This is a genomic window from Variovorax gossypii (assembly GCF_003965815.1).
GTDB classification, from domain to species: domain Bacteria; phylum Pseudomonadota; class Gammaproteobacteria; order Burkholderiales; family Burkholderiaceae_C; genus Variovorax; species Variovorax gossypii.
The window spans coordinates 957343-1183003 of record NZ_RXOE01000002.1; the positions used below are offsets into that span (position 1 = coordinate 957343).

Consider the following 225661-nt stretch of genomic DNA (forward strand, 5'->3'; position numbering starts at 1 on the left):
CGCCACAGCAGCAGCAGCGCTTTCTGCCGCGCATCCTCAGCGGCGAGCATGTCTGGTGCCAGGGCTATTCGGAGCCCAACGCCGGCTCCGATCTCGCGGGCCTGCGCACCGAGGCCATGCCGGCGCGCGACGCACAGGGCGAGCATTTCGTCGTCAACGGCCAGAAGATCTGGACCACGCTCGCGCAGGACGCCAACCACATCTTCATGCTGGTGCGCACCGACAAGGACGCGCGCAAGCAGGAGGGCATCAGCTTCCTGCTGTGCGACCTGCGCACGCCGGGCATCACCATCCGGCCCATTCACACGCTGGCGGGCGAGCCGGAGTTCTGCGAGGTGTTCTTCGACAACGTGCGCGTGCCGGCGGAGAACCTCGTGGGCAAGCTGCACGGCGGCTGGAGCATCGCGAAGGCGCTGCTGGGCTTCGAGCGAATCTTCCTCGGCAGCCCCAAGCAGTCGCAGTACGCGCTGGGCCAGCTCGCGCGGCTGGCGCAGGCGCGGCGGCTCTTTGCCGACCCGGTGTTCGCGCAGCGCTTCGCGGCACTGCGGCTCGACGTGCTCGACCTCTCAGCCGCCTACACCGGCTTCGCGAACATCGTGCGCGCAGGCAAGCCGCTGCCGGCTTCGGTGTCGCTGCTGAAGGTCTGGGCGAGCGAGACCTATCACCGCATCGGCGCGCTGCTGGTCGAGGCCGGCGAGGAGCAGGGCGCGGTGGCCGGCGACCAGGTGCTCGACGGCCAGAGCTTCAACGTGCTCTCGCCGCTCATCGGCTCCACGGCCGCAATGATCTACGGCGGTACCAACGAGATACAGCGCAACATCCTCGCGCGGCAGGTTCTGGACTTGCCCGTATGAGGCTCGCCCCCAGTCTTCGCGCACTTCGTGTCGCTTCGCCAACCCCCTACCGGGGGCAACACCTGCGGCCCGGCAAAGCCGGTTCCGCGGTGTTTCACGAAAGAACAGTCCTGCTTGGCTTTTGAGCCTGACTTGTAGATCAACAACAGGAGACAACGCTCATGACATCGATTCACTTCTCGCGCCGCCAACTCATGGCCGCGCTGACCGGCGGTGCGGCACTCGGCGTGCTGTCGCAGCGTGCATTCGCGCAGCAGCCCTTGCCTTCGCTCATCAAGCTGGTGGTCGGCTATTCGGCCGGCGGTCCGGTGGATGGCGCGGCTCGCCTGCTCGCGCCCGCGCTGAGCCAGGAACTGGGCACGCAGGTGATCGTGGACAACCGCCCCGGCGCCAGCGGTTCGCTGGGCGGCGACGCGGTGGCCAAGGCCGCGCCCGACGGCGCGACGCTGTTCTTCGGCGCGAGCCCGACCATCACCATCAACCCCAACGTGCAGCGCAGGATGGCCTTCGACCCGATGAAGGACCTGGTGCCCATAGCGCCGCTGGTGGACTACACCAACGTGCTGGTCGTCAACAACGACGTGCCGGTGCGCAACGTGACCGAGCTGCTGGCCTATGCGAAGGCGCGGCCTGGCAAGGTGTTCTACGGATCGGCCGGCGTGGGCGCCTCCAACCACCTGAGCGGCGCGCTGCTGGAGAAGATGACGGGGGTGCAGCTCACGCACGTGCCGTACAAGGGCAGCGCGCCGGCGCTGGCCGACGTGATGGCCGGCACCGTGACCATGATGTTCGACATCATCGCCACCTCCAAGCCCTTCATCCAGACGGGCAAGGTGCGCGCGCTGGCCGTCACCTCGCGCCAGCGCAACCGCATGCTGCCGGAGGTGCCGACCATGGTCGAGTCGGGCGTGCCCGGCTACGACGTGGGCGGCTGGTTCGGCCTCTACGGCCCGGCGCGCATGGACCCCGCGATGGTCGCCCGCATGAACGCCGCCGCGCAGAAGATGCTGGCGCGCGAGGACATTGCCAGCCGGCTGCGCGAGCAGGGCTACGACGTGTGGTCGGGCGCGGCCGATGTGCTGGCGACCAAGGGAAAGGCCGACCGCCAGCTGTGGGCGACGGCCTCCAAGGGCATCGAGGCGGAATAGAAGATGCAGCGGATTCATCAATTGCTGGAAGAGCGCGCGGAGCGAACGCCGGATGCGGTCTTTCTCCTCGAGCCCGGAAACACCACGACCTACGCGCAACTGCAGTCCATGACCGATGCCGCCGCGCAGGACCTGCTCGCGGCCGGCGTGCGGCCCACCGACCGCGTGCTGCTGGTGGCCGAGAACTGCGCCGCGCACATCGCGCTGCTCATGGCCTGCAGCCGCGTGGGCGCGTGGTCGTGCGGCGTGAACGCGCGCATGTCGCCGGGCGAGATCGCGGCCATCGCCGAACGGGCGGATGCGCGGCTTTGCTGCTTCACGACCGGAGCCTCCGAGGCCGCTGCAAAGCATGCGCAGAGGGTCGGTGCGAAACCGACCTCGCTTGCAGGCGTGATGTGCTCGGCCGCCCGCGACGACGCGCGCACCGAGCCCGACCCGGCGCTGGCCGACACGGCCGCCATCATCTTCACCTCCGGCACATCGGGCACGCCCAAGGGCGTGATGGTGTCGCACCGTGGCCTGCTGCATTTCGGGCGCGTGTCTGCGCGGGTGCGTGCGCTGGACGAGAACGACCGCGTCTATGCCTTCCTGCCGATGACGCACATCTTCGGCATCGGCACGGTGCTGATGGCCGCGCTCACGGGCGGCGCCGCCCTGGTGCTGCGCGGCAGCTTCTCGCCGGCCGACGTGCTGCAGGCGCTGGCGCACGAGCAGGTGTCGAACCTGCTCGGCCCGCCGACGATGTACGCGCGCCTGCTTGCCCACATCGAGGCCGAAGGCGCCGCGCCGCGCTTTCCGCAGCTGCGCTACGTCTACACCGGCTCGGCGCCGCTCGATCCGGCGCTCAAGCAGCGCGTGGAGGGGCTCTTCGGCCAGCCGCTGCACTACGGCTACGGGCTGTCGGAGTACGCGGGCTCGGTGTTTCTCACGCGCACCGAGTCACCGCGCGCCGACACCTCGGCCGGTCATGCGGTGGAGGGCGGCGAGGCCCGCATCGTGGGCCCCGACGGCAACGACGTGCCGCCAGGCGACACCGGCGAGATCTGGCTGCGCGGCCCCGGCCTCATGCTCGGCTATTTCCGCGACGCCGCTGCCACTGCACAGGTGATGCGGCCCGGCGGGTGGTACGCATCCGGCGACCTCGGGCGCTTCGGCGACGACGGCGCGCTCTTCGTGGTGGGCCGGCTGAAGGAAATGATCATCCGCTCGGGCTTCAACGTGTACCCGGCGGAGATCGAGGCGGTCATCGGCCGCTTCGAGGGCGTGCACCTGTGCGCGGTGATCGGCGTGCCCGAGGCCGACGGCAACGAGCAGGTGGTCGCCTTCATCGAGCTGAAGCCCGGCGCGGTGCTCGACGAGACGGCGCTGCGCGCACATCTTGCCGAGAACCTGTCGCCCTACAAGCGCCCGGCGCGCATCGAGCTGATCGACGCGATGCCCACCACGGCCAACGGCAAGTTGCTCAAGCGGGAGTTGAAGGCGCGCTGCGTCGCGGCCGTGAGTTGAGCGAACGGGTTCAGCCGAAGATCGCCGCGTGGCCCTTGCGCGTGTCCATGTACTCGCGCACGCGGGCGATGCGGCCTTCGCGCAGCTCGAAGACGAAGCAGTAGTCGTTGTCGTAGCGCCTGCCTCCGGCCAGCGTGGCCTGCATGCGCTCCTCGAGGATCACGGTGTCGCCGTCGCAATGCAGGTGCGAGAAGCTCACGGCGACGTCGGCCACGAAGAGCCTCGGAAAGTCGTCCACGAGAAAGCGCGCGATGGCGACCGGGCCGATCATGTGGTCGGGCACGCCGAGCGCCACGGCCGTGGCGTTGCCTTTCGGCGCGAGCCATTCGGCGTCGTCGGTGAAGACGGCTTCGATGCGTTGCCGGTCGCGGCTCGCGAAGGCTTTCCAGGCGTCGGTGACGGCGCGCTTGTTCTGTTCCGGGGTCATCACGTGAGGGTCGGGAGTTGGTGCAGCCCGAAGTTAGGAGCGGAGGAGGGCGCCGGCACGCCGTTTCCGGACATTCCCAACCCGGGCGCCGCTTCGGTCTCGCTTCGGCCTTCTCCTGCAAGCGGGCGCGCCGAAGTCCTCCAGCACGCACCGCGCGGGCGCCGCATGGTGGGGTTCCATGCAAACAGGACCTCCACCGATAGGGAAACCCAATCATGGCCGATGACCTGAACAAGCGCGGGCCGCAGGATGCCTCCCGCATCAACGTGAACGAGGCGCACGAGGTGCGCTACTGGACCCGGACGCTGGGCGTGACCGAGGCGCAGCTGCGCTCGGCCATCGCCGCGGCGGGCGTCGAGGTGAAGGACGTGCGCGCCTACCTCGGCAAGCCCTGAGCGGGCCGGCGGCGGCCGGAAGGCCCGGCGGGCCGTGGTGGCGTCATGGTAGGCACCCTCCTACACCTGCGGGCGCGCGCCATACTTCATACTTGTTACCAGAACGTTTCTGGAGCCAAGCAGTTCTTGATCCTGCCGATGATGAACCCGAAGCCCGTGGCCACCGCCCAATGAAATCCTCCCCCAGCGCGCGCAGTTGGATCGCCGCCGGCGTGCGCCACGAACTTCTTACCCGCGCATTGCCCGCCCTGCGGCACGACATGGCCGCTCCGGTCTCGGTGATCCGCATGGCGCTGCTGATGCTCAAGCGGCAGATCGGCGCCGCCACCGTCGATGCGGCGGCCTGCGAGGAGCGGGTGGGGCTGATCGACAGCCAGGTTTCGGAGCTGGTGGAAGCCATCCGCTCGCTGCGCGACTGGGAGCTCGCCACCGTCGACGACGGCATCACCCGCAGCGCGCTGGTGGCGCAATGCGTGACGCTGATGCGCTCGGCCTTCGATCTGCACGGCGTGGCGCTGGAAACGGACCCTTCGCTGGCGCCGTCCGACGACGAACACCTCTGGCCCGCCGCGGCCGCGCTGCGCTACCTGTTCCTCGGCGCGATGGGCTACCTGCATGACGGCGCGGACGAGGCCGGTGCCATCCGCATCGAGGCCGACGGCGCGAATGCGCTGCGCCTCACGGCGCTGCCGCGCGAGCCGGGCGCCTCCGAGGCCGTGCTCGACGCCCACCGCGCGCCGCGCGCGCTGGCCATCGACGCCGTGGCGCTGCAGAACCTCGCGGAAGACCTGGGCTACGCGGTGGCGCTCGATGCCGCCAGCGTGCGCCTGGTGCTCGTGACGCGGACCTGAGCCTTTTCCTTTTCTTTCCCCTTTCTCTGTCTCCTGGTGGCTGAGGTGCTCGCGCTGGCGCGCCCCTGTTCGCGCCGGTGCGCCTTCAGGAACGCCATCAGCCGGCGCTCGGCTGCATGCAGCCCGCGCGAAGGCCTCGCGCTGCGGCTGCCGCCGATCTTTTCGAACAGCGCGGCGGTGGCCTCGTCGCCATCCGACAGCGCGCTGCCCAGCGCCAGCACGGCCGGGTGCACGTAGGCCTTCCTGCAGACCGCCGGCGTGTTGCCCAGCTGCTTCGCCACCGCGCCGAGGATGTCCCTGGCGCTGAAGCGGCTGCCGTCGGCGGCGGTGCGGCCGGGCTCGCAGGCCAGCCGGGTGAGCTCCAGCGCCTGCACCGTGCCGTGCCAGGTGCGGAAATCCTTGGCGGTGAAGCGCTCGCCGCCGGCGGCTTCGGCGAGGTAGTCGTTCACGTCGGTGGACGAGACGCCGTGCAGTTCGCCTTCTCCGTCATCGCCTTCGTCGCCGGCATCCACGTACTGGAAGAGCGCCTGCCCCGGTAGCTGCTGGCACTGCCGCACCACCTTCGCCACGCGCGGGTCGTCGAGCTGCGCCTCGTGCATCACGCCGCTCTTGCCGCGGAAGCGCAGCCTGAGTGCCCGGCCCTTCACCGCCGCGTGCCGGTTGCGCAGCGTGGTGAGGCCGAATGAGCCGTTGCTGCTCGCGTATTCCTCGTTGCCCACGCGCAGCAGCGTGGTGTCGAGAAGGCGCACCAGCGCCGCGAGCACCTGGGCGCGGCCGGGCGCCTTGCGGCCCGCAGGCAGTTGCAGGTCGCGCGCCACGCGGGCACGGATGCCCGGCAGCGCGAGCGCGAAGGCCTCGAGGCGGTCGAACTTGGTCTCGTCCTGCATCGAGCGCCAGTCGGCGTGGTAGCGGTACTGCTTGCGCCCGCGCGCGTCGATGCCGGTGGCCTGCAGGTGGCCGTTGGGCAGCGGGCAGATCCACACCTGCGTGTAGGCCGGCGGAATGGCCAGCATGCGGATGCGCGAGAGATCGTCCGCATCGCGCACCCATCGGCCCCGGGCATCGCGGTAGCGGAAGCGCTCGCCGTGCTTCAGGCGGCGGATGCCGGGCATGTCGGGGTTCACGTAGACCAGGCCGTTGGAGATGGGCGCCGGCCTGGACGGAGGCTTGGCGGGCGAGGCAGAAGACGAAGAAGGGGAGGAGTCCGGCATGGGGCTTGCGTGGTGGCGTTACACCGCGCTTTTGCCAGCACCGACAATCGCCGGTTGTAGGACGCCGCAGGCGCCGGCGGTGCGCCGGGTGCGCTTGCGGTGCCAGTCCTGTCGTTTTCTCTTTCTCACCGGGTTCCAGAATGAGTTCTTTCAAGTCTTCCCTTCTCGCCGTCCGCTGGCTGGCCGTGCCCGCCGCGGCGCTGCTCTTCACGGCCTGCGCCTCCACGTCCACCATGACCGCCTCGACGCAGGCCCCGGCCGCGCCGGTGAAGGTCAAGGTCTTCGTCGCCGCCATGTTCGAGATCGGCAAGAACACCGGCGACCGCGCCGGCGAGTTCCAGCACTGGTACGAGCGCTACTGGAAGGACGCCAAGCCCATCGCCGTGCCCGGCGCGCTGCAGCCCGTGTACTGCAACGCCGACGGCGTGTGCGGCTCGGTGCTCGGCATGGGCAAGGTGAACTCGTCGTCGTCGATGCAGGCCATCCTGCTGAACCCGCAGTTCGACTTCTCGCAGAGCTACTACGTCATCTCCGGCGTGGCCGGCACGCCGCCCTCGCGCGGCACCATCGGCGAAGTGAGCTGGGCCACCTGGCTGGTCGACTACGACCTCGGCCACCGCTGGGCGCCCGAGGAGAACAAGCCCGGCGAGCCCACCTTCATGCCGCGCAAGGGCTACGAGGAATACCGTCGCTTCAAGCTCAACCCCGACCTCGTGGGCTGGGCCATGAAGCTCTCGGCCGACACGCCGCTGAAGGACTCCGACTCGGCCCGCAAGTACCGCCTGCGCTACCCCGACGCCGCGGCCCGCCGCGCACCCTTCGTCGGCACCGGCACGCACATGACCGGCGACACCTTCTTCCACGGCCCCGGCATGTCGAAGCAGGCGCAGTACATCGCCAAGCTCTACGGCGCCGACGACTACGTCATCACCGAGATGGAGGCCGCCGCCATCACCCTCGTCATCAAGCGCACCCACGGCACCGACCGCGTGATGAGCCTGCGCGGCGCCGTCAACTTCGACCAGGGCAACCCGAAGGAAACCACGCTGCAGCACCTCGACCCCGCGCCGGGCGAGACGGCCGGCGGCTTCGCCGAGACGGTGGAGAACATCGAGCTGGTGGGCTCGCGCGTGGTCGATCACATCGTCGCGAACTGGCCCAAGTGGTCGGGCGGCGTGCCGAAGCTCTGAGTCTGAATCCGAAGCTGGTCAGGGCCGCCCCGGCTTCAGATGCCACGTCACCGTGAAGTCGAAGGGCGTCCAGCGGCTGACGGTGACGCCTGCGCGCCGCAGGCCGCGGCCGGTCCAGGTGTTGCAGGTCTCGAAGAGGTTGTAGCCGCCCTCGGCCTCGTAGAAGGCGTCCTGGTTGTCGTAGTGCGCGCCGGCGATGGGCGTTGCCCGGCCGGAAGGCAGCGCGGCGCGCACGTAGTCTGCGAGCTGCGCGTACTGCGCCTGCGTGAGCGGCAGCGCATATGCGCCTTGTCCGAGCTGGCTGCGCCGCAGGTAGCTCACGTGCATCAGCGCGCGGTTGCCGCCGATGAGCGCGCCGAACGCGCGTGCCGCCGTCAGGTCGGCCCAGGTGGGCGTGTTCAGGTAGAACTCGCGGTCGCCCCAGCCGATGGCGATGAATTCGGCGTCGGGCGGCGGCGCCTTGAAGTCCTTCAGCGGAAAGAGCTGCAGCCAGTCGATGGTGGCCGAGCGGATCGGAAACACGTAGTCGGTGTGCACGCCGTTGCTCAGGATCCAGGCCTGCACTTCTGCCATGGCGCTCTCCGGAGGAGGCTCGGGATTGGCGGGCCAGAACACGAGCGCGCAGGCCGTCGCCACGTACAGGCCCACCAGTGCGACGAAGCCCAGCAGCGTGAAGGCGATGCGGCGCAGCCAGCGTCGGACCATCGCGTACTCAGAAGAGCGAAGCGGTGGTGGCCACCGGTTCGGCCGCCGCGCGGTGCGTGCCGGAGCCAGCGGGCGCCAGCGCCTCGGGGCTGCCGGCCTTGGCCAGCGCGCCCACGCGCACGCCCAAAAGGCGCAGCGGGCGCTCCAGCGGCACGCGCTTCAGGCACAGGCCGCCGGTGTGGCGGATGGTCTTCGCGTCGTCCGTGAAGCGGTCGATGGTCTGGTCGCGCGTGGCGATCTTGAAGTCGTCGTAGCGCAGCTTGATGCCGATGGTCTTGCCCACGTAGCCCTTGCGCTGCAGGTCGGCGGCCAGCTGCTCGCACAGCTTGGTGAAGATCGCGCCGAGCTCGGCGCGGTCGCGCACCGCGTGCAGGTCGCGGTCGAAGGTGGTCTCGCGGCTCATCGACACGGGCTCGCTCTCTGTGACCACCGGCCGGCTGTCGCGGCCCCACGAGACCTCGTGCATCCATGCGCCGGTGGCCTTGCCGAAGTTGGCGACGAGCCAGTCGCGGTCGCGCGCCGCGAGCTGGCCCACGGTCTCGATGCCGAAGCGCTTGAGCTTCTCGTCGGCCTTGGGGCCGATGCCGTTCACCTTGCGGCAGGGCAGGGGCCAGATGAGATTTTCCAGGTCGTCCTCGTAGACGACCGAGATGCCGTTGGGCTTGTTGAACTCGCTCGCCATCTTGGCGATGAGCTTGTTGGGCGCCACGCCGATGGAACAGGTGAGGCCGGTGGCGTCGAGGATGGCCTTCTGCAGCAGTCGCGCCAGCGAGCGCCCGCCGTCGCGCTGGCCGCCGGGCACGTCGGTGAAGTCGATGTACACCTCGTCCACGCCCCGATCTTCCATGAGCGGCGCGACCTCCAGGATGATCTTCTTGAAGGTGCGCGAGTAGCGCCGGTATTCGTCGAAGTCCACCGGCAGGATGATGGCCTGCGGGCACAGCTTGGCCGCCTTCATGAGCCCCATCGCCGAACCCACGCCGAACTGTCGCGCGGGGTAGGTCGCGGTGGTGATCACGCCGCGGCCGGTGTAGTCCTTCAGCAGCGGGAACGAATCGACCGGAATGTCGGCCAGCGTGCCGCCCTCGGGCAGGTTGCGGATGGCCTCGTCCACGCGCCGCCGTCCGCCGCCGATCACCACCGGCAGGCCCTTGAGCTGCGGATAGCGAAGCAGCTCGACGGACGCATAGAAGGCGTCCATGTCGAGGTGCGCGATGCGGCGGATCGGCGGTGCCGTCGGGGTCTGGGAGCTCACGGAAACAATTGTCTCGCGGCTGGGCGCCACGTGTGCGCCGGGGGCGATTCGATCAGCGCGTTTCCACCGTCACCAGCAGGGGCGATTCGAACATCGCCACGGGGGAGATCACGGGCTCGTCCATCGGCACCTTGTCGCCGTAGCGCTCGCGCATCTTGGCGCGCACCGCCGGGTCGGTGAGGTTGAACTCGCGGATCTTCTGCAGCTCGCCGATGCGCACGCCCAGCGCGCGCTGGTAGAGCTTCCACACGAGTTCGGAGCAGTAGATGCGCTTGTCCGACCACTCGAAGGTCAGGTCGTAGGGCCGGCCCTCGAAGTCGGATGTGCCGGCGCGCAGCTTCGCGATCGCGCCCGGCGTGAGCAGCGTGTCGGCGTTGCGCAGCCGCTTCACCACGTAGTGCCCGCCGTTGCCGCGCGCCGTCCATTGCGCGAGCGGCGTGTAGCGCACCGTGGACACGGCCTCGAACACATGGGGCTTGCCGTTGCGCATCAGCACGATGCCCATGTGGCTGTAGCGCGAGCCGGTCGCGCGCTGCACCGCGATGCTTTGCGCCGAGCGCGAGGTGTGGAAGATGATGTCGCCGTCCTTCAGTTCCGTCGAGGCATGGGCGGCGCCTGCCAGGAGAGCGGACAGCACGAGCGCGACGGCTGCAGGGAGCTTGAAGGTCATGGGCGCGCATTGTGCTGCACGCCGCGCGGCAATCTATTTCTCTTCTGGCGGAGGGGCACTGTCGCCAGTGTCGGGCGGCGCCATCTCGCGCATCAGGCGCTCCACCGCCTCGTCGTTCATCGGTTCGGCGGGTGCGAGCGCGGTGGGCGAGGTGCGCAGCCAGCGCGTGGTCTGGGGCAGCGCCATCACCAGCATCGTCACCGCCGCGAGCACCGCGAGGTACGGCATCAGCACGCGGGCGACGGCGGCAGCCGGCGGGCGCGGCTTCACCTGCCCGCGCGCCAGCACCAGCGCGTAGCCGAAGGGCGGCAGCAGGAAGCCGGCCTGCAGCACCAGCAGCGTGAGCGTGGCGATCCATGCCGCGTCGTCGAGCTGCGCGAGCACCGGCGGCATGACGATGGGCACGATCAGGAAGATCAGCTCGAAGGCGTCGAGCACGAAGGCGAAGGCCAGCAGCACGGCCAGCACCACCGCGAGCCCGATCACCGGATGGTCCTGCAGCGACAGCATGAGCCGCGCGATCAGCCCGTCGGTGCCGAAGCCGCGCAGCAGCAGCGAGAAGGTGGTGGCGGCCACCAGCAGCGCATAGAGCGCGCCGGTGAGCGCCATCGCGTCGTCGAGCACCTGCCGCAACACCGCTCGCGTGAGCTGGCGCGACACCGCGCCCCAGGCCAGCAGCAGCACGCAGGCGGCGGCCGCACCTTCGACCGCGCGCACCTTGCCGAGCGTGACCAGCACCAGCAGGGCACCGATCAGCGAAGGCACGACAAGCAGCGTCCAGCCCTCGCGCCGCTCCAGCGGCTCGCGCGGCGCGGCGCTCTTCGGCTTGCTTCGCGCACCGAACCACGCCACGGCCAGCCAGCCCAGAAGCAGTGCCGCCGCCGGCACCAGCGCGGCCTGGAGGATGTCCTGCGTGTTGACCACACGGCTGGCTGCGCTCGCCGAAGGCAGCGCCAGTTCGCGCGCCATGTTCATGCCCTCGGTGTGGGCGCGCAGCATCGCGTCGCCGAGCAGCAGAAGCACCAGGGATGGCGGCACGATCACGCCCAGCGTACTGGTCACGGCCACGAGCGCGGTGCGCCGCGCCGCGGGCAGGCCCTCGCTCGCCCAGCCCTGGCCGGCGGTGCGCGCCAGCGTCAGCAGGCTGGCGCCCACCGAGCCGTTCATCGGCGCGAGCAGCAGTCCCAGAACCATGCCGGCGAGCTCGGGTGCGGCGCGCGGCGCGACGAAGGCCAGCACCTTGCGCAGGCCGTTGTACAGGTAGCCGGCGAGCGAGAGCCGGTTGAGCAGTGCGCCCACCAGCGCATAGAGCGCCAGTGCCTGCAGCAGGTCGTGCTCCAGCAGGCCGACGATGCGCCAGGGCAGGTTCTGCAGCAGCGCCAGGTTGAAGGCGCCCAGTGCCAGGCCGGCCAGCGCGCCGATCGTGCATGTGCCCAGCAGCACTGCGTAGGTCGGCCAGCCGGTGGTCATCATCAGCGCCAGGGCCAGCGCGAGGAGTGCGAGTCCGAGCCAGGGCATCTACGGGCCGGGCTGTCCGGGTTGGCCGGTGTCCTCGGGCGGGTTCGCCGGGTGCAGCTCCTGCCAGAGGTCGAGCATGCTCTGCACCGCCAGCAGCGCGGCGAGCAGCAGCAGGGCCACCTTGATCATGAAATAGCCGGGGTTGAAGGTGTCGGGAAAAAGTTCGAGCGCCTCCACCGAGCGCATCACCGGTGCCGCCGCCGTGAAGACCAGGAACAGCGCCCAGGGCAGCACGCACAGCGCCGCGCCGATGCGGCGCAGCCGCGCACGGCGCCCGGCGTTGTCGGCCGCCAGGTCGGGACGGGCCACCAGATGCGCGCCGCGCCGGCCTGCGTGCCGCAGCGCCACCGCCACGTAAAGCGCGAACAGCCACTGCGCCAGGTCGTTGGCCTGCGTCGGCCCGTTGCCGGAGCCGGCCAGGTCGCGCAACGGCCATTGGGCGAACAGCAGCAGCGCGATGGCGACGGCGAAAGTCATCGCCACGCGGTCGATCCAGTCGAGCCAGCGCGGCGCGGGCGGGCCGGAGGGCTCCGCGGAGTCCACGGGGGGAGGGGTGTCTGCCGGAGGCGTCATGCGGGGAAATCGTCTTCCCCGAACCTGACTGGCACCTGCGGGGCGGCGGGTCATTGCTTGCGCGCCGCAGCATGCAGGTGCCATCATGCGCGCCATGCAAACGGTCGCCTCCATCCTCTGGCGCAGGCTCGATGTACCGGGCCACGACGCCTGTCGCCTCGAACGCAACGCCTCGGCCTGGCAACTCGACGGAGCCGCCGTGTTCCGTCTTGAAGACGGCCGTATCGGCCAGCTGCACTACCGCGTGCGCTGCGACCTGCTATGGCACACCCAGTGGGGCACGGTGCGCGGCTGGCTCGGCGACTCGGCAGTCGACCTGTCGATCGCCCGCGACGCGCGCGGCCACTGGAAGCTCAACGACGAGCCCGTGCCCGACCTGTCGCATTGCATCGACCTCGACCTGGGCTTCACGCCCGCCACCAACCTGCTGCAGCTGCGTCGCCTCGGGCTCTCGAAAGGCGAGGGCGCGGATGCACCCGCCGCATGGGTCGACATCGACGGCGGCGGCGTGCTCAGCGAGCTGATGCAGCGCTACGAGCGGCGCAGCGACAACGAGTACGCCTACGAGGCGAAGCGCTTCGACTATGCGGCCACGCTGAGCGTGACGCCCGACTGCTTCGTCAGCGACTACCCCCGGCTCTGGGTGGCCGAGAAGTAGCCACCCACAACGCTCAGTCGAACTGCGACCGATCACCCGCGACCAGATCGCGGTTGCGCCGCCGGTCGATGGCGATCTCGTGCGCGAAGGCCTCGGTGCTGCCTCCGGCCGGCAGGTTGTAGGCCGCACGCAGCCGCGAGCGCACTGCATCGCTTTCCAGCACCCGGTTGATCTCCGCATTGAGCATCTGCACCACGGCGCCCGGCGTGCGTGCCGGCGCGAAGATGCCGAAGAGCGAATCGCGGTTCGCCTTCTCGAAGCCCAGCTCCGCGAGCGTGGGCACCGTGGGCAGTGCCTCGATGCGCGCGGGCGCGCCCACCGCCAGCGCCTGGAAGCGGCCGCCCTCGATGTACTGCAGCTGCTGCGCGGCGACGTTGGTCGACAGCACCTCGAACTGGCCGCTCAGCGCATCGTTGAGCTGTGGGCCGCCGCCCTGGTAGGGGATGTGCGTGATGTCGGTGCCGCTTTGCACGCGCACCTGCGCCAGCACAAGGTGGCCGATGGTGGCCACGCCCGATGTCGCCCAGCGCACCGCGCCCGGCTGCCTGCGCGCCTGCGCGATCAGCTCGCCGAAGCCGCGGCCGGTGAAGGCCGGCGTGCCTACCACCAGCACTGGCGTGCGCATCACGCTGGCCACGGGCACGAAGGCGCGCATCGGGTCGTAGGGAACGCGCGCCAGCAGCGGGTGCAGCGTGAGCGGGCTGATGGCCGAGAAGGCCAGCGTGCTGCCGTCGGGCGTGGAGCGCGCGAGCGCATCCATGCCGAGGCTGCCGCCCGCGCCGGGGCGGTTCTCGATGAGCACCGGCACGCCGAGCGAACGTGCGAGCGGCTCGGCCAGCACGCGCGCCATGCCGTCGCTGACACCGCCGGGCGGATAGACCACGATCAGGCGCACCGGCTTGTTCGGCCATTGCAGCGGCGCGGCATGCAGTGCGCGCGGCAGCGCGCAGGCGGCCGCGAGCAGCGTGCCCGTGCCCTGCAGCAGTCGGCGGCGAAGCCGGTTCATGAGCCCGGGTTCTCCAGCGCCAGCCGGCGCAGCATTGCGGCGAAGTTCAGCGCGGGCAGGTTGTCTTCCTCGGCGCGCGACACCAGCGTGAGCGGCGCGTCGAGCTGGCCGCCGTCGGCCAGCCGCGCATAGGCGATGGCATGTGCGTGCACGCCGTGCATCGAGGCCGGCACCACGGAAAGGCCGACACCCGCGGCCACGAGATTCAGGTTGGTCATCATTCGATCGACTTCGGCCACCACGCGCGGGCGCAGTCCCTTGGCGTGGCACAGCGCGAGCAGATCGGCATAGAGGCCGGGCGCGCCCGGGCGCCGCACGAGGATGATGCCTTCCTCGCAGAGCTTGGCGAGCGGCAGCGGGCGCGAGTCCTTGTCGCGGCCGAGGGCAAGGCGGTGGTCGCTGGGCATGGCGACCAGCACCGGCTCGCGCAGCAGCGTCTCGAACAGCAGCCCCTCGGGCCGTGCCACCGGCACGCGCAGCAGGCCGCAGTGCAGGCGGCCCGCGGCCAGCGCCTCGGTGAGCTCGGCCGCGTTGTCCTCGCGCAGCTGCAGCTCCACTTCAGGGTATTCGCGGCGGAACTCGCGCAGCGCCTCGGGCATGAAGCGGTGCGCCGCCGCCGAGCTGGTGAAGCCCACCGCAAGCGTGCCGGACTGCCCCTTGGCCACGCGCGTCATGCGCTGCTTCATGGCCTCCATGTCCTGCAGCATGCGCAGCGCCTCGGCCTGGAACAGCCGGCCCGCGTCGGTCAGCGCCACGCCGCGCGGATGGCGGCGGAACAGCAGCACCCCCAGCTCGCGTTCGAGCGCCTTGATCTGCAGGCTCAAAGGCGGCTGCTGGATGCCCAGTTGCTCGGCCGCGCGCGTCATGTGGCCGGTCTCCGCAACGGCGGCGAAGTAGCGCAGTGCCCGTATGTCCATATGTTTTTTGTATGAAAAGTGCCTTGTTATTTTATTTGACCCTAAGTCACACCGAATCTATCTTCCGGCCGCCCATTCAAGAACAAGCGGCCCAACGAGGCCGCATGCCGGAGACAAACCCATGCGCACAACGCGCCCTGCCTCGATCCCCGCCTCGATGTTTCGAGCCGTCCGCCACGCGGTCGGCCTTTCGCTGGTCTCGCTGATCCTTGCCGCCTGCGGTGGTGGCGGCGGAGGTGGAGGAGGCGGCATCGGCTTCCTGCCGACCACCCCGCCAGCCAGCGGCGGCAGCAATCCGCCCGCCACCAATCCTCCCGCGGACGATCCGCCGGACAACCCGCCGCCCCCGCCCGTGCAGCCGGCCGTTTCATGCGCGGACCTCAACGGCAAGAGCCTGCCCGCCTCGCTGATCAGCCTGCCCACGCAGGGCGCCACCGTCACCAGCGCCACGCCCGTGGCCGCCGGCGACGCCGGCAACACGCTCGGCGACTACTGCCGCGTGCGCGGCACCATCCAGCCGGTCGACCCCAGCTCGCAGTCCATCAACTTCGCGGTCAACCTGCCGGAGAAGTGGAACCAGAAGACCATCCACTTCGGCGGCGGCGGCTTCGACGGCGTGCTGATCGACGGCACCGAGGTCATCCGCTTCGGCCCCGCCGGCAAGCCCGCGCCGCTCGCGTTGGGCTACGCCACCTACGGCGACGACTCGGGCCACCAGTCGGGCAGCATCACCGACGGCAAGTTCGCGGCCAACGACGAGCAGCTCGCCAACTACGGCGGCAACTCGCTCAAGAAGACGCGCGACGTGGCGCAGGCGCTGGTGCTCGCGCGCTATGGCGTGGCGCCGAAGCACGCTTACTTCCTCGGCACCTCCACGGGCGGTCGCGATGCGCTGAGCTACATCCAGCGCTGGCCGCTCGACTACGACGGCGTGATCGCCAACGAGCCCGCGCTCAACTACACCGGCACGCGGCTGTCGAACGTGGCCGTGGGCCGCGCGCTCTACTACAACAACGGCACCGACGGCTGGATGGACCTGAGCGAGACGCTGATGGTGCAGAAGGCCGCGATGCAGGCCTGCGACAAGCTCGACGGCGCGGCCGACAGCATCGTGAGCAACGTCGAGAGCTGCCGCCAGCTCAACACACAGCTGCTGGCCTCGCTGCGCTGCCCCGGCGGCACGAAGACTGCCAAGACCTGCCTGTCGGACGCGCAGATCGCCACCGTGAAGGCCATCGAGTCGCCGCTCGATTTCACGACCTATTCGCTGGCCAACGGCGTGAAGCGCGCGGGCGGCTACAACCTGCTCGAAGGCGCGCTGGTGGCGGGCCCGTTCACCACGCGCGATCTCGGTACGCGCAACGTGCCGGCCAACCCCGCCACGTCGGCCGACGCCAACATGTACGTCACCGGCGACCAGTGGGTGAAGTTCTTCGTCACGCGCGACGCCAACTTCAACACGCTGACCTTCGACCCGCTGAACCCGGGCAGCTATGCCGCGCGGGTGACAGAGGTGTCGAACATCACCGACGCGACCAACCCGAACCTCGCGCCCTTCTTCGCGCGCGGCGGCCGGCTCATCATGCTGCACGGCCTGGCCGACGAGGTGATCAGCCCGAACTCGACCATCGACTACTACAAGCAGCTCATCGCCACGCTGGGCCAGGCCTCGGTCGACCGGAACGTGCGCTTCTACACCGTGCCCGGCATGGGCCATGGCACCGGCAGCTTCATTCCCAACTGGGATTCGCTGGCCGCGCTCAAAGGCTGGGTCGAAGGCGGGCTCGCGCCGGCCACTGGCGTGGCGGTGGACGCCGTGGCCGGCACATATGGCCGTACGCGCCCGCTGTGCCTGTTCCCGGCGTGGCCCAAGTACCGTGGCAGCGGCAGCCTGGACGCAGCCGTCAACTACAGCTGCGTGACCGAGGTCGGCAACCCGCTGGTCTGCCCGAACCTGCCCGCGTCCGTCACCAGCTACAAGGGCGGCAACAGCTTCGGCGAAGAGCTGCGCGTGCAGATCGACCCGGCCACCATGGCCTACACCGTGACCATCGACGCGAGCCTGCAGCGCGCGGCCGGCACGGTGCGCACCGGCACGCTGGTGTCGGAGGGCAACTGCAGCTACGGCAGCGGCGAGAGCGGAGCGGTGTTCAGCTTCGGCGCCGGCGGCGTGCTCTCGGGCGGCGTGAATGCGCCCAGCGGCGGCGGCTTCGCGCCCCTGCTGGCGTTCCAGAACACCTTCCAGAACGCGGCGACGCCGACGGTGTTCAACCCGGTGGCGAACATCTTCAATGCGGTGGGCGTGCAGCAGGGCACGGGCGGCACGGCGGCGCAGGCGCTGGCGGTGCGGCTGCGCAATGCCGGCACCTTCCAGTACTGCCGCGATCCGGCCAACGGCTTCATGATCTACGACGCCACCTGCACGCAGACCGAGAAGGGCTACATCACCTACAACGGCACGCGCGGCGCCTTCGACCTGTTCACGACCTCGCCCACCGGCAGCGCAGTGACCACCGGCGGCACGCTCACCGGCTCGATGGTGATCGGCCTCGTCAGCGGCACGGCGGTGCCGATGCACCTGGTGCGCGAGTCGGCCGCCAACGCGGGCATGCGCCTCTTCGGCCTGCAGCAGAGCCTGGTCTCCGGCACGGCCGACGGCAGCTATGCGCTGCTCAGCGTCAAGGGCGAGAACCACGATGCCACGGTGGCCGGCAGCGGCCTTAACCTCGGCGGCGCGGCCGCGGGGCTGAGCTACGACACGCCGGTGCTCGGCGTGGCGCAGGCCGATGCCGGCCGGGCGGGCAATTTCATCTTCAACAGCGGCGTCCTCGCATTCGTCTCCACCGATGCGGCGAAGGCGGCGCTAGAACTCGGAGTACGTCATTGAAAAAACGACTGTCCAGCCTTGCGGCTTCCATGGCCTTCGCGCTGATCGGCGCGGCATCGACGCTGCCCGCGCATGCGGCGCCCTCAGGGCCCAAGGCGGCCGCCTGCCCGGCGCCGGTGCCAGAGTCGGCGCGCTGCTACACCGGTGAGGACGGCGCGGGTTCCTTCTACTGGATCGCCATTCCGAAGGATTGGGCGAAGAACGCCGGCCGCGTTCTCGTGATGCACGCCCACGGCGGCCCCGAGACCGGACCGCCCAAGCTGGAGCGCAGCGAGGAAGACCTGAAGCGCTGGGCAGTCACCGTGAAGGCCGGCTACGCATGGGCCGCCTCCACCTACCGGCGCGGCGGCTACGGCGTGGCCATGGCCGCGGAAGACACCGAACGCCTGCGCCAGATCTTCGTGCGCCATTTCGGCCAGCCGCACCGCACGCTGCTGCACGGGCAGAGCTATGGTGCGGGCGTGGCGGCAAAGGCGGCGGAGCTCTACGCACCGGCCGGCGGGGCGAAGTCTCCCTACGACGGCCTGCTGCTCACGAGCGGCGTGCTCGGCGGTGGCAACAGTGCCTACGACTTCCGGCTCGACCTGCGCGTGGTTTACCAGTACGTCTGCCGCAACCATCCGCGCCCCGACGAGCCGCAGTACCCGCTGTGGATGGGCCTTCCTCTTGACTCCAAGCTCACGCGCGCCGATCTCGCCGCCCGCGTGAAGGAGTGCACTGGTGTCGGCCTGCCGGCCGCGCAGCGCACGCCCGAGCAGGCGGCTCGGCTGAAGACCATCCTCTCGGTCGTGAAGATCCAGGAGCGCTCGCTGCTGGGCCATCTCACCTGGGCGACGTGGCTCTTCCAGGATCTGGTGCAGAAACGGCTCGAGGGCCGCAATCCCTTCGGCAACATCGGCGTGGTCTACAGCGGCTCGGCCGACGACGCCGCGCTCGATGCCGGCGTGCTGCGCTACGCGGCCGATCCGCAGGCCAAGGGCGCGCTGGCGGCCGACAGTCAGCCCACCGGCCGCACCGCGCTGCCCACCGTGGGCCTGCATGCGATCGATGACCCGACGGCCTTCGTCGAACTCGAGAACTCCTACCGCCGCATCCGCGATGCCGCGGGCACCGGCAACCTTCTGGTGCAGAGCTTCAGCAGCGAGCGCGAGCACAGCTACCTGAGCGATTCGGAATACCCCGCGCTCTTCGCCGCGCTGCTCGACTGGATCGACAAGGGCGAGAAGCCCACGCCAGAAGGCCTCGCGCAGCGCTGCAAGGCGCTGATGCCGCACTACGACACCGACGGCAAGAACGGCTGCCACATCCAGCCGGCATGGCAGCCGCCCGCCCTCGAGAGCCGCGTGCCGTCGCGCGCGCCCTGAATCATTTTTCAATCCAACGTCACGGAGACTCCATGAAGAAACTGTTCGCCCTCGCGGCGATCGCCGCCGCCGCCGTTGCTGCCCACGCGCAGGACTTCCCGGGCGGCAAGCCCGTCACCATCGTCGTGCCCTTCGCGGCCGGCGGCCCGACCGACCGCGTCGCGCGCGACCTGGCCGAGGCGCTGCGCAAGCCGCTCGGCGGCGCCAGCGTGATCATCGACAACGTGCCCGGCGCCGGCAGCTCCATCGGCGCGGCCAAGGTGGCGCGCGCCACGCCCGACGGCTACACGCTGCTGCTCAACCACATCGCGATGGCGACCGTGCCGAGCCTGGTGCGCAACGTGCCGTTCAAGGTCGAGACCGACTTCGAGTACCTGGGCATCGTCAACGACGTGCCGATGACGCTCATCTCCAAGCCCGGCATTCCCGCCAGCAACTACAAGGAGCTGAGCGGCTGGATCGCCGCCAACAAGGGCAAGATCAACATCGGCAACGCGGGCGTGGGCTCGGCGTCGCACCTGTGCGGCCTGCTGTACCAGAGCGCGACGAAGACCGAGATGACGCCCGTGCCCTACAAGGGCACAGCGCCGGCCATCACCGACCTGATCGGCGGCCAGATCGACCTGCTGTGCGACCAGACCACCAACACCACGCCGCACATCCAGGCGGGCAAGGTGAAGGCCTTCGCCGTCACCACTTCCAAGCGGCTGGCGCTGCCGACGCTGAAGGACCTGCCCACGCTCGACGAGGCCGGTCTGAAGAACTTCCAGGTCACGATCTGGCACGGCCTCTATGCGCCCAAGGGCACGCCCGCGCCGGTGCTGAAGAAGCTCAACGACGCGGTGAAGGTCGCGCTGAAGGACCCGGACTTCATCCATCGCGAGGAGCTGCTGGGCGCCGTGGTGGCGACCGACGGGCGCATCGAGCCCGCGGGCCACAAGAAGTTCGTGATCGACGAGATCGCGAAGTGGACGCCGGTGATCAAGGCGGCCGGGGTCTACGCGGACTGAGGCCGCGCCCCGGGGCCTGTGTTCAGCGCATCGAGCGCGACCAGGCCTCGTACAGGTCCTCGCCCTCGTCGCGCACCGGCAGCGATCGCACGGGCATCTCGCGCTGCTCCAGCGGCCGCGCGATCTCCAGGTAGCCGCGCTCGGCCGAGAGGTCGTGCGGCTCGCCGTCTTCGTTGGAGTAGGCGTAGTACACCTCCTTCACGCCGGCCAGGTACATGGCCGTGAGGCACATGGGGCACGGGTAGCCGCTGGCGTACACGACGCTGCCCGACAGGTCGGTGCCGCCCTGGGCCTTGGCGGCGATGCGCACCGCCTGCATCTCGGCGTGGGCCGTGGGGTCGCACAGCGCGTCGACCTCGTTGACCGCCCTGGCCAGCACCTTGCCGTCGCGCACCAGCACGGCGCCGAAAGGCCAGGTCCTGCGCTCGCGCACGTTCCGCATGGCCAGCCGGATGGCGTCGACCATGTACTTCTCCGAGTCTTGATCGGGATGGGGCATCTGTAGAAACTCCTGCGGCGAATCAGCTGCCGCGATAGGTTGAAAAGAACCAGGGCGCGCACAGCATCGGCACGTGGTAGTGCTGCGCCGCGTCGAAGATGGAGAAGCGCACTGGCACCACGTCCGAGAGCCCGTCGGCTGCCTTGAAGTGGTCGCCGACGTGGAAGCGCAGCTCGAAGTGGCCGGTGCGCGCGTCCTTGGCCGCGAGCATGGGCGCATCGGTGCGGCCGTCGGCGTTGGTGCGGGTGCCGTTGATGCGCGTGGGCGGGTTGGTCGCCACGTCGTAGAGCTCCACCTGCAGGCCCGCCAGGGGCCGCCCGTTGGTGATGTCGAGCACGTGCGTCGAGATGCCGGTCATGTCGTTTCCTCTTTCGTCAGTGCAATGGGCTCAGCTGCCGCGCGAGTAGGTGTAGCTCCACGGGCCGAACTGGATCGGCAGGTGGATGCGCTCCGCGACGTTGGCGACGCGGATGCGCACCGGCAGCTTCGTCAGGAAGGGTGGCATGGGCAGCACGGCCTTCCTGCCGGCGAAGTAGTCGTCGACGTGCAGCAGCAGTTCGTAGTCGCCGGGCTGGTAGCTGTCTCCGATCAGCAGCGGGTCGTCGGAGCGGCCGTTGCCGTTCATGACGACGCTGCGCAACTGCCTGTAGCTGCCGCCTTCCAGCCGGGAGAAGTCGATGCGCAGGCCGGTGGCGGCAGCGCCGTGGAAGGTGTCCAGCGCGTGCACCGTCAGCCGTGGGCTCACGCCGTGCAGCACGATGGGGCCGCTGGCCCGGGCGGGGCCGGCCGGCGCAGCGCCCGGCTGCTGTGCCAGCGCCCCGCGCGCGGTGAGCGCCGCCGCGCCGAGCGCCAGCCCCGAGAGCGCGAACTGCCTGCGCGCGGGATGGTGGGATACGACTTGATTCGCCATCTTTGCTTGTCTCCTGTCGTTGTCTGCCCTTTTTCCGGGCGATGGAACGCCTGGCCGGTGCGAGGGCACACCGGCTGGCGGGAACGGGAACGTGTCGCGGTGAAGGGAGCGCGCCGGAGGCTTCAGCCGTCCAGCAGGGCGTCGATGCGCCCGCGGGTGATGAAGCCGATCTGGTCGAGCGCGGCGCGCTGCTCGGTCTCCGTGCTCGCCGCCGCGCGCGTGCGCATCGCCTCGAAGATCTGCTGCTTGGTGTTGCGGCGCACGGCGATGATGAAGGGGAAGCCGTGGCGCTCGCGGTAGGCGCGGTTCAGGTACTGCATCTCGCCCAGCTCGTCGCGGCTGAGCGCGTCGAGCCCGGCGCTGCGCTGCTCGCCGACGGACTCGGCAGTCATCGTGCCGGCCTGGGCTTCGCGGCCCGCCAGCTCCGGGTGGCCGCAGAGGAAGGCGATGCGGCGCTCCTGCGGCGCCTGCCGCACCACGTCGAGCATCGCGGCATGCAGCGCGTCGACGTCGGCGAAGGGGCGGCGCGCCCACGCGGCCTGCGCGACCCAGGGGGAGTTCTCGAAGGTCGGCCCGACGGCGGCGACGAAGGCGTCGCGGTCCATCTCGTTGAGCGCGGCCAGGTTCAGGCGGGTGGTGGTGAGGGTCATCGGTCGTACTTTTCTTCGGTGACGATGCCTGCCGCTCAGCGCGCGGCGACGGCAGCTACGGATTGCTTGCGGTGCGAGGGCACGCAGGCCAGGATCAGCAAGGTGGCGCAGATCTCGACCGCCGCCACCACGTACAGGCCGGGCGAGAGGCTGCCGGTGGAGGTCTTGATCAGGCCCAGCATCCAGGGCGCGCCGAAGCCGGCCAGGTTGGCGATGGAGTTGATCAGCGCCACGCCGCCGGCGGCCGCGGTGCCGGCCAGGAAGCGGTTGGGCATCTGCCAGAACACCGGGATGGCGCTCATGGTGCCGACGATGGCCAGGGTCAGGCCCACCAGCACCGCCAGCGCGCTGTGCCCCAGGAAGAGCGCGACGGCCAGCAGCGACACCGCCCCCAGCGCCGCGGCCAGGCCGCAGTGCCAGCGCGATTCCTGGTGCTTGTCGGAGTGGAAGCCGTTCCAGATCATGCCGACGGCGCCGCACAGGTAGGCCACGGCCATGATCCAGCCCACCGCCACCGGGCTGGCGAAGCCCACTTCCTTGACCAGCGTCGGGCCGTAGAAGGTCAGCGAGGAATTGGCCGCGATGATGCAGAAGAAGATCAGGATCAGCAGCCAGATGCGCCCGCTCCTGAGCGAGGCCAGCATGCTGTGCTCGCGCTGGCCCAGCGAGCGGCCGTCGCGCTCGAGGTCCTCGTGCACCAGCTGGCGCTCGCGTGCCGTGAGCCAGTCGGCCTGCTCGGGCCTGTCGGTCAGGTAGAAGTACGTGACGAAGCCGGCGATGACCGAGGGAATGCCCTCCAGCAGCAGCACCCACTGCCAGCCCGACCAGCCGTTCACGCCGTGCATGCCGGTCATGATGGTGCCGGCCAGCGGCCCGCCGATCACGCCCGCGAAGGCCGAGGCCGACATGAACATGCCGAAGGCCTTGGCGCGCCGGTCGTTGGGGAACCAGTAGGTCAGGTACAGGATGATGCCGGGGTAGAAGCCGGCCTCGAACACGCCCAGCAGGAAGCGCAGGAAATAGAACATCTCCGGCGTCTTCACGAACATCGTGGCGATGGAGGTCAGCCCCCAGCCGATGGTGATGCGCATGATGGTCTTCTTGGCCCCGATGCGCTGCAGCAGCAGGTTGCTCGGCACCTCGAAGAAGAAGTAGCCCAGGAAGAAGATGCCCGCGCCCAGGCCGTACATCGCCTCGCTCCACTTGAGCTCGTCGAGCATGGTGAGCTTGATGAAGCCGATGTTGACCCGGTCGATCCAGGCCAGCACCCACAGCAGCATCAGGAAGGGAATGAGCCGCCAGATGATCTTGCGGTAGACCCCGTCCAGCTCGGACGGGGTGGAGGAAGGCCGGACCGATGCGGCCGCTGTGGTTGATGTCATGCTTGTCTCCAGGTCCTTGATGTGGGGCGCTGCGATCCGGAACGGCAAAAGGAGCGCCGCCTGCGTGGGCACTGTAGGCACAATGGTCCGGCCGCGCGCACGGCGCGCGGAATGTGCGGCATAAACCAGAGCGATAGGTCGCGCCCCGCAAAGGCGCGCCATCCGGTCGAACCCCTAGACACATGACCAGAAGCCAGGACCTTGTCGACATCCACCTGCTGCGCGTGCTGGCGGTGCTGGTGGCCGAGCGCAGCGTCTCGCGCGCGGCGGTGCGCATGAACCAGACGCAGCCGGCCGTCAGCGCGGCGCTGCGGCGCCTGCGCGACGCCTTCGGCGATCCGATCCTGGTGCGCGAGCGCGGCGGCATGGTGCCCACCGCACGGGCGCTGCAGCTGCGCGACAGCGCGCGCGAAGTGCTCGGCGAGATCGACCGCATGCTGGCCGGCCCCGAGCGCTTCGAGCCCGCCTCCAGCACCATGACGTTCACCATCGCCACGCCGGACTACCTGGCGGCCAGCTTCATGGCCGAGGTGGTGGCGCGCTTCCGCGCCGAGGCGCCGCAGGCGCGCCTGCTGGTCCACCCGCTGACGCCCGGCTACGACTACGAGCGCGCGCTGGCGCAGGGCGAGCTCGACATCGTGATCGGCAACTGGCCGCTGCCGCCCGAGCGCATGCACCTGTCGCTGCTGATCGAGGACGAGCTGGTGTGCATGATGAGCCCGCGCAACCCGCTGGCCGCGCCCGATGCCATGACGCTGCCGCGCTACCTCGCGGCCGTGCACGTGGTGCCCACGCCGTTCGCCAAGTCGCACCGCGCGGTGGTCGACAGCCACCTGGCCGGGCTGCGGCAGACCCGCGACGCGCGCGTCTTCGTGCCTTACTACGCGATGGCGCCCTACCTCGTGGCCCAGAGCGACCTCGTGTTCACCACCGCGCGCCACTTCGCCGAGCAGTTCACGCGCAGCCTGCCGGTGGTGTGCGTGGCGGCCCCGGAGGGCTTTCCGCGCATGCGCTTCTACCAGCTGTGGCACGAGCGCTCGCAGCACCAAGGCGCCCATCGCTGGCTGCGAGGCCTGCTCTCGACGGTGGGCGGCCACCTGGCGCAGGCGGCGCCGGGATCGGCGAGCGGGCCGCCCGCCGACGAGGACGTGTAGAAGGCCCGTCCGTGCAACGGATCCACGATGCGCGGACGCCGGCAGGAACCCAGGTGAAGCGAGCCAGATGAACCAGATGAACCATCCTGAAGATGCACCCGAAGCGTTCCAGGCCGCATGGAACAGCCACGACATGAAGGCGCTCGCGGCGCTGTTCCACGGCAACGCGAGCTTCGTGAACCGGTTCGGACACTACGTGCGCGGCGTCGAGGAAATAGTCGGCCTGCATGCTCCCATCCATGCGACCATCTACAGCGAGTCCACGCTCGACAACGAGCTGATCGACGCCACCCCGATCGGCGACGACGCCGCGGTCGTGCACTTCTGGAGCCGCCTCTCGAGCGGCCCGGCGCACCCGGCGGGACCGCATGCCGTCGACACGCTGATCCTTGCCGTGCTGACGCGGGAGGCCGGCGAGTGGCGGATCAAGGCGCTGGAGAACGTCACGCTGACGAATCCCCGCACCGGGGAAATCGTGCTCAGGGACGACAAGAAGACGGCCTGAACGAGCGGCCGCCCGCCGCGTCAGGTCGCGAAGCGCCGGCGGTACTCCACGAGGCTGACCCCCAGGCGACGTGAGAACGCGCGCCGGAAGCCGTCCACGTTCGCATAGCCCACCGCGTCGGCCAGGCGCTTGGCAGGCGCGTCCGACTCCTCGGCCAGGCGGCGGGCGGCGTCGATTCGCGCGTTCTCCACGAACTCGGCGGGCGTCGTTCCCGTCTCGCTGCGGAATATGCGCGCGAAGCTTCTTTCGCTCATGCCCGCGCGCGCGGCGAGGGCGGGCACGGACAGGTCGTCCTTCAGGTTCGCGAGCACGTGGTCCTGCACAGCGCGCACGCCGGAGCGCTCGGAGGTCTGCGCCGCTAGATGCGCGCTGAACTGGCTCTGGCCCCCGGGGCGCTTGAGGAACATCACCAGCTGGCGCGCCACGCGCAGCGCCAGTTCGCGGCCGTGGTCCTCTTCCACCATCGCGAGCGCGAGGTCCATGCCGGCGGTGACCCCGGCCGAGGTGAAGAGGTTGCCGTCCTTCACGTAGATGGCGTCCGCCTCGACACGCGCACGCGGGTATGCGGCCGCGAGGCCGGAGGCGACGTTCCAGTGGGTCGCGACGCGCTTGCCGTCGAGCAGCCCCGAGGCCGCCAGCACGAAGGCGCCGGAGCACACCGAGCCGTAGCGCCGCACGCTGCCCGCCTGGCGCCGGAGCCAGTCCTGCAGCTGCGTGTCGCTTTCCATGTCCTCGATGCGCGGGCTGCCCGCGACCAGCAGGGTGTCGATGGCGCCGCGATGCGTTTCCACGGTGGCGTCGACGGCCAGCTTGAGGCCGCCGCTGCTCTTGAGCACGCCTGCCTTGGTGCCGATCACCTGCACCTGGTAGGCGCGCGGATTGCCGAGCTGGTGCGAGGCCTCGGCGAAGACGTCGGCGGGCCCGGCGATGTCGAGCAGTTGGAAACGGGGAAAGGCGAGGATGGCGATACGCATGGCTGACAAGGTCCGGGGATTGGCTGAAAACGCCGTGAACCGGGGACGGCGACGACTGGAGTCTGGCGGAAAATATCAACTAATGCAAATTCAGCCAAAGGTGCCAGCCATGCAAAGCCAGTCACTGAACTCTTCCTCATCCGTCGTTGCGCCGCGCGCCGAAGTCTCCGTGCGCAACCTTCCCGTCAACCTCTTCGCCTCCGTGATGGGCCTGTCGGGCCTGGCCCTCGCGTGGCGGCTCGTGCACGAAAGCCTGGGTGTGCCTGCATTCGTCGGCGAGGCCGTGGGGGCGTTCGCGCTGGTCGTCTTCGTGCTCATCTCGGCGGGCTACCTGACGAAGCTCGCCAGGCACCCGCAGGCGGTGCAGGCGGAGTTCAGGCACCCGGTGGCGGGCAACTTCTTCGGCACCATCGCGATCTCGGTGCTGCTGCTGTCGGTGGTGATCGCACCCTACAGCGCGCCCGTCGCGCACTTCGCCTGGACCGTGGGCCTGATCGCGACCATCGCGCTGAGCTTCGTCGTGCTGTCCCGGCTGCTGAAGGGGCAGGTGGATGCGTCGCTCGCCGTGCCGGCCTGGATCATCCCCGGCGTGGCCACGCTCGACATTCCCGTCACCGGCGCCCACATGCCGATGGCGTGGGCCGCCGAAGTCAACCTGGCCGCGAGCGCGATCGGTGCCGTGCTGGCGCTCGTGCTCTTCACGATGATCATCGGCCGGCTCGTGCATCGCGACCCGCTCGCTCCCGCCATGGAGCCTTCGCTGATGATCCTGGTGGCGCCCTTCGCGGTGGGCTTCCTCGCGTACACCAACGTCGTCGGCGAGATCGACCGCTTCGCCGCGATGCTCTTCTACTTCGGCCTCTTCATCTTCGCGGTGGTCGCGCCGAAGGTGTTCCGCAAGGGCGCGACGTTCTCGCCGAACTGGTGGGCGATCGGTTTCCCGATGGCCGCTCTCGCCAACGCGGCGCTGAAGTACGCGGAGCTGCGCGCGAGCGTCGCGCTCTGGGTCGTCGCTCTGGTGCTGCTGGCCGCGCTGAACGTCGCGCTGGCTGTTCTCACAGTGAAGACCGTTCGGATCGCGCTCAACGGGAAGCTGTTCGCGTAAGCCTGCGGGTCAGGCTGCGAGGGCAAGCGCGGCCACCCGGCCGGACGCATGGAGCCCCAGCCCGAAGACCGCGTGCGTGATCAGGCTGTGCAGCCGTGCCGCCATGGGCCGTGGCGTGCGGCTTGACGCGATGCCGGCGCCCATGGCCGGCTGCATCACCAGGAAGGGCGCCGCCACGCTGCCGATGCCGACGATCATGGCCGGGCCGAGCGTGGGGTTGCCGGCCCACGCCGGCCCCCAGCCGGCGAACAGCAAGGCCGCGAAGGCGATGCCGATGCCGTAGTGCGCCGCCCACCCGAGCGCCCGCTCGCCGCGCACGGGTGGAGTTGCGGCGATGGGGTGGTGGCGAAAGCGGCCCTGCGGCAGGTAGGCGAGCCAGCGGCCCACCAGTGCGTAGTCGAGCGACGGAACGCCGAGCAGCCGCCTGCGGGCGATGGCCCAGAGGTCCATCGCCGCCGTCGCGCCCACGCCGGTCAGCAGCATGCTCGCGAGCAGCTTCGTGCCTTCAGTCATTCCGGTTTCTCCCCGGCGCGTGCGCGGCGACCATCCAGCAGGCCGCGACCAGGCGGACTTCGTCTCCGTGCACGAAAGGCTCGAAGGCGGCGCGAACCGTGCCGATGACCCGTTCGCGCGTGCGCTCGTCCACCTGCCGCAGCGCCAGGCCGACCGGGCCGAGCCGGCTCAGGTAGCCGACGAGATCTTTCTCCGGCAGGGTGCAGGGCAGGTCGACGGGCCGGATGTCGATGCCGCGCCAGCCGCTTTTCTCGAGGATGGCTTCCACACGATGCCTGTCCGCAAAGCCGAACTGGCCCGGCGCGTTCGGCTGTCGAGGCGGAAGATCCGGCAGCAGCGGAGCGGCAGCGCGCTCGGCGGTGGTCATGAAGGGGTTCTCGGCCGCGCCGCGCCAGGCGATGAAGTGCAGTGCGGCACCGTCCTTCGCGGCACGCCGCAGGTTGGAGAAGGCGCGAACCGGGTCGTCGAAGAACATCACTCCGAGGCGCGAGACGATGCTGTCGAAGCTCGCGGGCTCGAATGCATGCGTCTGGGCATCGGCGCAGACGAAGCGTGCCGCCGCGCCTTCGCGCACGGCGCGACCTTGGGCGGCGGCGATCATCGGCTCCGAGATGTCGATGCCGGTGCAATCCGCGCCGGGGCTGAGCGCCCGTGCGATGGCCAGCGTGGTGCCGCCGGTGCCGCAGCCCACGTCGAGCACACGGCCCGTCGGCGGGCTGCTGGCGCATGCGGCTTCCACGAGCAGCTTTTCCAGGGGACGGAACAGATGGTCGAGCGTCGTCTGCGCGTCGACCCAGGCGTTCCCGGCCGGGCCGTTCCAGAGCCTGGCCTGTTCGTCGCCGGGCTGCTGTGCGGTTCTTTCCATGATGGTTTCCTCTTGCTTGCCTTCGGGAGGCGGAAACCGCACTATGCAAACTCAAGCCGGCTTGAGGTCAAGAGGATGAAGCAACTGGATATTGCCGAGGTGGCGCAGCGCTCCGGCGTGCCTGCCTCGACGCTGCGCTATTACGACGAGAAGGGGCTGATCGCCCCCATCGGGCGGCAGGGCCTGCGCCGCGTGTTCGACGCCAACGTGCTGGAGCGCCTGGCGCTCATCGCGCTGGGCCGCGCGGCCGGTTTTTCGCTGGACGAGATCGCGCGCATGTTCGGGCCCAACGGGCAGCCGCGCATCGACCGCCTGATGCTCGCCGCCAAGGCGGACGAGCTCGACCGCACGATCCGCAACCTGAGCGCGATGCGCGACGGCCTGCGGCATGCGGCTGTCTGCCGCGCGCCCAGCCACATGGAGTGCCCGACCTTCCGGCGCATCCTCGGCGCCGCGGCATCTGGCGCCATCGGCGGGCGGAAGGAGAAAAAGAAGAAGGTCCCGACGCCGCCCTAGGCGTTCGCCAGCAGCGAGAGGTCGCGCGCCGCCTGCAGCATGAGCTCGCGCGCGCGGTCCAGCGACGGGATCGCATGGCGGTCGATGCGCCGGATGTACGGCGTGGTGAGCACCGCCAGCGCATGCCCGTGCGGGCCGAGGATGGGGCAGGAGATGTCGATCACGCCGAAGTACTGCAGGCTCTCGCGCTGCCGGTAGCCGGTGGCGCGCACGGCTTCGAGCATGTGCTCCAGCTCGTCGGGCGGAATCTGCACCTCGCCGTCGAGCGCGACGTGCTCGGCCACCATTTGCCGGCGCCGCTCGTCCGATTCGCAGGCCAGCAGCACCTGGCCCGAACCGGTGTCGAGCAGGTTCACGCGCGTGCCGGGCCGCACCGTCATGCCGCAGGTGGCGGGGCTGCTGACCTGCGCCACGATCTGCACGTTGCCCCGGTCGTACACGCCCAGGTGGCACGACTGCTCGGCTTCCTTCACGTAGCGGTCCATCACCGGCAGGGCCTGCGTCACCAGCCGGTGGTTCGGCGGATAGCGGTGCGCCAGGTCGAACATCTTCAGGCTCAGGCTGTAGCGGTCGCCTGCGAGCGAGCGCAGCACGTACTGGCGCGCCACCAGCCGTTCGAGCATGCGGTAGATCTCGCTCGGGCCGCGGTCGAGCGCCTTCACGATCTCGCCGCGCGTCAGGCCCTCGGGCTGGTCGGCGAGCAGTTCGAGGATGTCCAGGCCCTTGTCCAGCGCGGGCGCGCGGTAGCGATCCTGAGGCTCCTGGTCTTCGGCCGGCTTGCCGAGGATGTCGGGTTGAATCGATTTGTTCACCAATGAATTTCAACAGCAAGAACTGCTGTTTGCAAGTTTCGTTTTACGGGAAAGCACCCATGAAGCGAGCTTGACGCTGAAAGTTCGTATGTAAATACTCTGTTCACGAATGGACTAGAGAGGCAAGGCGTTCGGCAGCTTCACCGCTGCCCGCGACCCGAAATGATCCAGCGCATCGACTCGCATCAGCACTTCTGGCGGCCCTCGCGCGGCGACTACACGTGGTTGCGCGCCGACGAGCCCGCGCTGGCGCCGCTGCTGCGCAACTTCATGCCCGAAGACCTGGCGCCGCTGCTGCGTGCCCACGGCGTGAGCCGGACCGTGCTGGTGCAGGCCGCCGAGTCGGGGGCCGAGACCGAATTCCTGCTCGACATCGCCGACGCCCATGAAGAGATCGGCGGCGTGGTCGGCTGGGTCGACCTGAGCCGGCCAAGCGCGACCGCCTCGCTGGAGCGCCTGGCGCGCAATCGCAAGTTCAAGGGCGTGCGGCCGATGCTGCAGGACCTGCCCGACGACGACTGGATCGCGCGTCGCCCGCGCTCCGATGCGCTGCGCGCGATGCTGCGCCTGGGCCTGCGCTTCGACGCGCTGGTGAAGCCGAGGCATCTTTCGCCGCTGCTGCAGTTCCTGAAGCAGTGGCCGCAGCTGCCGGTGGTGATCGACCACGCGGCCAAGCCGCCGGTGGGTGCGCACGGCAGCGACGACTTTGCCCGGTGGCGCGAGGACATCGCCGCCGTGGCGGCACTGCCGCAGGTGTGCTGCAAGTTCTCGGGGCTGTGGACCGAGGCGCCGTCCGCGATGCAGCGCGATGCGGATGTCGTCACCCACGCGGTGCGTCCCGTGTGGGAGCACCTGCTCGAGGTGTTCGGCCCCGCGCGCCTGATGTGGGGCAGCGACTGGCCCGTGCTCACGCTGGCCGGCGACTACGCGGGCTGGATCGCCGTGAGCGAAGGCTGCATCGGCGGCCTTTCGCCGCAGGAGCAGGCCAGTGTCTGGAGCGGCACCGCCCGGCGCTTCTACGGCCTGCCATCCCACCAGGAAAGTCACCAGGAAAGCCCATGACGCAACCCGTCGTAGCCATCCGCGACCTGAGCAAGGCCTTCGCCGGCGTGCGCGCGCTCGACAGGGCGCAGTTCGAGCTGCTGCCCGGCGAGGTGCATGCGCTCATGGGCGAGAACGGCGCGGGCAAGTCCACGCTGATGAAGGTGCTGGCGGGCGTCTACCGCAAGGACTCGGGCGAGGTGCTGCTCGACGGCCGGCCCGTGGACATCGAGAGCCCGCGCGCCGCGCAGGCTCTGGGCATCGGAATCATCCATCAGGAGCTCAACCTGATGAACCACCTGAGCGCCGCGCAGAACATCTTCATCGGCCGCGAGCCGCGCGGGCGCTTCGGCGTCTTCATCGACGAGGAGGCCATGTGCCAGGAGGCGCAGCGCATCTTCGAGCGCATGAACCTGAAGCTCGACCCGCGCACGCCGGTGGGCGAGCTCACGGTGGCCAGGCAGCAGATGGTGGAGATCGCCAAGGCGCTCTCGTTCGACTCGCGCGTGCTCATCATGGACGAGCCCACCGCCGCGCTGAACAACGAGGAGGTGGCCGACCTGTTCCGCATCATCGCGCGGCTGAAGTCGCGCGGCGTGGCCATCGTCTACATCTCGCACAAGATGGACGAGCTCAAGCGCATCGCCGACCGCGTGACCGTGATGCGCGACGGCCAGTACATTGCCACCGTGCCGATGGCGACCACGCCGATGGACACGCTCATCGCCATGATGGTGGGCCGCCAGCTCGCCGAGGCCGAGCACCAGATGCCCGACACCTCGGGCAACGAGGTCGTGCTCGAGGCCAGGGGCATCCGCCGCGGCTCGATGGTGCGCGACGCGAGCTTCGTGCTGCGTCGCGGCGAGATCCTCGGCTTCGCGGGACTGATGGGCGCGGGTCGCACCGAGCTGGCGCGCGCGGTGTTCGGCGCCGACCGCATCGACGCGGGCGAAGTCTTCGTGCATGGCAAGAAGGTGTCGATCCGCTCCCCTGAGGACGCGGTGGCCCACGGCATCGGCTACCTGTCGGAAGACCGCAAGCACTTCGGCCTGGCCACCGGCATGGACGTGGAAACCAACATCGCGCTCGCGAGCATGAAGCGCTTCCTGTCGGGGGGCTTCTTCATCGACCAGGCCGCCGTCGAGTCGGCCGGCGAGCGCTACGTGCGGCAGCTCGGCATCAAGACGCCTTCGGTGCGCCAGCAGGTGCGGCTGCTGTCGGGCGGCAACCAGCAGAAGATCGTCATCGCCAAGTGGCTGCTGCGCGACTGCGACGTGCTCTTCTTCGACGAGCCCACGCGCGGCATCGACGTGGGCGCCAAGGCCGAGATCTACCGCCTGCTCAACGAACTGGCCGCGCAGGGCAAGGCCATCGTCATCATTTCCTCGGAGCTGCCCGAGGTGTTGCGCATGAGCCACCGCGTGCTCGTGATGTGCGAGGGCCGCATCACCGGCGAGCTCACGGCGCGCGAAGCCTCGCAGGAAAAGATCATGCAGCTCGCCACCCGGCGTGAGGCTGCGACCGCCGCCCCCTGACCACGACTGGAGACTCCCCTTGACGACCCCGACCGTGACCACCGCCACCGCACAGAGCTTCTCGCCGAAGACGCTGAAGGACAGGCTCTTCCGGCCCGCCACGCGGCAGAAGTTGCTGGCCTTCGCCAGCCTCGTCGCGCTGATGGTGTTCTTCAGTTTCGCGTCGCCGCAGTTTTTGCAGGCCGACAACCTCGTGGGCATCCTGCAGTCGACGGCGGTGAACGGCGTGCTCGCCATCGCCTGCACCTTCGTCATCATCACCTCGGGCATCGACCTCTCGGTGGGCACGCTGATGACCTTCTGCGCTGTCATGACCGGCGTGGTGCTCACCTACATGGGCATGCCGCTGTGGCTGGGCATCTGCGCGGCGATCTTCTTCGGGGCGTTGAGCGGCTTCGTCTCGGGCCTGCTGATCGCCAAGCTCAAGATCCCGCCTTTCATCGCGACGCTGGGCATGATGATGCTGCTCAAGGGGCTGTCGCTGGTGATCTCGGGCACCAAGCCGATCTACTTCAACGACACGCCGGGCTTCACCGCCATCTCGCAGGATTCGCTGATCGGCGACATCGTGCCCTCGCTGCCCATTCCCAACGCGGTGCTGATCCTGTTCCTGGTGGCGGTGGCCGCGAGCATCGTGCTCAACCGGACGATCCTCGGGCGCTACACCTTCGCGCTCGGCAGCAACGAGGAGGCGGTACGCCTGTCGGGCGTGAACACAGACTTCTGGAAGATCGTGGTCTACACGGTGAGCGGCGGCATCTGCGGCATCGCGGGGCTGCTGATCGCCTCGCGCCTGAACTCGGCACAGCCCGCACTGGGGCAGGGCTACGAGCTCGACGCGATCGCGGCGGTGGTCATCGGCGGCACATCGCTCAGCGGCGGCACCGGCACCATCGTGGGCACCATCATCGGCGCCTTCATCATGAGCGTGCTCACCAACGGCCTGCGCATTCTCTCGGTCGCGCAGGAATGGCAGACAGTGGTCACGGGCGTGATCATCATCCTGGCCGTGTACGCCGACATCCTGCGCCGCCGCAGCGGCAGCAAGACGCACTGAATTCCCCGCGTTCCCGATCCGTTCCATACAACCACAGGAGACTTCGCATGATCCAGAGAAGAGCAGTCGTCGCGTGCACGCTGGGCGCGGCCCTCGTCAGTCTGTCGGGCCTCGCGCAGGCGCAGCAGTCGCAGGAGATCTACATCCCGCTCGTGTCCAAGGGCTTCCAGCACCAGTTCTGGCAGGCCGTGAAGTCGGGCGCCGAGCAGGCCGGCAAGGACCTGAAGGTGAAGGTGAGCTTCGAGGGCCCCGAGACCGAGGCCATGGTCGACAAGCAGATCGACATGCTCTCGGCCGCGCTCGCCAAGAAGCCGCAGGCCATCGGCTTCGCAGCGCTCGACAGCCAGGCCGCGATTCCGCTGCTGAAGAAGGCGCAGGCCGCAAAGATTCCCGTGGTGGCCTTCGACTCGGGCGTGGACAGCGACATTCCGGTGACCACGACCACCACCGACAACAAGGCCGCAGCCGCGCTGGCCGCCGACAAGATGGCCGAGCTCATCGGCAAGAGCGGCGAGGTCGCGCTGGTGGTGCACGACCAGACCAGCCGCACCGGCGTCGACAGGCGCGACGGCTTCGTCAACCGCATGAAGTCGGCCTACCCGAACATCAAGATCGTGAGCGTGCAGTACGGCGGCGGCGACCAGCTGAAGTCGACCGAGATCACCAAGTCGATACTGCAGGCCTCGCCCAACCTCAAGGGCATCTTCGGCGCCAACGAGGGTTCGGCCATCGGCGTGGTCAACGGCGTGAAGGAGATGAAGCGCACCGGCAAGGTCGTGATCATCGGCTACGACTCGGGCAAGCAGCAGAAGAACGCGATCATGGACGGCAGCATGGCCGGCGCCATCACGCAGAACCCGGTGGGCATGGGCTACAAGACCGTCGAGATGGCGGTGAAGGCCGTCAAGGGCGAGAAGCTGCCGAAGATCGTCGACACCGGCTTCTTCTGGTACGACAAGACCAACATCGCCGACCCGAAGATCGCCGCGGTGCTGTACGACTGATCCGCAGGCGAACGAAGAGAGACCCCATGACCATCGTCCGCTCCATGCGCGTGCTCGACGTGCGCTTTCCCACCTCGCAGCATCTGGACGGCTCCGATGCGATGAACCCCGATCCGGACTACTCGGCGGCGTACGTCGTTCTCGAGACCGACCGGCCGGGGCTGGAAGGCCATGGCCTCACGTTCACCATCGGCCGCGGTAACGAGATCTGCTGCGCGGCCATCGAGGCGATGCGGCACCTGGTCGTGGGGCTCGACCTGGCATGGGTGGCCGAGGACATGGGGCGCTTCTGGCGGCACGTGACTTCCGACAGCCAGCTGCGCTGGATCGGCCCCGACAAGGGGGCGATCCATCTCGCGACCGGCGCGGTGGTCAACGCGATGTGGGACCTGTGGGCCAAGTCCGAAGGCAAGCCCGTGTGGCAGCTCGTGGCCGACATGTCGCCCGAGGAACTGGTGCGCTGCATCGACTTCCGCTACATCACCGACTGCATCGCGCCCGACGAGGCGCTGGCTCTGCTGCGCGAAGCATCGCGCGGCAAGGAAGAGCGCATCGCCACGCTGAAGGCCGGGGGCTACCCCTGCTACACCACCTCGGCGGGCTGGCTCGGCTACTCCGACGACAAGCTGCGGCGCCTCGCGCAGGAGGCGATCGACGCGGGCTTCAGCCACATCAAGCTCAAGGTGGGGCGCGACCTGCAGGACGACATCCGCCGCCTGACCGTGGCGCGCGAGGTGCTCGGGCCCGAGCGGCACCTGATGATCGACGCCAACCAGGTCTGGGAGGTGGGACAGGCCATCGACTGGGTGCGGCAGCTCGCCTTTGCCAGGCCGTGGTTCATCGAGGAGCCCACCAGCCCCGACGACGTGGAAGGCCACCGCAAGATCCGCGAGGGCATTTCGCCGGTGAAGGTGGCCACGGGCGAGATGTGCCAGAACCGCATCATGTTCAAGCAGTTCATCATGCGCGGCGGCATCGACGTGGTGCAGATCGACGCCTGCCGGCTCGGCGGCGTGAACGAGATCCTGGCGGTGATGCTGATGGCCGCGAAGTACAGGCTGCCCGTGTGCCCTCATGCCGGCGGCGTGGGGCTGTGCGAGTACGTGCAGCACCTGTCGATGATCGACTACCTCTGCATCTCGGGCACGCGCGAGGGCCGCGTGGCCGAATATGTCGACCACCTGCACGAGCACTTCGTCGAACCCTGCGAGATTCGCAACGCGGCCTACATGCCGCCGAAGGGGCCGGGCTTCTCTATCACGATGAAGCCGCAGTCGCTGGAGCAGTACCGCTTTCGCGGATAAGTGGACAAGGAAAGGCATCGCACACCATGGACCTGCATCTGAAAGACAAGGTGGTGATCGTCACCGGAGGCGGCAGCGGCATCGGCGCGGCCATCTCGATGGCGCTGGCGCGCGAGGGCGCGGTGCCGGTGATCTTCGGCAAGAACCCGCTCGAGGCGCCTTTCGAGGAAGCGTTGCGCACGCTGCAGCCGCGCACGCGCTTCTTCCAGCTCGAGCTGATGGAGGAGGCCGCTTGCGTCAAGGCCATCGCAGAGACTGCCGCCGAGTTCGGGCGCATCGACGGGCTGGTCAACAACGCGGGCGTGAACGACAGCGTGGGGCTGGAGGCGGGGCGCGATGCCTTCGTCTCCTCGCTCGAACGCAACCTGATCCACTGCTACGTGATGGCACATCACTGCCTGCCGCACCTGAAGGCGAGCCGCGGCGCCATCGTGAACATCTCGTCGAAGACGGCGGTAACGGGGCAGGGCAACACCAGCGGCTACACGGCGGCCAAGGGCGCGCAGTTGTCGCTCACGCGCGAGTGGGCCGCTTCGCTGCTTGAAGACGGCGTTCGCGTGAACGCGGTGATCCCGGCCGAAGTGATGACGCCGCTCTACCAGCGCTGGATTTCCGCATTCGACGAGCCCGACCGCAAGCTGGCCGACATCACCGACAAGATCCCGCTCGGGCGCCGCATGACGACGCCCGAGGAGATCGCCGACAGCGTCGTGTTCCTCCTGTCGGAGCGCGCCTCGCACACGACCGGGCAATGGGTGTTCGTCGACGGCGGCTATACGCATCTCGACCGGGCGCTGACCTGACCCTTTCCACTTTCCGATCGGAATTGCCCATGCGCCATTTCCTGGCTCTGGATTTGAAGGACGACCCGGCCCTCATCGCCGAATACGAGGCTTATCACCGCGATATCTGGCCCGAGGTGCGCGCGCATCTGAAAGCGCACGGCGTGACCGGCATGGAAATCCATCGCCTCGGGACGCGGATGGTGATGCTGATGGAAACGGACGATGCGCGCTACGACGCCGGTGCGATGGCCCTTGCCACGCGCGACGATCCGAAGATCAGGCAATGGGAAGAGCAGATGTGGAAATTCCAGGCGCCCACGCCATGGACGCCCGAAGGGGAAAAGTGGGTCGAAATGACGCGGATCTTCCAGTTGTAATCAAAAGATTCATCTTTGATCCAAATTTGAGATTCTTGCCTTGTATTTACATTTGCTGGGCAAAATGCCGGGATGCCAAATATTGCATCCATTCTTAAATCCGAGATTTCGCGCGTTGCCCGCAAGGAAGTGCGCGCGGAAATGGAAACCCTCAAGAAGGCATCCGTTCACCATCGCGCGGCCATCGCGGCGCTGCGCCGCCAGGTGAGTTCGCTGGAGAAGGAGCTGCGCAACGTCGCCAAGGGCACGGCCCGCAGTTCGCGCGCGAGCGCGTCGGAAGAGGACGGAGACGACAGCCCCAAGCGCCGTTTCAGCGCGGGCCGGTTGGCTGCCCATCGCGAGAAGCTGGGTATTTCCGCCGCTTCCTACGGAAAGCTGGTGGGCGTATCGGGCCAGACGATCTATCACTGGGAACAGGGCAAGGCACGCCCCAGGGCTGCGCAGCTCGAAAGCCTCGCTGCCGTGCGCGGACTGGGCAAGCAGCAGGTGGCCGAGCGGCTGGGGGCCGAGTAGCCATCCTTCGCTCGGTCGTTCCTTCCTCTTCCGGGTCAGTGGTCGTGATGCAGGTAGCTCGCCTGCCTCGGCAGCCGCAGGCTCACCAGGAAGGCGACGACCATCATCGCGCTCACATACCAGAAGAAGGCCGACTCATGTCCCAGTGACTTGAGTCCCAGCGCCACGTATTCCGCCGAGCCGCCGAAGATCGCGTTCGCCACCGCATAGGCCAGGCCCACGCCGAGCGCACGCACTTCGGGCGGGAACATCTCCGCCTTCACGATGCCGCTGATCGATGTGTAGAAGCTCACCACGGCCAGCGCCGCGATGATGAGCACGAAGGCCAGCACGGGGCTCGTCGTGTGCTGCAGGGCCGTGAGGACGGGCACCGTCGTCAGCGCGCCGAGCCCGCCGAACAGCAGCATGTTGTTGCGCCGCCCGATGCGGTCCGACAGAGCACCGAACACCGGCTGCATGCACATGTAGACGAACAGCGCCCCCGTCATCACGTAGCTCGCCGTCTTGATCGGCAGGTGCACCGTGTTCACCAGGTACTTCTGCATGTAGGTGGTGAATGTGTAGAAGATCAGCGAGCCGCCTGCCGTGTATCCCAGCACCGTGAGGAAGGCCGGCGTGTGGTGCCTGAAGAGGCCGGCGATGCTGCCGGCTTCCTTGTTCTTCTTCGCCTCGTCGGTCTGCGTCTCGTGCAGCGTGCGGCGCAGCAGCAGCGCGACCACCGCCGCGATGGCACCGATCACGAAGGGAATGCGCCAGCCCCACGACTTGAGTTCGGCCTCGTCCAGCAGCTGTTCGAGCACCACGATGACGAGCACGGCGAGCAGCTGGCCGCCGATCAGCGTGACGTACTGGAACGACGAGAAGAAGCCGCGCTGGCCGCGCAGCGCCACCTCGCTCATGTAGGTGGCCGTGGTGCCGTATTCGCCGCCCACCGAGAGCCCCTGGAACAGCCGGCAGACCAGCAGCAGGAAGGGCGCCCATGCGCCGATCTGCGCGTAGGTCGGCAGGCAGGCGATGACCAGCGAGCCGCCGCACATCATCGTCACCGAGATCAGCATCGAGGTCTTGCGCCCGAGCCGGTCGGCCAGCCGGCCGAAGAGCCAGCCGCCGATGGGCCGCATGAGGAAGCCCGCCGCGAACACGCCCGCGGTGTTCAGCAGCTGCGCGGTGGGATCGGACTTGGGGAAGAAGGCCGGCGCGAAGTACAGCGCCGAGAAGGCATACACGTAGAAGTCGAACCACTCGACCAGGTTGCCCGAAGAGGCCGCCATGATAGCGAAGACGCGGTGGCGCTTTTCTTCGGCTGTGTAGTGCGGGGGTGATGAGGTAGAGGCCGCTGCTGGGCCTCGCGAGGTAGGCGTGACTGCGCTCATGGTGCCTTCTTGTGCCGCGCGGGCAATGTTGTTGTTTCCAAAACATTCTGCGCCGCCAAGAGGCTGTGGCGTGTCGGCCGATGCCGCATCGGCCTACCCCCGGAATGGCCTTCCGGGGGCGCTCGGGCACGATCAGAAAGTACCGGGCAGCAGGATGCTCGAATCGACGTCGTCGATGCGCGTGCGGCCGCAGAAGGCCATCGTGATGTCGAGTTCCTTCTGGATGATCTGCAGCGCGCGCGTCACGCCCTCCTGCCCGAAGGCGCCCAGGCCGTAGAGGAAGCTGCGGCCGATGAGCGTGCCGCGGGCGCCCAGCGCTCGGGCCTTGAGCACGTCCTGCCCGCTGCGAATGCCGCCGTCCATCCACACCTCGATCTCGTTGCCCACCGCGTCGACGATAGCCGGCAGTGCCGCGATGGACGAAGGCGCGCCGTCGAGCTGGCGGCCGCCGTGGTTCGACACGATGAGCGCGTCGGCGCCGCTCGAAGCCGCGAGGCGCGCATCTTCCACGTCCATCACGCCCTTGAGGATGAGCTTGCCACCCCAGAGCTTCTTGATCCATTCCACGTCGGCCCAGCTCAGGGCGGGGTCGAACTGCTCGGAGGTCCACGACGACAGCGACGACAGGTCTTTCACGCCCTTGGCGTGGCCCGCGATGTTGCCGAAGGTGCGGCGCTTCGTGCCCAGCATGCCCATGCACCAGCGCGGCTTGGTGGCGAGGTTGATGAGGTTCTTCAGCGTGGGCTTGGGCGGCGCCGTCAGGCCGTTCTTGATGTCCTTGTGGCGCTGGCCGAGGATCTGCAGGTCGAGCGTGAGCTGCAGCGCGGTCACGTTGGCGGCCTTGGCGCGCTCGATCAGGCGCTCGATGAAGTCGCGGTCCTTCATCACGTAGAGCTGGAACCAGAACGGATGGCGGTCGGTGTTCTCGGCGATGTCTTCCAGCGAGCAGATGCTCATGGTCGACAGCGTGAACGGAATGCCGAAGGCCTTGGCCGCGCGCGCGCCGAGGATCTCGCCGTCGGCGTGCTGCATGCCGGTGAGTCCGGTGGGCGCGATGGCCACGGGCATCGCGGTTTCCTGGCCGACCATGGTGGTGCGCAGCGATCGGCCTTCCATGTTCACGGCCACGCGCTGGCGCAGCTTGATCTTCTGGAAGTCGCTCTCGTTGGCGCGGTAGGTGCCCTCGGTCCACGCGCCGGAGTCGGCGTAGTCGTAAAACATCTTCGGCACGCGCCGCTTGGCGATCACCCGCAGGTCTTCGATGTTGGTGATCTTGGAAAGGTCGGACACGGGCTGTCTCCTGGCAGGTTCTTGTGGATCGGCGGAAGCTAACCGGCCATTATCTGCAGGCGCCGCGGCGCGCCATCTGAAAAATGACGGGCCCGCGATTGAAAAGAATTCAGATGGGCCTTTTCAAGCGTCAGGCACCGGGCGTCGGGCTTCAGTCCCGCAGCGTGTCGCGCAGCCACTCGGCGAAGGTCGCGCATTCCCAGCGCTCCATGGTGCCGGGCCGCCAGCACAGGAAGTAGGCGTTGGGCGAGGGCACGCTGCGGGCCGACAGCCGCACCAGCCGCCCGTTGTCCAGCCAGGCGCTGCCCAGGCGCAGGTGCATCAGCACCACGCCGAAGTCCTCGGCCGCGGCATCGAGCGCCAGCCCGAGGTCGTTGAACTGGTGCCCCGTGGCCGGCTCGGGCAGGCCCACGCCGCAGGCCTTGAACCAGGTGCGCCACGATTCCAGCGGCGTGCGCAGCAGCTGCGCGCGCGACACCTCGGCGTCGGTGGCGAAGCCGTCGAAGGGGCCGTGGCGCTCGAGGTAGGCGGGGCTGCACACCGGCGAGACCTCGTCGGCCAGCAGCTGGAAGAACTCGCGGTCGTGGAAGGGGCCGGTGCCGAAGCGCAGTTCGAGGTCGGTTTCTTCCACCGTGGTGTTGCGCATCGGCGTGGTCACCTGCAGCACCAGCTCGATGTTCGGGTATGCGTCGCGAAAGCGGGCCAGCCTCGGCAGCAGCATCTGCCGCGAGAAGGTCGGCGTGACGGCCACGCGCAGCCGCCGCAGCTGCGATTCGGGCTCGCGGCCGGGCACCCGCTGCAGCGCGGCGATGGCCTCGCGCACGCGCGCAAGGTAGGCCGTGCCGTCGGCGCTGAGGCTGAAGTCGTTGCCCACGAAGAACTTGAGCCCCAGCAGCAGCTCGAGCTGGCGGATGCGGTGGCTCACCGCGCTGGGCGTCACGCTGAGCTCTTCGGCGGCGAGGTTCACGCTGCGCAGCCGCGCGACGGCCTCGAAGGCCTGCAGGCCCTGTGTCGAGGGGAGACGCGGAGAAACCATCTTTTGTCGGGGGAGGTAGCGGGGTAGGATGGTAGCGAACGCTTTCGGTCGCTCGCGGCGGAACCTTTCCCCCTCTTGCTGCCGACTCAAAAAGATTCCAACAAAGAGGAGCAAGCGCATGGTCTGGCAACAGGTTTACAACCCGTTCGGCAACATGATCGTATCGACGGCGCTGGCCGCGATACCGGTGGTGGTGATGCTGGTGTGTCTGGGGCTGCTGCACGTCAAGGCGCACTACGCGGCGGGGCTGGGCCTGCTGAGCGCGGTGGTCATCGCGGTGTTCGCGTTCGGCATGCCGGCCGACATGGCGGGCAAGGCAGCGTTCCTGGGCGGCATCACCGGCCTGCTGCCCATCGGCTGGATCGTGCTGAACATCATCTTCCTGCAGCAGCTCACGCAGCAGAACGGCAGCTTCCAGATACTGCAGGACTCCATCGCCGGCATCACGGAAGACAGGCGCCTGCAGCTGCTGCTCATCGCGTTCGCCTTCGGCGCCTTCTTCGAGGGCGCGGCGGGCTTCGGCACGCCGGTGGCCGTTACGGCGGCCATCCTCATCGGGCTGGGCTTCTCGCCGCTCGCGGCCTCGGGGCTATCGCTCATCGCCAACACCGCGCCGGTGGCCTTCGGCGCGCTGGGCACGCCGGTCATCACGCTGGCCAAGGTGCACGGCTACGACTTGATGGCGGTCACCGCGATGATCGGGCGGCAGCTGCCGTTCTTCTCTCTGCTGGTGCCGTTCTGGCTCATCTGGGCCTTCGCGGGGCGCAAGGGAATGATGGAGGTGTGGCCGGCCATCCTGGTGACGGGCGTGTCCTTCGCGATCCCGCAGTTCCTGGTGTCGAACTACATCGGGCCAGAGCTGGTGGACATCATCGCGGCCATCGTGTCGATGGCCTGCCTGATCGCGTTCCTGCGCGTGTGGAAGCCGAAGAAGGTCTGGACATCGGTGTCACTCAAGGGGCACGAGGCCGACGGCGGAGAAGCCGCGGCGGCCGTCGCGCCCACGAAGCACTCGACCGCCGCCGTGATCCGCGCATGGACCCCGTGGCTCATCCTCACCGTGTTCGTGTTCATCTGGGGCCTGCCCGCGGTGAAGACCTGGCTCAACGGCATCTTCGCGCCGAGCTTCCCTATCGACGGGCTGCACAACATGGTCGAGAAGGTGGCGCCCGTGGTGCCCAAGCCCACGAAGGAGGGCGCGGTCTACCAGCTGCTGCTGCTCTCCGCCACGGGCACCGGCATCCTGGCGTCGGCCATCGTGGGCGGGCTGGTGATGAAGTACAACCCGATCCAGCTCGTGGCCGCCTACGGCCGCACGTTGTGGCTGGTGAAGTTCTCGCTGCTCACCATCGTGCTGATGCTCGCACTGGGCACGCTCACGCGCTATTCGGGGCTGGACACCACGCTGGGCCTGGCCTTCGCCAACACCGGCGTGCTCTATCCCTTCTTCGGTACGCTGATGGGCTGGCTGGGCGTGGCGCTCACCGGCTCAGACACGGCATCGAACGTGCTCTTCGGCGGCATGCAGAAAGTGGCGGCCGACCAGCTCGGCCTGAGCCCGAACCTGATGGGCGCGGCCAACAGCTCGGGCGGCGTGATGGGCAAGATGATCGACGCGCAGTCGATCGTGGTCGCCTCCACCGCCACGCGCTGGTTCAACCACGAGGGCGAGATCCTGCGCTACGTGTTCTTCCACTCCATCGCGCTGGCCTGCCTCGTGGGCCTGTACGTGACGCTGCAGGCCTATGTGTGGCCGTTCACGCTGATGGTCGTGAAGTGATGTCGGGCAGCGTGGCCGCCAGCGCCTGAAGCAGCCGGCGCAGGTCGTCGACCGCTTCGCGCGCAAGCTCGGTGCCGCCCATCTGCGCCTTGACGATGGCGCCGTCGACGCCCAGCGCGGCGGCCTGCGCAACGGCCATGCGGCGCGAGCCCTCCATCGATTCGGGCAGCAGCCCGGCAATCACTTCGACCATCTCGCGCTTGTGTTCGCGCGAGATGTCGCTCGCACCGCCCACGCTGCCGCCTACCTCGACCACCGAGTTGATGAAGGCGCAGCCGCGAAAGGCCGGGTCGGCGAACCACTCGGCCATGGCATCGGCCAGCACCTCGAGCGCCTGACCGCCGCCGATGCGCTGCTGCGCGCCGAGCCGGCCGAGGGCATCGACGAACCACGCCATCCACAGGCCGTGGCGGTGGTCGAGGAAAGCGCGCACCAGGTCGTCCTTCGACGGGAAGTGCCGATAGAAGGTGACCTTGGTGACGCCCGACGTTGCGATGACGCGGTCGATGCCGGTCGCGCGGATGCCGTCGGCGTAGAAGAGGTCGTGCGCGGTGCGGAGGATGCGTTCGCGCGCAGGCAGTTCGGAGATGGAGGAGATGCCCATGGCGCGATTGTAGGCATGTAGACAGGTCTGTCTACATGTGGCACATTGCGGCGCATTCCCCTTCAACATCAATCGAAAGAACCGCCATGGAATCACGCCCGCCGCTGCCGCCCTTCACCCTTGAATCCGCCACCAAGAAAGTCCAGGCCGCCGAAGACGCCTGGAACTCGCGCGACCCCGTGCGCGTGAGCCTGGCCTACACGCCCGACACCGAATGGCGCAATCGCGCCGAGTTCGTCAACGGCCGCGAGCAAGTGGTCGAGTTCCTGTCGCGCAAGTGGGTGCGCGAGCTCGACTACCGGTTGAAGAAGCAGCTCTGGGCCTTCATGGACAACCGCATCGCGGTGCGCTTCGAGTACGAATGGCACGACGATGCCGGCCAGTGGTATCGCAGCCATGGCAACGAGAACTGGGAGTTCGCGGAGAACGGCCTGATGCAACGGCGCTTCGCGAGCATCAACGACCAGCCCATCAAGGAATCGGACCGAAAGTTCCACTGGGCTCGTTGACCCCGCGTTGTTCCCTCTCCCCCTGGGGAGAGGGCTAGGGTGAGGGAGCAGCCTCGATATCGTCGCGCTCTATCCGCCGCCGACGCACCCTCACCCCAACCCTCTCCCCGGGGGGAGAGGGAGCAAGCCCCCGGGCACGGCTGTTGCTTGCTTTTGGTGCATGGAGACGCCCGTACTGAACCCCGCCGCCAGCCACCCGCTCTGGCAGCACCAGCTCGGCCTGCTGCTGGAGTCGACGGGCGAGGGCATCTTCGGCATCGACCTCGACGGTCATTGCATGTTCATCAACCGGGCCGGCGCGCAGATGCTGGGCCATGAGGTGCGCGACGTGCTCGGCTCCAACATGCACGAGCTCACGCACCATTCGCACCCCGACGGCTCGCACTACGCCGACACCGACTGTCCCATCTTCAACGCCTTCCGGCGCGGGCTGCCTTGCCGCATCGACACCGAGGTGTTCTGGCGCCGCGACGGCAGCGCCTTCGCGGTCGAGTATTCGAGCCACCCCATCATGGACGGCACGCAGGTGCGCGGCGCCGTCATCACCTTCGTCGACATCACCGAACGCCGCCGCCAGGCCGAGGCGCTGCAGCAGGCCAAGGACGAGCTCGGCCAGCGTGTGCAGGAGCGCACCCGCGAGCTCAGCGACGCGCTGGCGCAGTTGCGCGAGCTTTCCGCATGGCTCGACAAGGTGCGCGAGGACGAGCGCACCCGCATCGCGCGCGAAGTGCACGACGAGCTCGGCAGCCTGCTGGTGGCGCTGAAGATGGACGTCAACTGGATCGGCAAGCGCCTGGGCGAGCAGCAGGAACGCACGCCCGACGCGGCGCAGGCCATGCGCGAGCAGATGCGCTGCAAGTGCACGAACATGAGCCAGCTCATCGAACGCGCGGTGGACAACGTGGGTCGCATCATCACCGACCTGCGCCCCAGCATCCTCGACCATCAGGGCCTGTGGGCCGCGCTCGAATGGCAGGCACACGAGTTCGTGCAGGCGGCCGAGCTGGAACTGGACTGGCGCTTCGACGTGCCGCCCGGCGTGGAGCTGCCCGAGCCCGCGGCCATCGCGGTGTTCCGCATCTTCCAGGAGATGCTGAGCAATGTCGGGCGCCATGCGAAGGCGAGCAGTCTCGACATCCGCATCGGTGCCGAGCAGGGGCGGCTGAGCATCAGTGTGCGAGACGACGGTGTCGGTGCGCCGGCGCAGGCCTTCGAGGCCGCCACCTCCTACGGCGTGCTCGGCATGCGCGAACGAGCGCGGCACTTCGGCGGGCGCATCGACATCGAGAGCCGCGTGGGCGAGGGGAGCACCTTCCGCCTGCACTTGCCGCTGGCCGTGGAGGCCTGAGATGAGCGACATCCGCGTACTCATCGGCGACGATCACCGCATCGTGCGCGAGGGCCTGAAGCAGATGCTGGGCGACCTCTCCAACGGCCTGCCCGCGATGGCCGTGCGTGCCGAGGCGCAGACCGGCCCCGAGGTGCTGGAGGCCGTGCAGGCGCTGGGCGGCCCCGAGGGCCTCGACGTGGTGCTGCTCGACATAGCCTTGCCCGGCCGCGACGGCCTCGACGTGCTGCAGGCGCTGCGCAAGCAGTGGCCCACGCTCCCGGTGCTGATGCTCAGCACTTATCCGGAGAAGCAGTACGCGGTGCGCTGCATCAAGCTGGGCGCCTCGGGCTATCTCAACAAGAGCGCCGATGCCGACGACATGGTCGGCGCGGTGCGCAAGGTCGCGGCCGGCGGGCTCTACGTGTCGGCGGCCACGGCCGAGGCGCTGGCTACCGCCGTGGGCCGGGGCGCCGGGCAGGGCGCCGAGATGCTCTCGCATCGCGAGCATCAGGTGTACCGGCTGCTCAGCGCGGGGCACAGCGTGAGCGAAATCGGTGCGCAGCTGGGCCTGGCGCCCAATACCGTGAGCACATACCGCGCGCGCATCCTCGAGAAGACCGGCACCAAGAACGACGTGGAGCTGGCCCTGTATGCCGAACGCCACGGCAAGCAGGGCGCGAACGGCTGAAAAAGGCCGAAGACACCGCTGGCGTGCACCAGCTTGTAGTGCCAGCCCTACAAGGCCTCGACATCGGCGGCACGATCTGAAGCCGCAAGCTCCGCAAGGGCTCCTGCAGAGCCTTTCCGGCCCGGCGCTTGCAACGGCGGCTGCATCTTTCCAACGAGGTGCACACCATGTCCAGCCCGCACGAACCGACCGCCTGCGATCCCTACGATGCCGACCGGCCATTGAACATGCGCTGCGCCTGCGGGCGCGTGCACGGCGCCGGTGTGTTGCCAGAAGACAAGCTCGAAGCCAGCCTCATGAAGGCGCTGTTCCCCGTCGACAGCGTGCGGCGCGGCTTCCTGCGCGCCGTGGGTGCCAATACCGCACGCGCCGCCATCGCCTCGGTGTTTCCGCTCGGCGCGCTGCAGGCCATGGCACAGGAGAAGGCGCCGCTGGAGAAGACGAAGCTGAAGATCGGCTTCATTCCCATCACCTGCGCCACGCCGCTCATCATGGCGCATCCGCTGGGCTTCTATCAGAAGCAGGGCCTCGATGTGGAGGTGGTGAAGACGGCGGGCTGGGCGCTCATTCGCGACAAGATGCTCAACAAGGAGTACGACGCCACGCACTTCCTGTCGCCGATGCCGCTGGCCATCTCGATGGGCGCGGGTTCCAACGCGGTGCCCATGAACGTCGCGACCATCCAGAACACCAACGGGCAGGCCATCACGCTGGCCAACAAGCACAAGGACAGGCGCGACCCCAAGACCTGGAAGGGCCTGAAGTTCGCCGTGCCCTTCGAATACAGCATGCACAACTTCCTGCTGCGCTACTACGTGGCGGAAGCGGGCCTGAACCCCGACACCGACATCCAGATCCGCGTGGTGCCGCCGCCGGAGATGGTGGCCAACCTGCGTGCCGGCAACATCGACGGCTACCTCGGCCCCGACCCGTTCAACCAGCGCGCGGTGTTCGAGGAGATCGGCTTCATCCACCTGCTCACCCGGGAGCTGTGGAACGGCCATCCCTGCTGCGCCTTCGGCACTTCGACCGAGTTCATCGAGAAGAACCCCAACACCTTCGCCGCGCTCGTGCGCTCGGTGCTCACCGCGTCGGCCATGGCGCGCGATCCGAAGAACCGCGAGCTCATCGCCAAGGTGATCGCGCCCGCGCAGTACCTGAACCAGCCCGAGACCGTGCTCACGCAGGTGCTCACCGGCAAGTTCGCCGACGGGCTGGGCAACATCCGCACCGTGCCCGACCGCGCCGACTTCGACCCGATTCCGTGGCAGTCGATGGCCGTGTGGATGCTCACGCAGATGAAGCGCTGGGGCTACGTGAAAGGCGACATCAACTACAGGCAGATCGCCGAGAAGGTCTTCCTGCTCACTGATGCGAAGAAGCGCATGAAGGACCTGGGCCAGGCCGTGCCCGATGGCGCGTACCCCAAGTTCACCATCATGGGCAAGGTGTTCGACCCCGCGAAGCCCGACGACTACGTCAAGAGCTTCGCCATCGCGAAGACGGCCTGAGCCATGCCGAAGAAGGCTCTTTCGTTCAAGGCGGCGCTGGTGTCGCTGCTGATGTTCCTGCTGCTGGTGGGCGTATGGCAGATCGCGACCGCGCCGGCTGGTGGTACAGCTGCTGCAACGGGCATGACCGCAGAGCAGATCGAATACCAGAAGATGCTCGGCAAGGACCCGACGCAGGGCCAGGTGAAGAGCTCCGGCTTTCCCACGCCCGCCGAGATGGCCGCCACCGCGTGGAAGCACCTGTCGAATCCGTTCTACGACAACGGGCCCAACGACAAGGGCATCGCCATCCAGCTGGCATATTCGCTGGCGCGCGTGGGCCTGGGCTTCGCGCTGGCGTGCGCCGTGGCGGTGCCGCTGGGCTTCGTCATCGGCATGTCGCCGCTGCTGCACAAGGCCTTTGATCCTTTTATCCAGGTGCTCAAGCCGATCTCTCCGCTGGCGTGGATGCCGCTGGCGCTCTACACCATCAAGGACTCGTCGGTCAGCGGCATCTTCGTGATCTTCATCTGCTCGGTGTGGCCGATGCTGCTGAACACCGCCTTCGGCGTGGCCTCGGTCAAGCGCGAGTGGCTCAACGTGGCCAGCACGCTCGAGGTGAAGCCGCTGCGCCGCGCGTTCCGCGTCATCCTGCCGGCGGCGGCGCCCACCATCCTCACCGGCATGCGCATCAGCATGAGCATCGCGTGGCTGGTCATCGTGGCGGCCGAGATGCTGGTGGGCGGCACGGGCATCGGCTACTTCGTGTGGAACGAGTGGAACAACCTGTCGCTCACCAACGTGATCTTCGCGATCCTGCTGATCGGCGTCGTGGGCATGCTGCTCGACCAGGCCTTCGCGGGGCTGCAGCGGAAGGTGACCTATGTGGAGTGAGCGCGCCGGTCTTCCGGCCCGAGGTGAAGCCATGACCCAGCCTGTCGTTTCCGCGGCCGTGGAGGCGCCAGGCGCCCGCGGCTTCCTGCGCGTCGAGGGGCTGGCCAAGGCCTTCGTGCCCGCGCGGCCCGTGTTCGCCGACGTGTCGTTCACGCTCGACCGCGGCGAGTTCGTCTGCATCATCGGCCACTCGGGCTGCGGCAAGACCACCATCCTCAACGTCCTGGCGGGCCTCGACCAGGCCAGCGCGGGCCACGTCTTCATGGACGGGCGCGAGGTGGCCGGCCCCAGTCTGGAGCGCGGCGTGGTGTTCCAGAGCCACGCGCTCATGCCGTGGCTCACCGTGCGCAGGAACATCGCCTTCGCCGTGGTCTCGCGCTGGCCCGAGTGGTCGGCCGCGCAGGTCGATGCACAGGTGGAGCGCTTCGTCGCCATGGTCGGCTTGCAGGCAGCCATCGACAAGAAGCCCTCGCAGCTCTCGGGCGGCATGAAGCAGCGTGTGGGCATTGCGCGCGCCTTCGCCATCAGCCCCAAGATGCTGCTGCTCGACGAGCCCTTCGGGGCGCTCGACGCGCTCACGCGCGGCACCATCCAGGACGAGCTGATGGCCATCGTGCGGCAGACGCAGCAGACCGTCTTCATGATCACGCACGACGTGGACGAGGCCATCCTGCTGGCCGACCGCATCCTGCTGATGAGCAACGGTGCCGACCTGCCGCAGGGCGGTTACCGAGCGGGGAACATCGTAGAGACGGTGGTCAACCCGCTGCCGCGCGAGCGCACGCGCGCGTCGCTGCACCACCTCGACGGCTACTACGCGCTGCGCAACCACATCGTCGACTTCCTCGTCACGCGCGCGAAGGCTGCGTGACCTCGCCTTCACCCCTCTTCATCCTTCATTTCAATCAGGAGAAAACCCGCATGAACCGCAACGACGTCACCGAGAAGATCATCACCGTCAAGGTGAGCAAGGGCATCCAGTGGGCCGACGTAGCGAAGAAGGTCGGCCTTTCGAAGGAATGGACCACCGCCGCCTGCCTCGGCCAGATGACGCTCGACGACAGGCAGGCGAAGATCGTCGGCAAGATCTTCGGCCTCACTGTCGAGGAGCAGAAGTGGCTGAAGGTGGTGCCCTACAAGGGCTCGCTGCCCACGCCGGTGCCCACCGATCCGCTCATCTACCGCTGGTACGAGGTGGTGAGCGTGTACGGCACCACCATCAAGGAGCTGATCCATGAAGAATTCGGCGACGGCATCATGAGCGCCATCGACTTCAGCATGGACATCCAGCGCGAGGCCGACCCGAAGGGCGACCGCGTCAACGTGGTGCTGTCGGGCAAGTTCCTGCCGTACAAGACCTACTGAGCGTATTCGGCCGGTCGCGGCCTCTGCTGCCTGGCAGGCGGGCGCATCGCACCGGCCGTGATGCCGTAGCCCTCGATGGCCCCCGCGATCGAGCGCGCCACCGCATCCACCGACACCGCGATGCGACGGTTGGTGCGCATGCGTTCACGTGCGTAGCTGGCCGCGATGCGCTCGGCCAGCGGATCGATGGGGCCGTGCACGTCGGGGCTCACCACCGTCACGTGCAGCCGGCCGGCATGTTCCTGCCGCAGGCCTTCGGAGATCGCGTTCACCGCGTACTGCGTGCCGTGGTACACCGCCGAGCCCGGCGACAAGCCATGCATGGCTACCGGCGCCACGTTCACGATGTGGCCCCAGCCCTGCTCCTGCATCGTCGGCAGCACCGCCGCGATGCCGAGCAGCACGCCGCGCAGGTTCACGTCGATCGTGAGTTCCCACTCCTCGATCTTGCGGTTCCACAGCGGCGACATCGGCATCACGCCGGCGGCGTTGACGAGCACGTCGATCTGCTCGTGCGTCTCGAGCGCGAATTCGGCAAAGGCTTCCACGTCGGGCCGGTGCGTCACGTCGAGCCGCTGGAAGCTCGCCGTGCCGCCCGTGGCCTCGATCTCGGCCGCAAGTGCAGCGAGCCTGTCCGTACGGCGCGCCCCGAGCACCACCTTGGCGCCGCGCCGCGCAAGCAGCCTGGCGGTCGCTTCGCCGATGCCGCTGCTCGCGCCGGTGATGAGTACGACTTTTTCCTGGATTGTGGTCATGGAGAACTCCTCGTGCTGGTCTGGCTGCCGTGGGGCGCACACTGAAATGAGCGTGAGCCGGGCATGTAGAGAAGTGTGCTTTTTCGCAAGCCCGAAGCGGTAGACGAATCGAACGCGGTTTTTGCCTGATCCTGCAAAACACGCGGCCGGCCGCATCCGGCGCTCAGCGTTGCGTAGTGCTTTCGCGGTAGAGCACCATGCCCGCGTGATACAGCACGCCGTCGCGGAATTCGCCGTCGGCCGTGAAGCCGGTGTCGTCGACGTAGTCGATGTGGTTGCCGCTGAGCATGTAGCGCCCCTGATAGGCGCTGAGGCGCGTGCCGCGCGCTTCGTCGTAGCGGCCATTAGGCAGCAGTTCGTGGCGGATGTGACCGTCTTGTGTCACCCATACGCCCACGAAGCGATTCGGGTCTTCGAGCAACCTGGGACGCTGCGGCTGGGCCTGCGAAGGGCCCGATGCCATGGCGAGGGACAGCGAGAGCACGGTGAGTGCGCCGGTGCGACGCGCGGTGTTCATGGTGCGCCTTGGTTCGTGAATGGAGCGTCCATTCTTGAAAAAAAAGGCGCGACCGGAGCGTTAGTCGCTTCGTGCGAGTTTCTTGCCTGATTCCCCGAAGACCGGTTCGTTGGAGCCAGGGGCCGATGCATCCATCGGTAAGTCGCTTTGCACCATGTCGCAAGGATTGAGCAGGAGCCGGAAATCGCCGATGCTCCGTCGATGGACAACAAGCCTCCCGGGAACACGACCCGCCCGCGCATCTACCTCGCGGGCCCGGACGTCTTTCGCCCCGACGCAAGGGAGCACTTCGTCAGGCTGACGGCCGCCTGCGATGCCGCCGGCCTCGCGGCCCTGCTGCCGGCCGACGGCAACGAAGAGCAGACCTCCGACGCGCCGGAGAAGCAGATCTACGAAGCCAACATGCGGCGCCTTCGCGGCGCGGACGGCGTCGTCGCCAATCTCGCCAGCTTCAGGGGCATGGAGCCCGACTCCGGCACGGTGTTCGAGGTCGGTGCTGCGATTGCGCTTGGTATTCCGGTTGTGGCGTATGGCGTGCCCGAAGGCAGCTACGCCGGGCGCGTGCGTGCCGCGCTGCCGTGCGAGGTCGATGCGAACGGCGTGCTGCGCGAGCGCGGCACCGGCATCGCCGTCGAGGACTTCGGCCAGCAGCTGAACCTGATGCTGGCCTGTTCGATCTGCATCGAGCCTACGCCGGAAGCGGCGTTGAAGAAGATGGCGGAGGTGCTTGCTGCTACCCGGTGACGGCGTCGCGCTGTTCCCGCCGTTCCCTCATCGCCTTGTCCGTGACGATGCAGACAAGAATGTGCGCAAGCGGGATGAGCAGTGGAGTTCCGGAGAAGGCAATTGCGAAGAAGGCATCGGCCTGCGGCGAGCGGCCATAGAGCACGGACGAGAGCGACATCAGTACGCCGACGGCTGCGGCAATGCGAACGCCCCAGGACGTGCGACGGACGCGTTCGACGCCGCCATGCGCGAAGGCGATGGACATTCCCCAGAAGCCATACAGGCCGACGAAAGCCGTCAGCATTGCGAGTTGCTTGATCGACAAGTAGTCGGTGTTGGCGCCGGGAACGCCAGGGACAGTCAGGACCGCACCGAACATGGCGAGCAGGGTAATAGGTGCGCCGATGAACACGAGTTCTGCGATGAAGAGGATCGTGTTGAGCTTTTTCAGCATGAAGTCCTGCAGCGAAAGAAGAGAGGCTGGAAAGCCCTGATGCCGGGCGCAATCGGCGCGTCCTAGGATGGCAGCCCATTTTCACCGGAGCACCGCATGCCAACCACCGAGACCCACTTCGAACTGACCGCCAACGACGGCGTCACGGTGGAGGTCCATCGCTGGCTGGGCACGGTGACGAAGCCGCGCGCGGTCATCCAGCTTGCGCACGGCATGGGCGAGCATTCGCTGCGCTACCGGCACCTGGCCGAATCGCTGGTGCGTGCCGGGTACGCGGTCTATGCGAACGAGCATCGCGGCCATGGCAAGGGCGCGGCCGCGCGCGGCGAACTGGGCGAGTTCGGCCCGCGCGCGTTCTCCGGGCTGGTGGACGACATGGCGCTGCTGAGCCATCACGTGCGCGGCGTGCACCCGGGCCTGCCGCTGATCCTCCTGGGTCACAGCATGGGCTCCTTCGCAACGCAGTACTACCTCGTCGAGCACAGCGCGCTGCTTGCGGGGGCGGTGCTCTCGGGCACCTCGGCGCTCGATCTGCTGGGGGCCGCATTGCAGTCCGGCTTCAAGCTGGAAGACATGAACGCCGCGCTGCCCGATGTTCGTACGCCCTTCGACTGGCTCAGCCGCGATCCGGCGCAGGTCGATGCGTACATCGCCGATCCGCTGTGCGGGTTCACGGTCTCGGCCGAGGGGCTGGGTTCGATGTTCGCGAAGCTGGCCGATCTCACGCCCGATGCGATGCGCAAGAGCATCCGGCCCGAACTGCCTCTTTATCTGTTCATCGGCGACGAGGACCCGGTGAGCAACAAGGCCGAATGGTTCTATCCGCTGGTGCAGCGCTACCGCGAGGCGGGGCTGCGCGACGTGTCGTGCCACGTGTTCGGCGGTGCGCGCCATGAGACGCTGAACGAAACCAACCGCGACGAGGTCGAGGCGGTGCTGCTCGCGTGGATCGCACGGGTGGTGGGGAAGGGCTGAAAGGGCCGAAAAGCCCGGAGCGGCGCGGCGGGCGCCCGACTGCTGCTTACTGCTTCCTGCAGTCGCCGCCCATGGACACGGTGCCGTCCTTGCACTCGGTGAGCATGGGCTCGCCCGGGGCAGGAGGAGCGGCGGCGGGGGCCGTTGCGGCCCCCGCGTCCTTCAGATAAACGACTTTCTTCGTGCCGAGCTCGCAGCTGCCCACCACCTGGCCGTTCGCCGATGCGTTGGCATCGACGACGGTGACGGTGAAGCGCGCCACGCCGCTCGCGGCGATCTTCGATTCGATGCGGGTGCGCAGGGCCTCGCAGTCCTCGGCGGCCGCATGCGCGGTACCCGCCGCGCCGGCCAGGGCCAGCACGGCGGGAAGCATCGCGAGCCAGGAGCGCTTCATGACTGCCACCCGCACGATGTCGACCGGCCTTCTTATGCCGAAGCCAGCGCCGCGTTGAGCGTTGCGCTCGGACGCATCACGGCTTCGAACTTGGCGGGGTCGGCCAGGTAGTAGCCGCCGATGTCCACGGCCTTGCCCTGCACGGCGGTGAGTTCGTCGACGATCTTCTGCTCGTTGGCGGTGAGCGTCTCGGCCAGCTTCACGAAGGCTGCCTGCAGTTCCTTGTCGTCGGTCTGCGCGGCCAGTTCCTGCGCCCAGTACATCGCCAGGTAGAACTGGCTGCCGCGGTTGTCGAGCTGGCCGGTCTTGGGCGAGGGGTTCTTGTTGTTGTCGAGCAGCTTGCCGGTGGCGGTGTCCAGCGTCTTCGCCAGGATGGCGGCCTTCTTGTTGTTCGTCTTCAGGCCCAGGTCTTCCAGGCTCACGGCCAGCGCGAGGAATTCACCCAGCGAGTCCCAGCGCAGGTGGTTTTCTTCCACCAGCTGCTGCACGTGCTTGGGAGCCGAGCCGCCCGCGCCGGTCTCGTACATGCCGCCGCCGGCCATCAGCGGCACGATCGACAGCATCTTGGCCGAGGTGCCCAGTTCCATGATGGGGAACAGGTCGGTCAGGTAGTCGCGCAGGATGTTGCCGGTGGCGCTGATGGTGTCCAGGCCGCGGACCACGCGCTCCAGCGTGTAGCGCATGGCGCGCACCTGGCTCATGATCTGGATGTCCAGGCCCGTGGTGTTGTGCTCGTGCAGGTACATCTTGACCTTGGTGATCAGCTGTGCCTCGTGCGGACGGTACGCGTCGAGCCAGAAGACCACCGGCATGCCGGAGTTGCGCGCGCGGTTGACGGCCAGCTTCACCCAGTCGCGGATCGCGGCGTCCTTGACCTGGCACATGCGCCAGATGTCGCCCTTCTCCACGTCTTCGCTCATCAGCACTTCGCCGGTGTCCAGGTCGGTGATGTTGGCAACGCCGTCTTCGGGGATCTCGAAGGTCTTGTCGTGCGAACCGTATTCCTCGGCCTTCTGCGCCATCAGGCCGACGTTGGGCACGGTGCCCATGGTCTTGGGGTCGAAGGCGCCGTGCCACTTGCAGAAGTTGATCATCTCCTGGTAGATGCGGGCGAAGGTCGATTCGGGCATCACGGCCTTCACGTCCTTCAGGCGACCGTCGGCGCCCCACATCTTGCCGCCGTTGCGGATCATCGCGGGCATGGAGGCGTCCACGATCACGTCGTTGGGCGAGTGGAAGTTGGTGATGCCCTTGGCCGAGTCGACCATCGCGAGCTCGGGGCGGTTCTCGTGGCAGGCGTGCAGGTCGCGCTTGATCTCGTCCTGCGTGCTCTGCGGCAGCGTGGCGATCTTGTTGTAGAGGTCGACCATGCCGTTGTTGACGTTGATGCCCAGTTCGTCGAACAGCTTGCCGTGTTTCTCGAAGGCTTCCTTGTAGAAGATCTTCACGCAGTGGCCGAACACGATGGGGTGCGAGACCTTCATCATGGTGGCCTTGACGTGCAGCGAGAACATCACGCCGGTCTTGCGCGCGTCTTCGATTTCCTTTTCATAGAAGGCCAGCAGCGCCTTCTTGCTCATGAACATGGAGTCGATGACCTCGCGGTCGAGCAGGGCGACCTTGGGCTTGAGCACGATGGTCTTGCCGCTCTTGGTCAGCAGCTCCATCTTGACGTTGCGCGCGCGGTCCAGCGTCATGGACTTCTCACCGTGATAGAAGTCGCCGCCGTGCATGTGCGAGACGTGCGAGCGCGATGCCTGGCTCCAGTCGGCCATGCTGTGCGGGTTCTTGCGGGCGTATTCCTTGACGGCCTTGGGTGCGCGGCGGTCGGAGTTGCCTTCGCGCAGCACGGGGTTCACGGCGCTGCCGGTGCACTTGTTGTAGCGCGCGCGGATGTCCTTGTCCTCGTCCGTGGTCGGGTTCTCGGGGTAGTCGGGGATCTTGTAGCCCTTGCCTTGCAGTTCCTTGATGGCGGCCTTGAGCTGGGCGACCGAGGCGCTGATGTTGGGCAGCTTGATGATGTTGGCTTCGGGCTTGAGCGTGAGCTTGCCCAGTTCGGCCAGGTTGTCCGGCACTTTCTGGTCGTCGCTCAGCAGCTCGGGGAACTCGCCCAGGATGCGCGCCGCCACCGAGATGTCGCTGGTTGCCACGTTGATGCCGGCCGGGTTCGTGAAGGCGCGGATGATGGGCAGAAACGCGTAGGTCGCCAGCAGGGGCGCCTCGTCGGTAAGGGTGTAGACGATGGTTGGTTGCTTCGAGCTCATGCGCTTCTTCCGTAGATCCTGGTTGTCGGGGTGGCTGGAACTTCCGGCTGTCGGGCGGTAGCCCGCTTTTTCCCGGAATCCCCGATTGTCGCCCGCCGGGACCGGGTTTCGCCATGCGGGTTGCGAAGCCCCCGGCGCGAAGCGCGTCTTAACGGGGTTCCGGCTGGCCGGATGCCTCTTTTTCGAGCATTTCACGGGCCAGGTCGACGAAGGCGCGCAGCTTGGGCGCCTGGGCGGCGCGGCGCGGAAAGTACAGGAACAGCCCCGGCTCCTCGAAGGCCGAGCGCGGCAGCAGCCGGCGAAGGCGGCCCTCGCGCAGCTCGGCGCGCACCAGCGGCTCGAAGATGTAGGCGATGCCCACGTCGGCCAGCGCCAGCTCCCGGGCGTAGAGCGCATCGGTGACGCGCACCGTGCCAGGCACCTCGACCGAGACGTGGGCGCCGCCCTCGTCGCGCAGGTCCCAGGCGTAGACGCCGCCAGAGGTGACGAAGCGGAATCCGATGCAGTTGTGCTGCTGCAGCGCCTCGATGTCGCGCGGCTCGCCGGCCAGTTCCAGGTAGCGCGGCGTGGCCACCATGATGGCCTGGAAGGGCGGGGTGAGCCGCACGGCCACCATGTCCTGGGCCACGGTGTGGCCCAGCCGCACGCCGGCGTCATGGCCGCTGGCCACGATGTCGGCCAGGCCGTCGTCGCAGGTGATCTCTATTACCAATTCGGGGTGGCGGCGCGACATCTCGGCCACCAGCGGCGTCATGACCAGCGGCAGCGCCACGTGCGGCGCGTTGATGCGCAGCACGCCGCCCACGCGCCCCGACGATTCGCCGAAACGGTCGACCGCGTCGGCGATCTCGCCCATGGCGGGCGCCAGCATGGCAATGAAGCCGACGCCGGCCTCGGTGAGCCGCACGCTGCGGGTGGTGCGCGCGAAAAGCGGCTGGCCCAGGTGGTCCTCGACGGCGCGCACTGCATGGCTCACGGCCGAGGCGCTCATGCCCAGTTCGGCCGCGGCGGCGGCGAAACCGCCGCGCCGGTGCACCGCAAGCACGATGGCCAGGTGCGGGAGCAGGGTGCGGTCCATTCATGCATCGTATCGCAAGGTGCATTCGATTTGAACCGTCTAGTCGATGAATGCGGTTGATGGAACAGTCACGCCATGCCTTCACGGCAACCCATCAACCCTCAAGGAGCAAGCCTCATGACCACCACCGCCAACAACGCTTCGCAAGCCCGGGCCCGCAAGACCTGGTTCATCACCGGCGCCGCCTCCGGCTTCGGCCACGCCTTCGCCGAACATGCGCTGGCGCAGGGCCACAACGTCGTCGCCACCGCCCGCGACGCCGCCCGGCTCGCCGACCTCGTGGCGCTGGCGCCCGACCGTGTGCTGGCCACGCCGCTCGACGTGGACGCGGCCGGCGCGGCCGAAGCCGCCGTGCAGGCCGCGGTCGAGCGCTTCGGCCGCATCGAGGTGCTGGTCAACAACGCAGGCTACGGCGTGGTCGGCGCGCTCGAGGAGACGCCCGACGCCGAACTGCGCGCGCTGATGAACACCAATTTCTTCGGCGCCATGGCCGTTACCCGCGCCGCGCTGCCGGTGCTGCGCGCGCAGAAGTCGGGCGCCATCGTCAACATCTCCAGCCTGGGCGGGCAGCTGTCGTTCTCGGGCTTCAGCGCCTACTCTGCCTCCAAGTTCGCGCTGGAAGGCGCCTCGGAAGCGCTGGCGCAGGAAGTGGCGCCCTTCGGCATCAAGGTGCTGATCGTCGAGCCGGGCCAGTTCCGCACCCAGCTCGCGGGCAGCGGCATGCGCCACATGCCCGTGATCGAGGCCTACCAGCCGGTGGTGGGCGCCACCCGCGAGTTCGCGCACAGCATGCACAACACGCAGGCCGGCGATCCGCGCAAGGCCGCGGTGGCCATCGAGAAGGCACTGGACGCCGAGCACACGCCGCTTCGCCTGCAGCTCGGCGACGATTCGGTCGACGCCGTGCGCGCCCATGCGCAGGCGATGCTCAAGGACATGGAAGCCTGGGAGTCCGTGAGCCGCAGCACGAACTTCGACGCGACCTGAAGACGGGCTTCAGGCGAGGGGCAGTTCGATGGTGGCCGCGAGCGGCACGGTGTCGATGCGCGCCGCACTGGCCACGATGACTGCCCGGCCCTGCTGCCCATCGAAGCCGGAAAGCGTGCTCCAAAGGCAGCGCGTCGACGGCATGTCGAGCCCGGCCGTGGGCTCGTCGAGCAGCACGAGCGGCCGGCCCGACGCGAGCCCGGCCGCCATCCACACCTTGCGCTTCGAGCCGGTCGAGAGCATGAACATCTTCTTGTCGAGGTGCGGCGCCAGCGAGAAGCCCTCGGCAATGGCCTGCCACTTCGCTTCGTTGAAACCCGCGTCGCCCTCGGCGAGCGAAGCGGTGCATTCGCGGGCCGTGAGCTGGTCGAAGCGGTCGGTCACGGGGTCGACGAAGAACACCTGGCGGCGGTATGCCTCGGGCGCGGTGTCGAGGGTCGCTCCCGCCACCGCCAACCGGCCGGAAGAAGCGGGCAGCATGCCGGCGATCACCTGGAGCAGCGCCGACTTGCCGGTACCGGTATCGCCATAGAGCAGCGTGACGCCCGGGCCGATGGATGCATTCCAGCCAGACACCAGCGGCGGTTGGTCGGGGTAGGCGAAGCTCAGCGCGTCGATCCGGAGAAGGGCGGGAGAAGAAGGATTCATGGTCGCGTGCGACTTTATCAACCAGGCGCCCCGCCGGTGGCTACCATCCGGCTCCATGAGAAAACTGCCGTGCCTGCTCGCCCTGCTGTCATTCGCCGCCCCGGTGCTTGCCGCTCCCGATCTTTCCGCGCCGTCGGCGCAGGTGTTCGATGCGGTGAAGAAGCCCGATTCGCTCGATGCGCAATGGCGCACGCGCCTGTGCGCATTGTTGCCGCAGCCCTGCAACGCGCAGCAGCTGGGCCTTTACCGTCCGCGCAACGCCGCGCCCGGCAACTACGTGGTGCTCTCCGCCGAGCCGCTGGCCATGGCGCGAGTCAGGCGAGATGCCGGCGACGCGAAGGGCTGGCAGCTCGATCGTCTCCATGATTTCTCCGACTATGCGCAGGCCCTGAAGAAAGACAACGACGCCAGCCGGTCCGAGGCGCGCCTCTCGCTCGCGCCGGCGCTCTATCCGCTGGCCGAAGGCAAGTGGGCGGCTGCGGTGCTGCAGACCGTGTCGGAGGGCTACTCCGGCGGCGGCGCCTCGTTCGACACCGCCGATTTCGTGCCGCTCGAAGGCGGCAAGGCGGTACAGGAGGACATCCCGTTCTCGTGCTCCAAGATGATCCGCGCCTGCTTCAGCGAGAAGGAATACAAGACCTCGAAGCACTGCCACGACGAGAGCTTCGGCAGCCTGCGCATCGCCTACGGCGAGACATTCAAGCCCGGCGCGCCCTACGACTGGCAATACACCTGGGTGCAGACCGAGTGGCCGCAGAACGAGCCGCGCAGCGCCGCGACCACCACGCGCGTGCTGTTCACCGCGAAGACCACCGAGCGCGCGGGTTTCTGCGGCGGGCCGCAGTAGGCAGACGTCCTGCGCTTCAGTGCCGCGGCACCGTCGTCGTGCCAACGTGCATCGTGCGGCCCGCGCCCATCCCCGCGATCACGAGCGCCACGCCCAGCCCGATGAAGAGCCACGACGAGGCGCGGAAGCTCCCCGTCCAGCCGTGCAGCAGGCCGGCCACCAGCGGGCCGAAGGCCGCCACCATGTAGCCCACGCCCTGCGCCATGCCCGAGAGATGCGCGGCCACATGCGAATCGGGCGATCGCAGCACGATCATCGTGAGCGCCAGCGCGAAGGTGCCGCCCTGCGCGATGCCCAGCAGCACGGCCCAGGCCCACACGCCGAACACGCCATCCAGCGGCGCGAACAGCATCGCCAGCATCGCGCCCACCGTGAGCATCGCCAGCGCGACGGCGAGGCCGCGCTGGTTGCGCAGCTTCACCGCCAGCGCCGGCACCACGAGGCAGGTGACCACCTGCGTCATGACCGACAGAGACACCACGTAGCCCGCGGTTTCGCTGCCCAGCCCGCGCTCGCGCAGGATCGGCGCGAGCCATCCCATCACGATGTAGGCGAGGGCGGACTGCAGGCCCATGAAGAAGGTGACCTGCCAGGCCAGGCGGTCGCGCCACAGGCCGCGCACGGTGAAGCCCGACTCGCTCGGCACCGGCTTCAGCGGCAGCGCCTGCGGTGCCCAGATCAGCGTGACCAGCGCGGCCGGCAGTGCCCACATCGCGAGCGCCATGGTCCAGCCGCCGCCCAGCGCGTGCTCGATGGGCACCGTGAGGCCGGCTGCACTGGCCGCGCCGCCGCACACGGCCATGGTGTACAGGCCCATCATCAGCGCCGCCTGCGAGGCGAAGTCGCGCTTCACCAGGCCCGAGAGCAGCACGTTCGACACCGCGATGCCGCTGCCCGCGATGGCCGAGGCCAGAAACAGCAGCGGGATGTTGCCGGTGCCGCGCAGCACCGTGCCGACCAGGATCAGCACCATGCAGCCGAGCAGCGTGCGCTCGGTGCCGAAGCGGCGGCCCAGGCCGGGCGCGAGCGGCGCGAAAACGCCGAGGCAGACGATCGGCAGCGTGGTCAGCAGGCTCGCCGCGGTGGCGGAAAGGCCCGTGGCCTTGATGATTTCCGGCAGCACCACCGAGAGGCTGGCGAACACCGGGCGCAGGTTGAAGGCGATCAGCACCACGCTGGCGCCGAGCAGGATGCGGCGCGCGAGGGTGGGCGCCGGCGTCGGGCGCGGAACGGGCAGGGTGTCGGCTTCGGCGTCGATCAGCAGTTCGTCGCCGGAATGACGCGCCGTGGCGGCGGTGGCCGTGCTCATCACGTGCCCAGCGCCAGCGCGCTGATCATCGGTGCCATGAAGGCGCGCACGGCGGCGGCGGCCGTCTCGGGGTTGCGGCTGGCGATGCCTTCGACGATGGCGCGGTGCGCGGCCTCGTCGGGCTCGGGCAGGGTGTTGCCCGTCATCGAGCTGGCGATGGTTTCCTTGATGTAGCCGGTGACGAAGCGGCAGGTCTCGGCCAGCGCGAGATTGCCCGATACGTCGACGATGGCCAGATGGAACGCGAGGTCGCGCTCGATGAAGGCCGCGCCGTTGTCGGCCTCGTCGGGCACGCCGCGCCTGTCGAGCAGGGTGTGCAGGCGGCGCAGGTCGCGCGCCGTGTGGCGCACCGCCGCGAGCCGGGCGGCTTCCACTTCGAGCGCCTGGCGCACCTCGAACTGGTCGCGCAGGCTGGCCAGGCGCATCTTCTGCAGGCTGGACGAGGGATCGAAGCCGGAGCGAACATAGGTGCCCGAGCCCTGGCGCACTTCGAGCAGGCCGCGCGACACCAGCGTCTTGACCGCCTCGCGCACCGTGCCCCGGCTCACGCCCAGCAGCTGCGCGAGTTGCGGCTCGATCGGAATGCGGGAGCCGACGGCCCAGCGGCCGGCGGAGATTTCGGCGCGGATGCTGTCGGCGGCGGTGTCTGCAAGGGAAGTGCGGGGAGCTTGGGCGAGCATCGGGTGAGCCTGGTCATTCAATGATTGGACGAATTTTGTCGCCAAACAGAGCCCGGACTGTACATCCGGCGGCCGATTCGGGCAGTGCTCTTACAAAAAACCGCAACCCCTCTACGAGGTGGTTTGCAAGGCGATATCGCGGATTTCTGCCGATAAGGTGAATTTTTCCCTGCATTCGGCAGGTGTTACCCAAAGTGTTGCCTGCCCGAGGCGTCCTGTCAGAGAATGAAACTAAAGGTAGCTTGTGAATCCGCAAGTTGTCCTGCTCCGTGGTTCGGCACTCCCTTCCCCGACCGCTGGACGGAGCGTTCAGGGAGAGCAAGAAAAAACGGACCCCCGTCGAAGCGAAATGAAGGACTTTTCTTTGTCGGACGTGCGGCTCTTCACCAAGGCCGCGCAGCTCGGAGGCTTGACTCCGGCGGCCGAGGTGCTGAACGTCCCCAAGGCTTCCGCGTCGCGCCAGCTCCAGAGACTCGAAGCCACCGTCGGGCATCTGCTGCTGCATCGCGGCGCCACCCGCTTCGCGCTGACCGAGGAGGGCCGCGAGTTCCTCGCGGCGGCCCAGCACGCACTGACCATCCTCGACGACGTCATGCTCGACCTGTCGTCGGAAGGCGATGCGGTCACCGGGCGGCTGCGCATCGCCGTGCCGCACTACTACGGCAGGGAGCTGCTGATGAACCACCTCCCGGCCTTCATGACCGCCTACCCGCGGCTCGAAGTGACGGTCGAGACCGGCAGGGACCGCGCGGACCTGTTCCACGACGGAGCCGATGTGGCCATCCGCTGCGGGCGCGAGGGCAGCGACGAGCTGGTGGTGCGCCACCTGAAGCAGGAGCCGCTCATGCTGTGCGCCGCGCCGGCGTACCTCGCGCGGCACGCCCCTGTGCAGGGCCTGCCCGACCTGGCCGCGCATCGCTTCCTGACCACCGATGCCGGTGGGCGCAAGCGCGAGATCAGCCTCGCGACCGTCGAGAAGACGCACCAGATGCGCGTGGAAAGCGTGTTCCGCTCCGACGACCCCGAGATGGTCCTGCGGCTGGCGCTGTCGGCTCGTGGCATCGCGCTGCTGCCGGTGTCGCTGGCGCGGCCGCAGATCGACGGCGCGACGCTGGTGCCGGTGCTGCCGTCGCTGGCGCTGAAGCCGCACGACATCGACCTGAGCTACCTGCCCGCGCGTCGCAACACGCCGAAGATCAAGACCTTCGTCGACTACTTCCTGGCCGTCTTCAGGTCGGCCTGAAGCCCGCCGACGGCCTCAGCGCCGGGTGTTCTTCGCCACCACGCCCGCACCGCGCACCTCCAGCCTGCGCTGGTCGACCACCTTGCCGCTCGCGTCCACCAGTTCGATCACATGCCGCCCCGGCCAGGGAAACCATTGCACGGTGTTGCCGCGCGCCAGCGGCTTGCCGTCGACGCGCCACTGCACGCCGCGGCCTTCCGAGTCGAAGCGCACGCGCTGGCGCTGCGGCGGGATGTCGGGGTCGAGCGCGATGATGGTGCCGTCGGCCGGCGCGGTGATGCGCGCCGGGGCGGCGTCGGTCGCCATGCCGGTGTCGAGCGCGAAGAGCGGCTGCTCGGTGCCCTGCAGGAACCATTCGCTGCGCGCCGCTTCGAGCGGGTTGCCGTCGGCGCCCGGTCCGAAGCTCACGCGCGTCTCGACAAGGCCCGGCGGCGGCGCGGGCGCGCGGCTCGGTTCGCGCGAGTGCAGGAAGCGCATCACCTCGGCCCACACCGGCGCGGCGCCGCTGGTGCCGCTCACGTCCCACATCGATTCGCCGCTGGCGTTGCCCACCCACACGCCCACCGTGTAGCGCTGCGACCAGCCCACGGCCCAGTTGTCGCGCATGTCCTTGCTGGTGCCGGTCTTCACGGCCGTCCAGAAGCGGGTGGAAAGAATGCTGTCGAGCCCGAATGTGCGCGTGCGCGCGTTGGGGTCGGAGAGGATGTCGCCGACGATGAAGGCGGCGCGCGGATCGAGCAGCGGCGGAGCAGGCGTCTTGTTCCTGTCCGCCGGCTTGGCGGGTGGCAGCGCCGTCAGCGTCGTCGCGCCGTAGCGCCCGCCATTGGCCAGCATGCGGTAGGCGTTGGTGAGCGACAGCAGCGACACCTCCGCGCTGCCGAGCGCGAGGCTGTAGCCGTAGTAGTCGCCGCTCTCGCGCAGCGGCAGGCCCGCGGCGCGCAGTTCGCGCGCGAAGGCCTCGGGCGACACCATCACCAGCGTGCGCACCGCGGGCACGTTGAGCGATGCGGCCAGCGCCGTGCGCGCCGACACCGGGCCCTTGAAGCGCCGGTCGTAGTTCTGCGGAATGTAGAGGCCGCTGGCGGTGCTGATCTGCGCCGACGAGTCCTCGATGAGCGAAGCCGCCGTGATGCGCCGCTCGGCGATCGCCTGCGCGTAGAGCAGCGGCTTGAGCGTGGAGCCGGGCTGGCGCAGCGCGGTGACGCCGTCGACCTCGGCCGCCTGGCTCAGCGGGCCGGAGGAGCCGACCCAGGCGAGCACCTCGCCCGTCGCGTTGTCGAGCACGACGAGTGCGCCGTCTTCCACGTGGCGGTCGCGCAGCTCGCGCAGGTGGCGCTGCAGGGTGTCGAGCGAAAAGCGCTGCAGGGATGCGCGCAGCGTGGTGCGCACGCCGGATTCCTTCTCCCTGCCTTTCGACGGGGGGGCGGCGACGGTTGCAACGGGAGCAGCCGCGTTCGCGTCCCGGATCTCGCGCAGCACCCGGCGCGCAGCATGCGGCGCGATGCCCTCGTTCGGCTCGAAGGCCCGGCGCTGCACGGCCGCGCTGGTGAACATGTCGAGCGCCTCGCAGTCTGTCTTCTGCTGCGGCTCCATCGTGCGCAGCACCTCGCAGGCGCGCTGGGCCACCACCGCGGGCTTGGCGTTCGGCGCGCGCACCAGCGCCGCCGCCACGCTGGCCTCGCGCGCATCGAGGCCGCTGGGGGCCTTGCCGAAGAGCGTGCGCGAGAGCGCGTCGATGCCGACGATCTCGCCGCGGAACGGCACGGTGTTGAGGTACGCCTCCAGGATCTGGTCCTTGCGCCAGTTGCGCTCCAGCTGCGCGGCCGCCACCGTCTGCCCGATCTTCTGCGTGAAGCTGCGCCCGCCCGAATTGCGGCGCAGGTCTTCGTCGAGCAGGCCCGACAGCTGCATCGTGATGGTCGATGCGCCGCGCGTACGCGTGTTCCAGAGGTTGCCCCATGCGGCGGCCGAGACCGCGCGCCAGTCGATGCCGCTGTGCTCGTAGAAGCGCTTGTCCTCGCTCAGCACCATGGCCGTGCGCAGCGCGGGCGACACGTCGGCCAGCGCGGTCCACTGGCCGCGCCGCACGGTGGGGTCGGTGCGCACGCGTTGCAGCAGCTCGCCGTTGCGGTCGAGCACGGCGGTGTCGGAGGAGCGGAAGTCGCGCTTCACTTCCTCGAAGCTCACCACGGCCCGGGCCGGGTGCGACCATGCCGCGACGATCAGCAGGGCTGCGAGGGTCTTGCGGGAGAAAAAGAAGGGCGCGGACTGCATCGGAAGAAAAGAAAACCGGTATCCAAAAGCAAAAGCTCGGGTGCCGGCATTCTCCCTCGGCGACGCACCACGGGAACCTCGCCTACCGCGCAATGCGCCACCGGCCGCCTTGCCGCGGCGCGGCCACGGGTCAGAGTTCAAGTCGGGACCACATCCGGTAACGAACTTCACGCGAGGGCTTCAATGTGGAAACCCGACGCGTACCGGCGTGGACTTCAATGCACTACCGGCTCGCAGGAGGCGAACCCCGGTTTCACAAACACTCCAAGGAGAACTCGCATGACGAAGACACTGGCGATCCTGCTGGCCGCATCGGCCATCCTGGCCGGCTGCGTGGTCGCACCCTACGACCGCCCGCCGCCGCCGCGCCCGCACTATGGCTACGGCGATCGCGACCGCGACGGCGTGCCGAACCGCTACGACAGGGACCGCGACAACGACGGCGTTCCCAACCGCTACGACCGCAGCCCCAACAACCCGTACCGCTACTGATCGCGCTTGATCAGTGGCACAACAGAAAAGGGCCGCGAAGCATTGCGCTTCGCGGCCCTTTTTCTTTCCTGACGAGGCGGCGCGGGTGTTCGGGTGTTCTTCAGCCCGGCCGGCGCGCCATCAGCGCCCAGACGCCGGCCGCGCTCAGCAGCGAGCCGCCCGCGAAGTTGAAGCGCCGCTGCGCGCGCGGCGACGAGAGCAGCCTGCGCGCCGATCCCGCGAACACCGCGTACAACGTGGCGTTGGTCGCGGCCAGCACCACGAAGGTCACGGCCAGCACCCAGAGCTGGCGCGTCACGTCGGCGGCCGGGCTGATGAACTGCGGCAGGAAAGCCACGAAGAACACGATGCCCTTGGGGTTCAGCGCAGTCACCAGGTAGGTGTTGGCGAACAGGCGCAGCCGCGAGGCGGGCGCGGCCGGCGTGGCGATCTCGGCCGACGAGATGCCCGCGCGCAGCAGCTTGATGCCGAGGTACAGCAGGTACAGCCCGCCCACCCACTTCACCACAGTGAACCAGAAGGCCGAGGTGGCGAGCAGCGCGCCCAGCCCCAGCAGCGACACCACCAGCGCCGTCGAGTCGCCCAGCGCGACCGCGGCCACCAGCGGCAGGTTGGCGCGGCGCCCGTGCGACATCGAGTAGCTGATCACCGTGAGGATGGTCGGCCCCGGAATGATCAGCATGACGGCGGAGGCCGCGACGAAGGCGAGCCAGAGTTCGATGGGCATGTGCTTTGTCTCCAGATGGTCGGATGGTGGTTGTTGCGGAAAGCGATTCTCGTCGTCAGATGCCGATGGCCGTGCGCGCGATGTGCCAGGTGCCGCGGTGTCCGTCCACGTAGCTGATCGGCGAGCGGGCAAGGTCGTCGAGGTCCACGTCGTCCAGGCAGGTCACGTTCACGCCATAGGCGCTCGCGCCGGTCTCGGGCGAGTGACCCACGCCGAAGGAGCGCACGCTGCAATGCCTGCAGACGATGTAGTGGCTGTTGCGGGTGTCGAGCATCTGCTCGCTGAGTTCGGATTCTCCTTCGATCAGCCGGAAGGCATCGGTCGCGACGATGGCGGGCCAGAAGCGGGTCCGGGTGCAGATCGAGCAGTTGCAGCGCAGGGTGCCCAGGCTCAGGTCGATGTCGGCCTCGAATCTCACGGCGCCGCAGTGGCAGCCTCCTGTATAGGTCTTTTTCATACGCTCGGAATTCGCATGGTGGTGCTGGAAAGCACCATATCAAAGGCCGCGCGGCAGCGCTGCGCTGTGGTCATGCGTCATGCGCGGGCGACCCAGCCCCTGAAGGTGAATCCGGTGAAGAAGAGGCGGATGTCGCTGAACCCCGCGTCGCGCAGCATGGCCTCGTCCTGCGCCGGCGACAGGATCGTCAGCTCCTTCTCGACCTTCTCACGGGTTGCCGCCGCCTGGCGCGGATCGGAGCCCGATGCGACGAGAAAGGCCGCGTACCGCGACATCCAGGTTTCGCGCTCGCCCGGGCCGTCTTCCACGCTGAGCTGCGCCATGACGAAGGGCGCGCCCGGCTTCAGGCGGCGGTGGATTTCCTTCGCCGTCGGCAGCCGCTGGTCGCGCGGCACGAAGTGGAGGGTCAGCAGGCAGGTGGCGCCATCGAAAGGGCCCGCGGGAGCGTCCTGCACATAGCCTTCGTGCAATGCCACGCGGGACATCAGCGGGCCCAGCCTCTGCGCCGCGAGTTCCAGCATCGGCCCGCTCGGATCGACACCGTCGATCGTCCATGCTGGGTTGGCCTGCGCGAGGTCCTCGACTTCCAGGCCGCCGCCGGCGCCGACCACCAGCACCCGGCCTTCGCGGGGCACGTGTTCGGCTAGCAGGATGCGCGTCATCGGCAACAGGCCGCTGTATCCGGGCACGTTGCGCTTGGGGCCTTCGGCGTATTTGGCGACTGCGTCCGAGGTGCTGAATGCGCTATGTGGAGTGTTGTTGCTCATCCGAAGATGATGGCACGCGAGTCGGGTGCCATCGGCACCAGGGGTCAAGCCCGTGTCATGCGGCCCTGTCGCTGCCGAAGCGGATGGCGGCACGGGCTTTTGCGCGCTCCGCCTCCACGGCGCGGTCGCGTGGCTCGGCCGTGGTGACCAGCGAGTCGATCAGCCGCGCGGCGGTGGCGGCCACTTCGTCGACCGCTAGGCCGAAGGCCTCTTCATTGGCCTTAGACGGCACGCTGAAACCGCTGAGCTTGCGCACGAACTGCAGCGCGGCGGCGCGGATTTCCTGTTCGGTGGCGGGCGGCTCGAAGTTGTAGAGGGTCTTGATGCTGCGGCACATGGGCGCTCTCCAGTCGACGACGCTGCCCAGTCTAGCGAAGCAGGGCCATCGCGTAGGAGTCGTGGTAGTTGCCGTCGACGAGCGTGGTGCGGCGCAGCAGGCCCTCGTGCTCGAAGCCGAGCCGCTCGTAGAGCGCCCTGGCATTGGCGTTGTCGGTGCGCACCGAAAGCTCGATGCGCGTCAGCCCGCGTTCCCACGACTTGTCGATGGCCGCCTGCAGCAGCCGCCTGCCCAGGCCCCGGCCGCGCGCCTCGGGCAGCAGCGCGATGCCCAGGACGCCGACATGGGCGCGCGAGTGGCCGAACACCGGCGACACGTCGCACCATCCGACCACCCGGTCGCCGTCGAGCGCCACGAAGTGCGGAAAGCCGCCGGCGATCAGGCCGCGGTAGAAGTCGATCGACTGCGCCAGGGGCGGCGCCTGCGTCAGCGCGAGGTACTTCTGCTCGCGAGCGACGACGTCGAGAGCCCGGTGCAGGCTTTCGAAGTGGGGCTCGGCCGTGGGCTCTACGGTGCAATTCATCCCGTGGGCCCCTGTGCTGTCGTGGCCAGTCGCGCTTCGAGGTTCCGCCTCACCTCGGGCCACTCGTCGTCGATGATGCTGAAGCGCACCGAATTGCGCTTGCGGCCGTCCGGCATGATGCGCTCGTTGCGCACGATGCCTTCCTGCTTTGCGCCCAGCCGCAATATGGCGGCACGCGACTTTGCATTGATCTCGTCGGTGGTGAGCTGCACGCGCACGCACTGCAGCTCCTCGAAGGCGTAGCGCAGCATCAGCAGCTTGGCCTCGGTGTTCACGAAGGTCTTCTGCCACGAGGCCGAGATCCAGGTGCTGCCGATTTCCAGCTTGCGGTTGACGCGGTCGATCTTCCAGAAGCGCGTGGAGCCGATGACCTTGCCCGTCTCGCGCAGCACCGTGGCGAAGGGCATCACCGTGCCGGCTTCACGCCCCGCGAAGGCGTTGCCGATGTAGGCATCGACCGTTTCGGCGGAAGGCACGACGGTGAACGGCAGCTTCCAGAGTTCGCCGTCGGAGGCAGCCTCCACGAGTGCCGCGGCGTCGGAAGCCAGCAGCGGGCGAAGCAGTAGACGGGGACCGGTGAGCGATGGTTGCGATTGCACTAGCGACATGAGCCGCACGATAGCCGATGACGCCAGCGCGGCGTCATGGGCCGTAGCTCAACCCGCGCGCTGCAGAACCGGCTCGGCGGCCAGCGCCACTGCCGCCAGCCGCGCGTCGTCGCCGCGTACCGAGGCCAGCATCAAGCCCACCGGCAGTTCGCCCGGCGCTTGGCACGGCAGGCTGAAGGCGCAGCCGTCGAGCAGGTTGATCGCGAAGGTGTTGCGCAGCAGCAGGCCGTTGGCCCTGAAGAAGGCCGCGTCTTCCGCCAGCGCCGCGACGGGCGGCGCGATGATCGGCACGGTCGGGCACACGAGCGCGTCGAAGCCTTCGATGGCGCGTTCGACGCGGCCGATCCAGTCGCGCCGGCGGTCCTGCATGGCGATGTAGTCGGCGGCGCGTACCTCGGTACCGAGCGCGATGCGGGCGGCCACGCGCGAGTCGAAACCGTCGCGCTTCGCGGCGAAGCGTTCGCGGTGCACGGCCGCAGCTTCCACCGGCGAGAAGCCGCCGGGCGCGTTGACGGTCGAGATCTCGGCGAGCTCGGCCAGGGTGATGTCGACGATCTGCGCGCCCGCTGCCGACAGAGCTTGCAGCGCGCGGTCGAAGGCTTTCGCGACAGCGGGTTCGATGTCGTCGAACATCAGCGTGCGCGGCACGGCCAGGCGCATGCCCTGCAGCGGGCGGCGGCGCACCGTGAGCGGCGAGTCGGCAATGGCCGCATCGGCGATCAGGCAGTCTTCCACGCTGCGCGCCATGGCGCACACCGTGTCGAGCGAGCGCGCGAGTTCGAAGGCGCCCGTGCGCGGCACCCGCGACTGCGTGCTCTTGAAGCCGACCAGCCCGCACAGCGCGGCGGGAATGCGGATGGAGCCGCCCGTGTCCGAGCCCAGCCCCGCCACGGCGAGGCCCAGCGCCACCGACACCGCCGCGCCGGACGAAGAGCCGCCCGGAATGCGCGCCGTCTCCACATCGGCCGGATTGCGCGGCGTGCCGTAGTGCGGGTTGATGCCCACGCCCGAGAACGCGAACTCCGTCATGTTGGTCTTGCCGACGATGGCCGCGCCCTGCGCGCGCAGCCGCGCCACGGCAACTGCATCGTGCGCGGCCGGCGGTTCGCCCGCGCAGACGGCAGAGCCTGCCATGGTGGTTTCGCCGGCCACGTCGTACAGGTCCTTCACCGAAACGGGCAGGCCGGCGAGCGGGCCGAGTTCGATGCCTGCCTTGCGCGCGGCATCGGCATGGCGCGCGGCGGCGCGGGCCGCGTCGGCGTAGAGGCGCGTGAAGACATGCTGTGCAGCAGGCTGTTCGGCCGCTTCGAGCACTTCGTCGATCAGCGCCTCGTGCGAGAGCTCGCCGCGCGCAATGCGATCGCGCAGTGCCTTGATGGTGTTGCCGTTCTTCATCGTCATGCCACCACCGGCAGTGCTTCCACCGCATAGCGATGCACGATGCGGCGCCGAAGCTTCGGGTCGTGCAGTTCGATTTCCATCTGCGCGGCGGGCCGGATGCCTTCGCCCTTCGCGTTGGGCAGCGCACCCAGCGTGCCGCAGGTCATGAAGAGGCCTTCGGGCGCGGAGCCGGCGCCGGGCATGCCGTCGCGCAGTCCGGCCAGCGGGCGGATCGATGCGAGCGTGCCGCGCTGGTAGTCGATCCAGCGGCCGTCCTCCAGGATGCGCGAGCGCAGCTCGAGCGTGTCCTGGTGCGCCTGCACGTCGCTCCAGCGCCATGCGGTCTCGGCCACGGGCTTGGCACACATCTGCTTCGACACGGCTACCGAGTAGCTCTCTACGTGGCGGTCGGTGTGGTCAGAGGCCACGCTCAGCCACCACTCGCCCTGCGAGAAGAACAGCACCGGCTCGGCCTCGCCCGAGCTCTGGTCGCCCAGCGCCTCGATGGCGGGAGATTGGGTCAGCAGCTGGGCCGCCACGCGGTAGTACAGCGGCACGCTCGAAGGGCGCGGCACGCCGAGCGCGGCCAGCTCCTCGATGTGGTGCTCGATGGCCGCGATGTCGCGGCCGGTCCAGCCCGCCACCACCAGCGCGCGGGGTGCGAGGAGGTGCAGGGCCGTGGAACGGGTGCCGTCGTCGGCGATGCTCTCGCAGGCGAAGCGCAGGCGGGAATTGGTGTTCGTGTTGCTCGTGCTTGCCATCGATCAGCTCTCCAGCGGGCGCTTGGCGGTTTCGCGGGCCACCGCGAGGGCGATCAGCGTCACGCCCAGCGCGGCCACCACGTAGAACGACACGGCCACCGTGCTGCCCCAGGACTTGAACAGGCTCGCGATGATCAGCGGCGCGAAGCCGCCGCCCACGATGCCCGCCAGCGTGTAGGCCAGCGAGGCGCCGGCGTAGCGCACGCGGCCGGGGAACTGCTCGGTGACGAAGGCGGCCTGCGGGCCGTACATCATCGCGTGGATAAGAAGGCCGACCACCACCGCAGCGCAGATCGCGACCGGGTGCGCGCTGTCCATCAGCACGAAGAACACGAAGGCCCACACCATGCCCAGCAGCGCGCCGGCGATGTACACCGGGCGGCGGCCGATGCGGTCCGACAGGCTGCCGAACCACGGCACCGCGATCGCGTTGCAGGCCGCGCCGATCATCGTGGCGGTGAGCGCCAGCGGGCGCGACAGGTGCAGCACGGTGGTCACGTAGGTCAGCGTGAACACCACCACCAGCGCGTACAGCACGTCGGAGCCGATGCGCGAGCCGCCGGCCACCAGCAAGCGGCGCCAGTGTTGAGTGATCACTTCCTTGATGGGCGTCTTGGCGGTGGACTTCTTCTCCTCCATCTCGCGGAAGACGGGCGTTTCGTCCACGCCGCGGCGCAGCCACAGGCCGAAGAGCACCAGCGCCACGCTGGAGATGAAGGGAATGCGCCAGCCCCAGCTCTGGAAGTCTTCCGGGCTCAGCCAGGCCGACACGGCGGCGATGAAGCCGGTGCCGATCAGCGTGCCGCACGAGGGGCCCACCTGCGTGAACGAGGCGTTGCGGCCGCGCTCGTCGGGCTTGCCGTGCTCCATCGACAGCAGCACCGCGCCGGCCCATTCGCCGCCGAGCGCCACGCCCTGCACGAAGCGCAGCGCCACCAGCGCGACGGGCGCCCAGATTCCCCAGCTCGCGTAGGTGGGCAGCAGGCCCATCAGGCCGGTGGAGACACCCATGATGACCAGCGTGGCCACCAGCACGAAGCGCCGGCCCAGCCGGTCGCCGAGGTGGCCGAACACCACGCCGCCCAGCGGGCGCGAGATGTAGCCGACCGCGTAGGTGGAGAACGCGAGGATGGTGCCGGTGAGCGGGTCGAACGAGGGGAAGAACACCGCGTTGAAGACCAGCGCCGCCATGATGTTGTAGACGGTGAAGTCGTACCACTCCAGCGTGGTGCCGATGGAGCTGGCCATGGCCAGCCGGCCCATCTTCGCGGAGGCCGGCGCGGCCTGCCCGGGTGCCGCGGAGCCCGCGGCGGGAAGAACATGTTCGGTCATTGGAAGCCTTTGTTCGGTGAGGGATGGAGGTGAGTTGGGGCGGATGCCTGCCGCGTCAGGCCAGCTCGGCAGCGGTCAGCTTCCAGCCGAGCGCGAGCAGCCAGCCACCGGCGGGATCGGCGTCGAATGCGGTGGCGGCCGTGGCGCGCGCCGAGCGGGCCGCGGCTTCGCTGCTGGTCTCGATCACCAGCAGCGGCTGCAGCACGCGGCCTTCGGTGGATTCGCGCGGCAGCGGCGTGCTGAGCGCGGTGTCGGGTACGAGCAGGTACGACTGCACGAAGCCTGCCTGTTCCTTCTTCAGCTGCTGGCCGATGCGCGCGGCGCCTTGCACCAGCGCCTCGGCATCGGCAGCCGCCGGCAGCGGCAGCACGACCACGTGGCTGCCGCTGCCGAAGCCCGTCACGGCGCGCACGGCGCACACGCGGCGCACGGGCCGGCGCATGCGGTCGAGGTTGGCGACCGACCACGGCGTCTGCTTCTCGAACGCGGCGCGATAGCCAGCCGAGCCGAACACCGCCAGCGATTCGGTGCGGTACAGCCCCAGGTACTTGCGGCCGCCTTCGAGCGAGAAATAGCGCGCACCGGAGAGAAAGCCGGGAATGCGTGCGCGCTCTTCCACATGCTCCTGGTCGTACCAGCGGTTGAAGTCGGCCTCGTCGGCCGGCTCCACGTCGGATGCGACGAACAGCATGCCGTTTGCCGTCGTTGCTGCGGAAGAAGAGGAGTCAGGTGTGTTCATGGCGGCGGAAGAGAGTCGGGCCTTCGAAAAAATGAAGGCGCGATCTTCCGTCGCAGGGCCGGACTGTCACAAACGAGTTTTTCTGGGCGACAGCCACAAGAATTACTGGCCCCTTTTCGGGGCCCGGATGCGCCATTCCGAGGGTTAACCCTCTGTCGAGGCGCTCCATGTTGGTGCGATGGCCGATGTCGTGAACTGGTCGGAGGCCCGGCACGCCAGTTCGGCCACGAGCCGGATGGCGTCGGAGTCGGCGGCTTCCAGGTGGCTCACCACGATGCGCTGGGGCGAGATGAGCGCGTCGCACTCGATGATCTTCACGTCGCCGGTGGCCACGTATTCGTAGCAGGGCGGCAGCGGCACCAGGGCGTTGCCGAAGCCGGCCTTCACCAGCCGCGCGAGCGCCGAGATCGAGCTCACGCAGTGCACCTTGCCCAGCGGAATGCCAGCCGCGCGGAACAGGTTCTTGAGCGCCTCGTGCGGCTGCGAGCCGGGGCTCATCGTGAGCACGGGCTGGCGCAGCAGCTGCTCGACGGTCTGCGTGCCCTCGGCGCCCTGCGGCCCGACCCATCCCATGGGCATCGGCAGGCAGGGCGTGCTCACGATGCCCGCGCCGGCGATGTGGTCGGTCTGCAGCGCGATGTCGAGCGCGCCCTCGCGCAGGCCGCGATGCAGCGCCAGCGTGGTCTCGGAGGTCAGCTGCACCTCGATGCCCGGATAGGTGGAGCGCAGGTTGGTGAGAAAGCCCAGCAGCCAGGTGTGGACCACGGTCTCGATGGCGCCGATGCGCACCAGCCCGAGGATGTCGCCGCGCGGGCGGCCGAGCGAGACGATCTCGCGGCGCAGCTCGAGCAGCCGTTCGCCGTAGTCCATCAGCCGCACGCCGACGGGCGTGAGCCGCAGCTCGCGCGCGTCGCGTTCGAACAGGCGCGCGCCGATGTCTTCTTCGAGGGAGGCGACGCGGTTGGACACCGCCGCCTGCGTGATGTGGAGCCGGTCGCTCGCGGCGCGGAAGCTGCCCAGTCGCGCGGCCCAGAGAAAGGCTTCTACAAATCTTGTGTTCATGAGGGCACCTGCGGGCCATTCTGCCCGCATCGCGCCTGCATGAGAACTTGCTTCCTACCGGTGCCGCCGCGCGGGTGCCGGCGAGGCGGGGAGGGTGATGTCGTCCATCATGCGCGCGGCAGCCGCCGACGAATTGCTCGCGAGCATCACCGCGGCCTGCTGCTTCGCCGGGTCGAAGACCAGCAGCGCGCGGTAGCCGCCGGTCTGGCCCGTGTGGAAATAGCTCCGGTGGCCGGCGGCGCCGCGCATGCGGATGGCGTAGCCCACTTCATAGGTGCCGTCATGGCCGAGCGGGGTGAGCGCGCGTTCGGCCGCGGCACCCAGCGGACCGTTGCGGCCGGCCATGAGCGCGCGTGCGAACACCAGCAGGTCGGCCGCCGTCGAGCGCAAGGCGCCCGCGCCCGCGAGCGCGTCGAAGTCCCAGGGCGTGCGCGGCGCGTCGTGCTCGTAGCCGGGTGCGAGCCTGCCTGCTTCGCCGTCGAGGTGCTGCAGCGTGTCCTTCATGCCCAGCGGCACGGCGATGTTCTCCTGCACCAGCAGGTCCCACGGCTTGCCGTAGCGGTCGGCAAGCAGCTGGCCGAGCAGGCCCAGGCCCAGGCTGCTGTAGGGCCCCCTGCAGGGCGGCGCGTGTTCGAGCCTGAGCGTCGAGAGACCCGCGAGCAGCTGCGGCCGGTCGGGCCGCGCGAAGGGCTGGCTGCTGGCCAGGCCCGGTGCGTCCGGCAGCATTCCCGGCAGGCAGGCGGTGTGGGTGACGAGCTGCCGCAGCGTGATGGCCGCGACCTGCGGCGGCATCGTGGTCTGGCCGGCCAGCAGCTTGCCCAGCGTGTCGTCGAGCGAGAGATCGCCGCGCTCCACCGCCTGCGCGAGCAGCACGCCGGTGAACACCTTGCTGATCGAGCCGATCTCGAAGAGCGGCTGCGCATCGGCCTGCGTTGTCTCGACGATCCGGCCCGGTTGCCCGACGCCGTTGCGTTGCATCGCGAACTGCGTGCGGTTTTCGCGCGAGATGCCGACCACGATGCTGCCCGGCGCGCCGTTCATCACCCGCGACACGATGGCGGCCGGCGCGGTGGCGAAGCCGATGGGTTCGGCGTGGGCGTGGGTGAAGGCGGAGATCGCCGCGATGCAGCAGCCTGCGAGCAGGCGGCGCAACCGATGCGGTCGATGAGAGGCGTGCGAGAGGAAAGTGAAGTGAAGAATCATCCGGTCGGCTCCTTGCGTTGTGGAGTGCAAAGGCCGCGAATGATCCGGGGGCGCTCGCCATGGCGGCAAGCGCGGCGGCGGCGCGCCACGTCACGGCCGTAACGACCGTCACGCGACGCCGGCCGCCGGTGCTTATTCGCCGGTGTCGTAGAAGAACTCTTCCTTCACGATCTTTCCGTCCTTCGTGGTGTAGAGCGCCATTTCTTCCATGGTGAAGCGGTGGCCGGTGGCCTTCATCGTCACGTCGAAGCGGAAGCCGACGATGAAGCGATCACCGTGCGGCCAGGGGCCCGCGACCTGCATCGAATGCACTTCGTGGTTGGCGACCCACCACTCGCCCTTGGCCCTGATCGCCGCCAGGCCCACAGCCTCGCGTGCCTGCCCGGGAGGGGCGCTGGCCTCGACGCTCACCGCGTCGGCCGTGTAGAGCGACTCGCATTCATCGAACTTTCCTTCTTTGCACAGCGCGACGAGCTTGTTTGCGATTGCCAGCGTGGTCATGGGTTGTCTCCTGACGAGAAAAGGGTGGAAGGGAGGGGGACGAAGGGGAACGGAGGGGAGGGCAGTTTAGGCCGGAAGGCGTTGTTTCAGGCGACGCTCAGCACTTCCCGCATCGCGGTCAGCCGCGACTGGTTCTGGTCGGCGTAGGGCCAGTCGGGGTAGCGCGTGCGGGCGCGCTCGTTCAGCGCGAACTGGCAGGCGATCGCGGCCAATGCTTCGTCGCGCACGTCCGCGTCGATCTCGCCCGCGATCTTGAGCTGACCGAAGGCCGTCGCAACGCGCGCGCGGCATTCTGACTGCAGGTAGGTCTCGTGCATGTCGTCTTCGGCGAGCCACTTCTCGCGCACGTCGGCATCGGCGCGATGCATGGAGGCGGGCACGCCGAAGTCCCAGTCGGCGAGCATCTCCTGCAGGAACCCGGCGACCTTGCCGTTGCCGCCTTCGTCGCGATACCAGTCTTCCAGCGCCGCGAGCGTGTCGCTGCCGTCGTCGTTGCCGAAGGGGCTGAAGTCGTCGCCGACGTCGTAGTAGAAGTCGTCGCCGGCAAGCTGCACGAAGCGCGGGTGGCTGGTCTCGCGCGCGAGGCCTTCCTCGGGGTCGTCGAAATGAAGGGGCATCTCAGGTGGCTCCTGGTTCGTCGGTGGGGTTCAGGGAACGCATGCTGGCGATGGTCTCGTCCGAAACCCACAGCAGCGTGTTGAGGTAAGTCTCGATGCGGTCGACCAGCGCGCCGCGCGGGCCTTCGCGCCACTCGGCCGATCCGTAGAAGGCGGACTGCTCCGCATCCAGCGCCTGCCGGTCCGCATACGCGCGCACGAGGTGGTAACTCTCTTCCTCGTGGTCCGACCGGCCGTAGGTGACCACGTCCATGCCCTTGCTGCGCAGCATCGGCACGGCGCGCGTGTGCATCGCCTCGTGGAATGCGGCGAGCGTGCCGGGCTTGAGCCTGTAGGTGCGGATCTCGATCAGCCGGGTCATGGCAAGGCCTCCTTCGGGTCGATGGTTCCGGGCGTGCGCGTGGTCAGCCGGACTTGCCGGCAAGCACCCACCCCAGCGAGAAGACATAGCGGCTGCCGCCCACCACCCGCGTCACGCTGTGCTCGCAGGCATCGGGGCGGAACAGCTTGATGCGCCGCGTCGCGAAGATCGGATCGGCGCACACGAACTCGCCGCCCGAACGCGGCGACTTCAGCACGATGTTGAGCCGGTAGTGCCGCCCGATCTGCACCGGGTCGGTATGCGGCGGAATCTCCGAACCCTCGGGGTAGCGGATGAGATAGCTGTCGAACGGCAGCGGCCACCGCGCCGTGAGCAGCAGCATCTTGTCGTAGCCCGTGCCCTGGCGGCCGCGCTGCCAGCGGAAGGCCTGCGAGAGGTAGGCGCGAAGAGCGGCGGCGAAGCTCACCGGACTACCCCTGCGCCTCTCGCCGCCGCGCGAGCCTGCCTGGAACTGCCCGGTGCCGTGCTCATGCGGGGTTCTTCTTCAGCGCACGCGTCGCCAGGAAGGTCGGCATGAAGCGATCGACGAGGAAGCGCGGGTTCGGCTGGTCGTCTTCGAGGAAGCCGTCGATGACGAAACCCGCGTCCAGCTGTCCGCCGATCAGGTCGGTCAACGAGTGGCCGAACACCAGGGCCTCGCCGCCCTGGCGCTTGCGTTCGAGCGCTTCCGCCGGGAGATCCTTCATGTCCGAATACGGCAGCTTGTAGGTTGGTCGCAGCAGCCCTTGCCCGGCAAGGGCCGGATCGCGGTCGCCGATGAAAACCACCGGGTTGTAGAAGCTCGCGAGCAGCGCGCCGCCGGCCTTCAGCACGCGATGGCATTCGCGCCAGACCGGGCGCACGTCGGGCACGTAGAGGTTGGAGATGGGGTGGAAGACGATGTCGAAGTGCCCATCGGCGAAGGCGCCGAGGTCGCGCATGTCGCCCTGTACCGTTTCGAGCTCGAGGCGGTCGCGCTCGGCGACGCGGCGGTCCTGCCGCAGCTGCTCGTCGGACAGGTCGAACACCGTGACCTGTGCGCCGGCAGCCGCGAGCACCGGTGCCTGCTGGCCGCCGGCCGAGGCGAGGCAGAGGATGCGCAGGCCCCGCACGTCGCCCAGCCAGTGCGCGGGCAGGGGGCGCGGCGTGAGGTGTACGCGCCAGTCTCCCTGGCGGGCGGCGGCGATCAGCTCGCTGCTCACGGGGCGCGACCATTCGCGCTCTTCGGCGGCCTGGCGGTCCCAGGCGGCGCGGTTGTGGGAAAGAAAGTCGACGGGATTGCTGCTGGATTCGCTCATGTGTCTGGTGGCTCGATCAGGGCCCACATGTTGCCGCAGACGCCGCGAGGACGCTGGCCCTCGCGGGATCGGTGCCGCTCAGCAGAAGACGATCGCCGTCCTGTGCTCGATGCTCAGCCGCGCCGATTCGTACAGCAGCAGCCAGGACACGTATTCGCGGTACAGGCCGTTGTCGTCGTCGATGAGCGCGTCGATGCGTTCGGCTTCCTCGTCGGAGAGCTTGCCGTTCTCGAGGCGGATGCCCAGGGCGGGGGCCACGAACACGAGTTCGTCGAGCAGGCGGTAGGACGAGCCGAGCATGCCGCCAGGCAGGCCACCGGCTGGCTCTTCCAGCTCGTCCTCGTCCCGGTCGTCGTCCTCGTCATTGCCGTCTTCCTCCTCGTCTTCCCCGTCCTCCCCGTCCTCCTCGCCGCCGCATTCCTCGTCGAACAGCACCTCGTCGAAATCGACTGGAACGTAGAAGCCTTCCGCATCCGAATGGCACAGCAGGTGGCTTTCGGAGCCGTCGAGCAGCGACTGGATCTTCGGATCGGCAGTTGGATCGACGTCGTCGGCCAGCGGCGTGGCCACCCAGTCGGGCGACAGCACGCGGTGCGCGTACGCGCGGCGCAGGTAGTGGATGAAGGAGTACGGAAAACCGTCGATCGACGCGCGCGAATCGAGTTCGAGCGGTCCGCGCGGCTCGGTGTGCGGGGGAAGCCCCGCGGCGGCCAGCACGCGGTTGACTTCGGCCAGTTCCTCCTCGAAGCCCTCGGCGCTCTCGGGATCGTCCTCGAGCAGTTCGGCGAGCATGCCGACGCAGACAGCCAGGCCCATGGTGTTTTCCTCCAGGTTGTGGGTTCGCCGCGATGGTGAAGGCGGCCGGTGAAGGAGCGATGACCGATAGCCGCTCCTTCACCGTTTCCGGCAGGCCTGTCTGCCTGCCTCTGTCTGCCGGCCTACTTGGCCGCTTCCACCTTCACCCGTGCGTTCGGCGCCTCGCCGAACATCTCGGGCGCGTACATCGCCTCGACGCGGCTGGGCGGCAGCGCGAAGTCGCCGACGTTGTTCAGGCGCACGGTGTATTCCATCTTCACCACGCCCTTGGGCAGGTACTCGTAGTAGCTGCGGAAGGCCTCGAAGCTGCGTTCCTCGAAGGCCGGCCAGCCGGAGCCGCTCTTCTTCTCGCCCTGGGTGGCGATCTGCGAGTCGCGGCCCAGACCGCCGCCGAGGATGGTGGCGCCGCCCGGGATCGGGTCGCTGATGACGACCCAGGTCATGTCGGCGCTGGCGTTCACCTCCAGCGTCACGCGCAGCACGTCGCCGCGGGTGTACTTGCCGGCGGTGGCCTGCTCGACCGGGGTGATGGTCTTCTTGATGGCGTAGCCGGCCGCGAACGGCGCCTTCAGCTGCACGGCGGCGATCGACTGCAGCGTGAGCCACGGCTTGCCGGTGCCCTGCTGCGTCACCAGCAGCGTGTCGCGCACCGGTGCGCCCGACGGCGATGCAGCCCAAGGCAGGAACATCGTGTTGTTCTTCAGGTTGCCCGGCGAGGCGGGCGCGCCGAAGAAGGTGGTCTGGTTGGGCGCACCGGCAGCGTCGCTGGTCTTCACGCGCTCGACCTTGCTCCAGTCGACCTGTGCCTTCACCGCGCCGAGCGTGGCGGCGGTGACGCCGGCCACCGGCGTGCTCTCGAACACCTTGCTGAACTTCTCCAGCGCCAGTCCGCCCCACAGGTTGGCGGTGGTGGTGTGCCATGCGCCGTTCTGCTGGCGGCCGATGAAGCCGTTGGCCAGCTTGCCGATGTCGTCCTTCCAGGCCGGGTCGTCCATCACGCTGAGCAGCAGGCGGGCGGTGTTGACGTCGCCGTTGGTCATCAGCCACCACCAGTAGTCGTCCTGCTCGGTGCTGAAGATCAGCTTCGTGCCCTGGTACGACAGGCGCGCCTTCAGCACGTTGTTGGCCTCGTCCAGGCGCTGCTGGCGCTGCGGCACGTCGTTCACGCGCTTCAGGATGTTGAGCCAGTCGATCACCGCGCTGGTGGGCCACTGGTTCGGCGCGATGGTGATGCTGCCGACCATGCTGCCCTTGGCCTTGCCGTAGCGCGAGAGCGCTTCGAGCGCGGCGAGCTTGCGCACGTCGAGGTCCTTGCGCGGGCTCCAGAACTCGCGCGTGATGCGGCCTTCGACGAAGGCGATCAGGCCCGACTCCATCGGCGCGCGCACGTCGTCGGCGAGCGCGAAGGCGGGGTTGAGTTGGGCCGCTTCGTTCGTGGCCGCGAGCAGGTACGAGGTGAGGATGTCGCTGCCGCGATTGGCCTCGCCGTCGCGCGGCGGGAAGTAGTTGGCCAGGCCGTCGCTGTCCAGGTAGGTGGGCAGCTGGGCCAGCACGCCCTGCCACATCTTCGCGTCGCGCAGGCCGACCGACTTGCTGGTCTTTTGCTCGAGGCAGATGAAGGGGTAGTTGGCGAACCAGTCGCGCACGCCCGGCAGGCCTTCTGCCAGCTTGGGTTGCAGCGAGAGCTTCAGGCCGCCGCGGCCGGGCAGGGCGTCGGCGGGCGGTGCCACGTCGAGCGTGAAGGGGCCGTCGACCTGCACCAGCGTGCCCTGCTGCACCGTGAGCGGCACCGAGGGCACGATGCGCTGGCGCACTTTCAGCGCGTCGCGTGCGCCGCCGATGGTGTCCTTTGCCTCGATCTCCCAGATGATGGCTTCGGCGCGCGTCTGCGCCAGCTGCGCGGGAGCGGTCACGGTCCATGCCACTTCGCGCGCCTCGCCGGCCGGGATGTCGACCGTCTGCGGCTCCAGCGTTAGCAGGGTGGCGCGCGGCGTGGCCTCGACCTTCATCGGCTTCTGCGTGGTGTTGCGCAGCGTGACCTGGGCACGGAACTGGTCGTCCTCGCGCACCAGCGGCGGCAGGCCGCTGATGATCTGCAAGTCTTGCGTGGCCTGGATGCTGGCCTGCCCGGTACCGAACAGGTTGGCACCCGAGTCGGCCACGGCCACGATCTTGAAGGTGGTGAGCGCGTCGTTCAGCGGCACCGTCACCACGGCCTGGCCGTTGGCGTCGAGCACCACCTTCGGGTTCCACACGAGCAGGGTGTCGAGCAGTTCGCGCGTCTGGCCCTTGCCGCCGCCGCCGCCCGCGGGCACGGCCTTGCGGCCGTAGTGGCGCCGGCCGACGATTTCCATCTGCGCGGTGGAGGTGCTCACGCCCCAGCTGCGTCGCTGGAGCATCGCGTTCAGCAGGTTCCAGCTGTCGTTGGGCATCAGCTCGAGCAGGGCCTGGTCGACCGCTGCCAGCGCCACTTCGGCGCCGGCGGCCGGCTTGCCGTCGGGCAGCTTGGCGCTGATGGTGACCTGCGCCTTGCTGCGAATGGGGTAGCTGGGCTTGTCGCTGGTGACGGTCACGTCGAGCTGGTGGGCGCGCGTGCCGACGCGGATCTCGGCCATGCCGAGGCGGTAGGCGGGCTTGCTCAGGTCGACCATGGCGGTCGGCGCCACGTATTCCTTGCCTTCGTACCAGAAGGCCGTCCACCACTCGCGCGGCGACTTGAAGCCCCAGGTGAAGAAGCTGTACCAGGGCACCTCGCGCAGGCGGCCGCGCAGCGCGAGCACGCTCACGTAGGCGTTCGGGCCCCACTCGGGCTTCACTTCGAGCGTGACGGTCGGGTCCTTGCCGTCGAGCTTGACCACGTGCGTCTCGATGATGCCCTCGCGCTCCACCGCGACCAGCGCGGTCGCGAAGCGGAAGGGGCTGCGCACCTGGAACTTGGCGATCTCGCCGGGCTGGTAGCTCTTCTTCTCGGGCAGAACGTCGATGCGGTCGTTGTCCTCGCCGCCGAACCAGAGCTCGCCCTGCTTCGTCACGTAGACCGAGCTCACGGCGCGGGCGTCGCGGCCTTCGCCGTCGGTGGCGCTGGCGATGAGTTCGACCTCGCCGGCTTCCTTCAGCTCCGACTCGCACAGCAGCAGGCCGCGCGCGTCGCTCTTGCCGCTGCAGACGGTGCCGATGTCCTTGGTCTCGGTCTTGTTGTCGTAGGTGTAGAAGCCGCCCACCATGCGCTTGCGGCTGGTGGTGGTGATGCGCGCCACGGCGCGCACGTTGAGCGTCACGTTGGCCTGGGGCTTGCCCGACAGGTCTAGCGCGAGCGCCTGGAACTTCAGCTTCTGGGCCGTGGAGACCCAGCCTTCGGTCTTGATGCCGGCGATGACGGAGGCCGGCCACAGCGTCTGCGTGCTGCGGATGGTCTGCACCTCGCCGTTCGGGTCGGCATACGTGGCTTCGAGCAGCAGCTCGCGCGCGGCCTTCACCTTCGGCACCTTGTCGATGGTGACCTTGCCGGCGCCGTCCTTGTTCAGCGTGAGCGGCAGCTTGTCCGCGATCACGCGGGTGTCGTTCACGCTGTTGAGGTCTTCCTCGCCCGAGCCGGCCTCGGCCGCGGCGGTTACTGCGGTGGTCGCCTCGCTGCCGTCGCCCTGCGTGGAGCGCGGCGGGTTGAAGCTGAAGGCGTCGTAGTCGGAGAAGCTCAGGCTCTTGCCGCGCACCATGGCCGACACGCGCACCGGCAGGTTGGCCGCGCCGCCGCCGGAGACGTAGTTGATCTGCACGTCGGTGGGCACGCTGGTGGCCGCCACCAGCGGCTTCTTGTCGGTGGGCGCGATGCGGCCCTCGAGCACGGGCAGGCGGAACTCCTCGACGCGGAAGCTGCCGGTGGAGAAGCTGCGGCCGTAGCCGTCGTCGCCATCGCCTTCACCCTCTCCGTTGGCGTCCTTGCCGCCTGTGCGCAGCATCACCTCGTACACGCCGAGCTTGGCGGCCGGCGGAATGGCGAAGCTGTTCTCTGCGCTCAGGCCGCCGGTGGCGGTCTTGCGCCAGTTCAGCGGCTGCGTGAAGCGCTGGCCGCTGCCCACGTGGGTGATGACCAGCGTGTCGGGGCGGTTCTCGGGCAAGCCGAAGCCCTTGCTGGTCTGCGTGCGGATCAGGCTCTTCATCGACACCGTCTCGCCCGCGCGCAGCAGCGTGCGGTCGAAGATGGTGTGGGCGACGCGGTCGGCCTCGGCCTGCAGGCTGGTCGGCACGTTGAAGCGCCAGGGCTCGATGCCGCGCTGCCAGTCGCTCCAGGTGAAGGCGAGGTCTTCCACGCCCTTCTCGTCCTTGGCGCGGGCGCTGACGAACCATGCGCCGCTGTCGTATTCGTTCGGGCCGTTGCACGAGGGCGCCTGCGGCGAGATACCGCTGAGCATGACGACGCCGTTGGCGTCGGTGGTGCCGCTGGCCACGGCCTTGCCGTCGCAGCTCGATACGCGCACCTCGGCGCCGGCCACGACCTTGCCCTTGTCCAGCGTGGTGACCCAGGCCATCGAGTTCTCGCGGCCCAGCTTGAAGTGCACCGCCAGGTTGGTGGCCAGCGCGGTGGTGCGCACGTACATCGTGCGGCCTGCGTTGTAGCGCTCGTCGAGCAGGGCCTCGCCCAGCTTCTGCGAGGCGATCTCGAGCACGTGGAAGCCCGGCGTCAGCGGGATGCCGATGACTTCGAAGGGGCGCGGATCGCCCGAGTCGGCCTTGGGCATGTCGAGCGCCTTCACGCCGGGCTGGCCGGCCAGCAGCGACAGCATGCGGGTCTGCAGCGTGGTGCGGTCGTCCTTGTCGATGACCGGGGGCAGCGGGCCCTTCACGTCCTTGCGCGCCTGTTCGCGCGAGACGGTGAAGTTGTCGTAGCGGCGCACCTTGCGGAACCACGCGATGATTTCCGCGTCGGTCTTCGGGTTCATGTCGCTCACCTTGCCGGGCGTGAGGGCGTTCACCATCAGCTTCGGCTCCACGCGGCGCACGGTGACCGGCATCATGGCCGGGGTGTCGGGCTCGGCCAGGCGCTCGACCACGCCGAAGGGCGAGGCGGCGAACTTGGCCAGCGGCGGCATCGCGCCGGTGGCCACCTTCATCGGGAAGTTGCCGGGCGTGGCCAGCGGGCGGCCCGAGGCGTCCTCGAACTTCGAGGGCAGCTCGATGCTGTATTGCGCGCTCTCGGCCAGCGGCGGCTCGAAGCTCACGCTGTTGACCACGTCGTCGTCGCTCTGCGAACCGCCCTCGTTGTCGAGCTTGGCCTTGATGGTCTTGTCGCCCTTGAGCTGGATCTGCGAGGCCAGCTTGCGCGTGACGGGCGCGTTGAACTGCAGCTGCATCGGGCGCAGCGGCAGGCAGGCGGCCTGCGCGTTCTCGCGCTCGCAGGTGAAGGAGGCGGCGAAGGGCTCGCGCACCTGGAACTCGAGCCGGCGTTCCACGTTGTTGGGCACGCCCGAGGGCGTGGCCACGCCCTTGCCGTAGACGATCTGCACCTTGGCGCCGGGCGTCAGCGTGCGGTTGCACTGCATCGTGATGAAGCGCAGCGGGTCTTTCTCGGCCGACTTCTCGCGGCCGAAGGCCTTGAGCAGGCCGGCGCGCTGCTCGCCGTCGAGCAGCTTGACGGGAATGCGCTCGCCCACGCCGTCGGCCGTGCACCAGACGTTCTGGCGCACGCTCTCCAGCGTGGCCGCTCCGTTGAGCTCCAGCATGAACATCTGCTGCTCGTCGATGCGGCTGTAGTTGCCCGGCATGTAGTTGCGCACGAACGGACCGCCGGTGTTGAACTGGTAGCGCTCGGGGCCGGTCAGCTCGCCGCTGGCGGGCTTGAAGGTCGGAATGCGGGTGACCGTGCAGCGCACGCCGGGCGGCAGGTCGTTCTCGAAGTCGTAGACCCAGGCCTTGGCGTCGGTCCAGCGGCCGGTGCCCTTGGCTGCCTGGGCGTCGTTGCAGCTCACCGTGAGCGGAGCGGGGGCCTTGGGGTCGCCGAAGTTGACGGCGGGCTGGTCGAACTTGGCGACCACCTGGCGAACGCGCGCCACTTCACCCTGTGGCGAGAGGCTGACGATCTGGAGGGCATGGCCCGCGCCGGACGCAAGAACGCCGCCGGCAAGGAGCAATGTTGGAAGGAAACGATTCACTTTTTTGTATCTCCACCTGAGAGGCAGCGCGCAGCGTAGCCGATTTGCACGACGGTTCGGGAGTGCCAACAGTCATAGGCCGTTGGCCCGGCCGCCGGGCGCGGCGGGCTTTACACAGCTCTTCTTACAATCGACGCCGTCGTGCGTGCGCCGCGCGGACCGCAATCAAGACCTCGCCGCCGACCGATGAAACGCTACTGGGAAATAGACGCCTTGCGCGGGCTGATGCTCGTGCTGATGACCGTCACCCACCTGCCGACCCGGTTGACCGACCCGCTGGGCCAGCCCTTCGGCTTCGTCTCGGCCGCCGAGGGCTTCGTTCTGCTCTCCGCCTTCGTCGCCGGGCTGGTGTACAGCCGCATCGGCCACGTGCGCGGCGTCGACTCGATGCGCCAGGCGTTCTGGCGTCGCGTGCTGAAGGTCTACCTGGCCCAGGCGGCGACCCTGCTTTTCCTGTTCACCGTGATCACCGCGGTGGGCCTGCACATCGACCAGCCGGCGGTGAAGAACCTGGTGTCGTATTACCTGGCGGAGCCGCGCGAGGGCTTCATCTACGGGCTGCTGCTCATCTACGAGCCGGCGCTGCTCGACATCCTGCCGATGTACATCTTTTTCATGCTCATGAGCCCCTGGGTGCTGGCTTTCGCCATGCGCCACGGCTGGACCTGGGTGATGGCGGCGAGCGCCACCGTGTGGGCGGCGGCTCAGTTCGGCATCAGCGAATGGGTCTACGGGCTGGCGGTGCGCTATCTCGGCGTGCCGGTGCCGTTCCACGAGATGGGCGCGTTCAACACCTACGCCTGGCAGTTCCTGTGGTTCGCGGGGCTGTGCATCGGGGCGACCCGCAACGACCCCGACGCGCGGTCGCTGCGCTTTCCGGCATGGCTTGTGGCGCTGGCCGCGGGCATCGCGCTGTACGGCTTCTACTGGCGCCACACCGGCATCAACGGGCAGGCGCCGTTCGGCGGCGACGTGGAGCTGAACCTGCTGTTCGACAAATGGCAGCTCGGCCCGCTGCGCCTGGTCAATCTGGTGGCGCTGGGCATCCTGGCGGTGCGCTTCGGGCCCTGGCTGATGCGCCGCATTCCGCGGCTGCGCTGGCTGGAGGCGATGGGATCGGCCTCGCTGCCGGTGTTCTGCGCGCACCTCGTCGCGGTGCTGCTGGTGCTGGCCTTCTACGGCGACAGCCAGACGGCGCGGCCCTGGTGGGGTGACGGCCTGCTGCTGGCGGTGGTGTTCTCGGGGATGTACTTCGTGGCGCGCTTCACGCGCGGCGCCGACGTTCCGCCGCCGGCGGACGACGTGCCGTCCGAGCCCGCGCCGGCCTGATCGGACTCGTCAGGATCAGGGCAGGCCGGCCGTCGGCGTTGCCGGAGGGGCCGGCAGGTGCGGCGCGATCACCGACTGCCACAGCCGGTAGCCTTCGTCGGTCATGTGCAGCCTGTCGCCCCGGAAGAGCTCCGGCCGCGGACGCCCGTCGGCGCCCAGCATCGGCGTGTAGATGTCGATGAACTCGCTGTTGGGCAGCAGGTTCAGGTAGGCCGCGACGACGTGATTGGTCTCCCGGATCTGCGGCATCAGCTGCTCGCGCGAAGGGCTGGGCTTGACCGAGATGAAGCTGATGCGCGTGTCGGGCAGCTCGGCGCGCACCGCGTTGGCGAAGCGCGCGAAGCTGTCGAGCACCTGCAGCGGCGTGCGGCCCTCGGCCAGGTCGTTGTCGCCCGCGTAGACCATCACCTGGCGCGGCTTGTAGCGCACCACCAGGTCGCGCGCGAACAGGGCGCAGTCGGCCAGCGTGGAGCCGCCGAAGCCGCGGTTGACCACGCCGCCGGGCACGCGCGCGAAGTCCTGCTGCAGCCGACTCCACATGCGCACCGTGGAGCTGCCCACGAACACCACGCCGCCGGGCGCCGGAAAGCGCTCCTGGTCGGCCCGGGCGAAGGCCGCGAGCTCGTTGTGCCAGCGATCCTTGGCGGCCAGGTAGTCGCGCGCGGCCGCTGCCTCGGCGGCGGCCGTCTCGGATTCCTGGGGAAAGAAGGAAGACTGGGCATTCGCGGTCAGCGCCGCGGTCAGCAGTGCGACCGCGGCGAGCGCGGTTTTCATCGGATGCATCGGAAGGACGGAAAAGAAGGGCTGAAGGCGGCGGGAAGGCGGCGGTTGGGCGGATTTTCCCTCACGACGCTCCAGCGGCCGCGACCGTTGACAGCCGGGCCTCGCCTAGAGTGTTTTCTCGATGAGCGCGCCCTTGAACAGGATCGGCCCCTTCGGCCCGCTGCCCGGCGGCACGCCGCCCTTGGCCTCGAGCGAGATCGCCAGGGCAGGCACGGCCACGTCGGAGGCCGACGCCGCCAGCCGCAGGCCCGGCGCGTTGCCGAGCACGCCCAGCGAACGCGGCGCGCCGCCCGGGGGCAGGGCCCAGAGCTGCAGCGACTTGTCGTCGCCTTCTCGGTAGCCGCCCACGCGCTGCAGCACCAGCTGCTTCTTCTTCGGATCGAAGGTCACGAGCATCGAGGCCGCGTCCTTGTCGTCGCTGAGCACGGCCACGTATTGCACCGCCGGGGCGTTCTGCAGCTGGTCGCGCAGATTCAGGCCGACCGTCACGGCCAGCACGGTGGCCAGCGCGCCGGCGGCGGTGGCGGTGCGCCACAGCGCGAGGCTGCGCAGCCAGCCGCCCGGACGGGACTCGCCGGCGGCCCGTGCCGCCTCGCGCTGGCGTTCCAGCGCGAGCGCCGACTGCTCGGCGTCGATCATGTTGCGGATGCGGGTCCACACGGCCGGATCGGGCGTGACCGAGGGCTGCAGCTCGGTCATGCTCGCGAGCCGGCCCTGCCAGACCAGCGCGGCGGCACGCACCGGCGCCTGTTCGCGCGCCAGGGCCTCGAAGCGGCGGCGGGCGCCGCCGCGCAGGGTGCCGAGCGCATGGCTCGCGGCCAGCAGTTCGAGCAGTTCGGGATGTGCGATGAGATTCATGATGGGGAAACCGCCTTCTTCGTCGTCACCGCTCTCACGCAAAGCGCCCCATGCAGACGCGCAGCTTCTCCAGCCCGCGCCGTATCCACGTCTTGACCGTGCCCAGCGGCAGCTTGAGCTGCTCGGCCAGCTCGCCGTGGCTCATGTCGCGCAGGTAGGCCAGGCTGACCACCTCGCGCTGGCGGCCCTCGAGCTGGCTCAGGCACTGGTGCAGCGCCCAGGCCTGCTCGCTGGCATCGGCACTGGCGGCCGGGTCGGGCGCGTCCGATTCGAGCTGGTCGGCCATCTGCTCGTCGAATTCCTGCGTGAGCTGGGCGCGGTCGGCGGTGCGGCGGCGCAGCAGGTCGAGTGCCCGGCTGCGCACGATGAGCCCGAGCCAGGCCAGCGGCGGGCTCAGCGAGGCGCGGTAGTCGCCGGCCACCCGCCAGACGGTCAGGAAGCTTTCCTGCAGCACGTCTTCGGCCCATTCGCGCTGCCGGACGACGCGCATCGCCAGGCCCATCAGGCGGGGCGAGGTGCGGTCGTACAGCAGGCGCAAGGCGGCTTCGTCGCGATGGCCGATCCGGTCGATCAGCGCCATCAATTCGGCGTCGGGGCTGGGTGCTGGCATCCGCGGATTGTGGGGCATCGATGCGCATGCCCGGTATACGGGGCGGCCCGCCCGCCGGATTCAATGCATCGCTCGAATGAAGTCTTTTGGAAACATTTGTGAACGTATACTGCCGCGCATAAAACGAGGGGCCGCGCACCGCGCGGACGGGAAGAATGAAGCAAATTGCGATCGCGATCGTGCTCTGCGTGGGGGCGTGGTACTTCTTTGTCGGCGGGCGCAAGCTCGACGAGCCGATGGTCCACGACTACTACCGCAAGGAGGCGCGCGCCATTTCCGACCGCGACGCCGACAAGCTGTGCAAGCAGCTCGCCCGCAACGCCGTCATCGAGAGCAAGACGACCATGATGGGGCGCACCGAGGAGGCTTCGCACAACCGCGAAGAAGCCTGCGAGGCGCAGCGCAAGACCTTCGAGACCCTGCGCATGGTGGGCGACCGCATGGGCGCGGTCCTTTCCTTCGACTACGACTACCACATCGACTCCGTCGAAGTGGCGCCCGACCGCAAGAGCGCCGTCGTCAAGGGCACCAGCGTGCTTCAGATGGGCGACTCGGCCTTCCAGGTGAAGACCAGCTTCACCCAGCGCCTGGAGCGCGAACTCGGCCAGATGCGGCTGGTGCACGCGCAGGAGGCCTCCGTCGTCCGCCTGGGCGGGCGCGGCGCCATGAGCCAGAGCGAGTTCTTCCGCAAGTAGGAAGAAGAGCAGGAAAGCACAAGAAAAGAGACTGGGGAGCCGACATGATCGCCACCAAGGATGCGCTGCCGCCGCCACCGCCGTTCTGGCACCGCCTGAACAGCTTCTTCGCATTTCCGTTCCAGATGCGGCCGTTCGCCTACGGCCTGCTGCTGTCCTTCTGCAGCCTGCTCTTCGACGCGATCTTCTTCCTGCCCCAGGGGCTGGCCCTGTTCGTCATCGAGGTCGGCATCATGCTGGCGGCCAGCCGCTACGGCTTCAAGATCATCGCGCTGGGCGCGCGCGGCATCCGCGACTCGGCCGACTTCGGCCGCGAGTCCAGCGACGACTGGACCTACATGCCCTGGAAGCTGTTCGCCATCTCGCTGGTGCAGGCCTTCCTGATCGGTTGGCTCGCCTGGTACGCGCCCATCCTGGGCACGGTGGGGCTCTTCGTCATGTCCTTCACCTTCCCGGCGGCGGTGATCGTGCTGGTGCAGTCGGCCAGCTTCTTCCAGGCGATGAACCCCGGCCACGTGATGGACGCGATGCGCACCATCGGCTGGCCGTATGCGCTGCTGTGCTTCTTCCTGTTCCTGCTGAGCACCGGCGCGCAGGTGGCGCTGGCGATGGTGCTGCCGATGTTCGACGGGCGCATCGTGCTGCCGATCATCAACTTCGCCTTCATCTACTTCGGCTGGGTGATGGCCAGCCTGCTGGGCTACGTGATGTTCCAGCACCACGACGCCTTCGGCTTCGACGCGGTGCCGGGCAGCGAGCTGCCCGACGGCGCGCCGGTCGACCGCCGCACGCCCGCGCAGATCGAGGCGCAGCGCATCGACGCGGAAGTGGCGCAGCTGGTCACCGAAGGCGACCTCGCCGCCGCGCTGGGCACAGCCTACGAGGCGCAGCGCACGGCCGACGCCAACGACCTCGCCGCGCAGCGCCGCTACCACCGCGTGCTGGCGCTGATGCCCGAGAAGAAGGACACCATGCTCGACCAGGCGAAGCGCTTCATACCGCTGCTGATGCGCCGCGACCTGGCTTCGGAGGCGCTGAAGGTCTTCAAGGCCTGCAAGGAGCGCGACAAGGCCTTCGCGCTCGACGACCCGGCCATGGTCATCGCGATGGCGCGCGCCGAATGGCGCAACGGCGACGCGCACGCCACGCTGGCGCTGCTGTCGGGTTTCGACAAGCGCTTCCGCGGGCACGAGGCCATTCCGCAGGCCTACGAGCTGGCCGCGCGCGCGCTGGTGCAGGGGCTTGGCCGCGCCGACATGGCCCAGCCCATCCTGACGACGATGGAAGCGCGCTACCCCGACAGCGAGCAGACGCAGGAAGTGCGCTGGCTGCTGCGGCCGGCGGCGCCGCCGGCCCAGACCGCCTGAGGAGCCGGCGGGTCAGCCCGTCAGGCCGAATTCTTCCCTGCGATCGAAGAGGAACACGCCTTCCTCGCTCCACCCAGCCGACCAGCCGCCTCGCCAGAGTCGGTACTCGGCTTCGGTAGCGTCAGGCGCACCGGGCTGCGCGCACAGCGGCCAGCAGATCCAGTGGGCCACCGCGTAGGAGGCCGCCAGGCGGTAGAGCGGCTCCGACAGGAAGAAGTACGCGTCCTTGCCGGCTTCGCCGGTTTCCCGCAGGGCCATGTCGTGCAGGGCGTCGTGGAGCTCGATGAAGGGGCTGTCGGCCTTGGAGAAGGCGTCGTGCAGCGAAACCTTGCCTGTGTCGAGCACGGCCACGGCGGCATCGGGCTCGGGTGACTCGATGCCGAGCCGCCGCAGCAGCTTCAGCCCGTCGCGCAGGATGCGGGTGGCTTCATCGGCATCGATGGCCGAGGGCGGGGCGGAGCGGTGCGCGTCGATTCTCGCGAGCATTCCCGCGGCATTCGGAAAGACCGAGAAAGCCCGCGCACGGGCCTCGGCGGGCAGGTCCCAGAGTTCGAACTGCAGCCTGAAATCGGTGTCGATGTCGTCGGGCAGGGGCTCTCCGGGCGGGCCGTCGGGGCCCAGCGCCGCGTCGAAAACTTCGTGCCAGTGGCGCTGCCACTTCCGTTGTTCGGGCGAAAGCATTTCCTCAGGCCTTCTGCAGCGCGCGCGTCACCATGTCGTTCGGCGCGAGGCGCAGCAGCTCGGGCAGCAGATGGAGCGCCTTGTCGCGCAGGCCCGCGTGCAGCAGGCCGTTGGCGCAGGTCGAGAGCGTGTCGGCCAGCTCGGGGTGGTCGGGCGCGGTCTTCAGCAGGATGCGGCACAGCCGGTCGGCGTCGTCGAACTGGCGGATGCGGGCGAAGCGGCGCGCGAGGCGGGCCATGTCCTCGGGCTTGAGCCGCACGCCGGGCCGGGCCTGGTCGAGGTAGGTCTGGAAGCTGGCGTGCTGCAGCGCCAGCGTGTCGGGGTCGGTGGCGGGCAGGCGGAAGATGCGGCGCGCGGCCTGGTGGAAGTCGTCGCTCGCGGGCTGCAGGCGCGCGGTGTTGAACCAGGCGCGCAGGGTGTCGGCGTCGTTGGGGCGCAGCGCGGCGGCGGCGCGCCACTCGGCGCAGGCACGGTCGAACTTCATCGCGGCGCCGTATTTGCGGGCGGCGGCCACGTGCTCGTCGAAGCCGCCGTCGTCGTTCGCCATCTCCGACTTGACGGTCTCGGGCGTCTTCACCCGGCCCAGCAGCATGGCGCCGGCCATCAGCGCCGCGCCCGTCAGCAGGCCGCCGAGGTGGGCCATGTAGGCGATGCCCTTGCCGCCCAGCCAGTGCTGCATCAGCTCGTTGGCGATCCAGGCCGGCAGCAGCAGCAGGGCCGGCGCGGAGACGTAGTTGAAATAGAAGAGCAGCTGGTAGAAGAAGCGGATGCGTCGCAGGCGGTACATCACCGCGTACATGCCCATCAGCGCCGAGACCGCGCCCGAGGCGCCCAGCCCGTAGGTGCCCCCGGCATAGGCCCAGCCGGCCAGCACCGAGGCGCCGACGGCGCCCAGCAGGTAGAAGGCCAGGTAGGTGCCGCGGCCCAGTGCCAGCTCGACCGAGAAGCCGAACAGGAAGAGGAACAGCATGTTGCCCAGCAGGTGGCCGGTGCTGCCGTGAAGGAAGGCATTGGTGATCCAGGTCCAGGGCCTGAACTCGGCGTCCGTCGCGTAGCTCTGCGCCCAGCGCTCGGTGAAGGGCGTGGGCAGCATCGCCTCGTACTGCTGGCGGGCGCGCTTCCAGTCGCCGTACTGCGGATTGGCGGGCGTGATGACCTCGTCGGCACGCAGCTTCTGCAGGAACTTGCGTTCGCTCTGCAGGCCCTCGAGAAGCTGCGGATAGGCCTCTTCGTGCCGCAGCATGCGGCGGGCCAGCTTGCCGCGCTTGGGGTCGGTCTTCTCGAGCCACTCGACGAAGGGCGGCAGTTCCAGGGCGGGCAGCGCGCTCTTCACGTAGAAGGCCGCGGCGCGTTCCTGCCCCTTCTCCTCGCTGCTCTGCGGTCCCCAGAACACGATCATGTTCACGAGGATCAGCAGCACCGTCATCCACGGCGGATTGCGCCAGCTCGGTTTGTTCTCGAGCGGGATGGCGTAGAACACGGTGCGGCTGCCGCTGTTGCCGCCGCGCTCAGCCGAGGCGTGCGCGGTGACGCGCCACTTGCGCCTTCACCTGGGCCGGAGCGGTGCCGCCCAGGACGTTGCGCGCATTCAGCGAGCCGCGCAGGCTCAGAACGTCGTACACGTCCTTCTCGATGTTCGGGTTGAACTGCTGCAGCACGGCCAGCGGCAGCTCGGACAGGTCCACCTGGTGCGAGGTGGCGGCCTTCACGGCGTGCGCCACGGTCTCGTGCGCGTCGCGGAAGGGCAGGCCCTTCTTCACCAGGTAGTCGGCGAGGTCGGTGGCGGTGGCATAGCCGCGCAGCGCGGCGGCTTCCATGGCCTCGGGCTTCACGGTGATGCCGCCGATCATCTCGGCGAAGATGCGCAGGGTGTCCTTGAGCGTGTCGACGGTGTCGAACAGTGGCTCCTTGTCTTCCTGGTTGTCCTTGTTGTAGGCCAGCGGCTGGCCCTTCATGAGCGTGACGAGCGCCATCAGGTGGCCGACCACGCGGCCGGTCTTGCCGCGCGCCAGCTCGGGCACGTCGGGGTTCTTCTTCTGCGGCATGATCGACGAGCCGGTGGTGAAGCGGTCGGCGATCTGGATGAAGCCGAAGTTCTGGCTCATCCAGAGGATGAGCTCCTCGCTCATGCGGCTCACGTGCACCATGCACAGGCTGGCGGCGGCGGTGAACTCGATGGCGAAGTCGCGGTCACTCACGGCGTCCAGGCTGTTCTGGCAGACGCCGTCCATGTTCAACGTCTTCGCGACCAGCTCGCGGTCGAGCGGGTAGCTGGTGCCGGCCAGCGCGGCGGCGCCCAGCGGCAGGCGGTTCACGCGCCTGCGGATCTCGCTCATGCGCTCGGCGTCGCGGCTGAACATCTCGACGTAGGCCAGCATGTGGTGGCCGAAGCTCACCGGCTGCGCCACCTGCAGGTGGGTGAAGCCCGGCAGGATCACGTCGACGTTCTTCTCGGCGATGTTCACCAGCTCCTTCTGCAGCTCGACCAGCAGGTCGCCGATCAGATCGATCTCGCCGCGCAGCCACAGGCGCACGTCGGTGGCGACCTGGTCGTTGCGGCTGCGGCCGGTGTGCAGGCGCTTGCCGGCGTCGCCGACCAGCTGGGTCAGGCGGGCCTCGATGTTCAGGTGCACGTCCTCGAGGTCGAGCTTCCACTCGAAGGCGCCGGATTCGATCTCGGAGCGGATCTGCGCCATCCCGCGTTCGATGGCGGCGTGGTCCTGCACGCTGATGATGCCCTGTGCGGCCAGCATGCCGGCATGCGCCAGCGAGCCCTGGATGTCGGCCTGCCACAGGCGCTTGTCGAAGAAGACGCTGGAGGTGTAGCGCTTCACGAGGTCGCTCATCGGTTCGGAGAAAAGGGCCGACCAGGCTTCGGATTTCTTGTCGAGTTGGTTTTGGGTCATGGGAGCCGTCCTGGAGGCAATAATGGGTTGGTTACCCGATGGATCAGATGTCTGCGATGCGCAACCCGGCGATTTTATCGGCCAGCTCTTCCCCCACGCCCCCGCCGTCGTCGGAAAGGGCGCGCGCGGCCGTGTCCTCCGCGCGCGGCGACCCGTCCATCTTCGACGCCTGCCAGATCGGCGTGGTGCTGCGCACGGTGGTGTTCGTCGAGGCGGTAGTGGCCATCGCCGCTCTTTTCGTGGTCTCCACGCCCGGCGAATGGCTGGTGCAGACGGCCACCATCACCGGCGGGGCGCTGCCCGCCACGCTCCTGTGGCTGGTGAGCGCCTGCGGCCTGAAGAAGCCGCTGCGGCGGCTGCCGAAGCACTGGCAGTACACGGCCGGCGCGCTGCTCGGCTCCCTGTCGGCAATCTACGGCTGCGGCCTGCTGCGCCTGACGGGCGTGCTGGCCAGCGCGCCGTGGCTGGCCAGCGCCCTGGCCGGCGCCCTGTTCGCGGGGCTCGTGATGGCCGCGATGGTGCTGCGCGCCCGGGGCCAGACGCCGGCCGCCACCACGGCGCGGTTGGAGGAACTGCAGTCGCGCATCCGCCCGCACTTTCTTTTCAACACCCTCAACAGCGCCATCGCCCTGGTGCGCGAGGAGCCGGCCAAGGCCGAGACCATGCTCGAAGACCTGGCCGAGCTGTTCCGCCAGGCGCTGGCCGACCCCGGCGAATCGGGCACGCTGGCCGACGAGATCGCGCTGGCCGAGCGCTACCTGGCCATCGAGCAGGTGCGCTTCGGCGACCGGCTGCGCATCCGCTGGGACCTCGATGCCGCCGCCAGCAATGCACGGCTGCCGCCGCTGCTGCTGCAGCCGCTGGTCGAGAACGCCATCAAGCACGGCGTGGAGCCCAGCCCCGAAGGCGCCAAGCTGCGCATCCGCACCGAGCGGCGCGGCAGCATGGTGGTGATCGAGGTGGTCAACAGCCTTCCGCCGCTGCGCTGGGCCGACGAGCCGCTGCCGCGCGGCCACGGCATCGCGCTGGCCAACGTGCGCGACCGCCTGCGGCTGCTGCACGACATGCAGATGCAGTTCAGCGCGGGCATGGATCAGAAAAGCTACCGGGTGCGCATTGCGATACCCGCCGAATCACCATGACGGACCAGGCTCGCCCCCAGGCTTCGCGCACTTCGTGTCGCTGCGCCTTCCCCCTACCGGGGGCAACACCTGCGGCCCGGCAAAGCCGGTTCCGCGGTGTTCCCCGAAAAGGCGCATGCCGAGTTAGTTGAATTCCGGTTGAGAAAAAAGAACCCGTATGACCCTGAGGACACTCATCGTTGACGACGAAGCCCTGGCGCGCTCCCGCATGCGCACGCTGCTGCGCGATTGCACCTCGCCCCCAGCCGAAGTGGTGGCCGAGGCCTCGCAGGGCGCCGAGGCGCTGCAGCAGCTGGGCAAGCTGGCGCTCGACCTGGTGCTGCTCGACGTGCACATGCCCGGCATCGACGGCATCGAGGTGGCGCGCGAGCTGCGCGCCCGCTCCGACGCCCCGGCCGTGGTGTTCGTGACCGCGCACGCGGCGCATGCGGTAACGGCCTTCGACCTCGAAGCGGTCGACTACCTCACCAAGCCCGTGCGCGCCGAGCGCCTGCAGCAGGCGCTGCAGAAGGCCGAACGCTTCCTGAAGGAGCGCCGAGCGCTGCAGGCCGAGGCCGTGCCCGAGACGGTGCTGATCCAGGACCGGGGCCGTGCCGAGCGGGTGCCGCTGTCGGAGGTGCTCTACCTCAAGTCCGAATACAAATACCTCACGGTGCGCACTGCCACGCGCAGCCACATCCTCGACGGCTCGCTCAACGAGTTCGAGGAGCGCTATCCGCACCGCTTCCTGCGCGTGCACCGCAACGCGCTGGTGGCGCGCTCGGCGATCCGCGCGCTGGAGAAATACGACGACGGCGAGGACGCCGAGGGCTGGGCCCTGCGGCTCGACGCCATTCCCGAGCCGGTGGCCGTGTCGCGCCGCCAGCTGGCGGCCGTGCGCGAGGTGCTGAAGGAATCGCGATGAGCGACGACAAGCCCGCGCCCACTCAAGCCCCGCCGCCGGAGCAGGCGGCCGAGGAGCCGCAGCCGCATCCGGTCGCGGCCGAATCCGAGCCCGCGCCGGCGTCCGTTCCCGAGGAGCCGCCCGAGCCCGAACCGGAGCCGCCCGCGCCGACGCGCGAGCGCCTGCTGCTGCACATGCCCGTCGACGTGCGCAGCGCCTCGCTGGTGGTGCTCGCGGTGCTGGCCAGCGTGTTCGCGCTGCAATGGGGGCAGGCCGTCTTCATCCCGCTGATGCTGAGCCTGCTGCTGACCTATGCGCTGTCGCCGCTGGTGGACCTGCTCCATCGCTGGAAGCTGCCGCGCTGGATCGGCGCGGCGCTGATTCTTTCTGGGCTGTTCGGCGGCCTGGGGTGGACCGGCTATTCGCTCTCCGGCAGCGCCACGCAGCTGCTCGATTCGCTGCCGGTGGCCGCGCAGAAACTGGGCCAGGCCATGCGCCGAGACAAGGGCGCCAGCGCCACGCCGCTGGACAACGTGCAGCAGGCGGCGGCGCAGCTCGAGAAGGCGGCCGAGGAGAACTCGGCCCGCGTCGCATCGCGCAAGGGAGTAGCGCGCGTCATCATCGAGCGTCCGAGCTTCAACGTGCGCGACTACCTGCTCAGCGGCACCGTCGGGCTGCTGAGCGCGATGGGGCAGCTCACGCTGGTGGCTTTCCTCACGTATTTCGCGCTGTGCTCGGGCGACACCTTCAGGCGCAAGCTCATCAAGATCACCGGCTCCAGCCTGCAGCGCAAGAAGGTGACGGTGCACGTGCTCGACGACATCACGCGCAACATCGAGCGCTACCTGCTGGTGCAGATCCTGGTGAGCGCCGTCGTCGGCGTGACGACCGGCCTTGCGTTCTGGGCCATCGGCATGGAGAACGCGGCCGTCTGGGGAATCATCGCGGCCGTGACCAACCTCATTCCCTACATCGGCTCGGTGATCGTGCTGGCGGCAGCGGGGCTGGTGGCCTTCCTGCAGTTCAACAGCCTGCAGATGGGCATCGTGGTGGCCGGCATCTCGCTGGGCATTCACACGATAGTGGGCAACCTGCTGATGCCCTGGCTCACCAGCCGCACCAGCCGCATGAACCCGGTGGCGGTGTTCGTGGGCGTGATCTTCTGGGGCTGGCTCTGGGGTATCTGGGGGCTGCTGCTGGGCATTCCGATCACGATGGTGATCAAGTCGATCTGCGACCGGGTGGAAGACCTGCAGCCGATCGGGGAACTGCTGGGCGAGTAGGGCGCCTGCCTCGCCGGTCCTGGCCATGGGCTCGGATCGGCAAGGACATTAACAAAGGGTGTCTTTTCGGTCGATACGATATTGGGATTCGATTCTCAATAACCGTATGACCGAATCCCCGAACATTCCCTTGCCGCCTCGCGCAGACTCACGCGGCCGGCTGCTTTCCATCGACGCGCTGCGCGGCCTCGTGATCCTGTTCATGCTGCTGGACCACGTACGCGAGACCTTCTACCTGCACCGTCAGGTGCCCGACCCGATGGTGGTGGCCGAGACACCGCCGGAGCTCTTCTTCAGCCGCCTGCTGGCTCACCTGTGCGCGCCGGTGTTCGTCTTTCTCACGGGGCTGTCGGCCTTCCTCTACGGCTCGAAGCATGCGGACGGCCGGGCGGCCGCGTCGTCGTTCCTGTGGAAGCGGGGGCTCTTCCTGGTCGTGCTCGAAGTCACGGTCATCAATTTCGCGTGGACCTTCCAGTTCCCGCCCGCCAAGGTGTTCCTGCAGGTGATCTGGGTGATCGGCCTGTCGATGCTGGCGCTGGCCGCGCTGGTTTGGCTGCCGCGCAGGGCGCTGTTCGCGCTGGGCGTCGTGCTCGTGGCGGGGCACAACCTGCTCGACGGCGTGCACTTTCCCGCAGGCCATGTGCTGCACGTGCCCTGGGCCGTGCTGCACGACAGGGGCTGGATCGAGGTGTCCGACGCGCTGCGCCTGCGCACCTCCTATCCGTTGCTGCCGTGGATCGGCGTGATCGCGCTGGGCTATGCCGCCGGCCCGTGGTTCCGCCAGGGCGCCGACGAGGCGCGGCGGCAGCGGCTGCTGCTCGCCTGGGGCCCGGCGCTGCTGGCCGGCTTCGTGCTGCTGCGGGCCGCGAACTTTTACGGCGACAGGCCGTGGGCGGCCGGCGACAGCGGCCTGGCCACCCTGATGTCCTTCCTCAACATCACCAAGTACCCGCCGTCGCTGCTCTTCATTGCACTGACCCTGGGAGTCGGCCTGTTGCTGTTGCGCGCCTTCGAGCGCAGGCAGGGAGCCGCCTGGCTCGCGCCGCTGGCCGTGTACGGCGCGGCGCCGATGTTCTTCTACGTGCTGCACCTCTACGTGCTCAAGTTCCTCTACCTTGGCGCGGAGGCCGTGTGGGGTGCCAACCAGGGCAAGTTCTTCGGCTTCGATGCCGTCTGGGCCGTGTGGCTCGCGGCCATCGTGCTGGCCTTCGCGCTGTATCCCGCGGTGCGCGCGTTCGCGGCGCTGAAGGCGCGGCGCCGCGACATCGCCTGGCTCAAGTACCTGTGAGCGCCGTCGAGACTCGGGTGCCGGCCGCGGGCCGGTTCTTCGGTGCGGCCTTGGCCATGCTGGGCGGCGCATCGATGGCGGGCGAGGCCGGCGGCTTCGTCGAGGACACGCGCTGGAGCCTGCTCCAGCGCAGCGTCTACGAGAACCGCACCTATCTGCATGGCGACCGTAGCAACGGCGGACGCAATGCCACGCTGCCGAGAGCACAACGCAGCGACTACGCGCGCGAATGGGGCTACGGCCTCATGGGCACGGTCGAATCCGGGTTCACGCCGGGCCCGGTCGGTTTCGGCGCCGACGCGCATGTCTCGCTAGCGCGCAACCTCGACGGCGACGATTTCCGTGTCGGCAAGATCCGCATGCTGCCGGTGGATGCCGCCGGCTACGCGCAGGAAGGCATCGCGCGCGGCGGCATCGCGCTGAAGGCGCGCGTTTCCTCCACCGTGCTGAAAGTGGGCGAGCAGCGCGTGAAGACGCCGATCTTCAGTTCGTCCGACACGCGCCTGCTGCCCGAGACCATGCGCGGCTGGCTCGTCACCAGCAACGAGTTCGACGGACTCACGCTGCAGGCCGGCCGCTTCACCGGCTCGACGGACCGCAACGCGCGCGGCACGAACAACCCGCTGGTCGTGAACTACCTCGATCCGAAGTCGCCTCGCGGCGACGCGTTCGACTTCGTCGGCGGAACCTGGAAGAGCACTCCCTCGCTCTCGCTCACGGCCTATCTCGGCCGCCTGAAGGACACCTGGCGCACCGGCTACATGGGCGCCCACTACACGGTGCCGCTCCACGAAGCGCAGAAGCGCGCGCTCTCCTTCGACCTGCAGCTCTATCGCAGCAGGGACACGGGCCGCGCGCTGGCGGGACCGGTCGACAACACCACGGCCAGCCTGATGAGCACCTACAGCCACGGTCCGCACCGCGTCGGCCTCGGCTGGCAGAAGGTGGCCGGCGACACCCCGTTCGACTACGTCACGCGCGGCGCCGTCTGGCTTGGCAATGCGGCGCAGCTTTCCGACTTCAACGCGCCGCACGAGCAGTCGTGGCAACTGCGCTACGAGGTCGACGCCGCGCATTGGGGCGTGCCGGGGCTCTCGCTGGGGGCTGCCTACATCCGCGGCAGCGGCATCGACGGCAGCCGCGTGCCGGCGCGCGGAGGCTATGCCTGGCTGGGCTACGGCGAGCACGGCAGGCACTGGGAGCGCGACCTTTGGCTGCGCTACACGGTCCGGCATGGCAGCGCGAAGGGGCTGGCCTTCCTGCTGCGCTACGGCGAGCACCGCAACAACAAGGCGCAGGCCGAACTCAATGCGCGGCAGATCCGCGTGGCCATGGAGTACCCGCTGGGCAACTGAGGGGGCGGGCGGCGCGGCTTCGTCAGCGCGCGGCCTTGGCTGGCAGCTTCTTCACGAAGGTCGCGTCCGGGTCGAGCTGCTTGCCGTCGCGCGTGCGCAGCTCGATCTTCGGCACCGGCTTGCCGCTGTCGCGCTCGAGCAGCACCGAATGCGGCTCGCCCCTGGCGTACAGGTGCGCCTCGCCCCAGTGCCGCAGGCCCACCACCACCGGGAACAGCCCCTTGCCCTTGGCCGTCAGCACGTACTCCTGATAGGCCGATCCGTCGGAGGCGGGCACGAGCTCCAGCACGCCTTCCTGCACCAGGTTCTTCAGCCGGTCCGACAGGATGTTTTTGGCGACGCCCAGGCTCTGCTGGAACTCGCCAAAACGCTTCATGCCGTCGAAGGCATCGCGGATCACGAGCAGCGACCACTGGTCGCCGACGATGTCGAGCGCGCGTGCCATGGGGCATGTGTCGGCCTTGAGGCTTTTTCGTTGAGCCATGAGGGGCTGTGTTCTTTCCGGATCGGGGTGGGTTCGGCAGCGGTTGCCGATGTCAGTTTTATTTTAAAACCCTGGACCGGGCGTGCGCTCAGCGGGCCGCCATGTGCGCACGGTGCAGCCGCGAGAAGCGCGCGATCATCAACGGCCCGAGCAGCGCGCCCAGCCCGGCGGAGCTCCATGCCGCCACCCACGCGTGCGTGCTGCCGAGGCCGAAGCGTATCTGCCCCCAGTCCAGCGCGAGGCCGAACACCCACGGGCTGAGCGCGCCCGCGCCGAAACCCATCACCGAGCGCACCGAGAAGGCCACGCCAAGCCGGTGCGGCGCCACCACGTCGGCCAGCGCGGTCGAATAGACCGACGAATCCGCGATGGCCAGCAGGTTGTAGACGGCGGCGGCCGCCGCCAGCAGCCACAGCGGCCAGCTCCACATCCAGCCGAAGGCGAAGGACATGCACAGGCTCGCGACGGTCGCGATCATCATCACCCGCGCGCGGCCGAGCCTGTCGGAAGCCGCGCCGCCCGCGATGCTGCCGAACACGCTGACCAGATGCGCCAGCGCCGCCAGCGCGATGCCCGCACCCTGCCACGATGCCGCCGTGCCCGAAGAGGCGACCAGATACGCCGGCAGCCATGCCCACAGGGCCATCAGCTCCCAGCAGTGGAAGGCGTAGGCCCAGTTGCCTGCCATGGCGGGCTTGTCGCGCACCGTGGCGGCCAGTGCGTGCAAGGTGCCTTCGCGCGCAGAGCCCGGCACGGGAGGCGAGGGCGGCCGCATGCGCCGCAGTGCCTGGATCGTCAGCAGCGCGCCTGCCACCGTGCAGCCGGCCGCCACCAGCAGGCCCAGCCGCCAGTGCTGCAGATGGCTGAAAGTCGCCACCACCGCGAGCGAGAGCGCATAGCCCATCGACGACGACCCGATGAAGAGCCCCATCGCGCGTCCGCGTACGGCGGGCTCGGTGTTGTGCGCCAGCAGCTGCAGCCCCGGCGTGTACGAGGCGCCCGCGCACAGCCCGGCCAGGCCGTAGAGCAGCATCGCCGAGAGATGGTCGCGTGCGAAGAGCGCGAAGGCGAGCGCCGCCGCAGCGCTCACTGCGCTGCCCGCGAAGAAGATGCGCTGCGGCCCGTAGCGGTCGGCCAGCAGGCCCACCGCGAAGAGCGAACTCATGTAGCCCACGTGCCAGGCGCTCTGGATCGAGCCGGCCTGCGCGGCCGTCATGTGCCAGTCGGCCATCGCGAACGGCAGCACGCCGGAGTAGGCGGTGACGATCATCGACTGCAGCAGCCGGCTCGCGCACAGCAGCGCCAGCCAGCCGCGCGCGGGGCCGGCGGTGTTGCCCGACATGACGACGGGCCTCAGCGCAGGGCGCGCTGCATCAGCACGGTGTCCACCCAGCGCCCGAACTTGAAGCCGATGTCGCTCAGCACGCCGACCTGCCGGAAGCCCAGGCTCTCGTGCAGCCGCAGCGAACCCGTGTTCGCGCTGTTGCCGACGCAGGCGACCATCTGGGTGAATCCGGCTTCGGTGCAGCGCCGGATCACCTCGCCCAGCAGCGCCTTGCCGATGCCGTGGCCGTGCATGCCCTGCGCGACGTAGACCGAGTCTTCCACCGAGTGCCGGTAGGCCGAGCGGGCGCGGTAGGCGGTGGCATAGGCATAGCCGGCGACCTCGCCGTCAAGCATCGCCACGAGGTAGGGCATGCCGCGCGCGATGGCGTCGGCGCGGCGCTGCTGCATCTGGTCGACGGAAGGCACTTCTTCCTCGAAGGAGCACAGGTCGTGCAGCACGTAGTGGCTGTAGATGGACTGCACGGCGGCCATGTGATGCGGCATGGCGTCGAGGATCTCGACCGTGGCGGAAGCGAGCGGAGCAGGGGAATGCGATGACATGGCCCCGATCTTGACGATGCACCATCGATAAGTGAAGCTTGGCCTGTCTATGCAAGGCATAAGGAAGACTTTGGATAAATCGCTGAATCTCGACCAACTCAGGTCCTTCGCGCTGGTGATCGAAACGGGCAGCTTCTCTGCCACCGCCGACAGGCTCGGCGTCTCGCAGCCGGCCGTGAGCCTGCAGATTCGCCAGCTCGAACGCCGCCTGTCGGTGCGCCTCGTCGAGCGCGTCGGCAAGCGCGCGCAGGCCACGCCAGCCGGCATGGAGTTGCTGCGCCACGCGCAGGGCATCGAGACCGCGGTGGAGAACGCCATCGACGCGCTCGCCGATCACGCCAGCGGCGTCGCGGGCCGCGTGCGGCTGGGCACGGGCGCGACGGCCTGCCTGCATTTCCTGCCGGCCGTGCTGCGCGGACTGCGCGAGCGCTTTCCCGAACTCGGCGTGGTGGTCAGCACCGGCAATACCGAGGACCAGGCGCGCAAGGTGGAAGAGAACAGCCTCGACCTCGCGCTGGTCACGCTCCCGGCGGCCGGGCGTTCGCTGACGGTGATGCCGGTGCTCGACGACGAGTTCGTGGCCATCGGGCGGACGGACCTCGAACCGCTGAAGGCCAGGGTGACGCCGGCCGACCTGGGCGCGCTGCCGCTGGTGTTGTTCGAGCCCGCGGCCAACACGCGCAAGCTGGTCGACCGCTGGTTCGCCGCAGAGGGACTGCATCCGCAGCCCGTGATGGAGCTGGGCAGCGTCGAGGCGATGAAGGAGATGGTGGCCGCGGGGCTGGGCTATGCCATCGTGCCGGGCATGTCGATGGTGGGGCGGGGCGCCCATCCCGAGCTGAAGACAAGCCGGCTGAATCCCCGCATGCACCGCACGCTGGCCGTCGTGATCCGGCGGGACAAGCCCGTCAACAAGGCCTTGCGCGTGGTGCTCGATGCGATCGTGGCTGCCGGGAAGAAGCCCGGCAGCCGATGAGATGACTGAACCGGTAGCTCCGCGTTATTCCGGAACCGCAGCGAGCGCTGCACCACCGCGTGCGCGGCCCAGCGTGCCGACGATCAGCGCCGCGATTAGCACCAGCACGCCGCTGAGCACCATCGCGCTGGAGATGCCGAAGTTGTCGACCGTCACGCCGCCGATCAGCGCGCCGGAGGCGATCGCCACCTGGAAGCCGCTCACCAGCAGGGCCTGTCCGGCCTCGGGCGCGTCGGGCACGGCTTCCATCATCCAGCCGGTGAGCGCCACCGGGATCAGGCCGAAGGCCACGCCCCAGATCACGACGACCACCGCGCCGGGCACGAAGCCGGAGCCGATCACCGTCGTCAGCAGCAGGGCGGTGGCGAGCATCAGCGCTGCCAGCAGGGTGGTGGCGCGCACGCTGCGAGCCACCAGGCTGCCGCCGAGGAAGGTGCCGATGAAGCCCACGGCGCCGTAGACCAGCAGCAGCGTCGAGACCGAGTTGGGCGCGAGGCCGAACACCTGCTGCAGCAGCGGCTTCAGGTAGGTGTAGGCCGCGAAGTGGCCGGCGATGAAGAACAGCACCGCGAGCAGGCCGACCTGCGCCATGCGGCGCGTGAGCGGCGTGAGCAGGTCGCGGGCGCCGATGGCGCGCACCGGCGGGATCGCGGGCAGCAACCACAGCTGCACCACCAGCACCGCGGCGGCGAGTGCGCCCGTCACGGCGAACGATGCGCGCCAGCCGAACAGCGTGCCCAGGAAGGAGCCGGCCGGCACGCCGAGCACCGTGGCGGCCGACACGCCGGCCAGCACGATCGACATGGCGCGCGCCTGCGAGGCATGCGGCACCAGCTGCGTGGCGGCAGCGGGCGCGAAGGTCCAGAAACCGCCCACGCACAGGCCGAGCAGCAGTCGGGCCACCAGCATGGTGGCGAAGTTGGGCGCGAAGGCCGCCAGCAGGTTCGAAGCGATCAGCAGCGTGGTGAGCGCGATCAGCACGGTGCGGCGGTCGAGCTTGCCCGAGGCCACGATGAGTGCCGGGCCCGCGAACGCGGCCAGCACGCCGGGCATGGTGACCATCAGGCCGGCCGTGCCGTCGGACACGTTGAGGCCGCGCGCGATGTCGGTGAGAAGGCCGATGGGCATGAACTCGGTCGAGACCATCGCGAAGGTGCCGACGGCGATGGAGCCGACGGCGAGCCATGCGGAGCGGGACGCAGGCGCCGGCGCGGAGGCCTGCACCGGTGCGCCGAGGTCGTCGATGCACGGGTTGCTGCTTGGGGAATTCATCATGATGGGAAACGGTCCTTGGAAGCACCGGAGGCGACGCGCACCGATGCCGTTGAAGAGGCATCGAAGTGTGCGAGCCGTCGCCTCCGTGACAAAGAGACCGGGGAGCAGTAGTCAGTTTCCCTGGGGCGAACAATCGGCCGTTTTGATGGCCATCGCCATCAGCGCGCCTCCCATCGCGCCCCTTATCGCCCCCTTATTGCGGTGCCGGTCGCGGCTGCAATATCCGCCCGTCGGCGACGAACGAATCGCCGATCAGCACACGAAAGGATTCACCGACCGGAAAGCGCGGCAGCGCGACGGCAGGCGACAGGAACTCGATCTCCAGCGTGGCGGGCTTGCCGCGCTCCAGCGCATCGCCCGGCGGCACGACCCAGCGCGCCGAGAAACCTTCCTTGTCGAGCACCAGCGCGCAGCGGTACTCGCCCGGCGTAACCGGAATGTCCTGCGAGGGCAGGGCCGGCTTGCGGAAGGTGATCTCGGCGAGCACGCTGGGCGTGAAGGCGCCCAGGTCGTCGAAGCCCGGCGGTGCCGGCGGAGGAGCCTGGCGCGGCCGCTTGCCGATGAGCCATGCGATGACGTTGCCGATGATCGGCACCCACAGCACCATCAGCAGCGTGGCGATGTCGCGCGTGGTCGAGCCGGGTGCCGCGTAGTGCCGCACGACCGCGCCGCCGACGGCCACGCACAGCAGCACAGCCACGATGAGCCTGCGCCTGGACTGGATCTTCGTGGTGCTCATGCCTTCGGCGGCGGCGCTTCGGGGAACGAGGGGATGGCCGTGGCGTGGTCGAGCCATGGCACTTCGTGCGAGGTCCAGATGTGCGTCGTGGGGCGCTGGCCCGGGTCGTCGTCGAGCGAGCCCAGGCGCAGGATCACCTGCGGCTGCGCCACCCATTCGGCCACGAGGTGCGTGCCGCAGCGGGTGCAGAAGTGGCGCAGCTTGCCGGGCGTCGACTCGAAGGAGCCGATGGCTTCCTCGCCGGCGGTCCAGCGGAAGTCGGCACGGTCGGCGCGCGCGGTCGTCGTGAAGGCCGCGCTGTGCGCCTTGCGGCAGGTCTTGCAATGGCAGTGGATGACGGGGCCGGCGAGGCGCGCGGCTTCGTACCGGACGGTGCCGCAGAGGCAGGAGCCTTTCATGGCTTTTCCTTTTTCGTTCGCGATGGGTGAGCGGGGCTGCGAGTCTATGCCCGCCGCAAGAAAGGACGGGCCCGTTCAGGGCCCGTCTTCACATCGCCGTGCGGTGCGTCGTCAGCCGGTGTTGCGCAGCCCCGCCGCCACCCCGTTGATCGAGATGTGGATGCCGCGCTGCAGCCGCTCGCCACCGTCGCCCGCACGGTAGCGCCGCATCAGCTCGACCTGCAGGTGGTGCAGCGGGTCGATGTACGGGAAGCGGTGGCGCACCGAGCGCTGCATCTCGGCATTGCCCTCGAGCCGCTGCTTCGCGCCGGTGATGAGCGAGAGCGCGTCCGAGGTGCGGTGCCATTCGGCATCGATCATCGAGAACACCTTCTGGCGCAGCTTGCGGTCGGTGACCAGCTCGGCGTAGCGCGAAGCCAGCGCGAGGTCGCTCTTGGCCAGCACCATGTCCATGTTCGACAGCAGCGTGCGGAAGAAGGGCCACTGCGCGTACATGCGCTGCAGCAGCGCCTGCCGTTCCTTCTTGCCCGCGGCATTGCCGGCGGCGGCCAGGAACTGCTCCACGCCCGAGCCGAAGCCGAACCAGCCCGGAATGGTGAGGCGGCACTGGCCCCAGCTGAAGCTCCACGGCACCGCGCGCAGGTCGTCGATCTTGTGGCTGGGGTTGCGCGAGGCGGGGCGCGAGCCGATGTTGAGCTCGGCGATCTCGCGGATCGGCGTGGAGCCGAAGAAGTAGTCGCCGAAGCCCGGTGTCTCGTAGACCAGCTTGCGGTACGCCGCCATGCTCGCGGCCGACAGCTCGCTCGCGGCCGAGAGGAAATTGGCGGGCGCCGACTTGCCCTGCGGCAGCAGCGTGGCCTCCAGCGTGGCGGCCACCAGCGTCTCGAGGTTGCGCCGGCCGATCTCGCGGTTGGCGTACTTCGAGCCGATGACTTCGCCCTGTTCGGTCAGTCGGATCTGCCCGCGCACCGTGCCCGGCGGCTGCGCCAGGATGGCCTGGTAGCTCGGACCGCCGCCGCGGCCCACCGTGCCGCCGCGGCCGTGGAACATGCGCAGGCGGATCGGCTTGGCCTTCTTCTTGTTCAGCTCGTCGAAAAGCGACACCAGCGCGATGCCCGCGCGGTACAGCTCCCAGTTGCTGGTGAAGATGCCGCCGTCCTTGTTGCTGTCGGAGTAGCCGAGCATCACGTCCTGCTCGGCACCCGAACGCTCGATGAGCGCCTGGATGTTCGGCAGCGCATAGAAGGCGCGCACGATGGGTGCGGCGTTGCGCAGGTCTTCGATGGTTTCGAACAGCGGCACCACGATCAGGTCGCAGGTGGCGTTGCTGTCCATCGCGCCGCGCAGCAGGCCCACCTCCTTCTGCAGCAGCAGGGCTTCGAGCAGGTCGCTCACCGTCTCGGTGTGGCTGATGATGTAGTGGCGGATGGCCGCCGCGCCATAGCGCGCACGCGCGGTGCGTGCGGCGGCGAAGATGGCCAGCTCGCTCTTCGCGAGCGGCGAGTAGTCGGCGTCGGGCACGCGCAGCGGGCGGGCGTCGTCGAGCAGCCTCAGCAGCAGCGTCTGCTTGGCCTCTTCGGCCAGCGATGCATACGAGGGCTCGATGCGCGCGGTAGCCAGCAGCTCGGCGATGACGGCCTCGTGCTTGTCGGAACTCTGGCGCAGGTCGACCGTGGCCAGATGGAAGCCGAACACCTCCACCGCACGAATCAGCGGCAAGAGGCGCGGCGCGGCGAGCACGCTGCCGTGCTTTTCCTCGAGCGACTCGGCCACCGTGCGCAGGTCCGCCAGGAACTCCTCGGCGTTGGCGTACGGGTTCTGCGGCGCGACGGCGTGGCGCGCGGCCTCGCCTCCGGTGAGCTCGCGCAGCGTTGCGGCAAGACGCGCGTACACGCCGGTGAGGGCGCGGCGATAGGGCTCGTCCTTGCGGTGCTCGTTGGTGTCGGGCGAGCGCTCGGCCAGCGCCTGCATCTCGACCGACACGTCGACCAGCGTGGCCGAGAGCGACAGTTCGCCGCCCAGGTAGTGCACCTCGGTGAGGTAGTGGCGCAGCGCCAGTTCGCACTGGCGGCTCAGGGCGTATTCGAGCGTCTGGGCCGTCACGTTGGGGTTGCCGTCGCGGTCGCCGCCGATCCACTGGCCCATGCGCAGGAAGGGCGCGACCGACGGCGCCTGGCCGCCTTGCGCCAGCGCCTTCTCGAGGTCGGCGTACACGCGCGGGATCTCGCGCAGGAAGGTGGCTTCGTAGTAGCTCAGCGCGTTCTCGATTTCGTCGGCCACGGTGAGCTTGGAGAAGCGCAGGATGCGCGTCTGCCAGATCTGCGTGACGCGGATGCGCATCTGCGTTTCGTTCTCGGCGAACTCGAGCGGGGTGAGCGTGTCCTTGCCGCCCGCGTAGGCGCTCTGGCGCAGCCGGATCTCGTCGCGCACGGTGAGCAGCTGCGCGATGGCGCGCTCGGCATCGAGGATGCTCTTGCGCTGCACCTCGGTCGGGTGCGCGGTGAGCACCGGCGAAACATAGCTGTGGGCCAGCGAAGAGACGATGTCGTCGGGCTTCACGCCGGCCTTGCGGATGCGCGCGAGCGCGGTCTGCAGGTCGCCTTCCACGCTTTCGCCGGCGCGCTCGGTTTCGGTGCGGCGGCGGATCTGGTGGCGGTCTTCGGCAAGATTGGCCAGGTGGCTGAAGTAGGTGAAGGCACGGATGACGCGCACCGTCTCCACTGCGCTCAGGCCCTTGAGCAGGTTCTTCAGCGCCCGGTCGGCCGCGTGGTCCGCATCGCGGCGGAAAGCCACGGACAGGGTGCGGATCTTCTCGACCAGTGCGTAAGTCTCGTCTCCCTCCTGCTCGCGGATCACGTCGCCGAGGATCCGGCCCAACAGCCGGATGTCTTCGATCAGAGGCTGGTCTTCGGCCTGACGGCGCTTGGGCGGAGCAGGTGTCTTGCTGGCTTTCATTCGATGTTTGTCCTGGACTTCTTGAATGGAGTGCCGTCTTCGTTGTTGCGGCGCAACATGCTAGCATTCCCGCGGTTTGGAACACGTACTTTTGGGACCGGTCTTGAGCAATATCGTCATCGCCACGCGCGAAAGCCGCCTGGCACTGTGGCAAGCCGAACACGTGCAGTCGCTTTTGCAAGAAAGAGGCCACGCCGTCAGCCTGCTGGGCCTGACGACCACGGGCGACCAGATCCTCGATCGCACGCTCAGCAAGGTGGGCGGCAAGGGGCTCTTCGTGAAGGAGCTCGAACTGGCGCTCGAGGAAGGGCGCGCCGACATCGCCGTCCATTCGCTGAAGGACGTGCCGATGGACCTGCCCGAAGGCTTCGTGCTGGCCTGCGTGCTGGAGCGCGAGGACCCGCGCGACGCGCTCGTCTCTCCCCGTTACGAATCGCTCGACGAGCTGCCGCAGGGCGCCGTCGTCGGCACTTCCAGCCTGCGCCGCATGGCGCTTCTGCGCGCGCTGCGGCCCGACCTGCGCATCGAACCGCTGCGCGGCAACCTCGACACCCGGCTGCGCAAGCTCGACGAAGGGCAGTACGACGCCATCGTGCTGGCTGCGGCCGGGCTCAAGCGGCTGGGGCTGGAAAGCCGCATCCGCGTGGCCTTCGACGCCGACACCATGCTGCCCGCCGCGGGGCAGGGCGCGCTCGGCATCGAGGTGCGCGCCGACCGCAAGGACCTCATCGAACTGCTGGGCTCGCTGGCCCACAGGGGCGACTGGCTCTCCACCGCCGCCGAGCGCGCCGTGAGCCGAGCCATGGGCGGCAGCTGCTCCATGCCGCTGGCGGCCCATGCCCGCTGGCAGGCCGACGGCGCGCTGCGCATCGATGCCGCCTGGGGCGACCCGGAAGGCAACGTGCCGCTGGTGAAGGTGCATGCGCTGGCGCAGGCCGGCGACTTCGCCGAAGCCGACGCGCTCGGCGAGCATGCCGCGGCGCTGCTGCGTGCCGCCGGGGCCCACTGATACCGGTGGTCATCGTATGACTGGCCGTCCCGTCATCGTCACGCGGCCGGCGCGCGAAGCCGCGCAATGGGTGAGCGACCTGCGCGGTGCGGGGCTCGATGCGGTGGCGCTGCCGCTCATCGTGATCGAACCTGCCACGGACATCGAGCAGCTGCGCACGGCATGGCGGCAGCTCGCGGACTACGCCGCGCTGATGTTCGTGAGCGCCACGGCCGTCGAGCATTTCTTCCAGCACAGGGGCACCGCCGATTCGCTGGCCGGTTGCCGCTTCTGGGCCACGGGCCCCGGTACCAAGCGCGCCTTGCTGCGTGCCGGCGTGCCGCCCGAGGCCATCGACGCGCCGCTGCCCGAGGCCACGCGCTTCGATTCCGAGGCGCTGTGGGAAAGCGTCCACGCGCAGGTGTCGACGGGCGTTCGCGTGCTGATCGTGCGCGGCGGCGACGAAGCCGGGCGACCCGCGGGACGCGACTGGCTGGCCAACGAGGTCGATGCCGCGGGCGGTCGTCGCGACACGGTGGTGGCCTATCGCCGGCTGCAGCCGTCGCTGGATGTCGTACAACGCAAGCTCGCCATCGACGGCGCCGAAGGCCGCGCGATCTGGCTCTTCAGCAGCTCCGAAGCCATCGGCAATCTGCAGCGCGCGATGCCCGGCGTGCAGTGGCATGCCGCGAGCGCGGTCGCCACGCATGCGCGCATCGGCGAAGCCGCGCGGGCAGCGGGTTTCGGGACGTTGCGTGTATGCACACCGCTGCTGGAGGCGTTGGTCGCGTCTATAGAATCCTTGGCATGAGCGCCGCGTCCCCCACAGACGATCTTCCATCTTCCCCATCCGCTGCCACGGCGCCGGTGCCAGCCCCGCTGGCACCCCACCAGACACCTGCCGCGCAGGCCGCCGGAGCACTGCTTCTCTCCCGCATCGGATTCGCCCTCGTCGCTCTCGTGGCGCTGGCCGCATTGCTGATGTCGATCGCGCTGTGGCAGAAGGTCGGCGGCATGAAGGAGCAGCTCGCGCGCCAGAGCGCCGATGCCATCGCGCAGTCGATGGAGGCGCGCACGCTGGCGCGCCAGGCCAGCGACACGGTGCGCGATGCATCGGCCCGCGTGGCGCTGGTCGAGACCCGCGTGACCGAGATCGCGCTGCAGCGCTCGCAGCTCGAGGAACTCATTCAAAGCCTCTCGCGTTCGCGCGACGAGAACCTCGTGGTCGACATCGACTCGGCCGTGCGCCTGGCCCTGCAGCAGGCGCAGGTCACCGGCAGCGTCGAGCCCTTGCTGGCCGCGCTGAAGGCCGGCGACACCCGCATCGCACGCGCCGCGCAGCCGCGGCTCGCACCCCTGCAGCGGGCCATGCAGCGCGACGCGGATCGTCTGCGGGTCAGCACCAGCAACGACGGCGGCGAGGCGCTGCAGAAGCTCGACGAGCTGATGCGCAACGTGGACGACCTGCCCACGCTCAACGCGGTGGCCGTTCGCGGCACCGGCACCAACGCCTGGCAGGCCGAGCCCATTCCGGCCGACGCGCCGTGGTGGCGCCGCGTGCTGCTCACGGTGCGCGGCGAGGCGCGCTCGCTGGTGCGCGTGGGCCGCATCCAGAGCCCCGAGGCGATCCTGCTGGCGCCCGAGCAGTCGTATTTCCTGCGCGAGAACCTCAAGCTCAAGCTGCTCAATGCGCGCCTGTCGCTGCTGTCGCGGCAGATGGAAGCCACGCGCAGCGAGCTGTCGCAGGTAACGGCTTCGCTCAACCGTTATTTCGACCCCGCGTCGCGCCGCACCCAGGCCGCGGCCACGCTGCTGCAGCAGCTGCAGTCCCTGGTGAAGACGACCGAGCCGGTCCGCATCGACGACACGCTGTCGGCACTTGCCACCGCAGCGGCAGGACGCTGATCGGACATCCATGCGCGCAGCAATCTGGCTCCTCGCCCTTTTCGCCGTCGCAGCGGCAGTCGCACTGTTCGCAGGCAACAACCAGGGCACGATCACCGTGTTCTGGCCGCCGTGGCGCGTCGATCTTTCGCTGAACCTCGTGCTCGTGATCCTGCTGGTGGCTTTCGTGCTGCTGCATGCGGCGCTGCGGGCGCTCGCGGCGCTGTTCTCGCTGCCGACGCAGGCGCGCCAGTGGCGCCTGCAGCAGAAGGAACGCACGCTGCATGCGGCCCTGCTCGACGCGATGGTGCAGCTGATTTCCGGCCGCTTCTCGCGCGCGCGCAAGGCCGCGCAGGCCGCGCTCACGCAGGAAAAGACATTGGCCGCGCTCGGCGCCAGCCTGCCGCAGGCGCAGCAGGTGCGCGTGCTTTCGCACCTGCTCGCTGCCGAGAGCGCGCAGGCGCTGCAGGACAAGGCGGCGCGCGACGCGCATCTTCAGCAGGCCCTCAACGAGAGCGTGGACCGCACCGTGCTCGCCAGCCCCGAGACGCGCGAAGGCGTGCAGCTGCGCGCGGCGCGCTGGGCGCTCGAAGACCGCGACGCGGCCGCCGCGCTCGCGCGGCTCGAAGAGCTGCCGCAGGGCGCGCAGCGCCGCACGCTCGCATTGCGCCTGCGTCTGAAGGCTGCTCGCCAGGATCGCCGCACGCTCGAAGCGCTCGAAACCGCGCGCCTGCTGGCCAAGCACCGTGCCTTCTCGGAAGCGGCTGCGCAGAGCATCGTGCGCGGCCTCGCCACCGAGCTGCTGTCGGGCGCGCACGACCCTGCGCAACTGCTGCGTGCGTGGAGCGAACTCGACGCCAACGAGCGCGAGATGCCCGAGGTGGCGATCCATGCTGCCCAGCGCATGGTCGCCTTGCGTGGAGACCTTGCCCTTGCGCGCGGCTGGCTTCTGCCGGCGTGGGAGCGCATGGTGGCCAATCCGCGCGGCCTGGGCGACGCATTGCGCGTCAAGCTGGCGCGAGCGCTCGAAGCGGGGCTCGACTCCGTGGACGCCGAATGGCTGGCGCGCATCGAAGCCGCGCAGCGCAACAATCCGCGCGACCCGAACCTGCAGTACCTCGCCGGCATGGCCTGCATGAAGCGCCAGCTCTGGGGCAAGGCGCAGCAGCTGCTGATGCAGGCCGGGCTCGGGCTGCAGGACACGGAGCTGTATCGCCGTGCCTGGCTGGCGCTCGCCAAGCTGGCCGAAGACCGCGACGACGCCGAGCAGGCGGCCGAGGCCTGGAAGCGCGCGGCTCAGGTCGAGAACAGCTGAGTCTCCGCCGGGCTCTTCAGGGGCACGCGGGCTTTTTCAGGCCCTGCGCCGGTTGCGTCGACTGCTTTCCGCTGCCGAAGACGAGCCAGCTGATGCCGGCCAGCACCCACACGCCGACGCCGCCGTAGAGCATCACCAGCCCGAAGCCATGCACCAGCGCCGCATGCACCGTGGCGCCCGACGGGTCGGCCTGCGACAGCACCGGGAAGCCATCCGCAAGTGACGAGAAGCTGCCGGCCGCGATCTTCTCCGCCAGCGCGCGCAGCTGGAGCGCGTCGAGCGATGTGGAAAGCGCGCCGCGCAGATGCGCATGAACGCCTGCGAGCAGCACGAAGCCCATCAGCGCGATGTTGATGGCCAGCGTGATGAGCCGCGCGCTCATGTCCATGCCCGACGCCATGCCCGCGCGTGCGCTCGGCACCGAGCCGGTGGTGGTGTTGGTGACGGGCGTGTTGGTCAGGCCCAACCCGATGCCGGCCAGCAGGCAGCCCGGCAGCATCGTCATCCAGCTCGCGTGGGCCATGCCGCTGCCGTAGCGCATCGCGATGAAGCCGAGCCCGATCACGAACAGGCCCGCGGGAATGACGATGCCCGGGCGGTAGCGCAGCGAGAGCCGTTCGGCCAGCGGCGGCAGTACCAGCGTGGGCAGCGTGTAGGCCAGCAGCGCCGAGCCGGCGATGACCGCGTCGTAGCCCAGCGCGCCCTGGAAGTAGATCGGCAGGTAGATCATGAACGGCCAGAAGCTGAAGTTCATGCCGATGGAGCCGATGATCGAGCCCGAGAAGTTGCGGATCCTGAAGACCGAGAAGTCGAACATCGGGTGCGGGTTGATCTTCTCCACCCACAGGAAGAGAACGAAGCTCGCGGCCGACGCGACCGCGATGCCGATGGCCAGCGGGCTCGAGAAGCCCAGGCCCGGCCCCTGCGTGATGAAACAGGTCAGGCCCAGCACCGTGAGCGACAGCGTGACGATGCCGGGCAGGTCGAGCCGCTGCGCGTCGGGGTCGCGCGACTCCTGCACGCTGCCGAGCACGAGGACCACCGCCAGCACGGCCAGCGGCGCATGGACCAAAAACACCCACTGCCAGCTCGACAGCGCCGCGATCGCGCCGCCGATGATCGGCCCGAAACCCAGGCCCATGCCGAAGACCACGCCCCAGGTGGCGAAGGCCCGGCTGCGCTCCTTGCCCTGCTGGAACTGGTGCGAGAGCGCCGCGAGCTGGCAGATCAGCATGGTGCCGCCGCTCAGGCCCTGGAGGAAGCGCGCGACGATCAGCACCGCTGCGTTCTGCGCGAGCCCGCAGGCCAGCGAAGTGAGGCCGAACAGCACCACGCTGACGACGAGGATGCGCTTGCGGCCATAGCGGTCGGCCAGCGTGCCGGCGCCCATCAGTACCGTGGTGCAGGCGATGGTGTAGGCGTTCATGATCCACTGCATGTCGCTGAAGTCGCCGTGCAGCGTTTTCTCGAGCGTGGGAAGAATGACCGGCACGCTGGAGATCTCCAGGCCGAACATCATGGCAATGAGGCAGATCGCGGCCAGCGCGACGCGGTTCTTGCCGGTGTGGGAGAGAGGCATCTGAGTCTTTCGAAGAGTCCCTGGTCGGGAAGTCCGGGCGATTCTGGGGAAAGCCTCTTCATGATGGAAATGATTTAATTTCCTAGAATCCATGAGCAGTCATCATTTATCTGTTGCCATGGATTTCGACCCCGCACTGTTGCGCGCCTTCGTGACCGTCAAGGAAACCGGCGGCTTCACGCGCGCCGCCCAGCGGCTGCACCTGACGCAGTCGGCCGTGAGCCACCAGATCCGGCGGCTCGAGGAGCAGGTGGGCCGGCCGCTGCTGCATCGCACGACGCGCCGCCTCACGGTGACGGAGGACGGCGAGGACTTCCTGCGCTACGCACAGCAGATCCTCGAGACGCTCGACGCGATGACGCGGCGCTTCCAGCCGTCGCCGATCGCGGGCGTGGTGCGCTTCGGCGCGCCCGACACCTTCATGGGCGAGCGGCTGCCGCCGCTGCTCTCGCAGTTCGCGCGCTCGTTTCCCGCCACGCGCATGGAGGTCAGCGTGAGCATGCACCTCGACTTCCGCGCCATGATCCGCGCGGGCGAGCTCGACCTGGCGGTGGTGATGTCGCCGCCCGGCTGCGAGGAGGGCACGCGCCTGCGCCGCACGCAGCTGGTGTGGGCGGCGGCTGAATGCTTCGAGCCGAAGCCGGGCGCATCGCTGCCGCTGGCCTTCTTTCCGAAGCCTTGCGTCAACCGCGAGGTGGCGGCCGGGGCGCTGGACGCCACGCCGCGCGACTGGCACGTGGTCTTCACTTCGGCGAGCCAGCACGGCATTCGCGCTGCAGTGCTGGCGGGGCTGGCCGTCACGGTGCTCACGCGCGAGGACGTGGAACCGGGCATGAAGATCGTCGACGGCCGCTACGGCTTGCCGTCATTGCCCAGCGTGGATTTTTCGCTGATCTGGAGCGAGAACGGCAGGACCGAGTGCGCCTGCAGGTTCGGCGAGCTGATCCTGGAGATGCCGGAACTACCGGCACGCGACAAGGTTTAGCGGGGCATAAAAAAACGGCGCCGGAGGCGCCGTTTTCATTTGTGAGGGGCGTCGCTCAGAGCGGACGCTGCCCTTGTTGCTGCTGCTCGAACGGCAGCGACATCGAACCGAGGTCGCGGCGGGTTTCGACCAGCACCAGCGGACCTTCGTCGAGCACGACCACCGGCGGGCGCTCGCGCGGCACGTGCACCGGCTTCGGCTCCGCCTCGATGGCGGCGCGCGCCTGGGCGATGCGCTCGGCGTCCGAGTTGACCCACTGCAGGCCCGAGCTCTCGGCGATCTGCGCGAGCTCGGCCAGCGGCAGCTCGAAAGGCTGGACCTTGGGCAGCGCGCGGCCGTTGGCAGCTGCGGGTGCCTTGGCAGTGGCGGCGCTTTCGGCGACCACGATCTGCTCGGCAGCTGCTGCAACTGCGACGACCGGCGCGGGGCGCTCGGCGCGAACCTGCTGCTGCGGTGCCTCGCGGACTTCCGTGGCGACGGCAACGGCTTCGACAGCCTCGACGCGCTCGGACGCCAGCGGCAGTTGCTGCTGGGGCTCTTGCGAAGAGAAGCCTTCGCCAGCCGTTGCTGCGCCTGCATCGCCTTCTTCGCGCGGACCACGCTCGCGGCGGTCGCGGCCGTAGCGGTCGCGCGAACGGCCGCGGCGCTCTTCGCCGTCGCGGCGCGGTGCCTGTTCGCCGCTGCCGTTGATGGCGGCTTCGCTGCCTTGTTCGACATCGGCTGCGGCGGCCTCGGCGCCGCGTGCATCCGCTTCGGCTTGCACGGCGTCGTTGCGGCGTTCGCGGCGACCGTCGTTGCGGTCGTTGCGTTCGCCGCGCGGTCCGCGCTGCTCGTCGCGGCCGTTGCGGGGCTGGCGTTGCTCGCCTTGCGCGGAGCCTTCGCCGGCTTCGGCGGCATTGCGTTCACCACGCTCGCCACGTTCGCCGCGCTCATTGCGCTCGCCGCGTTCGCGACGCTCGCCACGGGCGCGCGGTGCGCGTTCAGCCGTGTTGCCTTCGTCGCCTGCAGCGGCGCCGGCCAGTTGCTGGGCTTCGAGGTTGGTGCCGTCGAGCGCGTCGACCGGCAGCACGCTGTTGCGGCCTTCGCGACCTTCGCCTTCGCGGCGCTCGCCGCGTCCGTTGCGGCGCTGCTCGCCGTCGCGCGGGGCGCGCGCTTCACGCGGCTCGCGTTGTTCGCGCTGCTGGTTGTTGGCGCCTTCGTTGCGTTGCTCGTTGCGCTGTTCGTTGCCACGGCCCTCGCCGCGACCTTCACGGCGTTCGCCGCCACGGCCGCCGCGGCGTTGTTCGCCGTCACGACCGCCCTGGCGTCCGCCGTTCTCGCCACGGCCTTCACCGCGGCCTTCGCCGTTGCGGCCGCCACGGCGCTGCTCGCCGTCGCGCGCGCCGCCGCGTGCTTCGCCGTCACGGCCGGGGCGGCCGTCGCGGCGGGGCTTCGGTGCCTCGACCGGGATCGCTGCAGGCGCGGGTGCCGCAACGGGGGCCGGCGTGCCGCCGAACAGGTTCTTGATCCAGGCAAAGAAGCCGGTCTGCGCCGGAACCGGCGCGCTCACCACGGGCGGTGCGACCGGTGCCGGTGCGGCAGGAGCGCGCACGGCTTCGGGCTTGGGCGGCACCACGGGAGCCGGCGCGTCGGGCAGCACGCCCTTGATGACCGGCGTCTGCTTGTTGGTGGGCTCCTGCGAGCGGCGCGTGACCGAGGTCGGATCCTCGATCTCGTCGGCCATCTTGTAGCTGGCCTCGATGTGGTCGAGGCGCGGGTCGTCGTGCTTCAGGCGCTCGAGCTTGTAGTTCGGCGTTTCGAGCGTCTTGTTGGGCACCATCAGCACGCTCACGCGCTGCTTGAGCTCGATCTTGGCGATCTCGGTGCGCTTCTCGTTCAGCAGGAACGAGGCCACTTCCACCGGCACCTGCACGTGCACGGCGGCGGTGTTGTCCTTCATGGACTCTTCCTGAATGATGCGCAGGATCTGCAGCGCGCTCGATTCGGTGTCGCGGATGTGGCCCGAGCCGCCGCAACGGGGGCAGGGGATCGACGAGCCTTCGGACAGCGCGGGCTTCAGGCGCTGGCGGCTCATTTCCATCAGGCCGAACTTGCTGATCGAGCCGAACTGCACGCGGGCGCGGTCTTGCCGCAGCGCGTCGCGCAGGCGGCTTTCGACTTCGCGGCGGTTCTTCGACTCGTCCATGTCGATGAAGTCGATGACGATCAGACCGCCCAGGTCGCGCAGGCGCATCTGGCGGGCCACTTCGTCGGCGGCTTCGAGGTTGGTGCGGGTGGCGGTCTCTTCGATGTCGCCGCCCTTGATGGCGCGGGCCGAGTTCACGTCGACAGAGACCAGTGCTTCGGTGTGGTCGATCACGATGGCGCCGCCCGAGGGCAGCTGCACGGTGCGGGCGTAGGCCGACTCGATCTGGTGCTCGATCTGGAAGCGGCTGAACAGCGCCGCGTCGTCGCGGTAGCGCTTCACGCGCGAGGCATGCTCGGGCATGACGTGCGCCATGAACTGCTGCGCCTGGTCGTAGATGTCGTCGGTGTCGATCAGGATGTCGCCGATGTCGTGATTGAAGTAGTCACGGATGGCGCGGATGACGAGCGAGGATTCCTGGTAGATCAGGAAGGCGCCCTTGCCGCCCTTGGCGGCGCCGTCGATGGCGCTCCAGAGCTTGAGCAGGTAGTTCAGGTCCCACTGGAGTTCGGGCGCCGAGCGGCCGATGCCGGCGGTGCGCGCGATGATGCTCATGCCCTTCGGGTACTCGAGCTGGTCCATCGCCTCCTTGAGTTCGGCGCGGTCGTCGCCCTCGATGCGGCGCGAGACGCCGCCGCCGCGCGGGTTGTTCGGCATCAGCACGACATAGCGGCCGGCCAGCGAGATGAAGGTGGTGAGGGCCGCGCCCTTGTTGCCGCGCTCTTCCTTCTCGACCTGGACGGTGAGTTCCTGGCCTTCGCGGATCGCGTCCTGGATGCGGGCCTGGCTGGCCGACACGCCTTCGGCGAAGTACTGCTTGGAGATTTCCTTGAACGGCAGGAAGCCGTGGCGGTCTTCGCCGTAGTCGACGAAACAGGCTTCGAGCGAAGGCTCGACGCGGGTCACGACCGCCTTGTAGATGTTGCCCTTGCGCTGTTCGCGCCCTTCGATTTCGATTTCGTAGTCGAGCAGTTTCTGCCCGTCGACGATTGCCAGGCGGCGTTCTTCGGCCTGCGTGGCATTGATCAGCATCCGCTTCATGATGCGTTGTCCTTATATGTATCGTTCTACAGGCCCTTGACGAGCCAACGATGCACGGACGACGCCCGCGAAACCAGGGAATTGCCGCTTGGGCCCCGGATGCTGTCACTGCCGCGCAGGGCGCGGGCAGGCTCCTCGAGCGTTAGCTCAAGAAGACAGCCGGGGTGGGGGCGCGTGGATGGGCGCGAGCCAGATTCGGTGTTGGGTGGCTATCTTTTCGATAGCAGGTTGCGCGAGGATGACTCGCGCTGCGGATGATCCAATGCCCGAAGCCACTGGCAGGAGCCAGTGCAGGCACATTCGAATCAGCAGCATCAACACAACAAGGGACTCGCTTCGATCCGCCGGCAGCTTGGAAGCTGCAGGCTGGGGTATTCCGTATCGGTGTTTCGTGGGTGTCGGCTTGACTTGGACGCCTGGTCTGCCACTTTGCGCGGTTGCGCGGGGTTTGCAGCTCGGCGCCAAAGCGGCATCGACCTCCCAACGCCGCCCTGGGTATTTGATGGCAGTGGACTAAACTTCTGTCTAATCAAGCACTTACACGACCGCGCTGGTGAAAAACATTATAGGTGCGAAGCAAAGCCCCGCGGCTGCTCGAAATCCCGCAGGCCCCGAGGCCTCCGGAGAGCCGGTGGCGCCGCATTCGGCCATCAGATTCCTCACGGTCGACGCCGAATCCGCCGGGCAGCGGCTGGACAACTTCCTTTTCCGCCATCTGAAAGGCGTTCCGAAGACGCACGTCTACCGGATCATCCGGTCGGGCGAGGTGCGCATCAACAAGGGACGGGTGCAGGCCGAGACCCGCATCGAGGCCGGCGACGTGCTGCGGCTGCCGCCGATCCGCATTTCCCAGCGCGCGGAGGAGGGCGCGGCCCCGTCCGCGCCGGCGCGCGAATTCCCGGTGCTGCTCGAAGACGAGGCCGTGCTGGCCGTCGACAAGCCGGCCGGCGTGGCCGTCCATGGCGGCAGCGGCGTGAGCTTCGGCGTGATCGAGCAACTGCGCACCGCGCGACCCGGGGCGAAATTCCTGGAGCTGGTGCACCGGCTCGACCGCGAGACCTCCGGCATCCTGCTGGTGGCCAAGAAGCGCAGCGCGCTGGTCTCGCTGCAGGACCAGTTCCGCGAACGCGAGACCGGCAAGACCTACCTGGCGCTGGTCGAAGGCGACTGGCCGGCCAACAAGAAGGTGCTCGACGCCCCGCTCGCCAGGTACCTGCTGCCCGACGGCTCGGCCGGCGCGGGCGAGCGCCGCGTGCGCGTGGTCGCCAAGGACCACCCCGACGCCATGCGCGCAGTCACGCTGGTGCGGGTGCTGGCGCGGCTTTCGCTGCCGGGCGACGCATCGCCGATGTCGCTGCTGGCGGTGACGATCAAGACCGGCCGCACGCACCAGATCAGAGTCCACCTCGCCTCGGCCGGTCATCCGATCGCGGGCGACGACAAATACGGCGAATCCGGACGCCAGCGCGCGTTTCACAAGCTCGGGCTCCGGCGCATGTTCCTGCATGCCTGGCGGCTGCAGTTCAATCACCCGGCCAGCGGCGAACGCGTGGCGCTGCAGGCCGGCCTGCCGCCCGAACTGCTCGCGCTGATGCCTCCCGCCGCCCTCGAGGCGATGGCCCAACACCCCACACCCACGGCCCATGACTGATTCAAACAGACCCCTACGCTTCGACCTGATCGCATTCGACTGGGACGGCACGCTCTATGACTCCACCCGCCTGATCGTGCGCTGCATCCAGGCGGCGGTGATCGACGTCGGCGGCGCCAAGCCGAGCGAGAACGACGCAGCCTGGGTGATCGGCCTCGGCCTGGCCGAGGCGCTCGCTCGCGCCGCGCCCGACGTGCCGAAGGAAAAATACCCCGAGCTCGGCGCGCGCTACCGCTATCACTACCTGCAGCACCAGGACGACCTCGTGCTGTTCGACGGCGTGCTGCAGATGCTCGATGCGTTGCGCGCGCGCGACCACAAGCTGGCCGTGGCCACCGGCAAGTCGCGTCGCGGCCTCAACGAGGCGCTGAAGTCCGTCGCGCTGCGCGACCGCTTCGATGCCTCGCGCACCGCCGACGAAACCTTCGGCAAGCCGCATCCACGCATGCTGCTGGAGCTGATGGAAGAGCTCGACGTGCCGCCCGAGCGCACCCTGATGATCGGCGACACCACGCACGACCTGCAGCTCGCGCAGAACGCCGGCTGCGCCTGCGTCGGCGTGAGCTACGGCGCGCACGAGCCGGCGAGCTTCGACGAATTCAAGCCGCTGCACGTCGCGCACTCGGTCGCCGACCTGGAAAGCTGGCTCCTCGACAACGCCTGAAACTGAAGATGCCGCCATGAGCGATCAGCAACGCATTCCGCTGTGCAACGCCTCCGACCTGGCCGAAGGCGGCCTGGCGGTGCCCTTCGACGTGGTCTACGGCGGAGAGACCTGCCGGGCCTTCGCCATACGCTTCGAGGGCCAGCCGCATGCGTTCCTGAACCGTTGCAGCCATGTCGCGATGGAACTCGACTTCCAGCCCGACCGCTTCTTCGACGACACCGGTCAGTGGCTGCTGTGCGCGACGCACGGCGCGGTCTACAGGCCCGACACCGGTGAGTGCGCGGGCGGCCCGTGCCGCGGCGGCCTCGTGAAGATCGCGCTGAGCGAGCATGACGGCGTGGTGCACTGGCATACTGACTGGAACCTTCACCCCCTGACTTTCTGACATGACCGACCCGAACCGAACCGAACCCTCGGGATTCGAACCATTTGAGCGGGCCCCTTCCACGAACATGGCCAAAGATCCCACGCAGCGTCCCGGTTGGGAGCGCGCCACCCTCGAGAAGCTCGCCTTCGCATCGCTGAACGAACAGAAGGCCGCGCGCCGCTGGAAGACCTTCACGCGCCTGGCATGGCTGGCCTTCTTCGTCTTCCTGGCCTGGGCCGCGTTCTCACGCAGCACGCCGAGCGCGGCAAAGAGCACGGCCCACACGGCCGTCGTCGAGATCAAGGGCGAAATCGCCAACGGCGGCGACGCGAGTGCCGAGTTCGTGGTCGCCGCGATGAAGACGGCCTTCGAGGACGAGGGCGCCAAGGGCGTCGTCCTGCTGATCAACTCGCCCGGCGGCAGCCCGGTGCAGGCCGGCATCATCAATGACGAGATCAAGCGTCTGAAGGCCAAGTACAAGAAGCCGGTGTATGCGGTGGTCGAGGAGACCTGCGCTTCGGCGGCCTACTACATCGCCGCGGCGGCCGACAAGATCTACGTCGACAAGGCCAGCATCGTCGGCAGCATCGGCGTGCTGATGGACGGCTTCGGCTTCACCGGCGTGATGGAGAAGGTGGGCGTCGAGCGCCGCCTGCTGACGGCCGGCGAGAACAAGGGCTTCCTCGATCCGTTCAGCCCGATGAGCGACGCGCAGCGAGCGCACGCGCAGACCATGCTCAACCAGATCCACGCGCAGTTCATCAACGTGGTGAAGACCGGCCGCGGCGATCGCCTGAAGCTCGACACGCCCGGCCTGTTCAGCGGCCTCTTCTGGAGCGGCGAGCAGGCCGTCGAGTACGGTCTGGCCGACCAGCTCGGCAATGTCGACTACGTGGCGCGCGAAGTCATCAAGGCCGAAGAGGTGATCGACTACACCCGGCGCGACAACGTGGCCGAGAAGCTGGCCAAGAAGTTCGGCGCGGCGATGGCCGAAACCACCGTGCGCCTGATGCACACCACGCCGGCACTGAGGTAAGCCTCCAGGCTTCGCACGCCTTTCCCTTTGCAGGGGGCAACACCGGAGGCCCGGCGAAGCCGGTTCCTCGGTGTTTCGAGAAAGATCTGGCGTCTCTCCTATCTACTGTGGTTGCTGCCGGCGGTGTAGCGCGCCGATGCCGCCAGCGCTGCGGCGAAGACCACCACCACATAGAGCGCGGCCGTCAGCGAGGTCGCCCGCGCCAGCAGCCCGATCACGGCCGGGCCTGCCATGAACCCCAGATAGGCCACGGCCGAGACTGACGCGATGCCGCGTGCGGGCTCGATGCCCGGCACCTTCGCCGAGGCGGAGAACAGGATCGGCACCACGTTCGCGAAGCCGACACCAACGCCGGCGAAACCGACCAGCGCGAGCCAGGGCAGGTCGGTGATGAGCACCAGCGCCATGGACACCGCCGCCAGCAAGCCGCTGCCGAGCAGCAGCGCAGCCGGCGAGAAGCGGGCGCGCAGCGCGTCGCCGCCGAAGCGCGCGGCCGCCATCGCGGCCGAGAAGCTCGCGTAGGCCAGCGCGGCCTGTTGCTGCGGACTGCCGATCTCCTGCTGCATGTAGAGCACGCTCCAGTCGTAGATCGCGCCTTCGGCGATCAGGCCGAGCGCAGCGAGCACGCCCAGCACCGCGAGCGTGCCTCGGGGCAGCAGGAAGCCATGGTCGACTTCGGTGGCGCCGCTGGTGGCGGGCCTGGGCAGCATGCGCAGCGAGGCCAGGGCGACGAGCAGCATCATCGCGGCCGCGACCAGCAGCAGGTGCGCCTGCGCACCCAGGCCGGCCGCGAGCGCGGCGCTGCCGCTGGCGGCGCCAGCCATGCCGCCGAGGCTGAACATGCCATGCATGCCGCTCATCAGCGGCGTGTCGCCGTGCAGTTCGAGCTGTGCCGCCTCGGTGTTGATGGACACGTCGAACACGCTGGTCACGAGGCCGAAGGCGGCCAGCAGGAGCAGCAGGGCGGCATAGCCCGGCATGACGATCAGGCCGGCCAGCAGCAGCGCATAGACGGTGCCGCAGATGCCGGCCACGCGGCGCGGGCCGTGGCGGCCGATCCAGCGGCCCGCGCTGGTCAGGCCGAACATGGCGCCGGCGCCGGCTGCGAGCATGGCCAGGCCGAGCTGTGCCTCGTCTATGCCGTAGTGCGCCTTGACCGTGGGCACGTGCACGCCCCAGGTCGCGAAGATGAAGCCGGCTGCGAAGAACTGCGCGCGCGATGCCCAGCGCGTGGCTGCGGTAATGGCCACCATCATCAGCGGCCGATCGCGAACACGGCGGGCAGGCGTTCGTCTGTCGTGGCCTGGGGCTTCGCGGCACGCCAGGACTTGACCGTCTCGCTGCGCACGTGGGCGCTGGCGAGCGTCAGTCCGCGCGCCACGGCGAGGCGGGTGTTGTGCTGCAGCGTCTGCACCAGTGCCTGCAGCAGGGCTGCATTGCGATAGGGCGTCTCAATGAAAAGCTGCGTCTGGCCCGATTTGAGTGCCAGCGCCTCCAACTCGCGGATGCGGGCCTGGCGCTCGCCGGCGTCCTGCGGCAGATAGCCGACGAAGGCGAAGTTCTGGCCGTTGAGTCCGCTCGCAGCCAGCGCGAGCAGCAGCGAGACGGGGCCGGTCAGCGGCACCACGACAAGGCCGAGTTCGTGTGCAGCACGCACCACCGACGAACCCGGATCGGCCACGGCCGGCATGCCGGCCTCGCTCAGAAGGCCGACGTCGTGGCCCTCGAGTGCGGCGGTCAGAAGGGGGCGGGCGTCGAAATGGCCGGTGTGGTCGCCCTTCTTGTGCACTTCGCGCGGCAATTCCTGGATGTTCTGCGCCTGCAGGGGCGCGGCGAGCGGCGCGACGGCGTCGATGCGCTTCAGGTAGGCGCGCGCGGATTTCGCGTTCTCGCAGATCCAGTGCGTGATGCCGGCGGCCGTCTGCAGCGTGCCGAGCGGCAGTGCGTTCTGCAGCGGGGCTTGCGCTTCGCACCCGAAGTCGAGCGGCGCGGGGACGAGATAGAGCTTTCCTTTTTCCTGCTGCGTCATAGGAGGTCGACTCCCGCGGCGCGCAGCATCCGGCTGGTTCGTATCAGTGGCAGGCCGACCAGGGCGGACGGGTCGTCGCTGTCGATGGAGTCCAGCAGGGCGATGCCCAGGCCTTCGCTCTTGGCGCTGCCGGCACAGTCGTAGGGCTGCTCGGCCTGCAGGTAGTGCTCGATGGCCGCGTCGCTGAGGTCGCGGAACACCACGCGCACGGGCGCGATGTCGCGCTGGACGAAGCTTGTGGCCTTGCAGACGACGGCCACGGCCGTCTGGAAGATCAGCGTCTGGCCGCGCATGCGGCGCAGCTGAGCGGTGGCCCGGGCGTGGTCGCCGGGCTTGCCGAGCGCTTCTCCGGCGAGGTCGGCCACCTGGTCGGAGCCGATGACGACGGCTTCAGGGAAGCGGACAGCCACGGCGTTGGCTTTCTCCAATGCGAGGCGCACGGCGAGGTCGTGCGGTGTTTCGCCGGACAGCGGGGTTTCGTCCACCTCCGGCGAGTGCACGTCGAAGGGCAGGCGCAGGCGGGTGAGCAGTTCGCGGCGGTAGCGCGAGGTAGAGGCAAGGATCACGGTGCGTTGCATGGGGACGATTGTGCGTGAGCCGCCTAAAACCCTCAGGCATGCCCCATGCCCGGCGAAGCGGCCGGCGCGCTAGACTGGCGCGGATGAAGAGAGAATTCGCCCCCGAACGGCTCAACGTGCCCGGCTTCGCCGCCGCTGGCGCCACGCTGGAAGCCGCCGATCCGGTCCCGAAATACGAACGCCTGGTCGCCGAACTGGCGGTTCCCGCGCCCGATGCGGTGGTCCACTGGACCGCCCATGGCGAAGATCGCCCCGGCGCTGACGGCAAGCCCGTGCCGTGGCTGCACCTGGAAGCAGAGGCTGTCGTGCCGCTGGTTTGCCAGCGTTGCCTGTCGCCGGTCGACACCCCGATCGCCGTGGACCGCTGGTTCCGCTTCGTGGCCAACGAGGCCGTCGCCGAGGCGGAAGACGAGGAATCCGAGGAAGACCTGCTCGTCGTGAGCCGGGATTTCGACCTGCATGCGCTGATCGAGGACGAGCTCCTGATGGAAATCCCCGTCATGCCGGCCCACGATGTCTGCCCCACGCCGGTGCAGCTTTCTTCCAGCGACGAGGACTTCAAGGCGGCTGAAGAGGCCAAGCCGAACCCCTTCGCAGTGCTCGGCGCGTTGCGTTCGCGCAAGCCGGAAGAGGGAAAGTAGCCCTTTCCCGCAGGCTGGGCTATAATCATGGGCTTCGCGCGCGCCGCCGTGAGCAGCGATACGAGAAACGACCAAGGGGAAAAGGGCATTCCATGCATGCCGCCCGGTTTCTTGTATTGCCACCGCTTGAGCCCGCATCCAATCACCAACCTAACAGTCCAGGAGCCATCATGGCCGTCCAGCAAAACAAGAAGTCGCCTTCCAAGCGCGGCATGCACCGTTCCCACAACGCACTGGTCGTTCCCGGCATTGCCGTCGAGCCGACCACGGGCGAAACGCATCTGCGTCACCACATCAGCCCCAACGGTTTTTACCGTGGCCGTCAGGTGCTCAAGAACAAGTCCGAAGCCTGATCCCGCATCCCAAGGCCAAGGCCCGAAGCTACTTTTGTCGTAGCGTCGGGCCTTTGTTTTGATGGCTACGCCTTCTTCTCCCGAAATCACTGCTGCGCCTTCCGCAATCACGCTCGCCGTGGATTGCATGGGGGGTGACCATGGGCCGCGCGTCACGCTCGCGGCCTGCCGCGCGTTTCTCGAGCGGCACAGCGAAGCCTCGTTGCTGCTTGTCGGTGCGCCGGCCGCGCTGGCGGGGTTCGCCTCGCATCCGCGTGCCCGCATCGTCGCAGCCAGCGAGGTCGTGGGCATGGATGATCCGGTCGAAATCGCCTTGCGCAAGAAGAAGGATTCTTCGATGCGCGTCGCGATCCAGCAGGTCAAGGACGGCGCCGCCCAGGCGGCCGTTTCCGCCGGCAATACCGGCGCCCTCATGGCGATCGCACGCTATCTGCTCAAGACGCTCGAGGGCATCGATCGCCCGGCCATTGCGCCACAGCTTCCCAATGCCAAGGGCGGGGCAACGACCGTGCTCGACCTGGGCGCCAACGTCGATTGCGACGCGGAAGACCTGCTTCAGTTTGCCGTGCTCGGCTCGGCGTTGGTGTCGGCGCTGACCGGCAACGAGGCGCCTTCGGTCGGCCTGCTCAATATTGGCGAAGAAGCCATCAAGGGCAGCGAAACGATCAAGAAGGCAAGCCAACTGCTGCGTACGGCTGCCAATTCCAAGGATCTGAACTTCTACGGAAACGTGGAAGGCAACGATATTTTCAAGGGCACGACCGACATCGTCGTCTGTGACGGTTTCGTCGGAAATGTGGCGTTGAAGGCCAGTGAAGGCGTGGCTTCGATGATCGGCGAGTTCATTCGCGTCGAATTCTCGCGAAGTGTTTTCACCAAACTGGCGGCAATTGTTGCCTACCCGGTTCTAAAAGCGTTCAAAAGTCGGCTGGATCATCGTCGATACAACGGTGCGGCCTTGCTGGGCCTGCGCGGGCTGGTTTTCAAGAGCCATGGCTCGGCCGACGAAGTGGCTTTCGGCCACGCCCTGGATCGCGCTTATGATGCCGCTCGCAACAACCTGCTCGATCGCGTGCGGGCCCGCATCGCCCACGCCGCGCCTTTGCTCGCGCGGCAGGAGCCGGCGGCGCCGGTCGACGCGACGGCCCTTCACGTTTGATGACTCCTTATTCACGCATTACCGGCACCGGCAGCTACCTGCCCCCACGCCGCGTGACCAACGACGATCTCGCCAAGGATCTGGCAACGCGAGGCATCGAAACCTCCGACCAGTGGATCGTCGAGCGCACCGGTATTCACGCCCGGCATTTCGCCGCGCCGGATGTCACCAGCAGCGACCTCGGCCTTCATGCCGCCAGGCACGCGCTGGAAGCCGCCGGCCGCAAGGCCAGCGACGTCGACCTGATCATCGTCGCCACTTCCACGCCCGACATGGTGTTCCCGTCGTCGGCCGCCATTCTCCAGAACAAGCTCGGCATTGCCGGCTGCCCGGCGTTCGACGTTCAGGCGGTCTGCAGCGGCTTCGTCTATGCACTGACCGTTGCCGACGCGATGATCCGCACCGGCACCGCGCGTTGTGCGCTGGTGGTGGGCGCCGAAGTGTTCTCCCGCATCCTCGACTTCAACGACCGCACCACCTGCGTGCTGTTCGGTGACGGCGCGGGCGCGGTGGTGCTCGAAGCGAGCGAGGAGCCCGGCATCCTGGCCAGCGACCTGCACGCGGACGGCAAGCACGTCGGCATTCTTTGCGTGCCGGGCCATGTGTCGGGCGGCAACGTGCTGGGCACGCCGCTGCTGCACATGGATGGACAGGCTGTCTTCAAGCTCGCGGTCCGCGTGCTCGAGGAGGCGGCGCGCGCCACGCTGGCCAAGGCCGGCAAGCTCGACTCCGACATCGACTGGCTCATCCCGCACCAGGCCAACATCCGCATCATGGAAGGCACGGCCAAGAAGCTGAAGCTTCCGCGCGAGAAGCTGATCGTCACGGTCAACGAGCACGGCAATACCTCCGCCGCGTCGATCCCGCTGGCGCTCGACGAGGCCGTGCGCTCCGGCAAGGTGAAGAAAGGCGACACGCTCATGCTCGAAGGCGTGGGTGGCGGCTTCACCTGGGGCGCGGTGCTATTGAATCTGTAGTGAGTGCGTTGCGGTGCCCTCTGGAGGGCGCCCGCAATGCGAGACGACGCGTAAAACAATGAAATCCTTTGCATTTGTCTTTCCGGGACAGGGCTCGCAGGCAGTCGGCATGCTCGACGCCTGGGGCGATCACCCCGCGGTGGTCGAAACGCTGCGCGAAGCATCCGAGGCACTCGGTGAAGATATCGGCGCGCTGATCAAGAATGGTCCGAAGGAAGAGCTGGCGCTCACCACGAACACCCAGCCCGTGATGCTGGTGGCCGGTGTCGCCGCATGGCGTGCCTGGCTGGCCGAGGGCGGCGCAACGCCTTCCGTCGTGGCGGGGCATTCGCTCGGCGAGTATTCGGCTCTGGTCGCTTCGGGCGTGCTGACGCTCGCGCAGGCCGCGCCGCTCGTGCGCTTCCGGGCACAGGCGATGCAGCAGGCAGTGCCTGTCGGCGTCGGCGCGATGGCCGCGGTGCTCGGCATGGAGTCGGGCAAGGTGGTGGCCGGCTGCGCCGAGGCCACGGCGAGTTTCGGCCCCGGCAGCACGGAAATCGTCGAGGCGGTGAACTTCAACGATCCCGTGCAGACGGTGATTGCCGGCAGCAAGGCTGCGGTGGACAAGGCCTGCGAACTGCTCAAGGCCAACGGCGCCAAGCGCGCTCTGCTGCTGCCGGTTTCCGCCCCGTTCCATTCGAGCCTGATGAAGCCGGCCGCGGAAGCGCTGCGCGAGAAGCTGGCTTCCGTCACGCTGGCCGCGCCGCAGATCCCGGTGCTGAACAACATCGACGTCGCCGTCGAGACCGATGCCGACCGCATCCGCGACGCCCTGGTGCGCCAGGCCGCCGGTCCGGTGCGTTGGGTCGAGAGCGTGCAGGCCTTGAAACTGCGCGGTGTAGCCGCCATCATCGAGTGCGGCCCCGGCAAGGTGCTGGCCGGCATGGTGAAGCGCATCGCTCCCGATCTCGAGGCCGCGTCGGTGTACGACCCGGCAACGCTCGCGGACACCCGACAATCGCTCGCCGGCTGACCGGCGCAAGGCTCCCATACTTTTCTTATGAGCATTCCCAAATTCGAAGGGCAGGTTGCCCTGGTCACCGGCGCGACGCGCGGCATCGGCGCGGCGATCGCTCTGGAGCTGGCCCAACGCGGCCTCAAGGTCGTGGGCACCGGTACCACCGACGATGGCGCGGCCAAGATCACTGCGGCCCTGAGCGCATACGACGGCCGCGGCCGTGCGCTCGACGTCAACGACGGCGCCGCCGTCGAGGCCCTGATCGACGAGATCGTGCAGGCCTACGGCGCCATCCACGTGCTGGTGAACAACGCCGGCATCACGCGCGACACGCTCGCCATGCGCATGAAGGACAGCGACTGGGATGCGGTGCTCGACACCAATCTCAAGGCCGTCTTCTCGCTCTCTCGCGCGGTGATCCGCCCGATGATGAAGCAGCGCTATGGCCGCATCATCAGCATCACCAGCGTGGTAGGCGCCTCCGGCAATGCCGGCCAGGCCAACTACGCCGCCGCCAAGGCCGGTGTCGCGGGCATGACCCGCGCGCTGGCCCGCGAACTTGGCAGCCGCAACATCACCGTCAACTGCGTCGCTCCCGGCTTCATCGAAACCGACATGACGGCCAGCCTTCCCGAAGCCCAGCAACAGGCGCTGCTCCAGCAGATCCCGCTGGGCCACTTGGGCAAGCCGGCCGACATCGCGCACGCTGTGGCGTACCTCGCATCGCCCCAGGCGTCCTACGTCACGGGGCAGGAGCTGCACGTCAACGGCGGCATGCACATGTAGCCGCAAGGCGCAAGTTTTCTCCGTCCCGGGGGCACGGCAAATGCCACAATGCGCCCGGCTAAAATCCACCGATTACCTACAACCCTCAGAGGGAACCAAATGAGCGATATCGAAGCACGTGTCAAGAAAATCATCGCCGAGCAGCTCGGCGTGGAAGAGTCCCAAGTGACGAACGAAAAGGCTTTCGTGGCCGACCTCGGCGCCGACTCTCTCGACACGGTCGAACTCGTGATGGCACTCGAAGACGAATTCGGCATCGAAATTCCCGACGAAGATGCCGAGAAGATCACCACGGTGCAAAACGCCGTCGACTACGCCACCAAGAATCAAAAGGCCTGATAGGCCAGCTGACAAGATTGCAACTGCGGCCGGCGGCTTTTTCTTGAACCGCACGCGCCGACAGGCAACTGTTCAGCGCTTCCAGAAAGGTTTGCCGGCATGACCAAACGCCGCGTCGTCGTTACCGGACTCGGTTGCATCGCTCCTGTCGGAAACTCCGTAACCGAATCCTGGGCCAACCTGTTGGCCGGGAAGTCGGGCATCGCGAACATCACCGCGTTCGATGCAAGCGCCTTCGCCTGCAAGTTCGCAGGTGAGGTCAAGGGTTTCGACATCACCCAATACATCTCGGAGAAGGAAGCGCGTCACATGGACCGCTTCATTCATCTGGGGCTTGCCGCCGCCATCCAGGCGGTGCAGGACAGCGGACTGCCGACCGGCGAAGCGCTTTCCTATGAAGAGGCCGTGCGCATCGGATGCAACATCGGCTCCGGCATCGGCGGCCTGCCGATGATCGAGGAAACGCACGGTGAACTGATGAACCGCGGCCCGCGTCGCGTGTCGCCGTTCTTCGTGCCGGCATCGATCATCAACATGATCTCGGGCCATGTCTCGATCAAGTACGGCTTCAAGGGCCCGAACATCGCGGTCGTGACCGCCTGCACCACCGGCCTGCATGCCATCGGCACCTCGGCGCGCATGATCGAATACGGCGACGCCGACGTGATGATCGCCGGCGGCGCCGAGTCGACCATCTCCCCGCTCGGCATCGGCGGCTTCACCGCGCCCCGTGCGCTCAGCACCCGCAACGACGATCCCGCAACGGCCTCGCGCCCGTGGGACAAGGACCGCGACGGCTTCGTGCTGGGCGAGGGCGCCGGCGTGCTGGTGCTCGAGGAGTACGAACACGCCAAGGCGCGCGGCGCCAAGATCTACGCCGAAGTCGCCGGCTTCGGCCTGACGGGCGATGCGTATCACATGACCGCGCCCGACGTCGACGGCCCGCGCCGTTCGATGGCCATGGCGCTGTCGAACGCAGGCGTCAACGCCGACCAGGTGCAGTACCTGAACGCGCACGGCACTTCCACGCAGATCGGCGACGTCAACGAGACCAATGCGGTCAAGCTGGCGTTCGGCGATCACGCGAAGAAGCTCGTCGTCAATTCGACCAAGTCCATGACCGGCCACCTGCTGGGCGGCGCGGGCGGCATCGAATCGGTGTTCACGGTGATGGCGCTGCACGAGCAGAAGAGCCCGCCGACCATCAACATCTTCAACCAGGATCCGGAGTGCGATCTCGACTACTGCGCCAACGAGGCGCGCGATCTGAAGATCGACGTCGCGGTCAAGAACAACTTCGGCTTCGGCGGCACCAACGGTACGCTGGTGTTCAAGCGCGCTTGAGCATTGCTTCGCCATGCACAGCGCGCCGTCGGTGACCTACCCGGTGGGGCGCTCGCGTGGCGCGACCCGGATTCTTGTCGTTCTCTGGGCCCTCGGGGCCATCTGTGCGGGCGCATCCTGCTATCTCTTCGATAGCGTCGGATGGCGCCAGCTGCTGCTGGTTCTCAGTGTCGGTTTCGCGGGTGTGGCTGCGGGCTTCGGTCTGCGGCAGGAGGGCGCGGGCGTCCTGCATTTCGACGGCCTCTACTGGTCGCTGACGGGTGGCCGTGCCACTCGCGCCGTACATGCCGCCCGGATATTCGTGGCGCTCGATTTCCAGTCCCTGATGCTGGTGCGGCTCAACGAGCCGGGGCGCGCCCGCCGCTGGATCTGGATCGAGCAGCGGGCCATGCCGGAGCGCTGGCGCGACCTGCGCCGCGCGGTATATTCGCGCCCCCCCGTCCGCGGCACCCGCGGCCGACACCTGGCGTGCGACCGCTCCGGCCGACGCGCCCTGAACCTTCGTCGATGACCACTTCCCCGCCCGTGCCGCCGGATTCCGGCCTGACCGACGCGCCCGCCGTGGCGCCGCGTCCGGGCGAGGTCGACTTCCAGCTGGTCCAGCGCACGGTCGCCGGGGACCAGAAGGCGTTCGAGCTGCTGGTCATCAAGTACCAGCGCCGCATCGAACGCCTGATCGGGCGGATGGTGCGCGATGTCGACCTGATCGAGGACATCGCGCAGGAAACCTTCATTCGCGCATACCGGGCCCTGCACCAGTTCCGCGGCGAGGCGCAGTTCTACACCTGGCTCTACCGGATCGCCGTCAACACCGCCAAGAAGGCGCTGGTGGACATGAAGCGCGATCCGACTGTCTCCGAGGCGGCCCTCAGGCCTTCTTCCGAGGACGATGATGAAACTTACCGTCCTGGAAACGAACCAACCAGCGACGAAACCCCCGAATCGGTCATGGCGGCGAACGAAATTGCCGGTGCCGTCGAGGCAGCCATGGAAGCGCTCCCCGCCGAGTTGCGGCAGGCGGTCACGCTGCGCGAAATCGAGGGCATGAGTTACGAAGAGATTGCCGAGGTCATGGATTGCCCCATCGGCACGGTGCGTTCGCGTATTTTCCGGGCGCGCGAGGCCATTTCGGCCAGGGTCAAGCCGTTGCTGGACAACCAGTCCGGCAAGCGTTGGTAAGTAAGCAGGTGAATGAAATGAATCAGACGATGACGGTTCGGGAACAGGTGTCCGCACTTGCGGATGGTCATTTGCAGGGCGAGGCGTTCGCGCAGGCGATCGACGCTGTCTGCGCCGAAGGCGAATCGCGCGCGACCTGGCAGGCCTACCACGTGGTGGGCGACGTGCTGCGTTCCGGTTCCCATTCGCCGTGCAGCGACACCTCCGCGTTCCTGGCGCGCTTCCAGCAGCGGCTGGCCGCGGAGCCGGTGATGGTGACCCCGGTATCGGAACCTGTCGCCGTGCCGGTGGCAGTGCCCGTGCAGCGCAGGGCGGAAGCGGCGAACGAGCCGGTGTTCCGCTGGAAGCTGGTGGCGGGCGCCGCATCACTGATGGCCGTTGCCGCCATCAGCTGGACTCTGGTCGGCAACGGCTCGGCCGTGCAACAGGGCGGTACGCAGCTGGCTTCCGTCCAGCAGCAACAGCAGCCGGCCGTCAATTCGGTGCTGGCTGCGGCCGCGGTCAATGGTCCGCAGGCTGCGAGCAATACGCTGACCCCGACACGCGTGATCGTGGGCAACGGCAACCCGCAGGTGATGCTGCGTGATCCCCGTCTCGATCAACTTCTCGAAGCGCACCAGCAGGCTGGCGGTGCCTCGCAAATGCCTTCCGGCTTCCTGCGCAATGCCACTTTCGAGGGCCCGACGCGCTGAGCGCGCGCACCCGTAGCCGCCCGTAATGACCGTTCCGATGCCGATCTCCGCACGCGCCTTCGTGCTTGTGTTTGCCGCTTTCTGCCTGGCGCAGGCTGCCACCGCGCAGACCCGCTCGGGCACTGCGAATGCGAAGAGCGCGGCAACGGCGCAGACGGACGAGCCGCCGGCGATGAGCGTGACCGAGTGGCTGCAGCGCATGCACACCGGCGCACGGCAGCGCAACTACGTGGGCACCTTCGTCGTGTCGGCGCCGGGCGGGGATCTGTCGAGCGCGCGCATCTGGCACGTGCGCGATGGCGAGCACCAGATCGAGCGCATCGAGGCCCTGTCGGGACCGCCGCGTTCGACCTTCCGGCGCAACCGCAACGTCATGACCTTCCTGCCGGAGGCGAAGGTGGTGAAGGTCGAGAAGCGCGAGAACCTCGATCTCTTCCCGAACCTGCCGGACAAGCCCGATTCGTCCATCGGCGATTTCTACGACGTGCGTGCGATCGGCAAGGACCGTGTCGCCGGCTTCGATGCCGACGTGGTGCAGCTGGTGCCTCATGACGGACTGCGCTTCGGCTACCGGATCTGGAGCGAGCGCCACTCCGGCCTGGTGGTGAAGCTGCAGACCGTCGACAGCGATTCCCGCGTGGTGGAGCAGTCGGCGTTCTCCGAGCTGCAGCTCGACGCACCGGTGAAGGCGCAGGCGCTCGCCCAGATGATGTCCAACACGTCGGGCTACCGCATCGAGAAGCTCGAGCTGGAGCGCAGCAACGCGCAGGACGAGGGCTGGACCCTGCGCACGCCCGTGGCCGGATTCAAGCCCCGAAGCTTCTTCCGTCGCCCTGTGGCGGGTGACGACGGCGGCGGCAAGTCGAAGCAGGATGCGGCCACAGTCCAGTGGACCTTCTCCGACGGACTCGCTTCGGTGTCGCTCTTCATCGAACGCTACGACCCGGCGCGCGCGCCCCGTGACGGCGTGCTGACCATCGGCGCGACCAACGCCATCCGCCGTCGCCTGCCCGAGCCGGCCAGCGACTGGTGGCTGACGGCAGTCGGCGAGGTGCCGCAGCAGACGCTCAATGCATTCGCCCAGAGCCTCGCGCGAACGCGCTGATTCGCCGGCAGGCAGATCGCACGGGCGCCGATTGCGCTGAACCAAGCACTCGGCGCAGACTCATAGCACTTGTTTTTCAGCCGCTCTGTTCTTTTGAAAGAAAACCGATGATCTTCAAAGTCGAGGGACACAAGCTTCGTTCCGGTCTGCTGGCTTTCGCGCTCGCCCTGACGGCTGGCGCCACTTTCCTTCCGGTCGAGCCGGTCCACGCGCAGACACGCACGCTGCCCGACTTTACCGATCTGGTCGATCAGGTCGGCCCTTCCGTGGTCAACATCCGTACCGTGGAGAAGGTCGCGCAGCGCGGCGGCAACGGCGAGATGGACGAGGAAATGCAGGAGTTCTTCCGCCGCTTCTTCGGCCAGCCCCTGCCGGGCCAGCCGCGGCAGGGGCCGCGCCAGAATCGTCCGCAGCCTCAGGAGGAAGAGCGTCCGCGCGGCGTCGGCTCCGGCTTCATCCTCACGCCCGACGGCTACGTGATGACCAACGCGCACGTGGTCGAGGACGCGTCCGAGGTGCTGGTCACGCTGCCGGACAAGCGCGAGTTCAAGGCAAAGATCGTCGGTGCCGACAAGCGCACCGACGTCGCCGTCGTCAAGATCGAAGCAACCGGGCTGCCCGCGGTGAAGGTCGGCGACATCTCCAAGCTGCGCGTGGGCGAGTGGGTGATGGCCATCGGCTCTCCCTTCGGCCTCGAGAACACCGTCACTGCCGGCATCGTGAGCGCCAAGCAGCGCGACACCGGCGAATACCTGCCGTTCATCCAGACGGACGTGGCCATCAATCCCGGCAACTCGGGCGGCCCGCTGATCAACATGCGCGGCGAGGTGGTCGGCATCAACAGCCAGATCTACTCGCGCTCGGGCGGCTTCATGGGCATCTCGTTCTCGATCCCGATCGACGAGGCGATCCGCGTGAGCGACCAGCTGCGCACCTCGGGCCGCGTCTCGCGTGGCCGCATCGGCGTGCAGATCGACCAGGTCACCAAGGACGTGGCTGAGGCCATCGGCCTGGGCAAGGCGCAGGGCGCGCTGGTGCGAGGCGTAGAGGCCGGTTCGCCGGGCGAGAAGGCCGGTGTCGAGCCGGGCGACGTCATCACCAAGTTCGACGGCAAGCCCATCGAGAAGCCGAGCGACCTGCCGCGCCTGGTGGGCAACACCAAACCTGGCACCAAGAGCACGCTCACGGTGTTCCGCCGTGGCGCCTCGCGGGATCTCAGCGTGACCATTGCCGAGATCGAGCCCGACAAGCCAAGCAAGCGCGCGAGCGATCGCGACGAGCAGGCGCAGAAGCCGCCGGCATCCGCTGCTGCCAAGTCGCTGGGCCTGACCGTGAGCGACCTCACCGATGCACAGAAGAAGGAGCTGAAGGTGAAGGGCGGCGTGAAGGTCGATGCCGCCAGCGAAGCCGCGGCCCGTGCGGGTCTGCGCGAGGGCGACATCATCATGGCGGTCGGCAATACCGACGTGTCGAATGCGCGCGAATTCGAGTCCGCCGTTGCCAAGTCGGACAAGAGCAAGTCGCTCAGCATCCTGTTCCGCCGCGGCGATTGGGCGCAGTACGCGCTGATCCGGCAGACACGCTGATCCGGCCCTGGCGTCAAGTGGCCCCACCCGGCAGTCGGGTTTGGGGCCGTTTTTTTGAGGTGTTTACGACGTTCCGACGCCGGCCTCTAAAAAAATCATAGGCCTCGAAAATGCCGGTTTTAGTTTGCGTCCACTAACTTTCCGAAGGGCTAAGGACGGATTTCGGTAGAATAGGGCACTCTCGGCGGCTGGTCGGCGCATAAGGAGTCGCCCGACCTTCACCATGCGAGATGTCAGATAGCAGTCCACCGGTGCTCCACAGATCGCCCACAAGTTGTTCAGTAACTGCTTCACCGATCCTGTTGATAACCTGTTCATATCTTTGATGTTGTGGACCTGCAACGACCCCTTTGGACCCCGTTCCCGGATGTACGCGCTTCCCTTTTTGCCTACAATGAAGCTCCAACTACTGCAGTTGCCATTGCTTGTTGGTTCAGGGCGCGTCTCCAGAAGACGCGCCCTTTTTTCTTGCCTGTAGCACTCTGCGTACGAGCCAATTCAAGTACTTAAGCGTTCCCGTTGATGAATCACATCAGAAATTTTTCGATCATTGCGCACATCGACCATGGCAAGTCGACGCTCGCAGACCGTTTGATCCAGCGTTGCGGCGGCCTCGCGGAGCGCGAGATGGAAGCGCAGGTTCTCGACTCGATGGACATCGAAAAAGAGCGTGGGATAACCATCAAGGCCCAGACCGCCGCGCTGCAGTACAAGGCACGCGATGGGCAGGTCTACAACCTCAATCTGATCGACACGCCGGGCCACGTCGACTTCTCGTATGAAGTGAGCCGCTCGCTGTCGGCATGCGAAGGCGCGCTGCTCGTCGTCGATGCATCGCAAGGCGTCGAAGCGCAGACCGTGGCCAACTGCTACACCGCACTCGATCTCGGTGTCGAAGTGGTGCCGGTGCTCAACAAGATGGACCTGCCGCAGGCCGACCCCGACAACGCGAAGGCGGAGATCGAGGACGTGATCGGCATCGACGCGTCCGATGCGATTCCCTGTTCCGCGAAGACCGGCATGGGCATCGACGAGATCCTCGAGGCGATCGTCGCCAAGGTGCCTCCGCCGCGCGGCAATCCCGATGCAGCGCTGCGCGCGATGATCATCGACAGCTGGTTCGATGCCTACGTCGGCGTCGTCATGCTGGTGCGCGTGGTCGACGGCCGCCTCGCCAAGGGCGAGCGCATCAAGATGATGGCTTCGGGCGCAACGTACAACGCCGACAACCTCGGCGTGTTCACGCCCCACACCGAGCCGCGCCAGTCGCTCGAAGCGGGCGAGGTGGGCTTCATCATCGCCGGCATCAAGGAGCTGCAGGCAGCGAAGGTCGGCGACACCGTCACGCTGATCCGCACGGGCACCGGCGGCGCGGCCGCCACCGCCAGCGAGCCGCTGCCGGGCTTCAAGGAAATCCAGCCGCAGGTGTTCGCGGGTCTCTACCCGACCGAAGCCAGCGAGTACGACTCGCTGCGCGACGCGCTGGAGAAGCTCAAGCTCAACGACTCCTCGCTGCACTACGAGCCCGAGGTGAGCCAGGCGCTCGGCTTCGGCTTCCGCTGCGGCTTCCTCGGCCTGCTGCACATGGAAATCGTGCAGGAGCGCCTGGAGCGCGAGTTCGACCAGGACCTGATCACGACCGCGCCGAGCGTGGTCTACCAGGTGGTCAAGAACGACGGCGAAGTGATCATGGTCGAGAACCCGTCCAAGATGCCCGACGTGGGCAAGATGGCGGAAATCCGCGAGCCGATCGTCACCGTGCACCTGTACATGCCGCAGGAATACGTGGGCTCCGTCATGACGCTGGCCAACCAGAAGCGCGGCGTGCAGATGAACATGGCCTACCACGGCCGCCAGGTCATGCTGACCTACGAGATGCCGCTCGGCGAGATCGTGCTCGACTTCTTCGACAAGCTCAAATCGGTGAGCCGCGGCTACGCCTCGATGGACTACGAGTTCAAGGAGTACCGTGCTTCCGACGTGGTGAAGGTCGACATCCTGCTGAATGGCGACAAGGTCGACGCGCTGTCGATCATCGTGCACCGCTCCCAGTCGCAGTACCGCGGCCGGGCGGTGGCTTCGAAGATGCGCGAGATCATTTCGCGGCAGATGTTCGACGTGGCGATCCAGGCCGCCATCGGGGTCAACATCATTGCGCGTGAGACAATCAAGGCCCTTCGCAAGAACGTTCTGGCGAAGTGCTACGGCGGCGACATCACCCGCAAGAAGAAGCTGCTCGAGAAGCAGAAGGCGGGCAAGAAAAGAATGAAGCAGATCGGCTCCGTCGAGGTCCCGCAAGAGGCCTTCCTCGCCATTCTGCAAGTCGAAGACTGATCGAAAAATGGCATTCATCACCTCCCTGGTCCTCGCGGCCTTCGCCGCCTATGTCGGCGCCTGGTACTTCAACATGATCGAAGGCAACTTCGCCTTGCTGTTGTTCGTTGCCACGGTTGTCACCGGCATCTACTGGCTGGCCGAGCGCTTCTACTTCCTGCCCCGTCGCGAGCAGGCGGCCGCAAAGCTGGAGTCCTCGCTGATCGACCGCAATGCGCGCCTGGCCGAGCAGGGCATCAAGCAGGTCGACACGGCCGACGCGAAGGCGAGCGAGCGCCTGCTGATGCAGCCCTGGTGGCTCGACTGGACCGCCGGCCTGTTCCCGGTGATCCTGGTGGTGTTCCTGCTGCGCTCGTTCCTCTACGAGCCTTTCAAGATCCCGTCGGGCTCGATGATGCCCACGCTGCTGACCGGCGACCTGATCCTGGTCAACAAGTTCACCTACGGCCTGCGCCTGCCGGTCGTCAACACCAAGATCACCGAAGGCACGCCGCTGGCGCGCGGCGACGTGGTGGTGTTCCGCTACCCGCCCAAGCCGAGCATGGACTACATCAAGCGCGTGGTCGGCATTCCCGGCGACGAGGTGGCTTACCTGAACAAGAAGCTCACGATCAACGGCCAGCCGGTTTCCAAGGCGCCGGCCGCCGACTACCTCGACAGCGAGTCGATGCGCCTGCTCAAGCAGTACGACGAGAAGCTGGGCGACAAGGAGCACAAGATCCTCAACGACGAAACCACGCCGTCGTTCATTCCCGGCGCCGGTGGCTTCAACTTCCCGGGCATCGAGAACTGCCGCTACACGGCCGAAGGGGTGGTCTGCAAAGTACCCCCCGGCAGCTATTTCATGATGGGCGACAACCGCGATAATTCGGCCGACTCGCGTTTCTGGGGCTTCGTGCCGGACAAGAACGTCGTGGGCAAGGCTTTCTTCGTCTGGATGAACTTCGGCGACCTGGGACGCATCGGTCCGTTTCAATAAACAAGCATTCATCGGCAAGCATAGTTCGAGGGGTATGAGGGCATGAGAGCACATCGGTCCGTTCGCAGCAGGGCTGCGCAGCAACGTGGCATTTCGTTCATCGGCTTGGTGTTCGTCGCGGCCGTGCTCGGGTGCCTGGGCGTGGTCATCGCGCAGGTCATTCCGACGCTGATCGAGTGGCAGGCCATCGACAAGGCCGCCAACAAGGCCAAGGAAGGCACGACCGTGCCCGAGGTGCGCGCCATCTTCGATCGCGCCCAGGCCATCGACGACTTCAAGTCGGTCAGCGGCAAGGACCTCGAAATCAAGAAGGTCGGCGACAAGGTGGTCGTGTCGTACTCGTACGAGCGCGAGATTCCGCTCTTCGGCCCGGCCTACCTGACGCTCAAGTACAAGGGCGAATCCCGCTGAACACGGCGCCTAAAAAGGTGGACGGCAGCCTCGCCGCATTGCAGGCGCGCCTGCAGCACACCTTCTCCGATCCGCGGCTGCTGCAGCTCGCGCTCACGCACCGCAGCTTCTCGGCCGACCACAACGAGCGCCTCGAGTTTCTCGGCGACTCGGTGCTGAACCTGGCGGTCTCGCACCTGCTGTACATGCGCCTGTCGGCCCTGCCAGAGGGCGACCTGTCGCGCGTGCGGGCCAATCTCGTCAAGCAGGACACCCTGCACCGCCTGGCGGTGGGGCTGGCGCTGTCGCCGCTGCTGCGGCTCGGCGAGGGCGAGGCGCGGTCGGGAGGGCCGAACCGGCCGTCGATCCTGGCCGACGCGCTCGAGGCGTTGATCGGTGCGGTGTATCTGGATGCCGGCTTTGCCGCTGCCCAGGCGCTGGTGCACCGGCTCTACGAGTCGGTCGAGATCAACCCGCGCATGGAAGCCGCGGCCAAGGACCCCAAGACCGAATTGCAGGAATGGCTGCAGGGTCACAAAATGAAGCTGCCGGTGTACCGCGTGGCCGCCACATTGGGCGCGGCACACAAGCAGACTTTCGATGTCGAGTGCGAAGTGCCCGAGCTGGGCTTTCGCGAACGCGGCATCGGCGGCTCGCGCCGCGCCGGCGAGCAGGCGGCGGCCGCTGCCATGTTGATCCGGCTCAAGGCACGCGGCGCCGCGTGAAATCAGAATGAACGATGCTATCAATCCCGTAGCGGAACCCGAAGACGCCGCAAGCGGCGAGGGCGCCGCTGGTCCCCAGCACTGCGGTCTCATCGCCATCGTCGGCAAGCCCAACGTGGGCAAGTCGACGCTGCTCAATGCGCTGGTCGGCCAGAAGATCAGCATCACCTCGCGCAAGGCGCAGACCACGCGCCATCGGATCACCGGCATGCGCACGCTGGGCGCCACCCAGTACGTGTTCGTCGACACGCCGGGCTTCCAGACCCTGCATGCCAACGCGCTGAACAAGTCGCTCAACAAGACCGTGCAGGGCGCGGTCGGCGACGTGGACCTGATCCTGTTCGTGGTCGAGGCCGGCAGCTTCACGCAGGCCGACGAGCGCGTGCTCAAGCTGCTCGGCAAGGGCATTCCCACGGTGCTGCTGGCCAACAAGCTGGACAACGTGCATCGCCGCGGCGACATCGCGCCCTGGCTCAAGAGCATGCAGGAGAAGCACGAGTTCGCCGAATACGTGCCGATGTCGGCCAAGAACCCGAAGGACGTCGAGCGCCTTTTCGGCATCTGCGAGAAATACCTGCCCGAGCAGCCCTGGTTCTACGACGAGGACGAGCTGACCGACCGCAGCGAGAAGTTCCTCGCCGGCGAGCTGGTGCGCGAGAAGCTGTTCCGCCTCACCGGCGACGAGCTGCCCTACACCTCGACCGTCGTCATCGACAAGTTCGAGGAGGAGCCGCCGCAGAAGAAGGGCCAGAAGCGCCTGCTGCGCATCGCCGCCACCATCGTGGTCGAGCGCGACGGGCACAAGGCCATGGTGATCGGCGACAAGGGCGAGCGCATCAAGCGCATCGGCATGGAAACCCGGGTCGAGCTCGAGAAGCTGGCCGACGCCAAGGTGTTCCTCGAGCTGTGGGTGAAGGTGCGCTCGGGCTGGGCCGACGACGAAGCCCGCGTCCGCTCGTTCGGCTATGAATGAATAGGCAAACCCCCAGGCTTGCTCGCTTCGCGTAGCCGCCAATCCCCTTTGCCGGGGGCAACGCCCGCGGCCAGGCAAAGCCGGTCCCGCAGCTTTTGCCGGCCTCAAACCTCGATGCCTCATTGCGTTCTGACATGGCCACCCACCGCGTTTCGCACGAGCCGGCTTACGTCCTCCACCGCTACGACTGGAGCGAGTCGAGCCTGATCCTCGAAGTCTTCACCCGCCACCACGGGCGCATCGCGCTCGTGGCCAAGGGGGCGAAGCGCCCGAGCTCCAACTTCCGGCCGGTGCTGCTGCCGCTGCAACCCCTGCAGGTCAACTACGGCGGCGACGCCGAGATCCGCACGCTCAAGGGCGCCGAATGGATGGGCGGGCACGTCATGCCGACCGGCGAGGCGCTGCTGTCGGGCTACTACGTCAACGAGCTGCTGCTGCGCCTGCTGGCGCGGGACGATGCCCATGAGGCGCTGTTCGACGCCTACGCCGGGGTCGTGCAGGTGCTGGCGAGCGAGCACGCCGGCGCCCAGGCCGCGACCCAGGCGGCCGCGCTGCGGGCCTTCGAACTGCTGCTGCTACGCGAAGTCGGCCTGCTGCCCTCGCTCGACGCCCAGACTCTCACGCTGGAACCGCTTGCCGCCGAAGAGCGCTACAGCCTCGTGCCCGAGGCCGGCCTGCGCCAGGCCGGTGACGACGAGGCCGCGCTGGCCGGTGCCGACTGGCTCGCCCTGCAGGCCGTGCTGGACGACCGCGCCCCATTTACTGCCACATTGCGTGAAATTGCCATCATGAGCGCCGGCGGCAACAGTGCCCTGAGAAACCAGCTGCGCGCACTGCTCAACTACCATTGCGGCGTGTCCACGCTGCGCACGCGGCAAATGATGAGAGACCTGCAAGCACTATGAGCACTCCGGGCCAAGCCGGCACCACCGCCGCCACCTCGCTGTCCGTCAACCTCAACAAGGTCGCCCTGGTGCGCAACACGCGCCACCTGGGCATTCCGAGCGTGGTGAAGGCCGCGCAGGCCTGCCTGGCGGTCGGCGCGCACGGCATCACGGTGCACCCGCGCCCTGACGCCCGCCACATCCGCGCGCACGACGTGAGCGACCTTTCCGCGCTGCTCGCGAAGGACTGGCCGGACGTCGAGTTCAACATCGAGGGCAATCCCTTCCAGAACCTGATGGACTTCGTGCGCACGCTGAAGCCGCACCAGGCCACCTTCGTGCCCGACAGCGAGACCCAGTCGACCAGCGACCACGGCTGGACCTTCCCCGACGACGCCGAGCGCCTGCGCCCCCTGATCGCCGAAGCCAAGGCCCTGGGCGTGCGCGTCAGCCTGTTCATGGACCCGATTCCCGAGATGATGGCCGCCGTCAAGGCCGTGGGCGCCGACCGGGTCGAGCTCTACACCGAAGGCTACGCGGCCTCTCGCGGCACCCCGAACGAGCAGGCAGTGCTCGCGCGCTATGCCGAGTCGGCGCGCGCCGCCATCGCGGCGGGCCTGGGCGTCAATGCCGGGCACGACCTGAGCCGGGACAACCTCACGGCCTTCCTGCGCGCCGTGCCGGGTGTACAGGAGGTGTCCATCGGCCATGCCTTCGTCGCTGACGCACTTGAGCTCGGCTACACGGCTGCCACGCGCGACTACCTGCGCTGCATCGCCGAGGCGCGCCAGCAGCAACAGCAGCAACAACAACAACAATGAACGCCGGCGCCGCATGATCTACGGCATTGGCACCGACATCTGCGACCTGCGTCGCATCGCCGCGACCTTCGAGCGCCAGGGCGAGCGCTTTGCCCGCAAGGTGCTGAGCGACGCCGAATTCAAGGTCTGGCAGGCCCGCAGCGCGCGCTGGCCGAAGCGCGGCCTGAGCTACCTGGCGACCCGCTTCTCCGCCAAGGAGGCCTTCAGCAAGGCCATCGGGCTGGGCATGCGCATGCCCATGAGCTGGCGCCTGTGCGAGATCGCCAACCTGCGCAGCGGCAAGCCCGTCATCGTGCTGCACGGCGGCCTGAAGGACTGGTTCGAGGCGCAGGGCCTCACCGCCCACGTGACCGTGACCGACGAAACCGAATACGCCGCGAGCTTCGTGGTGGTGGAGAAGATATGACCGCCGGGCCTGCCGACCGCCCCCATGCGCCGCTGATCGTCGATGTCGCGGGCACCGAGCTCACCGCCGTCGACCGCCGCCGCCTCGCCGACCCGCTCGTCGGCGGCGTGATCCACTTCGCCCGCAACTGGCAAAGCCGCGCGCAGATGACCGCGCTCAACGCCGAGATCAAGTCGATCCGGCCCGACATGCTGATCTGCGTCGACCACGAGGGCGGACGGGTGCAGCGCTTTCGCACCGACGGCTTCACCCACCTGCCGTCGATGCGCGCGCTCGGCGAGCTCTGGATGCGCGACGCCATGCGCGCCACCCAGGCCGCGACGGCCGTGGGGCAGGTGCTTGCGGGCGAACTGCGCGCCTGCGGCGTCGACTTCAGCTTCGCGCCGGTGCTCGACCTCGACTACGGCGGCAGCAGCGTGATCGGCAACCGCAGCTTCCACCGCGACCCGCGCGTGGTCGCACTGCTGGCCAAGAGCGTGATGCACGGCATGCTGCAGATGGGCATGCGCAACTGCGGCAAGCACTTTCCGGGGCACGGCTTCGTGCAGGCCGACTCGCACGTCGAGATCCCGGTGGACAAGCGCGGCCTCAAGGCCATCCTGGCCGACGATGCGAAGCCGTACGACTGGCTGTCGGGCTCGCTCGCGGCCGTGATGCCGGCGCACGTGATCTATCCGAAGGTCGACAAGCGGCCGGCGGGGTTTTCGTCGAAGTGGCTCGGCGAGATCTTGCGAAAGCGCTTCGGCTTCGATGGGGCGGTGTTCAGCGACGACCTGAGCATGGAGGCGGGGCGCTATATCGACGGCAAGCTGCTCAGTTTTACCGATGCGGCGCTGGCGGCGCTGGAGGCCGGGTGCGACATGGCGCTGCTGTGCAATCAGAGCATCGGCGAAGGCGCGCCGCTCGATGAATTGCTGCAGGGCTTCGCTGCGGCCAGGGATGCGGGGCGCTGGGTTGGCAATCCGGACAGCGAAACGCGCCGTCGGGCCTTGCTTCCCGATACGGCCGCACCGTCGTCATGGGACGCTCTTGCAGGCTCGACCCGGTACAGCGGCGCCAGGCGTACCCTGTCGCGCGATGGCCTGACGGAATAGACGCGCATGCCGCTGTGCCTCAGTTTCTTCCCGCGCAAGGACGAGGCCGTGTTGCGCAATCACGCGCACTATTGCCGCCTGTTCGGCTATCCGCACCAATGGATCGAGGCCGACCGCATTCGCCACCCGGCGTTGCGTGACAGTACGAAATACGGGCAGATTCTTCGCCATCTGCGCGAGCTGCCCGAGAACGACTGGCTTCTGTTCCTCGATGGCGATTCGGTGGTGTTCCACGCGGTTGCCATCGAAGCGCTGATGCAAGGCCGGGACTCGCTTTTCGTCGAGGGCCCGCCCAGCGGCGATCGCCCCGGTCCGGCAATGACCAACATGATGGTGCTGCGCAATACGCCCGCCAATCGGGCCATGCTGCTCGGACTGATGGACGATGCGGGCAATGTCGTCGCACTGGTGAGCCGCGCCATCGATGAAACCGCCCGGTTGCGCCCGGCCGGCCTGCTTGGATGCAACGCGATGGCCGGTGACATCTATGTCAATGTCTCGTGGCGCATTCCGCAGTGGTTCCTGGCGCGCGTCTTCGTCGTCAATCTCGGGCCGCAGCCCATCGTGGCGCCGGAAGGCGGATGGCGCGATGCGCTGCTTCACGATCAAACCCTGCAGGACCTGCTCGCGGCGCAGGTCAACAATGCGCTGATCCACGGCCAGCCCGTGTTGCAGCCCGCAGCCTATCCGGCGTTGTCGGAAGAGCCGATGTCGAGCTACAACGCCGGCGCCGACATTGCTTTCGTCACGCTCTACACGCATCACGTCGGCAGCTACGCGCGGGTGTCCGAGCACAACGTGAAGCGCTACTGCGACAGGCACGGCTACGCGTACCACGTGTACCGCGCCATTCCCGAGGCGATCGACACCGGCATCGGTGGGTCGTGGGTGCGCAGCTGGCTTCTGCAGCAGCACATCGCACACCACAAGTGGGTGATCTGGATCGACGCCGACGTGCTTTTCCTCAACCAGAGTCGCCGGATCGACGCTCTGCTCGAAGGGCGCGAACTGCTGCTTGCGAAGGATGTGGGCGGCTGGGCCTTCAATTCGGGTGTGATGGGTTTCCTGAACACCGAGGGCAACGCCGAACTGCTGGCACGTATCTGGCAGCGCATCGGCGAGGTCGACGACAAGTCGGCGGTCTACAGCAGCCAGGGCGATCAGTACTACACCAATGAGGTGCTGTCCGGAGCAGGGCTGGTGGACGAGCGTGCCATCGTCGACAACCTGAGCATCAACACGCCGCCGCACCTGGCCTCCGACGAGACCCTGCTGGTGCACTTCATCAATCTCGACGAGCCTTACCGTTCGGCCTACATGGCCTCGATGGATGCGCTCTCGCAGCGCCTGCGCTAGCTGGCCGCAGCCGGCTCCAGCCTGAAGACCCGCACCGGCAACTCGCCGGACGCGGGAGCGAGGAACTGGGCGATCTCGGGCACCGTGAACTGGCGCTCCAGCCATGCCTTGTCCGCCAGGCCTGCATTGAAGAAGATCCGGAGCAACCGCAAGGCTTCGTGCCGCAGCGCGCGTGTCAGCGTTTCATGCTCGACCAGTTGCAGCTCCGACGCGGCGGAGGGTCTGAAGCTTGCGCGCGCGAGGATCAGCAGCAGCCTTTCGGCGAAGTCGAGAACCGGTGGCCAGTACAGGTCGTACAGCCTGGCGATCTCCTGCACATGCTCGACGCTCGATTGGGGCAGCAGGTAGGCCAGCACCAGCGCGCGCGCCCGCGAGGCCAGGGTTGCCGCGCGGGCCGTGTCGACGATGGTGGCCGGCGCGACCGGCTTGTGAAGAAGCTCGGGAATCACGGCAAAGCGCGCACCGGCGGCTGCGCTCTTGCACAGCATGTGGAAGTCGTCGTGCACCGTGAACTCGGGGTCGTGGCGCACGCCGCTGCGTTCCAGGAAACTGCGACGCACCATGCAGGCCGACAGCAGCAGCGGGCGCGAGCCGAAGAACTCCACGAGGATGTCCTGATGCCGCTCGGAGAACTCGAACGGGCCTTCGTGCGTCTCGCACCAGCTGCCGACGATGTCGACGTCGGAGCAAGCCTCGAGCAGGGCGGCCTGGCGCTGCAGGCGCTCCGGTGCGGGAACGTCGCCGACGTCGGCGAAGACGATGTAGTCGCCCTGCGCCTGCGCCAATGCAAGGTTGCGAGCGGTGGAGCGGTCGCATGCGAAAGGAAGCGAGAGCAGGCGGGAACTGGCGAGGCCTGATCTCGCCAGCATGGCCTCAAGACCATCGACGCCGGCTTCGGCGACCAGCACGAGGTGGATTGCCACAGTGCTCTGGGCTGCCCAGGCCTGGAGGCTCTGCTCCAGGCTCTGCGGCGAATCTCCGGCCAACAGGCAGACGGTGACGCGTGGCGGCGTCGGCGCGGGCATGAAACGATCGGGTTGTTGCGCGCGCCAGCTCAGGAAGCGCTCGATGGCTGGCCCCACCAGCGGAGGCGCGAAGGCGCGGACGAACACATCCAGGCCTTCACGTTCGAGCCTCGCGCGGCGAGGCGCATCGGCAAGCAACTGCTCGATCGTCTCGATGAGCTTTTCGTAGGGCGCGCCAACCACCGCCTTGCGGATCGAGGCTTCGATCTCGCTGTCGGGGTAGAGCTCGCAGACCACGGCCTTGCGGTGCCTCAACAGGATCGACAGCCGTGGCACTTCGACGATGCGTGATTCTTCCCAGTTGTGGAGATTGAGCACGATCTTCGCGCGGCGCATGAAACCGTTGCGCTCTTCCAGCGTCCAGGCCCGGCCCCGGTTGACCTCGACCCGCAGGCCGCGCGCCATCAGGCCCTCGAGGATGTCGATGCGCCGGCGCGTCAGCGAGCCGAAGAAGACGACGTCGATGTCCTGCTGCTCGTCGGGAAGGATGTCCTCCAGCGGCAGGATTTCCGCGGCTTCAGGCTCCCAGCCGAGCGCGACATAGTCCGCATTGCGATAGCCGAGCTGGCGATGCCGCTGGAAATTCGTCTTGCTGTATTCCCAGAGGTAGCAGCGCTTGAGAACGTCGAGGTAGCGATCGTTCCATGCATGTGTGCCGTGCACCATCGGCTCGAAGTTGACGACGATGCAATCAGGGTGATGCTGTTCGATGTGCTCCCACGGGACATCCCAGAAGAAGAACAGGATGTTGATTTCCCCGGGCTCGATGTAGCAGTGGGTGAAGCGGGTCGGGTAGCCGAGGCGTTCTGCCGCCAACCTGAAGGCCTCGACGATGTCGCCGCAGGTCTCGTGCGAGGACAGCGACGTGAAGTTGAGCCGGGGCAGTGTCGTCATGGGGCGGTGCCCGTCCGGTTCAGTAGTGGCCCAGCACGTTGACCTTGTGGTAGTGGTCCTTCAACGCGGCATGCAGCTGCAGTGCCTGCGCGCGGGTTTCTTCGCCAGCCTCCTTGCCCACGCCGAAGAAGTAAAGGTCGTGGCTGCTGCGGTCTTCGAAGAATCCCCACACAGAGAACCAGGCGTCGTGCTGGAGCAGGTCCGTGAAGTCGGAGGCAGCGAGATTCCGGTAGTAGTTCTGGCTCTTGTCGATGGTCAGCGGCGAATCGGAGGGGTTGAACTCCACGGTGCCGTGCTGGCGCCGGCCCGGGGTCGCGCAGGTCATGACGACGAGGCCGTCTTCCTTCACCAGCCGCAGCATGTTGAGCCAGGTCTTCTTCCACTGGGGGTTGTGCTCCATCGCCTCGCACGAGATCACGACATCCGTGCCGTTCGCGGCGCCGCCATAGTTTTCACCGTGGCAGACGAGATCGACGTCCGGGCCTTCCCCTACATCGAGTCCCAGGTAGTTGCAGTCCTGGAAGAACTCACGGACCGAGCCGTTGAGATTGAGGCTGCCGATCTCGATCACCGCCCGCGCACTGAAATAGGACGGCAGGAACTGCTTCACGCCGGCGACGAAGAACCTTTGTTGGGGATGTGACATGGAACTTGGCTGCGTTGGATTGGCGTTGCGGCTGAAGCAAGGGAAAGATGCCGGAACACCCGCTGCGCAAAGTCATTCCTCGCCGGGTGCGGAGGCAGTTGCTGCATTCGCCCACAAGCGCTTCCCGCCCATGCCCAAGTGCTCCAGATACAGTCGGAGATCGAACTCGAGGCGATGATAGTCCGGCTCCATATGCATGCACAGTGCATAAAACGCCTTGTCGTGCTCACGTTCCTTCATATGTGCCAACTCGTGCACAACAATCATCCTCAGCCACGCCAGCGGCACCTCCTTGAACAGGCTCGCCACCCGGATTTCGCGTTTGGCCTTGAGCTTGCCGCCCTGCACGCGCGACACCGTGGTGTGCGTGCCCAGGGCATTGCGGATCACGTGCAGCTTGTTGTCGAACATCACCTTCGACAGCGGCTCGGCCTTGCGCATGAACTCGCTCTTGAGCTCGGTCACGTACCCGTAGAGCGCCCGGTCGGTCTGGATGTCGTGCACGCCCTCCGGGTAGCGCTGGCCGAGCAGTGCGCCGAGCTTGTCCCCGGCGATCAGCTGTCGGACCTGTTCCAGCAGGGGCGCCGGATAGCCCGCCAGGTATTTCATCGTCACGCCCCCAGTTGCGTGCTGGCCGCGCAGGCCAGCCCCGTGGCCACGCCGCCGAACAGGTCGCCCTCGACCAGGTTCACGCCCGCGAAGCTCCTGCGCAGGGCATGCTGGAACGGCCGCAGCGCGGACGAGCCGCCGGTGAGGTAGATCGCGTCGAGGTCACCGCTGCGCAGGCCCGCGCGCTTGACGCAGGCGTGCGCGCAGGCGATCACGTTTTCCAGCGGGGAGGCCAGCTGCTCTGCCATGTCGGCGGGTGAGAGCGAAACCGTCAGGCCGCGCTCGGCACATCCGAGGTCAATGGCCGTTGGCGCGTCGCTCAGTGACACGTCGATCTTGGCCGCTTCCACCGCGCTCGCGATACGGTGGCCGTGGCGTTCCTCGAGCACGGCCATCAGCCGGTCGTGCAGCCGCGTGTCGCTGTAGCTGGTGCGCAGATCCTTCGCCTGCCGCACCGCCTTGGCGGCGTAGAGCCAGTTGATCAGGTGCCACGAAGACAGCTCGAAGAACACCTTGCTGGGCACCTCGCGCCCCTGCGGGCCGTGGTGGCGGAAGCCGAATTGCGGCATCACGCGCTCGAGGTTCAGCCGCTGGTCGAAGTCGGTACCGCCGATGTGCACGCCGCTGGTGGCCAGCACGTCGTCGCTGCGATCCTCTCGCGCGGCACGCTCGGGGCCGACGCGCACGACGGTGAAGTCGGAGGTGCCGCCGCCGATGTCGACGATGAGCACGATCGACTCCTTGGCAACGCGCTGTTCGTAGTCGAAGGCGGCCGCGATGGGTTCGAGCTGGAACGCAATCTCGCGAAAGCCCGCGGCGCGCGCTGCGACGCGCAGGCTTTCTTCGGCACGCTCGTCGCGCTTGGGGTCGTCGTCCACGAAATGCACCGGGCGGCCGATCACCACGCGTTCGGGCATCTGGCCCAGCTCGCGGCTGGCGCGCACGGCCAGCTCGCGCAGGAAGCGGGCGATGATGTCCTCGAAGCTCACGAGGCCGTCGTGGATGGCCGTTTTCTCCTGCATCAGCGCGCTGCCGAGCAGGCTCTTGAGCGAGCGCATCAGCCGGCCCTCGGTGCCCGAGAGGTACTGGCCGATGGCGTCGCGGCCGAAGTGCGTCGTGCGGTCTTCGGCGTTGAAGAAGATCGCGGTGGGCAGGGTGGTGGCCGTGCCCTCGATGGGCAGCAGGCGTGCTTCGCCGTCGACCCGGCAGGCGACGGCGGAGTTGGAGGTGCCGAAGTCGATGCCGATCGTCGGCAACGACGACGGTGCCTTCACGATCAAGATTCCCTGCGCAGCGCCGGGAACAGGATCACGTCGCGGATGCTCGGCGAATCGGTCAGCAGCATCATCAGCCGGTCGATGCCGATGCCGCAGCCGCCGGTGGGCGGCATGCCGTATTCGAGGGCGCGCACGAAGTCGTGGTCGTAGTACATGGCCTCGTCGTCGCCGCTGTCCTTGGCGGCCACCTGCGCGTTGAAGCGCGCGGCCTGGTCCTCGGCGTCGTTCAGCTCGCTGAAGCCGTTGCCGAACTCGCGACCGGTGATGTACAGCTCGAAGCGCTCGGTGACCTCGGGGCGCTCGTCGTTGGCGCGCGCCAGCGGCGAGATCTCGGTCGGGTGCTCCATGATGAAGGTCGGCTGCCAGAGCTTCTCTTCGACGGTTTCCTCGAAGTACATCACCTGCAGGCTGGCGAGGCTGCGCTGCGAGAGCTTGTCCTTCTCTTCGCTCAGGCCGATCTTGCGCAGGGCGTTGATGAGCCAGGCGCCGTCGTCGACACCGTCGCCCGCGTCGGTGTACTTCAGGATCGCTTCGCGGATCGTCAGGCGCTCGAACGGCTGCGTCAGGTCGACCGGCTTGCCCTGGTAGGTGAGCTGCTGCGTGCCCACGGCCTTGTCGGCGATGGTGCGGATCAGCGTCTCGGTGAAATCCATCAGGTCGCGGTAGTTCCAGTAGGCCGCGTAGAACTCCATCATCGTGAACTCGGGGTTGTGCCGCACCGAGATGCCCTCGTTGCGGTAGCTCCGGTTGATCTCGAACACGCGCTCGAAGCCGCCGACGATCAGGCGCTTGAGGTACAGCTCGGGCGCGATGCGCAGGAACATCTCCTGGTCGAGCGCGTTGTGGTGCGTCTTGAAGGGCTTGGCGTTCGCGCCGCCCGGAATCGGGTGGAGCATGGGCGTCTCGACTTCGAGGAAGCCGTTGCCCACCATGAACTCGCGCAGGGCGCTCACGGCCTTGCTGCGTGCGGTGAAGCGCACGCGCGCTGTCTCGTCGGTGATCAGGTCGACATAGCGCTGGCGGTACTTCTGCTCCTGGTCGGCCATGCCGTGGAACTTGTCGGGCAGCGGACGCAGGCTCTTGGTGAGCAGGCGCAGCTTCGTGACCTTGACCGACAGCTCGCCGGTCTTGGTCTTCATCAGCGTGCCTTCCGCACCGAGGATGTCGCCCAGGTCCCAGCGCTTGAACTCGGCATACGTTTCCTCGCCGACAGCGTCGCGCGTCACGTAGAGCTGGATGCGGCTGGTGGCGTCCTGCAGGGTGGCGAAGCTGGCCTTGCCCATCACGCGCTTGAGCATCATGCGGCCGGCCACGCTGACTTCGACAGCCTGCGCTTCGAGCGCTTCGGACTCGGTGGCGCTGTGCGCCTCGACGAGTGCGGCGGCGCGGTGGCCCGGCTTGAAATCGTTGGGGAACGCAACGCCCTTGCCCTCGGCCTGTGCCGTGCGCAGCAGCTTGAGTTTTTCGCGACGTTCGGCGATGAGCTGGTTTTCGTCGACGGGGGGCGGGGGAGGCGGGGAGTTCTTTTGATCGGACATGGGAGGCGGGTGGCGCGCAACCGGGAGCGTGCGCGGGGCTGGCATTTTAGCCGATCGGGTTCGAATAAAACCCGCCCCCAGCGCCCGCCAATCCTGCGGGATGAGCTACAAAAAGGATAGCGATCTATTCAGTGATGCCGGTGCGTGCGAGCAGATCGCTGACCAGCTCCAGTCGCATCAGCGGGCTGTCGAGCTCCATCAGGCGCTGCCGCAGCTCGAGCTGCATCGGCACCAGTTCGCACCAGCGGTTGGCCACCCAGCCGCAATCGTCGAAGCGGTAGGGCTCGGCGATGGGCAGCCGCACCGATCCGCCTTGCGCGCGGCGCCGCTCCTCGAGGGTGCCGACCAGGCGCTGCAACGCGGTGGACGTGTGCCGCAGGTCGTCGGGAATCTCGAGCGCGACGTCGTCGTTCACGGCCTCGACCTCGGCGACCCAGAGGCCGTGTTTCTGCAGCTCGTTGCTGCGAACGCGAAAACGCTGCGTGCCGATGCACTCGATCTGCAGCAGGCCGCTTTGCGGCGACTCGAACTCGCGGATCGTGGCCAGCGTGCCGATGGCGGCGAAGCTCTCGGCGTCGGCGCCGGCCTTGCGAACTTCGCTGCCGCTGGTGAGGCTCACCACGCCGAAGGGGGCGTCGGCCTTGCGGCACTTGCCGATCATGTCGAGATAGCGAACCTCGAAGATGCGCAATGGAAGAAGGCCGCCGGGAAAGAGCACCGTACCGAGCGGGAACAATGGCAGTGAATGCAAAAGGGGTTGTGTCGTCATCGAAAAGCCTTGCGTGGCTATCATCGCATTCCCCTCACGGCCGCGCCTCATGCTCTACCAGATTCCCTCGTTCCTTCTCGACGTGATCGTCGGTCTGCTCGGCGGCGCCTGCCTGCTGCGCCTGTACATGCAGTACCACCGGGTGCCCTTCGGCAACCCGCTCGGGCGCTTCGTATTCGCCATCACCGACTGGATCGTGCTGCCGCTGCGGCGCATCGTGCCCGCGGTGAAGCGCTGGGACCTGGCCAGCCTGATCGCGGCATGGCTGCTGGTGATGCTGAAGTTCCTGCTGCTGTGGCTGCTGGTCGGCAACCTGGGGCGCATCGCGACCCTGCCGCTGGTGTCGCTGGTGGGATTGATGCAGCTGGCCATCTCGGGGCTGACCGCGCTGCTGGTGGTCTATGCGGTGCTGTCGTGGATTCCGGGCGCGTCGCCGATGCTGCTCGACCTGATCTCCCGCCTGGCCGAGCCGCTGGTGCGGCCGTTCCGCCGCTTCATTCCGCTGATCGGCGGGGTCGACCTGTCGCCCCTGGCTGCCATCGTGGTGCTGCAGGTGATCGCGATCGTGCTGGGCAACCTGCTGGTGTTTGCGTACCAGCTGACCTTCTGAATTAGCTCCTGAATATCCCAAGAAAAAGGACCCGGATGCATCGCACCCGGGCCCTTTTGCCTTGATTGCCGTTCGTTCTTCAGCTCACCGCATCGGCCGGCTGGCGCAGCAGCATCGCCAGCGTGTTGGCGATCGTCTTGCGCAGTTCGCGGCGGTCGCTGATGAAGTCGATGGCGCCCTTGGTCTGCAGGAACTCCGCGCGCTGGAAGCCTTCGGGCAGCGTCACGCGCACGGTCGATTCGATCACGCGCGGGCCGGCGAAGCCGATCAGCGCCTTGGGCTCGGCGATCACCACGTCGCCCACGAAGGCGAAGCCGGCCGACACGCCGCCCATGGTCGGATCGGTCAGCACGCTGATGTAAGGCAGGCCCTTCTTCGCCAGGCGTGTGAGCGCGGCATTCGTCTTGGCCATCTGCATCAGCGAGAGCAGGCCTTCCTGCATGCGCGCGCCGCCGGTGGCGGTGAAGCAGATGAACGGCACCTTCTGCTCGATGGCGGTCTCCACGCCGCGCACGAAGCGCTCGCCGACCACGCTGCCCATGGAGCCGCCCATGAACTCGAATTCGAAGCAGGCCACGACCACGCTGATGCTGTGCACCGAGCCGCCCATGACGACCAGCGCGTCGGTCTCGCCGGTGTTTTCCAGTGCTTCCTTCAGGCGCTCGGGGTACTTGCGGCTGTCCTTGAACTTCAGGGCGTCGACCGGCAGCACTTCCTGGCCGACTTCGTAGCGGCCCTCGGCGTCGAGGAACGCATCGAGCCGCGCGCGGGCGCCGATGCGGTGGTGGTGGCTGCAGCTGGGGCAGACGTTCTGGTTGTGCTCGAGGTCGGTCTTGTACAGAACGGTCTCGCAGGCGGGGCACTTGATCCACAGGCCCTCGGGCACCTGGCGGCGCTCGGACGGGTCGGTTTGGGCGATCTTGGCGGGTAGCAGTTTTTCAAGCCAGCTCATGGGGGCTCCTTGTGTTGGCGGTGATTATCGACCAGCCGCGTTCTTGGCCGTCGCGGCGGGCAGGGCGTCGAGCGCCTCGCGGATGCCCGCGAGGAATTCGTGCACCGCCGGCACGACTTTTTCGCGGGGCTGGTCTTCGATGAGTTGAATGATCTTGGTGCCGATGACGACCGCATCGGCGGTCGAGCCGACCGCCTGTGCGGTGCGCGCGTCGCGGATGCCGAAGCCCACACCGACCGGAATGCTCACGTGCTCGCGGATGCGCGGGATCATCCGGCCGACGGCCTCGGTGTCGAGGTGGCCGGCGCCCGTCACGCCCTTGAGCGACACGTAGTAGACATAGCCGCTGGCGATGCGCGCGACCTGCGCCATGCGCTCGTCGGTGCTGGTGGGGGCCAGCAGGAAGATCAGGTCGATGCCGGCGGCCTTGAGTTCGGCGGCGAAGTCCTCGCACTCTTCCGGCGGGTAGTCGACCACCAGCAGGCCGTCAACGCCGGCCGCGGCCGCATCGCGGATGAAGGACTTCTTGCCGTGCACGAGGTCGTAGCGCTCGACCGGGTTGGCATAGCCCATCAGCACCACCGGCGTGGTCGTATCCGTCTTGCGGAAGGCGGCGACGATGGCGAGCACCTGCTTCATGCCCACGCCAAGCGCCAGCGCGGCCTCGCCGGCCTTCTGGATCACGGGGCCGTCGGCCATGGGGTCGGAGAAGGGCACACCCAGCTCGATCACGTCGGCGCCGGCCTCGACCATGCCGTGCATCAGCTCGGGCGTGATGTCGGCGAAGGGGAAGCCGGCGGTCACGTACGGAATGAGGGCGCGGCGGCCTTCCTTCTTCAGGGCCTCGAAAGTGGTGGCAATGCGGCTCATCACTTGCCTCCCTTCACGCTCAGACCGCGCATCGAGGGGCGGTCGTAGAAATCGACGCCCGACAGGTCGGCGACGGTGCCGATGTCCTTGTCGCCGCGGCCCGAGAGGTTCACCAGGATCGACTGGTCGGGGCGCATGGTCTTCGCGAGCTTCAGCGCGTGGGCCACGGCGTGGCTGGATTCGAGCGCGGGGATGATGCCCTCCGTACGGCACAGGTAGTGGAAGGCGTCCAGCGCCTCGGTGTCGGTGATGCCGACGTACTCGGCGCGGCCGATGTCGGCCAAGTACGCGTGCTCGGGGCCCACGCCGGGGTAGTCGAGGCCCGCGCTGATGCTGTGGGTCTCGGTGATCTGGCCGTCCTCGTTCTGCAGCAGGTAGGTGCGGTTGCCGTGCAGCACGCCGGGGCTGCCGCGCAGGATGGAAGCCGAGTGCTTGCCGCTGTCGAGCCCTTCGCCCGCCGCCTCGACGCCGATCAGGCGCGTGCCCGCGAACGGGATGTAGGGGTGGAAGATGCCCATGGCGTTGCTCCCGCCGCCCACGCAGGCGATCACCACGTCGGGCTGCTTGCCCTCGGCTTCGCCGGTGATGCCGTCAGCCGCGAGCATGGCCGGCATCTGCTCGATGCACTCGGTGCCGATCACGCTCTGGAAGTCGCGCACCATGGTCGGATAGGGGTGCGGGCCGGCGACGGTGCCGATGATGTAGAAGGTGTTCTCGACGTTCGTGACCCAGTCGCGCATCGCTTCGTTGAGCGCGTCCTTCAGCGTCTTGCTGCCGGACTCGACGGGCACCACGGTCGCGCCGAGCAGGTTCATGCGGTAGACGTTGGGGCTCTGGCGCTTCACATCCTGGCTGCCCATGTAGACCACGCACTCGAGGCCGTAGCGCGCGCAGATGGTGGCGGTAGCCACGCCGTGCTGGCCGGCGCCGGTCTCGGCGATGACGCGAGGCTTGCCCATGCGCCGCGCGAGCATCGCCTGGCCGATCACGTTGTTGATCTTGTGGGCGCCGGTGTGGTTCAGGTCTTCGCGCTTCAGGTAGATCTGCGCGCCGCCCATTTCGCGGCTGGTGCGCGCCGCGTGGTAGATCGGCGAGGGACGGCCGACGAAGTGCTTGAGCTCGTAATGGAATTCCGCGAGGAACGCCGGATCGTCCTTGAACTTGGCGTACGCATCGCGCAGTTCGTTGATCGCGTGGGTGAGCGTTTCGCTCGCGAAGGTGCCGCCGTAGTTGCCGAAGTGGCCGGTGGCATCGGGTTGCTGGTAGTCCTGGAATTGGCTTTGCATGGTTCTCGATCGGTGGGCCGCAGCCCGACAAACGATCGGCTGCGGCGGCTAACTGGAGAAGGACGCGTCGGCAGCCCTGACTGCTGCGACGAATTGCCGGATCTTTCCGGCGTCCTTGAGGCCCTTGTTCCCGGGACCGTCGATTTCGACGCCCGAGCTCACATCAACGGACAGCGTCTTGCAGCGTGTCCGCAGGATGCGAATGCCATCGCCCACGTTTGCAGGTGTGAGCCCACCACTCAAGACGAGGTGAGCGTCGACGGCGGGTGGAAGAAGTGACCAATCGAATGCCTTGCCGCCACCGCCATAACCTTCGACATGCGCGTCGAGCAGGATGGCCTGGGCGTGGGAGTAATCGGACGCGTATTTTACGAGGTCGAAGCCCGCCCCGGCATCCCCCAGCGGAATGCGGGCGGCGCGCATGTAGCGGAAGCGGTCCGGGCCGGTGGCCTCCTCGCACTGCTGCGGCGTCTCTTCGCCGTGGAACTGCGCGATGGAGCCCTTCACCTGGGCGAGCGATGCTATGACTTTGGGAGCGTCCTCGTTCACGAACAGCAGGACCGGCGTGATGAAGGGCGGCAAGCGCGAGGCCAGTGCGGCCGCGCGCTCGGCCGTCACCGCACGGGGGCTCTTCGGATACAGGACGAAGCCGATCGCGTCGGCTCCCGCTTCGATTGCCGCGTCGACATCGGCTTCACGGGTCAGGCCGCAGATCTTGATGCGGGTGCGGGGCAGGGGAGGCGCGCTCATGGCGGGCCATCATACGGAGCCCCGCCGGCCTGCAGCGTGGCTTCGTCCGGCAGACCCCACTTGGCGTCGTACAACGGGCCCATGAAATACAGGCCGTCGGCGGAGAAGGTGGGCGCGGCAATCTTGCGGCTGCGCGCCTCGAGCACTTCGGAGATCCATTCGGGCCGCTCGTCGCCGCGGCCGATGCGCACCAGGCAGCCCATCAGGTTGCGGATCATGTGGTGCAGGAAGGCGTCGGCCTCGAATTCGAAATGCCAGCGGCAGCGCTCGCCGCTGCCCACGCGCGTGATCTCGATGCGACGCAGGTCCTTGACCGGCGAGCGTGCCTGGCAGGCAGAGGCGCGGAACGAGCTGAAGTCGTGCTGGCCGATGAGCAGCGCGGCCGCCGCGCGCATCGCATCGCCGTCGAGCGGGTGCATCGACCAGCCGACCCTGCCCGAATCGAGGCTGGGCCGCACGGGCGACTGCGAGAGCACGTAGACGTAGCGACGCGCCAGGGCGCTGGCGCGGCAGTGGAATTCGTCGGGCACCGGGTGCGCCCACTGCACCGCGATGTCATCGGGCAGGAAGCGGTTGGTGCCGCGCATCCAGGAGAAGGGCTCGCGCTTGACGGCGGTGTCGAAGTGCACCACCTGCATCAGCGCATGCACGCCTGCGTCGGTGCGGCCGGCGCACAGCGTGCGGATGGGCTGGTCGGCGAACTTCGAGAGGGCCGCCTCGAGCTTGTCCTGAACCGTGCGGCCGGAGGGCTGGCTCTGCCAGCCGTCGTACGCCTGGCCGTTGTACCGGATGCCTAGAGCCAGCCTCACGAATTCAGAAAGCCCGGGAAAAGCGGCAACGCTCGCTCAGCGCAGTTCCGCAAGGAGTTGACGGGCTTGCGACTTGAGATCGCCGGCGCTTTCGGCCTCGACTTCCTCGACCAGCGAGCGGGCGCCTTCGACGTCGCCGATGGCCTGCAGTTCGCGGGCCAGCGAGAGCTTGACGGCGTGCGGGCTGTCGTCGCCTTCGTCGTTCTGCGCGGCAGCCGTTGCCGCCGGCTTGGCGGTTTCGGCCGGACGGGCTGCCGGCAGGCCGGCCAGCGCGCTCATGTCGAACTCGATGAAGCCCGAGTCGGCCGGCAGCGCGTTGCGCAGCATGGCGGGGCGGGTGTTGTGCTCCGGATCGCTCAGGCTCAGCGAGCCGGGGAGCGTGTCGGCCGACAGGGCGCCGGGGGCGGTGTCGAAGTCGTTCTCGAGGTCGACGGGCGTCGCATGGGCGTGGCCGTTCGACAGCGGGGCGGCCGGGCGTGCCGTCGTCGGAGCAGGCGCGTAGGCCGACTTCGGCAGGCTGGCGCCGACGGGCGCGTGCTGCGGTGCAGGCGCCGGTGCCGGGGCGGGCGCCGGCGGGGTGGTCAGGTCGAGGTCGAAGTCCAGCGGTGCGACCGAGGGCACGAAGGCGGGCGGTGCCACGGCCACCGGAGGCGCCACCACCGGAGCAGGCGTTGCCGGCTTGGCGGCCGCCGCCAGGGCACCGGCGAAGGCAGCCGTTTCGGCGGCGCTGGCGCCACCGCTACCGCCGCTGCGGGGCGAGCCCGATTCGTACAGCGGGTTGCCTGGATCGAGGTCCTTGCCCATGTCGACCACGCGATTCCAGTCGGAACCCAGGCCGCCGGTCAGCTTGTGCACTTCGGTGGCGAGGCTTTCGTAGGCACGCACGTCGCGGCGCTTGGCGTGGATCTCGAGCAGCTTGAGGTGGATGGCGGTGCGATCGGGGTTCAGGCGCAGCGCCTCGCGCAGGATTTCCTCTGCCTGCAGGTCGCGGCCGTAGGCCAGGTACACGTCGGCCTCGGCGACCGGATCGACATCGCCCGCGTCGAGCTGGCTCGGCGAGTACGACAGCGACGAGACGGTGGAGTCGCCGCGATGCTTGGTGTCCACCGATTCGCCACCGCTGGCGCCGAAGAACGAATCCTTCGGAATGCGGCTTTCGAGGAACACGCTTTCGCTCATTTCCTCGCGACGGCGACCCAGCACGCGGTACAGCAGGAAGCCGACCAGCAGCGCGATCAGCGCGGCACCCGCCAGCATCAGCGGGTTGTCCATCAGCTCTTCGAGGAAGGTGGGCTCCGGCGGCGGGGGCGGCGGAGCAGCCTTCTTCACAGCGGGCTTCGGCGCGGCAGCAGCTGCGGCACTAGCTGCCGCGGCGGCGGGAGCAGCAGTGGCGTCTGCAGCCACTGGCGGCGTGCCGGCAGGCGCGGCTTGCGCATCGGCTGCAGGGGTGGCCGCGGCAGCGGGAGCTGCCTGGGTGGCTTCGGGTGTCGGCGGGGTGCTGGGCGCGGCTGCGGCCGGAGCGGCGGGAGCCGCTGCAGGTGCAGCAGCAGCAGCGGGTGCTGGTGCGGCGACCGGAGCAGCTGCCGCAGGCGCGGGAGCCGGTGCGGGGCTCGCGGCCGGAGGCGCGACCGTCGCGCTGGTGTTGGGGGCCGGAACCGGGATGCCCGGCGTTGCCGGAGCCGGTGCAGCGGCGGGTGCGGCCGCGGAAGAGCCGGTGCCCGTTGCCGTCTTGAGCTTGTTCAGCTCGCTGATGTTCTTCGACAGTTCCGCGACGCGGTTGCTGCTGTCCTGCGCCTGGCGGTTCTGCGCGACCTTCTCGTCGGCGGCGCGGGTGGCCGCATTGCCTTGGGAGATCGTGAGCTTGTCGGGCGAGCTGGCCGCTGCATTGCGGTCTTCGACGTTGGCCTGCACCTTGCCCGAGGCCTTGCGGCCCGCTGCTGCGACGTTCGAGGTCGGAGCGTTGTCGGCCAGACGCTGGCGGTAAGAGCCGAAGTCGCGGCTTTGCGCGGTGATCGTGCGGCGGGCTTCGGCCGGCGGAACGGCGGATGCCTCGGCGGAGCTCGGCAGATCGAGCACCGCACCGGCACGCATGCGGTTGACGTTGCCGCCGACGAAGGCGTCGGGGTTGGCCATGAGCAGCGCGACCAGCATCTGGTCGAGCGACACGTCGGCCGGCTTGTAGGTGGCCGCGATCTTGCCGGCGGTATCACCGCGCTGCACCGTGACTTGTTCGCCGCCGCCAGCACTGCGAGCGGGGGCTGCAGCGGTGACAGGGGCGGGGGCCGCAGCTGCGGGTGCCGGAGAAGGTGCCGGTGCCGGTGCCGGGGCTGCAGCCGCAGGCGCGGCCACCACGGGGGCGCGTTCGCGGCGAGCGCGGGCCGCGGGGGCCGTGCGTTCGACCGGTGCTGCGATCTGGGGGGAAATGGGGGCGGCCGGCGTGCTGGTCGCCGCCTGGCGCGTGGCCGGCGGATCGAGCAGCACCGTGTAGTCGCGCACGATGCGGCCGGAGGCACCGTTGGCTTCGAGCAGCAGGTCGATGAACGGATCGTTCAGCGGGCGGTTGCCGCTCAGGCGCACCACGTACTGGCCGCCGGCGCGGCGCTGCAGCGTCGCCTTGACGTCGCTGAGCGCCGAGTTGTACGGGACACCCGCGTTCCTGAAAGCCTCGGCCGTGGCGATGTTGATCTTCAGGCCTTCCGCTTCGTTGGCGGCCATCTCGGTCACATCGATCTCGGCCCGCAAGGGTTCGCCGAGGGCCGACTGCACCTTCAGCTGGCCCAGCGTGAAGGCGCTGGCATCGGTGCTCGCGAGGCCCAGGGCCACGGCTGCCGCCGCGCCGAGAATGGAAAGGCGCCAACCGTTCGACGGAAGAGGCGGGCGAGCGGCCGATGGGCTGGCCGCAGGCAACAGATGTCTTGTCATGCTGATAGGGGGCGGCTCAGGCCCGGAATTTGTAAGAGGACGTTAGCATCATCACTGGGCACTGACAAGGCAATGCGCTTGTTCTACCCAGTGCGCGCATACTTACGCACACATCTTCTGTTGCCAGATGGCAACAATTCGTGTTTCAAAAGGGCCTGAGCAACCCGCATCAGGCTTCGAGCAGGATGCGCAGCATGCGGCGCAGCGGTTCCGCGGCACCCCACAGCAGCTGGTCGCCGATGGTGAAGGCGCCCACGTACTCCGGCCCCATCGCCAGCTTGCGGATGCGGCCGACCGGGATGTCCATGGTGCCCGTGACGGCCACCGGCGTCAGGTCCTTCACCGTGGCTTCGCGCGTGTTCGGCACGACCTTGGCCCAGGGGTTGTCGGCGGCGATCATCGCCTCGATGTCGGCTACCGGCACGTCCTTCTTGAGCTTGAAGGTCAGGGCCTGGCTGTGGCAGCGCATCGCGCCGATGCGCACGCAGAAGCCGTCGACCGGCGTGGCGGCGGTGCCGAAGCCCGCGCCCTGGCCGAGGATCTTGTTGGTCTCGGCGCCGCCCTTCCACTCTTCCTTGGACATGCCGTCGCCCAGGTCCTTGTCGATCCAGGGGATCAGCGAGCCGCCCAGCGGCGCGCCGAAGTTGGCCGTTTCGGCGGCGCTGAGGGTCTGCTGCTTGTGCAGCACCTTGCGGTCGATCTCGAGGATGGCCGACTTCGGGTCGTCCAGCAGGGCGCGCACTTCGGCGTTGAGGGTGCCGAACTGGGTCAGCAGCTCGCGCATGTGCTGCGCGCCGCCGCCCGAGGCAGCCTGGTAGGTCATGCTGGTCATCCACTCGACCAGGCCGGCCTTGTAGAGGGCGCCGACGCCCATGAGCATGCAGCTCACGGTGCAGTTGCCGCCGATCCAGTTCTTGCCGCCCTTGGCGAGCGCGTTCTCGATCACCGGCAGGTTGACGGGGTCGAGCACGATGATCGCGTCGTCCTTCATGCGCAGGGTGGAGGCGGCGTCGATCCAGTGCCCGTTCCAGCCGGCGGCGCGCAGCTTGGGGAACACCTCGCTGGTGTAGTCGCCGCCCTGGCAGGTGATGACGATGTCGCACTTCTTCAGCGCCTCGATGTCGTTCGCATCCTTCAGCGCGGTTTCGTTCTTGGCCATGGCCGGGGCCTTGCCGCCGGCGTTGGAGGTCGAGAAGAAGACCGGCTCGATGAGACCGAAGTCGCCTTCGGCCTGCATGCGGTCCATCAGGACCGAGCCGACCATGCCGCGCCAGCCAACGAGGCCGACCAGAGGTTGAGATGCGTTCGCCATTTCAGTTTGCCCTTATGAAAAAAAGAAAAGTTGTCTTTTTTGCGCCCGACTCGTCGAGCCGGGGAGGGGCGTGACGAAGCGGGCTGCGGTTAGCCGGTAATCGTCTTTTTGGTGATTGCTGCAACGACCGCGTCGCCCATCTCGCGGGTGCCGACGCGCTTGGTACCTTCAGACCAGATGTCGCCCGTGCGCAGCCCGGAGGCGAGCACGTTCTTGACCGCCGACTCGATACGGTCGGCAGCTTCGGGCTGGTTGAGTGAGAAACGGAGCATCATGGCAGCGGACAGGATTGTAGCCAAAGGATTGGCAACCCCTTTGCCGGCAATGTCGGGCGCGCTGCCGTGGCTGGGCTCGTACAGGCCCTGGTTGCTCGAATTGAGCGATGCCGAGGGCAGCATGCCGATGGAGCCGGTGAGCATCGCGGCCTCGTCCGAGAGGATGTCGCCGAACATGTTGCCGGTTACCACCACGTCGAACTTCTTGGGCGCCTTCACGAGCTGCATGGCCGCGTTGTCGACCAGCATGTGGTCGAGTTCGACGTCCGGATATTCCTTCGCGATGTCGAGCATCACGTCTTTCCACAGCTGCGAGGTTTCCAGCACATTGTTCTTGTCCACGCTGGTCACGCGCTTGCTGCGCTTGCGGGCGGCCTCGAAGGCAACGCGCGCGATGCGCTCGATCTCGGGGCGCGAGTAGCGCATCGTGTCGAACGCTTCTTCGGCACCGGGGAAGTGCCCGTCGACAGCGGTGCGGCGGCCGCGCGGCTGGCCGAAATAGATGTCGCCGGTCAGCTCGCGGATGATGAGGATGTCCAGGCCCGCGATCAGTTCGGGCTTGAGGCTCGAGGCACCCACCAGCTCCTCGTAGCAGATGGCGGGGCGGAAGTTGGCGAACAGGCCCAGGTTCTTGCGCAGCCCCAGGATGGCCTGCTCGGGGCGCAGCGGCCGGTCGAGCTTGTCGTACTTCCAGTCGCCGACGGCGCCGAAGAGCACCGCGTCTGCTTCCTTGGCGAGCTTGAGCGTCGATTCCGGCAGCGGATGGCCGTGCGCCTCGTAGGCCGCGCCGCCGACCAGCGCCGATTCCGTCTCGAACTTCAGGTCGAGCACGTCGAGCACCTTGACGGCTTCCGCCACGATTTCGGTGCCGATGCCGTCACCCGGGAGAACTGCGATTTTCATAAGTTGGTCTGAGGTTTCTTGAAAACGGATATGCGCGCGATTGATCAGGAGATCATCGTATGCGCGAGCCACGGCTTCTGAGCCAGGCGCTCGGCCTCGAAGGCCTTGATCTTGTCCTTGTGGCGCAGCGTGAGGCCGATGTCGTCCAGGCCGTTGAGCAGGCAGTACTTGCGGAAGGCCTGCACGTCGAACGCGAACTCCTGGCCGTCGGGCTTCACGACCACCTGGCGCTCCAAGTCGATGGTCAGCGTGTAGCCCGGGAAGGCGAAGGTCTCGTCGAACAGCTGGGCCACCTGCGCCGCGGGCAGCACGATCGGCAGCAGGCCGTTCTTGAAGCTGTTGTTGAAGAAGATGTCGGCGTAGCTCGGCGCGATGATCGCGCGGAAGCCGTACTGGTCGAGCGCCCACGGCGCATGCTCGCGCGACGAGCCGCAGCCGAAGTTCTGGCGCGCCAGCAGGATCGATGCACCCGCGTAGCGCGGCTGGTTCAGCACGAAGTCGGGGTTCGGCTTGCGGCTGGCCGGGTCCTGGCCGGGCAGGCCCGGGTCGAGGTAGCGCCACTCGTCGAACAGGTTCACGCCGAAGCCGGTCTTCTTGATCGACTTGAGAAACTGCTTCGGGATGATCGCGTCGGTGTCGACGTTCTCGCGGTCCATCGGGGCCACGAGGCCCTTGTGCACGGTGAATTGCTTCATGGGGATCTCTTTTCTTCTGTTCAGGCGAAGGTGCGCACGTCGACGAAATGGCCGTGCACCGCGGCGGCCGCGGCCATGGCCGGGCTCACGAGGTGGGTGCGGCCACCGGCGCCCTGGCGGCCTTCGAAGTTGCGGTTGCTGGTCGATGCGCAGCGCTCGCCGGGTTCCAGGCGGTCGGCGTTCATCGCCAGGCACATCGAGCAGCCGGGCTCGCGCCATTCGAAGCCCGCGGCCTTGAAGATCTGATCGAGCCCTTCGCGCTCGGCCTGTTCCTTCACCACGCCCGAGCCGGGCACGACCATCGCGAGCTTCACGTTCTTCGCGACCTTCTGGCCGAGCTTCTTCACCACGGCGGCGGCTTCGCGCATGTCCTCGATGCGGCTGTTGGTGCACGAGCCGATGAACACCTTGTCGATGAAGATGTCGTTCATGGCCTTGTTGGGCTCCAGGCCCATGTAGACCAGCGCGCGCTCGATGGCGCCGCGCTTGTTGGCGTCCTTTTCCTTGTCGGGATCGGGCACGCGGCCGTTGATCTCGACCACCATCTCGGGCGAGGTGCCCCAGGTCACCTGCGGCTGGATCTGCGTCGCGTCGAGCTCGACCACGGCGTCGAACTTCGCGCCCGCATCGGACTGCAGCGTGCGCCAGTAGGTCACGGCCTGGTCCCATTCCACGCCGGTGGGCGCGAGCGGGCGGCCCTTCACGTAGCTGATGGTCTTCTCGTCGACCGCCACCAGCCCGGCGCGCGCGCCGGCCTCGATGGCCATGTTGCAGACCGTCATGCGGCCTTCCATGCTCAGGTCGCGAATGGCCGAGCCCGCGAACTCGATGGTGTAGCCCGTGCCGCCGGCCGTGCCGATCTTGCCGATGATGGCCAGCACGATGTCCTTGGCCGTGCAGCCCAGCGGCAGCTTGCCCTCGACCTTCACGAGCATGTTCTTGGCCTTCTTGCCCAGCAGCGTCTGCGTGGCCATCACGTGCTCGACCTCGCTGGTGCCGATGCCGTGCGCGAGTGCGCCGAACGCGCCGTGCGTGGAGGTGTGCGAGTCGCCGCACACCACCGTCATGCCCGGCAGCGTCGCGCCCGACTCGGGCCCGATCACGTGCACGATACCCTGGCGCTTGCTCAGGAAGGGGAAGAACGCGGCGGCGCCGAATTCGGCGATGTTGTGGTCGAGCGTGGTGACCTGTTCCTTGCTGGTCGGGTCGGCGATGCCTTCGTAGCCGCGCTCCCAGCCGGTGGTGGGCGTGTTGTGGTCGGCGGTGGCCACCACCGAGCTGATGCGCCACAGCTTGCGGCCGGCCTCGCGCAGGCCTTCGAATGCCTGCGGGCTGGTCACTTCGTGCACCAGGTGGCGGTCGATGTAGAGGATCGCGGTGCCGTCTTCCTCGGTGTGGACGACGTGTTCGTCCCAGATCTTGTCGTAGAGCGTGCGTGCCATGTCGGTCTCTGTCTTTCGTGGGGAAATGGAATTGTCTGTCGTTGCGGCCTAGGCCGCGAGCTGTTCGCCGGCATCCGCGGCCGCGTGCAGGTGATTCACCAGCGAGCGCGCCGCCACGGGCAGGGTGGAGAAGTCGCGCGCCACCAGCCTGATCTCGCGCGCGGCCCAGGCGTCGTTGAGCGCCACGCTCGCGAGGCCGTGGCCGATGCCGTTGCGCATGAGCTCGAAGGCGCGCTGCGGCATCACGCCGATGCCCAGGCCGTTCTCGATCATGCGGCACATGGCGTCGAGGCCCGTCACGTGGATGCGCAGCTTGATGCTGCGGCCCGCGTCCAGCGCGGCCTCGTGCATCGCCACGTAGATGGAGCTGTTGGTGTGCAGGCCGACGTGGTCGAAGTCGAGCGAATCGACGAAGTCGATGCTGCCCTGCGCCGCCAGCGCGTGCCCCGTGGGCACGATCAGGGCGAGCCGGTCGTGTCGGTACGAGAGGCTCTGCAGTTCGCCCGCGCCGCCGGCCACGTGGCACACGCCGAGGTCGGCCGCGCCTTCCTGCACCGCGCGGATCACTTCGCTGCTCAGGTGTTCCTCGAGATCGATCTTGATGGCCTCGTGGGCGCGCGTGAACACGCCCAGGTCTTCCGGCAGGAACTGCACGATCGCCGAGATGTTGGCGTGCACCCGCACGTGGCCGCGCACGCCGTCGGCGTATTCGCTGAGCTCGCCCTGCATCTTCTCGAGGCTGTAGAGCACCGAGCGCGCGTGGTGCAGCAGGCTTTCGCCGGCGGGCGTGAGGTCGACGCCGCGCGCATGGCGGTAGAGCAGGGTGGTGCCGAGCGTGGCCTCGAGGTCCGACAGCCGCTTGCTGATGGCCGAGGCCGCGATGAATTCGCGCTCCGCCGCGCGCCCGATGCTGCCCAGTTCGCAGACGGCCACGAACAACTGCAGCGACGTGAGGTCGATGCGGCGGGCGAAGTTGCGTTCTGACGTGCTCATGGGGCTGCGGGGAGTCATCGCGTTTTGCGATGAGATCGCTATTTTCCCCTTGTTTTTGGGCGGCATCCATCGCGATGCGCGATGGCATCGTTGCCAGGTGGCGACGGGATGTCGTTGAGGGCGCCTGCCCGCCTACCGCGCGGCGGCGAGCGCTTCGCCGGTGCCGGGCCCTGTATGCGTCTTCCAGGTTTCCAGCGGCAGCCTCCACAAGGGCGGCATCTGCGAGAACGGAGGCACGGTATGAACCAGCTTGGCCAGGGCGAGCCGGCTGTCGGTGCCGATCTTGCTGAAGATCGCCTTCAGGTGCGCCTTGACGGTGTCCAGGCTGACGCTCATGGCGGTGGCGATGGCCTCGTTCGAGTTGCCCTGGGCAATCCACACGGCAACCTCGACCTGGCGCTGCGTCAGTTCCGGAAAGGCGTAACGCAGGCGGTCGGCCGCGGGGAGCTTGTCGACGGTGCGCTGCTGCGCCTGGCGGTAGGCCCGCAGCACGTGCCCCCGGTAGACCTGGAGCCGGTCGCGCTCCGCATCGCTGTAGGCCGGGCGCCCGACGACGCGGTGCGCGCTCAGGTCCAGCGAGTACTCGCCGTGCAGCATCAGCACGCCCATGATGCGGTGGGCGTTCGATGGCAGGAACACCTCGCGGGCCATGGGCAGCGCCATGAATTCCTCGTCCGTGAAGACATCCGATTCGCGCACCGCTCGCTCGCCGTAGAAGGCCGGGTCCTTCTGCCAGAAAGGGTGGCTGCCCGCGTGGCGCGCATAGGCCTGGAAAGCAGTCGCGCGGCGGGCCGGGTCGTCTTCCACCGACAGCAATGCGCGCAGCTCGCCGCTGCGGTGGTGCACCTCCGTCCAGCCGACCACGTCGGAGTCCGTCAGGCGGACAACGCCTTCGAAGAGGAGGGGAGGCAGCGTCAGCAGATCGGGCTCGGCCTCGTAGAGGCGAACGATCTCCTGCAGAAGGATCGGGTCGGTGTTCATGACTACTCTTTCGGGTAATTGAATCGTCCGGTTGCAAATCTTACAGTGCCTCCTCCATGTCTCCGGAAAGCAGGTATTGCCATCGCGGGCAGTACCTCCGCCGAGCGGTATTCCGCGAGACGCGGCTGCGGCCATGCAGCCGAATGCACCAAAACAATACGGGATCAACAGGATGAATCGCACTTTCAGGGTCGTGTGGAACCGGCGGCTGGGCGTCTGGCAGGCTGTCTCGGAACTGGCGGTGTCCGCCGTCAAGGGCGTTGCCGTGGATGGGGGCCGTGCTACGGCGAGTGCGGTGCTGGCGCTGTCGTTGGGCCTCGCCGCGCCGTTTGCGCACGCGGCCGACGTGCTCCTCGTCGGTACCGGCGGCGTGGGCGGCGGTGATGGCGGCAACGGAAGCATCAGCGGCGGCAATGGCGGGCAGGACTTCTACCTGGGGGGCTATGGCGGCGCCGGCTTCGTTCCCGCTCCGACGCAGACCCTCGCGAGCCCGGCCAGTGGCAGCAGCCTCCTGCCAACCTATGAATACGTCGGGATCGGGGGCGGCGCCGGTGGCGGGGACGGGGCCAACCTGGGCGGCATCCGCGGAGGGGACGGGGGCGCGGGTGTGCTCGATCTCAACGCGACGACCCTGAACGTCACCAACACGCTGCTGATCGGCGGCGGCGGCGGCGGCGGGGGGTCCGGGGGCGCCGGCTCCACGCGCGGCGGCAACGGCGGCACAGGCGGCAGCGGAACTCTCACGGCCACCGGTGGCGCGACCATCACGGTTGGCACGCAGCTCTACATCGGCGGTCTGGGCGGCACGGGCGGCAACTGCGGCTGCTCCGGCGACGGCGGTGCGGGTGGTGCGGGCGTGCTCAATCTCGGTGGCGGCAGCACGCTGAACCTGACAGGCGCCGCCTTCACCATCAACGGAGGCGGCACGCTCAACATCGGCAACGCGACGGCCAACGGCACGGCCTCCGGCGTCGTCACCGGGCTGGCCGGCAGCATCAACAACGCGGGCAGGATCAATTTCAACCAGTCCGACGCCAGCTACACCTTCGGCACGGCCATCGCCGGCACCGGCACGGTGGCGCAGAACGGCAGCGGCATCACCGTCCTGTCCGGCGCGAACACCTATTCGGGCGGCACGCTCGTCAACGCCGGCCTGATCAACTTCAGCAACGGCGCCAACCTCGGCACCGGCAACATCACCCTGAACGGCGGTGGCCTGCAATGGGCCGCGGCGAACACCACGGACATCTCCGGCCGGTTGAACGCGCTGGGCGCAAACGGCGGCACCTTCGACACCAACGGCAACAACGTGACGCTGGCGAGCGGCATCAGCGGTACGGGCGGCCTGACGAAGACCGGTGCCGGCACCCTGACGCTGACGAGCGCGAACACCTACACGGGCGAGACCATCGTCGGCAACGGCACGCTGCAGCTGGCCGGCGCGGGCACGCTGGCCGGGGCGACGGGTGTCTCGCTGACAGGCGCCAGCGCGGTGTTCGATCTGTCGATCGGCATCAGCCAGTCGGTGGCGCATCTGTCGGGCGTGGCGGGCAGCGTGGTGGCGCTCGGCGCCAACTCCCTCACCCTGACCGACAACACGTCGCAGACCTTCGGCGGCAGCCTGACCGGCACCGGCGGCTCGCTGGTCAAGCAAGGCACCGGCACGCTGACGCTCTCGGGCGCCAGCACCTACAGCGGCGGCACCGCGCTGCGCCAGGGGCGCCTGAACCTCGGCAACAGCCAGGCGCTGGGCACCGGCACGCTGTCGATGGACGACGACACCACCCTGGGCTTCAGCGCGGACGGGCTGACGATCGCCAACGCGATCCGGCTCACGGGCAGCACCGATCCGGTCATCGACACCGGCGCGTTCAACGCGACCCTGAGCGGTGCGATCAGCGGCGGCGGCTTCATCACGAAGGAGGGCACGGGCACGCTGACACTTTCGGGCGCCAACGACTACACCGGCGCCACCAACGTCGCGCAGGGCACGCTCAAGGCGGGCGCCGCCAACACCCTCAGCGCGGCTTCCGCCCACAGCGTGACCTCGGGCGCGACGCTGGACCTTGCGGGCTTCAGCCAGACAGTCGCTTCGCTGGCCAACAGCGGCACCGTCTCGCTCGTGGGCGCGACTGCGGGCACCACGCTCACGGTGACGGGCGCCTACGTCGGCAACAACGGCGTGCTCAGGCTAGGCACCGTGCTCAACGGCAGCGGTCCGTCGGACCGCCTGGTGCTCGACGGCGCCACCGCCTCCGCCAGCGGCAGGACCACGATGCAGATCACCAACCTCGGAGGCCTGGGCGCGCTCACCAGCGGCAACGGCATCGAGGTGGTCACCGCGAAGAACGGCGCGACCACGACGGCCCAGACCACCAAGGACGCGTTCAGCCTGGCCAACGGCCATGTGGATGCCGGCGCCTACGAGTACCGCCTGTACGCCGCCGATGCCAGCGGTGCGGGCGAGAACTGGTACCTGCGCTCGAGCACCACCGTGTCGCCCGCGGCTCCCACGCCCTCCACGCCCGTGATCACCTACCGCGCCGAAGCCTCGCTCTATTCCGCGCTCCCCGGCCAGCTGCGCCAAGGCAACCTCGCGATGCTGGGTGACCTGCGCAAGCGCGTGGGCGACGACGACGTGAAGGGCACAGCGACCACCCCGACCGGCTCCGATCGCCGTGCCTGGGCCCGCGTGCTCTCCACCGACATCGACATCCAGCAGGGCGGCGCGGTATCGCCGTCGAGCAAGGGCCGTCTCACCGGCTTCCAGGCCGGCACCGACCTGCTGGCCATGCCCAACTGGCGCGTGGGCGTCTACGTCGGCCAGCTCGACGGCGATGCCAGCGTGAGGGGCTTTGCCAGCGGCATCCAGAACCTGGGCGTCGGCCGCAATGACCTGCGCAGCCAGTACCTGGGCGTGTACGGCACCTACACCAGCGACAGCGGCTTCTATGCCGACGCGGTGGTGCAGTCGGGCCGCCATCGCTACACGGTCGAGCCCCTGGCGAGTCCGGGCACGAGCGGCAAGGGCAACAGCCTGCTGGGCTCCATCGAAGTGGGGCAGTCCTTCGCGCTGGGCGGCAGCGGCTGGAGCATCGAGCCGCAGCTGCAGCTGATCCATCAGCACATGGACCTGAACAACTCCGCCATCGTCGGCGCCGTCGTCCAGCCGCAGGCCGACAGCGGTTGGATCGGCCGCGCGGGCGTGCGGGTCAAGGGCGAGATCGCTACGGGCGTCGGCACGCTGCAGCCGTACGGCCGCTTCAACGTCTACCGGACATCGAGTGGCGCGGACATCGCCCGCTTCGTGAACGGAGCAACCACCACCGACATCTCCGCGCCGACGGGCGGCACGAGCACCGAGCTGGCGGGCGGTTTCACGCTCGCGCTGGGCCAGTCGACCAGCCTCTACGGCGAAGTCGGCAAGCTCTGGGCGAGCGGTGGCAACGCCAGGGTGAAGAGTTCGATCAACGGGTCGGTCGGCGTGCGGATGAAGTGGTGACGGGCTGCGCTCAGTCCGTCGGGACTCCTGCGCTCCAGGCGGGCCAGTTGCCGACGATCGCGTCCACCAGGGGCCGCCCTGCGATCAGGAGGTTGGCGGTGGAGATCGGGAATCCGCCCGACTCGGCGCTCAGCGAGGCATAGGCGGTCTGCCCCGGATGGGGCCGGTCGAAGTTCGACGCGGTGCGGAGCACGGCCATGCGCCGCAGGTCGAGCAGTCCGGCGCTGGCGCCTCGCTTCAACGCCTCGTAGGTGGCGTTGTCCTCCTGCTGGGTGGTGCAGTACTTGCCCTGCCCGTCGGTCACGAGCGCAACCCAGTGCGTGGCCGTCTCTCCCAGGTACTTGCCGTGCCAGTAGGTGTCTCCGGCCGCGGTGTCGCATTGCAGGACCGAGGGGCGCGCCTTGGCCGTCGGCTGCGGATACCTGGCGCGATAGGCGCGCGCCTTGTCGTTGTCGGCCAGCGGCGCGTTGGCCGACAGCTTCAGAGCCTTCTGCAGCAGCTTCTCGTCGAGGCGGAAGACCTCTGTGCGGTATTCGAACTTGGGCTTGGAGTCCGGGTCCTTGGCGCCGATGCCGAAGTAGCCGGTGCGCCAGGTCGAGGGCATCTCGCGTGCGTCGATCTCGTGGGCGATGCCGAAGTCGACCAGGTAGCGGGCCCAGGTGGCCGAACCGATGGTCGAGACATTCGGGTCGACGCCCGCGATGCCAGCCACCAGGAAGTAGGTCTTCGAGAGGTCGAACTTGCCGCTGAATACCAGCGCCGTGATGGAGGCTGCGGCATTGGTGTGGCCCATGCCGGTGGTCACCTGGCACACCGAGTCGGCGTTGCACCGCACCGCCGGATCGTCGGCGGACAGGCCCGGCACCTTGATCTCGCGGGTGAGCTTCAGCGGTTCGAGCCACACCTGCGCCTCGGGCTTGAACATGCTGATGATGAGAACCTTCACCGCCACCTGCTGCTCCTTCGCGCCGGAGGCTGCCGAAGGTGGTGCGGATCGGTTCACATCGCTCGCGCAGCCGAACAGGGCCGTCGCGGCGAGGGCGATGCATGCCGCCCTTGAACACAAACGGGTTACGCGTCGAGAAACTGCCATCTGCTTTCTCCTTTTCCGTCGAACAACAAGAAGGAGTCCGCAATTTACAGGCCAAAAAAAAGCTGCCCGAAGGCAGCTTTCGCGATCGAAACCGGACGAGGCGGATCAGCGAGCCGAGATCGGCTTCACGTCACGCTTCGGCGAGCCTTCGAACAGCTGGCGCGGGCGGCCGATCTTGTACTCGGGGTCGCCGATCATTTCGTTCAGCTGGGCGATCCAGCCGACCGTGCGGGCCAGCGCGAAGATCGCGGTGAACAGCGGCACCGGGATGCCGATGGCGCGCTGCACGATGCCCGAGTAGAAGTCGACGTTCGGGTACAGCTTGCGCGACACGAAGTACTCGTCTTCCAGGGCGATCTTTTCCAGTTCCTTGGCCAGCTTGAACAGCGGGTCGTTTTCCAGGCCCAACTCGGTCAGCACTTCGTTGCAGGTTTCCTGCATCAGCTTGGCGCGCGGGTCGTAGTTCTTGTACACGCGGTGGCCGAAGCCCATCAGCTTGACGTTCGAGTTCTTGTCCTTGACCTTCTTGATGAACTCGCCGATCTTCTCGACGCCGCCTTCCTTCTGGATGTCGTACAGCATGTTGAGTGCTGCTTCGTTGGCGCCGCCGTGGGCGGGGCCCCACAGGCAGGCAACGCCGGCCGCGATGGCCGCGAAGGGGTTCGTGCCCGACGAGCCGCACAGGCGCACCGTCGAGGTCGAGGCGTTCTGCTCGTGGTCTGCGTGCAGGATGAAGATGCGGTCGAGCGCGCGCTCGAGCACCGGGTTCACCTTGTACTCCTCGCACGGCGTGGCGAACATCATGTGCAGGAAGTTGCCGGCGTAGCTCAGGTCGTTCTTCGGGTACATGTACGGCTGGCCGATCGTGTACTTGTAGGCCATGGCCACGAGCGTGGGCATCTTCGCGATCAGGCGGATCGCGGCGATCTCGCGGTGCTCGGGATTGTTGATGTCCGTGCTGTCGTGATAGAAGGCCGACAGGGCGCCCACCAGGCCGGTCATGATGGCCATCGGGTGCGCGTCGCGGCGGAAGCCGCGCAGGAAGAACTGCATCTGCTCGTTCACCATCGTGTGGTTCGTCACGAGCTTGGTGAAGTTTGCCTTCTTGGCGGCGTCCGGCAGTTCACCGTACAGCAGCAGGTGGCAGGTCTCGAGGAAGTCGCAGTTGGTCGCGAGTTGCTCGATGGGGTAGCCGCGGTACAGCAGCTCGCCCTTGTCGCCATCGATGTACGTGATGGCCGACTGGCAGGCGGCGGTCGACATGAAGCCCGGGTCGTACGTGAACATGCCGGTCTGCGCATACAGCTTGCGGATATCGATCACGTCGGGGCCAACGGTGCCCTTGTAGATCGGCAGTTCGACGCTGTCGCCGCCGTTGCTGAACGACAGCGTGGCCTTGGTATCGGATGCTTTCATTTCGGTTTACTTTCAGAGGTGGATTCAGGACGAAGGAGAAATTGCAGGACGCTGCGCGCCGTCGGTGCGCATCAGCTGCAGCAATGCGACCACCTCGGCCCCGGCCCATTCGGGCTCGGGCTCCTTTCTGCGCAAAAGGAGGTCGAGGAGATCGTTGTCCGACAGGTCCATCAATGTCTCCATCGCTCCCGCCTGACCCACGGTCATGCGGGATTCGTGCCGCTCGAAGAAGCGGGCAATGAACAGGTCGTTCTCGAGCAGTCCGCGCCGGCAGCGCCATTTGAGCTTGCTCAGCGCACGTTCGCTGAGCAGCTCGGCGGAGTCGGTGGCGGGTTGCATGGTGGCGTCTCGGGAAGGCAGCTCAGGAATCTCTTAGATGGCGCGGCGCACCATCAATTCCTTGATCTTGCCGATGGCCTTGGTCGGGTTCAGGCTCTTGGGGCACACGTCCACGCAGTTCATGATCGTGTGGCAGCGGAAGAGGCGGTACGGGTCTTCCAGGTTGTCCAGGCGCTCGGCGGTGGCTTCGTCGCGGCTGTCGGCGATGAAGCGGTAGGCCTGCAGCAGGCCGGCGGGGCCCACGAACTTGTCGGGGTTCCACCAGAAGCTGGGGCAGCTCGTGGAGCAGCTCGCGCACAGGATGCACTCGTACAGGCCGTTGAGCTCTTCGCGCTCTTCGGGCGACTGCAGGCGTTCCTTCTCGGGCGGCACGGTGTCGTTCTGCAGGTAGGGCTTGATCGAGTTGTACTGCTTGAAGAACTGCGTCATGTCCACGATCAGGTCACGGATGACGGGCAGGCCCGGCAGCGGCTTGAGCACCACGGTGCCCTTGAGCGTGTTCATGTTGGTCAGGCAGGCCAGACCGTTCTTGCCGTTGATGTTCATCGCATCGGAGCCGCAGACGCCTTCACGGCACGAGCGGCGGAACGACAGGGTCGGGTCTTGCGCCTTGAGCTTCATGAGCGCGTCGAGCAGCATGCGCTCGTGGCCGTCGAGTTCGATCTCGACCGTCTGCATGTAGGGCTTGGCGTCCTTGTCCGGGTCGTAGCGGTAAATCTGGAATGTGCGCTTCATCGTAGTGACCTTGTGAATGCTTTGACTGAGCTGAGCGTTAGAACGTGCGGACCTTCGGCGGAACCGAGGCCACGGTGAGCGGCTGCAGCTTGACCGGCTTGTACGAGAGGCGGTTGTCGGCGCTGTACCAGAGCGTGTGCTTCATCCAGTTGGCGTCGTCGCGGCCGAGCGGGGCGACCGGGTCGTCCGCCGGGCGCTCGTAGTCTTCCACCGTGTGGGCGCCGCGGCATTCCTTGCGGGCTGCGGCCGAAACCATGGTGGCCTGCGCCACTTCGATCAGGTTGTCGACTTCCAGCGCTTCGATTCGAGCGGTGTTGAACACCTTCGACTTGTCCTTCAGGCCGATGGCCTTGACGCGCTCGCGCACGGCGGCGATCTTGACCACGCCTTCGTCCATCGAGGCCTGTTTGCGGAACACGGCCGCATGCTGCTGCATGACGGCGCGGATCTCGCCGGCCACGTCCTGCGCGTACTCGCCGCCGGTAGTGGCTTCGAGACGGTTCAGGCGTTCCAGCGTGCGGTCGGCCGCATCGTTGGGCAGGGGCTTGTGTTCCTTGAGCTTGTCGTTGAACTCGACGATGTGGTTGCCGGCAGCGCGGCCGAACACCAGCAGGTCGAGCAGCGAGTTCGTGCCCAGGCGGTTGGCGCCGTGCACGCTCACGCAGGAGCATTCGCCCACCGCGTAGAGACCGTTCACGACGGCGCTGTTGTCTTCACCCTTCTGCACCACGACCTGGCCGTGGATGTTGGTGGGGATGCCGCCCATCTGGTAGTGGATGGTCGGCACGACGGGAATCGGTTCCTTCGTGATGTCGACGTTGGCGAAGTTGACGCCGATCTCGTACACCGATGGAAGGCGCTTGTGGATGGTGTCCGCGCCAAGGTGGTCGAGCTTGAGCAGCACGTAGTCCTTGTTGGGACCGCAGCCGCGGCCTTCCTTGATTTCCTGGTCCATCGAGCGCGAGACGAAGTCGCGCGGCGCCAGGTCCTTCAGCGTGGGCGCATAGCGCTCCATGAAGCGTTCGCCGTTGCTGTTCAGCAGGATCGCGCCTTCGCCGCGGCAGCCTTCGGTCAGCAGCACGCCCGCGCCGGCCACGCCGGTCGGGTGGAACTGCCAGAACTCCATGTCCTGCAGCGGAATGCCCGAACGGGCGGCCATGCCGAGGCCGTCGCCGGTGTTGATGAAGGCGTTGGTCGAAGCCTGGAAGATGCGGCCGGCGCCGCCGGTGGCCAGCAGCACGGTCTTGGCCTGCAGGATGTGCAGGTCGCCGGTTTCCATTTCGAGCGCGGTCACGCCGACCACGTCGCCTTCCTCGTCACGGATGAGGTCGAGCGCCATCCATTCGACGAAGAACTGGGTGCGTGCCTCGACGTTCTTCTGGTAGAGCGTGTGCAGCATCGCGTGGCCGGTACGGTCGGCCGCGGCGCAGGCGCGCTGCACGGGCTTCTCGCCGTAGTTGGCCGTGTGGCCGCCGAACGGACGCTGGTAGATCGTGCCATCGGGGTTGCGGTCGAAGGGCATGCCGAAGTGCTCGAGCTCGTACACGACCTTCGGTGCTTCGCGGCACATGAACTCGATCGCGTCCTGGTCGCCGAGCCAGTCGGAGCCCTTGATCGTGTCGTAGAAGTGGTAGTGCCAGTTGTCCTCGCTCATGTTGCCGAGCGAGGCGCCCACGCCGCCCTGTGCGGCGACGGTGTGCGAACGGGTCGGGAACACCTTGGAGAGCACGGCCACGTTGAGGCCGGCACGTGCGAGTTGCAGCGAGGCGCGCATGCCGGAGCCGCCGGCACCGACGATCACGACGTCGAACTTGCGCTTGGTGATTTTTTCTTTTGTGTAGGTCATGGTGGGTCAGATCTTCCAAAGCACTTGAATGGCCCAACCCGCACAACCGACAAGCCAGACGATGGTGAAAACTTGCAGCACGAGACGGATGGCGACGGGCTGGATGTAGTCCATCCACACGTCGCGCATGCCGACCCACACGTGGTAGAGCAGGGAGACGATCACGGAGAAGGTCAGCACCTTCATCCACTGGGCGGCGAAGATGCCGGCCCAGAGGTCGTAGCCGATGGGGCCGCGGGTGAAGATCAACTGCGCGAGCAGGATGATCGTGAAGAGCGCCATCAGGCAGCCGGTGATGCGCTGGCTGAGCCAGTCGCGCAGACCGTAGTGGGCGCCGACGACGACGCGCTTGGAGCCGTAATTCACAGACATGGTTGGCTCCTTCTCAGTACAGGCCGAACAGCTTGGCGCCGAGCACCAGCGTGAGGATGATGCTCGCGCCCAGCGTGAAGATGGCCGAGGTGTTGCCGAACTCCTTGTTCACCGCGGAGTGGCTCACGTCCATCCAGAGGTGGCGCAGGCCGGCGATGAAGTGGTGCAGGTAGGCCCAGATGAGCGCGAGCGCGACGAGCTTGAAGAACCACCCCGGAACAAAGCCAAGGCCGCTGTTGAAGGCGGCCTTGAAGCGGGCGAACGAATAGTCGGAAGACAGCGAGGTGTCGAACATCCAGATGATGAACGGCAGCAGCAGGAACATCAGCACACCGCTGACGCGGTGCAGGATCGACACGATGCCCGCCGGCGGCAGCCGGTAGGTCGTGAGATCGGTGAATGCATTGATGTTGCGGAATTCGCGACGCGGTGGCCGGGGGGGAGTTGCAAGCTCTGTCATTGGGGGATGGCTTTCGTGGCTTTGTGACTTGTTGGCTTGTTCTGAGAGCGAACGCTTTTGTTTCTTCTGCGGAAGTGCAAACAACGCAAAATTCTATTGCAATGCACCATCGCGCTGCGGACACGCACGAGTCAGCGCACCGTTGCAGTCGGATGCTATTGACTTCGTAGCGCAACGCGCACGTTGCATGCGAGTGCTGGAGCCGATGTGTTCTGCCTTCTTCGTGTGCATCGGGTCAGCCCAGCTGGTTCCTGTAGTGGTGCGTGTCGGTGCGATAGAGCCCGCGGCGCAGTTCCATCGGCGTGTCATGGTAGGTGTGCGCGACGCGTTCCACGCTCAGCAGGGGCATCTGCAGCGTCACGTCGAGCAGCGCTGCCTGTTCGGCATCGGGCAGCACGGCGCGGATCTTTTCCTCGGCGCGCACCATGCGCACGCCGAACTCGGTTTCGAAGAGCGCGTACATCGGGCCGGGCCACGCGCGCAGCCGCTCGGCGGTGAGGCCCTTGAAGGGCGCGCCGGGAAGCCACAGGTCTTCGAGGATGGTGGGTACTCCGCCATAGGCGAGCACGCGGCGCACCTGCAGCACGGCGTCTGCGGTGCGCAGGCCGAGCGCTCGAGCCACGTCGGCCGATGCGCGCAGGCGCTTGCAGTCGACGATGGTGCGCACGGCCGGGCCCTCGGTGCTCGGGTCGCCTTCGTCGGGCACGAGCTTGAGGAAGCGGTACTGCACATGCTGCTCGGCATGCGTGGCGACGAAGGTGCCCTTGCCCTGGCGGCGCACCACCAGGTTTTCGGCGGAGAGTTCGTCGATGGCCTTGCGCACCGTGCCCTGGCTCACGCGGTAGCGCACGGCCAGGTCCATCTCGCTCGGGATGGGCTCGCCCGGCTTCCACTCGCCCGCCTGCAGGCTCTGCAGGATCAGGGTCTTGATCTGCTGGTAGAGCGGACTGAAGGACGGCGTCGCGGGCTCGTCGAATGGGGTGGGCGTGTTCATGGCAGCGGTGGGGTGCGCCTTGGCGGACCCCGAGAGGATATCTTATATAAGACATAAGACGAGGCTCATTGAATCGGCTTAAAATGCTGCCGGTCTCGCGCTGCGGGAAGGTGTTTCATCCCGCAGAACCCCTGGCGCCCCACGAGAGCGCCGACACCGTTTCATTACCTTCTGGAGTCTTCCCATGAGCAAAAAGCCCGTCCGCGTTGCCGTCACCGGTGCCGCCGGTCAAATCGGTTACGCCCTGCTGTTCCGTATCGCCTCCGGTGAAATGCTCGGCAAAGACCAGCCGGTCATCCTGCAACTGCTCGAGATCCCCGACGAGAAGGCCCAGAAGGCGCTCAAGGGCGTGATCATGGAGCTCGAAGACTGCGCCTTCCCGCTGCTGGCCGGCGTGATCCCCACCGGCGACCCGCTGGTGGCCTTCAAGGACGCCGACTACGCCCTGCTGGTCGGTGCCCGTCCCCGCGGCCCCGGCATGGAGCGCGCCGACCTGCTGGCCGCCAACGCACAGATCTTCACGGCACAGGGCAAGGCGCTCGACCAGGTCGCCAGCCGCAACGTCAAGGTGCTCGTGGTCGGCAACCCCGCCAACACCAACGCCTACATCGCCATGAAGAGCGCGCCCAGCCTGCCGCGCGAGAACTTCACCGCCATGCTGCGCCTGGACCACAACCGCGCCGCCAGCCAGATCGCCGCCAAGACCGGCACGGCAGTGGGCGACATCGAGAAGCTCACCGTCTGGGGCAACCACTCGCCCACGATGTACGCCGACTACCGCTTCGCCACCGTCGGCGGAAAGAGCGTCAAGGACCTGATCAACGACCAGGTCTGGAATGCCGACACCTTCCTGCCCACCGTCGGCAAGCGCGGCGCGGCCATCATCGAGGCGCGCGGCCTGTCGTCGGCTGCCTCGGCCGCCAACGCAGCCATCGACCACATGCGCGACTGGGCCCTGGGCTCGAACGGCAAGTGGGTCACGATGGGCATCCCGTCGGACGGCCAGTACGGCATTCCGAAGGACGTGATCTTCGGCTTCCCGGTCATCACCGAGAACGGCAAGTACAAGATCGTCGAAGGCCTCGAGATCGACGCATTCAGCCAGGAACGCATCAACAAGACGCTGAAGGAACTGCAGGACGAGCAGGCCGGCGTCGCCCACCTGCTGTAAGCCAGCCCACCGACCAGCATGCTCGACTGGAACCCCGCGCTCTACCGTCGCTACGAGGACGAGCGCACCCGTCCCGCGCAGGAACTCCTTGCGCGGGTGCCGCTGACCGAAGCGGCCCGCGTGGTCGACCTCGGGTGCGGCCCGGGCAACTCCACCGAGCTGCTGGTCAACCGGTTCCCGAAGGCGCAAGCCCTCGGAACCGACAACTCCGAAGCCATGCTGGTCAGTGCGCGCGAGCGCCTGCCGCAGGCACGCTTCGAGCTGAGCGACATCGCGACCTGGGCGCCGCAGTCCGCTGAAGAAGCGCCCGATCTCATCTATGCCAACGCGTCCCTGCAGTGGGTGCCCGATCACGAGAAGCTGATCCCGCGCCTGTTCGACGCGCTGGCGCCGGGTGGCGTGCTCGCCATCCAGATGCCCGACAACCGGCAGGAGCCCACGCACCGGCTGATGCGCGCTCTCGCCGCCGAAGCTCCCTGGGCGGAGCGCATCGGCGACGCGGACAAGCTGCGCACGCTGCTGCTCGACCTGCGCGGCTACTACGACCTGCTTGCGCCGCGCGCCGCGAACGTCGATGTCTGGCACACCATCTACCAGCACCGCATGGCCGATGCGGCCTCCATCGTCGAATGGGTGCGCGGCACCGGCCTGAAGCCCTTCGTCGATCGCCTGCCGCCCGACCTGCAGGCGAGCTACCTCGCCGAATACCAGCGCCGCGTCGACGAGGCGTATCCCGTGCGCACCGACGGCAAGCGGCTGCTGGCCTTCCCGCGCATGTTCATCGTCGCGCAGAAAAAAGCATGACGAACACGACACACCCCGCTGAAGTGCTGCTCGGTGCACAGGCCGGCGCGGTGACGCTGCCCGTGTGCGACCACTACAGCGGCGTGGAAGCGCGCATGAAGAAGAGCCTCGCGCTCCAGGCCGAGATGGCCGAGGAGTTCGGCGCCTGCGTGTTCGACGTCACCCTCGACTGTGAGGACGGCGCCCCCGTGGGCGGCGAGGCCGAGCATGCCGCGCTCGTCACCGAGCTCGCGCTGGCCGCGAAGCCCGGCATGCGCGTCGGCGTGCGGGTGCACCCGGTCGACCATCCCGCTTTCGCCGGCGACGTGGTCACCATCGCCGGCCGTGCCGGCTCGCGACTGAGCCACCTGATGGTGCCCAAGGTCGAATCGGTGGCCGATGTGTTGCAGGCTGTTGCCGCGCTCGACGCGGCCGATGCCGGTGCGCTGCCGCTGCACGTGCTGATCGAATCGCCGCTCGCGGTGCACAACGCCTTCGAGATCGCGGCCCATCCGCGCGTGCAGTCGCTGAGCTTCGGCCTCATGGATTTCGTTTCGGCGCATGCCGGCGCCATCCCGGCCGACGGTATGGGTGCCGCAGGGCAGTTCAGCCACCCGCTGGTGGTACGAGCCAAGCTGGCCATCGCGTCGGCCGCGCATGCCTACGGCAAGGTGCCGTCGCATTGCGTGGTCACCGAGTTCAACGATGCCGATGCGATGCGCACCGCGGCCCGCAAGGCTGCCACTGAATTCGGCTACACGCGCATGTGGAGCATCCATCCGAACCAGATCCGGCCCATCCTCGAAGCCTTCGCGCCCGACGAGTCGCAGATTCAAATTGCCACAAAAATCCTTGTAAAGGCGGCAGCTGCGGATTGGGCGCCGACACAAATTGATGGCACATTGCACGACCGCGCGAGCTACCGCCATTTCTGGCAGGTTCTGACGCGTGCCCACGCAACAGGGCGCGCGTTGCCCTCCGAGGCGAAAGCCTGGGTTGCATTCGCGGCCTCCTGAAACGAAACCTTCGAACCCAGCCTCAAGGAAACCCACACATGAAGAAAATTGCCCTGATCGCCGCTGTGGCCCTGGCTCTGCCGCTCGGCGCCATGGCGCAGAACGCAGCGCCCGCCAAGCCGGCCGCTGCCAAGTCCACCGAAGCCAAGAAGGCTCCCCCGAAGCGCCAGGTCACCCGCAAGGCCGCCAAGGCCGTCGAGGAAGTCACGCCGATCAGCGACGACACCAACATCGTCCTCACCGATGCCGACCTCGAAGTCGCCAAGCGCGTGTCGGTCGGCAAGGCCCAGTGCGAACTCGGTGCCGACGTGACCGTCACGCCCGACGAGAAGAAGCCCGGCTTCTTCACCGTGAGCACCAAGGGCCAGAAGTACCGCATGCACCCGGTCGAAAGCCGCACCGGCGCCATCCGCCTCGAAGACCCGCGCGCCGGTGCCATGTGGCTCCAGCTCGGCAACAAGTCGATGCTGATGAACCAGAAGGCCGGCCTGCGCATCGCCGACGAATGCCAGACCGACGCACAGATCGCCTTTGCCGCAGAAATGAAGAAGAACCCGCCCAAGGCTCTCTTCGACGGCGCCGACGGCGAAAAGAAGTAAGCGTACCCACCACGGGGTGCGGCGCGGCTCTTGCTTGACCGCCTGGGCCGCCTCGCACGCCCGCCAGATCAGTTTCCGGAGAAAAGAAGATGTTGCAAGCCTACGTTGACCATGTTGCCGAACGCGCCGCGCTCGGTATCCCGCCGCTGCCCCTGAGCGCGAAGCAGACCTCTGAAGCGATCGAGCTCCTCAAGAGCGCTACGCCCAAGGATGGCGCCTTCCTGCTGGACCTGCTCACCTACCGCGTGCCTGCCGGCGTCGACGACGCTGCCAAGGTCAAGGCGAGCTACCTCGCGGCCGTGGCCCACGGCACCGAGAAGAGCGAGTTCATTTCGCGCGCCCGCGCCACCGAACTGCTCGGCACCATGCTCGGCGGCTACAACATCAGCCCCCTGATCGACCTGCTCGACGACGCCGAAGTCGGCGCCGTCGCGGCAGAAGGCCTGAAGAAAACCCTGCTGATGTTCGACCAGTTCCACGACGTCAAGGAAAAGGCCGACAAGGGCAACGCCAACGCCAAGGGCGTGCTGCAGAGCTGGGCCGATGCCGAGTGGTTCACCAGCCGTCCCGAAGTGCCGCAGAGCCTGACCATCACGGTCTTCAAGGTTCCCGGCGAAACCAACACCGACGACCTCTCGCCCGCGCCCGACGCCACCACGCGTCCCGACATTCCGATGCACGCGCTGGCCATGCTCAAGAACAAGCGTGAAGGCACCGCGTTCCAGCCCGAGGAAGACGGCAAGCGCGGCCCGGTCAAGTTCATCGAGTCGCTGAAGGAAAAGGGCAACCAGGTCGCCTACGTGGGCGACGTGGTCGGCACGGGCTCCAGCCGCAAGTCGGCCACCAACTCGGTGCTGTGGTTCACCGGCGAAGACATCCCCTTCATCCCCAATAAGCGCTTCGGCGGCGTGTGCCTGGGCTCGAAGATCGCCCCGATCTTCTACAACACCATGGAAGACGCGGGCGCGCTGCCCATCGAGCTCGACGTGAGCCAGATGGACACCGGCGACGTCGTCGAGTTGCGCCCCTACGAAGGCAAGGCGCTGAAGGACGGCAAGGTCATCGCCGAGTTCAAGGTCAAGAGCGAAGTGCTGTTCGACGAAGTGCGCGCCGGCGGCCGCATTCCGCTGATCATCGGCCGCGGCCTGACGGCCAAGGCGCGCGAGGCGCTGGGCCTGCCGGCTTCGACGCTGTTCCGCCTGCCGCAAAGCCCTGTCGACACCAAGAAGGGCTTCTCGCTGGCGCAGAAGATGGTCGGCCGCGCCTGCGGCCTGCCCGAAGGCCAGGGCGTGCGCCCGGGCACGTACTGCGAACCCAAGATGACCTCGGTCGGCTCTCAGGACACCACCGGCCCGATGACGCGCGACGAGCTGAAGGACCTGGCTTGCCTGGGGTTCTCGGCCGACCTCGTGATGCAGTCGTTCTGCCACACCGCCGCCTATCCGAAGAAGGTGGACGTGAAGATGCACCACGAGCTGCCCGACTTCATCAGCACCCGCGGCGGCGTCTCGCTGCGCCCGGGCGACGGCGTGATCCACTCGTGGCTCAACCGCCTGCTGACGCCCGACACCGTGGGCACTGGCGGCGACAGCCACACCCGCTTCCCCATCGGCATCAGCTTCCCGGCCGGCTCGGGCCTCGTGGCCTTCGCCGCCGCCACCGGCGTGATGCCGCTGGACATGCCTGAATCGGTGCTCGTGCGCTTCAAGGGCAAGATGCAGCCCGGCGTGACGCTGCGTGACCTGGTCAATGCCATTCCGCTGTACGCCATCAAGTCCGGCCTGCTGACGGTCGAGAAGAAGGGCAAGAAGAACATCTTCTCCGGCCGCATCCTCGAAATCGAGGGCCTGCCCGACCTGAAGGTGGAACAGGCCTTCGAGCTGAGCGACGCCTCGGCCGAACGCTCGGCCGCCGGCTGCACGGTGCACCTGAACAAGGAACCGATCCAGGAGTACATCAACAGCAACATCACGCTGATGAAGTGGATGATTGCCGAAGGCTACGCCGACGCTCGCACGCTGCAACGCCGCATCGCTGCGCAGGAAGCCTGGCTCAAGGATCCGCAGCTGCTCAAGGGCGACGACGACGCCGAATACGCTGCCGTCATCGAGATCGACCTGGCCGACATCCACGAGCCCATCGTGGCCTGCCCGAACGACCCCGACGACGTGAAGACGCTGTCGGACGTGGCCGGTGCCAAGATCGACGAAGTGTTCATCGGCTCGTGCATGACCAACATCGGCCACTTCCGCGCGGCGTCGAAGCTGCTCGAGGGCAAGCGCGACATCCCGGTCAAGCTGTGGATCGCGCCGCCGACCAAGATGGACGCGCAGCAGCTCACCGAGGAAGGCCACTACGGCGTGTTCGGCAATGCCGGTGCCCGCACCGAAATGCCGGGCTGCTCGCTGTGCATGGGCAACCAGGCTCAGGTGCGCGAAGGCGCCACCGTCATGTCGACCAGCACCCGCAACTTCCCGAACCGCCTGGGCAAGAACACCAACGTGTACCTGGGCTCGGCGGAGCTGGCATCGATCTGCTCGAAGCTCGGCCGCATCCCGACGCGCGAGGAGTACATGGCCGACATCGGTGTGATCAACAGCAACGGCGACAAGATCTACCAGTACCTGAACTTCGACAAGATCGAGGACTACAAGGGCGTGGCGGATACGGTCGCGGCCTGATCTGGTCCTTCAGGCGATCCACGGGTCGCCTGAATGAAACAAGCCCCGCTTCGGCGGGGCTTTTTCTTTTTCTCTTTTCTTCTCTCAGATCGGCGGCTGGTTGGGCTGTAGGTGTTCCCGGCCCGCGAGCACCATCTCCGCGCCGGCCGGACCGCCGACCGCATGCGGCAGCGCAGTCAGCAGCGAGTTCGCGAAGTCGCCACGGTAGAGCTTGGCGCCCTGGTGCGTCAGGTTGGAGTTGGCGTCGATGTAGATCGACTCGCCCAGCCCCGTCCACAGGCGGCAGAAGCCGTAGTCTTCCGACAGGTAGCGGCGCGTCTGGGGATCGACCATGACGTCGAAGAAGCGGTAGTGCAGGCCGAGATCGGCCTCGCCGATGCTGTCGGGCACGTAGTTGAAGTCGGGGTAGCTCGCCATGAGCCGCTCGAATACGCTGCGCTTGATCACCATGAAGCCGGTCGGCGCCTCGGTCATCTTCATGAAGCCGTCGGGCTGCACCTCGAGCTCGACCCGCGAGGTGGTTTCGGAAGCCTTGGCGTTGACCGTGTAGCGCGTGAAGGTGGACTCGAACTGCTGCTGCGTCGTGCCCTCGGCCACTCCGCCCTCGGGCCAGTTCTCCCGCTTCAGCGGATAGACGCCCGCCGCCACGTCGTAGCCCGACAGCAGCAGCCGGAAGGCCGCTTGTGCCGAGAAGCCGATGTCTGCGTCGATCCAGAACAGGTGCGTCCACTGCGGATTGCCGAGGAACTGGGCCACGCAGTTGTTCCGCGCGCGCGTCACGAGGCTCTCGCCCTGGTGCGTGAGCACCTGCAGCCGCATGCCGGCACGCTCGGCCTGGACTGTGAAGTTCAGCATCGAGGTGAGGTAGTTCAGGAAGACCTTGCCGTCGTGGCTCGGCGTGACGATCACGGGGAAGATCTGCCGGAGTTCGGATGGGTCGAGCATGTAGGGTTCCGTGGGCCTATCGGGCGGGGCGCTGCATCAGGCCGAGCAGCAGGTTGTCGTAGACCTCGGTGGCCGCGGCGTTGCCAGGGAGGTAGCGGTCGATCAGCGTGCGCTGGCGCGCGCGGTAGTTTGCCGCGTCGGCATCGTGCGTGTCGATGGCCTCGAGCACGCGGGCGCTGCCCGCGGCCACGTCGTTGCCCTGGTAGTAGTAGCCGAGGTCCGCGCACAGGTGCGCGTTGTGCACCAGCGGGTAGCCCTGCCAGCAGGTCTCCAGGTAGAAGTAGTTCAGCGGGTTCTCCCACTGGTGCGAGACCACGATGTCGGTGTTCTGCGCCAGAAACACGGGCGTTTCGTGCCGGCCCAGGAACACCGCCTTGTGCTCGCGGACCAGGTCGAGCTGGTTCATCAGAGTGATGAACTCCATGTTCTCCCTGGCCAGCCGCTCGGCATTGGTGACCTGCAGCAGCGCGATGGCCTCGGACCGCGACCGATACGCCAGCTCGGCGATCAGCACCGGGTAGAGGCAGAACTTCACCACGTTGATGTTCGGCTCCATCACGCTGAGCCGGCGTGCTCCGGGATGCGGCTGGTAGACGCCGCCGTCGGGCAGGCCGCGCGTGCGCTCGTCGAGGAACACCGGGCTCCACACGAAGGGCACGGCGCGAGCCTCGGCCCGACGCAGCACCTCGAAGTAGGGCTGGCTGATGTTGGCCACCTGCGGAACCATCCAGATGTCGTCGTAGCGCTGGTTCACGAACAGGTTCTGTCCCCACAGCGGCTTGCCGAAGAGCATCGCCTCCATGGCGTGCACGTATTCGAAACCGCAGCAGTACGACACCAGGCGCGCGCCGCGGCGCTTCAGGTAGTCGGTCTGCGCCGCGTCGATCTGGCCGCCAAGCTCGATCAGCACGTCCACGCTGTCCTTGGCCGCCTCGAAGGTCACCGTGGGCCAGCGCACCTGGTCCCAGGGCAGGGCAGGGGTTATGGGGATGGCCGTCGTGTTAACGAGCACCACCGAAGCCACCGCCGGGCAGTGCTTCAGCGCTTCCGCCAGGAACACGGCGTTCTGCTTGATGCCGTTGTTCCAGAGCGTTTCGGCCTCGTGATGGAGGCCGATGGTGATTCCAATGCGAAGCCTGGATGCGTGGGGCATTGAATTGTTTCTTAAATGTTAATTAGGGCTGGTGGCTATTTTTACGTGAAAAAAATCACGGGATTTGATTTGTGGCGGCGTGATTAATTTCACGATTCTAAATAGCCCTGTGAACTTTTTGGCAAAAAACGAGCGCTGATATGACCCCAGGAAGAAGTCGGCCAGAAGGAGGCGAGATGGGTGAAGTTCGTCGCAGATGAGGTGGTTGAGTGGCCTGTTGGGTGTCAATTGGAACCTCGTTTCATGGTCTTCAGCTGATTTCAAGGTCCTCGATATCGGATGCTTTTTGAAATTTTTGTGAACTAAATCATCAGAGGTGATTTTGAAGATTGCTGCAGCGCACCTGAAATGTAAACAACTCCGTACATTCCAGCATTCCTGTAATTGAGTGCTGCCGAGACCGGCGCTCCAGCGATGGACCCTGTTGTGGGACGCATCGCATTTCATGTCGATACGAACCGAGTCCATCCAATCACCGCGAGCCGAATAGCAAATGAACAAGTCATACAGAAGCATCTGGAACGAATCCCTGGGAGCCTGGGTTGCAGCCTCGGAGATCACTTCTGCGCGCGGCAAGCGAAGCGGTTCGAGCGTGACTGCGGTGGCGGCGGCGATCGGCCTGGTGATTGCTTCCTTCGGCTTCGCTCCGCAGGCGGGGGCCACAGTGATCGGGCCGACGACGGGGTGCACGACCGGTAGCGGCACCGGGCCCGACGGCACGACCAGCTATGGGGCGACCGCCAATCCCATCGACGGTTCGGGTGTGTGGTCGAACGTTGCCGGCTGTTCCGCGAACGGCGGCAACTTCCTGGGCGTGACGCTGTTCGGCTCCTTCACCACCGCCCAGGGCGTGGGCGCCACGGCGGTCGGCATGGGGTCGGTGGCCAACAAGCTGGCCACTGCGCTGGGCCATCAGGCACAGGCCACGGGCATCACGAGCGTGGCGGTCGGTTTCAATGCCCGTGGTGTCGGTGACAACAGCGTGGCCATGGGCAATGCGGCCAGCGCGCAGGGCGTCAACGGGATCGCCATCGGCCTGAACGCCAATGCCGCCAGCGTCGGTTCCAGCAACCTGGCGATCGGCTGGGGCGCCAACGCGAGCGGCACGGCCGCCGCCCTGGGTGACTCGACCGCGGTCGGCACGAGCGCCAAGGCCACCGGCCAGGATTCGACCGCCGTCGGCGGCCAGACCACCGCCAGCGGCAAGAACACGCTGGCCATCGGCAACAACGGCACGGCGGCCACTGCGGACGGCGCGACGGCCTTCGGCGTGAGCGCGGCCGCGTCCGGCAAGAACTCCCTGGCGGCCGGCAACGGCACCGTGGCGTCGAACACGGGCTCGATCGCCATCGGCAGCAACCTGAGCGGCGTCGCCAATTCGGCGGCCGTCGACGGCATCGCGATCGGCGGTCAGTCGTCGGTCGTGGCCGCCGCCACCTCGGGCATCGCTGTCGGGCGCGGCGCGGTGGTCAACGGCGCCTTCGGCATCGCCCAGGGCGATGGCGTGACCAGCGGCGCCACGGGCCAGAACGTGGCGATCGGCTCCGGCGGCACCACCGCGAACAGCAGCACCGCCGCCGGCGGCGCCGTGGCGATCGGCCGCGGCCAGAAGGCCACCGGCAACGGCGCAGTGGCCATCGGCGATCCGAACACCTCCACCGGCACCGGCGCGGTCACGGTGGGTGCCGACAACACGGCCAACGGCACTGGCGCCATCGCGCTCGGCAACCTCAACAACGCGACCGGCAATGCGGCCGTCGCGCTCGGCAACGCTTCCAATGCAACTGCCGGCGGCGCCGTGGCAATCGGCAGCGCGGCGAACGCCTACGCCTCCGACGCAGTCGCCATCGGCACGGGCGCGCGCGCCAACACCTTCGGCACCGCCGTCGGCATCAGCTCCAACGCCTACGGCCTCAGTTCCTCGGCCTATGGCCAGGCGGCGAGCGCGCAGGGCCTGAACTCGACCGCCGTGGGCTTCAAGAGCACGGCATCGGGTGCGTCGAGCACCTCGTTCGGCGAAAGCTCCAACGCATCGGGTGACTTCTCGCTGGCCATGGGCAACAGCGCGAACGCCATCGGCACGAACAGCGTGGCCGCCGGCGCGGCAGCGCAAGCCAACCAGAGCTCGGGCACCGCCGTGGGTACCTTCGCACAGGCGACCGGCGCTTCGTCGACCGCCCTGGGCGCGGCCTCCAACGCGGTCGGCGACAGGAGCGTCGCGGTCGGCCGTTCCGCCGTGGCCAACAACACCGGCGGCGTCGCCGTCGGCAATCTCGCCAATGCCGTGGCCGCCAATGCCGTTGCCGTGGGCGTCACTTCCATCGCCACCGGCGCAGATTCGCTCGCGCTGGGCACCAACGCGCGTGCGGCGGCCGACGGCTCCATCGCCATCGGCAAGAACTCGGCGATCGGCTCCAGCACGGATGTCAACACGATCGCCATCGGCACGAACGCGAACAGCTGGGGCGGCAGCATCGCGCTGGGTACTGGCGCGTCGGCCGACCAGATCGGCGTCGCGGCCCAGAACGCCGGCATCGCCATCGGCGGCAACGCCACGACCGATGACCGGACGACCCGCAGCATCGCGATCGGCAATGGCGCGACGGTCAAGCCGCCAGGCGCGACGGTGGTCGATGCCGCGATCGCGCTGGGCGCCAATGCGACCGGCGCCGCGTCGAACACGGTGGCCATCGGTACGCTTGCGAACGCAACGTACGCCAACAGCGTCGCGATCGGCGCGGGCAGCGTGACCGGCGCGGCAGCGCCGACCGGCACGGGCTTCCTCACCGGCACCGCCGCGCCTGCGTCCGAAGTCTCGGTGGGCTCGTCTTCCGCCCTGCGGCGGATCACGAACGTGGCCGACGGCTCCGCCCTCCAGGACGCCGTGACCGTGGCTCAGCTGAGCACCGGCATGAGCACCACGGCCAGCAGCATCGGCAGCCTGTCGACCTCCACGTCGACCGGCCTGAGTACCGCCACCAGCCGCATCAACAGCCTCTCGACGGGCCTGAGCACCACGAACAGCAGCCTCGCGAGCCTGTCGACTTCCACCTCCACCGGCATCGGCAGCCTGTCGACGGGGCTGAGCACGACGAACAGCGCCGTCACCAGCCTCTCGACCTCCACCTCGACCGGCCTGAGCACGGCAACCAGCAGCATCGGCAGCCTGTCGACAGGCCTGAGCACGACCAACAGCAACGTCGCGAGCCTCTCGACCGGTCTCAGCACCTCGGCGAGCGGCATCGCCAGCCTGTCCTCGGGCCTGAGCACGACCAATAGCACCGTTGCGAGCCTGTCGACCTCCACCTCGACGGGCATCAACAGCCTGTCGACCGGCCTGAGCACGACCAACAGTGCCGTTGCCAGCCTGTCGTCTTCCACGTCGACCGGCATCACCAGCCTTTCCACTGGCCTGAGCACCGCGACGAGCAGCATCGGCAGCCTGTCCACCGGTCTGAGCACGACCAACAGCAGCGTCGCCAGCTTGTCGTCCTCCACGTCGACGGGCATCCGCAGCCTCTCGACCGGCCTGAGCACGACGAACAGTGCGGTCGCCAGCCTGTCGTCTTCCACGTCGACGGGCATCAGCAGCCTCTCGACCGGCCTGAGCACGACCAACAGCGCTGTCGCCAGCCTCTCGTCCTCCACGTCGACGGGCATCAGCAGCCTCTCGACCGGCCTGAGCACGACCAACAGTGCTGTCGCCAGCCTCTCGTCCTCCACGTCGACGGGCATCACGAGCCTCTCGACCGGCCTGAGCACCACCAACAGTGCCGTCGCTAGCCTGTCGTCCTCCACGTCGACCGGCATCACCAGCCTCTCGACGGGCCTGAGCACTGCGACTAGCAGCATCGGTAGCCTGTCGACCGGTCTCAGCACGACGAACAGTGCGGTCGCCAGCTTGTCGTCCTCCACGTCGACGGGCATCAGCAGCCTCTCGACCGGCCTGAGCACGACCAACAGCGCTGTCGCCAGCCTCTCATCCTCCACGTCGACGGGCATCAGCAGCCTCTCGACCGGCCTGAGCACGACCAACAGCGCTGTCGCCAGCCTCTCATCCTCCACGTCGACGGGCATCAGCAGCCTCTCGACCGGCCTGAGCACCACCAACAGTGCCGTCGCTAGCCTGTCGTCCTCCACGTCGACCAGCATCACCAGCCTCTCGACGGGGCTGAGCACCACCAATAGCGCGGTTGCCAGCCTTTCGACGTCGACCTCCACGGGCCTGAGCACTGCGACTAGCAGCATCGGTAGCCTGTCTACCGGCCTGAGCACGACGAACAGCGCCGTGGCCAGCCTGTCGTCTTCCACATCGACCGGTATCACCAGCCTCTCGACCGGGTTGAGCACGACGAACAGCGCCGTGGCCAGCCTGTCGTCTTCCACCTCGACCGGCATCAGCAGCCTGTCCACCGGCCTGAGCACCGCGACGAGCAGCATCGGCAGCTTGTCGACCGGCCTGAGCACAACGAACAGTGCCGTCGCCAGCCTGTCGTCTTCCACGTCGACCGGTATCAGCAGCCTGTCGACAGGTCTGAGCACCGCGACGAGCAGCATCGGCAGCTTGTCTACTGGCCTCAGCACGACCAACAGCGCTGTCGCCAGCCTGTCTAGCTCCACCTCGACCGGCATCAGCAGCTTGTCGACGGGCCTGAGCACTGCGACGAGCAGCATCGGCAGCCTGTCGACTGGCCTCAGCACGACCAATAGCGCCGTGGCCAGCCTGTCGTCTTCCACCTCGACGGGCATCAGCAGCCTGTCGACAGGTCTGAGCACGACGAACAGCGCTGTTGCAAGCCTGTCGACCTCCACCTCGACCGGCATCAGCAGCCTGTCCACCGGCCTGAGCACCGCGACCAGCAGCATTGGCAGCTTGTCTACCGGCCTGAGCACGACCAACAGCGCTGTCGCCAGCCTGTCGTCTTCCACCTCGACCGGCATCACCAGCCTCTCGACGGGCCTGAGCACCGCCACGAGCAGCATCGGTAGCCTCTCGACCGGCCTCAGCACGACGAACAGCGCCGTCGCCAGCCTGTCGTCCTCCACCTCGACCGGCATCAGCAGTCTCTCGACAGGTCTTAGCACCGCGACGAGCAGCATCGGCAGCTTGTCGACTGGCCTGAGCACGACGAACAGCGCTGTTGCAAGCCTGTCGACCTCCACCTCGACCGGAATCAGCAGCCTGTCCACCGGCCTGAGCACCGCAACCAGCGGCATCGGCAGCCTGTCGACCGGCCTGAGCACGACCAACAGCAACCTGAGCACCCTGAGCTCGTCGGTCAGCTCGATCTACAACACCGGCACGAAGTACTTCCACGCCAACAGCACCGGCGCGGACAGCCAGGCCATCGGCGCCAACAGCGTGGCCATCGGCCAGAACGCGATCGCCACCGGCGACAACAGCGTGGCGCTCGGCGCGGACTCCGCGGCCAGCCGCACCGCGGCGGCGATGACGAACTACGACGCCTTCGGCCTGACGAGCAAGCAGAGCGCTGCCGGCGAGGTGAACGTGGGCAACCGCGTGATCACGGGCGTGGCGCCCGGCACCGCGGACCAGGACGCGGTCAACGTGCTGCAGGTGAAGACGGTCACCGCTTCGCTGTCCAGCGGCCTGAGCACGACCAACAGCAGCGTCGCGAGCCTGTCGACCTCCACGTCGACCGGCCTGAGCACTGCCACCAGCAGCATCGGCAGCCTGTCCACCGGCCTGAGCACCACCAACAGCACCGTCGCCAGCCTTTCGACGAACCTCAGCTCCTCGACCAGCGCCATCAACAGCCTGTCCACGGGCCTGAGCACTGCCACCAGCAGCATCGCCAGCCTGTCGACCTCGACCTCCACGGGCCTGAGCACGGCGACGAGCAGCATCGGCAGCCTCTCGACCGGCCTGAGCACGACGAACAGCAACGTCGCCAGCCTGTCGACCTCCACGTCGACCGGCCTGAGCACCGCGACGAGCAGCATCGACAGCCTGTCCACCGGCCTCAGCACGACCAACAGCAACGTCGCGAGCCTTTCGACTTCCACGTCGACCGGCATCGGCAGCCTGTCGACGGGCTTGAGCACGACGAACAGCAATGTCGCGAGCCTGTCGACCTCCACGTCGACCGGCCTGAGCACGGCAACGAGCAGCATCGACAGCCTGTCCACGTCGACCTCGACGGGGCTGAGCACCGCCACCAGCAGCATCAACAGCCTGTCGACCGGTCTCAGCACCACGAACAGCAACGTTGCAAGCCTCTCGAGCTCCACGTCGACCGGCATCAGCAGCCTGTCGACTGGCCTGAGCACGACGAACAGCAGCGTGGCGAGCCTGTCGACGTCGACGTCCACGGGCCTGAGCACGGCGACGAGCAGCATCGACAGCCTGTCCACGTCGACCTCGACGGGCCTGAGCACGGCGACCAGCAGCATCAACAGCCTGTCGACCGGTCTCAGCACCACGAACAGCAACGTGGCCAGCCTCTCGACCTCCACGTCGACCGGCATCAGCAGCCTGTCCACCGGCCTGAGCACGACGAACAGCAGCGTGGCGAGCCTGTCGACCTCGACCTCCACGGGCCTGAGCACGGCGACGAGCAGCATCGACAGTCTGTCCACGTCGACCTCGACGGGCCTGAGCACCGCGACCAGCAGCATCAACAGCCTGTCGACCGGTCTCAGCACCACGAACAGCAACGTCGCCAGCCTGTCGACTTCCACGTCTACCGGCATCAGCAGCCTGTCCACTGGCCTGAGCACGACCAACAGCAACGTCGCGAGCCTGTCGACCGGCCTGAGCACGGCGACGAGCAGCATCGACAGCCTGTCCACGTCGACTTCGACGGGTCTGAGTACTGCCACCAGCAGCATCAACAGCCTGTCGACGGGCCTCAGCACCACGAACAGCAACGTCGCCAGCCTGTCGTCCTCCACCTCGACCGGCATCAGCAGCCTGTCGACGGGTCTCAGCACGACCAACAGCAGCGTGGCAAGCCTGTCGACTTCCACGTCGACCGGCATCAGCAGCCTGTCGACCGGCCTGAGCACGACGAACAGCAGCGTCGCCAGCCTGTCGACCTCGACGTCGACTGGCCTGAGCACGGCAACGAGCAGCATCGACAGCCTGTCCACGTCGACCTCGACGGGGCTGAGCACTGCCACCAGCAGCATCAACAGCCTGTCGACTTCCACCTCGACCGGCATCAGCAGCCTGTCCACCGGCCTGAGCACGACGAACAGCAGTGTCGCGAGCCTTTCGACGTCGACGTCCACGGGTCTGAGCACCGCGACGAGCAGCATCGACAGCCTCTCCACGTCGACTTCGACGGGCCTGAGCACGGCGACGAGCAGCATCAACAGCCTGTCGACCGGCCTCAGCACCACGAACAGCAACGTTGCCAGCCTGTCGACCTCCACCTCTACCAGCATCGGCAGCCTGTCGACGGGTCTCAGCACGGCCACGAGCAGCATCGAGAGCCTGTCCACGTCGACCTCGACCGGCCTGAGCACCGCGACCAGCAGCATCGGCAGCCTGTCGACGGGCCTCAGTACGACGAACAGCAATGTCGCCAGCCTCTCCACCGGCCTGAGCACGGTGTCGAGCACGGTCGACAGCCTGTCCACCGGCCTGAGCACCACGACGAGCAACATCGGCAGCCTGTCGACGGGCTTGAGCACGACCAACAGCAGCCTGGCGAGCCTGTCGACCTCGACGTCGACCGGCCTGAGCACGGCCACCAGCAGCATCGACAGCCTGTCCACGTCGACCTCGTCGGGCCTGAGCACCGCGACCAGCGGCATCAACAGCCTGTCGACGAGCCTGAGCAGCACGAACAGCAATATCGCGAGCCTGTCGACCTCCACGTCGAGCGGCCTGAGCACGGCGTTCAGCGGCATCGGCAGCCTCTCGACCGGCCTGAGCACGACCAACGTCAACCTCAACAGCCTGAGCACCTCGGTCAACAACATCTACAACACCGGCACCAAGTACTTCCACGCCAACTCGACGGCCGGCGACTCGGTGGCCAGCGGCCAGGAAGCCGTGGCGATCGGTCCGCAGTCGGTGGCCAGCGGCGCCAACTCCTTCGCCGCCGGCAACGGCGCGAAGGCGACGGCCGACGGCGCGGTGGCGGTGGGCTTCGGTGCACAGGCGACGGGCACCAACGCGATCGCCATCGGCACCGGGGCATTGGCCACGGGCTCGCAGGCCATCGGCGCCAATGCACGTGCCGGCGGCGGCGGCGTGGCCCTGGGCGACAACGCGGATGCCGGCGGCACCCCGCTGAGCCAGGCGCAGAACGTCTCCAAGGGCACGGCCATTGGCTTCGGGGCGGTGGTGCAGCAAAGTGGCGGCGTGGCGCTGGGCTCGGGCTCGGTGGCTTCCACCGCGGCGGGCGTGGCCGGCTACGTGCCGGGCAGCGCGACGGCGCAGGACCAGGCGGCCATCAGGGCGACCACCAGCACGCAGGCAGCGGTGTCGGTGGGCGACGCGGCCAACGGCCAGTTCCGCCAGATCACCGGCGTGGCGGCGGGCACGGCCGACAGCGACGCGACCAACGTGGCGCAGCTCAAGGCCGCGTCCGCGGCGGCGAAGGCCAGCAGCGTGCAGTACGCGACCAACCCCGACGGGTCGGTCAACTACAACCAGATCACGCTGGGCAACGGCCAGGCCCCGGGCGGCACGCGCATCAGCAACGTGGCGGCGGGCATCCTGCCGGGCGACGCGGTCAACGTGCAGCAACTCAACCAGGTGCAGGGCCAGGTCGGCGACGTGGCGCGCATCGCCTACTCGGGCACGGCCATGGCCTTCGCGATGTCGGGCACCTACCTGCCGACGCTGTACCCCGGCGAGAAGACCGTGGGCGTGGGCCTGGGCAGCTACAAGGGCTACAGCGCCGTGGCGCTGACCTTCAAGGCGCTGTCCGACGACGGCAAGATGTCCTGGGGCGCGGGCCTGACGACCACGGGCAAGGAATGGGGCATCAACGCCGGCATCGGCTGGAAGTGGAAATAAGCCACTGAAAGGCCAACGGCCAGCCCTCTAACGGGCGGCTCCCGCGCTTCACGGCGTGGGAGCCGTTCTTTTTGGTACACACTCCGCCTCATGCGCATCGGTATTTCAGTCCTTACCCATGCGGGGCAGAACATCTGGGAGAACGGAATGGGGCAGAACGTCCTGTTCCTGGCCCGGCTGCTGCAACGCATCGGCTTCGTCGAGTCCGTGACCCTCATCGACGCCGGAGACCAGCAGAACATGCCGCCCCAGGTCGACACGGCGGCCATGGGACTGGCCTTCGGACGCGCGCGCGAACTCACCGATTCGCTGGACGTGGTCATCGAGATGGCCGGCGCGCTCGACGTGCAGTGGCTCTCGTACTTCCGCGCATGCGGCGGCCGTGTGGCGTTCCATTGCGTGGGCCAGCCTTTCGCGGCGCTGGCCGAGCCGATCGTCTTCACCGACAAGGGCCACTTCAGCAGGCCCGACCGCTGCGACGAGGTGTGGCTGCTGCCGAAGGACGCGACCTTCGCGCCCATGATGCGCACCATGCACCGCTGCCCGGTGTTCGAGGTGCCTTACCTCTGGTCTGCGCAGTTCCTGGCCCAGCGCGTCGCCGAGGTCGAGGCCGCGGGCCACCGCTTCGGCTATGTGCCGCGCACGGCCGAACAGCCCGGCTTTCGCGTCGCGATCTTCGAGCCCAACATCTCGGTGGTGAAGTCCTGCAGCGTGCCCATGCTGATCTGCGACGGTGCCTATCGCGCAGACCCGTCGGCAGTGACCTCGATGCAGGTGCTCAACACGCTGCACCTGAAGGACCACCCGACCATGCTCTACCTGGCGAACTCGCTCGACATCGTGCGCCAGCACAAGGCGATCTTCCACGGCCGGCACGACTTCGCGGGCTTCATGGTGCAGTTCGCCGACGCCGTGGTCTCGCACCAGTGGCAGAACGACCAGAACTACAGCTACCTCGACGCGCTCTACGGCAACTACCCGCTGGTGCACAACTCGCCCTGGCTGCGCGACGCGGGCTACTACTACCCCGACTTCGACATCGCCGCCGGCGCGGCGCAGCTGCTGCAGGCCGTGCGCGGCCACGACCGGCAGCTCGACGACTACCGTGCCCGCTCCATGCGCGTCTTCGAGTCGCTCGATCCGCTGCATCCGGCGAACGTCGAGGGCTACGCGCAGCGCCTGCTGCACCTGGTGGGCGGCGACCCCGCGTTCCGCGCCGATGCAGCGAGGGCCGCCGCATGATGCCGGCGAAGCTCAAGGTCGGCGTCTCCATCTTCATCCGCAAGGGCGAGCAGAGCCTGTGGGAGAACGGCGTCTACCAGAACTGCCTGTTCCTCGTGATGCTGCTGCTGCGCTCGCCGCGCGTGGAAAGCGCGGTGCTCGTGGCCGGCGGCGGCGACGGCGGTCCGGCGGACGCCACCAGCTTCCTCGCCGATTCGCCGGTGCTCATCATCGACATGGCCACTGCCGGGCAGCAGCTCGACCTCATGATCGAGATGAGCGCCCAACTCGCCATGCCGTGGTCGACGGCCTTCCGCGAGCGCGGCGGCAAGATCGTCTCGATGCGCGTGGGCAACGACTACGTGATCGACATCGAGCGCATGATCTTCGACAAGCCGCACGGCCTGCTGATCTCGGGCGCGCCCTACGACGAGGTGTGGACGATTCCCGAGTACGAGGTGTCGTGCAAGCCCTATTTCGAGAGCACCTTCCGCGCGCCCGTGCGGCTCATGCCGCACCTGTGGAGCCCGATGGTGCTGGAGCGCGCCATGGCCCGCGCGCCGCAGAGCCCGCCCTTCGCCTACGAGCCAGGCCGCAAGCAATGGCGCGTGGCCATCTTCGAGCCCAACATCTGCATGGTGAAGACCAGCTTCATCCCCATGCTGGGCTGCGAGGCGGCGCATCGCGCGCAGCCGAGGCTCATCGAGAAGATGTGGGTCTTCAACAGCTTCCACCTGAAGGACAAGCCGCTGTTCGTGGGCTTCGCGCAGAGCCTGGACATCGTGCAGCATGGCCTGGCCACCTTCGAGGGGCGCTTTCCCGTCTACCAGGTGATGCCCGGCAAGATCGACGCCGTGTTCGCGCACCACTGGGAGAACGCGCAGAACTACGTCTACTACGAGGCGCTGTACGGAGGCTACCCGCTGATCCACAACTCGCACCTCATCGGCGACTGCGGCTACCGCTATCACGGCTTCGACTGCGAGGAGGGCGGCCTCGTGCTGCGGCGCGCCTTCGCCGAGCACGACGCCGACCTGCCTGCCTACCGCGAGCGCGCGCGCCGCTTCATCGCCACGCTCGACCCCGAGGGCGAGGAGAACGTGCGCGTCTACACCGCCGCCATCGAGAACCTTTACGCATGAGGACCGGTATGAAACCGACCCCACGATTCCCCCGCCTGCTGCTCGCCATCCTGGCGTGGGCCGCCGCCGGCGCCGCGTTCGCCCAGGGCGTGCTGGTGCCGCAGGCGCCGCCCGCGCAGCCGCAGGACACGCTCACGCGCGCCGCCACCAGCGTGGGCGTCAAGCGCTGCCTGCCGGCGATCACGCGGCTTTCCACGCTCACCGTGCAGGGCAGCCGCAGCCACGACGTGCTGCTCGACTGGGACCGCAAGCGTCCCGACGGCGGGCCGATGTTCTCGCTGATCGGCATGGAGTTTCCGAACGCCGGCGTGGCCGCGTCGATCACCGCCGTTCCCGACGACAGCGGTGCCTGCACCGTGTCGGCCGAGCGCATCTCGGTCGCGCCCTTCACCTGCGCGAGCGTCGGCCAACAGGAACTCTCGACCTACAAGATGACCCGGCTGCTGCCCAACTACACGGTCTACACCGACGAGAAGGAGCCGACCTCGTCGGTCTCGCTCATCGATTCGCCGCCGGGCTGCCTCATCATCCGGCGCTATGTGGAGTACGGCTGGCGGGACCCCGCCGCAGCGGGGGCGTCGCCTGCTGGCGCAGCTGCTGCCCAGCCGCCGAAGAAGCGATAGGCGTCCGTCTCCGACAAGCGGGGAGGCCCTTGGCTGGCCCCTGGGGCTCGCCGTGGGCCTGAAGAATGGTTTCGATCCGCGCGAGTCCACCATTCGTCGCGGCAGGAGACGCACCATGCCTCTGGCTTCACTGATCGGCCGATGGGCCATGCAGCCCTTCTCGAAGGCGCTGCCGCCGCTGGGCGACACCGAGCGCGCGGCGCTGGAGGCCGGCACGGTCGGTTTCGAAGGAAGGCTCTTCGCGGGTCGGCCCGACTTCGATGTACTGGCCGCCATGGGCCCGAACCGGCTCGACGAGCGCGAGCAGCGATTTCTCGACAACGAAGTGCGCGAGCTGTGCCGCATGCTCGACGACCATGCCATCGACGAGGCGCACGACCTGCCGCCCGAGGTGTGGCGCTACCTGCGCGAGAAACGCTTCTTCGGGATGATCATTCCCGAGGAGTTCGGCGGCCTCGGCTTCGGCCACCATGCGCATGCGACCGTGGTGGCGCGTATCGCGACCGTGAACGTGGCGACGGCCGTCACGGTCATGGTGCCCAATTCGCTCGGCCCGGCCGAACTGCTGCTGCGCTACGGCACCAACGTGCAGAAGGCCCACTACCTGCCGCGCCTCGCGGATGGCCGCGAGCTGCCGTGTTTCGGGCTGACCTCGCCCTATGCGGGCTCCGACGCGGCATCGATCCCCGACCGCGGCGTGCTGGTCGAGCGCGAGATCGGCGGGCGCACGAAGCGCGGCTTCCTCGTCGATTTCGACAAGCGCTACATCACGCTCGCGCCGGTCGCCACCTTGGTGGGGCTGGCCTTCCATGCCATCGACGAAAGCAGGCCGGAAGGCGAGCGCGAACTGGGCATTACCTGCGCGCTGATTCCCGTGCCGCAGGCGGGCATGGAGATCGGCCGTCGCCACCATCCGATGGACAGCGCCTTCATGAACGGCCCGATTCGCGGCCGCCAGGTGTTCGTGCCCATGGAATGGATCATCGGCGGCGAGCCGCAGGTCGGCCAGGGCTGGCGCATGCTGATGGAGTGCCTGGCCGCGGGTCGCGCCATATCGCTGCCGGCGCTGGGCTCGGCGATGCAGCAGACGGCGCTGTACGTGGCCAACGGCTACGGCCGGATCCGCGAGCAGTTCGGCATGCCGGTGGGCAGGTTCCATGCGGTCGCGGGGCTGGTGGCGCAGATGTCGGCCGAGCTCTATGCCTCCGATGCCGCTCGGCGCTTCACGGCGGCCGCACTCGACAAGGGCGAGCGGCCCAGCGTGGCCAGCGCCATCCTCAAGGTGCAGCTGACCGAGGCGGGGCGGCGCGCGGTGAACCGCGGCATGGACATCCTCGGCGGCAAGGGGATCATCTCGGGCCCGTCGAACCTGCTCGGCGTGGCCTATCGGCAGGCGCCGATCGCGATCACGGTGGAGGGCGCGAACATCCTCACGCGCGCGCTGATCGTGTTCGGGCAGGGCGCGGTGCGGTGCCATCCGCATGTGCTCGACGAAATGGCCGCCGTGCAGGCCGGGGACGAGAAGGCGCTCGGCAAGGCCTTGATGGCGCACGGCAGGCATGTGGCACTGAACCTGTGGCGCAGCCTTTTCGCAGCGCCGGTGCTCGGATCGCCGCCAGACGACCTGATGCACGAGGCGCGGCTCATCGCGCGCATGAGCGCCAAGTACGCGCTCACGGCCGACCTCGCGATGGGCCTGCTCGGCGGCAAGCTCAAGCGCATGGAGCTGCTGTCGGCGCGCCTGGGCGACGTGCTTGCGCATCTCTACCTGGCCAGCGCCTGCGTGTGGCGCTACCGGGTCGAGGTGGCGCCCGAGATGCTGCCTTTCGCACGGGCGGCGATCCGCCTTCAGATCGACGAGGCCGGAAGCATCCTGCGCGACCTCTACGCGAACCTGCCGACCGCCGGGCGGCGCGTGATCGGCGCGCTGGTGCTGCGCCGCACCGCGCACCTGGCGCCGCTGCGCGACGTGCAGCTGCTCGAGCTGGCGGAGCTGCTGCGCAAGGAACCGCGCATCGTCGCGCGCCTGGCGCCGGACCTGAGCGAGCCCGCGGCGGGCGGCCTGCTCGACCTGATGCACGCGATGGAACTGGGCACGAAGCTCGGCGAGGGCACGGCCGCGCTCAACAAGGTGCTGCGCCGCACGAATTCGCTCGAGGAGGCCGCCAGTTCGGCGCCCGACCCCGAGCTGGCGCTGGCCTACCTGAAGGCGGCGGACAAGGTCATCCAGGTCGACGACTTCGAGGGCCCGCCGCGCGATGCGCAGGGCAGGGCGGACCTCAGGCCGGCTGCTGCTGTTGCTGCTGCTGCGCCACCAGGGCAGCCAGCGCAGCCGCCGTCTGCTCGTCCGCCGGAAAGAACGATTCCACCGCGAGTTCCTGCAGCGTGACGTCCACCGGCGTGCCGAAGATCGTGGTGGTGCTGATGAAGCTCAGCATGCCGCTGGGCATGACCACCTGGAAAGGCACGGCGACCGCCGACAGCGCGGTGTCGATGACGGGCGCGTCGTGGCTCACGGCCGGCGGCGGATAGGCCTCCAGTTCGTCGTGCAGTGCCTGCAGCACCGCGTCGCCGGTGGCGGCGATCTGCTGCTGCAGCCTTTCGAGCAGGTGGACGCGCCACTGCGCGAGGTTGGCGATGCGCGGCGCCACGCCTTCCGGGTGCAGGCTCAGGCGCAGCACGTTGATCGGCGGCTTCAGCAGCTCGGGCGCGGCGCCCTCCATGAGCAGCGGCACCAGCGCGTTGTGCGCGACCAGATTCCAGTGGCGGTCCACGGCCAGCGCCGGAAAGGGCTCGTGGCCTTTAAGCACCAGGTCGATGGCCCGGCGCGCGGAGGCCATGGCCGGATCGTCCAGCGAGCGCTGCCTGTACATCGGCGCGAAGCCGGCCGCCACCAGCAGGGCGTTGCGCTCGCGCAGCGGAACCTCGAGCCGCTCGGCCAGGCGCAGCACCATCTCGCGGCTGGGCGCGGCGCGGCCGGTCTCGACGTAGCTCAGGTGGCGGGTCGAGACCTCGGCCTCCTGCGCCAGGTCGAGCTGGCTCAGGCGGCGATGGGTGCGCCAGTGCCGCAGGTGGACGCCGAAGGGATCGCGCGCGCCGGGCTGGCCGGCCTTGGACGAGTGGGAGTGGGTTGTGCTCATGGGGCCGCATTCTGGCGCGGCTACGGCGCGCCGCCATGACCTCCCAGGTCATCGACCCGATGCACGCCAGCCGGAATCATCGACCCCAACGCGGCAGGACCGGCTTGCAGCGTAACCACCCAAGGAGAGATTCCATGTCCGTCTTCGCATCCCCCCGCTTCCTGCCCAACGTGATGTGGGCCGACGCCGCCTCCTGCGCCGCGACCGGCGCGCTGCAGGTGGCTTTCACCGACGCGCTGGCTCGCCTGACCGGGCTGCCCGCGCCGCTGCTCATGGGCACCGGCGTGTTCCTGCTGGTCTACGCGGCCATGGCGGCCTTCATGGCCAGCCGCGCCACGCCGCCGCGCATGCTGATCGGCCTCGTCGTCGTCGGCAATTTCGGCTGGGCCGTGGCCTGCATCTCGCTGCTGGTGAGCGGCATCTTTCCGGTCACAGCCGTCGGCGTGGCCTGGGTGCTGGCGCAGGCCGTGTGCGTGATCGTGCTGGCCGAGCTGCAGTGGACCGGGCTGCGCCGCAGCCGCGGCGGCGCGCGCCCCGCCGCGAGCCTGACGCCGGCCGGCCGCTGGTGAGCCCCCGCGATGCCCGCGGCGCCCCTGTTTCCCGTGTTTTTCGCGATGAGGAACAGGGGGCCGGACATGGCGCCGGAAGAGGCCAGCAGGGGAGAAGACCGACTACAACGGTTGACATTCATCCCTGCTATCTTTGAGAGGCTTCCACGAACAAACAGGAGTCTCTCTATGGCCAAAGCCCCGGCGCATGCCTTTGCGTCCACCCTCAAGACCTTCAAGACCCCGTCGGGCAAGTCCGGCAAGTACTGGTCGCTGAAGGAGCTGGCCAAGCAGTACCCCTCCATCGATCGCCTCCCCGTCTCCATCCGCATCGTCCTCGAATCGGTGCTGCGCAATTGCGACGGGCAGAAAGTCTCCGCCAAGCACGTCGAGGAGGTGGCCAACTGGGCGCCCAACGCCGAGCGCGTCGACGAGATCCCCTTCGTCGTCACTCGCGTCGTGCTGCAGGACTTCACCGGCGTGCCGCTGCTGGCCGACCTGGCCGCCATGCGCAGCGTGGCCGCCAAGCTGGGCAAGTCGCCCAAGACCATCGAGCCGCTGGTGCCCGTCGACCTGGTGGTCGACCACTCGGTGATGGTCGACTACTACGGTACGCCCAAGGCGCTCGACCTGAACATGAAGCTGGAATTCCAGCGCAACAACGAGCGCTACCAGTTCATGAAATGGGGCATGCAGGCCTTCGACACCTTCGGCGTGGTGCCGCCGGGCTTCGGCATCGTGCACCAGGTCAACCTCGAATACTTCGCGCGCGGCGTCTACAAGAGCCCGAACGACAAGGAAGACAAACCTACGTACTACCCCGACTCGCTGGTCGGTACCGACAGCCACACGACCATGATCAACGGTGTCGGCGTGGTCGGCTGGGGCGTCGGCGGCATCGAGGCCGAGGCGGCCATGCTGGGCCAGCCGGTCTACATGCTCACGCCCGACGTGGTGGGCTTCGAGCTCACCGGACAGCTGCGCGAAGGCGTCACCGCCACCGACCTGGTGCTGTACGTCACCTCCATCCTGCGTGCCGAGAAGGTGGTGGGCAAGTTCGTCGAGTTCTTCGGTCCCGGCGCCGCGTCCATCGCGGTGCCCGATCGCGCGACCATCGGCAACATGGCGCCCGAGTACGGCGCGACCATGGGCTTCTTCCCGGTCGACGAGATGACGGTGGCGTACTTCGAGGGCACGGGCCGCACCAAGGAAGAGGTCGAGCGCTTCGAGGCCTACTACAAGGCGCAGGGCCTGTTCGGCATGCCCAACCCCGGCGACATCGACTACACGAAGATCGTCAGGCTCGACCTCGGCACCGTGTCGCCCAGCCTGGCCGGCCCGAAGCGTCCGCAGGACCGCATCAACCTCGGCGATCTTTCCACCAAGTTCTCGGAGCTCTACAGCAAGCCGAACGACGCCAACGGTTTCAACCAGCCGGCGGACAAGCTCAAGCTGCGCTACCCGCTGATCGCGGCCGGCAAGACCGGCGACGAGGAAGCCGCGCCGCCGCCCGCCGGCGCGCCGCTCGACGTGGTCGAGATGGTGGCCAACCGCTCGACCAAGGCCGCCGCGCACGTGAGCGCCACCGCGCCATCGGCGCCCAAGGGTGAAGTGACCATCGGCAACGGCGACGTGCTGATCGCGGCCATCACCTCGTGCACCAACACTTCGAACCCCAGCGTGATGCTGGCCGCCGGCCTGCTGGCCAAGAAGGCGGTGGAGGCCGGTCTCACGGTCAAGCCGCACGTGAAGACCTCGCTGGCCCCGGGCTCGCGCATCGTCACCGAATACCTCGAGAAGGCCGGCCTGCTGCCGTACCTCGAGAAGCTCGGCTTCTACCTCGCGGGCTACGGCTGCACCACCTGCATCGGCAATGCGGGCGACCTCACGCCGGAGATCAACGAAGCCATCACCAAGAACGACCTGATCGGCGCGGCCGTGCTCTCGGGCAACCGCAACTTCGAGGCGCGCATCCATCCGAACCTGAAGGCCAACTTCCTGGCCTCGCCGCCGCTGGTGGTGGCCTTCGCCATCGCCGGCAACGTGATGACCGACCTGATGACCCAGCCCGTGGGCAAGGGCAAGAAGGGCAAGGACGTCTACCTCGGCGACATCTGGCCGACCCCGAAGGAGATCGACCAGAACCTGCGCTACGCGATGAACGCCAAGTCGTTCCGCGCGAACTACGACAAGGTCAAGACCGATCCGGGCAAGTTCTGGAGCAGCATCAAGGGCACCAAGGGGCAGGTGTACGACTGGCCGAAGTCGACCTACATCGCCGAGCCACCGTTCTTCGAAGGCTTCAAGATGAAGCCGCACGCGTCTGACGCGGGCATCAAGGGCGCGCGCATCATGGCGCTGTTCGGCGACTCGATCACCACCGACCACATCTCGCCGGCCGGCTCCATCAAGGAAAGCTCGCCCGCGGGCATCTGGCTCAAGGCGCACGGCGTGGCCAAGGCCGACTTCAACAGCTACGGCTCGCGCCGCGGCAACCACGACGTGATGGTGCGCGGCACCTTCGCCAACGTGCGCATCAAGAACCTGATGATCCCGCCGGATGCCAACGGCACGCAGGAAGAGGGCGGCGTCACGCTGTTCCAGCCGGGCAACCAGAAGATGTTCATCTACGACGCCGCGGTGAAGTACATGGAGCAGGGCGTGTCGACCGTGGTGTTCGGCGGCGAGGAATACGGCACCGGTTCCTCGCGCGACTGGGCCGCCAAGGGCACGCAGCTGCTGGGCATCAAGGCCGTGGTGGCGCGCAGCTTCGAGCGCATCCACCGCGCCAACCTGGTGGGCATGGGCGTGCTGCCGCTGCAGTTCCGCGGCGCCGATTCATGGCAGACGCTGGGCCTCACGGGCGACGAGCAGATCGACGTGGTGATCGGCGGCGAGCTGAAGCCGCAGATGGACGTGAAGCTGGTGGTGCACCGCGCCGACGGCTCGCACCAGGAGGTGACGGTGCGCCTGCGCATCGACACGCCGATCGAGGTCGACTACTACAAGCACGGCGGCATCCTGCCGTTCGTGCTGCGGCAACTCCTGGAATAACCCCCCGGGCTTCTCGCACTTCGCGTCGCTTCTCCCTCCTCGCGAAGGGGGAGCCCGTCCTATTTCGGGATGCCGTCGAGGCGTTGCGCGAGGCGGTCGAGCACGGGACGGATCTTCTCGCCGACGCTGATCTGCGGGTTCGAGAAGCCGTCTTCCTTGCCGCCCTCGATCTCGCGCTGCTTGATCACCGGCACGGCCGCGGCGAAGGCGGCCTCGAAGGAGCGGGTCTTGCGCAGCTGCTCGTCGAACATCGCGCGGCCGAAGAAGGTCAGCTCGGACAGCCGGCCGCATCCGTACGAGGTGTGGGTGGCGTCGGCGGCGGTCATCACCAGCGTGTCCTCGCCGGCCAGCGGTTCGATCCACCCTCCCGAGTAGCAGGCCGAGACCGCCACCACCCGGTGGCGGATGCCGGCGCCGTCGAGTTCCTCGCGCAGCTCCTCCGGCGTGAGCCACGGCACCGTGAGCGGCCAGTGCGCCGCTGCCAGCCTGTGGTCGCGCGCACCGTGCGAGGTGAGGTAGATCACCAGCACGTCGTTCTCGCGGTCCATGCGCGCGGCCAGCGCGGCGATGGCCCGGCGCAGGTTGAGCGGCGTGGCCCAGGGCAGCGTCTCGGCGGTGGTCGCGTGGTTCATGAGGTGGATCACGCGGCCCCTGGCGTCGAAGCGTTCCTCCAGCACCTGGGTGACCATGTTGCTCTCGCGCAGGAACACGTCTTCCGATGCATAGGGCGCGAACACCAGCCCGTAGACGTTGGTCTCTCCCGGCTTGCCTGCCGGAAGGGCCTCGACCGTGCGTTCCCACACGGCCTGCTGCTGTTCGAAGAGCTCCTGCGTCAGCTCCATGCGCGGGCGCTCGGGCTCGGCCGACGCGCTGCCGTCGGGCAGCCACATGCGTTCCTGCGTGTAGAGCGATTGCACGAAAGTCAGCGCCAGCAGCGCCATGAATGCGGGCGCGAAGAGCGCGAGCCGCCAGCGCGTGGCGGCATCGCGCGCGGTGAGGCGCACCAGCGCCACGATCAACCACGCGCACCCGAGGCCGAACACGATCCAGTAGCCGCGCGAGTTCGCGAGCACCGAAGGCAGCCAGCCGCGCGCATAGCCCAGGGCCAGCAGGCAGAGCAGCAGGTTGGCCGGGAACATCGTCCAGGTGGCCAGCGCGAACCAGCGCGCCAGTCCGCCGCCGCGGGCCCCTCCGGACAGCGCGAACCAGCCCAGCCAAGCGAGCACCGCCAGCACCCAGAGCGTGTTGAGGCCGACGCTTGCTTGAAGGCTGGCAGGGCCGGCGATCTCGAGCCGCGCCAATCCGGTCCAGGCGAGCTCGGGCAGCAGCACGAGCAACAGCAGTTGCCAGGGAGCGGGGCGGGCGTCGACGCGCGGATCCAGCAGGCATGCGGCGCGCAGGCCGCCGACGATCCAGCGCAGCAGGCCCGCGCGCGGCGTGGCGTCCGGCACGGCGGGCGGCGGAGTGTTTGCCTCCACGGCGTTTTCGGAAGAAGGCTGCTGCGGTGCGATGATGTCCTCGGGCATGGCGCCGATCATGCCCCTGCCGGGCGCGTTTTCCTCAACAACCTTCTTCCTCTTCCTCCTCTTCTTCCCGCTCCTCCCATGCTTCGCATCGGCCTGATCTCCGACACCCACGGACTGCTGCGCCCCGAGGCGCTCGCCTTCCTGAAGGGAAGCGACTTCATCATCCATGGCGGCGACATCGGCAACGCGGAAATCCTCGAGACGCTCGCGGCCATCGCGCCGCTGACGGTCGTGCGCGGCAACAACGACCGCGAAGCCTGGGCGGGCGGCATCGCGGAGACCGAGCTGGTGAAGTTCGGCGACGTGCGCCTCTACGCGATCCACGACCTTGCGCAAATCGACATCGATCCGCGCGCGGCCGGCGTGCGCGTCGTGGTCTCGGGCCATTCGCACAAGCCTAAGGTGGAGGAGCGCGACGGGGTGCTCTACGTCAATCCGGGCAGCGCGGGGCCGCGGCGGTTCAGGCTGCCGATCGCGGTGGCCGAGCTGCGGATCGACGGCGGCACCGTCGACGCGCGCATCGTCGAACTGCCGGCCTGAAACCCCCGCCTCCGGGAGGAGGCAATCATTACCATTCGGCAAGAAAAGCCCAAAGATGAGAATGTTTCTTATTTGATGGGATATGCTCGTCCGCTCCTCCACGGAGCCAGGACCAAAGGCGAACGCAGATGCGAGCGCCGATCCATGCCGGCTCCGGAGGGCCTTGATTGCCTCCATTTCCGAAGCCGATGCTCATCCCTTTTCTCATCATGCTGCGCGAAGGCATCGAAGCCGCGCTGATCGTCGGCATCGTCGCCAGTTACCTCAAGCAGAGCGGACGCGGCGCGCTGATGCCCGCGGTGTGGGTCGGCGTGCTGCTGGCCACCGCGCTGTCGCTGTTCGCGGGCGCCGGCCTGCAGCTGCTGGCGGCCGAATTCCCGCAGAAGCAGCAGGAGCTGTTCGAGGGCGTGGTCGGGCTGATCGCGGTGGTCATGCTGACCTCGATGGTGTTCTGGATGCGCAAGGCCGCGCGCTCCATCAAGGGCGAGCTGCAGGCCTCCATCGACAAGGCGCTGAGCAAGGGGGCCGACGGCCAGGGCTGGGCGCTGATCGGCATGGTGTTCCTCGCCGTGGCGCGCGAAGGACTGGAGTCGGTGTTCTTCCTGCTGGCCGTGTTCCAGCAGAGCAGCGGCTGGGAGGCACCGGTGGGTGCGCTGGCCGGCATCGCCGTGTCGGTGGCGATCGGCTGGGGCCTCTATTCGGGCGGCGTGAGGCTCGACCTGCGGCGCTTCTTCCGCTTCACCGGCCTCTTCATCCTGCTGGTGGCCGCGGGCCTGCTGGCCGGCGTGCTGCGCAAGCTCCATGAGGGCGGCGTGTGGAACCACCTGCAGACGGTGGTGTTCGACATGAGCACCACGCTGCCGATGGACAGCCCCCTTGGCGCCGTGCTCTCGGGCCTGCTGGGCTACCAGGCCGCGCCCGTGGTGGGCGAGGTCGTCGTCTACCTGGCCTTCCTGGCCGTCTCCCTGTTCTTCTTCCTGCGTTCGGCCCCGGCGCCTGCGCCTCGCGCGGCTGTGGCCCGCTGAAACCCGCAATGTCTTCCTCTTCTTCCGACAACAACAAGCCTTCGTCCTCCAACCTGATGCGCGTGGCGGTGGCCGCGTCGGCCCTGCTGGTGGTCGCCGGCCTCGCGGCCTTCTGGTATGCCTCCAACGAAGCGAAGAAGGCGCCGGCCAAGGCGGCCGACAACGCCGTCACCGTCACGATCCAGGGCAACGCCTGCGAGCCCAACGAGATCACGGTGCCGGCCGGGCGCACCACCTTCACCATCGTCAACAAGTCGAACCGCGCGCTCGAGTGGGAAATTCTCGACGGCGTGATGGTGGTGGAGGAGCGCGAGAACATCGCGCCGGGCTTCTCGCAGACCATGACGGTCAAGCTGCAGCCGGGCGAGTTCGCCATCACCTGCGGCCTGCTGAGCAACCCGCGCGGCAAGCTGCGCGTGACGCCTTCGGCCGCATCGGACGCCGAGGCCGCGCGGCCCTCGCTGGTCAACTACGTGGGCGCGCTGGCCGAGTACCAGACGTTCCTGCGCCTGGAGGCCGGCTCGCTCGACGACGCGGCGCGCGCCCTGGCCGACGCCATCAAGGCCGGCGACCTGCAGCAGGCGAGGGCGCTCTACGTGCCGGCGCACCAGGCCTACAAGCGCATCGAGCCGATGGCGGAGCTCTTCGCCGACCTCGACACCCGCATCAACGCGCGCGCCGACTACTTCGAGAAGCGCGAGGCCGACCCGGGCTTCAGCGGCTTCCACCGCATCGAGTACGCGCTGTACGGCCAGAACGACCTGAAGAGCGTCGTGCCCGCGGCCGACAGGCTGATCGCCGACATCGGCGTGCTCAAGGAGCGACTGCGCGGCCTGAACGTACCGCCCGAGCGGCTTGCGGGTTCGGCATCGAAGCTGCTGCGCCGCGTGGCCGACAACCTGCCGGCCGGCGGCGAGGACCACTACGGCCACGCCGAGGCGGCGAACCTGCAGGGCAGCTACGAAGGCACGAAGAAGATCGCCGACCTGCTGCAGCCGCTGCTCGTGAAGGCGGCGCCCGCGCTGCAGAAGAGCGTGGACGAGCGCTTCGCGGCCCTCGACACCGCGCTGGGCCCCTACCGCGAAGGCGACGGCTTCAAGCCCGCGCCGCTCGACGAGGCGCAGCGGAAGGCCTTGGCCGATACCGTGCGCGCGCTGGCCGAGGAGCTCGGCAAGGTGAATGCCGCGCTCGGCCTGGAATGAGTTGAGAGACAGCACCATGGACAAGTCGAACGAGCCCGTTTCCCCGCACCGCCGCCGCATGCTCGGCGCGGCAGGCGCAGCCTTCGCCGGCCTTGCCGCCACATCGGCCCACGCCGTCGCGGCGCCCGCTGCCGCGGACAGCGGCGCGCAGGTGACCGACGCGCCGCAGAGCACCCACACGCAGGACCGCGTGCCCTTCCTCGGCAGGCACCAGGCCGGCATCGTCACGCCGCGCCCGACGGCCGGGATGATCGCGTCGTTCTACGTGCTGGCCGAGAACCGCGCCGACCTGGAGCGGCTGTTCCGCACGCTCACCGAGCGCGTCGCCTTCCTCACGCAGGGCGGGCCGCAGACGGACCCCGACCCCAAGCTGCCGCCGGCGGGCTCGGGCATCCTCGGGCCGGTGGTGCAGCCCGACGGGCTGACGGTGACGGTGTCGGTCGGCGCCTCGCTGTTCGACGAGCGCTTCGGCCTCGCGAAGAAGAAGCCGCTGCGGCTCAGCCAGATGCAGCGCCACCCGAACGACGCGCTCGACGCCGCGCTGTGCCACGGCGACCTGTCGATCCAGTTCTGCGCCAACACGCCCGACACCAACATCCACGCGCTGCGCGACATCATCAAGAACACGCCCGACCTGCTGGTGCTGCACTGGAAGCAGGAAGGCACGGTGCCACCTATTCCGGCGGTGCCGGGCAAGCCGGCCGAGAGCGCGCGCAACTTCCTCGGCTTCAGGGACGGCTCGGCCAACCCCGACTCGGCCGACGGCGGGCTCATGGACCGCATCGTCTGGGTGCAGCCCGGCGGCGACGAGCCGGCCTGGGCCGCGGGCGGCAGCTACCAGGCGGTGCGCATCATCCGCAACTTCGTCGAGCGCTGGGACCGCACGCCGCTGCAGGAGCAGGAGGCCATCATGGGCCGCCTGAAGCCCACCGGCGCGCCCATGGACGGCGGCAAGACCGAGCACGACGTGCCCGACTACGCGAAGGACCCCGAAGGCAAGGTCACGCCGATGGATGCGCACATCCGCCTGGCGAATCCGCGCACCAAGGCTTCGGACAAGAACCTGATGCTGCGCCGGCCCTTCAACTACTCGAACGGCGTCACCAAATCGGGCCAGCTCGAGATGGGGCTGCTGTTCATCTGCTACCAGGCCAACCTCGAGAACGGCTTCATCGCCGTGCAGAAGCGCCTCGACGGCGAACCGCTCGAGGAATACATCAAGCCCATCGGCGGCGGCTTCTTCTTCACGCTGCCGGGCGTGCGGGACGAGCGCGACTGGCTGGGGCGCTCGCTGATGTCCGCCTGAAGTCCGCCTGACTTCGCCCAAAGGCCACAAGTTTTTTCATCACTGCCCAGAACAAGGAGATCCATGACCGTGCAGTTCCGCCGCCACTTCCTCGCCACTTTCGTCGCAGGCTTCGCCGGGCTCTACGCCGCGGGCGCGCAGGCCGCCGTGTCGCCGCTCGAACTGGTCGGACCGATCTCCGACTACAAGATCTACGTCGCCGAGAACGTGCGCAAGCTGGCCGCGGACACGCGCGCCTTCACCGCCGCGGTGAAGGCCGGCGACATCGAGAAGGCGAAGAAGCTCTATGCGCCGACGCGCACGAGCTACGAGCGCATCGAGCCGGTGGCCGAACTCTTCAACGACCTCGACAAGGCCATCGACTCGCGCGCCGACGACCACGAGAAGGCCGAGAAGGACCCGGACTTCGGCGGCTTCCACCGCATCGAATACGGCCTCTGGACGCAGAAGAGCACCAAGGAACTCGCCCCCGTGGCCGACAAGCTGCTGGCCAACGTGCTCGAGCTGCAGAAGCGCCTGTCCGCGCTGACCTTCCCGCCCGAGAAGGTGGTTGGCGGCGCCGCGGTGCTGATGGAGGAAGTGGCCGCCACCAAGATCTCGGGCGAGGAGAACCGCTACAGCCACACCGATCTGTGGGACTTCCAGTCGAACTTCGAGGGCGCCTACAAGATCGTCGAGCTGCTGCGCCCGCTGGTCGTGAAGGAGAACAAGGCCTTCTCGGACAAGGCCGAGGCCAATTTCAAGGTGGTTTTCGACACGCTGGCCAAGTACAGGACGGCCGACAGCGGCTTCGAAACCTATTCGAAGCTCAGCGAACGCGACCGCAAACTGCTGGCCGGGCGGGTCAACACGCTGGCCGAAGACCTGTCGAAGCTGCGCGGCATGCTGGGGCTGAACTGATCGAAAACCCCCGGTTTGGCTGATCCCGAACGCTTTTGAAGGGGTTTGGTCAGGTTTTCGCGAGTGAGAATTGCTAGCATCTAGGTTTTGCTTACAGGTGCGCCCGGTATCCAGGGCGCCGCCCCCACCGTGCGAACCAACGATTTCGGCACCGCGCCGGCCCCGACCGCCGTCGCCCTGCGCCTCGACCAGCTTCCCAGCAACCAATGGGCCACCGTGCTCGACGTGGCCCGTCCCGAGGGCGCGGACGACCGTGAACTCGTCCTGCGCCTGACCGAAATCGGCTTCGTGCCGGGCGAGGCGGTGCGCATCGTCGCCAGCGGCATTCCGGGCCGCGAACCGCTGGCGGTGCGCCTGGGGCACACCACTTTCGCGCTGCGCCGCCACGAGGCCGCGCTGATCCACGTCACGCCGGGAGCCGCGAACCATGGTTGAAGCCGTCGTCCAGGGCCCGGGCCGCCTCGCGCCCACCGCGCAGCCGGGCCGCATCGCCCTGCTGGGCAATCCCAACTGCGGCAAGACCGCGCTGTTCAACCTGCTCACCGGCAGCCGCCAGAAGGTGGCCAACTACGCCGGCGTGACCGTCGAGCGCAAGGAAGGCTCGCTGCGCACGCCCTCGGGCCGCCGCGTCTTCGTGCTCGACCTGCCGGGCGCCTACAGCCTGAACGCCCTGAGCGCCGACGAGGCCGTCACGCGCGACATCGTCACCGGCCAGAGCAAGGAAGCCCTGCCCGACCTGCTGGTGTGCGTCACCGACGCCACCAACCTTCGCCTGAACCTGCGGCTGGTGCTCGAGGCCAGGCGCCTCGGCCTGCCGATGGTGGTGGCGCTCAACATGACCGACATGGCGAAGAAGCAGGGCATCGTGGTCGACACGACGGTGCTCGCGCGCGAGCTGGGCGTGCCGGTCATCGAGACCGTCGGCGTGCACACCGGCGGCGCGCAGGGCCTGCTCCAGGCGCTCGACACGCCCGTGGCCGCCGCCGCGCCGAAACCCTGGCAGGCGCCGGACCTCGACGACGTGCTGGCCACGCAGCGCGAGGTGCGGCGCATCCTCGGCCTCGCGGTGAAGGAACCGGTCGGCAGCCTCGCCACCAGCGACCGCATCGACCGCGTGGTGCTGCACCCCGTGTGGGGCATGCTGGTGCTGGCCGTCACCATGTTCCTGATGTTCCAGGCCGTGTTCAGCTGGGCCAACGTGCCGATGGACGCCATCAAGGCCGGCACCGAGGGCCTGGGCAACCTGCTGAAGACCTACATGCCCGAGGGCATGCTGCAGAGCCTGCTGGTCGACGGCGTGATCGCCGGCGTGGGCGGCGTGATCGTCTTCCTGCCGCAGATCCTGATTCTTTTCCTCTTCATCCTCGCGCTGGAAGACTCGGGCTACCTGCCGCGCGCGGCCTTCCTGCTCGACCGCGTGATGGGCACCGTGGGGCTGTCGGGCCGCTCGTTCATTCCGCTGCTGTCGAGCTTCGCCTGCGCCATTCCGGGCGTGATGGCCACGCGCACCATCAGCAACTGGCGCGACCGCATCACGACCATCATGATCGCGCCGCTCATGACCTGCTCGGCGCGGCTGCCGGTGTATGCGCTGCTCATCGCGGCCTTCATTCCGGCGCGCACCGTGGGCGGCGTCTTCAACCTGCAGGGCGTGGTGCTCTTCGGGCTCTACGTGTTCGGCATCGTCTCGGCCATGACCGTGGCCTGGGTCATGAAGCGCTTCCGCGACAACGCGCAGCACTCGCCGCTGCTGATGGAGCTGCCGGCCTACCGCTGGCCCAACCTGCGCAACCTGGCGCTGGGCCTGTACGAGCGCGCGTGGATCTTCATCCAGCGCGTGGGCACGATCATCCTCACGCTGACGATCCTGCTTTGGTTCCTGTCGACCTTCCCGTCGCCGCCCGAGGGTGCGACCGGCCCGGCCATCCAGTACAGCCTGGCCGGCATGATTGGCCGCGGCCTCGAGCACATCTTCGCGCCCATCGGCTTCAACTGGCAGATCTCGATCGCGCTGGTGCCGGGCATGGCTGCGCGCGAGGTGGCCGTGGGCGCGCTCGGCACGGTGTATGCGCTGTCGGCCACGGGCGACGACGTGGCGGGTGCGCTGGAGCCGCTCATCGCCGGCAGCTGGACGCTGGCCACCGCGCTGTCGCTGCTGGTCTGGTACGTGTTCGCGCCGCAGTGCATCTCGACGCTGGCGGCCGTGAAGCGCGAGACCGGCTCGTGGAAGTACGTCTGGATCATGGCGGGCTACCTCTTCGCGCTGGCCTATCTGGCCTGCTTCGTGACCTACCACGTTGCAGTGGCACTCGGAGCCGGTTAAAACCGCCGCTGACGCTGAAAGGTTTGAAGAAAAGGTCGAAGAAGAAATGGCACAGCAACTGATCGTCGGATTGATCGTCGCGGCCGCCGCGTTCTACGCGGTCTGGCGCTGGATGCCCGCGGGATGGCGCCGCGGCGCCGCGCAGAAGCTCGCGGCCGGCACGCAGCGCGCGGGCCTGATCGACGAGGAACGCGCGAAGGAACTCGCCACCTCGCTCGCCAAGACATCGGGCTGCGGCTCGTGCGACGCCTGCGGGAGCTGCGCTCCCAAGACCCCCGTCAAACAATCGCAAGCCGACCAGGCCGTCAGCCCCAGCCCGTCCACGCACGGCCGCTGAGACCGATGCCCGCTCACATCCTCGTCGCCGGGGGCGGCATCGGGGGGCTGGCCACCGCGCTGGCGCTTTCTAGGAATCGTCACCGGGCCGACGTCTTCGAGCAGGCGGCGGTCTTCGGCGAGATCGGCGCCGGCGTGCAGCTGGGCCCCAACGCCACGCGGCGTCTCGGGCAACTCGACCTGGGCACAGGGCTCGCGGCCATCGCGGCGCGGCCCGAGGCGCTGGTGGTGCACAGCGCCGAAAGCGGCTCCGAACTGGCCCGCATGCCGCTCGGCGACGCCATGCAGCGGCGCTACGGCTCTCCCTATTTCTGCGTGCATCGCGCCGACCTTCACGGCCTGCTGCTCGACGCCGTGCGCGCGCGCGGCAACGGCACGCTGGTGACCGGCGCCCAGATCAGGCAGGTGGAAACCAGCGACGACCTCGTCTGCCTGTCGAGCGCCGATGCGCGCGCCTGGGAGGGCGAAGCCATCGTCGGCGCCGACGGCCTCTGGAGCACGGTGCGGCGGCGGCTGGACAGCGAATCCGCCGCGCAGCCCCCGCGCGTTACCGGCCACACGGCCTGGCGCGCGTTGATCGAGCAATCGGCCCTGCCGGCCGCACTGCGCCGCGGGCGGGTCGATGTCTGGCTCGGTCCGCGCCTGCATGCGGTGGCCTACCCGGTGCGTGGCGGCGACTGGCTCAACGTGGTCGTTATCGCCGAGTCCGCCCCCGCCGGCGACGCGCGCGACTGGGACCAGTCGACCAGCGTCGCGGCCCTGAAGCAGGCCATGGGCCGAAGCTGCGCGAGCCTGCAATCGCTGCTCGACGCCATGCCTGCCTGGCGCGCATGGTCGCTGGGAGACCGCGCGCCGATGACCGGCCCGGCCGACATGGCGCACGAGCGCGTCGCTCTGGTGGGCGACGCGGCGCACCCCATGGTGCCGTACCTGGCGCAGGGCGCCGGCATGGCCATCGAGGATGCCGTGGCGCTGGCCGATGCGATGACCGATGCCGGTGCGGCCGACGTGCCCGCCGCCTTCGCGCGCTATGCCGAGGCACGTTGGGCACGCAACGCCCAGGTGCAGGCGCGCGCGCGCCGCAACGGCGAGATCTTCCACGCCACGGGCGCGGTGCGGCTGGGCCGCGACATGGCGATGCGCCTTCTGGGCGCGAAGCTGCTCGACCAGCCCTGGCTGTACGGCGGTTGACGGCGCCGCGCGCCGGCGCGCTCAGAGCCGGAACGTCTGCAGGTGATCGATGCGTTCGGCTAAACCTTCCTGCCCCAGGTAGTGACCGTACTTGCCGCCCTGCATCTTTGCGAGCGAGCCCTCCAGGTCGAGCAGCATCGCGTCGCGCTCCGCCACGAACGCGGGCGCCACGTCGATGCCCGCCTTCGCGCAGGCGTCCGCGATCAGGTGCGCGCTCGCCGGCGCGCCGCAGGCCGCGCACTTGACGATCGCCGCCACGTTGGGCTCCGCGCCGTTGTCCAGCAGGGCGCTCGTGAGTTCGGGCGAGATCTGCCCGTCGATGTTGCGCAGCGCATCGGCTGCCACCGGCGCGCCAGCGCGCACCAGCGCAGCGGCCGCTGCGAAGGCCCCATGGCTCACCGCGACATCGGTGGCCAGCGCGCTGCCTTGCTGCGGCCCGTCGAAGTCCACGCCGGCGGCCGCGAGTTCGGCCACCAGCTTCGCATCGTCGGTCGCGATCGCATGGCGCAGGGCCACGCGTGCGAGCTGCGGCTGGTGGCGCAGCGTGCCTTCGGCCAGCGGCGTGCGCCAGTCGACCACGGCACGGCAATAGAAGGTCACGACCTTGTCCATCAGGTCGAGGTCGAGCCCGTGGTCCTGGTGCCGGTCGTCGAGGTAGCCGAGCAGCGTCTGGCCCGAGAAGTAGTCGCCGGTGGGAGCCAGCGGGTCTTCGTCGAGGCGCAGCGCCGCGAACGCGCCGCGCAGGTCGGGGGCGACGGTGTTCACGCTGTCTTCGTGCAGCGCGTGCGTCCAGGCCGGCGGCAGGCCCTTCTTCCAGGCGACGATCTGACCGTGCCCCGCGCCGGGCTCGACCACCGCGTAGATGCGGTCGGTGTACTCGAAGCCGCCGAAGGGCAGGTGCGTGAGCTTGCCGGTCCAGGGCGTGCCGTTTTCCTCGGCGGCCTCCTGGGCCAGTTCCTGCTCGTGCTCGATCCAGCCCTGCAGGTCGTGGTAGCCGTCGCTGCCGTCCCAGAAGAGTTCGTTCCAGCTGATGCCCTCGAGGTTGCCGTTCATCTCGAGCGACAGGTCGTAGTCGAGACGTCCGCCGGCGGTTTCCTGCCACAGCGCGACCAGCGCTTCGGGAAGTGGGCCCGAGCACAGGGCCTGCACGGCCTCGATCTGCTGGCTGGGCATCGGCGGCTGCGCGTCGAAGATCACGCGCTCGGCGAACAGCACGATGCCGTGTTCGCGCAGGGTGGAGAGCTCGTCGGTTGTGAACCGGATGTCGTTCATGGCTGGGCCTCCGTTGTTTTCCAAAAATGTAGCGCTTTGCGGTCGCAGGGCAATCCGGGCCACCCCAGCTTCATGAGGGCGTTTGCGCGGCACTCGTCCAGTCGATGCGTTCGAAGAGCCGCATCAGCCGGGCCTTGCGCGCTGCGTTGAACTGGCCGATCCATGCGATGCGGCCCAGCAGGTGGCCGCGGAAGTCGTCCAACTTCGCCCGGTTCTGCGCGGCGGGGCCTCGCGTCGCGCAGCGATGCAGCACGGCCCGGAGCCTGTCGAAGTCCTCGCGCGGCGCGTTGGCCTTGTCGTTGACGACCACGCCTGTCACGCGCTGCTGGCGATGCCGCGGCATGCAGCGCAGCTTGCGCGGGTGCAGCTCGAAGCCCTCGTCGGCCGCGATGCCGTCGACCCAGGCGCGCAGGGCGCCGAACTGCGCGCGCAGCGAGGCCGGCCCGGAGAACACGAGGTCGTCGGCATAGCGCGTGTAGGTGGCGCCGAAGACCCAGGCCAGGCCCTCGAGCCGCAGGTCGAGCCTGAAGGCGCAGAGATTCGCCAGCGCGGGAGAGCAGGGCGAGCCCTGGGGCAGATGCGGCGCGGCGAGACGCTTGGCGCCCATCCAGTCGAGCCCGCCGTCGTCGCGCAGGCGCTCGATGATGGCGGCGTCGGTGCGGTGCGTGCAAAGGGCGGTGAGGGCGCGCGCCACGCCTTCGGGATAGCCGAGCGTGCGCCATGTGGCGTGCACGCGCGAGGCGCGGACAGCGGGGAAGAAGTCGCGCAGGTCGAAGCCGATCACCACTTCCTTGCCGGCATGCGCGGCCGCATGGCTCGCGACCGAACGGCCCGGCACGAAGCCGTGTGCCGCCTCATGCACCGGCACGTGCCGCAGCAGCTCGTCGAGGATGCGGCGCTGCGCGCGCTTCAGGTCGGCCTTCGGGATCTCGAGCAGGCGCAGGCCGCCGAGGCGCTTGGGCTGGAGCTGGTAGCGGTAGTGCGATGCGGGCCGGGAGCCCGGCGCGTCGGATGCGCGAAAGGCCTGTGCCGGCGATGCGAGCCAGGCCAGCCGGTCCGCGTCGAGTTCGAGCCATTGCGCGAGGTCGGCGAGCGTGGGGATGTCGGGCAGCGCGAAATGGTCCAGCCCCATCGGGCGCGGCAGCATCTGCGCGGGCCGCAGGATGATGCGCCGCACGCGCGGCCGTTCGTTCTGCTCGAAGGCCGCGTCCAGCTCGGGCATGTCGTGGATCGCCTTCGCCAGCGCGGGCAGGTCGGTGCGCTGCCAGGTGGCCTGCGAGCGGTTGCCGAGCGCTTCGGCCAGCGGCTTCAGCCAGGGCGAATCGGCACCCAGCGTGGCCGCGGCCCGTGCACGCAAGGCGCTCGGCGCGGTGCCGCCGGGCTGCCTCGCATCGGCGAGCAGGGCCCGCGCGAGGCTGCGTGCGATCCACTCCCTGTAGCTCAGTTCACGCGTCATGAATGAATGCGGGCCGTGAAGCCGGTGAGGACGGGTGGCAACCGGCCCTTCAACCAGCCGGTGATGCGCTAGCCGGGCTGCGCGGTAGCGCAGTCGGGCTCACGCGCCGGAATATCTAGCCATCCATCCACCACGGGGTTACCCCGCAGCACAAGACCAGGCGACGAATCGCGAAGCCTTGTCGAGTCTTGAAGAGCCGGTGCCGGGCGGATTGTAGGAGCCGGCTTCGGGCAGCGGGCCTACAGGTCGGTGCGCAGCTTCCAGATCTCGGGGAACAGCACCACGTCCAGCATCTTGCGCAGGTAGCTCACGCCGCCGGTGCCGCCGGTGCCGCGCTTGAAGCCGATCACGCGCTCGACCGTCGTCACGTGGCGGAAGCGCCAGAGGCGGAAGGCGTCTTCCAGGTCGGTGAGCTTCTCGCCGAGCTGATAAAGGTCCCAGTGGTCGTGCGGGTTGCGATAGACCGTGAGCCAGGCCGCCTCGACGCCGTCGCTGGGTTCGTAGGGCTGCGTCCAGTCGCGCTCCAGCCGGTCGGCGGGCACGGGCAGGCCGTGGCGCGCCAGCAGGCGCAGCGACTCGTCGTACAGCGACGGCGCGCGGTAGGCCGCATCCACCTGCGCCAGCAGGTCGGCGCGGTGCGCGTGCGGCTTGAGCATGGCGGCGTTCTTGTTGCCGAGCGCGAATTCGATGCAGCGGTACTGCGCGCTCTGGAAGCCGCTGGAGTTCGCGAGGTAGGGGCGCATCGCCGTGTATTCGGGCGGCGTCATGGTCGAGAGCACGGTCCATGCGTTGACCAGCTGCTCCATGATGCGGCTCACGCGCGCGAGCATCTTGAAGGCGTCGGGCAGCTTCTCCTGCGCGATGCAGGCGATGGCGGCGTGCAGCTCGTGCAGCATCAGCTTCATCCAGAGCTCGCTGGTCTGGTGCTGCACGATGAAGAGCAGCTCGTCGTGCGCGGGCGAAAGCGGATGCTGGGCGCTGAGGATCTCGTCGAGGTGCAGGTAGTCGCCGTAGCTCATGGACTTGCTGAAGTCCAGCTGGGCCTTTTCTTCGTGGACGATGTTCTCGGTTGTCTTTTCGGTGCTCATGATGTTTGCCGGCAGGTCATCGCCAGACAACGGCGGTATAGGAGGGCAGGCCCGCGCCGGACTCTTTCCTCGGGTAGACGAATCGCACGACCTCGTTTCCGCGCTTGAATTCCTGGTAGGTCTCGCCGCCGGGAATGCGGCCCTTCTCGCCCGGCCTGTAGCCGGAGTCGCGCGCTTCCTTCACGAGGCGCTCGAAGGCGGCCTTGTCGGTGAGGGTGAGCTGAATGCCGTCCTCGCCGCTGCGGCTGGCCACGTAGGTGGACTTCATCAGGCGCGTGGTCTGGCCATCGACGAACTTCTCGTACTCGATCATGCTGACCTGGTCGGTCACGGTCTTGTCGGCATACGAGAAGCCCTGGCTCTTGATCTGCGTGCGGAAGGCGTCGGGCGCCACCTCGGCGAAGGCCTTGAGCTGCGGCAGTGTGAAGGCCGGTTGCTGCGCCATGGCGGGCGTCGCCAGCATCAGCAGCAGCGCGGCGGAAAAAGCGGACAGTCGGTGTTTCATTGCCATGCGCCGCTCAGGTCACCGCGTTCTTGCGGTTGAACTCCTCGCGCTTCCACTCCGCGGTCTCGAGCACCTGCACGAGGTGCTCGACCGAGTTCCACACGTCCTCGAAGCCGATGTACAGCGGCGTGAAGCCGAAGCGCAGGATGTCGGGCATCTGCGAGTCGCCGGCGCGGTAGTCGCCGATCACGCCGCGCGCGATCAGGGCCTGCACGATGGCGTAGGCGCCTTCCTCGCGACTCAGGCACACCTGCGAGCCGCGCTGCTCGTGCTCGCGCGGCGTGACCAGCGAGAGACCGTGGCCGGCGCAGCGCTCCTCGACCAGCCTGATGAACATGTCGGTGAGCGCGAGCGACTTGGCGCGCAGCGCGGACATTGCGCCATGGTCGCCGTTGAAGGACTCGGCCGCCAGCACCGTGTCGAGCCCGCATTCGAGCCCGGCCAGCGCGATGATCGGCTGCGTGCCGCAGAGGTAGCGGCCCACGCCCGGAGCGGGGCGGTAGTGCGGCGTGAACTCGAAGGGCGCCGCGTGGCCCCACCAGCCGGACAGCGGCTGTTCGAACTCGCCCGCGTGCTTCGTGTGCACCCATGCGAAGGCAGGCGCGCCGGGGCCGCCGTTGAGGTACTTGTAGCCGCAGCCGATGGCGTAGTCGGCGTTGCTGTCGTTCAGCGCCACGGGCACGGCACCCGCGCTGTGCGCGAGGTCCCACACCGTGAGCGCGCCCACGGCGTGCGCGGCGGCGGTGACGGCCTTCATGTCGTGCATGGCGCCGGTGCGGTAGTTGACGTGCGTGAGCATCAGCACGGCCACTTCCTCGGTCAGTACCGAATCCGGGCCTTGCAACTCGCTCGCGTCGATCAGCTTGAGCGTGAAGCCGCGCTCGCGGCACAGCGATTCGGCGATGTAGAGGTCGGTGGGGAAGTTGCTGCGCTCGCTGATCACCAGCTTGCGGCCGCTGTCCTTCTGCTGGGACAAGGCGGCGAACAGCACCTTGTAGAGGTTCACCGAGGTGCTGTCGGTGCACACCACCTCGCCGGGTGTGGCGCCGATCAGGCGGGCCACCTTGTCGCCCAGGCGCTGCGGCAGGTCGAACCAGCTGGCGGTGTTCCACGAGCGGATGAGGCCTTCGCCCCATTCCTTGGTCACCACTTCGGCGATGCGCGCCGGCGCGGCCTTCGGCATCACGCCGAGCGAGTTGCCGTCGAGGTACAGCACGCCTTCGGGAATGGTGAATTGGTCGCGCAGGGCGCGCAGCGGGTCTTGCGCGTCGAGCGCGCGGCAGTCTGCAAGAGTCGTCATGTCGGAGGTTTCAGCGAGGGAGTTCGCGCAGCACGGCGCGAACGGGGGAGGCATCGGCGCTGACCAGCTTGAGCGGCAGCGCGATGAGTTCGTAGTCGCCCTCGGGCACGTCGTCGAGCACGAGGTTCTCGAGCACGCGAAGGTCGAGGCGGCGGATGCGTTGGTGGCTTTCCAGTGTCTTGCTGTCGGCCGGGTCGATGCTGGCGGTGTCGATGCCGATGAGCTTCACGCCCATGGCCGCCAGGCGCTCGACGGTTGCAGGGGCGTAGGCGGCGAGTTCCGGGTCCCAGCGGCCGACCGGCATGGTTGTGTAGGTGCGGACCAGCACGCGCGGGGGCAGTGTGCTGTCGACGGCGTGGGCGATGTGCTCCCACTCGATCAGCGCGCCCTTGTCGATCGCGTGGATCACGCGGCAGGGGCCGAGGAAGGGCGTGAGGTCGACGTCGCCGATGGTCTGGCCCTCGGGGTCGTAGTGCAGTGGAGCGTCGGCATGCGCACCGACGTGGGGCGAGAGCTTGATCTCGCTGACGTTGACCGGACAGCCCGGAGAAATGGTCGCGGCCCAGCGCTGCTGGTAGGGCGTGTCGCCGGGAAAGACCGGCGCGCCTTCATGCACTGGCGGCGAGATGTCCCAGATTCGGGGGCGGTGTTGCTGTGAACGCATGGCGCGAAGTTAGCGCCGGGCGAGAGGTCGTGGTGTCGGTTATTTCCAACACCAGGCGTGACAAGTTGAAGCGCGATCGTTCAGTGCAGCGAAGACAGCGCGGGCAGGCCGTGGCGGGCCCGTGCGCGTTCGCAGGCGTCGCTGCCGGCCTGCAGTTCGTGGCACGGGTTGGGGCGCCATTCGTAGATGCCGCAGCCCACAGACTGGCCGATCTTGCCGGTGAGCGCGGCGCAGCGCGGGGATGCGTGGTCGGTGCCGCGCATGCGGCAGATGGCGTCGTTCACCTCGACGGCGAGGCCCGAGGGCACCTTGCCGCCGTTGTCGTCGAGTTCATGCACGCTGAAGTCGACGCGATAGCTGGCGCAGCAGGCGCCGCATTGCTGGCAATCGGACATGCTGCGGCGCCTTTGCCTGGTTTGGCTATCAGAGCCTGCCGAGGAGCAGGAACTCCATGAGCGCCTTCTGCGCGTGCAGGCGGTTCTCGGCCTCGTCCCACACCACCGACTGCGGGCCGTCGATGACCTCGGCCTGCACTTCCTCGCCGCGGTGGGCGGGCAGGCAGTGCATGAAGAGGGCGTCGGGCTGGGCCGCGCGCATCATTTCCTCGTCGACGCACCAGTCGGCAAAGGCCTTGCGGCGCGCCTCGTTCTCAGCCTCGTAGCCCATGCTGGTCCAGACGTCGGTGGTGACGAGGTCGGCGCCGCGGCAGGCTTCCATCGGGTCCTTGAAGACCTTGTAGCTGTCGCCCGAGCGGATGCCGGCGATCGACTGGTCCACCTCGTAGCCGCTGGGCGTGCTCACGTGCACCGTGAAGCCCAGGATCTCGGCCGCCTGCAGCCAGGTGTTGGCCATGTTGTTGCCGTCGCCGACCCACGCGACCGTCTTCCCCTTCAGGCAGGAAAGCACGTCGCCTCCGGAACCGTGGGAACCGCGGTGCTCGATGTAGGTGAAGATGTCCGCCAGGATCTGGCAGGGATGGAACTCGTTGGTCAGGCCGTTGATGACGGGCACGCGCGAATGCGCGGCGAAGGCGTCGATCTTGGTCTGCTCGTAGGTGCGGATCATCACCAGGTCGACCATGCGGCTGATGACCTTGGCGCTGTCCTCGATGGGCTCGGCGCGGCCGAGCTGGCTGTCGCCGGTGGTCAGGTGCACCACGCTGCCGCCGAGCTGGTACATGCCGGCCTCGAAGCTCACGCGGGTGCGCGTGCTGGCCTTCTCGAAGATCATGGCCAGCGTGCGGTCGACCAGCGGCTGGTGCTTTTCGTAGGTCTTGAACTTCTTCTTGATGATCGCCATGCGATCGAAGAGGTAGGCGTACTCGTCGGCGGTGAAGTCGGCGAACTGCAGGTAGTGCCGTATGGGGTTCGCGGTGGCGGTCGTCATTGGGGGGCGGGCTCCGACAGGAAGGCTTTGACGATGGGCGCGAGGATGGCGACGATCTCGTCGGCCTCGGCAATGCTCAGGATGAGCGGCGGCACGAGGCGGATCACCTTGTCGGCCGTCACGCTCAGCAGCAGGCCGGCGTCGCAGGCGCGGTTGAGGATCACGCCGCAGGGACGGTCGAGCTCGATGCCGATCATCAGGCCCTGGCCGCGGATTTCCTTCACGCCGGGCAGGCCGCCGAGTTCGCGCTCCAGCGCGGCCTTCAGGTGGGCGCCCACTGTGGCGGCGTTTTCGAGCAGCTTGTGCTCTTCCATGATGCGGATGGTTTCGACGCCGGCGCGCATGGCGAGCGGGTTGCCGCCGAAGGTGGTGCCGTGGTTGCCCGGGCCGAAGATGTTGGCGGCCTTGGGGCCGGCCACCACGGCGCCGATCGGCACGCCCGAGCCCAGGCCCTTGGCCAGCGGCATCACGTCGGGCTTGATGCCCGCCCACTGGTGGGCGAACCACTTGCCGGTGCGGCCCATGCCGCACTGCACCTCGTCGATCATCATGAGCCAGTCGCGCTCGTCGCACAGCTGACGCACCTGCTTGAGGTATTCCCAGCGCATCGGGTTGATGCCGCCTTCGCCCTGGATGGTTTCGAAGAACACGGCGACCACGTTCGGGTTGCCTTCGGTGGCCTTCTTCAGCGCCTCGATGTCGTTCAGCGGCACGCGGATGAAGCCCTCGACCAGCGGGCCGAAGCCGGCCTGCACCTTGGGATTGCCGGTGGCCGAGAGGGTGGCGATGCTGCGGCCGTGGAAGGCGGCTTCGTAGACGACGATCTCGGGGCGCTCGATTCCCTTGTCGTGGCCGTACTTGCGGGCCAGCTTCAGGGCGGCTTCGTTGGCCTCGAGGCCGGTACAGCAGAAGAAGGCGTTGGTGAGGCCCGAAATTTCGGTCAGCTTGGTGGCGAGCTGTTCCTGGCCGGTCACGTGGTAGTAGTTGGAGCTGTGGATCAGCTTGGTCAGCTGGTCCTGCAGGGCGGGCACCAGCTCGGGATGGTTGTGGCCCAGCGTGTTCACCGCGATGCCGCCGAGGCCGTCGAGGTAGGCCTTGCCCGCGGTGTCCCAGACTCGGCAACCCTGACCGTGCGACAGTGCGATCGGCAGGCGACCGTAGGTGTTCATGACGTGGGGCGAGGTGGGCTGGGCGGTAGCGCTCATTCGGGTTCTCCAGATAGGGAAGGCGGATTCTAGGCGCGCGGTTTGACGGCTTCGTTGAGGATTCCGCATTACAGCAATGCCCCATGTTCAGGATGCAAAAAGGGGCGCGGATAGAATCGCTTGCTGCACCGCAGCACCTGCTCCGGTCGCCTCATTCAACGATGATTTCCCCCACAGCCAAAGAAATCTTCATCCAGGGCATCACCAAGGATGGACGGACCTTTCGCCCCAGCGATTGGGCCGAGCGTCTGGCCGGCGTGATGTGCTCCTTCCGCCCGGGCGGCGCCTATCCGGGCAGTCACCTGAGCTATTCGCCCTGGTGCATCCCGACGACCATCAACGGCGTGAAGTGCGTGGTCGTGAACCGCGCCCTGCGCGACGCCGAACCGATGGCCTGGGACTTCTGCGTGAACTTCGCCAGGGACAACGACCTGCAGGTAGCCGAAGC

The 225661-nt window shown here is 68.0% G+C and carries 209 protein-coding genes (2 of these 209 running past the window's edge); 101 read left to right on the top strand and 108 right to left on the bottom strand.

Annotated elements, in window-relative coordinates; all coding sequences use genetic code 11:
• From EJP69_RS12100 to EJP69_RS12110, 3 genes are all read left to right on the top strand, one after another.
• Positions 1-854, top strand: the end of a protein-coding gene (locus tag EJP69_RS12100) for an acyl-CoA dehydrogenase family protein (protein WP_126470284.1). It extends 1474 nt beyond the left edge of the window; the window shows 854 of its 2328 coding nt (coding positions 1475-2328); the start codon falls outside the window, past its left edge; the stop codon is at positions 852-854.
• Between the two features lie 161 nt (positions 855-1015).
• Positions 1016-2002, top strand: a complete 987-nt coding sequence (locus tag EJP69_RS12105) for a Bug family tripartite tricarboxylate transporter substrate binding protein (protein WP_126470286.1) — start codon at positions 1016-1018, stop codon at positions 2000-2002.
• A 3-nt stretch (positions 2003-2005) separates the two neighbouring features.
• On the top strand, positions 2006-3508 hold the full coding sequence (locus EJP69_RS12110; protein ID WP_126470288.1) for a class I adenylate-forming enzyme family protein: 1503 nt from the start codon (positions 2006-2008) through the stop codon (positions 3506-3508).
• A 10-nt stretch (positions 3509-3518) separates the two neighbouring features.
• On the opposite strand, the gene EJP69_RS12115 is transcribed toward EJP69_RS12110, so the two are convergent.
• A complete protein-coding gene (locus EJP69_RS12115; RefSeq protein ID WP_126470290.1) occupies positions 3519-3935 on the bottom strand; it encodes a nuclear transport factor 2 family protein in 417 nt (138 codons plus the stop codon).
• A gap of 215 nt (positions 3936-4150) precedes the next feature.
• On the opposite strand from EJP69_RS12115, the gene EJP69_RS12120 reads away from it, so the two are divergent.
• Positions 4151-4330, top strand: a complete 180-nt coding sequence (locus EJP69_RS12120; RefSeq protein WP_093205350.1) for a DUF3606 domain-containing protein — start codon at positions 4151-4153, stop codon at positions 4328-4330.
• A gap of 170 nt (positions 4331-4500) precedes the next feature.
• Complete coding sequence (locus tag EJP69_RS12125; RefSeq protein WP_093205348.1) at positions 4501-5181, top strand: hypothetical protein; 681 nt, start codon at positions 4501-4503, stop codon at positions 5179-5181.
• Here EJP69_RS12125 and EJP69_RS12130 read toward each other — a convergent pair.
• Positions 5124-6392: a DNA topoisomerase IB gene (locus tag EJP69_RS12130; protein ID WP_126470292.1), complete on the bottom strand. Its 1269-nt coding sequence runs from the start codon at positions 6390-6392 to the stop codon at positions 5124-5126. The two genes, EJP69_RS12125 and EJP69_RS12130, sit on opposite strands and share 58 nt — an antisense overlap.
• Positions 6393-6532: 140 nt before the next feature.
• Between EJP69_RS12130 and EJP69_RS12135 the strand changes: the two genes are divergently transcribed.
• Complete coding sequence (locus EJP69_RS12135; protein WP_126470294.1) at positions 6533-7582, top strand: purine-nucleoside phosphorylase; 1050 nt, start codon at positions 6533-6535, stop codon at positions 7580-7582.
• A gap of 18 nt (positions 7583-7600) precedes the next feature.
• On the opposite strand, the gene EJP69_RS12140 is transcribed toward EJP69_RS12135, so the two are convergent.
• Genes EJP69_RS12140 through EJP69_RS12160 form a run of 5 tightly spaced genes read right to left on the bottom strand, consistent with a single transcriptional unit; the run spans position 7601 to position 12273 of the window.
• Positions 7601-8287 carry a TIGR02117 family protein gene (locus EJP69_RS12140; protein ID WP_126470296.1) on the bottom strand — a complete coding sequence of 229 codons (687 nt, stop codon included), beginning with the start codon at positions 8285-8287 and terminating at the stop codon, positions 7601-7603.
• Positions 8288-8294: 7 nt separating this feature from the next.
• A complete protein-coding gene (locus EJP69_RS12145) occupies positions 8295-9542 on the bottom strand; it encodes a Y-family DNA polymerase (protein ID WP_126470298.1) in 1248 nt (415 codons plus the stop codon).
• Positions 9543-9594: 52 nt separating this feature from the next.
• Entirely contained in the window at positions 9595-10212 is a 618-nt protein-coding gene (locus tag EJP69_RS12150; RefSeq protein WP_093205335.1) for a YiiX family permuted papain-like enzyme, read from the bottom strand.
• Between the two features lie 33 nt (positions 10213-10245).
• The gene (locus EJP69_RS12155; RefSeq protein WP_126470300.1) at positions 10246-11730 is read right to left on the bottom strand and encodes a TRAP transporter large permease subunit; all 1485 of its coding nucleotides are present in this window, start codon (positions 11728-11730) and stop codon (positions 10246-10248) included.
• Positions 11731-12273, bottom strand: a complete 543-nt coding sequence (locus tag EJP69_RS12160; RefSeq protein WP_240652122.1) for a C4-dicarboxylate ABC transporter substrate-binding protein — start codon at positions 12271-12273, stop codon at positions 11731-11733. It abuts the gene before it with no gap.
• Positions 12274-12388: 115 nt separating this feature from the next.
• Here EJP69_RS12160 and EJP69_RS12165 point away from each other — a divergent pair, with 115 nt between their 5' ends.
• Positions 12389-12961 carry a putative glycolipid-binding domain-containing protein gene (locus EJP69_RS12165; protein ID WP_240652123.1) on the top strand — a complete coding sequence of 191 codons (573 nt, stop codon included), beginning with the start codon at positions 12389-12391 and terminating at the stop codon, positions 12959-12961.
• A gap of 13 nt (positions 12962-12974) precedes the next feature.
• Here EJP69_RS12165 and EJP69_RS12170 read toward each other — a convergent pair whose 3' ends face one another.
• Together EJP69_RS12170 and EJP69_RS12175 are read right to left on the bottom strand one after the other, a co-directional pair.
• Positions 12975-13967, bottom strand: coding sequence for a Bug family tripartite tricarboxylate transporter substrate binding protein (locus EJP69_RS12170; protein ID WP_126470304.1), 993 nt, complete (start codon positions 13965-13967; stop codon positions 12975-12977).
• The gene (locus tag EJP69_RS12175; protein WP_093205326.1) at positions 13964-14884 is read right to left on the bottom strand and encodes a LysR substrate-binding domain-containing protein; all 921 of its coding nucleotides are present in this window, start codon (positions 14882-14884) and stop codon (positions 13964-13966) included. Before EJP69_RS12175 ends, EJP69_RS12170 begins: the two co-directional genes overlap by 4 nt.
• A 121-nt stretch (positions 14885-15005) precedes the next feature.
• On the opposite strand from EJP69_RS12175, the gene EJP69_RS12180 reads away from it, so the two are divergent.
• From EJP69_RS12180 to EJP69_RS12190, 3 genes are read left to right on the top strand one after another with little or no spacing between them, the layout of a single operon-like run.
• Positions 15006-17771 carry a tannase/feruloyl esterase family alpha/beta hydrolase gene (locus EJP69_RS12180; protein ID WP_126470306.1) on the top strand — a complete coding sequence of 922 codons (2766 nt, stop codon included), beginning with the start codon at positions 15006-15008 and terminating at the stop codon, positions 17769-17771.
• A complete protein-coding gene (locus tag EJP69_RS12185; protein WP_126470308.1) occupies positions 17768-19135 on the top strand; it encodes an alpha/beta hydrolase family protein in 1368 nt (455 codons plus the stop codon). The genes EJP69_RS12180 and EJP69_RS12185 overlap by 4 nt, the downstream gene beginning before the upstream one ends.
• Before the next feature lie 32 nt (positions 19136-19167).
• Positions 19168-20145 carry a tripartite tricarboxylate transporter substrate-binding protein gene (locus EJP69_RS12190; protein WP_093305795.1) on the top strand — a complete coding sequence of 326 codons (978 nt, stop codon included), beginning with the start codon at positions 19168-19170 and terminating at the stop codon, positions 20143-20145.
• 22 nt (positions 20146-20167) lie between these two features.
• Here the strand turns inward: EJP69_RS12190 and EJP69_RS12195 are convergent, their stop codons facing one another.
• The 5 genes from EJP69_RS12195 to EJP69_RS12215 form a co-directional block, all read right to left on the bottom strand.
• The gene (locus EJP69_RS12195) at positions 20168-20644 is read right to left on the bottom strand and encodes a nucleoside deaminase (RefSeq protein WP_093205316.1); all 477 of its coding nucleotides are present in this window, start codon (positions 20642-20644) and stop codon (positions 20168-20170) included.
• A gap of 22 nt (positions 20645-20666) precedes the next feature.
• Positions 20667-21002, bottom strand: coding sequence for a hydroxyisourate hydrolase (gene uraH / locus EJP69_RS12200; protein WP_093205314.1), 336 nt, complete (start codon positions 21000-21002; stop codon positions 20667-20669).
• A gap of 30 nt (positions 21003-21032) precedes the next feature.
• Entirely contained in the window at positions 21033-21554 is a 522-nt protein-coding gene (locus EJP69_RS12205) for a hydroxyisourate hydrolase (RefSeq protein ID WP_126470310.1), read from the bottom strand.
• A 122-nt stretch (positions 21555-21676) separates the two neighbouring features.
• A complete protein-coding gene (gene uraD, locus EJP69_RS12210; protein ID WP_126470312.1) occupies positions 21677-22204 on the bottom strand; it encodes a 2-oxo-4-hydroxy-4-carboxy-5-ureidoimidazoline decarboxylase in 528 nt (175 codons plus the stop codon).
• A 35-nt stretch (positions 22205-22239) separates the two neighbouring features.
• On the bottom strand, positions 22240-23586 hold the full coding sequence (locus EJP69_RS12215) for an MFS transporter (protein WP_126470314.1): 1347 nt from the start codon (positions 23584-23586) through the stop codon (positions 22240-22242).
• Between the two features lie 182 nt (positions 23587-23768).
• On the opposite strand from EJP69_RS12215, the gene EJP69_RS12220 reads away from it, so the two are divergent.
• Positions 23769-24740 (top strand): LysR substrate-binding domain-containing protein, encoded by a 972-nt coding sequence (locus EJP69_RS12220; protein WP_093205303.1) that lies wholly within the window; start codon positions 23769-23771, stop codon positions 24738-24740.
• Between the two features lie 76 nt (positions 24741-24816).
• Positions 24817-25245 (top strand): SgcJ/EcaC family oxidoreductase, encoded by a 429-nt coding sequence (locus EJP69_RS12225; RefSeq protein WP_240652124.1) that lies wholly within the window; start codon positions 24817-24819, stop codon positions 25243-25245.
• 20 nt (positions 25246-25265) lie between these two features.
• Here EJP69_RS12225 and EJP69_RS12230 read toward each other — a convergent pair whose 3' ends face one another.
• Complete coding sequence (locus EJP69_RS12230) at positions 25266-26219, bottom strand: GlxA family transcriptional regulator (protein WP_093205298.1); 954 nt, start codon at positions 26217-26219, stop codon at positions 25266-25268.
• A gap of 109 nt (positions 26220-26328) precedes the next feature.
• Between EJP69_RS12230 and EJP69_RS12235 the strand changes: the two genes are divergently transcribed.
• Positions 26329-27324, top strand: coding sequence for an SLAC1 anion channel family protein (locus tag EJP69_RS12235; protein ID WP_126470319.1), 996 nt, complete (start codon positions 26329-26331; stop codon positions 27322-27324).
• A gap of 9 nt (positions 27325-27333) precedes the next feature.
• Here EJP69_RS12235 and EJP69_RS12240 read toward each other — a convergent pair whose 3' ends face one another.
• Both EJP69_RS12240 and EJP69_RS12245 read right to left on the bottom strand, forming a co-directional pair.
• Positions 27334-27837, bottom strand: a complete 504-nt coding sequence (locus tag EJP69_RS12240; protein ID WP_126470321.1) for a DUF2938 domain-containing protein — start codon at positions 27835-27837, stop codon at positions 27334-27336.
• Complete coding sequence (locus tag EJP69_RS12245; RefSeq protein ID WP_126470323.1) at positions 27830-28702, bottom strand: class I SAM-dependent methyltransferase; 873 nt, start codon at positions 28700-28702, stop codon at positions 27830-27832. Before EJP69_RS12245 ends, EJP69_RS12240 begins: the two co-directional genes overlap by 8 nt.
• A gap of 75 nt (positions 28703-28777) precedes the next feature.
• Here EJP69_RS12245 and EJP69_RS12250 point away from each other — a divergent pair, with 75 nt between their 5' ends.
• A complete protein-coding gene (locus EJP69_RS12250) occupies positions 28778-29218 on the top strand; it encodes a helix-turn-helix domain-containing protein (protein ID WP_126470325.1) in 441 nt (146 codons plus the stop codon).
• Here the strand turns inward: EJP69_RS12250 and EJP69_RS12255 are convergent.
• Positions 29215-30030 (bottom strand): IclR family transcriptional regulator, encoded by an 816-nt coding sequence (locus tag EJP69_RS12255; RefSeq protein WP_240652125.1) that lies wholly within the window; start codon positions 30028-30030, stop codon positions 29215-29217. The genes EJP69_RS12250 and EJP69_RS12255 overlap by 4 nt on opposite strands.
• A 162-nt stretch (positions 30031-30192) precedes the next feature.
• Here EJP69_RS12255 and EJP69_RS12260 point away from each other — a divergent pair, with 162 nt between their 5' ends.
• The 8 genes from EJP69_RS12260 to EJP69_RS12295 all read left to right on the top strand — a co-directional run bounded on the left by EJP69_RS12260 (position 30193) and on the right by EJP69_RS12295 (position 37646).
• On the top strand, positions 30193-31092 hold the full coding sequence (locus EJP69_RS12260) for an amidohydrolase family protein (protein WP_126470327.1): 900 nt from the start codon (positions 30193-30195) through the stop codon (positions 31090-31092).
• Entirely contained in the window at positions 31089-32606 is a 1518-nt protein-coding gene (locus tag EJP69_RS12265) for a sugar ABC transporter ATP-binding protein (protein WP_126470329.1), read from the top strand. Before EJP69_RS12260 ends, EJP69_RS12265 begins: the two co-directional genes overlap by 4 nt.
• Before the next feature lie 19 nt (positions 32607-32625).
• Positions 32626-33663, top strand: coding sequence for an ABC transporter permease (locus tag EJP69_RS12270; protein WP_093305773.1), 1038 nt, complete (start codon positions 32626-32628; stop codon positions 33661-33663).
• Positions 33664-33710: 47 nt separating this feature from the next.
• Positions 33711-34667, top strand: coding sequence for an ABC transporter substrate-binding protein (locus tag EJP69_RS12275; RefSeq protein ID WP_126470331.1), 957 nt, complete (start codon positions 33711-33713; stop codon positions 34665-34667).
• 26 nt (positions 34668-34693) lie between these two features.
• Positions 34694-35971 (top strand): L-fuconate dehydratase, encoded by a 1278-nt coding sequence (locus EJP69_RS12280; protein WP_126470333.1) that lies wholly within the window; start codon positions 34694-34696, stop codon positions 35969-35971.
• Between the two features lie 26 nt (positions 35972-35997).
• Positions 35998-36774, top strand: coding sequence for an SDR family oxidoreductase (locus EJP69_RS12285; protein WP_126470335.1), 777 nt, complete (start codon positions 35998-36000; stop codon positions 36772-36774).
• A 29-nt stretch (positions 36775-36803) separates the two neighbouring features.
• A complete protein-coding gene (locus EJP69_RS12290) occupies positions 36804-37133 on the top strand; it encodes an L-rhamnose mutarotase (protein ID WP_126470337.1) in 330 nt (109 codons plus the stop codon).
• Positions 37134-37205: 72 nt separating this feature from the next.
• Positions 37206-37646: a helix-turn-helix domain-containing protein gene (locus EJP69_RS12295; RefSeq protein WP_093205269.1), complete on the top strand. Its 441-nt coding sequence runs from the start codon at positions 37206-37208 to the stop codon at positions 37644-37646.
• 35 nt (positions 37647-37681) lie between these two features.
• Here the strand turns inward: EJP69_RS12295 and EJP69_RS12300 are convergent, their stop codons facing one another.
• The 3 genes from EJP69_RS12300 to EJP69_RS12310 all read right to left on the bottom strand — a co-directional run bounded on the left by EJP69_RS12300 (position 37682) and on the right by EJP69_RS12310 (position 41345).
• Positions 37682-39019, bottom strand: coding sequence for an MFS family transporter (locus tag EJP69_RS12300; RefSeq protein ID WP_126470339.1), 1338 nt, complete (start codon positions 39017-39019; stop codon positions 37682-37684).
• 132 nt (positions 39020-39151) lie between these two features.
• Entirely contained in the window at positions 39152-40309 is a 1158-nt protein-coding gene (locus tag EJP69_RS12305; RefSeq protein WP_093205263.1) for an alpha-hydroxy acid oxidase, read from the bottom strand.
• Between the two features lie 151 nt (positions 40310-40460).
• Positions 40461-41345 (bottom strand): LysR substrate-binding domain-containing protein, encoded by an 885-nt coding sequence (locus EJP69_RS12310; protein ID WP_093305765.1) that lies wholly within the window; start codon positions 41343-41345, stop codon positions 40461-40463.
• Positions 41346-41463: 118 nt separating this feature from the next.
• Here EJP69_RS12310 and EJP69_RS12315 point away from each other — a divergent pair, with 118 nt between their 5' ends.
• On the top strand, positions 41464-43125 hold the full coding sequence (locus EJP69_RS12315; protein WP_093205258.1) for an L-lactate permease: 1662 nt from the start codon (positions 41464-41466) through the stop codon (positions 43123-43125).
• Here EJP69_RS12315 and EJP69_RS12320 read toward each other — a convergent pair.
• Positions 43103-43729 carry a TetR/AcrR family transcriptional regulator gene (locus tag EJP69_RS12320; RefSeq protein WP_126470341.1) on the bottom strand — a complete coding sequence of 209 codons (627 nt, stop codon included), beginning with the start codon at positions 43727-43729 and terminating at the stop codon, positions 43103-43105. The genes EJP69_RS12315 and EJP69_RS12320 overlap by 23 nt on opposite strands.
• 86 nt (positions 43730-43815) lie before the next feature.
• Between EJP69_RS12320 and EJP69_RS12325 the strand changes: the two genes are divergently transcribed.
• The 7 genes from EJP69_RS12325 (at position 43816) to cynS (ending at position 50005) form a co-directional block, all read left to right on the top strand.
• Positions 43816-44238, top strand: a complete 423-nt coding sequence (locus tag EJP69_RS12325) for a nuclear transport factor 2 family protein (protein WP_093305761.1) — start codon at positions 43816-43818, stop codon at positions 44236-44238.
• 160 nt (positions 44239-44398) lie between these two features.
• Positions 44399-45586: a sensor histidine kinase gene (locus EJP69_RS12330; protein ID WP_126470343.1), complete on the top strand. Its 1188-nt coding sequence runs from the start codon at positions 44399-44401 to the stop codon at positions 45584-45586.
• A 1-nt stretch (position 45587) separates the two neighbouring features.
• Entirely contained in the window at positions 45588-46256 is a 669-nt protein-coding gene (locus tag EJP69_RS12335; protein ID WP_093205249.1) for a response regulator transcription factor, read from the top strand.
• A 227-nt stretch (positions 46257-46483) separates the two neighbouring features.
• Positions 46484-47767: a CmpA/NrtA family ABC transporter substrate-binding protein gene (locus tag EJP69_RS12340; protein ID WP_420824217.1), complete on the top strand. Its 1284-nt coding sequence runs from the start codon at positions 46484-46486 to the stop codon at positions 47765-47767.
• Between the two features lie 3 nt (positions 47768-47770).
• Positions 47771-48640: a nitrate ABC transporter permease gene (ntrB, locus tag EJP69_RS12345; protein ID WP_126470347.1), complete on the top strand. Its 870-nt coding sequence runs from the start codon at positions 47771-47773 to the stop codon at positions 48638-48640.
• Between the two features lie 31 nt (positions 48641-48671).
• Positions 48672-49511: an ABC transporter ATP-binding protein gene (locus tag EJP69_RS12350; RefSeq protein WP_126470349.1), complete on the top strand. Its 840-nt coding sequence runs from the start codon at positions 48672-48674 to the stop codon at positions 49509-49511.
• 50 nt (positions 49512-49561) lie between these two features.
• Positions 49562-50005: a cyanase gene (cynS, locus tag EJP69_RS12355; RefSeq protein ID WP_093205239.1), complete on the top strand. Its 444-nt coding sequence runs from the start codon at positions 49562-49564 to the stop codon at positions 50003-50005.
• Here the strand turns inward: cynS and EJP69_RS12360 are convergent.
• A complete protein-coding gene (locus EJP69_RS12360) occupies positions 49999-50760 on the bottom strand; it encodes an SDR family oxidoreductase (RefSeq protein WP_126470351.1) in 762 nt (253 codons plus the stop codon). The genes cynS and EJP69_RS12360 overlap by 7 nt on opposite strands.
• 163 nt (positions 50761-50923) lie before the next feature.
• The gene (locus EJP69_RS12365; RefSeq protein ID WP_240652126.1) at positions 50924-51277 is read right to left on the bottom strand and encodes an Atu4866 domain-containing protein; all 354 of its coding nucleotides are present in this window, start codon (positions 51275-51277) and stop codon (positions 50924-50926) included.
• A gap of 201 nt (positions 51278-51478) precedes the next feature.
• On the opposite strand from EJP69_RS12365, the gene EJP69_RS12370 reads away from it, so the two are divergent.
• Positions 51479-52021, top strand: a complete 543-nt coding sequence (locus tag EJP69_RS12370) for a nucleoside 2-deoxyribosyltransferase (RefSeq protein WP_126470353.1) — start codon at positions 51479-51481, stop codon at positions 52019-52021.
• On the opposite strand, the gene EJP69_RS12375 is transcribed toward EJP69_RS12370, so the two are convergent.
• Positions 52011-52457, bottom strand: coding sequence for a hypothetical protein (locus EJP69_RS12375; protein ID WP_126470355.1), 447 nt, complete (start codon positions 52455-52457; stop codon positions 52011-52013). The two genes, EJP69_RS12370 and EJP69_RS12375, sit on opposite strands and share 11 nt — an antisense overlap.
• A gap of 96 nt (positions 52458-52553) precedes the next feature.
• Here EJP69_RS12375 and EJP69_RS12380 point away from each other — a divergent pair, with 96 nt between their 5' ends.
• Positions 52554-53432: an alpha/beta hydrolase gene (locus EJP69_RS12380; RefSeq protein WP_126470357.1), complete on the top strand. Its 879-nt coding sequence runs from the start codon at positions 52554-52556 to the stop codon at positions 53430-53432.
• A 46-nt stretch (positions 53433-53478) separates the two neighbouring features.
• On the opposite strand, the gene EJP69_RS12385 is transcribed toward EJP69_RS12380, so the two are convergent.
• From EJP69_RS12385 to EJP69_RS12395, 3 genes are all read right to left on the bottom strand, one after another.
• On the bottom strand, positions 53479-53826 hold the full coding sequence (locus EJP69_RS12385; RefSeq protein ID WP_126470359.1) for a DUF1161 domain-containing protein: 348 nt from the start codon (positions 53824-53826) through the stop codon (positions 53479-53481).
• 32 nt (positions 53827-53858) lie between these two features.
• Positions 53859-56090, bottom strand: coding sequence for an NADP-dependent isocitrate dehydrogenase (locus EJP69_RS12390; RefSeq protein ID WP_126470360.1), 2232 nt, complete (start codon positions 56088-56090; stop codon positions 53859-53861).
• A 148-nt stretch (positions 56091-56238) separates the two neighbouring features.
• Positions 56239-57168 carry a LysR family transcriptional regulator gene (locus tag EJP69_RS12395; protein WP_126470362.1) on the bottom strand — a complete coding sequence of 310 codons (930 nt, stop codon included), beginning with the start codon at positions 57166-57168 and terminating at the stop codon, positions 56239-56241.
• Between the two features lie 117 nt (positions 57169-57285).
• Between EJP69_RS12395 and EJP69_RS12400 the strand changes: the two genes are divergently transcribed.
• On the top strand, positions 57286-58155 hold the full coding sequence (locus tag EJP69_RS12400; RefSeq protein ID WP_126470364.1) for an oxidoreductase: 870 nt from the start codon (positions 57286-57288) through the stop codon (positions 58153-58155).
• Between the two features lie 9 nt (positions 58156-58164).
• On the opposite strand, the gene EJP69_RS12405 is transcribed toward EJP69_RS12400, so the two are convergent.
• The gene (locus tag EJP69_RS12405; protein WP_126470366.1) at positions 58165-58803 is read right to left on the bottom strand and encodes an ABC transporter ATP-binding protein; all 639 of its coding nucleotides are present in this window, start codon (positions 58801-58803) and stop codon (positions 58165-58167) included.
• Between the two features lie 55 nt (positions 58804-58858).
• Between EJP69_RS12405 and EJP69_RS12410 the strand changes: the two genes are divergently transcribed.
• Positions 58859-59650: a hypothetical protein gene (locus EJP69_RS12410; RefSeq protein ID WP_126470368.1), complete on the top strand. Its 792-nt coding sequence runs from the start codon at positions 58859-58861 to the stop codon at positions 59648-59650.
• Between the two features lie 16 nt (positions 59651-59666).
• Here the strand turns inward: EJP69_RS12410 and EJP69_RS12415 are convergent, their stop codons facing one another.
• Together EJP69_RS12415 and EJP69_RS12420 are read right to left on the bottom strand one after the other, a co-directional pair.
• On the bottom strand, positions 59667-60959 hold the full coding sequence (locus tag EJP69_RS12415) for a CynX/NimT family MFS transporter (RefSeq protein WP_126470370.1): 1293 nt from the start codon (positions 60957-60959) through the stop codon (positions 59667-59669).
• Positions 60959-61639: a FadR/GntR family transcriptional regulator gene (locus EJP69_RS12420; protein WP_093205194.1), complete on the bottom strand. Its 681-nt coding sequence runs from the start codon at positions 61637-61639 to the stop codon at positions 60959-60961. The genes EJP69_RS12415 and EJP69_RS12420 overlap by 1 nt, the downstream gene beginning before the upstream one ends.
• 349 nt (positions 61640-61988) lie before the next feature.
• Between EJP69_RS12420 and EJP69_RS12425 the strand changes: the two genes are divergently transcribed.
• A complete protein-coding gene (locus EJP69_RS12425; protein ID WP_093305729.1) occupies positions 61989-62882 on the top strand; it encodes a LysR family transcriptional regulator in 894 nt (297 codons plus the stop codon).
• Between the two features lie 15 nt (positions 62883-62897).
• On the opposite strand, the gene pbpC is transcribed toward EJP69_RS12425, so the two are convergent.
• Positions 62898-65156 carry a penicillin-binding protein 1C gene (gene pbpC / locus EJP69_RS12430; RefSeq protein ID WP_126470372.1) on the bottom strand — a complete coding sequence of 753 codons (2259 nt, stop codon included), beginning with the start codon at positions 65154-65156 and terminating at the stop codon, positions 62898-62900.
• A gap of 279 nt (positions 65157-65435) precedes the next feature.
• Here pbpC and EJP69_RS12435 point away from each other — a divergent pair, with 279 nt between their 5' ends.
• Positions 65436-65648 (top strand): thrombospondin type 3 repeat-containing protein, encoded by a 213-nt coding sequence (locus tag EJP69_RS12435; protein WP_093205187.1) that lies wholly within the window; start codon positions 65436-65438, stop codon positions 65646-65648.
• Between the two features lie 100 nt (positions 65649-65748).
• Here the strand turns inward: EJP69_RS12435 and EJP69_RS12440 are convergent, their stop codons facing one another.
• The 19 genes from EJP69_RS12440 to EJP69_RS12535 all read right to left on the bottom strand — a co-directional run bounded on the left by EJP69_RS12440 (position 65749) and on the right by EJP69_RS12535 (position 85283).
• On the bottom strand, positions 65749-66375 hold the full coding sequence (locus EJP69_RS12440; protein WP_093205184.1) for a LysE family translocator: 627 nt from the start codon (positions 66373-66375) through the stop codon (positions 65749-65751).
• A gap of 55 nt (positions 66376-66430) precedes the next feature.
• The gene (locus EJP69_RS12445) at positions 66431-66832 is read right to left on the bottom strand and encodes a GFA family protein (RefSeq protein WP_093305723.1); all 402 of its coding nucleotides are present in this window, start codon (positions 66830-66832) and stop codon (positions 66431-66433) included.
• Positions 66833-66909: 77 nt separating this feature from the next.
• Complete coding sequence (locus EJP69_RS12450) at positions 66910-67599, bottom strand: class I SAM-dependent methyltransferase (protein WP_126470374.1); 690 nt, start codon at positions 67597-67599, stop codon at positions 66910-66912.
• A 55-nt stretch (positions 67600-67654) separates the two neighbouring features.
• Complete coding sequence (locus EJP69_RS12455) at positions 67655-67936, bottom strand: DUF2277 domain-containing protein (RefSeq protein ID WP_093205177.1); 282 nt, start codon at positions 67934-67936, stop codon at positions 67655-67657.
• 31 nt (positions 67937-67967) lie between these two features.
• Complete coding sequence (locus EJP69_RS12460; protein WP_126470376.1) at positions 67968-68459, bottom strand: GNAT family N-acetyltransferase; 492 nt, start codon at positions 68457-68459, stop codon at positions 67968-67970.
• A complete protein-coding gene (locus EJP69_RS12465) occupies positions 68456-69067 on the bottom strand; it encodes a GNAT family N-acetyltransferase (RefSeq protein ID WP_126470378.1) in 612 nt (203 codons plus the stop codon). Before EJP69_RS12465 ends, EJP69_RS12460 begins: the two co-directional genes overlap by 4 nt.
• A gap of 48 nt (positions 69068-69115) precedes the next feature.
• On the bottom strand, positions 69116-70468 hold the full coding sequence (locus EJP69_RS12470; RefSeq protein WP_126470380.1) for an amidase: 1353 nt from the start codon (positions 70466-70468) through the stop codon (positions 69116-69118).
• Positions 70465-71208, bottom strand: coding sequence for a DUF2848 domain-containing protein (locus EJP69_RS12475; protein WP_126470382.1), 744 nt, complete (start codon positions 71206-71208; stop codon positions 70465-70467). Before EJP69_RS12475 ends, EJP69_RS12470 begins: the two co-directional genes overlap by 4 nt.
• Before the next feature lie 3 nt (positions 71209-71211).
• Positions 71212-72540, bottom strand: coding sequence for an MFS transporter (locus EJP69_RS12480; protein WP_176947578.1), 1329 nt, complete (start codon positions 72538-72540; stop codon positions 71212-71214).
• 55 nt (positions 72541-72595) lie between these two features.
• Complete coding sequence (locus EJP69_RS12485; RefSeq protein WP_126470384.1) at positions 72596-73279, bottom strand: DUF4286 family protein; 684 nt, start codon at positions 73277-73279, stop codon at positions 72596-72598.
• Between the two features lie 144 nt (positions 73280-73423).
• Positions 73424-74341, bottom strand: a complete 918-nt coding sequence (locus tag EJP69_RS12490) for a LysR family transcriptional regulator (protein WP_126470386.1) — start codon at positions 74339-74341, stop codon at positions 73424-73426.
• A 54-nt stretch (positions 74342-74395) separates the two neighbouring features.
• Entirely contained in the window at positions 74396-75544 is a 1149-nt protein-coding gene (locus tag EJP69_RS12495) for a serine hydrolase domain-containing protein (RefSeq protein WP_126470388.1), read from the bottom strand.
• A 132-nt stretch (positions 75545-75676) separates the two neighbouring features.
• Positions 75677-76045, bottom strand: coding sequence for a nuclear transport factor 2 family protein (locus tag EJP69_RS12500; protein WP_093205157.1), 369 nt, complete (start codon positions 76043-76045; stop codon positions 75677-75679).
• An 86-nt stretch (positions 76046-76131) separates the two neighbouring features.
• The gene (locus EJP69_RS12505) at positions 76132-76662 is read right to left on the bottom strand and encodes a MolR family transcriptional regulator (protein WP_126470390.1); all 531 of its coding nucleotides are present in this window, start codon (positions 76660-76662) and stop codon (positions 76132-76134) included.
• Position 76663: 1 nt separating this feature from the next.
• Positions 76664-77023, bottom strand: coding sequence for an NIPSNAP family protein (locus EJP69_RS12510; protein WP_126470392.1), 360 nt, complete (start codon positions 77021-77023; stop codon positions 76664-76666).
• A 43-nt stretch (positions 77024-77066) separates the two neighbouring features.
• Positions 77067-77450: a 2OG-Fe(II) oxygenase family protein gene (locus EJP69_RS12515; RefSeq protein ID WP_126470394.1), complete on the bottom strand. Its 384-nt coding sequence runs from the start codon at positions 77448-77450 to the stop codon at positions 77067-77069.
• A 61-nt stretch (positions 77451-77511) separates the two neighbouring features.
• Positions 77512-78321: a class I SAM-dependent methyltransferase gene (locus EJP69_RS12520; protein ID WP_126470396.1), complete on the bottom strand. Its 810-nt coding sequence runs from the start codon at positions 78319-78321 to the stop codon at positions 77512-77514.
• Positions 78322-78399: 78 nt separating this feature from the next.
• Positions 78400-79137, bottom strand: coding sequence for a hypothetical protein (locus EJP69_RS29465; RefSeq protein ID WP_170217095.1), 738 nt, complete (start codon positions 79135-79137; stop codon positions 78400-78402).
• Positions 79138-79259: 122 nt separating this feature from the next.
• Positions 79260-85283, bottom strand: coding sequence for an alpha-2-macroglobulin family protein (locus tag EJP69_RS12535; RefSeq protein ID WP_126470402.1), 6024 nt, complete (start codon positions 85281-85283; stop codon positions 79260-79262).
• Between the two features lie 186 nt (positions 85284-85469).
• Between EJP69_RS12535 and opgC the strand changes: the two genes are divergently transcribed.
• Entirely contained in the window at positions 85470-86612 is a 1143-nt protein-coding gene (gene opgC, locus EJP69_RS12540; protein ID WP_126470404.1) for an OpgC domain-containing protein, read from the top strand.
• A 15-nt stretch (positions 86613-86627) separates the two neighbouring features.
• Here the strand turns inward: opgC and EJP69_RS12545 are convergent, their stop codons facing one another.
• From EJP69_RS12545 to EJP69_RS12555, 3 genes are all read right to left on the bottom strand, one after another.
• The gene (locus EJP69_RS12545) at positions 86628-87386 is read right to left on the bottom strand and encodes an SGNH/GDSL hydrolase family protein (protein ID WP_126470406.1); all 759 of its coding nucleotides are present in this window, start codon (positions 87384-87386) and stop codon (positions 86628-86630) included.
• A gap of 114 nt (positions 87387-87500) precedes the next feature.
• A complete protein-coding gene (locus EJP69_RS12550; RefSeq protein WP_093306086.1) occupies positions 87501-88253 on the bottom strand; it encodes an anti-sigma factor in 753 nt (250 codons plus the stop codon).
• Positions 88254-88287: 34 nt separating this feature from the next.
• On the bottom strand, positions 88288-88863 hold the full coding sequence (locus tag EJP69_RS12555; RefSeq protein WP_371287192.1) for an RNA polymerase sigma factor: 576 nt from the start codon (positions 88861-88863) through the stop codon (positions 88288-88290).
• A 155-nt stretch (positions 88864-89018) separates the two neighbouring features.
• Between EJP69_RS12555 and EJP69_RS12560 the strand changes: the two genes are divergently transcribed.
• Positions 89019-89558 carry a hypothetical protein gene (locus EJP69_RS12560; RefSeq protein WP_093305701.1) on the top strand — a complete coding sequence of 180 codons (540 nt, stop codon included), beginning with the start codon at positions 89019-89021 and terminating at the stop codon, positions 89556-89558.
• 44 nt (positions 89559-89602) lie between these two features.
• Positions 89603-90925: a hypothetical protein gene (locus EJP69_RS12565; protein WP_126470408.1), complete on the top strand. Its 1323-nt coding sequence runs from the start codon at positions 89603-89605 to the stop codon at positions 90923-90925.
• Positions 90926-90937: 12 nt separating this feature from the next.
• Here the strand turns inward: EJP69_RS12565 and EJP69_RS12570 are convergent, their stop codons facing one another.
• Genes EJP69_RS12570 through argH form a run of 3 tightly spaced genes read right to left on the bottom strand, consistent with a single transcriptional unit; the run spans position 90938 to position 94512 of the window.
• Positions 90938-91606, bottom strand: a complete 669-nt coding sequence (locus EJP69_RS12570) for a hypothetical protein (RefSeq protein ID WP_126470410.1) — start codon at positions 91604-91606, stop codon at positions 90938-90940.
• A 4-nt stretch (positions 91607-91610) separates the two neighbouring features.
• Positions 91611-93086, bottom strand: a complete 1476-nt coding sequence (locus tag EJP69_RS12575) for a rhomboid family intramembrane serine protease (RefSeq protein WP_126470412.1) — start codon at positions 93084-93086, stop codon at positions 91611-91613.
• A 28-nt stretch (positions 93087-93114) separates the two neighbouring features.
• Positions 93115-94512, bottom strand: a complete 1398-nt coding sequence (argH, locus tag EJP69_RS12580) for an argininosuccinate lyase (protein ID WP_093205120.1) — start codon at positions 94510-94512, stop codon at positions 93115-93117.
• A 56-nt stretch (positions 94513-94568) separates the two neighbouring features.
• Between argH and EJP69_RS12585 the strand changes: the two genes are divergently transcribed.
• The 5 genes from EJP69_RS12585 (at position 94569) to EJP69_RS12605 (ending at position 100463) form a co-directional block, all read left to right on the top strand.
• A complete protein-coding gene (locus tag EJP69_RS12585) occupies positions 94569-95654 on the top strand; it encodes a sensor histidine kinase (protein ID WP_240652159.1) in 1086 nt (361 codons plus the stop codon).
• A 157-nt stretch (positions 95655-95811) separates the two neighbouring features.
• Positions 95812-96558 (top strand): LytR/AlgR family response regulator transcription factor, encoded by a 747-nt coding sequence (locus tag EJP69_RS12590; protein ID WP_093205117.1) that lies wholly within the window; start codon positions 95812-95814, stop codon positions 96556-96558.
• Complete coding sequence (locus tag EJP69_RS12595) at positions 96555-97820, top strand: AI-2E family transporter (protein WP_126470414.1); 1266 nt, start codon at positions 96555-96557, stop codon at positions 97818-97820. The genes EJP69_RS12590 and EJP69_RS12595 overlap by 4 nt, the downstream gene beginning before the upstream one ends.
• Before the next feature lie 106 nt (positions 97821-97926).
• A complete protein-coding gene (locus EJP69_RS12600) occupies positions 97927-99108 on the top strand; it encodes an acetyltransferase domain-containing protein (RefSeq protein ID WP_126470416.1) in 1182 nt (393 codons plus the stop codon).
• A complete protein-coding gene (locus EJP69_RS12605) occupies positions 99105-100463 on the top strand; it encodes an OprD family outer membrane porin (protein ID WP_240652127.1) in 1359 nt (452 codons plus the stop codon). The genes EJP69_RS12600 and EJP69_RS12605 overlap by 4 nt, the downstream gene beginning before the upstream one ends.
• 22 nt (positions 100464-100485) lie before the next feature.
• Here the strand turns inward: EJP69_RS12605 and EJP69_RS12610 are convergent, their stop codons facing one another.
• The 3 genes from EJP69_RS12610 to EJP69_RS12620 all read right to left on the bottom strand — a co-directional run bounded on the left by EJP69_RS12610 (position 100486) and on the right by EJP69_RS12620 (position 102834).
• Positions 100486-100947 carry a winged helix-turn-helix transcriptional regulator gene (locus tag EJP69_RS12610; RefSeq protein WP_093205109.1) on the bottom strand — a complete coding sequence of 154 codons (462 nt, stop codon included), beginning with the start codon at positions 100945-100947 and terminating at the stop codon, positions 100486-100488.
• An 88-nt stretch (positions 100948-101035) separates the two neighbouring features.
• Positions 101036-102289 (bottom strand): MFS transporter, encoded by a 1254-nt coding sequence (locus EJP69_RS12615; protein WP_126470418.1) that lies wholly within the window; start codon positions 102287-102289, stop codon positions 101036-101038.
• 11 nt (positions 102290-102300) lie between these two features.
• Positions 102301-102834 carry a GNAT family N-acetyltransferase gene (locus tag EJP69_RS12620; RefSeq protein ID WP_206169318.1) on the bottom strand — a complete coding sequence of 178 codons (534 nt, stop codon included), beginning with the start codon at positions 102832-102834 and terminating at the stop codon, positions 102301-102303.
• Between the two features lie 49 nt (positions 102835-102883).
• Here EJP69_RS12620 and EJP69_RS12625 point away from each other — a divergent pair, with 49 nt between their 5' ends.
• Positions 102884-103810 carry a LysR family transcriptional regulator gene (locus EJP69_RS12625; protein ID WP_126470420.1) on the top strand — a complete coding sequence of 309 codons (927 nt, stop codon included), beginning with the start codon at positions 102884-102886 and terminating at the stop codon, positions 103808-103810.
• Between the two features lie 24 nt (positions 103811-103834).
• On the opposite strand, the gene EJP69_RS12630 is transcribed toward EJP69_RS12625, so the two are convergent.
• From EJP69_RS12630 to ppc, 4 genes are all read right to left on the bottom strand, one after another.
• A complete protein-coding gene (locus tag EJP69_RS12630) occupies positions 103835-105085 on the bottom strand; it encodes an MFS transporter (protein ID WP_093305684.1) in 1251 nt (416 codons plus the stop codon).
• A gap of 193 nt (positions 105086-105278) precedes the next feature.
• The gene (locus tag EJP69_RS12635; RefSeq protein WP_126470421.1) at positions 105279-105824 is read right to left on the bottom strand and encodes a hypothetical protein; all 546 of its coding nucleotides are present in this window, start codon (positions 105822-105824) and stop codon (positions 105279-105281) included.
• Positions 105821-106222 (bottom strand): GFA family protein, encoded by a 402-nt coding sequence (locus EJP69_RS12640; protein ID WP_126470423.1) that lies wholly within the window; start codon positions 106220-106222, stop codon positions 105821-105823. The genes EJP69_RS12635 and EJP69_RS12640 overlap by 4 nt, the downstream gene beginning before the upstream one ends.
• A 111-nt stretch (positions 106223-106333) precedes the next feature.
• The gene (gene ppc / locus EJP69_RS12645) at positions 106334-109177 is read right to left on the bottom strand and encodes a phosphoenolpyruvate carboxylase (RefSeq protein WP_126470425.1); all 2844 of its coding nucleotides are present in this window, start codon (positions 109175-109177) and stop codon (positions 106334-106336) included.
• A gap of 103 nt (positions 109178-109280) precedes the next feature.
• Here ppc and hemC point away from each other — a divergent pair, with 103 nt between their 5' ends.
• The 4 genes from hemC to EJP69_RS12665 are packed head-to-tail and all read left to right on the top strand — an operon-like array spanning position 109281 to position 113364.
• Positions 109281-110186, top strand: coding sequence for a hydroxymethylbilane synthase (hemC, locus tag EJP69_RS12650; RefSeq protein WP_240652128.1), 906 nt, complete (start codon positions 109281-109283; stop codon positions 110184-110186).
• A gap of 16 nt (positions 110187-110202) precedes the next feature.
• The gene (locus tag EJP69_RS12655) at positions 110203-110976 is read left to right on the top strand and encodes a uroporphyrinogen-III synthase (protein ID WP_126470427.1); all 774 of its coding nucleotides are present in this window, start codon (positions 110203-110205) and stop codon (positions 110974-110976) included.
• On the top strand, positions 110973-112070 hold the full coding sequence (locus EJP69_RS12660; RefSeq protein WP_093205083.1) for a uroporphyrinogen-III C-methyltransferase: 1098 nt from the start codon (positions 110973-110975) through the stop codon (positions 112068-112070). The genes EJP69_RS12655 and EJP69_RS12660 overlap by 4 nt, the downstream gene beginning before the upstream one ends.
• Before the next feature lie 10 nt (positions 112071-112080).
• Positions 112081-113364 carry a heme biosynthesis protein HemY gene (locus tag EJP69_RS12665; protein ID WP_093205080.1) on the top strand — a complete coding sequence of 428 codons (1284 nt, stop codon included), beginning with the start codon at positions 112081-112083 and terminating at the stop codon, positions 113362-113364.
• 16 nt (positions 113365-113380) lie between these two features.
• On the opposite strand, the gene EJP69_RS12670 is transcribed toward EJP69_RS12665, so the two are convergent.
• Complete coding sequence (locus tag EJP69_RS12670) at positions 113381-114943, bottom strand: MFS transporter (protein WP_126470429.1); 1563 nt, start codon at positions 114941-114943, stop codon at positions 113381-113383.
• A 118-nt stretch (positions 114944-115061) separates the two neighbouring features.
• Between EJP69_RS12670 and EJP69_RS12675 the strand changes: the two genes are divergently transcribed.
• Positions 115062-115928, top strand: a complete 867-nt coding sequence (locus tag EJP69_RS12675; protein ID WP_126470431.1) for a LysR family transcriptional regulator — start codon at positions 115062-115064, stop codon at positions 115926-115928.
• Between the two features lie 55 nt (positions 115929-115983).
• Here EJP69_RS12675 and EJP69_RS29980 read toward each other — a convergent pair whose 3' ends face one another.
• Positions 115984-119154, bottom strand: a complete 3171-nt coding sequence (locus EJP69_RS29980; protein ID WP_126470433.1) for an Rne/Rng family ribonuclease — start codon at positions 119152-119154, stop codon at positions 115984-115986.
• Positions 119155-119707: 553 nt separating this feature from the next.
• Between EJP69_RS29980 and EJP69_RS12685 the strand changes: the two genes are divergently transcribed.
• Genes EJP69_RS12685 through EJP69_RS12700 form a run of 4 tightly spaced genes read left to right on the top strand, consistent with a single transcriptional unit; the run spans position 119708 to position 122875 of the window.
• Positions 119708-120805, top strand: coding sequence for an RluA family pseudouridine synthase (locus EJP69_RS12685; protein ID WP_126470435.1), 1098 nt, complete (start codon positions 119708-119710; stop codon positions 120803-120805).
• Positions 120798-121469, top strand: a complete 672-nt coding sequence (locus EJP69_RS12690; protein ID WP_093205068.1) for an HAD family hydrolase — start codon at positions 120798-120800, stop codon at positions 121467-121469. Before EJP69_RS12685 ends, EJP69_RS12690 begins: the two co-directional genes overlap by 8 nt.
• Positions 121470-121485: 16 nt before the next feature.
• Positions 121486-121857: a Rieske (2Fe-2S) protein gene (locus EJP69_RS12695; protein WP_093205065.1), complete on the top strand. Its 372-nt coding sequence runs from the start codon at positions 121486-121488 to the stop codon at positions 121855-121857.
• A gap of 1 nt (position 121858) precedes the next feature.
• A complete protein-coding gene (locus EJP69_RS12700; protein ID WP_093205062.1) occupies positions 121859-122875 on the top strand; it encodes a S49 family peptidase in 1017 nt (338 codons plus the stop codon).
• Between the two features lie 98 nt (positions 122876-122973).
• Here the strand turns inward: EJP69_RS12700 and EJP69_RS12705 are convergent, their stop codons facing one another.
• Genes EJP69_RS12705 through EJP69_RS12715 form a run of 3 tightly spaced genes read right to left on the bottom strand, consistent with a single transcriptional unit; the run spans position 122974 to position 125482 of the window.
• Complete coding sequence (locus EJP69_RS12705) at positions 122974-124128, bottom strand: MFS transporter (protein ID WP_126471093.1); 1155 nt, start codon at positions 124126-124128, stop codon at positions 122974-122976.
• A 2-nt stretch (positions 124129-124130) separates the two neighbouring features.
• Complete coding sequence (locus EJP69_RS12710; RefSeq protein WP_126470437.1) at positions 124131-124904, bottom strand: SAM-dependent methyltransferase; 774 nt, start codon at positions 124902-124904, stop codon at positions 124131-124133.
• On the bottom strand, positions 124901-125482 hold the full coding sequence (locus EJP69_RS12715; protein WP_126470439.1) for a Maf family nucleotide pyrophosphatase: 582 nt from the start codon (positions 125480-125482) through the stop codon (positions 124901-124903). Before EJP69_RS12715 ends, EJP69_RS12710 begins: the two co-directional genes overlap by 4 nt.
• Before the next feature lie 83 nt (positions 125483-125565).
• Here EJP69_RS12715 and EJP69_RS12720 point away from each other — a divergent pair, with 83 nt between their 5' ends.
• From EJP69_RS12720 to EJP69_RS12830, 23 genes are all read left to right on the top strand, one after another.
• Positions 125566-126123: a YceD family protein gene (locus tag EJP69_RS12720; RefSeq protein WP_093205053.1), complete on the top strand. Its 558-nt coding sequence runs from the start codon at positions 125566-125568 to the stop codon at positions 126121-126123.
• Positions 126124-126293: 170 nt separating this feature from the next.
• Positions 126294-126476 carry a 50S ribosomal protein L32 gene (gene rpmF / locus EJP69_RS12725; RefSeq protein ID WP_007830466.1) on the top strand — a complete coding sequence of 61 codons (183 nt, stop codon included), beginning with the start codon at positions 126294-126296 and terminating at the stop codon, positions 126474-126476.
• Positions 126477-126537: 61 nt separating this feature from the next.
• Entirely contained in the window at positions 126538-127635 is a 1098-nt protein-coding gene (gene plsX / locus EJP69_RS12730) for a phosphate acyltransferase PlsX (RefSeq protein WP_093205051.1), read from the top strand.
• Positions 127635-128612, top strand: a complete 978-nt coding sequence (locus EJP69_RS12735; RefSeq protein WP_093205048.1) for a beta-ketoacyl-ACP synthase III — start codon at positions 127635-127637, stop codon at positions 128610-128612. Before plsX ends, EJP69_RS12735 begins: the two co-directional genes overlap by 1 nt.
• Positions 128613-128670: 58 nt before the next feature.
• Complete coding sequence (fabD, locus tag EJP69_RS12740; RefSeq protein WP_126470441.1) at positions 128671-129624, top strand: ACP S-malonyltransferase; 954 nt, start codon at positions 128671-128673, stop codon at positions 129622-129624.
• A 27-nt stretch (positions 129625-129651) separates the two neighbouring features.
• Positions 129652-130395 (top strand): 3-oxoacyl-ACP reductase FabG, encoded by a 744-nt coding sequence (gene fabG / locus EJP69_RS12745; RefSeq protein WP_093205043.1) that lies wholly within the window; start codon positions 129652-129654, stop codon positions 130393-130395.
• 99 nt (positions 130396-130494) lie between these two features.
• On the top strand, positions 130495-130734 hold the full coding sequence (gene acpP, locus EJP69_RS12750; RefSeq protein ID WP_007830471.1) for an acyl carrier protein: 240 nt from the start codon (positions 130495-130497) through the stop codon (positions 130732-130734).
• A gap of 99 nt (positions 130735-130833) precedes the next feature.
• Positions 130834-132078 carry a beta-ketoacyl-ACP synthase II gene (gene fabF, locus EJP69_RS12755; RefSeq protein ID WP_093305655.1) on the top strand — a complete coding sequence of 415 codons (1245 nt, stop codon included), beginning with the start codon at positions 130834-130836 and terminating at the stop codon, positions 132076-132078.
• 13 nt (positions 132079-132091) lie between these two features.
• Positions 132092-132589, top strand: a complete 498-nt coding sequence (locus EJP69_RS12760) for a hypothetical protein (protein WP_240652129.1) — start codon at positions 132092-132094, stop codon at positions 132587-132589.
• On the top strand, positions 132586-133257 hold the full coding sequence (gene rpoE, locus EJP69_RS12765) for an RNA polymerase sigma factor RpoE (RefSeq protein ID WP_093205035.1): 672 nt from the start codon (positions 132586-132588) through the stop codon (positions 133255-133257). Before EJP69_RS12760 ends, rpoE begins: the two co-directional genes overlap by 4 nt.
• Positions 133258-133274: 17 nt before the next feature.
• Complete coding sequence (locus EJP69_RS12770) at positions 133275-133949, top strand: sigma-E factor negative regulatory protein (RefSeq protein ID WP_126470443.1); 675 nt, start codon at positions 133275-133277, stop codon at positions 133947-133949.
• A gap of 25 nt (positions 133950-133974) precedes the next feature.
• Complete coding sequence (locus EJP69_RS12775; RefSeq protein WP_126470445.1) at positions 133975-135054, top strand: MucB/RseB C-terminal domain-containing protein; 1080 nt, start codon at positions 133975-133977, stop codon at positions 135052-135054.
• Positions 135055-135161: 107 nt separating this feature from the next.
• Positions 135162-136640 carry a DegQ family serine endoprotease gene (locus tag EJP69_RS12780; RefSeq protein WP_126470447.1) on the top strand — a complete coding sequence of 493 codons (1479 nt, stop codon included), beginning with the start codon at positions 135162-135164 and terminating at the stop codon, positions 136638-136640.
• Between the two features lie 522 nt (positions 136641-137162).
• Complete coding sequence (lepA, locus tag EJP69_RS12785) at positions 137163-138974, top strand: translation elongation factor 4 (protein ID WP_126470450.1); 1812 nt, start codon at positions 137163-137165, stop codon at positions 138972-138974.
• Between the two features lie 7 nt (positions 138975-138981).
• Positions 138982-139953: a signal peptidase I gene (gene lepB / locus EJP69_RS12790; RefSeq protein ID WP_093205021.1), complete on the top strand. Its 972-nt coding sequence runs from the start codon at positions 138982-138984 to the stop codon at positions 139951-139953.
• Positions 139954-139995: 42 nt separating this feature from the next.
• Entirely contained in the window at positions 139996-140364 is a 369-nt protein-coding gene (locus tag EJP69_RS12795) for a DUF4845 domain-containing protein (protein ID WP_093205019.1), read from the top strand.
• A gap of 17 nt (positions 140365-140381) precedes the next feature.
• The gene (gene rnc / locus EJP69_RS12800) at positions 140382-141068 is read left to right on the top strand and encodes a ribonuclease III (RefSeq protein WP_093205016.1); all 687 of its coding nucleotides are present in this window, start codon (positions 140382-140384) and stop codon (positions 141066-141068) included.
• A 7-nt stretch (positions 141069-141075) separates the two neighbouring features.
• Complete coding sequence (gene era / locus EJP69_RS12805; protein ID WP_093205013.1) at positions 141076-142041, top strand: GTPase Era; 966 nt, start codon at positions 141076-141078, stop codon at positions 142039-142041.
• Positions 142042-142175: 134 nt separating this feature from the next.
• The gene (gene recO / locus EJP69_RS12810; RefSeq protein WP_126470452.1) at positions 142176-142946 is read left to right on the top strand and encodes a DNA repair protein RecO; all 771 of its coding nucleotides are present in this window, start codon (positions 142176-142178) and stop codon (positions 142944-142946) included.
• Positions 142943-143746 carry a pyridoxine 5'-phosphate synthase gene (locus EJP69_RS12815; protein WP_126470454.1) on the top strand — a complete coding sequence of 268 codons (804 nt, stop codon included), beginning with the start codon at positions 142943-142945 and terminating at the stop codon, positions 143744-143746. The genes recO and EJP69_RS12815 overlap by 4 nt, the downstream gene beginning before the upstream one ends.
• A 13-nt stretch (positions 143747-143759) precedes the next feature.
• Positions 143760-144152 (top strand): holo-ACP synthase, encoded by a 393-nt coding sequence (acpS, locus tag EJP69_RS12820; protein ID WP_093205005.1) that lies wholly within the window; start codon positions 143760-143762, stop codon positions 144150-144152.
• Positions 144149-145246 (top strand): beta-N-acetylhexosaminidase, encoded by a 1098-nt coding sequence (gene nagZ, locus EJP69_RS12825; RefSeq protein ID WP_126470456.1) that lies wholly within the window; start codon positions 144149-144151, stop codon positions 145244-145246. Before acpS ends, nagZ begins: the two co-directional genes overlap by 4 nt.
• Positions 145247-145252: 6 nt before the next feature.
• Positions 145253-146602 carry a glycosyltransferase family protein gene (locus EJP69_RS12830; RefSeq protein WP_126470458.1) on the top strand — a complete coding sequence of 450 codons (1350 nt, stop codon included), beginning with the start codon at positions 145253-145255 and terminating at the stop codon, positions 146600-146602.
• On the opposite strand, the gene EJP69_RS12835 is transcribed toward EJP69_RS12830, so the two are convergent.
• The 6 genes from EJP69_RS12835 to EJP69_RS12860 form a co-directional block, all read right to left on the bottom strand.
• Positions 146599-148521, bottom strand: coding sequence for a glycosyltransferase family A protein (locus EJP69_RS12835; protein WP_126470460.1), 1923 nt, complete (start codon positions 148519-148521; stop codon positions 146599-146601). The two genes, EJP69_RS12830 and EJP69_RS12835, sit on opposite strands and share 4 nt — an antisense overlap.
• Before the next feature lie 19 nt (positions 148522-148540).
• Positions 148541-149167, bottom strand: a complete 627-nt coding sequence (locus EJP69_RS12840; protein WP_126470463.1) for a class I SAM-dependent methyltransferase — start codon at positions 149165-149167, stop codon at positions 148541-148543.
• 72 nt (positions 149168-149239) lie between these two features.
• Positions 149240-149776, bottom strand: coding sequence for a YgjP-like metallopeptidase domain-containing protein (locus EJP69_RS12845; protein ID WP_093204993.1), 537 nt, complete (start codon positions 149774-149776; stop codon positions 149240-149242).
• A gap of 2 nt (positions 149777-149778) precedes the next feature.
• Positions 149779-151050, bottom strand: coding sequence for an Hsp70 family protein (locus EJP69_RS12850; RefSeq protein WP_126470465.1), 1272 nt, complete (start codon positions 151048-151050; stop codon positions 149779-149781).
• A 2-nt stretch (positions 151051-151052) separates the two neighbouring features.
• Positions 151053-152591 (bottom strand): lysine--tRNA ligase, encoded by a 1539-nt coding sequence (lysS, locus tag EJP69_RS12855; protein WP_093204991.1) that lies wholly within the window; start codon positions 152589-152591, stop codon positions 151053-151055.
• Positions 152592-152715: 124 nt separating this feature from the next.
• The gene (locus EJP69_RS12860) at positions 152716-153360 is read right to left on the bottom strand and encodes an LON peptidase substrate-binding domain-containing protein (RefSeq protein ID WP_240652131.1); all 645 of its coding nucleotides are present in this window, start codon (positions 153358-153360) and stop codon (positions 152716-152718) included.
• A gap of 49 nt (positions 153361-153409) precedes the next feature.
• Between EJP69_RS12860 and EJP69_RS12865 the strand changes: the two genes are divergently transcribed.
• A complete protein-coding gene (locus EJP69_RS12865) occupies positions 153410-153970 on the top strand; it encodes a YggT family protein (RefSeq protein ID WP_093204985.1) in 561 nt (186 codons plus the stop codon).
• Positions 153971-154049: 79 nt separating this feature from the next.
• Here EJP69_RS12865 and accD read toward each other — a convergent pair whose 3' ends face one another.
• From accD to EJP69_RS12925, 12 genes are all read right to left on the bottom strand, one after another.
• Positions 154050-154922: an acetyl-CoA carboxylase, carboxyltransferase subunit beta gene (gene accD, locus EJP69_RS12870; RefSeq protein WP_019654097.1), complete on the bottom strand. Its 873-nt coding sequence runs from the start codon at positions 154920-154922 to the stop codon at positions 154050-154052.
• Positions 154923-154946: 24 nt separating this feature from the next.
• Positions 154947-155792: a tryptophan synthase subunit alpha gene (gene trpA, locus EJP69_RS12875; RefSeq protein WP_126470467.1), complete on the bottom strand. Its 846-nt coding sequence runs from the start codon at positions 155790-155792 to the stop codon at positions 154947-154949.
• Entirely contained in the window at positions 155792-157078 is a 1287-nt protein-coding gene (trpB, locus tag EJP69_RS12880; protein WP_093204981.1) for a tryptophan synthase subunit beta, read from the bottom strand. The genes trpA and trpB overlap by 1 nt, the downstream gene beginning before the upstream one ends.
• Before the next feature lie 48 nt (positions 157079-157126).
• Positions 157127-157828 carry a phosphoribosylanthranilate isomerase gene (locus tag EJP69_RS12885; protein ID WP_126470469.1) on the bottom strand — a complete coding sequence of 234 codons (702 nt, stop codon included), beginning with the start codon at positions 157826-157828 and terminating at the stop codon, positions 157127-157129.
• Positions 157825-158637, bottom strand: a complete 813-nt coding sequence (gene truA, locus EJP69_RS12890; RefSeq protein WP_126470471.1) for a tRNA pseudouridine(38-40) synthase TruA — start codon at positions 158635-158637, stop codon at positions 157825-157827. Before truA ends, EJP69_RS12885 begins: the two co-directional genes overlap by 4 nt.
• Positions 158638-158673: 36 nt before the next feature.
• Positions 158674-161559 (bottom strand): FimV/HubP family polar landmark protein, encoded by a 2886-nt coding sequence (locus EJP69_RS12895; protein WP_126470473.1) that lies wholly within the window; start codon positions 161557-161559, stop codon positions 158674-158676.
• Positions 161560-161728: 169 nt separating this feature from the next.
• Positions 161729-162871: an aspartate-semialdehyde dehydrogenase gene (gene asd, locus EJP69_RS12900; RefSeq protein ID WP_093305619.1), complete on the bottom strand. Its 1143-nt coding sequence runs from the start codon at positions 162869-162871 to the stop codon at positions 161729-161731.
• Positions 162872-162960: 89 nt separating this feature from the next.
• Positions 162961-164049: a 3-isopropylmalate dehydrogenase gene (gene leuB / locus EJP69_RS12905; RefSeq protein WP_093204971.1), complete on the bottom strand. Its 1089-nt coding sequence runs from the start codon at positions 164047-164049 to the stop codon at positions 162961-162963.
• Between the two features lie 44 nt (positions 164050-164093).
• Positions 164094-164744, bottom strand: a complete 651-nt coding sequence (gene leuD / locus EJP69_RS12910) for a 3-isopropylmalate dehydratase small subunit (RefSeq protein ID WP_019654089.1) — start codon at positions 164742-164744, stop codon at positions 164094-164096.
• Positions 164745-164764: 20 nt separating this feature from the next.
• Entirely contained in the window at positions 164765-166186 is a 1422-nt protein-coding gene (gene leuC, locus EJP69_RS12915) for a 3-isopropylmalate dehydratase large subunit (protein WP_093204970.1), read from the bottom strand.
• Between the two features lie 48 nt (positions 166187-166234).
• Complete coding sequence (locus tag EJP69_RS12920) at positions 166235-167179, bottom strand: LysR substrate-binding domain-containing protein (protein WP_093204969.1); 945 nt, start codon at positions 167177-167179, stop codon at positions 166235-166237.
• A 132-nt stretch (positions 167180-167311) separates the two neighbouring features.
• Positions 167312-168160, bottom strand: a complete 849-nt coding sequence (locus EJP69_RS12925) for a helix-turn-helix transcriptional regulator (RefSeq protein WP_093204966.1) — start codon at positions 168158-168160, stop codon at positions 167312-167314.
• A 172-nt stretch (positions 168161-168332) separates the two neighbouring features.
• On the opposite strand from EJP69_RS12925, the gene EJP69_RS12930 reads away from it, so the two are divergent.
• Positions 168333-171662, top strand: a complete 3330-nt coding sequence (locus EJP69_RS12930; RefSeq protein WP_126470475.1) for an autotransporter outer membrane beta-barrel domain-containing protein — start codon at positions 168333-168335, stop codon at positions 171660-171662.
• 10 nt (positions 171663-171672) lie between these two features.
• On the opposite strand, the gene EJP69_RS12935 is transcribed toward EJP69_RS12930, so the two are convergent.
• The 8 genes from EJP69_RS12935 to EJP69_RS12970 form a co-directional block, all read right to left on the bottom strand.
• Complete coding sequence (locus tag EJP69_RS12935; protein ID WP_170217096.1) at positions 171673-172755, bottom strand: purine-nucleoside phosphorylase; 1083 nt, start codon at positions 172753-172755, stop codon at positions 171673-171675.
• A 105-nt stretch (positions 172756-172860) separates the two neighbouring features.
• Entirely contained in the window at positions 172861-174171 is a 1311-nt protein-coding gene (gene gltA, locus EJP69_RS12940; RefSeq protein WP_093198516.1) for a citrate synthase, read from the bottom strand.
• Positions 174172-174195: 24 nt separating this feature from the next.
• On the bottom strand, positions 174196-174510 hold the full coding sequence (locus tag EJP69_RS12945; RefSeq protein WP_093198518.1) for an FAD assembly factor SdhE: 315 nt from the start codon (positions 174508-174510) through the stop codon (positions 174196-174198).
• Positions 174511-174543: 33 nt separating this feature from the next.
• Positions 174544-175245 carry a succinate dehydrogenase iron-sulfur subunit gene (locus tag EJP69_RS12950; RefSeq protein WP_093049529.1) on the bottom strand — a complete coding sequence of 234 codons (702 nt, stop codon included), beginning with the start codon at positions 175243-175245 and terminating at the stop codon, positions 174544-174546.
• Between the two features lie 37 nt (positions 175246-175282).
• Positions 175283-177091: a succinate dehydrogenase flavoprotein subunit gene (sdhA, locus tag EJP69_RS12955; protein ID WP_093198521.1), complete on the bottom strand. Its 1809-nt coding sequence runs from the start codon at positions 177089-177091 to the stop codon at positions 175283-175285.
• A gap of 6 nt (positions 177092-177097) precedes the next feature.
• Entirely contained in the window at positions 177098-177463 is a 366-nt protein-coding gene (gene sdhD, locus EJP69_RS12960) for a succinate dehydrogenase, hydrophobic membrane anchor protein (protein WP_093198522.1), read from the bottom strand.
• Positions 177464-177476: 13 nt separating this feature from the next.
• Positions 177477-177923 carry a succinate dehydrogenase, cytochrome b556 subunit gene (sdhC, locus tag EJP69_RS12965; protein WP_093198525.1) on the bottom strand — a complete coding sequence of 149 codons (447 nt, stop codon included), beginning with the start codon at positions 177921-177923 and terminating at the stop codon, positions 177477-177479.
• Between the two features lie 235 nt (positions 177924-178158).
• Entirely contained in the window at positions 178159-178917 is a 759-nt protein-coding gene (locus EJP69_RS12970) for a GntR family transcriptional regulator (RefSeq protein ID WP_093198527.1), read from the bottom strand.
• A 184-nt stretch (positions 178918-179101) separates the two neighbouring features.
• On the opposite strand from EJP69_RS12970, the gene EJP69_RS12975 reads away from it, so the two are divergent.
• From EJP69_RS12975 to EJP69_RS12995, 5 genes are all read left to right on the top strand, one after another.
• A complete protein-coding gene (locus EJP69_RS12975) occupies positions 179102-180088 on the top strand; it encodes a malate dehydrogenase (RefSeq protein WP_093307010.1) in 987 nt (328 codons plus the stop codon).
• 18 nt (positions 180089-180106) lie between these two features.
• Entirely contained in the window at positions 180107-180892 is a 786-nt protein-coding gene (gene tam, locus EJP69_RS12980) for a trans-aconitate 2-methyltransferase (protein WP_093198532.1), read from the top strand.
• On the top strand, positions 180889-181887 hold the full coding sequence (locus tag EJP69_RS12985; RefSeq protein ID WP_126470477.1) for an HpcH/HpaI aldolase/citrate lyase family protein: 999 nt from the start codon (positions 180889-180891) through the stop codon (positions 181885-181887). Before tam ends, EJP69_RS12985 begins: the two co-directional genes overlap by 4 nt.
• Positions 181888-181925: 38 nt before the next feature.
• The gene (locus EJP69_RS12990; RefSeq protein ID WP_093198537.1) at positions 181926-182486 is read left to right on the top strand and encodes a hypothetical protein; all 561 of its coding nucleotides are present in this window, start codon (positions 181926-181928) and stop codon (positions 182484-182486) included.
• 89 nt (positions 182487-182575) lie between these two features.
• Positions 182576-185167, top strand: a complete 2592-nt coding sequence (locus EJP69_RS12995) for a bifunctional aconitate hydratase 2/2-methylisocitrate dehydratase (RefSeq protein ID WP_093198539.1) — start codon at positions 182576-182578, stop codon at positions 185165-185167.
• 84 nt (positions 185168-185251) lie between these two features.
• Here EJP69_RS12995 and EJP69_RS13000 read toward each other — a convergent pair whose 3' ends face one another.
• A complete protein-coding gene (locus EJP69_RS13000) occupies positions 185252-186112 on the bottom strand; it encodes a hypothetical protein (protein ID WP_126470479.1) in 861 nt (286 codons plus the stop codon).
• A gap of 16 nt (positions 186113-186128) precedes the next feature.
• Positions 186129-187265: a DUF2827 domain-containing protein gene (locus EJP69_RS13005; protein WP_126470481.1), complete on the bottom strand. Its 1137-nt coding sequence runs from the start codon at positions 187263-187265 to the stop codon at positions 186129-186131.
• A 493-nt stretch (positions 187266-187758) separates the two neighbouring features.
• On the opposite strand from EJP69_RS13005, the gene EJP69_RS13010 reads away from it, so the two are divergent.
• The 5 genes from EJP69_RS13010 (at position 187759) to EJP69_RS13030 (ending at position 201635) form a co-directional block, all read left to right on the top strand.
• Entirely contained in the window at positions 187759-196260 is an 8502-nt protein-coding gene (locus tag EJP69_RS13010) for an ESPR-type extended signal peptide-containing protein (RefSeq protein ID WP_126470483.1), read from the top strand.
• Positions 196261-196350: 90 nt separating this feature from the next.
• The gene (locus tag EJP69_RS13015) at positions 196351-197502 is read left to right on the top strand and encodes a DUF2827 domain-containing protein (protein ID WP_126470485.1); all 1152 of its coding nucleotides are present in this window, start codon (positions 196351-196353) and stop codon (positions 197500-197502) included.
• Positions 197499-198623, top strand: a complete 1125-nt coding sequence (locus EJP69_RS13020) for a DUF2827 domain-containing protein (RefSeq protein WP_126470486.1) — start codon at positions 197499-197501, stop codon at positions 198621-198623. The genes EJP69_RS13015 and EJP69_RS13020 overlap by 4 nt, the downstream gene beginning before the upstream one ends.
• Positions 198624-198631: 8 nt before the next feature.
• Positions 198632-199246, top strand: coding sequence for a hypothetical protein (locus EJP69_RS13025; RefSeq protein WP_126470488.1), 615 nt, complete (start codon positions 198632-198634; stop codon positions 199244-199246).
• Between the two features lie 115 nt (positions 199247-199361).
• Positions 199362-201635 (top strand): acyl-CoA dehydrogenase, encoded by a 2274-nt coding sequence (locus tag EJP69_RS13030; RefSeq protein WP_126470490.1) that lies wholly within the window; start codon positions 199362-199364, stop codon positions 201633-201635.
• On the opposite strand, the gene EJP69_RS13035 is transcribed toward EJP69_RS13030, so the two are convergent.
• Positions 201526-202386 (bottom strand): helix-turn-helix domain-containing protein, encoded by an 861-nt coding sequence (locus tag EJP69_RS13035; protein WP_093198564.1) that lies wholly within the window; start codon positions 202384-202386, stop codon positions 201526-201528. The two genes, EJP69_RS13030 and EJP69_RS13035, sit on opposite strands and share 110 nt — an antisense overlap.
• 134 nt (positions 202387-202520) lie before the next feature.
• On the opposite strand from EJP69_RS13035, the gene EJP69_RS13040 reads away from it, so the two are divergent.
• The gene (locus EJP69_RS13040; RefSeq protein WP_126470492.1) at positions 202521-202955 is read left to right on the top strand and encodes a hypothetical protein; all 435 of its coding nucleotides are present in this window, start codon (positions 202521-202523) and stop codon (positions 202953-202955) included.
• Positions 202956-203123: 168 nt separating this feature from the next.
• Positions 203124-205988, top strand: a complete 2865-nt coding sequence (locus EJP69_RS13045; RefSeq protein WP_126470494.1) for an aconitate hydratase — start codon at positions 203124-203126, stop codon at positions 205986-205988.
• A gap of 59 nt (positions 205989-206047) precedes the next feature.
• Here EJP69_RS13045 and EJP69_RS13050 read toward each other — a convergent pair whose 3' ends face one another.
• Complete coding sequence (locus EJP69_RS13050) at positions 206048-207514, bottom strand: C13 family peptidase (protein WP_126470496.1); 1467 nt, start codon at positions 207512-207514, stop codon at positions 206048-206050.
• A gap of 78 nt (positions 207515-207592) precedes the next feature.
• On the opposite strand from EJP69_RS13050, the gene EJP69_RS13055 reads away from it, so the two are divergent.
• The 9 genes from EJP69_RS13055 (at position 207593) to EJP69_RS13095 (ending at position 216337) form a co-directional block, all read left to right on the top strand.
• Positions 207593-208054, top strand: coding sequence for a metallophosphoesterase family protein (locus EJP69_RS13055; RefSeq protein WP_126470498.1), 462 nt, complete (start codon positions 207593-207595; stop codon positions 208052-208054).
• A 188-nt stretch (positions 208055-208242) separates the two neighbouring features.
• On the top strand, positions 208243-209079 hold the full coding sequence (gene efeU, locus EJP69_RS13060) for an iron uptake transporter permease EfeU (RefSeq protein WP_093198575.1): 837 nt from the start codon (positions 208243-208245) through the stop codon (positions 209077-209079).
• 8 nt (positions 209080-209087) lie between these two features.
• Positions 209088-210281, top strand: coding sequence for an iron uptake system protein EfeO (gene efeO, locus EJP69_RS13065; protein ID WP_126470500.1), 1194 nt, complete (start codon positions 209088-209090; stop codon positions 210279-210281).
• Between the two features lie 16 nt (positions 210282-210297).
• Positions 210298-211587: an iron uptake transporter deferrochelatase/peroxidase subunit gene (gene efeB, locus EJP69_RS13070; protein WP_126470502.1), complete on the top strand. Its 1290-nt coding sequence runs from the start codon at positions 210298-210300 to the stop codon at positions 211585-211587.
• A 63-nt stretch (positions 211588-211650) separates the two neighbouring features.
• Positions 211651-212487, top strand: coding sequence for an iron uptake system protein EfeO (gene efeO / locus EJP69_RS13075; RefSeq protein WP_126470504.1), 837 nt, complete (start codon positions 211651-211653; stop codon positions 212485-212487).
• Positions 212488-212616: 129 nt separating this feature from the next.
• A complete protein-coding gene (locus tag EJP69_RS13080) occupies positions 212617-212922 on the top strand; it encodes a FeoA family protein (RefSeq protein WP_093198586.1) in 306 nt (101 codons plus the stop codon).
• Entirely contained in the window at positions 212915-214810 is a 1896-nt protein-coding gene (feoB, locus tag EJP69_RS13085; protein ID WP_126470506.1) for a ferrous iron transporter B, read from the top strand. The genes EJP69_RS13080 and feoB overlap by 8 nt, the downstream gene beginning before the upstream one ends.
• A 46-nt stretch (positions 214811-214856) precedes the next feature.
• Entirely contained in the window at positions 214857-215147 is a 291-nt protein-coding gene (locus EJP69_RS13090; protein ID WP_126470508.1) for a DUF6587 family protein, read from the top strand.
• Between the two features lie 5 nt (positions 215148-215152).
• Positions 215153-216337 (top strand): FAD-dependent monooxygenase, encoded by a 1185-nt coding sequence (locus EJP69_RS13095; RefSeq protein ID WP_126470510.1) that lies wholly within the window; start codon positions 215153-215155, stop codon positions 216335-216337.
• A 21-nt stretch (positions 216338-216358) separates the two neighbouring features.
• Here EJP69_RS13095 and EJP69_RS13100 read toward each other — a convergent pair whose 3' ends face one another.
• The 9 genes from EJP69_RS13100 to EJP69_RS13140 form a co-directional block, all read right to left on the bottom strand.
• Positions 216359-217609, bottom strand: coding sequence for an SMI1/KNR4 family protein (locus EJP69_RS13100; RefSeq protein ID WP_093198596.1), 1251 nt, complete (start codon positions 217607-217609; stop codon positions 216359-216361).
• 70 nt (positions 217610-217679) lie between these two features.
• On the bottom strand, positions 217680-219065 hold the full coding sequence (locus EJP69_RS13105) for a reverse transcriptase family protein (RefSeq protein WP_126470512.1): 1386 nt from the start codon (positions 219063-219065) through the stop codon (positions 217680-217682).
• 239 nt (positions 219066-219304) lie between these two features.
• Positions 219305-220153, bottom strand: a complete 849-nt coding sequence (kynA, locus tag EJP69_RS13110) for a tryptophan 2,3-dioxygenase (protein ID WP_093198601.1) — start codon at positions 220151-220153, stop codon at positions 219305-219307.
• A 16-nt stretch (positions 220154-220169) separates the two neighbouring features.
• A complete protein-coding gene (locus EJP69_RS13115; RefSeq protein ID WP_126470514.1) occupies positions 220170-220658 on the bottom strand; it encodes a type 1 periplasmic-binding domain-containing protein in 489 nt (162 codons plus the stop codon).
• A gap of 13 nt (positions 220659-220671) precedes the next feature.
• Entirely contained in the window at positions 220672-221958 is a 1287-nt protein-coding gene (gene kynU, locus EJP69_RS13120; protein WP_126470516.1) for a kynureninase, read from the bottom strand.
• A gap of 10 nt (positions 221959-221968) precedes the next feature.
• Positions 221969-222622 (bottom strand): arylformamidase, encoded by a 654-nt coding sequence (kynB, locus tag EJP69_RS13125; protein WP_126470518.1) that lies wholly within the window; start codon positions 222620-222622, stop codon positions 221969-221971.
• Between the two features lie 80 nt (positions 222623-222702).
• A complete protein-coding gene (locus tag EJP69_RS13130) occupies positions 222703-223017 on the bottom strand; it encodes a YkgJ family cysteine cluster protein (protein WP_093307027.1) in 315 nt (104 codons plus the stop codon).
• Between the two features lie 28 nt (positions 223018-223045).
• On the bottom strand, positions 223046-224008 hold the full coding sequence (argF, locus tag EJP69_RS13135; RefSeq protein WP_093307028.1) for an ornithine carbamoyltransferase: 963 nt from the start codon (positions 224006-224008) through the stop codon (positions 223046-223048).
• The gene (locus EJP69_RS13140) at positions 224005-225213 is read right to left on the bottom strand and encodes an aspartate aminotransferase family protein (RefSeq protein WP_093198616.1); all 1209 of its coding nucleotides are present in this window, start codon (positions 225211-225213) and stop codon (positions 224005-224007) included. Before EJP69_RS13140 ends, argF begins: the two co-directional genes overlap by 4 nt.
• Before the next feature lie 161 nt (positions 225214-225374).
• Between EJP69_RS13140 and EJP69_RS13145 the strand changes: the two genes are divergently transcribed.
• On the top strand, positions 225375-225661 hold the 5' portion of the coding sequence (locus tag EJP69_RS13145; protein ID WP_093124243.1) for a DUF3579 domain-containing protein. 43 nt of this gene lie beyond the right edge of the window; the window shows 287 of its 330 coding nt (coding positions 1-287); the start codon lies at positions 225375-225377; its stop codon lies beyond the right edge, outside the window.

Coding starts and splice junctions, on each gene's coding strand:
- EJP69_RS12340 (WP_420824217.1), top strand. CDS start 46,484: ATGCGCTGCGCCTGCGGGCGCGTGCACGGCGCCGGTGTGTTGCCAGAA.
- nagZ (WP_126470456.1), top strand. CDS start 144,149: ATGACCGCCGGGCCTGCCGACCGCCCCCATGCGCCGCTGATCGTCGAT.
- EJP69_RS12795 (WP_093205019.1), top strand. CDS start 139,996: ATGAGAGCACATCGGTCCGTTCGCAGCAGGGCTGCGCAGCAACGTGGC.
- EJP69_RS13105 (WP_126470512.1), bottom strand. CDS start 219,065: ATGACGCGTGAACTGAGCTACAGGGAGTGGATCGCACGCAGCCTCGCG.
- EJP69_RS12205 (WP_126470310.1), bottom strand. CDS start 21,554: ATGGCGAATCAAGTCGTATCCCACCATCCCGCGCGCAGGCAGTTCGCG.
- EJP69_RS12175 (WP_093205326.1), bottom strand. CDS start 14,884: ATGGACATACGGGCACTGCGCTACTTCGCCGCCGTTGCGGAGACCGGC.
- EJP69_RS12410 (WP_126470368.1), top strand. CDS start 58,859: ATGAGAAAACTGCCGTGCCTGCTCGCCCTGCTGTCATTCGCCGCCCCG.
- EJP69_RS12250 (WP_126470325.1), top strand. CDS start 28,778: ATGAAGCAACTGGATATTGCCGAGGTGGCGCAGCGCTCCGGCGTGCCT.
- EJP69_RS12165 (WP_240652123.1), top strand. CDS start 12,389: ATGCGCGCCATGCAAACGGTCGCCTCCATCCTCTGGCGCAGGCTCGAT.
- EJP69_RS12155 (WP_126470300.1), bottom strand. CDS start 11,730: ATGCCCTGGCTCGGACTCGCACTCCTCGCGCTGGCCCTGGCGCTGATG.
- EJP69_RS12885 (WP_126470469.1), bottom strand. CDS start 157,828: ATGAGCGCGCCTCCCCTGCCCCGCACCCGCATCAAGATCTGCGGCCTG.
- EJP69_RS13050 (WP_126470496.1), bottom strand. CDS start 207,514: ATGCCCGAGGACATCATCGCACCGCAGCAGCCTTCTTCCGAAAACGCC.
- EJP69_RS12860 (WP_240652131.1), bottom strand. CDS start 153,360: ATGACGACACAACCCCTTTTGCATTCACTGCCATTGTTCCCGCTCGGT.
- EJP69_RS12970 (WP_093198527.1), bottom strand. CDS start 178,917: ATGAACACGCCCACCCCATTCGACGAGCCCGCGACGCCGTCCTTCAGT.
- sdhD (WP_093198522.1), bottom strand. CDS start 177,463: ATGTCTGTGAATTACGGCTCCAAGCGCGTCGTCGTCGGCGCCCACTAC.
- EJP69_RS12125 (WP_093205348.1), top strand. CDS start 4,501: ATGAAATCCTCCCCCAGCGCGCGCAGTTGGATCGCCGCCGGCGTGCGC.
- EJP69_RS12390 (WP_126470360.1), bottom strand. CDS start 56,090: ATGAGCTCGAAGCAACCAACCATCGTCTACACCCTTACCGACGAGGCG.
- EJP69_RS12470 (WP_126470380.1), bottom strand. CDS start 70,468: ATGACGATGAAGAACGGCAACACCATCAAGGCACTGCGCGATCGCATT.
- EJP69_RS12245 (WP_126470323.1), bottom strand. CDS start 28,702: ATGGAAAGAACCGCACAGCAGCCCGGCGACGAACAGGCCAGGCTCTGG.
- EJP69_RS12360 (WP_126470351.1), bottom strand. CDS start 50,760: ATGACCACAATCCAGGAAAAAGTCGTACTCATCACCGGCGCGAGCAGC.
- argH (WP_093205120.1), bottom strand. CDS start 94,512: ATGACCCAAAACCAACTCGACAAGAAATCCGAAGCCTGGTCGGCCCTT.
- EJP69_RS12115 (WP_126470290.1), bottom strand. CDS start 3,935: ATGACCCCGGAACAGAACAAGCGCGCCGTCACCGACGCCTGGAAAGCC.
- sdhA (WP_093198521.1), bottom strand. CDS start 177,091: ATGACCTACACAAAAGAAAAAATCACCAAGCGCAAGTTCGACGTCGTG.
- asd (WP_093305619.1), bottom strand. CDS start 162,871: ATGGCGAACGCATCTCAACCTCTGGTCGGCCTCGTTGGCTGGCGCGGC.
- EJP69_RS12335 (WP_093205249.1), top strand. CDS start 45,588: ATGAGCGACATCCGCGTACTCATCGGCGACGATCACCGCATCGTGCGC.
- EJP69_RS13035 (WP_093198564.1), bottom strand. CDS start 202,386: ATGAGCACAACCCACTCCCACTCGTCCAAGGCCGGCCAGCCCGGCGCG.
- EJP69_RS12225 (WP_240652124.1), top strand. CDS start 24,817: ATGAACCATCCTGAAGATGCACCCGAAGCGTTCCAGGCCGCATGGAAC.
- EJP69_RS12720 (WP_093205053.1), top strand. CDS start 125,566: ATGAAGAGAGAATTCGCCCCCGAACGGCTCAACGTGCCCGGCTTCGCC.
- EJP69_RS12330 (WP_126470343.1), top strand. CDS start 44,399: ATGGAGACGCCCGTACTGAACCCCGCCGCCAGCCACCCGCTCTGGCAG.
- EJP69_RS12440 (WP_093205184.1), bottom strand. CDS start 66,375: ATGCCCATCGAACTCTGGCTCGCCTTCGTCGCGGCCTCCGCCGTCATG.
- efeO (WP_126470504.1), top strand. CDS start 211,651: ATGACCGTGCAGTTCCGCCGCCACTTCCTCGCCACTTTCGTCGCAGGC.
- EJP69_RS12385 (WP_126470359.1), bottom strand. CDS start 53,826: ATGAAGCGCTCCTGGCTCGCGATGCTTCCCGCCGTGCTGGCCCTGGCC.
- accD (WP_019654097.1), bottom strand. CDS start 154,922: ATGAGCTGGCTTGAAAAACTGCTACCCGCCAAGATCGCCCAAACCGAC.
- feoB (WP_126470506.1), top strand. CDS start 212,915: ATGGTTGAAGCCGTCGTCCAGGGCCCGGGCCGCCTCGCGCCCACCGCG.
- EJP69_RS13030 (WP_126470490.1), top strand. CDS start 199,362: ATGCCTCTGGCTTCACTGATCGGCCGATGGGCCATGCAGCCCTTCTCG.
- EJP69_RS12275 (WP_126470331.1), top strand. CDS start 33,711: ATGATCCAGAGAAGAGCAGTCGTCGCGTGCACGCTGGGCGCGGCCCTC.
- EJP69_RS12560 (WP_093305701.1), top strand. CDS start 89,019: ATGAAGCAAATTGCGATCGCGATCGTGCTCTGCGTGGGGGCGTGGTAC.
- EJP69_RS12715 (WP_126470439.1), bottom strand. CDS start 125,482: ATGCAACGCACCGTGATCCTTGCCTCTACCTCGCGCTACCGCCGCGAA.
- EJP69_RS12395 (WP_126470362.1), bottom strand. CDS start 57,168: ATGGACCGCACCCTGCTCCCGCACCTGGCCATCGTGCTTGCGGTGCAC.
- EJP69_RS13025 (WP_126470488.1), top strand. CDS start 198,632: ATGAAACCGACCCCACGATTCCCCCGCCTGCTGCTCGCCATCCTGGCG.
- EJP69_RS12315 (WP_093205258.1), top strand. CDS start 41,464: ATGGTCTGGCAACAGGTTTACAACCCGTTCGGCAACATGATCGTATCG.
- lysS (WP_093204991.1), bottom strand. CDS start 152,591: ATGTCCGATCAAAAGAACTCCCCGCCTCCCCCGCCCCCCGTCGACGAA.
- EJP69_RS12120 (WP_093205350.1), top strand. CDS start 4,151: ATGGCCGATGACCTGAACAAGCGCGGGCCGCAGGATGCCTCCCGCATC.
- tam (WP_093198532.1), top strand. CDS start 180,107: ATGCTCGACTGGAACCCCGCGCTCTACCGTCGCTACGAGGACGAGCGC.
- EJP69_RS12190 (WP_093305795.1), top strand. CDS start 19,168: ATGAAGAAACTGTTCGCCCTCGCGGCGATCGCCGCCGCCGCCGTTGCT.
- EJP69_RS12615 (WP_126470418.1), bottom strand. CDS start 102,289: ATGTCGGGCAACACCGCCGGCCCCGCGCGCGGCTGGCTGGCGCTGCTG.
- EJP69_RS12600 (WP_126470416.1), top strand. CDS start 97,927: ATGACCGAATCCCCGAACATTCCCTTGCCGCCTCGCGCAGACTCACGC.
- trpB (WP_093204981.1), bottom strand. CDS start 157,078: ATGCAAAGCCAATTCCAGGACTACCAGCAACCCGATGCCACCGGCCAC.
- EJP69_RS12990 (WP_093198537.1), top strand. CDS start 181,926: ATGAAGAAAATTGCCCTGATCGCCGCTGTGGCCCTGGCTCTGCCGCTC.
- EJP69_RS12450 (WP_126470374.1), bottom strand. CDS start 67,599: ATGAGCAACAACACTCCACATAGCGCATTCAGCACCTCGGACGCAGTC.
- EJP69_RS13095 (WP_126470510.1), top strand. CDS start 215,153: ATGCCCGCTCACATCCTCGTCGCCGGGGGCGGCATCGGGGGGCTGGCC.
- EJP69_RS12760 (WP_240652129.1), top strand. CDS start 132,092: ATGCACAGCGCGCCGTCGGTGACCTACCCGGTGGGGCGCTCGCGTGGC.
- EJP69_RS13005 (WP_126470481.1), bottom strand. CDS start 187,265: ATGCCCCACGCATCCAGGCTTCGCATTGGAATCACCATCGGCCTCCAT.
- EJP69_RS12545 (WP_126470406.1), bottom strand. CDS start 87,386: ATGAAAACCGCGCTCGCCGCGGTCGCACTGCTGACCGCGGCGCTGACC.
- EJP69_RS12585 (WP_240652159.1), top strand. CDS start 94,569: ATGCGCAACCCGGCGATTTTATCGGCCAGCTCTTCCCCCACGCCCCCG.
- EJP69_RS12180 (WP_126470306.1), top strand. CDS start 15,006: ATGCGCACAACGCGCCCTGCCTCGATCCCCGCCTCGATGTTTCGAGCC.
- EJP69_RS12375 (WP_126470355.1), bottom strand. CDS start 52,457: ATGCTGAAAAAGCTCAACACGATCCTCTTCATCGCAGAACTCGTGTTC.
- EJP69_RS12325 (WP_093305761.1), top strand. CDS start 43,816: ATGGAATCACGCCCGCCGCTGCCGCCCTTCACCCTTGAATCCGCCACC.
- rpmF (WP_007830466.1), top strand. CDS start 126,294: ATGGCCGTCCAGCAAAACAAGAAGTCGCCTTCCAAGCGCGGCATGCAC.
- EJP69_RS12700 (WP_093205062.1), top strand. CDS start 121,859: ATGACCGACCCGAACCGAACCGAACCCTCGGGATTCGAACCATTTGAG.
- EJP69_RS12590 (WP_093205117.1), top strand. CDS start 95,812: ATGACCCTGAGGACACTCATCGTTGACGACGAAGCCCTGGCGCGCTCC.
- EJP69_RS12950 (WP_093049529.1), bottom strand. CDS start 175,245: ATGAAGCGCACATTCCAGATTTACCGCTACGACCCGGACAAGGACGCC.
- EJP69_RS12655 (WP_126470427.1), top strand. CDS start 110,203: ATGACTGGCCGTCCCGTCATCGTCACGCGGCCGGCGCGCGAAGCCGCG.
- rpoE (WP_093205035.1), top strand. CDS start 132,586: ATGACCACTTCCCCGCCCGTGCCGCCGGATTCCGGCCTGACCGACGCG.
- acpP (WP_007830471.1), top strand. CDS start 130,495: ATGAGCGATATCGAAGCACGTGTCAAGAAAATCATCGCCGAGCAGCTC.
- EJP69_RS12290 (WP_126470337.1), top strand. CDS start 36,804: ATGCGCCATTTCCTGGCTCTGGATTTGAAGGACGACCCGGCCCTCATC.
- EJP69_RS12435 (WP_093205187.1), top strand. CDS start 65,436: ATGACGAAGACACTGGCGATCCTGCTGGCCGCATCGGCCATCCTGGCC.
- uraH (WP_093205314.1), bottom strand. CDS start 21,002: ATGACCGGCATCTCGACGCACGTGCTCGACATCACCAACGGGCGGCCC.
- EJP69_RS12235 (WP_126470319.1), top strand. CDS start 26,329: ATGCAAAGCCAGTCACTGAACTCTTCCTCATCCGTCGTTGCGCCGCGC.
- EJP69_RS12640 (WP_126470423.1), bottom strand. CDS start 106,222: ATGAAAGGCTCCTGCCTCTGCGGCACCGTCCGGTACGAAGCCGCGCGC.
- EJP69_RS12130 (WP_126470292.1), bottom strand. CDS start 6,392: ATGCCGGACTCCTCCCCTTCTTCGTCTTCTGCCTCGCCCGCCAAGCCT.
- EJP69_RS12425 (WP_093305729.1), top strand. CDS start 61,989: ATGAAGGACTTTTCTTTGTCGGACGTGCGGCTCTTCACCAAGGCCGCG.
- EJP69_RS12865 (WP_093204985.1), top strand. CDS start 153,410: ATGCTCTACCAGATTCCCTCGTTCCTTCTCGACGTGATCGTCGGTCTG.
- EJP69_RS12265 (WP_126470329.1), top strand. CDS start 31,089: ATGACGCAACCCGTCGTAGCCATCCGCGACCTGAGCAAGGCCTTCGCC.
- EJP69_RS12925 (WP_093204966.1), bottom strand. CDS start 168,160: ATGAACACCGACCCGATCCTTCTGCAGGAGATCGTTCGCCTCTACGAG.
- fabG (WP_093205043.1), top strand. CDS start 129,652: ATGAGCATTCCCAAATTCGAAGGGCAGGTTGCCCTGGTCACCGGCGCG.
- EJP69_RS12710 (WP_126470437.1), bottom strand. CDS start 124,904: ATGACGCAGCAGGAAAAAGGAAAGCTCTATCTCGTCCCCGCGCCGCTC.
- EJP69_RS12975 (WP_093307010.1), top strand. CDS start 179,102: ATGAGCAAAAAGCCCGTCCGCGTTGCCGTCACCGGTGCCGCCGGTCAA.
- EJP69_RS12815 (WP_126470454.1), top strand. CDS start 142,943: ATGAGCACTCCGGGCCAAGCCGGCACCACCGCCGCCACCTCGCTGTCC.
- EJP69_RS12665 (WP_093205080.1), top strand. CDS start 112,081: ATGCGCGCAGCAATCTGGCTCCTCGCCCTTTTCGCCGTCGCAGCGGCA.
- EJP69_RS12625 (WP_126470420.1), top strand. CDS start 102,884: ATGCAAGGCATAAGGAAGACTTTGGATAAATCGCTGAATCTCGACCAA.
- EJP69_RS12455 (WP_093205177.1), bottom strand. CDS start 67,936: ATGTGCCGCAGCATCAAGACCCTCTACAACTTCGAGCCGCCCGCCACC.
- EJP69_RS12550 (WP_093306086.1), bottom strand. CDS start 88,253: ATGAATCTCATCGCACATCCCGAACTGCTCGAACTGCTGGCCGCGAGC.
- EJP69_RS12505 (WP_126470390.1), bottom strand. CDS start 76,662: ATGCCCCTTCATTTCGACGACCCCGAGGAAGGCCTCGCGCGCGAGACC.
- EJP69_RS12845 (WP_093204993.1), bottom strand. CDS start 149,776: ATGAAATACCTGGCGGGCTATCCGGCGCCCCTGCTGGAACAGGTCCGA.
- EJP69_RS12830 (WP_126470458.1), top strand. CDS start 145,253: ATGCCGCTGTGCCTCAGTTTCTTCCCGCGCAAGGACGAGGCCGTGTTG.
- ppc (WP_126470425.1), bottom strand. CDS start 109,177: ATGAAAGCCAGCAAGACACCTGCTCCGCCCAAGCGCCGTCAGGCCGAA.
- EJP69_RS12135 (WP_126470294.1), top strand. CDS start 6,533: ATGAGTTCTTTCAAGTCTTCCCTTCTCGCCGTCCGCTGGCTGGCCGTG.
- kynB (WP_126470518.1), bottom strand. CDS start 222,622: ATGCGTTCACAGCAACACCGCCCCCGAATCTGGGACATCTCGCCGCCA.
- gltA (WP_093198516.1), bottom strand. CDS start 174,171: ATGAAAGCATCCGATACCAAGGCCACGCTGTCGTTCAGCAACGGCGGC.
- EJP69_RS12995 (WP_093198539.1), top strand. CDS start 182,576: ATGTTGCAAGCCTACGTTGACCATGTTGCCGAACGCGCCGCGCTCGGT.
- EJP69_RS12610 (WP_093205109.1), bottom strand. CDS start 100,947: ATGGCTCAACGAAAAAGCCTCAAGGCCGACACATGCCCCATGGCACGC.
- leuB (WP_093204971.1), bottom strand. CDS start 164,049: ATGAAAATCGCAGTTCTCCCGGGTGACGGCATCGGCACCGAAATCGTG.
- sdhC (WP_093198525.1), bottom strand. CDS start 177,923: ATGACAGAGCTTGCAACTCCCCCCCGGCCACCGCGTCGCGAATTCCGC.
- EJP69_RS12415 (WP_126470370.1), bottom strand. CDS start 60,959: ATGAGCACGGCCACCGCCGCCACGGCGCGTCATTCCGGCGACGAACTG.
- EJP69_RS12735 (WP_093205048.1), top strand. CDS start 127,635: ATGACTCCTTATTCACGCATTACCGGCACCGGCAGCTACCTGCCCCCA.
- EJP69_RS12365 (WP_240652126.1), bottom strand. CDS start 51,277: ATGAACACCGCGCGTCGCACCGGCGCACTCACCGTGCTCTCGCTGTCC.
- EJP69_RS12285 (WP_126470335.1), top strand. CDS start 35,998: ATGGACCTGCATCTGAAAGACAAGGTGGTGATCGTCACCGGAGGCGGC.
- efeB (WP_126470502.1), top strand. CDS start 210,298: ATGGACAAGTCGAACGAGCCCGTTTCCCCGCACCGCCGCCGCATGCTC.
- EJP69_RS12350 (WP_126470349.1), top strand. CDS start 48,672: ATGACCCAGCCTGTCGTTTCCGCGGCCGTGGAGGCGCCAGGCGCCCGC.
- EJP69_RS13020 (WP_126470486.1), top strand. CDS start 197,499: ATGATGCCGGCGAAGCTCAAGGTCGGCGTCTCCATCTTCATCCGCAAG.
- EJP69_RS12310 (WP_093305765.1), bottom strand. CDS start 41,345: ATGGTTTCTCCGCGTCTCCCCTCGACACAGGGCCTGCAGGCCTTCGAG.
- EJP69_RS12465 (WP_126470378.1), bottom strand. CDS start 69,067: ATGTCGCTAGTGCAATCGCAACCATCGCTCACCGGTCCCCGTCTACTG.
- EJP69_RS12105 (WP_126470286.1), top strand. CDS start 1,016: ATGACATCGATTCACTTCTCGCGCCGCCAACTCATGGCCGCGCTGACC.
- EJP69_RS13000 (WP_126470479.1), bottom strand. CDS start 186,112: ATGCTCGACCCATCCGAACTCCGGCAGATCTTCCCCGTGATCGTCACG.
- argF (WP_093307028.1), bottom strand. CDS start 224,008: ATGACGACCGCCACCGCGAACCCCATACGGCACTACCTGCAGTTCGCC.
- EJP69_RS12320 (WP_126470341.1), bottom strand. CDS start 43,729: ATGGGCATCTCCTCCATCTCCGAACTGCCTGCGCGCGAACGCATCCTC.
- EJP69_RS13140 (WP_093198616.1), bottom strand. CDS start 225,213: ATGAGCGCTACCGCCCAGCCCACCTCGCCCCACGTCATGAACACCTAC.
- EJP69_RS12520 (WP_126470396.1), bottom strand. CDS start 78,321: ATGAGCGAATCCAGCAGCAATCCCGTCGACTTTCTTTCCCACAACCGC.
- opgC (WP_126470404.1), top strand. CDS start 85,470: ATGAAACGCTACTGGGAAATAGACGCCTTGCGCGGGCTGATGCTCGTG.
- fabF (WP_093305655.1), top strand. CDS start 130,834: ATGACCAAACGCCGCGTCGTCGTTACCGGACTCGGTTGCATCGCTCCT.
- acpS (WP_093205005.1), top strand. CDS start 143,760: ATGATCTACGGCATTGGCACCGACATCTGCGACCTGCGTCGCATCGCC.
- EJP69_RS12475 (WP_126470382.1), bottom strand. CDS start 71,208: ATGGCAAGCACGAGCAACACGAACACCAATTCCCGCCTGCGCTTCGCC.
- EJP69_RS12620 (WP_206169318.1), bottom strand. CDS start 102,834: ATGTCATCGCATTCCCCTGCTCCGCTCGCTTCCGCCACGGTCGAGATC.
- leuD (WP_019654089.1), bottom strand. CDS start 164,744: ATGAAGCAATTCACCGTGCACAAGGGCCTCGTGGCCCCGATGGACCGC.
- EJP69_RS12675 (WP_126470431.1), top strand. CDS start 115,062: ATGGATTTCGACCCCGCACTGTTGCGCGCCTTCGTGACCGTCAAGGAA.
- EJP69_RS12220 (WP_093205303.1), top strand. CDS start 23,769: ATGACCAGAAGCCAGGACCTTGTCGACATCCACCTGCTGCGCGTGCTG.
- cynS (WP_093205239.1), top strand. CDS start 49,562: ATGAACCGCAACGACGTCACCGAGAAGATCATCACCGTCAAGGTGAGC.
- recO (WP_126470452.1), top strand. CDS start 142,176: ATGGCCACCCACCGCGTTTCGCACGAGCCGGCTTACGTCCTCCACCGC.
- EJP69_RS12195 (WP_093205316.1), bottom strand. CDS start 20,644: ATGCCCCATCCCGATCAAGACTCGGAGAAGTACATGGTCGACGCCATC.
- EJP69_RS12420 (WP_093205194.1), bottom strand. CDS start 61,639: ATGCTCGCCCAAGCTCCCCGCACTTCCCTTGCAGACACCGCCGCCGAC.
- EJP69_RS12400 (WP_126470364.1), top strand. CDS start 57,286: ATGACCACCACCGCCAACAACGCTTCGCAAGCCCGGGCCCGCAAGACC.
- EJP69_RS12895 (WP_126470473.1), bottom strand. CDS start 161,559: ATGACAAGACATCTGTTGCCTGCGGCCAGCCCATCGGCCGCTCGCCCG.
- uraD (WP_126470312.1), bottom strand. CDS start 22,204: ATGACCCTCACCACCACCCGCCTGAACCTGGCCGCGCTCAACGAGATG.
- EJP69_RS12215 (WP_126470314.1), bottom strand. CDS start 23,586: ATGACATCAACCACAGCGGCCGCATCGGTCCGGCCTTCCTCCACCCCG.
- EJP69_RS12770 (WP_126470443.1), top strand. CDS start 133,275: ATGAATCAGACGATGACGGTTCGGGAACAGGTGTCCGCACTTGCGGAT.
- EJP69_RS13015 (WP_126470485.1), top strand. CDS start 196,351: ATGCGCATCGGTATTTCAGTCCTTACCCATGCGGGGCAGAACATCTGG.
- EJP69_RS13040 (WP_126470492.1), top strand. CDS start 202,521: ATGTCCGTCTTCGCATCCCCCCGCTTCCTGCCCAACGTGATGTGGGCC.
- EJP69_RS12110 (WP_126470288.1), top strand. CDS start 2,006: ATGCAGCGGATTCATCAATTGCTGGAAGAGCGCGCGGAGCGAACGCCG.
- EJP69_RS13010 (WP_126470483.1), top strand. CDS start 187,759: ATGAACAAGTCATACAGAAGCATCTGGAACGAATCCCTGGGAGCCTGG.
- trpA (WP_126470467.1), bottom strand. CDS start 155,792: ATGAGCCGCATTGCCACCACTTTCGAGGCCCTGAAGAAGGAAGGCCGC.
- EJP69_RS12460 (WP_126470376.1), bottom strand. CDS start 68,459: ATGAATTGCACCGTAGAGCCCACGGCCGAGCCCCACTTCGAAAGCCTG.
- EJP69_RS13115 (WP_126470514.1), bottom strand. CDS start 220,658: ATGAAACACCGACTGTCCGCTTTTTCCGCCGCGCTGCTGCTGATGCTG.
- EJP69_RS12920 (WP_093204969.1), bottom strand. CDS start 167,179: ATGAGCACGTCAGAACGCAACTTCGCCCGCCGCATCGACCTCACGTCG.
- EJP69_RS12630 (WP_093305684.1), bottom strand. CDS start 105,085: ATGATGAATTCCCCAAGCAGCAACCCGTGCATCGACGACCTCGGCGCA.
- EJP69_RS13130 (WP_093307027.1), bottom strand. CDS start 223,017: ATGTCCGATTGCCAGCAATGCGGCGCCTGCTGCGCCAGCTATCGCGTC.
- EJP69_RS12570 (WP_126470410.1), bottom strand. CDS start 91,606: ATGCTTTCGCCCGAACAACGGAAGTGGCAGCGCCACTGGCACGAAGTT.
- ntrB (WP_126470347.1), top strand. CDS start 47,771: ATGCCGAAGAAGGCTCTTTCGTTCAAGGCGGCGCTGGTGTCGCTGCTG.
- EJP69_RS12565 (WP_126470408.1), top strand. CDS start 89,603: ATGATCGCCACCAAGGATGCGCTGCCGCCGCCACCGCCGTTCTGGCAC.
- efeO (WP_126470500.1), top strand. CDS start 209,088: ATGTCTTCCTCTTCTTCCGACAACAACAAGCCTTCGTCCTCCAACCTG.
- EJP69_RS12510 (WP_126470392.1), bottom strand. CDS start 77,023: ATGACCCGGCTGATCGAGATCCGCACCTACAGGCTCAAGCCCGGCACG.
- EJP69_RS12595 (WP_126470414.1), top strand. CDS start 96,555: ATGAGCGACGACAAGCCCGCGCCCACTCAAGCCCCGCCGCCGGAGCAG.
- EJP69_RS12930 (WP_126470475.1), top strand. CDS start 168,333: ATGAATCGCACTTTCAGGGTCGTGTGGAACCGGCGGCTGGGCGTCTGG.
- efeU (WP_093198575.1), top strand. CDS start 208,243: ATGCTCATCCCTTTTCTCATCATGCTGCGCGAAGGCATCGAAGCCGCG.
- leuC (WP_093204970.1), bottom strand. CDS start 166,186: ATGGCACGCACGCTCTACGACAAGATCTGGGACGAACACGTCGTCCAC.
- EJP69_RS12690 (WP_093205068.1), top strand. CDS start 120,798: ATGACTGATTCAAACAGACCCCTACGCTTCGACCTGATCGCATTCGAC.
- EJP69_RS12300 (WP_126470339.1), bottom strand. CDS start 39,019: ATGAGCGCAGTCACGCCTACCTCGCGAGGCCCAGCAGCGGCCTCTACC.
- kynU (WP_126470516.1), bottom strand. CDS start 221,958: ATGACGACTCTTGCAGACTGCCGCGCGCTCGACGCGCAAGACCCGCTG.
- pbpC (WP_126470372.1), bottom strand. CDS start 65,156: ATGCAGTCCGCGCCCTTCTTTTTCTCCCGCAAGACCCTCGCAGCCCTG.
- EJP69_RS12480 (WP_176947578.1), bottom strand. CDS start 72,540: ATGACCGAACATGTTCTTCCCGCCGCGGGCTCCGCGGCACCCGGGCAG.
- EJP69_RS13100 (WP_093198596.1), bottom strand. CDS start 217,609: ATGAACGACATCCGGTTCACAACCGACGAGCTCTCCACCCTGCGCGAA.
- EJP69_RS12935 (WP_170217096.1), bottom strand. CDS start 172,755: ATGGCAGTTTCTCGACGCGTAACCCGTTTGTGTTCAAGGGCGGCATGC.
- EJP69_RS29465 (WP_170217095.1), bottom strand. CDS start 79,137: ATGGGCCTGGCTGTCTGCGTCGGCATGCTCGCCGAACTGCTCGAGGAC.
- EJP69_RS12775 (WP_126470445.1), top strand. CDS start 133,975: ATGACCGTTCCGATGCCGATCTCCGCACGCGCCTTCGTGCTTGTGTTT.
- EJP69_RS12260 (WP_126470327.1), top strand. CDS start 30,193: ATGATCCAGCGCATCGACTCGCATCAGCACTTCTGGCGGCCCTCGCGC.
- EJP69_RS13090 (WP_126470508.1), top strand. CDS start 214,857: ATGGCACAGCAACTGATCGTCGGATTGATCGTCGCGGCCGCCGCGTTC.
- kynA (WP_093198601.1), bottom strand. CDS start 220,153: ATGAGCACCGAAAAGACAACCGAGAACATCGTCCACGAAGAAAAGGCC.
- EJP69_RS12230 (WP_093205298.1), bottom strand. CDS start 26,219: ATGCGTATCGCCATCCTCGCCTTTCCCCGTTTCCAACTGCTCGACATC.
- EJP69_RS12170 (WP_126470304.1), bottom strand. CDS start 13,967: ATGAACCGGCTTCGCCGCCGACTGCTGCAGGGCACGGGCACGCTGCTC.
- EJP69_RS12485 (WP_126470384.1), bottom strand. CDS start 73,279: ATGAACACACCTGACTCCTCTTCTTCCGCAGCAACGACGGCAAACGGC.
- EJP69_RS12405 (WP_126470366.1), bottom strand. CDS start 58,803: ATGAATCCTTCTTCTCCCGCCCTTCTCCGGATCGACGCGCTGAGCTTC.
- EJP69_RS12985 (WP_126470477.1), top strand. CDS start 180,889: ATGACGAACACGACACACCCCGCTGAAGTGCTGCTCGGTGCACAGGCC.
- EJP69_RS12295 (WP_093205269.1), top strand. CDS start 37,206: ATGCCAAATATTGCATCCATTCTTAAATCCGAGATTTCGCGCGTTGCC.
- EJP69_RS12380 (WP_126470357.1), top strand. CDS start 52,554: ATGCCAACCACCGAGACCCACTTCGAACTGACCGCCAACGACGGCGTC.
- EJP69_RS12495 (WP_126470388.1), bottom strand. CDS start 75,544: ATGATTCTTCACTTCACTTTCCTCTCGCACGCCTCTCATCGACCGCAT.
- EJP69_RS12240 (WP_126470321.1), bottom strand. CDS start 27,837: ATGACTGAAGGCACGAAGCTGCTCGCGAGCATGCTGCTGACCGGCGTG.
- EJP69_RS13055 (WP_126470498.1), top strand. CDS start 207,593: ATGCTTCGCATCGGCCTGATCTCCGACACCCACGGACTGCTGCGCCCC.
- EJP69_RS12945 (WP_093198518.1), bottom strand. CDS start 174,510: ATGCAACCCGCCACCGACTCCGCCGAGCTGCTCAGCGAACGTGCGCTG.
- plsX (WP_093205051.1), top strand. CDS start 126,538: ATGGCTACGCCTTCTTCTCCCGAAATCACTGCTGCGCCTTCCGCAATC.
- EJP69_RS12490 (WP_126470386.1), bottom strand. CDS start 74,341: ATGAACACAAGATTTGTAGAAGCCTTTCTCTGGGCCGCGCGACTGGGC.
- EJP69_RS12555 (WP_371287192.1), bottom strand. CDS start 88,863: ATGCCAGCACCCAGCCCCGACGCCGAATTGATGGCGCTGATCGACCGG.
- EJP69_RS12705 (WP_126471093.1), bottom strand. CDS start 124,128: ATGGTGGCCATTACCGCAGCCACGCGCTGGGCATCGCGCGCGCAGTTC.
- EJP69_RS12445 (WP_093305723.1), bottom strand. CDS start 66,832: ATGAAAAAGACCTATACAGGAGGCTGCCACTGCGGCGCCGTGAGATTC.
- lepA (WP_126470450.1), top strand. CDS start 137,163: ATGAATCACATCAGAAATTTTTCGATCATTGCGCACATCGACCATGGC.
- EJP69_RS13045 (WP_126470494.1), top strand. CDS start 203,124: ATGGCCAAAGCCCCGGCGCATGCCTTTGCGTCCACCCTCAAGACCTTC.
- EJP69_RS12840 (WP_126470463.1), bottom strand. CDS start 149,167: ATGTCACATCCCCAACAAAGGTTCTTCGTCGCCGGCGTGAAGCAGTTC.
- fabD (WP_126470441.1), top strand. CDS start 128,671: ATGAAATCCTTTGCATTTGTCTTTCCGGGACAGGGCTCGCAGGCAGTC.
- EJP69_RS12370 (WP_126470353.1), top strand. CDS start 51,479: ATGGACAACAAGCCTCCCGGGAACACGACCCGCCCGCGCATCTACCTC.
- EJP69_RS12780 (WP_126470447.1), top strand. CDS start 135,162: ATGATCTTCAAAGTCGAGGGACACAAGCTTCGTTCCGGTCTGCTGGCT.
- EJP69_RS12280 (WP_126470333.1), top strand. CDS start 34,694: ATGACCATCGTCCGCTCCATGCGCGTGCTCGACGTGCGCTTTCCCACC.
- EJP69_RS12150 (WP_093205335.1), bottom strand. CDS start 10,212: ATGACCTTCAAGCTCCCTGCAGCCGTCGCGCTCGTGCTGTCCGCTCTC.
- EJP69_RS12835 (WP_126470460.1), bottom strand. CDS start 148,521: ATGACGACACTGCCCCGGCTCAACTTCACGTCGCTGTCCTCGCACGAG.
- EJP69_RS12500 (WP_093205157.1), bottom strand. CDS start 76,045: ATGACCACGCTGGCAATCGCAAACAAGCTCGTCGCGCTGTGCAAAGAA.
- era (WP_093205013.1), top strand. CDS start 141,076: ATGAACGATGCTATCAATCCCGTAGCGGAACCCGAAGACGCCGCAAGC.
- lepB (WP_093205021.1), top strand. CDS start 138,982: ATGGCATTCATCACCTCCCTGGTCCTCGCGGCCTTCGCCGCCTATGTC.
- EJP69_RS12635 (WP_126470421.1), bottom strand. CDS start 105,824: ATGAGCACCACGAAGATCCAGTCCAGGCGCAGGCTCATCGTGGCTGTG.
- EJP69_RS12670 (WP_126470429.1), bottom strand. CDS start 114,943: ATGCCTCTCTCCCACACCGGCAAGAACCGCGTCGCGCTGGCCGCGATC.
- EJP69_RS12695 (WP_093205065.1), top strand. CDS start 121,486: ATGAGCGATCAGCAACGCATTCCGCTGTGCAACGCCTCCGACCTGGCC.
- EJP69_RS12660 (WP_093205083.1), top strand. CDS start 110,973: ATGAGCGCCGCGTCCCCCACAGACGATCTTCCATCTTCCCCATCCGCT.
- EJP69_RS12140 (WP_126470296.1), bottom strand. CDS start 8,287: ATGGTCCGACGCTGGCTGCGCCGCATCGCCTTCACGCTGCTGGGCTTC.
- EJP69_RS29980 (WP_126470433.1), bottom strand. CDS start 119,154: ATGAAGCGGATGCTGATCAATGCCACGCAGGCCGAAGAACGCCGCCTG.